The organism is Novosphingobium panipatense (assembly GCF_900182875.1).
GTDB classification, from domain to species: domain Bacteria; phylum Pseudomonadota; class Alphaproteobacteria; order Sphingomonadales; family Sphingomonadaceae; genus Novosphingobium; species Novosphingobium panipatense.
In genome coordinates this window covers 392,846-620,391 of record NZ_FXUI01000001.1, presented here as the reverse complement: position 1 = coordinate 620,391, position 227,546 = coordinate 392,846, and the positions used below count along the sequence as shown (strand labels likewise).

At 64.1% G+C, this 227,546-nt stretch carries 198 protein-coding genes, 3 tRNA genes and 1 pseudogene; 100 read left to right on the top strand and 102 right to left on the bottom strand.

Going from position 1 to position 227,546, the window contains the following annotated elements:
- Nucleotides 1–381: 381 nt before the first annotated feature.
- Both QOL62_RS02890 and QOL62_RS02885 read left to right on the top strand, forming a co-directional pair.
- Entirely contained in the window at nucleotides 382–2,022 is a 1,641-nt protein-coding gene (locus QOL62_RS02890; protein ID WP_283405104.1) for an arylsulfatase, read from the top strand.
- Nucleotides 2,023–2,156: 134 nt separating this feature from the next.
- Nucleotides 2,157–3,023, top strand: coding sequence for an HAD family hydrolase (locus QOL62_RS02885; RefSeq protein ID WP_283405103.1), 867 nt, complete (start codon nucleotides 2,157–2,159; stop codon nucleotides 3,021–3,023).
- Between the two features lie 139 nt (nucleotides 3,024–3,162).
- On the opposite strand, the gene QOL62_RS02880 is transcribed toward QOL62_RS02885, so the two are convergent.
- The 3 genes from QOL62_RS02880 to QOL62_RS02870 form a co-directional block, all read right to left on the bottom strand.
- Nucleotides 3,163–3,642: a DUF4136 domain-containing protein gene (locus QOL62_RS02880; protein WP_283405102.1), complete on the bottom strand. Its 480-nt coding sequence runs from the start codon at nucleotides 3,640–3,642 to the stop codon at nucleotides 3,163–3,165.
- 280 nt (nucleotides 3,643–3,922) lie between these two features.
- Nucleotides 3,923–4,657, bottom strand: coding sequence for a sensor histidine kinase (locus QOL62_RS02875; protein WP_283405101.1), 735 nt, complete (start codon nucleotides 4,655–4,657; stop codon nucleotides 3,923–3,925).
- A gap of 513 nt (nucleotides 4,658–5,170) precedes the next feature.
- The gene (locus tag QOL62_RS02870) at nucleotides 5,171–5,824 is read right to left on the bottom strand and encodes an outer membrane protein (protein WP_283405100.1); all 654 of its coding nucleotides are present in this window, start codon (nucleotides 5,822–5,824) and stop codon (nucleotides 5,171–5,173) included.
- A gap of 394 nt (nucleotides 5,825–6,218) precedes the next feature.
- Between QOL62_RS02870 and QOL62_RS02865 the strand changes: the two genes are divergently transcribed.
- Both QOL62_RS02865 and QOL62_RS02860 read left to right on the top strand, forming a co-directional pair.
- Complete coding sequence (locus QOL62_RS02865) at nucleotides 6,219–7,211, top strand: SphA family protein (protein WP_283405099.1); 993 nt, start codon at nucleotides 6,219–6,221, stop codon at nucleotides 7,209–7,211.
- 61 nt (nucleotides 7,212–7,272) lie between these two features.
- Nucleotides 7,273–8,448, top strand: a complete 1,176-nt coding sequence (locus tag QOL62_RS02860; RefSeq protein ID WP_283405098.1) for a BamA/TamA family outer membrane protein — start codon at nucleotides 7,273–7,275, stop codon at nucleotides 8,446–8,448.
- 160 nt (nucleotides 8,449–8,608) lie between these two features.
- Here QOL62_RS02860 and QOL62_RS02855 read toward each other — a convergent pair whose 3' ends face one another.
- Nucleotides 8,609–9,274: a DUF3313 domain-containing protein gene (locus QOL62_RS02855; protein ID WP_283405097.1), complete on the bottom strand. Its 666-nt coding sequence runs from the start codon at nucleotides 9,272–9,274 to the stop codon at nucleotides 8,609–8,611.
- 238 nt (nucleotides 9,275–9,512) lie between these two features.
- Between QOL62_RS02855 and QOL62_RS02850 the strand changes: the two genes are divergently transcribed.
- A complete protein-coding gene (locus tag QOL62_RS02850; protein WP_283405096.1) occupies nucleotides 9,513–10,388 on the top strand; it encodes a bile acid:sodium symporter family protein in 876 nt (291 codons plus the stop codon).
- Here QOL62_RS02850 and QOL62_RS02845 read toward each other — a convergent pair.
- The 4 genes and pseudogenes from QOL62_RS02845 to QOL62_RS02830 all read right to left on the bottom strand — a co-directional run bounded on the left by QOL62_RS02845 (nucleotide 10,379) and on the right by QOL62_RS02830 (nucleotide 12,464).
- Entirely contained in the window at nucleotides 10,379–11,299 is a 921-nt protein-coding gene (locus tag QOL62_RS02845; RefSeq protein ID WP_283405118.1) for a formylglycine-generating enzyme family protein, read from the bottom strand. The two genes, QOL62_RS02850 and QOL62_RS02845, sit on opposite strands and share 10 nt — an antisense overlap.
- A 38-nt stretch (nucleotides 11,300–11,337) precedes the next feature.
- Nucleotides 11,338–11,511 (bottom strand): hypothetical protein, encoded by a 174-nt coding sequence (locus QOL62_RS02840; protein ID WP_283405119.1) that lies wholly within the window; start codon nucleotides 11,509–11,511, stop codon nucleotides 11,338–11,340.
- Between the two features lie 3 nt (nucleotides 11,512–11,514).
- Nucleotides 11,515–11,706 (bottom strand): annotated as a pseudogene (locus QOL62_RS02835) (DUF202 domain-containing protein); the annotation flags it as partial.
- A gap of 284 nt (nucleotides 11,707–11,990) precedes the next feature.
- Nucleotides 11,991–12,464, bottom strand: a complete 474-nt coding sequence (locus QOL62_RS02830) for a DUF4136 domain-containing protein (RefSeq protein ID WP_283405095.1) — start codon at nucleotides 12,462–12,464, stop codon at nucleotides 11,991–11,993.
- 403 nt (nucleotides 12,465–12,867) lie between these two features.
- On the opposite strand from QOL62_RS02830, the gene QOL62_RS02825 reads away from it, so the two are divergent.
- Nucleotides 12,868–13,710 carry a DUF2092 domain-containing protein gene (locus tag QOL62_RS02825; RefSeq protein WP_283405094.1) on the top strand — a complete coding sequence of 281 codons (843 nt, stop codon included), beginning with the start codon at nucleotides 12,868–12,870 and terminating at the stop codon, nucleotides 13,708–13,710.
- A gap of 929 nt (nucleotides 13,711–14,639) precedes the next feature.
- On the opposite strand, the gene QOL62_RS02815 is transcribed toward QOL62_RS02825, so the two are convergent.
- Nucleotides 14,640–15,002 carry a DUF1622 domain-containing protein gene (locus QOL62_RS02815; RefSeq protein ID WP_283405093.1) on the bottom strand — a complete coding sequence of 121 codons (363 nt, stop codon included), beginning with the start codon at nucleotides 15,000–15,002 and terminating at the stop codon, nucleotides 14,640–14,642.
- Between the two features lie 222 nt (nucleotides 15,003–15,224).
- Between QOL62_RS02815 and QOL62_RS19835 the strand changes: the two genes are divergently transcribed.
- The 14 genes from QOL62_RS19835 (at nucleotide 15,225) to fahA (ending at nucleotide 33,300) form a co-directional block, all read left to right on the top strand.
- Nucleotides 15,225–15,701: a response regulator gene (locus QOL62_RS19835; protein WP_346770654.1), complete on the top strand. Its 477-nt coding sequence runs from the start codon at nucleotides 15,225–15,227 to the stop codon at nucleotides 15,699–15,701.
- Nucleotides 15,691–15,948, top strand: a complete 258-nt coding sequence (locus QOL62_RS19830) for a response regulator transcription factor (protein WP_346770653.1) — start codon at nucleotides 15,691–15,693, stop codon at nucleotides 15,946–15,948. Before QOL62_RS19835 ends, QOL62_RS19830 begins: the two co-directional genes overlap by 11 nt.
- Before the next feature lie 350 nt (nucleotides 15,949–16,298).
- Nucleotides 16,299–17,540: a putative DNA modification/repair radical SAM protein gene (locus QOL62_RS02805; protein ID WP_283405092.1), complete on the top strand. Its 1,242-nt coding sequence runs from the start codon at nucleotides 16,299–16,301 to the stop codon at nucleotides 17,538–17,540.
- A complete protein-coding gene (locus tag QOL62_RS02800) occupies nucleotides 17,537–18,943 on the top strand; it encodes a UdgX family uracil-DNA binding protein (RefSeq protein WP_283405091.1) in 1,407 nt (468 codons plus the stop codon). Before QOL62_RS02805 ends, QOL62_RS02800 begins: the two co-directional genes overlap by 4 nt.
- A 106-nt stretch (nucleotides 18,944–19,049) precedes the next feature.
- Nucleotides 19,050–19,973: a non-homologous end joining protein Ku gene (gene ku / locus QOL62_RS02795; RefSeq protein ID WP_103727817.1), complete on the top strand. Its 924-nt coding sequence runs from the start codon at nucleotides 19,050–19,052 to the stop codon at nucleotides 19,971–19,973.
- A 3-nt stretch (nucleotides 19,974–19,976) separates the two neighbouring features.
- Entirely contained in the window at nucleotides 19,977–20,129 is a 153-nt protein-coding gene (locus tag QOL62_RS02790) for a hypothetical protein (protein WP_283405090.1), read from the top strand.
- Nucleotides 20,126–22,651, top strand: coding sequence for a DNA ligase D (ligD, locus tag QOL62_RS02785; protein ID WP_283405089.1), 2,526 nt, complete (start codon nucleotides 20,126–20,128; stop codon nucleotides 22,649–22,651). The genes QOL62_RS02790 and ligD overlap by 4 nt, the downstream gene beginning before the upstream one ends.
- Nucleotides 22,652–22,715: 64 nt before the next feature.
- On the top strand, nucleotides 22,716–22,976 hold the full coding sequence (locus tag QOL62_RS02780) for a hypothetical protein (RefSeq protein WP_103727819.1): 261 nt from the start codon (nucleotides 22,716–22,718) through the stop codon (nucleotides 22,974–22,976).
- A gap of 108 nt (nucleotides 22,977–23,084) precedes the next feature.
- Complete coding sequence (locus tag QOL62_RS02775) at nucleotides 23,085–23,609, top strand: RNA polymerase sigma factor (RefSeq protein ID WP_283405088.1); 525 nt, start codon at nucleotides 23,085–23,087, stop codon at nucleotides 23,607–23,609.
- Between the two features lie 57 nt (nucleotides 23,610–23,666).
- Nucleotides 23,667–24,620: a FecR family protein gene (locus QOL62_RS02770; protein WP_283405087.1), complete on the top strand. Its 954-nt coding sequence runs from the start codon at nucleotides 23,667–23,669 to the stop codon at nucleotides 24,618–24,620.
- Between the two features lie 4 nt (nucleotides 24,621–24,624).
- The gene (locus QOL62_RS02765) at nucleotides 24,625–27,045 is read left to right on the top strand and encodes a TonB-dependent receptor (RefSeq protein WP_283405086.1); all 2,421 of its coding nucleotides are present in this window, start codon (nucleotides 24,625–24,627) and stop codon (nucleotides 27,043–27,045) included.
- 95 nt (nucleotides 27,046–27,140) lie between these two features.
- Nucleotides 27,141–30,335: an autotransporter domain-containing protein gene (locus QOL62_RS02760; RefSeq protein WP_430438266.1), complete on the top strand. Its 3,195-nt coding sequence runs from the start codon at nucleotides 27,141–27,143 to the stop codon at nucleotides 30,333–30,335.
- Between the two features lie 267 nt (nucleotides 30,336–30,602).
- Nucleotides 30,603–31,904, top strand: coding sequence for a sensor histidine kinase (locus QOL62_RS02755; protein ID WP_283405085.1), 1,302 nt, complete (start codon nucleotides 30,603–30,605; stop codon nucleotides 31,902–31,904).
- Nucleotides 31,905–31,998: 94 nt separating this feature from the next.
- A complete protein-coding gene (gene fahA, locus QOL62_RS02750; RefSeq protein ID WP_199183750.1) occupies nucleotides 31,999–33,300 on the top strand; it encodes a fumarylacetoacetase in 1,302 nt (433 codons plus the stop codon).
- Between the two features lie 15 nt (nucleotides 33,301–33,315).
- Here the strand turns inward: fahA and QOL62_RS02745 are convergent, their stop codons facing one another.
- The 8 genes from QOL62_RS02745 to QOL62_RS02710 form a co-directional block, all read right to left on the bottom strand.
- On the bottom strand, nucleotides 33,316–35,364 hold the full coding sequence (locus QOL62_RS02745; protein ID WP_233203736.1) for an MGH1-like glycoside hydrolase domain-containing protein: 2,049 nt from the start codon (nucleotides 35,362–35,364) through the stop codon (nucleotides 33,316–33,318).
- 139 nt (nucleotides 35,365–35,503) lie between these two features.
- The gene (locus QOL62_RS02740) at nucleotides 35,504–38,335 is read right to left on the bottom strand and encodes a TonB-dependent receptor (protein ID WP_283405084.1); all 2,832 of its coding nucleotides are present in this window, start codon (nucleotides 38,333–38,335) and stop codon (nucleotides 35,504–35,506) included.
- A 187-nt stretch (nucleotides 38,336–38,522) separates the two neighbouring features.
- The gene (locus QOL62_RS02735) at nucleotides 38,523–39,971 is read right to left on the bottom strand and encodes a glycoside hydrolase family 43 protein (protein ID WP_283405083.1); all 1,449 of its coding nucleotides are present in this window, start codon (nucleotides 39,969–39,971) and stop codon (nucleotides 38,523–38,525) included.
- Between the two features lie 66 nt (nucleotides 39,972–40,037).
- Nucleotides 40,038–41,045 (bottom strand): arabinan endo-1,5-alpha-L-arabinosidase, encoded by a 1,008-nt coding sequence (locus QOL62_RS02730; RefSeq protein ID WP_283405082.1) that lies wholly within the window; start codon nucleotides 41,043–41,045, stop codon nucleotides 40,038–40,040.
- The gene (locus QOL62_RS02725) at nucleotides 41,042–42,607 is read right to left on the bottom strand and encodes an alpha-N-arabinofuranosidase (RefSeq protein WP_283405081.1); all 1,566 of its coding nucleotides are present in this window, start codon (nucleotides 42,605–42,607) and stop codon (nucleotides 41,042–41,044) included. Before QOL62_RS02725 ends, QOL62_RS02730 begins: the two co-directional genes overlap by 4 nt.
- 23 nt (nucleotides 42,608–42,630) lie before the next feature.
- Nucleotides 42,631–43,557, bottom strand: a complete 927-nt coding sequence (locus QOL62_RS02720) for a Gfo/Idh/MocA family protein (RefSeq protein ID WP_283405080.1) — start codon at nucleotides 43,555–43,557, stop codon at nucleotides 42,631–42,633.
- A 3-nt stretch (nucleotides 43,558–43,560) separates the two neighbouring features.
- Nucleotides 43,561–44,556, bottom strand: a complete 996-nt coding sequence (gene araD1, locus QOL62_RS02715) for an AraD1 family protein (protein ID WP_283405079.1) — start codon at nucleotides 44,554–44,556, stop codon at nucleotides 43,561–43,563.
- Nucleotides 44,557–44,611: 55 nt separating this feature from the next.
- Complete coding sequence (locus QOL62_RS02710; RefSeq protein WP_283405078.1) at nucleotides 44,612–46,141, bottom strand: aldehyde dehydrogenase (NADP(+)); 1,530 nt, start codon at nucleotides 46,139–46,141, stop codon at nucleotides 44,612–44,614.
- Nucleotides 46,142–46,289: 148 nt separating this feature from the next.
- On the opposite strand from QOL62_RS02710, the gene QOL62_RS02705 reads away from it, so the two are divergent.
- Nucleotides 46,290–47,009 carry a FadR/GntR family transcriptional regulator gene (locus QOL62_RS02705; RefSeq protein ID WP_199183751.1) on the top strand — a complete coding sequence of 240 codons (720 nt, stop codon included), beginning with the start codon at nucleotides 46,290–46,292 and terminating at the stop codon, nucleotides 47,007–47,009.
- 105 nt (nucleotides 47,010–47,114) lie between these two features.
- Here QOL62_RS02705 and QOL62_RS02700 read toward each other — a convergent pair whose 3' ends face one another.
- Nucleotides 47,115–48,425, bottom strand: a complete 1,311-nt coding sequence (locus QOL62_RS02700) for a sugar MFS transporter (RefSeq protein WP_283405077.1) — start codon at nucleotides 48,423–48,425, stop codon at nucleotides 47,115–47,117.
- A gap of 175 nt (nucleotides 48,426–48,600) precedes the next feature.
- Here QOL62_RS02700 and QOL62_RS02695 point away from each other — a divergent pair, with 175 nt between their 5' ends.
- The 3 genes from QOL62_RS02695 (at nucleotide 48,601) to QOL62_RS02685 (ending at nucleotide 52,522) form a co-directional block, all read left to right on the top strand.
- Nucleotides 48,601–49,755 (top strand): aldose epimerase family protein, encoded by a 1,155-nt coding sequence (locus tag QOL62_RS02695; RefSeq protein ID WP_283405076.1) that lies wholly within the window; start codon nucleotides 48,601–48,603, stop codon nucleotides 49,753–49,755.
- Between the two features lie 22 nt (nucleotides 49,756–49,777).
- Nucleotides 49,778–51,586: an IlvD/Edd family dehydratase gene (locus QOL62_RS02690; protein WP_103727832.1), complete on the top strand. Its 1,809-nt coding sequence runs from the start codon at nucleotides 49,778–49,780 to the stop codon at nucleotides 51,584–51,586.
- Nucleotides 51,587–51,667: 81 nt separating this feature from the next.
- Nucleotides 51,668–52,522: an SMP-30/gluconolactonase/LRE family protein gene (locus QOL62_RS02685; protein WP_103727833.1), complete on the top strand. Its 855-nt coding sequence runs from the start codon at nucleotides 51,668–51,670 to the stop codon at nucleotides 52,520–52,522.
- 29 nt (nucleotides 52,523–52,551) lie between these two features.
- Here QOL62_RS02685 and QOL62_RS02680 read toward each other — a convergent pair whose 3' ends face one another.
- The 3 genes from QOL62_RS02680 to QOL62_RS02670 are packed head-to-tail and all read right to left on the bottom strand — an operon-like array spanning nucleotide 52,552 to nucleotide 54,522.
- Nucleotides 52,552–53,106, bottom strand: coding sequence for a nuclear transport factor 2 family protein (locus QOL62_RS02680; protein WP_283405075.1), 555 nt, complete (start codon nucleotides 53,104–53,106; stop codon nucleotides 52,552–52,554).
- Nucleotides 53,096–53,992, bottom strand: coding sequence for an SDR family NAD(P)-dependent oxidoreductase (locus tag QOL62_RS02675; protein WP_283405074.1), 897 nt, complete (start codon nucleotides 53,990–53,992; stop codon nucleotides 53,096–53,098). The genes QOL62_RS02680 and QOL62_RS02675 overlap by 11 nt, the downstream gene beginning before the upstream one ends.
- Nucleotides 53,989–54,522, bottom strand: coding sequence for a nuclear transport factor 2 family protein (locus tag QOL62_RS02670; protein ID WP_283405073.1), 534 nt, complete (start codon nucleotides 54,520–54,522; stop codon nucleotides 53,989–53,991). The genes QOL62_RS02675 and QOL62_RS02670 overlap by 4 nt, the downstream gene beginning before the upstream one ends.
- Nucleotides 54,523–54,750: 228 nt before the next feature.
- Between QOL62_RS02670 and QOL62_RS02665 the strand changes: the two genes are divergently transcribed.
- Genes QOL62_RS02665 through QOL62_RS02640 form a run of 6 tightly spaced genes read left to right on the top strand, consistent with a single transcriptional unit; the run spans nucleotide 54,751 to nucleotide 62,566 of the window.
- Nucleotides 54,751–57,012 (top strand): acyl-CoA dehydrogenase, encoded by a 2,262-nt coding sequence (locus QOL62_RS02665; protein WP_283405072.1) that lies wholly within the window; start codon nucleotides 54,751–54,753, stop codon nucleotides 57,010–57,012.
- A gap of 47 nt (nucleotides 57,013–57,059) precedes the next feature.
- Nucleotides 57,060–58,049, top strand: a complete 990-nt coding sequence (gene coxB, locus QOL62_RS02660; protein WP_103727837.1) for a cytochrome c oxidase subunit II — start codon at nucleotides 57,060–57,062, stop codon at nucleotides 58,047–58,049.
- Complete coding sequence (ctaD, locus tag QOL62_RS02655) at nucleotides 58,046–60,568, top strand: cytochrome c oxidase subunit I (RefSeq protein WP_283405071.1); 2,523 nt, start codon at nucleotides 58,046–58,048, stop codon at nucleotides 60,566–60,568. Before coxB ends, ctaD begins: the two co-directional genes overlap by 4 nt.
- On the top strand, nucleotides 60,565–60,945 hold the full coding sequence (locus QOL62_RS02650; RefSeq protein ID WP_283405070.1) for a hypothetical protein: 381 nt from the start codon (nucleotides 60,565–60,567) through the stop codon (nucleotides 60,943–60,945). The genes ctaD and QOL62_RS02650 overlap by 4 nt, the downstream gene beginning before the upstream one ends.
- Nucleotides 60,942–61,532, top strand: coding sequence for a cytochrome c oxidase assembly protein (locus QOL62_RS02645; RefSeq protein ID WP_283405069.1), 591 nt, complete (start codon nucleotides 60,942–60,944; stop codon nucleotides 61,530–61,532). Before QOL62_RS02650 ends, QOL62_RS02645 begins: the two co-directional genes overlap by 4 nt.
- Complete coding sequence (locus tag QOL62_RS02640; RefSeq protein WP_283405068.1) at nucleotides 61,529–62,566, top strand: c-type cytochrome; 1,038 nt, start codon at nucleotides 61,529–61,531, stop codon at nucleotides 62,564–62,566. The genes QOL62_RS02645 and QOL62_RS02640 overlap by 4 nt, the downstream gene beginning before the upstream one ends.
- Nucleotides 62,567–62,602: 36 nt before the next feature.
- Here QOL62_RS02640 and QOL62_RS02635 read toward each other — a convergent pair whose 3' ends face one another.
- Both QOL62_RS02635 and QOL62_RS02630 read right to left on the bottom strand, forming a co-directional pair.
- Nucleotides 62,603–64,195: a phospholipase D family protein gene (locus QOL62_RS02635; RefSeq protein ID WP_283405067.1), complete on the bottom strand. Its 1,593-nt coding sequence runs from the start codon at nucleotides 64,193–64,195 to the stop codon at nucleotides 62,603–62,605.
- Between the two features lie 94 nt (nucleotides 64,196–64,289).
- Nucleotides 64,290–64,523, bottom strand: a complete 234-nt coding sequence (locus QOL62_RS02630; RefSeq protein ID WP_283405066.1) for a DUF6894 family protein — start codon at nucleotides 64,521–64,523, stop codon at nucleotides 64,290–64,292.
- A 749-nt stretch (nucleotides 64,524–65,272) separates the two neighbouring features.
- Between QOL62_RS02630 and QOL62_RS02625 the strand changes: the two genes are divergently transcribed.
- The 4 genes from QOL62_RS02625 (at nucleotide 65,273) to QOL62_RS02610 (ending at nucleotide 70,205) form a co-directional block, all read left to right on the top strand.
- Nucleotides 65,273–65,623 (top strand): hypothetical protein, encoded by a 351-nt coding sequence (locus QOL62_RS02625; RefSeq protein ID WP_283405065.1) that lies wholly within the window; start codon nucleotides 65,273–65,275, stop codon nucleotides 65,621–65,623.
- A 182-nt stretch (nucleotides 65,624–65,805) separates the two neighbouring features.
- On the top strand, nucleotides 65,806–67,431 hold the full coding sequence (locus QOL62_RS02620; RefSeq protein WP_283405064.1) for an RNA-directed DNA polymerase: 1,626 nt from the start codon (nucleotides 65,806–65,808) through the stop codon (nucleotides 67,429–67,431).
- Nucleotides 67,432–68,033: 602 nt separating this feature from the next.
- Nucleotides 68,034–68,579 (top strand): recombinase family protein, encoded by a 546-nt coding sequence (locus QOL62_RS02615; RefSeq protein ID WP_283405063.1) that lies wholly within the window; start codon nucleotides 68,034–68,036, stop codon nucleotides 68,577–68,579.
- Between the two features lie 219 nt (nucleotides 68,580–68,798).
- Nucleotides 68,799–70,205 (top strand): hypothetical protein, encoded by a 1,407-nt coding sequence (locus tag QOL62_RS02610; RefSeq protein ID WP_283405062.1) that lies wholly within the window; start codon nucleotides 68,799–68,801, stop codon nucleotides 70,203–70,205.
- 145 nt (nucleotides 70,206–70,350) lie between these two features.
- Here QOL62_RS02610 and QOL62_RS02605 read toward each other — a convergent pair whose 3' ends face one another.
- The 11 genes from QOL62_RS02605 to aspS all read right to left on the bottom strand — a co-directional run bounded on the left by QOL62_RS02605 (nucleotide 70,351) and on the right by aspS (nucleotide 84,841).
- Entirely contained in the window at nucleotides 70,351–73,518 is a 3,168-nt protein-coding gene (locus tag QOL62_RS02605) for a type I restriction endonuclease subunit R (protein ID WP_283405061.1), read from the bottom strand.
- Nucleotides 73,518–74,519 carry a DUF4268 domain-containing protein gene (locus QOL62_RS02600; RefSeq protein ID WP_283405060.1) on the bottom strand — a complete coding sequence of 334 codons (1,002 nt, stop codon included), beginning with the start codon at nucleotides 74,517–74,519 and terminating at the stop codon, nucleotides 73,518–73,520. The genes QOL62_RS02605 and QOL62_RS02600 overlap by 1 nt, the downstream gene beginning before the upstream one ends.
- Nucleotides 74,516–75,769 (bottom strand): restriction endonuclease subunit S, encoded by a 1,254-nt coding sequence (locus tag QOL62_RS02595; RefSeq protein ID WP_283405059.1) that lies wholly within the window; start codon nucleotides 75,767–75,769, stop codon nucleotides 74,516–74,518. The genes QOL62_RS02600 and QOL62_RS02595 overlap by 4 nt, the downstream gene beginning before the upstream one ends.
- A complete protein-coding gene (locus QOL62_RS02590; protein ID WP_283405058.1) occupies nucleotides 75,766–77,325 on the bottom strand; it encodes a type I restriction-modification system subunit M in 1,560 nt (519 codons plus the stop codon). The genes QOL62_RS02595 and QOL62_RS02590 overlap by 4 nt, the downstream gene beginning before the upstream one ends.
- 75 nt (nucleotides 77,326–77,400) lie before the next feature.
- Nucleotides 77,401–79,227, bottom strand: a complete 1,827-nt coding sequence (locus QOL62_RS02585; protein WP_283405057.1) for a site-specific integrase — start codon at nucleotides 79,225–79,227, stop codon at nucleotides 77,401–77,403.
- Between the two features lie 54 nt (nucleotides 79,228–79,281).
- Nucleotides 79,282–79,358: transfer RNA gene (locus tag QOL62_RS02580), tRNA-Met, on the bottom strand.
- A gap of 107 nt (nucleotides 79,359–79,465) precedes the next feature.
- On the bottom strand, nucleotides 79,466–80,029 hold the full coding sequence (locus QOL62_RS02575) for a 2'-5' RNA ligase family protein (RefSeq protein ID WP_283405056.1): 564 nt from the start codon (nucleotides 80,027–80,029) through the stop codon (nucleotides 79,466–79,468).
- A 91-nt stretch (nucleotides 80,030–80,120) separates the two neighbouring features.
- Nucleotides 80,121–81,095, bottom strand: a complete 975-nt coding sequence (gene mltG, locus QOL62_RS02570) for an endolytic transglycosylase MltG (RefSeq protein ID WP_283405055.1) — start codon at nucleotides 81,093–81,095, stop codon at nucleotides 80,121–80,123.
- A 13-nt stretch (nucleotides 81,096–81,108) separates the two neighbouring features.
- Nucleotides 81,109–82,371 (bottom strand): beta-ketoacyl-ACP synthase II, encoded by a 1,263-nt coding sequence (fabF, locus tag QOL62_RS02565; RefSeq protein WP_103727753.1) that lies wholly within the window; start codon nucleotides 82,369–82,371, stop codon nucleotides 81,109–81,111.
- Nucleotides 82,372–82,540: 169 nt separating this feature from the next.
- Complete coding sequence (locus QOL62_RS02560; RefSeq protein WP_007679564.1) at nucleotides 82,541–82,777, bottom strand: acyl carrier protein; 237 nt, start codon at nucleotides 82,775–82,777, stop codon at nucleotides 82,541–82,543.
- 243 nt (nucleotides 82,778–83,020) lie between these two features.
- Nucleotides 83,021–84,841: an aspartate--tRNA ligase gene (gene aspS, locus QOL62_RS02555; RefSeq protein WP_103727754.1), complete on the bottom strand. Its 1,821-nt coding sequence runs from the start codon at nucleotides 84,839–84,841 to the stop codon at nucleotides 83,021–83,023.
- Nucleotides 84,842–85,057: 216 nt separating this feature from the next.
- Between aspS and QOL62_RS02550 the strand changes: the two genes are divergently transcribed.
- From QOL62_RS02550 to QOL62_RS02540, 3 genes are all read left to right on the top strand, one after another.
- Nucleotides 85,058–85,393, top strand: coding sequence for a hypothetical protein (locus QOL62_RS02550; RefSeq protein ID WP_283405054.1), 336 nt, complete (start codon nucleotides 85,058–85,060; stop codon nucleotides 85,391–85,393).
- A 65-nt stretch (nucleotides 85,394–85,458) separates the two neighbouring features.
- Nucleotides 85,459–86,667, top strand: coding sequence for a ribonuclease D (gene rnd, locus QOL62_RS02545; protein ID WP_283405053.1), 1,209 nt, complete (start codon nucleotides 85,459–85,461; stop codon nucleotides 86,665–86,667).
- Between the two features lie 73 nt (nucleotides 86,668–86,740).
- Nucleotides 86,741–87,637, top strand: a complete 897-nt coding sequence (locus QOL62_RS02540; RefSeq protein ID WP_103727757.1) for a hydrogen peroxide-inducible genes activator — start codon at nucleotides 86,741–86,743, stop codon at nucleotides 87,635–87,637.
- A 22-nt stretch (nucleotides 87,638–87,659) separates the two neighbouring features.
- On the opposite strand, the gene QOL62_RS02535 is transcribed toward QOL62_RS02540, so the two are convergent.
- Nucleotides 87,660–88,820 (bottom strand): MFS transporter, encoded by a 1,161-nt coding sequence (locus QOL62_RS02535; RefSeq protein WP_283405052.1) that lies wholly within the window; start codon nucleotides 88,818–88,820, stop codon nucleotides 87,660–87,662.
- Nucleotides 88,821–88,875: 55 nt separating this feature from the next.
- A complete protein-coding gene (gene pgsA / locus QOL62_RS02530) occupies nucleotides 88,876–89,469 on the bottom strand; it encodes a CDP-diacylglycerol--glycerol-3-phosphate 3-phosphatidyltransferase (protein ID WP_103727759.1) in 594 nt (197 codons plus the stop codon).
- 123 nt (nucleotides 89,470–89,592) lie between these two features.
- Here pgsA and QOL62_RS02525 point away from each other — a divergent pair, with 123 nt between their 5' ends.
- Nucleotides 89,593–90,906, top strand: a complete 1,314-nt coding sequence (locus QOL62_RS02525) for an MFS transporter (protein ID WP_283405051.1) — start codon at nucleotides 89,593–89,595, stop codon at nucleotides 90,904–90,906.
- A gap of 19 nt (nucleotides 90,907–90,925) precedes the next feature.
- Here QOL62_RS02525 and QOL62_RS02520 read toward each other — a convergent pair whose 3' ends face one another.
- The 3 genes from QOL62_RS02520 to QOL62_RS02510 form a co-directional block, all read right to left on the bottom strand.
- Nucleotides 90,926–91,150 (bottom strand): hypothetical protein, encoded by a 225-nt coding sequence (locus tag QOL62_RS02520; RefSeq protein WP_283405050.1) that lies wholly within the window; start codon nucleotides 91,148–91,150, stop codon nucleotides 90,926–90,928.
- 155 nt (nucleotides 91,151–91,305) lie between these two features.
- The gene (locus QOL62_RS02515) at nucleotides 91,306–91,488 is read right to left on the bottom strand and encodes a CsbD family protein (protein WP_103727761.1); all 183 of its coding nucleotides are present in this window, start codon (nucleotides 91,486–91,488) and stop codon (nucleotides 91,306–91,308) included.
- Between the two features lie 112 nt (nucleotides 91,489–91,600).
- Nucleotides 91,601–92,023: an EVE domain-containing protein gene (locus QOL62_RS02510; RefSeq protein ID WP_283405049.1), complete on the bottom strand. Its 423-nt coding sequence runs from the start codon at nucleotides 92,021–92,023 to the stop codon at nucleotides 91,601–91,603.
- Nucleotides 92,024–92,102: 79 nt separating this feature from the next.
- On the opposite strand from QOL62_RS02510, the gene QOL62_RS02505 reads away from it, so the two are divergent.
- The 7 genes from QOL62_RS02505 (at nucleotide 92,103) to QOL62_RS02475 (ending at nucleotide 98,837) form a co-directional block, all read left to right on the top strand.
- On the top strand, nucleotides 92,103–93,038 hold the full coding sequence (locus tag QOL62_RS02505) for an isopenicillin N synthase family dioxygenase (RefSeq protein WP_283405048.1): 936 nt from the start codon (nucleotides 92,103–92,105) through the stop codon (nucleotides 93,036–93,038).
- Nucleotides 93,039–93,200: 162 nt separating this feature from the next.
- Nucleotides 93,201–94,619, top strand: coding sequence for a putative bifunctional diguanylate cyclase/phosphodiesterase (locus QOL62_RS02500; protein ID WP_283405047.1), 1,419 nt, complete (start codon nucleotides 93,201–93,203; stop codon nucleotides 94,617–94,619).
- 32 nt (nucleotides 94,620–94,651) lie between these two features.
- Nucleotides 94,652–95,470, top strand: a complete 819-nt coding sequence (gene dapF, locus QOL62_RS02495) for a diaminopimelate epimerase (protein ID WP_103727765.1) — start codon at nucleotides 94,652–94,654, stop codon at nucleotides 95,468–95,470.
- Nucleotides 95,467–96,645: a MiaB/RimO family radical SAM methylthiotransferase gene (locus QOL62_RS02490; protein ID WP_283405046.1), complete on the top strand. Its 1,179-nt coding sequence runs from the start codon at nucleotides 95,467–95,469 to the stop codon at nucleotides 96,643–96,645. The genes dapF and QOL62_RS02490 overlap by 4 nt, the downstream gene beginning before the upstream one ends.
- Entirely contained in the window at nucleotides 96,642–97,580 is a 939-nt protein-coding gene (gene ftsY / locus QOL62_RS02485; RefSeq protein ID WP_103727767.1) for a signal recognition particle-docking protein FtsY, read from the top strand. Before QOL62_RS02490 ends, ftsY begins: the two co-directional genes overlap by 4 nt.
- On the top strand, nucleotides 97,580–98,221 hold the full coding sequence (locus tag QOL62_RS02480; protein WP_283405045.1) for an inner membrane-spanning protein YciB: 642 nt from the start codon (nucleotides 97,580–97,582) through the stop codon (nucleotides 98,219–98,221). The genes ftsY and QOL62_RS02480 overlap by 1 nt, the downstream gene beginning before the upstream one ends.
- 76 nt (nucleotides 98,222–98,297) lie before the next feature.
- Nucleotides 98,298–98,837: a hypothetical protein gene (locus QOL62_RS02475; RefSeq protein ID WP_283405044.1), complete on the top strand. Its 540-nt coding sequence runs from the start codon at nucleotides 98,298–98,300 to the stop codon at nucleotides 98,835–98,837.
- An 86-nt stretch (nucleotides 98,838–98,923) separates the two neighbouring features.
- On the opposite strand, the gene QOL62_RS02470 is transcribed toward QOL62_RS02475, so the two are convergent.
- The 8 genes from QOL62_RS02470 to QOL62_RS02435 form a co-directional block, all read right to left on the bottom strand.
- On the bottom strand, nucleotides 98,924–99,505 hold the full coding sequence (locus tag QOL62_RS02470) for a F0F1 ATP synthase subunit B family protein (RefSeq protein WP_103727770.1): 582 nt from the start codon (nucleotides 99,503–99,505) through the stop codon (nucleotides 98,924–98,926).
- The gene (locus QOL62_RS02465) at nucleotides 99,498–99,992 is read right to left on the bottom strand and encodes a F0F1 ATP synthase subunit B (RefSeq protein ID WP_283405043.1); all 495 of its coding nucleotides are present in this window, start codon (nucleotides 99,990–99,992) and stop codon (nucleotides 99,498–99,500) included. Before QOL62_RS02465 ends, QOL62_RS02470 begins: the two co-directional genes overlap by 8 nt.
- 124 nt (nucleotides 99,993–100,116) lie before the next feature.
- Nucleotides 100,117–100,341 (bottom strand): F0F1 ATP synthase subunit C, encoded by a 225-nt coding sequence (locus QOL62_RS02460; protein ID WP_008833283.1) that lies wholly within the window; start codon nucleotides 100,339–100,341, stop codon nucleotides 100,117–100,119.
- A 39-nt stretch (nucleotides 100,342–100,380) separates the two neighbouring features.
- Nucleotides 100,381–101,163: a F0F1 ATP synthase subunit A gene (locus tag QOL62_RS02455; RefSeq protein ID WP_103727801.1), complete on the bottom strand. Its 783-nt coding sequence runs from the start codon at nucleotides 101,161–101,163 to the stop codon at nucleotides 100,381–100,383.
- Between the two features lie 49 nt (nucleotides 101,164–101,212).
- Nucleotides 101,213–101,533: an AtpZ/AtpI family protein gene (locus QOL62_RS02450; RefSeq protein ID WP_103727772.1), complete on the bottom strand. Its 321-nt coding sequence runs from the start codon at nucleotides 101,531–101,533 to the stop codon at nucleotides 101,213–101,215.
- 330 nt (nucleotides 101,534–101,863) lie between these two features.
- A complete protein-coding gene (locus QOL62_RS02445) occupies nucleotides 101,864–102,247 on the bottom strand; it encodes a YdbL family probable chaperone protein (RefSeq protein ID WP_283405042.1) in 384 nt (127 codons plus the stop codon).
- Nucleotides 102,247–102,489 carry a YnbE family lipoprotein gene (locus QOL62_RS02440; RefSeq protein ID WP_233203729.1) on the bottom strand — a complete coding sequence of 81 codons (243 nt, stop codon included), beginning with the start codon at nucleotides 102,487–102,489 and terminating at the stop codon, nucleotides 102,247–102,249. The genes QOL62_RS02445 and QOL62_RS02440 overlap by 1 nt, the downstream gene beginning before the upstream one ends.
- 47 nt (nucleotides 102,490–102,536) lie before the next feature.
- Nucleotides 102,537–105,779 (bottom strand): intermembrane phospholipid transport YdbH family protein, encoded by a 3,243-nt coding sequence (locus tag QOL62_RS02435; RefSeq protein ID WP_283405041.1) that lies wholly within the window; start codon nucleotides 105,777–105,779, stop codon nucleotides 102,537–102,539.
- Nucleotides 105,780–105,820: 41 nt separating this feature from the next.
- On the opposite strand from QOL62_RS02435, the gene radC reads away from it, so the two are divergent.
- Both radC and QOL62_RS02425 read left to right on the top strand, forming a co-directional pair.
- Complete coding sequence (radC, locus tag QOL62_RS02430; protein ID WP_283405040.1) at nucleotides 105,821–106,558, top strand: RadC family protein; 738 nt, start codon at nucleotides 105,821–105,823, stop codon at nucleotides 106,556–106,558.
- A 3-nt stretch (nucleotides 106,559–106,561) separates the two neighbouring features.
- Nucleotides 106,562–107,296, top strand: coding sequence for an NRDE family protein (locus QOL62_RS02425; RefSeq protein ID WP_283405039.1), 735 nt, complete (start codon nucleotides 106,562–106,564; stop codon nucleotides 107,294–107,296).
- Nucleotides 107,297–107,303: 7 nt separating this feature from the next.
- On the opposite strand, the gene QOL62_RS02420 is transcribed toward QOL62_RS02425, so the two are convergent.
- Nucleotides 107,304–109,058, bottom strand: coding sequence for a diguanylate cyclase domain-containing protein (locus QOL62_RS02420; RefSeq protein ID WP_283405038.1), 1,755 nt, complete (start codon nucleotides 109,056–109,058; stop codon nucleotides 107,304–107,306).
- A 275-nt stretch (nucleotides 109,059–109,333) separates the two neighbouring features.
- On the opposite strand from QOL62_RS02420, the gene purB reads away from it, so the two are divergent.
- The 5 genes from purB (at nucleotide 109,334) to QOL62_RS02395 (ending at nucleotide 113,587) form a co-directional block, all read left to right on the top strand.
- A complete protein-coding gene (gene purB, locus QOL62_RS02415) occupies nucleotides 109,334–110,644 on the top strand; it encodes an adenylosuccinate lyase (protein WP_283405037.1) in 1,311 nt (436 codons plus the stop codon).
- A 194-nt stretch (nucleotides 110,645–110,838) separates the two neighbouring features.
- A complete protein-coding gene (locus tag QOL62_RS02410; protein WP_233203730.1) occupies nucleotides 110,839–111,192 on the top strand; it encodes a LapA family protein in 354 nt (117 codons plus the stop codon).
- The gene (gene pyrF, locus QOL62_RS02405; RefSeq protein ID WP_103727780.1) at nucleotides 111,189–111,866 is read left to right on the top strand and encodes an orotidine-5'-phosphate decarboxylase; all 678 of its coding nucleotides are present in this window, start codon (nucleotides 111,189–111,191) and stop codon (nucleotides 111,864–111,866) included. Before QOL62_RS02410 ends, pyrF begins: the two co-directional genes overlap by 4 nt.
- A 129-nt stretch (nucleotides 111,867–111,995) precedes the next feature.
- The gene (locus tag QOL62_RS02400) at nucleotides 111,996–112,757 is read left to right on the top strand and encodes an SIMPL domain-containing protein (protein ID WP_283405036.1); all 762 of its coding nucleotides are present in this window, start codon (nucleotides 111,996–111,998) and stop codon (nucleotides 112,755–112,757) included.
- A gap of 185 nt (nucleotides 112,758–112,942) precedes the next feature.
- A complete protein-coding gene (locus tag QOL62_RS02395; RefSeq protein ID WP_283405035.1) occupies nucleotides 112,943–113,587 on the top strand; it encodes a phosphoribosylanthranilate isomerase in 645 nt (214 codons plus the stop codon).
- An 86-nt stretch (nucleotides 113,588–113,673) separates the two neighbouring features.
- On the opposite strand, the gene QOL62_RS02390 is transcribed toward QOL62_RS02395, so the two are convergent.
- Nucleotides 113,674–114,141: an outer membrane protein gene (locus QOL62_RS02390; RefSeq protein ID WP_103727783.1), complete on the bottom strand. Its 468-nt coding sequence runs from the start codon at nucleotides 114,139–114,141 to the stop codon at nucleotides 113,674–113,676.
- 290 nt (nucleotides 114,142–114,431) lie between these two features.
- On the opposite strand from QOL62_RS02390, the gene trpB reads away from it, so the two are divergent.
- From trpB to QOL62_RS02370, 4 genes are read left to right on the top strand one after another with little or no spacing between them, the layout of a single operon-like run.
- The gene (gene trpB, locus QOL62_RS02385) at nucleotides 114,432–115,673 is read left to right on the top strand and encodes a tryptophan synthase subunit beta (RefSeq protein ID WP_283405034.1); all 1,242 of its coding nucleotides are present in this window, start codon (nucleotides 114,432–114,434) and stop codon (nucleotides 115,671–115,673) included.
- Complete coding sequence (locus tag QOL62_RS02380; protein WP_103727785.1) at nucleotides 115,670–115,921, top strand: hypothetical protein; 252 nt, start codon at nucleotides 115,670–115,672, stop codon at nucleotides 115,919–115,921. The genes trpB and QOL62_RS02380 overlap by 4 nt, the downstream gene beginning before the upstream one ends.
- Nucleotides 115,921–116,697, top strand: a complete 777-nt coding sequence (trpA, locus tag QOL62_RS02375; RefSeq protein ID WP_103727786.1) for a tryptophan synthase subunit alpha — start codon at nucleotides 115,921–115,923, stop codon at nucleotides 116,695–116,697. The genes QOL62_RS02380 and trpA overlap by 1 nt, the downstream gene beginning before the upstream one ends.
- Nucleotides 116,698–116,699: 2 nt before the next feature.
- Nucleotides 116,700–118,016, top strand: coding sequence for a bifunctional folylpolyglutamate synthase/dihydrofolate synthase (locus QOL62_RS02370; protein ID WP_283405033.1), 1,317 nt, complete (start codon nucleotides 116,700–116,702; stop codon nucleotides 118,014–118,016).
- On the opposite strand, the gene QOL62_RS02365 is transcribed toward QOL62_RS02370, so the two are convergent.
- Nucleotides 118,013–119,341 (bottom strand): AmpG family muropeptide MFS transporter, encoded by a 1,329-nt coding sequence (locus tag QOL62_RS02365; RefSeq protein ID WP_103727788.1) that lies wholly within the window; start codon nucleotides 119,339–119,341, stop codon nucleotides 118,013–118,015. The two genes, QOL62_RS02370 and QOL62_RS02365, sit on opposite strands and share 4 nt — an antisense overlap.
- 95 nt (nucleotides 119,342–119,436) lie before the next feature.
- On the opposite strand from QOL62_RS02365, the gene QOL62_RS02360 reads away from it, so the two are divergent.
- The gene (locus QOL62_RS02360) at nucleotides 119,437–120,879 is read left to right on the top strand and encodes a pseudouridine synthase (protein WP_283405032.1); all 1,443 of its coding nucleotides are present in this window, start codon (nucleotides 119,437–119,439) and stop codon (nucleotides 120,877–120,879) included.
- A complete protein-coding gene (gene rsmD, locus QOL62_RS02355) occupies nucleotides 120,876–121,433 on the top strand; it encodes a 16S rRNA (guanine(966)-N(2))-methyltransferase RsmD (protein WP_233203731.1) in 558 nt (185 codons plus the stop codon). Before QOL62_RS02360 ends, rsmD begins: the two co-directional genes overlap by 4 nt.
- Nucleotides 121,434–121,460: 27 nt before the next feature.
- Here rsmD and QOL62_RS02350 read toward each other — a convergent pair whose 3' ends face one another.
- Nucleotides 121,461–122,099 (bottom strand): hypothetical protein, encoded by a 639-nt coding sequence (locus tag QOL62_RS02350; protein WP_283405031.1) that lies wholly within the window; start codon nucleotides 122,097–122,099, stop codon nucleotides 121,461–121,463.
- 113 nt (nucleotides 122,100–122,212) lie between these two features.
- On the opposite strand from QOL62_RS02350, the gene QOL62_RS02345 reads away from it, so the two are divergent.
- The 6 genes from QOL62_RS02345 (at nucleotide 122,213) to QOL62_RS02320 (ending at nucleotide 131,830) form a co-directional block, all read left to right on the top strand.
- On the top strand, nucleotides 122,213–124,522 hold the full coding sequence (locus tag QOL62_RS02345) for an ATP-dependent helicase (RefSeq protein WP_430438265.1): 2,310 nt from the start codon (nucleotides 122,213–122,215) through the stop codon (nucleotides 124,520–124,522).
- A gap of 156 nt (nucleotides 124,523–124,678) precedes the next feature.
- Nucleotides 124,679–126,118, top strand: coding sequence for an aromatic ring-hydroxylating oxygenase subunit alpha (locus tag QOL62_RS02340; protein WP_283405030.1), 1,440 nt, complete (start codon nucleotides 124,679–124,681; stop codon nucleotides 126,116–126,118).
- Nucleotides 126,119–126,224: 106 nt separating this feature from the next.
- Complete coding sequence (locus QOL62_RS02335) at nucleotides 126,225–128,285, top strand: AsmA family protein (RefSeq protein WP_283405029.1); 2,061 nt, start codon at nucleotides 126,225–126,227, stop codon at nucleotides 128,283–128,285.
- 284 nt (nucleotides 128,286–128,569) lie between these two features.
- On the top strand, nucleotides 128,570–129,829 hold the full coding sequence (locus QOL62_RS02330; protein ID WP_103727792.1) for a class I SAM-dependent methyltransferase: 1,260 nt from the start codon (nucleotides 128,570–128,572) through the stop codon (nucleotides 129,827–129,829).
- A gap of 79 nt (nucleotides 129,830–129,908) precedes the next feature.
- Entirely contained in the window at nucleotides 129,909–130,853 is a 945-nt protein-coding gene (locus QOL62_RS02325; protein ID WP_283405028.1) for an NAD-dependent epimerase/dehydratase family protein, read from the top strand.
- Nucleotides 130,850–131,830, top strand: coding sequence for a glycosyltransferase family 2 protein (locus QOL62_RS02320; RefSeq protein ID WP_283405027.1), 981 nt, complete (start codon nucleotides 130,850–130,852; stop codon nucleotides 131,828–131,830). The genes QOL62_RS02325 and QOL62_RS02320 overlap by 4 nt, the downstream gene beginning before the upstream one ends.
- Nucleotides 131,831–131,909: 79 nt before the next feature.
- Here the strand turns inward: QOL62_RS02320 and QOL62_RS02315 are convergent, their stop codons facing one another.
- The gene (locus QOL62_RS02315) at nucleotides 131,910–132,920 is read right to left on the bottom strand and encodes a hypothetical protein (RefSeq protein WP_283405026.1); all 1,011 of its coding nucleotides are present in this window, start codon (nucleotides 132,918–132,920) and stop codon (nucleotides 131,910–131,912) included.
- 46 nt (nucleotides 132,921–132,966) lie between these two features.
- On the opposite strand from QOL62_RS02315, the gene QOL62_RS02310 reads away from it, so the two are divergent.
- Together QOL62_RS02310 and QOL62_RS02305 are read left to right on the top strand one after the other, a co-directional pair.
- Nucleotides 132,967–133,716, top strand: a complete 750-nt coding sequence (locus tag QOL62_RS02310) for a 2OG-Fe(II) oxygenase (protein ID WP_283405025.1) — start codon at nucleotides 132,967–132,969, stop codon at nucleotides 133,714–133,716.
- Between the two features lie 40 nt (nucleotides 133,717–133,756).
- Nucleotides 133,757–135,547 (top strand): 2OG-Fe(II) oxygenase family protein, encoded by a 1,791-nt coding sequence (locus tag QOL62_RS02305; RefSeq protein ID WP_283405024.1) that lies wholly within the window; start codon nucleotides 133,757–133,759, stop codon nucleotides 135,545–135,547.
- Nucleotides 135,548–135,648: 101 nt separating this feature from the next.
- On the opposite strand, the gene QOL62_RS02300 is transcribed toward QOL62_RS02305, so the two are convergent.
- Entirely contained in the window at nucleotides 135,649–138,513 is a 2,865-nt protein-coding gene (locus QOL62_RS02300; RefSeq protein ID WP_283405023.1) for a TonB-dependent receptor domain-containing protein, read from the bottom strand.
- Nucleotides 138,514–138,709: 196 nt separating this feature from the next.
- Between QOL62_RS02300 and QOL62_RS02295 the strand changes: the two genes are divergently transcribed.
- Nucleotides 138,710–139,249: a hypothetical protein gene (locus QOL62_RS02295; RefSeq protein WP_283405022.1), complete on the top strand. Its 540-nt coding sequence runs from the start codon at nucleotides 138,710–138,712 to the stop codon at nucleotides 139,247–139,249.
- A 524-nt stretch (nucleotides 139,250–139,773) separates the two neighbouring features.
- Here the strand turns inward: QOL62_RS02295 and QOL62_RS02290 are convergent.
- Nucleotides 139,774–140,598, bottom strand: coding sequence for a TorF family putative porin (locus QOL62_RS02290; protein ID WP_283405021.1), 825 nt, complete (start codon nucleotides 140,596–140,598; stop codon nucleotides 139,774–139,776).
- Between the two features lie 121 nt (nucleotides 140,599–140,719).
- Nucleotides 140,720–141,103: a hypothetical protein gene (locus QOL62_RS02285; RefSeq protein ID WP_283405020.1), complete on the bottom strand. Its 384-nt coding sequence runs from the start codon at nucleotides 141,101–141,103 to the stop codon at nucleotides 140,720–140,722.
- Between the two features lie 508 nt (nucleotides 141,104–141,611).
- On the opposite strand from QOL62_RS02285, the gene QOL62_RS02280 reads away from it, so the two are divergent.
- Nucleotides 141,612–143,153 (top strand): AAA family ATPase, encoded by a 1,542-nt coding sequence (locus QOL62_RS02280; RefSeq protein ID WP_283405019.1) that lies wholly within the window; start codon nucleotides 141,612–141,614, stop codon nucleotides 143,151–143,153.
- A gap of 361 nt (nucleotides 143,154–143,514) precedes the next feature.
- Here the strand turns inward: QOL62_RS02280 and QOL62_RS02275 are convergent, their stop codons facing one another.
- From QOL62_RS02275 to QOL62_RS02260, 4 genes are read right to left on the bottom strand one after another with little or no spacing between them, the layout of a single operon-like run.
- Nucleotides 143,515–144,627, bottom strand: coding sequence for an ABC transporter permease (locus QOL62_RS02275; RefSeq protein ID WP_283405018.1), 1,113 nt, complete (start codon nucleotides 144,625–144,627; stop codon nucleotides 143,515–143,517).
- A complete protein-coding gene (locus QOL62_RS02270; RefSeq protein WP_137405543.1) occupies nucleotides 144,624–145,751 on the bottom strand; it encodes an ABC transporter permease in 1,128 nt (375 codons plus the stop codon). Before QOL62_RS02270 ends, QOL62_RS02275 begins: the two co-directional genes overlap by 4 nt.
- Nucleotides 145,748–146,752 (bottom strand): HlyD family secretion protein, encoded by a 1,005-nt coding sequence (locus QOL62_RS02265; protein ID WP_017502347.1) that lies wholly within the window; start codon nucleotides 146,750–146,752, stop codon nucleotides 145,748–145,750. Before QOL62_RS02265 ends, QOL62_RS02270 begins: the two co-directional genes overlap by 4 nt.
- Complete coding sequence (locus QOL62_RS02260; RefSeq protein WP_063141607.1) at nucleotides 146,749–148,269, bottom strand: TolC family protein; 1,521 nt, start codon at nucleotides 148,267–148,269, stop codon at nucleotides 146,749–146,751. The genes QOL62_RS02265 and QOL62_RS02260 overlap by 4 nt, the downstream gene beginning before the upstream one ends.
- 1,130 nt (nucleotides 148,270–149,399) lie before the next feature.
- On the opposite strand from QOL62_RS02260, the gene QOL62_RS02255 reads away from it, so the two are divergent.
- The 5 genes from QOL62_RS02255 to QOL62_RS02235 all read left to right on the top strand — a co-directional run bounded on the left by QOL62_RS02255 (nucleotide 149,400) and on the right by QOL62_RS02235 (nucleotide 151,994).
- Complete coding sequence (locus QOL62_RS02255) at nucleotides 149,400–149,834, top strand: hypothetical protein (RefSeq protein WP_283405017.1); 435 nt, start codon at nucleotides 149,400–149,402, stop codon at nucleotides 149,832–149,834.
- Nucleotides 149,831–149,998, top strand: coding sequence for a hypothetical protein (locus QOL62_RS02250; RefSeq protein ID WP_283405016.1), 168 nt, complete (start codon nucleotides 149,831–149,833; stop codon nucleotides 149,996–149,998). The genes QOL62_RS02255 and QOL62_RS02250 overlap by 4 nt, the downstream gene beginning before the upstream one ends.
- Before the next feature lie 125 nt (nucleotides 149,999–150,123).
- Nucleotides 150,124–151,269 carry a site-specific integrase gene (locus tag QOL62_RS02245; RefSeq protein ID WP_283405015.1) on the top strand — a complete coding sequence of 382 codons (1,146 nt, stop codon included), beginning with the start codon at nucleotides 150,124–150,126 and terminating at the stop codon, nucleotides 151,267–151,269.
- 102 nt (nucleotides 151,270–151,371) lie between these two features.
- Nucleotides 151,372–151,551, top strand: a complete 180-nt coding sequence (locus QOL62_RS02240; RefSeq protein ID WP_283405014.1) for a hypothetical protein — start codon at nucleotides 151,372–151,374, stop codon at nucleotides 151,549–151,551.
- An 89-nt stretch (nucleotides 151,552–151,640) separates the two neighbouring features.
- The gene (locus tag QOL62_RS02235) at nucleotides 151,641–151,994 is read left to right on the top strand and encodes a helix-turn-helix transcriptional regulator (RefSeq protein WP_283405013.1); all 354 of its coding nucleotides are present in this window, start codon (nucleotides 151,641–151,643) and stop codon (nucleotides 151,992–151,994) included.
- 104 nt (nucleotides 151,995–152,098) lie between these two features.
- On the opposite strand, the gene QOL62_RS02230 is transcribed toward QOL62_RS02235, so the two are convergent.
- Together QOL62_RS02230 and QOL62_RS02225 are read right to left on the bottom strand one after the other, a co-directional pair.
- Complete coding sequence (locus QOL62_RS02230; protein ID WP_283405012.1) at nucleotides 152,099–152,323, bottom strand: hypothetical protein; 225 nt, start codon at nucleotides 152,321–152,323, stop codon at nucleotides 152,099–152,101.
- 2 nt (nucleotides 152,324–152,325) lie between these two features.
- On the bottom strand, nucleotides 152,326–152,964 hold the full coding sequence (locus tag QOL62_RS02225; RefSeq protein WP_283405011.1) for a ParA family protein: 639 nt from the start codon (nucleotides 152,962–152,964) through the stop codon (nucleotides 152,326–152,328).
- Nucleotides 152,965–153,124: 160 nt separating this feature from the next.
- Here QOL62_RS02225 and QOL62_RS02220 point away from each other — a divergent pair, with 160 nt between their 5' ends.
- Nucleotides 153,125–155,119: an ATP-dependent nuclease gene (locus QOL62_RS02220; protein WP_283405010.1), complete on the top strand. Its 1,995-nt coding sequence runs from the start codon at nucleotides 153,125–153,127 to the stop codon at nucleotides 155,117–155,119.
- Between the two features lie 151 nt (nucleotides 155,120–155,270).
- Here the strand turns inward: QOL62_RS02220 and QOL62_RS02215 are convergent.
- From QOL62_RS02215 to QOL62_RS02200, 4 genes are all read right to left on the bottom strand, one after another.
- A tRNA-Lys gene (locus QOL62_RS02215) sits at nucleotides 155,271–155,346 on the bottom strand.
- A 28-nt stretch (nucleotides 155,347–155,374) separates the two neighbouring features.
- Nucleotides 155,375–155,872 (bottom strand): 2-amino-4-hydroxy-6-hydroxymethyldihydropteridine diphosphokinase, encoded by a 498-nt coding sequence (gene folK, locus QOL62_RS02210; protein ID WP_283405009.1) that lies wholly within the window; start codon nucleotides 155,870–155,872, stop codon nucleotides 155,375–155,377.
- 21 nt (nucleotides 155,873–155,893) lie between these two features.
- On the bottom strand, nucleotides 155,894–156,757 hold the full coding sequence (aguB, locus tag QOL62_RS02205; protein ID WP_283405008.1) for an N-carbamoylputrescine amidase: 864 nt from the start codon (nucleotides 156,755–156,757) through the stop codon (nucleotides 155,894–155,896).
- Nucleotides 156,758–156,807: 50 nt separating this feature from the next.
- Nucleotides 156,808–157,674, bottom strand: coding sequence for a class I SAM-dependent methyltransferase (locus QOL62_RS02200; RefSeq protein ID WP_283405007.1), 867 nt, complete (start codon nucleotides 157,672–157,674; stop codon nucleotides 156,808–156,810).
- Nucleotides 157,675–157,793: 119 nt separating this feature from the next.
- Here QOL62_RS02200 and msrA point away from each other — a divergent pair, with 119 nt between their 5' ends.
- Nucleotides 157,794–158,324, top strand: a complete 531-nt coding sequence (gene msrA / locus QOL62_RS02195) for a peptide-methionine (S)-S-oxide reductase MsrA (protein WP_103728549.1) — start codon at nucleotides 157,794–157,796, stop codon at nucleotides 158,322–158,324.
- 94 nt (nucleotides 158,325–158,418) lie between these two features.
- Here the strand turns inward: msrA and QOL62_RS02190 are convergent, their stop codons facing one another.
- Together QOL62_RS02190 and QOL62_RS02185 are read right to left on the bottom strand one after the other, a co-directional pair.
- Nucleotides 158,419–159,768 (bottom strand): DEAD/DEAH box helicase, encoded by a 1,350-nt coding sequence (locus QOL62_RS02190; protein ID WP_283405006.1) that lies wholly within the window; start codon nucleotides 159,766–159,768, stop codon nucleotides 158,419–158,421.
- Between the two features lie 210 nt (nucleotides 159,769–159,978).
- Entirely contained in the window at nucleotides 159,979–160,593 is a 615-nt protein-coding gene (locus QOL62_RS02185) for a hypothetical protein (protein WP_283405005.1), read from the bottom strand.
- Between the two features lie 139 nt (nucleotides 160,594–160,732).
- On the opposite strand from QOL62_RS02185, the gene QOL62_RS02180 reads away from it, so the two are divergent.
- On the top strand, nucleotides 160,733–162,166 hold the full coding sequence (locus QOL62_RS02180; RefSeq protein WP_283405004.1) for an FAD-binding oxidoreductase: 1,434 nt from the start codon (nucleotides 160,733–160,735) through the stop codon (nucleotides 162,164–162,166).
- A gap of 122 nt (nucleotides 162,167–162,288) precedes the next feature.
- Nucleotides 162,289–163,077 carry a SapC family protein gene (locus tag QOL62_RS02175; RefSeq protein WP_283405003.1) on the top strand — a complete coding sequence of 263 codons (789 nt, stop codon included), beginning with the start codon at nucleotides 162,289–162,291 and terminating at the stop codon, nucleotides 163,075–163,077.
- 261 nt (nucleotides 163,078–163,338) lie between these two features.
- Here QOL62_RS02175 and QOL62_RS02170 read toward each other — a convergent pair whose 3' ends face one another.
- On the bottom strand, nucleotides 163,339–164,307 hold the full coding sequence (locus QOL62_RS02170; RefSeq protein WP_283405002.1) for an N-formylglutamate amidohydrolase: 969 nt from the start codon (nucleotides 164,305–164,307) through the stop codon (nucleotides 163,339–163,341).
- Between the two features lie 158 nt (nucleotides 164,308–164,465).
- Here QOL62_RS02170 and cpdR point away from each other — a divergent pair, with 158 nt between their 5' ends.
- Together cpdR and QOL62_RS02160 are read left to right on the top strand one after the other, a co-directional pair.
- Nucleotides 164,466–164,840: a cell cycle two-component system response regulator CpdR gene (gene cpdR / locus QOL62_RS02165; protein WP_103728544.1), complete on the top strand. Its 375-nt coding sequence runs from the start codon at nucleotides 164,466–164,468 to the stop codon at nucleotides 164,838–164,840.
- Nucleotides 164,841–164,939: 99 nt separating this feature from the next.
- Nucleotides 164,940–165,014: transfer RNA gene (locus QOL62_RS02160), tRNA-Val, on the top strand.
- Between the two features lie 70 nt (nucleotides 165,015–165,084).
- Here the strand turns inward: QOL62_RS02160 and QOL62_RS02155 are convergent.
- Complete coding sequence (locus QOL62_RS02155) at nucleotides 165,085–165,846, bottom strand: crotonase/enoyl-CoA hydratase family protein (RefSeq protein WP_283405115.1); 762 nt, start codon at nucleotides 165,844–165,846, stop codon at nucleotides 165,085–165,087.
- Nucleotides 165,847–166,009: 163 nt separating this feature from the next.
- Between QOL62_RS02155 and QOL62_RS02150 the strand changes: the two genes are divergently transcribed.
- Nucleotides 166,010–167,233, top strand: a complete 1,224-nt coding sequence (locus QOL62_RS02150) for an NADP-dependent isocitrate dehydrogenase (RefSeq protein WP_103728542.1) — start codon at nucleotides 166,010–166,012, stop codon at nucleotides 167,231–167,233.
- Between the two features lie 132 nt (nucleotides 167,234–167,365).
- Here the strand turns inward: QOL62_RS02150 and QOL62_RS02145 are convergent, their stop codons facing one another.
- Both QOL62_RS02145 and QOL62_RS02140 read right to left on the bottom strand, forming a co-directional pair.
- Nucleotides 167,366–168,211, bottom strand: a complete 846-nt coding sequence (locus tag QOL62_RS02145; protein ID WP_283405001.1) for a TauD/TfdA dioxygenase family protein — start codon at nucleotides 168,209–168,211, stop codon at nucleotides 167,366–167,368.
- Between the two features lie 143 nt (nucleotides 168,212–168,354).
- Entirely contained in the window at nucleotides 168,355–168,936 is a 582-nt protein-coding gene (locus QOL62_RS02140) for a TetR/AcrR family transcriptional regulator (RefSeq protein WP_103728540.1), read from the bottom strand.
- Nucleotides 168,937–169,034: 98 nt separating this feature from the next.
- On the opposite strand from QOL62_RS02140, the gene QOL62_RS02135 reads away from it, so the two are divergent.
- The 3 genes from QOL62_RS02135 to QOL62_RS02125 all read left to right on the top strand — a co-directional run bounded on the left by QOL62_RS02135 (nucleotide 169,035) and on the right by QOL62_RS02125 (nucleotide 171,294).
- Entirely contained in the window at nucleotides 169,035–170,105 is a 1,071-nt protein-coding gene (locus tag QOL62_RS02135; protein ID WP_283405000.1) for a PA0069 family radical SAM protein, read from the top strand.
- Between the two features lie 58 nt (nucleotides 170,106–170,163).
- The gene (locus QOL62_RS02130; RefSeq protein WP_283404999.1) at nucleotides 170,164–170,958 is read left to right on the top strand and encodes an enoyl-CoA hydratase/isomerase family protein; all 795 of its coding nucleotides are present in this window, start codon (nucleotides 170,164–170,166) and stop codon (nucleotides 170,956–170,958) included.
- Between the two features lie 66 nt (nucleotides 170,959–171,024).
- Entirely contained in the window at nucleotides 171,025–171,294 is a 270-nt protein-coding gene (locus tag QOL62_RS02125; protein ID WP_103728537.1) for a hypothetical protein, read from the top strand.
- 62 nt (nucleotides 171,295–171,356) lie between these two features.
- Here QOL62_RS02125 and dnaE read toward each other — a convergent pair whose 3' ends face one another.
- The 5 genes from dnaE to QOL62_RS02100 all read right to left on the bottom strand — a co-directional run bounded on the left by dnaE (nucleotide 171,357) and on the right by QOL62_RS02100 (nucleotide 177,857).
- Nucleotides 171,357–174,956 (bottom strand): DNA polymerase III subunit alpha, encoded by a 3,600-nt coding sequence (dnaE, locus tag QOL62_RS02120; RefSeq protein ID WP_283404998.1) that lies wholly within the window; start codon nucleotides 174,954–174,956, stop codon nucleotides 171,357–171,359.
- An 83-nt stretch (nucleotides 174,957–175,039) separates the two neighbouring features.
- A complete protein-coding gene (locus tag QOL62_RS02115) occupies nucleotides 175,040–175,546 on the bottom strand; it encodes a glutathione peroxidase (protein ID WP_283404997.1) in 507 nt (168 codons plus the stop codon).
- Between the two features lie 23 nt (nucleotides 175,547–175,569).
- Nucleotides 175,570–175,848, bottom strand: a complete 279-nt coding sequence (locus QOL62_RS02110; RefSeq protein WP_103728534.1) for a hypothetical protein — start codon at nucleotides 175,846–175,848, stop codon at nucleotides 175,570–175,572.
- Between the two features lie 79 nt (nucleotides 175,849–175,927).
- Nucleotides 175,928–176,623, bottom strand: coding sequence for an ABC transporter ATP-binding protein (locus QOL62_RS02105; RefSeq protein WP_283404996.1), 696 nt, complete (start codon nucleotides 176,621–176,623; stop codon nucleotides 175,928–175,930).
- Nucleotides 176,616–177,857 carry a lipoprotein-releasing ABC transporter permease subunit gene (locus tag QOL62_RS02100; RefSeq protein WP_103728532.1) on the bottom strand — a complete coding sequence of 414 codons (1,242 nt, stop codon included), beginning with the start codon at nucleotides 177,855–177,857 and terminating at the stop codon, nucleotides 176,616–176,618. The genes QOL62_RS02105 and QOL62_RS02100 overlap by 8 nt, the downstream gene beginning before the upstream one ends.
- Before the next feature lie 265 nt (nucleotides 177,858–178,122).
- Here QOL62_RS02100 and purF point away from each other — a divergent pair, with 265 nt between their 5' ends.
- From purF to QOL62_RS02085, 3 genes are all read left to right on the top strand, one after another.
- The gene (purF, locus tag QOL62_RS02095; protein WP_103728643.1) at nucleotides 178,123–179,568 is read left to right on the top strand and encodes an amidophosphoribosyltransferase; all 1,446 of its coding nucleotides are present in this window, start codon (nucleotides 178,123–178,125) and stop codon (nucleotides 179,566–179,568) included.
- Nucleotides 179,565–180,281, top strand: coding sequence for an SDR family NAD(P)-dependent oxidoreductase (locus QOL62_RS02090; protein WP_103728531.1), 717 nt, complete (start codon nucleotides 179,565–179,567; stop codon nucleotides 180,279–180,281). Before purF ends, QOL62_RS02090 begins: the two co-directional genes overlap by 4 nt.
- A 75-nt stretch (nucleotides 180,282–180,356) precedes the next feature.
- Nucleotides 180,357–180,698, top strand: coding sequence for a PilZ domain-containing protein (locus QOL62_RS02085; RefSeq protein ID WP_103728530.1), 342 nt, complete (start codon nucleotides 180,357–180,359; stop codon nucleotides 180,696–180,698).
- Here the strand turns inward: QOL62_RS02085 and QOL62_RS02080 are convergent.
- Both QOL62_RS02080 and QOL62_RS02075 read right to left on the bottom strand, forming a co-directional pair.
- Nucleotides 180,695–181,990: an SAM-dependent methyltransferase gene (locus tag QOL62_RS02080; protein WP_283404995.1), complete on the bottom strand. Its 1,296-nt coding sequence runs from the start codon at nucleotides 181,988–181,990 to the stop codon at nucleotides 180,695–180,697. The genes QOL62_RS02085 and QOL62_RS02080 overlap by 4 nt on opposite strands.
- A 52-nt stretch (nucleotides 181,991–182,042) precedes the next feature.
- Nucleotides 182,043–183,410 (bottom strand): cryptochrome/photolyase family protein, encoded by a 1,368-nt coding sequence (locus tag QOL62_RS02075; RefSeq protein WP_283404994.1) that lies wholly within the window; start codon nucleotides 183,408–183,410, stop codon nucleotides 182,043–182,045.
- Between the two features lie 41 nt (nucleotides 183,411–183,451).
- Here QOL62_RS02075 and QOL62_RS02070 point away from each other — a divergent pair, with 41 nt between their 5' ends.
- Nucleotides 183,452–184,183: a phosphatase PAP2 family protein gene (locus tag QOL62_RS02070; protein ID WP_283404993.1), complete on the top strand. Its 732-nt coding sequence runs from the start codon at nucleotides 183,452–183,454 to the stop codon at nucleotides 184,181–184,183.
- On the opposite strand, the gene QOL62_RS02065 is transcribed toward QOL62_RS02070, so the two are convergent.
- Nucleotides 184,134–185,087 carry a metal-dependent hydrolase gene (locus tag QOL62_RS02065; protein WP_283404992.1) on the bottom strand — a complete coding sequence of 318 codons (954 nt, stop codon included), beginning with the start codon at nucleotides 185,085–185,087 and terminating at the stop codon, nucleotides 184,134–184,136. The two genes, QOL62_RS02070 and QOL62_RS02065, sit on opposite strands and share 50 nt — an antisense overlap.
- Nucleotides 185,088–185,269: 182 nt before the next feature.
- Here QOL62_RS02065 and QOL62_RS02060 point away from each other — a divergent pair, with 182 nt between their 5' ends.
- Nucleotides 185,270–185,752 carry an RNA pyrophosphohydrolase gene (locus tag QOL62_RS02060; RefSeq protein WP_103728642.1) on the top strand — a complete coding sequence of 161 codons (483 nt, stop codon included), beginning with the start codon at nucleotides 185,270–185,272 and terminating at the stop codon, nucleotides 185,750–185,752.
- 18 nt (nucleotides 185,753–185,770) lie between these two features.
- On the opposite strand, the gene QOL62_RS02055 is transcribed toward QOL62_RS02060, so the two are convergent.
- The 4 genes from QOL62_RS02055 to QOL62_RS02040 all read right to left on the bottom strand — a co-directional run bounded on the left by QOL62_RS02055 (nucleotide 185,771) and on the right by QOL62_RS02040 (nucleotide 190,678).
- The gene (locus tag QOL62_RS02055; protein WP_283404991.1) at nucleotides 185,771–186,313 is read right to left on the bottom strand and encodes a tetratricopeptide repeat protein; all 543 of its coding nucleotides are present in this window, start codon (nucleotides 186,311–186,313) and stop codon (nucleotides 185,771–185,773) included.
- Between the two features lie 13 nt (nucleotides 186,314–186,326).
- Nucleotides 186,327–187,499, bottom strand: a complete 1,173-nt coding sequence (locus tag QOL62_RS02050) for an RsmB/NOP family class I SAM-dependent RNA methyltransferase (protein WP_283404990.1) — start codon at nucleotides 187,497–187,499, stop codon at nucleotides 186,327–186,329.
- Between the two features lie 20 nt (nucleotides 187,500–187,519).
- The gene (gene guaB, locus QOL62_RS02045; RefSeq protein ID WP_103728523.1) at nucleotides 187,520–188,977 is read right to left on the bottom strand and encodes an IMP dehydrogenase; all 1,458 of its coding nucleotides are present in this window, start codon (nucleotides 188,975–188,977) and stop codon (nucleotides 187,520–187,522) included.
- Between the two features lie 186 nt (nucleotides 188,978–189,163).
- A complete protein-coding gene (locus QOL62_RS02040; RefSeq protein ID WP_283404989.1) occupies nucleotides 189,164–190,678 on the bottom strand; it encodes a M28 family peptidase in 1,515 nt (504 codons plus the stop codon).
- 205 nt (nucleotides 190,679–190,883) lie between these two features.
- Here QOL62_RS02040 and ypfJ point away from each other — a divergent pair, with 205 nt between their 5' ends.
- Together ypfJ and QOL62_RS02030 are read left to right on the top strand one after the other, a co-directional pair.
- Nucleotides 190,884–191,756 carry a KPN_02809 family neutral zinc metallopeptidase gene (gene ypfJ / locus QOL62_RS02035; protein ID WP_103728522.1) on the top strand — a complete coding sequence of 291 codons (873 nt, stop codon included), beginning with the start codon at nucleotides 190,884–190,886 and terminating at the stop codon, nucleotides 191,754–191,756.
- Nucleotides 191,757–191,846: 90 nt separating this feature from the next.
- The gene (locus QOL62_RS02030) at nucleotides 191,847–192,440 is read left to right on the top strand and encodes a hypothetical protein (protein ID WP_283404988.1); all 594 of its coding nucleotides are present in this window, start codon (nucleotides 191,847–191,849) and stop codon (nucleotides 192,438–192,440) included.
- A gap of 59 nt (nucleotides 192,441–192,499) precedes the next feature.
- Here QOL62_RS02030 and QOL62_RS02025 read toward each other — a convergent pair whose 3' ends face one another.
- The 6 genes from QOL62_RS02025 to sdhC form a co-directional block, all read right to left on the bottom strand.
- Entirely contained in the window at nucleotides 192,500–194,233 is a 1,734-nt protein-coding gene (locus QOL62_RS02025) for a M56 family metallopeptidase (RefSeq protein WP_283404987.1), read from the bottom strand.
- The gene (locus QOL62_RS02020) at nucleotides 194,230–194,610 is read right to left on the bottom strand and encodes a BlaI/MecI/CopY family transcriptional regulator (protein WP_255400450.1); all 381 of its coding nucleotides are present in this window, start codon (nucleotides 194,608–194,610) and stop codon (nucleotides 194,230–194,232) included. The genes QOL62_RS02025 and QOL62_RS02020 overlap by 4 nt, the downstream gene beginning before the upstream one ends.
- Before the next feature lie 68 nt (nucleotides 194,611–194,678).
- Nucleotides 194,679–195,266 carry an HdeD family acid-resistance protein gene (locus tag QOL62_RS02015; protein ID WP_283404986.1) on the bottom strand — a complete coding sequence of 196 codons (588 nt, stop codon included), beginning with the start codon at nucleotides 195,264–195,266 and terminating at the stop codon, nucleotides 194,679–194,681.
- A gap of 148 nt (nucleotides 195,267–195,414) precedes the next feature.
- Nucleotides 195,415–197,223: a succinate dehydrogenase flavoprotein subunit gene (sdhA, locus tag QOL62_RS02010; RefSeq protein WP_103728518.1), complete on the bottom strand. Its 1,809-nt coding sequence runs from the start codon at nucleotides 197,221–197,223 to the stop codon at nucleotides 195,415–195,417.
- Entirely contained in the window at nucleotides 197,223–197,606 is a 384-nt protein-coding gene (gene sdhD / locus QOL62_RS02005; protein ID WP_103728517.1) for a succinate dehydrogenase, hydrophobic membrane anchor protein, read from the bottom strand. Before sdhD ends, sdhA begins: the two co-directional genes overlap by 1 nt.
- 11 nt (nucleotides 197,607–197,617) lie before the next feature.
- Nucleotides 197,618–198,013: a succinate dehydrogenase, cytochrome b556 subunit gene (gene sdhC, locus QOL62_RS02000; RefSeq protein ID WP_103728516.1), complete on the bottom strand. Its 396-nt coding sequence runs from the start codon at nucleotides 198,011–198,013 to the stop codon at nucleotides 197,618–197,620.
- Between the two features lie 148 nt (nucleotides 198,014–198,161).
- On the opposite strand from sdhC, the gene bla reads away from it, so the two are divergent.
- The 3 genes from bla (at nucleotide 198,162) to sciP (ending at nucleotide 200,479) form a co-directional block, all read left to right on the top strand.
- Nucleotides 198,162–199,058, top strand: coding sequence for a subclass B3 metallo-beta-lactamase (bla, locus tag QOL62_RS01995; RefSeq protein WP_283404985.1), 897 nt, complete (start codon nucleotides 198,162–198,164; stop codon nucleotides 199,056–199,058).
- Nucleotides 199,055–199,957: a 50S ribosomal protein L11 methyltransferase gene (locus QOL62_RS01990; RefSeq protein ID WP_283404984.1), complete on the top strand. Its 903-nt coding sequence runs from the start codon at nucleotides 199,055–199,057 to the stop codon at nucleotides 199,955–199,957. The genes bla and QOL62_RS01990 overlap by 4 nt, the downstream gene beginning before the upstream one ends.
- Nucleotides 199,958–200,176: 219 nt before the next feature.
- A complete protein-coding gene (gene sciP / locus QOL62_RS01985) occupies nucleotides 200,177–200,479 on the top strand; it encodes a CtrA inhibitor SciP (RefSeq protein WP_283404983.1) in 303 nt (100 codons plus the stop codon).
- Between the two features lie 71 nt (nucleotides 200,480–200,550).
- On the opposite strand, the gene ligA is transcribed toward sciP, so the two are convergent.
- The 5 genes from ligA to QOL62_RS01960 form a co-directional block, all read right to left on the bottom strand.
- The gene (ligA, locus tag QOL62_RS01980) at nucleotides 200,551–202,686 is read right to left on the bottom strand and encodes an NAD-dependent DNA ligase LigA (protein ID WP_283404982.1); all 2,136 of its coding nucleotides are present in this window, start codon (nucleotides 202,684–202,686) and stop codon (nucleotides 200,551–200,553) included.
- A 101-nt stretch (nucleotides 202,687–202,787) separates the two neighbouring features.
- The gene (locus QOL62_RS01975) at nucleotides 202,788–203,438 is read right to left on the bottom strand and encodes a hypothetical protein (protein WP_283404981.1); all 651 of its coding nucleotides are present in this window, start codon (nucleotides 203,436–203,438) and stop codon (nucleotides 202,788–202,790) included.
- Nucleotides 203,439–203,454: 16 nt separating this feature from the next.
- Nucleotides 203,455–205,119, bottom strand: coding sequence for a DNA repair protein RecN (gene recN / locus QOL62_RS01970; RefSeq protein ID WP_103728511.1), 1,665 nt, complete (start codon nucleotides 205,117–205,119; stop codon nucleotides 203,455–203,457).
- A 123-nt stretch (nucleotides 205,120–205,242) separates the two neighbouring features.
- A complete protein-coding gene (locus QOL62_RS01965; protein ID WP_283404980.1) occupies nucleotides 205,243–207,735 on the bottom strand; it encodes a TonB-dependent receptor in 2,493 nt (830 codons plus the stop codon).
- A gap of 407 nt (nucleotides 207,736–208,142) precedes the next feature.
- The gene (locus tag QOL62_RS01960) at nucleotides 208,143–208,937 is read right to left on the bottom strand and encodes an outer membrane protein assembly factor BamD (protein WP_283404979.1); all 795 of its coding nucleotides are present in this window, start codon (nucleotides 208,935–208,937) and stop codon (nucleotides 208,143–208,145) included.
- Between the two features lie 204 nt (nucleotides 208,938–209,141).
- On the opposite strand from QOL62_RS01960, the gene QOL62_RS01955 reads away from it, so the two are divergent.
- On the top strand, nucleotides 209,142–210,914 hold the full coding sequence (locus QOL62_RS01955; protein ID WP_283404978.1) for a cation:proton antiporter domain-containing protein: 1,773 nt from the start codon (nucleotides 209,142–209,144) through the stop codon (nucleotides 210,912–210,914).
- An 8-nt stretch (nucleotides 210,915–210,922) separates the two neighbouring features.
- On the opposite strand, the gene QOL62_RS01950 is transcribed toward QOL62_RS01955, so the two are convergent.
- Entirely contained in the window at nucleotides 210,923–211,399 is a 477-nt protein-coding gene (locus QOL62_RS01950) for an Lrp/AsnC family transcriptional regulator (RefSeq protein ID WP_283404977.1), read from the bottom strand.
- A gap of 95 nt (nucleotides 211,400–211,494) precedes the next feature.
- On the opposite strand from QOL62_RS01950, the gene QOL62_RS01945 reads away from it, so the two are divergent.
- A complete protein-coding gene (locus tag QOL62_RS01945; protein WP_283404976.1) occupies nucleotides 211,495–212,457 on the top strand; it encodes a DMT family transporter in 963 nt (320 codons plus the stop codon).
- A gap of 26 nt (nucleotides 212,458–212,483) precedes the next feature.
- Here QOL62_RS01945 and alaS read toward each other — a convergent pair whose 3' ends face one another.
- The 6 genes from alaS to dapA all read right to left on the bottom strand — a co-directional run bounded on the left by alaS (nucleotide 212,484) and on the right by dapA (nucleotide 221,141).
- A complete protein-coding gene (gene alaS, locus QOL62_RS01940; RefSeq protein ID WP_283404975.1) occupies nucleotides 212,484–215,132 on the bottom strand; it encodes an alanine--tRNA ligase in 2,649 nt (882 codons plus the stop codon).
- Nucleotides 215,133–215,340: 208 nt separating this feature from the next.
- Nucleotides 215,341–216,414, bottom strand: a complete 1,074-nt coding sequence (recA, locus tag QOL62_RS01935; protein ID WP_103728506.1) for a recombinase RecA — start codon at nucleotides 216,412–216,414, stop codon at nucleotides 215,341–215,343.
- A 111-nt stretch (nucleotides 216,415–216,525) separates the two neighbouring features.
- On the bottom strand, nucleotides 216,526–218,946 hold the full coding sequence (locus QOL62_RS01930) for a hybrid sensor histidine kinase/response regulator (RefSeq protein ID WP_283404974.1): 2,421 nt from the start codon (nucleotides 218,944–218,946) through the stop codon (nucleotides 216,526–216,528).
- The gene (locus QOL62_RS01925; protein WP_103728504.1) at nucleotides 218,943–219,530 is read right to left on the bottom strand and encodes a DUF2062 domain-containing protein; all 588 of its coding nucleotides are present in this window, start codon (nucleotides 219,528–219,530) and stop codon (nucleotides 218,943–218,945) included. The genes QOL62_RS01930 and QOL62_RS01925 overlap by 4 nt, the downstream gene beginning before the upstream one ends.
- Nucleotides 219,531–219,537: 7 nt before the next feature.
- Nucleotides 219,538–220,020 carry an SsrA-binding protein SmpB gene (gene smpB / locus QOL62_RS01920; protein WP_103728503.1) on the bottom strand — a complete coding sequence of 161 codons (483 nt, stop codon included), beginning with the start codon at nucleotides 220,018–220,020 and terminating at the stop codon, nucleotides 219,538–219,540.
- Nucleotides 220,021–220,259: 239 nt separating this feature from the next.
- A complete protein-coding gene (gene dapA, locus QOL62_RS01915) occupies nucleotides 220,260–221,141 on the bottom strand; it encodes a 4-hydroxy-tetrahydrodipicolinate synthase (protein ID WP_103728502.1) in 882 nt (293 codons plus the stop codon).
- Nucleotides 221,142–221,242: 101 nt separating this feature from the next.
- On the opposite strand from dapA, the gene QOL62_RS01910 reads away from it, so the two are divergent.
- The 4 genes from QOL62_RS01910 (at nucleotide 221,243) to QOL62_RS01895 (ending at nucleotide 225,072) form a co-directional block, all read left to right on the top strand.
- Nucleotides 221,243–223,222, top strand: a complete 1,980-nt coding sequence (locus QOL62_RS01910) for a lytic transglycosylase domain-containing protein (protein ID WP_103728501.1) — start codon at nucleotides 221,243–221,245, stop codon at nucleotides 223,220–223,222.
- Between the two features lie 64 nt (nucleotides 223,223–223,286).
- Entirely contained in the window at nucleotides 223,287–223,766 is a 480-nt protein-coding gene (locus QOL62_RS01905; RefSeq protein WP_283404973.1) for a GreA/GreB family elongation factor, read from the top strand.
- Nucleotides 223,763–224,539 carry a TSUP family transporter gene (locus tag QOL62_RS01900; protein ID WP_283404972.1) on the top strand — a complete coding sequence of 259 codons (777 nt, stop codon included), beginning with the start codon at nucleotides 223,763–223,765 and terminating at the stop codon, nucleotides 224,537–224,539. The genes QOL62_RS01905 and QOL62_RS01900 overlap by 4 nt, the downstream gene beginning before the upstream one ends.
- 62 nt (nucleotides 224,540–224,601) lie before the next feature.
- Complete coding sequence (locus QOL62_RS01895; protein ID WP_283404971.1) at nucleotides 224,602–225,072, top strand: hypothetical protein; 471 nt, start codon at nucleotides 224,602–224,604, stop codon at nucleotides 225,070–225,072.
- A gap of 58 nt (nucleotides 225,073–225,130) precedes the next feature.
- Here the strand turns inward: QOL62_RS01895 and QOL62_RS01890 are convergent, their stop codons facing one another.
- The gene (locus tag QOL62_RS01890; RefSeq protein ID WP_283404970.1) at nucleotides 225,131–225,802 is read right to left on the bottom strand and encodes an outer membrane protein; all 672 of its coding nucleotides are present in this window, start codon (nucleotides 225,800–225,802) and stop codon (nucleotides 225,131–225,133) included.
- Between the two features lie 295 nt (nucleotides 225,803–226,097).
- Here QOL62_RS01890 and rlmN point away from each other — a divergent pair, with 295 nt between their 5' ends.
- Nucleotides 226,098–227,435 (top strand): 23S rRNA (adenine(2503)-C(2))-methyltransferase RlmN, encoded by a 1,338-nt coding sequence (gene rlmN / locus QOL62_RS01885; RefSeq protein WP_283404969.1) that lies wholly within the window; start codon nucleotides 226,098–226,100, stop codon nucleotides 227,433–227,435.
- Nucleotides 227,436–227,546: the final 111 nt, after the last annotated feature.

Sequence of the window (227,546 nt, the reverse complement as noted above, 5' to 3'; positions counted from 1 at the left end):
GCATCACGCCCGACGCGCTTGTGCAGGCGAGCGTGCCGGAATACTCAACCGCAAGACTCTCGTTATGAGCGAGGGACCGCCGGGGGGCAGGTCACTTCGGTGATCACGCCGCAACCGGCGTAAAACCTTGCCCCGCCGCCGCCCCGCGTGCGGCCTGCTCGCCTTCGCGCTTCAACGCCAGCCCGACACTCAGATCCGGTAAATGAGGATGTCCCCAACAGGCGGATGTCAGGCATGACTATGTAGCTCCAGGTGCTCGCCCCAAAGCCCTCTCGCCAAGTGGGCAAAATCATTTCAGCTTGACGGGGTTTCTCCCGATTAGCCTGCCGGTCCAACTGTGCTGATTTGTCTGCGTGACCTCAACACTGGACGGAGAGTATCATGCCCCTTAAGCAACCCAACATCCTCGTCATGTGGGGTGATGATATTGGAATAACAAACTTAAGTGCGTATTCCCATGGCTTGATGGGCTATGCGACACCCAATATCGACCGGCTCGCCATCGAAGGCCTGCAGTTCTTCCATTACTATGGCGAGCAATCCTGCACCGCCGGGCGATCGGCTTTTCTGACGGGACAACATATCGTTCGCAGCGGCCTGAGCAAGGTCGGTTTTCCCGGCGCACCCATGGGCATGAGCCAGTTGGACCCATCGATCGGAGGGCTGCTGAAGAACCTCGGCTACGCGACGGGCCAGTTCGGGAAAAACCACGTTGGCGATCGCAATGAATCGTTGCCCACCGTCAATGGTTTCGACGAATTCTTCGGCAATCTTTATCACCTCAACGCCGAGGAAGAGCCAGAACTGCCAGACTACCCGAAGGATCCGACATACGTCAAAAAGTTCGGTCCGCGCGGCGTCCTGCGCTGCAAGGCAACCGACGTCGATGACCCAACCGAGGATCCGCGTTTCGGAAAGATCGGCAAGCAGACCATCGAGGATACCGGCGCGTTGACCAAGAAGCGCATGGAAACGATCGACGACGAGACATCAGCGGCCGCAATTGACTTTATGAAGCGCCAGAATGAGGCGGGTAAGCCGTTCTTCTGCTGGTTCAACGCGACACGCATGCATTTACGCACCCACGTGCGCGAAGAGCATAGGGGGCGCTACGAACATGGCGACAGCGAATACATCGATGGGATGATTGAACACGACGAGACCATCGGTTCGCTGCTCAATGCGCTGGATGAGATGGGTATCACAAACGACACTATCGTGGTCTATAGCACCGACAACGGGCCGCACATGAACACTTGGCCCGACGCGGCCATGACGTGGTTCCGTTCCGAGAAGAATACGAACTGGGAGGGCGCCTTCCGCGTGCCCATGCTCGTCCGCTGGCCGGGTGTGATCGAGGCTGGAACCAAGACCAACGAAATGATGAGTCACCACGACTGGATCCCCACTTTCTGCGCGATCGCAGGTGAACCAGACATAGTCGGCAAGCTGAAAGAGGGCTACACGGCGAATGGCCTGGAATACAAAGTTCACCTCGACGGATACGACCAATCCGATTTCTTGCGCAGCGTAAAGGGGTCAACTACTGTCAACAACCAGGTGAAGAGCGCGCGCGACAAGTTCTTCTATGCCGACGATGACGGCTTACTCGTCGCGATGCGGCACGGCGATTACAAGTATGTTTTTTCCGAACAGCGTATGGAAGGTACTCTGGGCCTTTGGGCCGAACCCTTCACCACGCTGCGCTTGCAGAAGATCTACAACCTTTACCAGGACCCCTTCGAACGCGCCGATATCACTTCGAACACGTATTGGGACTGGAACCTGAATCACGTCGGGGCCGCCTATGGCATGATGGCGGAGGTCTTCGAATTCGTGGGGACTTTCAAGAAATTCCCGCCGCGTTCCTTCCCGCCCAGCTTCAATCCCGCCAATATCCTTGAAGCGACGCTGCACGGGATCAAAGCTGTCCGAACGCTCAAGCAGAACATCGATCCCGAGCGGATTCGCGGGGATATAAGGCAAATCGTCGACGAGGCCATGCAGCACAGGGACCAGTGAACCTGACCCATTTCCCGGCCGTCGACCCGGCCGGGAAATGGAGGTCACCGTCTTCGGAGGATCGTATGCCGTCACTACTTCCCAATTGGAACGATGGGGCTGGGAGGACGGCGATCCTCCGGTTCGTTGCTCGCGTGAACGAGGCGGGAAGCCCTGACTTTCTCCCGCCAGAGGAAAGAATCGCGACTTTCGACAACGACGGCACACTTTGGTGCGAACAGCCTTTGCAGGTCCAGTTTTTCTTCGGACGGGACCAATTGAAAAAGCTGGCGGACGCAGATCCAAGCCTGAAACTGCGCCAGCCCTACAAGGCTTTCCTCGAACATGACATTGCGATTATCAAGCAGGAAGGGAAACAGGGCTTTTTCGAAGTGGCTGCAGCCACGCACGCGGGCATGACGAATGATGAATTTCATCTGCAGGCCTGCGCGTGGTTGGCCGGGGCGAAAAACCCGCTGGTAAATCGCCGGTTTATCGATCTGGTTTATCGGCCACAGCTGGAACTGATGGAATTTTTGCAGAAGAATGACTTTCGCATCTTCATCGTTTCGGGCGGAGGGGTCGATCTAATCCGCGCATTCTCAGAAGAGGTCTATGCTGTTCCTCGTTCGCAGGTCGTCGGCTCGAGCGTCAAAACGCGAATGGAAACCCGAGACGGGAAAGTCGACCTGCTCAAACTTCCGGAATTGCAAAGTTTCGATGACCGGGAAGCAAAGGTCCAGAACATCGCGCTTCATATCGGACGGCGTCCCGTTCTCGCGTTCGGGAACTCCGATGGCGATCTTGCCATGCTTCAATATGCCTTGTCCGGGGACGGTCCGCGATTGGGGCTCCTCCTGCATCACGACGATGCGGAGCGAGAGTTCGCCTACGACCGGGAGTTCGCCGTAAGCCCGCTGGCGGAGGCCCTCGACCGCCGAGATGATTTGGGAATTACGCTGATCAGTATGAAGAACGACTGGCGATCGATTTTCCCCGATGAAGGTAGCACTTTCCCCTGACAGACCTGGTAGTCGACGCCACCGGCGAACGCGCGTTGGCTTCGGCCGGACGGCGTGTGAGATAAGGTAAACAGCAGCGCCGCGCCTCGTCACTCGAAGCGCGGAGCCACTTCAGGTTTGCCTGACCTCCCTACCCAGCCTATCTTGAGGGAAACTCGGCCATCAGCTTACCTACCTCTTTTTCGGCTTTGACCGGGTTAAGCTTAGACCCGACATTGTCGATTGCCCTGCCGTGCCAGAGAGGCCGCGCCGTTTTTGCGTCAAACGCATCCACCGAGAGCGAGCCTTCGGTATATTGTCGCACATCCACCTGACGGCCAAAAGCTCCCCACGTGTCGATGTCGGTTTTGTCCTTCGCACCGATAGTGATGATGATGGCCATATCTCCGCCTGAGGCGTTCGTGTATCCTTTGCTCGTCAAACCTCGTTCGATCGCCATTCTGATCCGCTCGAACGCCACGGGGTCCATTCCCGTCGGTGGTCGTGAGTTGACGAAGTAGAAGGTCTTGTAGCTCTGGAAATTGACGCCAGGCGTTGTGTCCGACGAAACCTTCGCCAAAGCAGCGGAAGGCGTCATGATCGCGATTGCCAAAGCAGCTATGAACGCTTTTCGAATCATACTGAGCTCCTGCCTCTTTTTAGAGTATCCGGAGAGCGTATCGGTACAAAATCAGATTGGTATCGATGATAAGACCGAGACAAGAAGAGGGAAACCCCGACGTTCAAAACTGATGTGCAGAGGCAATACGCGACAACGTGTTGAGCGCTCCTGGCGAAGCTCAGGACCCGTTGATCGGCCTGCGATATGATTCAGGCTCCGCGAGGACAGCGTGAGTGCCTGTATAGCTTACGGACGAGCAGATGCCGCAGCGCCTCCGGAAACCCGTCCTGGTCTGCAACTACCGGGCCGGTTCCACACCGCGCACGATCGCGGTAAGTACAGTTCCCTGAGCTTTCTGGCGAACAGAAAATCGACCCGGAAGGCCTTCCAGCCGCCCCCTTATCCCGGCCAGACTAACGCCATTATCCAGTCGTCCTTGTTCGGGAGCGCATGGCAGCACCCCACATCTCTTCTCTCGCACGCGCAAAATGGTCCAGTGGCGACGGGACGTCAAACGCAGGTCTGCGCAATGTGCCCTGCTGCGCTTGAAGATATCCATCAGCGCTGCCTGCGCGACGCGGAAAATCGTGAGTTCCGCCCCCCCGAATGAAGTTCCCGCATAGCCATCACTTACAAAGCTGATGTCTATTCCGGTGCGCGCGGCCATTCCTGTCGCGAGGGCATTAAGAGCAAGCGGAAGGCCAAGCCTTTCCGGTTCCGGAGGATGTAGAAGGTAACTGAAAGAGCGAACCTGCTTTTGAAGTGTGGCCACAACCACCATCGCACTCTCATGCGCAGTCTGCTTGGCCAGGCCTTCGCCTTCGCGCATCGCCTTTAGATCGATTTCAAGCATGAGCAGGAAGTGGGCGATGACCTCTTGCAGATCACGGGCTATCTGCCGCTGCTCATCGTCACGTGCACGAAGCAATTCAAGCCGTAATTTCTCTGGCCAGTGCGTATGGGAAGAAAATAGACTTACCCAGACATCGGACAGCAAGTGCTCTGAAAATGGTGAAAAGTTCTCCAGTGACATGAGAATACATCTCCCCTTGCACTTTGCGGCAAACGGGTGAAAACCTCATCTATATCGATCATAGATGTTGATCCTGTACATCAACACCCCTCAGTGCGATCAAAGCTGGTTCCGCTGGTAAAAAGCATCCACAGCACAGGCAGCGTGGTGGGAAGAAAGCGATGCTACCTGGAAAAACGGTCGTGTCGTTCCCGTGGGAAGGACAAGGCGATCTCGTCTGGGATCCTGAAACTTCGCTTGCCGTGAAGGTCGCGAAACAGGTTGAGATGCCTTGTACTCCACGATTCAGATATGCGACGGCGGCCATGCGGCAAGCGCCGGAGACGCGTGCGATCAATCCGCAAGACACAAGTCAATGAGGATGCAGCGGCCCTTCAAGCCGCATTTCTGTTTACCGGATATGCAAGCTATCACGACCAGCGCCGATCAATTCACAGCCGTTGATCGCTGAGCCAGTAACGCCGGAACAAAAACGAAATCGTATATTCCATAATGAAGTGCTAACACTTCAACTCAGAAGCGATAGCCGATACCGACAATCACCTGACTTCGATCGACATCGACATCGAACCCGTTAACTGCAGCGAGTGCAGGTTCAGGAAGTTCGTAGTCGTTTACATCGCCGTAGTGCGTGTAGCGATATTCACCTCTGGCGTAGAAGTTTCCGGAGAAGCGATACTCCAAGCCGGCTCCGACGCGAAAACCGTCGGAGGTGACCTTGTCCTTGATCCTGGAACTGCCGGGCATGTTCGCGTCGTATTGGTTCTTCACCTTGAAGTTGCTATAACCGATCTTTCCGTACAGGAGCAGCTGGGGCATAACAACGTAGCCGGCGCGGGCGCCGATGAAGATGTCCCTGACCGCTTCGACCTTCAGATGGTCAGCAGGGTTTGCGATCCCGTCCCAACTCGCCGAGCCACTCGAACTGGTCAGCTCGGATTCAATACCGACGACAAAGTTTTCTCTTTGAAAATCATATCCGAAACCGCCGCCGAACACGGCACCGTCCTTGGATGTCGACGGGCCGTTCCCCGCGCTGAAGTTATCCCAGCCTACAATGGCCCTTACGTGCGGCCCTTGAAAATTTGCTTCCTCTTGCGCGAATGCCGGAGTGGCTAAAACACAGAAGGCGATGCCGGTCAGTGCCAAGATCGATTTCTTTCTCACCTTTGGATCTCCTCAGGTCAGGGCGATTCTTGCCCGAAATCTGTTTGGCATTGTGCCCACCTACAGATAATCGGGTAAAACCCTGATGTTCCAGTGAGGGGGTGACTGGCCCGCTCCTTGCTTCGTCTTCGCAAGGATCGCCGCCGAATACTTTGGCGCGTTACGGTCTCTGTTGCAGTTTCAACCAACTTGAGCGGATGTTATGTCGGCCGATTGACCGCATCGTGCCCGAAGGTCGTCCGGTAGTCGTCGACGCGGTAGGCCACTGAGTGGAATTGATCAGCTTGGTGCCGCCCCGGGGAGAGAGAAGACTTGGACCGGGGGTTTTCCCCGATTCACCCCTCCGAACGTCTTGCTCATTCTTTGCTTCGAATTTCGCTTCGGAGTAGTAGTCATGATCGGTCGCGGCCCCAACATCGCTCGGCTTCTCGCGCCGCTTGCGGCCTGCGGGCTCATACCATTCGCTCAGTTCGCCAATGCGTCCGAAGCTGGTACCAGTGTCTACCTCTTGGGAACTGGCGGCCCGGAAGCGGCTGTCCTGCCCCCGGTCGAAGGTGTCTACTTGGACAACACCTATTACTATTATTCGGGAGACATATCGGCAGAACGCAGCCTCGTCGTGGGCGGCAAGGTCGTTCTGGGCCTAGAAGCGGACATCGTAGCGCAATTCACCACCGTGCTTTGGGTCCCATCAACGCAGGTCCTGGGTGGAACTCTGGCTGTGGGAGGTGTGCTGCCCTTGGCAGCGCCTATGGTCAACGCCTCGGCAAACTTAAGTGCCCCCGGAGGGCCGGGCGCATCGGCTTCCCGCCGCGACAGCACCCTCACGCTTGGTGATCCGCTCGCAACGGCGTCCCTGGGGTGGACTTGGGACAAGTTCCATCTCACAGCAAGCGGTCTGCTCAATATCCCGGTCGGCCACTACCGTGAAGATCAATTGGCCAATATCGCGTTCCACCGTTGGGCCGGGGATGTTTCCCTGGCCGGCAGTTGGCACGATACCGAGGCCGGCTGGGACGTAAGCGCGAAGGCCGGGGTAACCTTCAACGGCAACAACGACTACACCGATTACAACACCGGCAACGAATTCCATGCCGAAGCGGCGGTAGAAAAGACGTTCTCGCCGAAATTTTCCGCAGGTGTGCTGGGCTACTACTTCAACCAGATCAGCGCCGACACGGGTGCGGGCGCCTTGCTGGGGCCCAATGAAGGCGAGGTGGCAGCCCTCGGCGTGACAGCGGCCTACAACGTGACAATGGGACGCAGCCCCGCGACCTTCAGGCTGAAGGTCCTCAAGGAATTCAATGCAACGCGGAGACTTGAGGGGACGTCGGCCATGGTCAGCTTATCGCTGCCCCTCAAGATGAAGCTGCCCAGGCAGGAGTGAGGTCTTACCCTCGCCTAAGTCACCTTCCCGCTGGCTGAGCATCCGTCCAAGGAAACTCGTTATGTCCAGGACCCGCGTTTCGTGCGCGATTGCAGCGCTTCCGCTACTTGCCGCAGGTTTTCCCACTGCAGCTTCAGCCCAGAACCAGGTGGCCGAAATGGCGACCAGTTCCATAGCCGCCACGACCGCCGCAGCGAGCAACACTGGCGAGGAAAACGATCCGGAAAAGCCAAGGACGATGAAGCCCGATCTCCTCGTGGTGCCCATCCCGATGACGAATCCCACGCTCGGCGCAGGCCTGATGGGTGCAGCGGTCCTCTTCTACAACCCCAACAACTCGGATCAGCCCTGGGTGACGGGAGCGGGCGCGATGTATACGTCGAACAAGAGCTGGGGCGGCGCGGCGTTTCACAGCATGTCGCTGGACGACGACCGATTTCATGCCCTTTTGTTTGGCGGCTACGCCAACATCAATATCAATTTCTATGGCATCGGCGCAGCCGCGGGGGACCGCGATGTCTCCGTCGAGATGGTAGATAAAGGCATCATGGCCCTTGCACAGGGGCAGTATCGGATCGCCGAAAACTTCTACGTCGGCGCACGCTATCAGATGCTGGACGTGGATTCCCGGATCAAGCGGGAGAAGCCGCTTTTCCCGGATCTCAATCTGCCCGACTTTGAGCTGAAAAGCCGGATCTCCGGTGTTGGTCCCTCGATCACCTACGACAGCCGCGACAATCAGTTCGCACCGCGCAAGGGAGCGAACCTCACGCTCGTAGGCATCTTCAACATCAAGGACCTGGGCAGCGACTTCACATACAACAAGTGGAGCGCCACCGCGAACGGCTACTTTCCCGTGACACGGACCGGGACACTCGCCCTCCATGCCGGTCTTTGCGCCGTATCCAAAGGAGGTCCCTTCTACGACCTCTGCATGTACGGCCAGGGCGGAGACCTGCGCGGGTATGAAATGGGCCGCTATCGCGACCGGGCGTCGTGGGCTTCGCAGATTGAATGGCGCCAGAAGCTTGATGAGAAATTCGGCGCGGTCTTCTTCGCGGGTGTCGGCGGTATCGCTGATGGAATAGATCGCCTGGGTAACAGCACGGTCCTCCCGAGCGCCGGCATGGGGCTGCGCTTCCGGGCGTCCGAGCAGACAGGGATAAACCTGCGCCTGGACTTCGCAATCGGCAAGGATTCCAATGCCATCTACTTCGGTGTGGGCGAAGTCTTCTAGACGCGAGAGGCTGACCGCCTCCCGATCGCTGCGCGTTATGGGGCTTGCCACGAGCCAACTGTCGTAAACTTCGGCGGGACACGGCGCCCCGCCGAAGTTGCATCGGACTCGGTGTTCACCGATGCGCCGTAGCCGCGCTCCCGATGACCTCCTCAGGTACTCAGGGTTTGCGGGATTTCGCTTCTAGCAGCCGATTGTGGAGTGAAATGGCGAAGGCCGAGGCGATCGATTTAACCGTTTCCGTCGTTGATATCGTCGCGCTTATGTCAAGCGCGTCCGCCACCTCACGTCGAACGGCGGCAGCCAGCAGTTCATTGGTGGTAGAATCGAATATTTCTACCGCAATCAACGCCGAACCGGTGAATGTTCCTTTTTTTCCCGCCGCGCTCTTGACCGCATTTGTCAGCAGACCGATCGGCAGGACAGACGACACCGTCGCTAGCCCACCCGTCGTTTTCGACGCACCTATCAGGGTCAGCTTCAAACGGATCGCATTCGCGGCCGGCCGGGTAATCAGCTGGAAGGACTTGCCCATCTGTTCCTGAAGGGCCTCGGTCATGATCACAGCATACTTTTCGCGATCTGCTTCCGACACGTCATGGAATTGTGCATCCGCACCGCGATAGACTGCGGTCGGTTCGATCTGCATCGCCGTAACACCAGCCAGATTCAAGCCTGGCTTGATGTAAGTCCAAGACTCCTTCTTGTCGTGCTTCAGTTCCGGGGCCGAGGACAGCGCTTCCGGCGCATTGTCATTCGTCTGAGCCAGAGCCGGCGTACTTGCGAGCAGGCCAGCCAACCCGATTCCGGTCACGATACGGTTCATACAGCCTCCTATGACGGTTCCAGGCAGCAAGCCCATTCTTGGTAAGGTCTCGCTTCCGATTGCCGTGCGCCATCGGGGTTGTCCCGCATTACGCCTTGGATATCTCCGTGGCTCACGCACGATCCAGCTTCCGCTATGACTTAACTGGATGGAATCTATGCAGTGAATGCGGGGTATTCCCGATCAAATCCAACGTAGGAAAGCCCGATGATCGCGGTGGTAGAACGAGGAGCCATCCATGGAAATCGCCAAAACCATCATCCCCCTCTTGCTGACAGTAAGCCTTGGGCTTCTGGTCATTGCGGCTGGTATTGCCTCTTCGCGAGGCGATTTCGCCTATGTTATCAGTCGCCCCCGACTGCTTGCCAAAGCACTCGTCGCGGTGATGATCGTGCCGACGATCGTCGCTCTGGTAGTCATCTTGATCTTTCCGATGTCACACTCCGCCAAGGCAGGTATTTTCCTGATGGCAATTTCCCCCGTGCCTCCCCTCATGCCGGGCAGAGCGCTGAAGTTCGGGGGATCCGCAGGCTACGTCTACGGACTTCAGGGCGCTGGAGCGGTACTTGCGCTCGTGATGGTTCCCCTGCTGGGCCTGGTGGGTGCGTCCATATACGGGGTAGATGCTCACTTTCCCGTAAGTGTCGTTGCACGTAACATCTTTATTGGCCTCGTCGTGCCGCTTGCGATCGGTTTGATTGTCGGTCGTTGGGTGTTTCCCGGCGTTTCACCGTCCGTTCCGCGCACCATCACTTTGATCGCCAACGTGCTTCTTGTGCTTGCTTTCATCCCATTGCTCGTCGCAGAGACTCCAGCGATAATGGCGCTTATCGGCAACGGGACCGTCGTTGCCATGGCGGCAGTCGTCGTGGCCGGCCTGCTTGGGGGACATATTCTCGGCGGCCCCGAACTGAGGGATCGGTCAACCCTCGCATTCACCGCTGCGATCCGTCATCCCGGCATAGCCCTGGCGCTGGCCGGTGCAAACCATGCGGCAAAACCAGTCACCGCAGCGGTATTGCTTTTCCTGCTGGTGGGACTGCTCGTGCTCGTGCCTTATCAGATGTTTCTGAACAGGCGCCTTAAGCGGCTCTCCGTCGGTACTCAGGGGTGATCGCCCCGCACCACGCAGCGGAATCCGATATGGGAAGTGGACGTATCGACCGGATGCGCGTGGCGCGCCGCCGGTCGATAACGCCGGCAGTAATTCGGCGCACACAAGTGCGACCCGCCTTTCAGGACGCGTCGCGGTATTCCTGCAGGGTCATTGCGATCGATGCTTGCTCTTTCATTCTTGCGAACGCCGGGCCGGGTTCCGCAGCATTTCCCTGCCAGCCCGGTGTCCCCGGCCGTTGCCCACCAGTCGGCGGTCCATTCCCAGACGTTGCCGATCATGTCATGGAGGCCAAAGCCGTTGGCCGGGTAATGACCGACGGGCGAAGTGCGAAGCCAGCCATCTTCCAGCGAGTTCGCGTAGGGAAACAACCCCTGCCAGGTGTTCGCCTGATGAATGCCGTCCGGAACAAGAGTGTCTCCCCAGGCGAATTCCGTTCCTTCCAGACCGCCGCGAGCTGCAAACTCCCATTCCGCTTCTGTGGGTAGCGCCGCATTCGCCCAGTCCGAGTAAGCTTCGACGTCGGCCAGGGCCACATGGACTACCGGATGGTCGCCGAGATGTTCGATGCCGCTCTCGGGCCCTTCGGGATGTCTCCAGTCGGCACCGGGCCGGAAGCACCACCACTGGGCGACTGATCCATTCGGATCGATGGCGCGCCTGGGCGCTTCAAACACCAACGATGCCGGAACGAGGGTTTGCGACAAGGCGCCAGGGTAAGCTGCCGGATCAGGGGCGATTTCGGCGACGGTCGTGTAACCCGTCTCCTCGACAAACTTTGCAAAATCATCATTCGTCACCGGGTAGCGGTCGATCCAGAAACCCTTCACCTCGACAGGGCGTTCCGGCCGCTCCTCGGGATAGTGGTTGTTCGAACCCATGGTGAATGACCCGCCGGGTATCCACACCATCGAGCGTTTTGCAGCCGTCAGGCTCTTCTGTGTCATCTTCAGCGCACCACCGAGAGATCGAAAGCGATGCCGGCGAAAGCCGCTACGCCCAGCAGGGTCAGGAGAGCGGCCACTATAAGCGGCATGGAGATCGGGAACCGGGTTTCGCCATGGACGAGCCCATCTTCCATCATGGCGTGGCGAGTAGCCCGCAGTTCAGATGCGAACTGCAAGTGCCTAAAAATGCCTCCTATGAGGAGGAGCACGCCCAATACGATCAAGACCATTCCGAAGTTTCGTGGGGCGCTGCTTTGATGAATTACATCCGCCTCATGAAGCTTTTCAAAGGCCTGGTAGATAGTGAATCCGAACCCGATCAGGGACAGCGAGGTCCGCATCTCCGACATCAGCGTACGGTCCGCGCTCATCCGCGTCCGGTGAAAGGACATGCCGGTTCGCCGCATCGACATTTCGGTCCTGTGATCAGACAGTTCGGTCCGATGTTGAGACAGATCGGTCCGGAACTCCGAAAGATCGGTGCGGTGTTCGGAAAGCCCTGTGCGGAGATGCGACAGCCGGCTGCGGTAGCGCGACAGTTCGACCGCAGGGTCGTCGGCCTCATGGGGCCCTTGAGAAGGAACTTCGGGCAGCTGAGGCAACGTGGCTCGATCCGGTCGCTGTCCCTTTGCAGCGCCTTCAGGGCGGTCGGTCGTCATTTCACAGGCGCTGGCGAAGGAGGAAAATGAGCCAGGACCGCGCTGACTGCGGCGTCAATCTTTTCCTGCTTGACGATATCCCCGGAAACCTCCTGGGTGGTCATTCCGTGCCACACAGGCCGTTTGCTCGCGGTGTCGTAGATATCTATTACAAGGGATCCGTCGGTGACGTTGCGAACGTCAATCTGGCCGTAGCCGCCCCACCCACCCCATCCACCCCACGGCCGGTAATAGGGTCCGTATGTACCCAGTTGGGTCAGCGTCACGCGATTGCGTGCCCCGAGCGTAAAGCCGACCGCAAAGTTTCCCGGTCTCGCTTGGGTATAGCCTCGCGACGCGAGATATCGATCAATCGACGCCCTGACCCGCTGTCGCAATAAAGGGTTGCTGCCTTGCGGCGCAGCATCATAGGCCCAGCTGTAAGTACGGTAGCGACTGAAATCTGCCTGCGGGTCTGCATCGAAACTCACCTTTGGAGTCGTTGTGCAAGCCGTCAGTAGCGCCAAGCAAGACATTGAAGCGGCGCGTAAGATCATCGGATTGCCTCCTGTTGCAAAACACCGCGACTATCCTCTCGCGCGAAGAGCCCATCTATTGGGATTCTCCCTAGGTGAACGCGATGCCGGTCCTGAGTTGCAGAGGCACTCCTGGCGGCAGTCACGAGCCGAAGGATCCAGCTTAGCTTGACAGTCAGGCTTCAGGCATTTCGCACAATGCCACGGTGGAACGGGCAAATCAGAGACCCTGCTCGCGGCAGCCGCTTGCGATGACGTTTTGAAGCACAGCAACATTCGCGGGGCCTGTGTCAAGATCATGGCAAATCCCCTTTGGCCAAAGGGTTTCTCCTGATTTCGCCTGCGCAGCCGGAGCCTGATGTTCATCGCGGTAAACACCAGGAGGCACACCATGAATGTGCGAACGTCTCGACTGCTCTCAACCGCGGGCGCTGCGGTCATGATGGCACTTTGCGCGCAAACCCCGTCTGCTCTGGCTCAGGAATCTACATCCAGGACTGCGGCTCCGCCGAGCGGAACGACTGTCAAGGGAACGGTCGATCCCTTGGCGCTGGAGGCCCTGAAATCCATGGGCAATTATCTAAACACGCTCCAAAATTTCGAACTCCACGCGACCGCCTCAGCTCAGACCGGGTTGGGAGACATGGATCTGCAGGTCCACATCGGCTATGAAAGCACCTATCGCGTCCAGCGCCCGAACAAGTTTTATGTAGAACTCAAGTCTGATCGAACTATCCGTCAGTATTTCTATGACGGTAAAACTTTCACGATCAACGTCCCGCGTCAAAACTACCATTCTACCGTCGCTGCGCCGTCAACGATCGCACAAATGATCCGGGTAGCTGACGTCGATTACGGAATATCGCTCCCGTTGATCGACCTTTTCACTTGGGCAGAAGATCCTGGTCTTGACGGTATAGAGACAGTGATCCGGGTCGGCTTTGCAAAGATCAATGGACGCGAGACCGACCATTTCGCCTACCGCGGCCCAGACCTCGACTGGCAGTTGTGGATTGCGCGCGGAGAAGTGCCCGTCCCGCTGAAGATCGTCATCACGGACCGTACCGACACTTTGCGGCCGTCCTATCAAGCCGAACTGACCTGGAACACCTCGCCCCAACTCACGGCCCGCGACTTCGCCTTCACGCCAGATGCTCAGTCGACACCGATCAAGATAGCCAAGAACACCGAGGAGAAGTGATATGAAGGGTTTTGGCGCCTGGGGCGTTCTAGGCGGAGCCACTGCGATGATCGTGGCTGGCACGATCGCGGCACCAGCCGAAGCGCAGCACCGGTTCGGAGGCGGTTTACACCTTGGTGGCGCCGGTGGCTTGCGCGCTCACGCACCGGTGAACATCCGCCCCCTGGGCGGCGGCGGTGCCGGAGTACACACGCGAACGATCAACGCCGGACCACCTCGAGCCGGAGGCGGACCTCATCCGGGTCCAGGACCGTCCCCCCACCCCGGCCCCGCACCAGCGCCCCATCCAGGCCCTGGTCCATCTCCGCATCCTGGACCAGGGCCAGCCCCGCATCCCGGTCCGGGGCCAGCCCCTCACCCCGGTCCAGGACCTGGGCCCCGCCCGGGACCCCCACCGCCCCCTCCACCGCCCCCTCCACCGCCCGGCTATGCCTGGGGTTGGGGCTGGGATGATGATCCATTCTGGGATGCCGCCGCAATCGGCGTCGTCGCTGGTACCACCGCTTCCGTTGTTGCGAGCGCGACAAATCCGACAACCGTCTATGTAGACGGCACAGCAGTCGGAACCGTGGTCTACAGCCTCCCGGCGAGCTGCCCCAAAGTCATTCGGGGGTCGGTCACCTACTACAGTTGCAACAATGTATGGTATCTTCCGCAGTATCAGTCTTCAGGCGTGACCTATGTGATAGTTAATCCGCCGCGATAAACTTATCACTCCACCCCGTCTCCGTCGCCGGAGCGTTCCTTTCCAATGGAACGCCCCGGCGACGACAGGTTCGAACCCTGTGGGATACAGGTTCTCGTGCCTGCACTGCGATGCGGCGACATCGCCATCATGAATAGTCTCTCGAGCGACAAACGGGCGACAGTGGAGAGGATCGAATTGGCCGGCGCACTCCTGCGCTTCCTCTCGCCATACAGCCTGCCGCCTAGCTTTCCGGTCCCCCGCTATCGCGGCTTGGTGCACCGATCTCCTCGATATCGCGCTCAAGGAAAAATCCAAGACCGGTGCGGATGGCGGCAATAGCTCCAAGCTTGCCAATGTCATCCCATGTCGGCGCAATTGCCGTTCGGATGATATCGGCGCCAAGCGCAAACTCGAGCGAGAGGAGAATCCAGGAGGCGAAACGCATCCAGATTTCTCGGCGAGACCGCGTGCATGCCTTTCCGCGAGCGAAGCGGACAATCACTCGAACGCAGGTTTCGCCTCCTCCGATGAGTACCGTGAGCACGACGATCCCCTCCAGCGCAAGCGCGGAGAAGGCAGCGAAACTTTCCAGCCAATCTTCCATGCTTCATCTTGGCAGGAACAGTGCCCTTTTCGCATCAGTACAGACACCGATATTCAGATAGGAAGTAAGGTATTTGCAGAGGGAACCCGATATGCCAACTTCTTCACTAAAACGGATAGAATCACCTCCCTCACAAGAATGTGGCCGACGCGCAAACACTACGACCAATGCGCTCGGTAAAGCTGCCTCAATGCACCGTGGAATGGGGAAAATCCTGATTGAATGAAGCAGAACTACCGCGATGATGCGTGTCTACGGACCCCGAAGATCTTATCAAGAAGAGCTGAAATGGATCGCACGCCGCCATTGAAAAGCAAGATACTGATAGCTGACGATCATCACGCGATACGCCAGGGCGTGCGAGGCTTGCTGGAAGCGCACCCGGGCTACGATATTGTGGCAGAGGCCAGTGACGGCCGCGCGGCCTTGCGACTTGCGCTTGAAAACAAGCCGGACATCGCAATACTCGATTACTCGTTGCCGCTGATGAATGGTCTTGAGCTTACGCGGTCAATTAAGCACGAACTGCCTCGGACAGAAATATTGATTTACACGATGCATGATCGCGAAAGCGTCCTAGTCGATGTGCTCCGGGCAGGCGCGCGTGGCTACGTCTTGAAGTCAGACAGCGGAGCTCACCTCGTTGCGGCTGCCTCTGCCCTTGCCAAGCATAAACCTTACTTTTCAGGTGCGATTTGAGACGCTGCTCGAGCATTTCATCGACAGCGACCATAGCGCAGACGGACGGATCGTTCTGACGGCAAGGGAGCGCGAAATCGTCCAACTCATCGCCGAGGGTAAACTCAACAAACAGATTGCACATCTGCTTTCCATCAGCGTGAAGACCGTGGAAACGCACCGCTCCGCAGCCATGCACAAGCTCAAGATCAAGTCCACTGCCGAGCTTGTACTCTATGCAGTGCGAAACAATATCGTGGAGCCCTGAAAGTCCGTTCCAGAAAGCGTCAGGCGTGCTGTCGGCTCGACTGTGAATGGCCGTTCGGTTGGTCGAAGGTGGAAGAAGCACCGCCTCGCGCCGGTTCCGGTTGGGGCAATTGCTGCCTCGCCAATCGCGTTTCGGGATCAGGGTAGGTGGAAAAAAGCCGCGGCGACCGGGGCGGGGCCGCCGCGACCACTGCCGTTGACAGGGGGTTGGCACATGGCTGACCCTTCGGCAGCGGCACGCTTTTGCTCGAATAGCCTTGCGCTTCCAATCCGGATTTCTTCCTGCGGAAATCGCCCTCCCGGAAGGAGCAGCACCTTGCATGCGGCCTCGCTGGAACATATAAAGAACGAATGTCTCATCCCTCCGTTCTGGAACGTTTGAAAATACTGGCTGATGCGGCCAAGTACGATGCGTCATGTGCCTCATCGGGAACGGCAAAGCGCAACAGTCGCGATGGCAAGGGGCTGGGTTCGACGGAGGGGATGGGAATTTGCCACGCCTATGCCCCTGACGGTCGATGCATTTCGCTGTTAAAGCTGCTGCTGACCAATCACTGCATTTTCGATTGCCACTACTGCATTAACCGGAAAAGCTCCAATGTCCGCCGGGCCCGATTCACGCCGCAGGAGGTTGTCGATCTCACTCTTTCCTTCTACCGGCGCAACTATATCGAAGGATTGTTTCTTTCATCCGGTATCGTGAAATCGTCCAACCACACGATGGAACAACTGATAGAAGTTGCTCGAATCCTGAGGGAAGAGCACGAGTTTCGTGGTTACATCCACTTGAAGACAATTCCGGAAGCCGATCCCGAACTGGTGGAACAAGCCGGGCTTTGGGCCGATCGCGTGTCAATCAATGTGGAACTTCCGACAGACACCGGTCTTGCGCGCCTTGCACCTGACAAGAATGGCGCCACCATCGAAGGCGCTATGGGAAAGCTGTCCGGCGCCATCACTGAAGCGCATGATGCGCGGAAGCGTTTTCGAAAGGCGCCCTCCTTTGCGCCGGCCGGCCAATCAACGCAGATGATCGTCGGGGCCGATGGTGCGAGCGACGCGCAGATCGTCGGCAAGGCCAGCACGCTGTATGATCGATTTGCGCTGAAGCGGGTTTATTACTCCGCGTTCAGCCCGATCCCCGAAGCCAGCGCGGTCCTTCCGCTGAAGCGTCCGCCGCTGCTGCGCGAGCACCGCCTCTACCAGTCCGACTGGCTGATGCGCTTCTACGGTTTCGCACCGCAAGAGGTTCAGCAGGCGACTGAAGAGGACGGAATGCTGCCTCTGGACATTGATCCGAAACTGGCGTGGGCGCTGAAATTTCGGGATCGCTTCCCCGTGGACCTGAACCGGGCGCCCCGTGAAGCCATGCTGCGCGTGCCCGGACTGGGGGTGAAGGCGGTTGATGCCATCATCATGGGCCGCCGACATCGGACCATCCGGCTGGATGACGTGGCACGGCTGACGGTGTCCGTTCGCAAATTGCGCCCCTTCATCGTCACGGCGGACTGGCGCCCGACGCTCCTCACCGACCGTGCAGATCTGCGGGCGCGTCTTGCACCGCCGGCGCAGCAGATGGAATTATTCGGATGATCGCGATCACCCTCGCGGTCCCAGACGACTTCGAGGAATGGCGGGACGCGGCGCGAAGGCTCGCCGGACGAGGCGTTCCTCCGGAGGCGGTCATGTGGAGCGACGGCAGCGGAGTGGGCGATCTGTTCGCCTCTGCGCCGTCCTCCAACGACAGGGGAACAGCGCCGGTAGAGGTGCGGGCGAGCCGTAAGTTCATCGACATTGCGCGCAGCGTCATCCTGCATTCCGACGCGGAGCGGCTGAACTTGCTCTACCGCGCGCTCTGGAGGCTCCAGAAGCACCCGCGCCTGCTGGACGACGCCGCCGATCCGGACGTCGCTGCCCTGGAACGGATGGCGAAGCAGGTGCGACGGGACATCCACAAGATGCGGGCCTTCGTGCGCTTTCGGTCGGTGATCGACGAGGTCGGGGATGAACGGTACGTGGCCTGGTTCGAACCGGAGCACCGCATCGAGCGCGCCAATGCCGACTTCTTCGTGAACCGTTTCGCGAGCCAGAGATGGTCGATCCTGACGCCCCGCCTCTCGCTCCATTGGGACGGGGACTCGCTCATGGAAGGGCCGCCCGCATCGCGAGGGGATGCTCCCGCCGAAGACGCTACGGAGGAACTGTGGCTCGGATATTATCGTTCGATCTTCAACCCGGCGCGGCTGAAAGTAGGCATGATGCTGAAGGAGATGCCGCGTCGGTACTGGAAGAACCTGCCTGAAGCGCGCGAGATTTCGGATCTCGTCGCCGGGGCACACAAGCGAGAGGCCGCCATGATCGCGACGGGAACCAGTCTTTTCGAGCAGGAGAACGCACCTTCAAGCCTCGAAGCCATCGCCGAAGGGATCGTACAGTGCCGTCGCTGCCCGATCGGCTGCAACGGCACGCGGGCGGTAATGGGCGAAGGTCCGCCCGATGCGCGCCTGATGATCGTCGGGGAGCAGCCGGGCGATACGGAGGAGCGTGAAAGCCGGCCGTTCGTCGGGCCGGCGGGGCAACTGCTTGACAAGGCCATGCAGGAAGCGGGGGTTGAGCGTCAAAGCGCCTACGTCACCAATGCCGTGAAGCACTTCAAGTTCACGCCTCGTGGCAAGCGGCGACTGCATCAGAATCCCACCGCCGGCGAGATCGACATCTGCCGCTGGTGGCTCGACGGAGAACGGACTCTCATCAAGCCGAAGGTGATCCTGGCCCTGGGAGCGAGCGGAGCACGGGGGCTTCTCGGCCGCACACCTTCCATCGGCAAGGAACGCGGCCGTGCCATCACGCAACCCGATGGCACCCTGGTCTGGCTGACGGCGCACCCCAGCTATCTGCTGCGCCTGGACGGCGAAGCGCGCGAGCGCGAGCATGGCCGCTTCGCCGATGACCTTGCCGGCCTCGCCCGGGTGCTCGCAACAGAACATCGCACCTGATCGGCAAAGCCGCTTCTCAAAGAGCCTGATGAAGGCGGACGCCCTCGCCTCGATCGGGAACCACCCTGCCCTTCCGCCGCTTTCCTGAGCAAGGAAGGAGCCGTTCATGCCTGCACGCGCCTACTGGAAGGGTCAGATCCGGCTTGCCCTCGTCTCGATCCCGATCGAGGTCTACCCTGCCACGCGATCGGGCGCCGCGATTTCCTTCCACCAGATTCACGAACCGAGCGGCAAGCGGATCCGCTATGAGAAGGTGGCGCCCGGCGTGGGCCCGGTCGATCGGGACGAGATCATCAAGGGCTACGAGGTTTCCAAGGGCAACTACGTACTGCTTGACGAGGAAGAGATCGAAGCGGTCAAGATCGAGAGCCGCAAGACGCTCGAACTGGTGCAGTTCGTTGAGTCCGACGAGATCGACGTGCTCTACTACGAAAAGCCCTACTTCGTGGTCCCGGCGGACGATCTGGCGGAGGAAGCCTACACCGTCCTGCGCGAGGCTCTTCGCAAAACCCGCAAGGTGGGCCTCGGCCAGCTGGCGGTGCGCGGACGGGAGCAACTCGTCTCCATCAAGCCGTGTGGCCGCGGATTGATAATGGAAGTGCTCCGTTATGCCGACGAGGTTCACAAGGCGCAGGGCTACTTCCGGGACATCGAGGACACGAAGCCAGATGCCGACCTGCTCGATCTGGCGACTACCCTGATCGACAAGAAGACGGCCCCCTTCAACCCAGCTGAGTTCCACGACCGCTACGTCGATGCCCTCCACCGCCTGATCGACAAGAAGGCCAAAGCGAGAAGCAACAAGCGGATCATCGAAGACGCGGACGAACCGGCGAGCGGCAAGAGCAACGTCATCGACCTCATGGCGGCGTTGAAGAAGTCCCTCGGGGAAAATGGCAAGTCTGCGACAAAGGCTTCGGCCAAGGCACCGGCGAAGTCGTCCGAAAAGGCGGAGACCAGCGGCAAAACCGGGCGCAAGACCGCCGCGAGCACCACCTCCTCCGGCACCCGCGGCCGCAAACGTGCCTGAACAATGAATTTCGTCGCCTTCGCGTCCATCGCCCGGCTCATCTGCGACAGGCCGTTCGGCCCGGCGCAGGCTGGCCCCCGACAAGACACCGGCCAACCCGAACGCTCCTCGGCCTTCGACCATCGGAGCTGCACGAAGGAGTATGACGGGGCGTGAGCAAGAGCAAGGCAGATCCGGCCGCTGACCTGCTGGCCGAGTACAACCGCAAGCGGGACTTTACGAAGACGGCAGAACCTTCCGGCAAACGCCGCAGCAGCAAGAGCGGCAACAGCTTCGTCGTGCAGAAACACGCTGCGACCCGTCTGCATTGGGATTTCCGCATCGAAGTGGACGGCGTGCTGAAATCCTGGGCCGTCACGAAGGGCCCCAGCCCCGATCCTGCGGACAAGCGCCTCGCAGTTCGCACGGAGGATCATCCTCTTTCCTACGGAGAGTTCGAAGGGATCATCCCCAAGGGAGAGTATGGCGGCGGCACCGTGATGCTGTGGGATCGCGGCACCTGGGCGCCGATTGAAGGGAAAAGCGCCAGCGATCTCGACGAGGGCCATCTGCATTTCACGTTGGACGGCGAGCGCATGAAGGGCGAATGGCTCTTGGTGCGGATGAAGGGCCGGCCCGGCGAGAAGCGGGAGAACTGGCTGCTGCGCAAGGTGCAGGACGAGTTCGCCGAGAGGGGCGACACTCTGGTCGAGCAAGGGCTGACCAGTGTCCTCACCGGCCGCACCATGGCTGAGATCGAAACTGACCGGGCCGGCGCCGTGTCCCTCAAGGGCAAGGAGGGCGATGTCTTCACCAAGGCCATGCAACAGAACGCCACGCGCAACGCGGCAAAGACACAACCGAAGCGCAAGAGCTCAGGGTCGCCGCCCAAGTTCCGCCCGGTGCAGCTGGCCACCCTTGTGGACACCGTCCCCACGGGCAACCTGTGGATGCACGAAATCAAGTTCGACGGATACCGCGCGCTGGTGGCCGCAGCGGGAGACAAGGTCGTCGTTCACACCCGCAGCGGTCTTGACTGGACCGACAAGTTCGGTCCGCTCGCGGCTCACCTCGCAGCGCTGCAACTGCCGCCATGCCTGATCGATGGGGAGGTTATCGCCCGCGATAAGGCGGGCAATCCTGACTTTTCCACGCTGCAGAACGTGCTGAAGCGGGGGCACGGCAGCCAGAGTGAAAAGGACGCGCTCGAATTTCATGCCTTTGACTTGCTGGAACTCGACGGTGAAGACCTGGCGCCCCTGCCCAACATCGAGCGCAAGGAACGGCTGGAAGCCCTGCTCTCTCAAGCCAATTCCCCGATTTTCGTGGCCGACCACGTGATCGGCGCAGGCGAGCCCCTGTACGAAGCCATGTGCGCGGCCGGGCAGGAAGGGGTGATCGCCAAGCGAATCGATGCTTCCTATGCGGGGCGACGAACGAAGAACTGGCTCAAGATAAAATGCACCCGACGACAGGAATTCGTGATCGTGGGCTGGACGAAATCGCGTGCGAAGGCCCGACCTTTTTCCTCCCTTCTCCTCGCCCAGTACGAAGGCGATACGCTCGTCTATCGCGGCAAGGTCGGCACGGGATTTGACGCGCAAACTCTTGCCGACATGGCCGCGAAACTTGATAAACTCTCACGCAAGTCGCCGGCGCTCGAGGTCGAGCGCACTGAAGCGCGGGGCGCGAGTTGGGTCACGCCCAAGCTTGTCGCCGAGGTGGCGTTCGCCGAGCTGACGGCAGAAGGCCGCGTTCGGCACGGAAGTTTTCTCGGGCTGCGTGGCGACAAGGCGGCGAAGACCGTCACGGCCGAGACGCCTCAGAAAACCCCGGAAGCGACCATCGACATCAGCATTTCCAATCCGGAACGAGTCATCTTCCCCGAAAGCGGCGAGACGAAAGGCGACCTCGCCAGCTATTACGCCGCCGTCGCCCCGCTCATGCTGCCGTTTGCCGGCAATCGGCCGATAAGCCTGGTCCGCTGTCCGCAGGGCCGGTCCAAGAAGTGCTTCTTCCAGAAGCACGACAGCGGGACTTTCGGGCCTCACGTCCACCGCATCCCCATAAAGGAAAAGGATGGCGGGACCGAGGAATACCTCTTCGTCGAGAATGCCGAAGGGCTGATCGCCTGCGTCCAGATGGGCACGATAGAATTTCACGGCTGGGCCAGCCGCGCCGATGCTGTCGAGCAGCCAGACCGCATGATTTTTGACCTTGACCCGGACGAGGGGCTGGATTTCCGCCAGTGTGCCAGAGCGGCGCTGGACCTCAGGGCTAGGCTTGCCGATCTTGGTCTGGTGACTTTCGCGATGCTTTCCGGCGGCAAGGGCGTTCACGTAGTGGTGCCGCTCAAGCGTGGGCACGATTGGGAAACGCACAAGAACTTCGCGCACCGCTTTGCGGAAGCCATGAGCATAGCGGAGCCGGAACGCTTCGTGGCAACGATGAGCAAAGCCAAGAGAAAGGGGCGAATCTTCATAGATTGGCTTCGAAACCAGCGCGGCGCGACGGCCGTTCTGCCCTACTCCGCCCGCGCCCGGGAAGGCGCGCCGGTGGCCGTTCCAATCGCGTGGGATGAACTTGAGGGTCTGGAAACGGCGAAGCTTTACTCGATCAACGATGCGGACGCGCTGGTGCAAAGGGCCAGCCACCTACGTGGATGGGGCTTCGCCGATCAGTGTTTGCCGCGGTTTTAGCTGGCCTTGCAACCCAAGCGGCTTCGAAGCATTTTCCATATACTATCCTTAAAGGGGAATGCACATGGCCAGCGAATGCACCGCCTTCCGCGATTCCAAAGGCGGACTTCACAGCAGCCCCGAGCGTGCGACGCTTGAAGACCTGGCCGGCGTTCTCGGGCGCGTCGGCGACGAAGGCGGCATGACCTCGGGGGTCGCGCGGATGATCTTCGACAAGCGCTCGGAGATCGAGCGGGTCTTTGCCGAACACGACGCGATGGTGGCGACTCCGGCACCCGTCCTGCTGGGCGACGATACGAACGGACGCATCCGCGCCATCAACTGACGCCATCAACGGAGTCGACGTTCCGCAACGTGACTCTGGCGGGCTAACCCTTTCCCAAAGGACGCCGAACGTCTATCAGGCGGCTCACAAAGGCAGCCGCATTTCTTCGTGACCGCAGAACCCTCACCTCCCGCTGGCCTGGAAGCGGCTTTTCTCGAACATCGGGAGAAGCTTCTGCGTTTTCTGCGGGCGCGCGGTGCCGGCGATGCGGCCGAGGATCTCGTTCAGGAAATCTGGCTCAAGATCTCGACCAGTCGCCGTGGTCCGGTGGCGTCTCCTCTCTCGTATCTCTTCCGCACAGCCGACCTGCTGATGATCGATCGCTTCCGATCGAGCCGGCAGGCGAGTGCCCGCGATCGCGACTGGACACAGCTCCACGCCGGCGATCCTCCCGGCGTGTCTTCGGAGCCCTCGGCCGAACGCAGGCTTGCCGCCGCGCAGGAAGCGGCCAGTCTGCTGGCACTGCTCGATAAACTGGGCCCACGGGCCTCGCTCATCTTCCGCAAGCATCGCGTGGAAGGCACGCCCCAGAAGGCCGTTGCCGCTGAACTGGGCATCAGCATCAGCACGGTGGAAAGCGATCTGCGCGCCGCATATCGCGCGCTGGCCGAGTGGAAGGAGAAATCAAGATGAGCCCGCGTATGAGGCTGCACGCGGTTGACTTCGTCTTCGTGCCGGAAGGAGCGCCCGATGGCGGATGACATGACGACGGAGGGCATCATACGGGAGCAGGCCCTGCAATGGGCCGTGCGCCTTGGCGATCCTGCGTTCGACGACTGGGACGGCTTCACACTCTGGCTGGAGGCCGATCCCCGGCACGCCGTCGCGTACGACCACATCGCCGCCGCTGTGGGCGAAGCGAGCGAAGACCTTGCCACGGCTACCCCGGCGAACGAAAATCCGGAGGAGCACCACGATGTACCTGCGGTTCGATCCGGTCGCAGGCCCGTCTGGCTCGCCGGAGCCCTTGCCGCCAGTCTCGCTGCCGTCGCTGCGATCTGGGTGGTTCAAGGCTCCGGCCGGGATCTTTACACCGTGGAAACCGCGTTTGGACAGACCGAGGTGGTGACGCTCGAACCCGGTACTCATGTCGAACTTGCCGGGGGCACTGCCGTCCAGTTTGACCGCAAGGACGAACGCTACGCCCGACTGCAACGCGGGCAGGCCCTGTTCACCGTCAAACATAATCCGGCCGCTCCGTTCAAAGTCGATGTGGCCGACGAACGGCTGGTGGACCTCGGCACGGTTTTCGACGTGCGTCATGACGATGAAGGCCTGAGCGTGGCTGTGTCCGAGGGCACCGTCCAATATGACCCCGAAGGCGTCGCGGTGCGCATTTCGCGGGGCGAGATCCTGCGCCGTGAGGCCAACGGCGCGGCCTATACCCTCACCCGCATTCCCGAGGAACAGGTCGGCGAATGGCGCGCAGGACGCCTGACGTTTGACGCCGCTTCGCTAAGCGAAGTTGCGGCACAACTGCGGCGCGCCACTGGTCTCGACTACGTGGCAGCCCCCGGCAGCGCCAGCGCGGTGTCTGGATCGATTCTCGTCGGCGCCCTGCGCGATGACCCGGCGACCGTGGGCCCGCTTCTCGGCGTGACCGTCCGCTCTGAAGGCCGCCGCTGGATCATAGGTTCACGCTGATCCGATGCGCCGCGCCGTCCTGATGCTTGCGTGCGCGGCGGCCTTGCCGACCGCAGCCCTGGCTCGGGAAGCCATGGTGCGGACGAGCGCCGGTTCTGCAGGACGGATCGCCATCGACCTTGCCCGGCAGACACGCTCCAGCATCGTCGTTGCGGACCCGGTTATCGCGAACAGGATGGTGTCCGCGATCAAGGGTCGGATGAACGCTGCGGAAGCGGTCCGGGTGCTCGCTCGAAAAGCGGGCGGGCGCGCGGTGCCTGTCGGCGCGGCGGGCTGGCGCATCGAAGCGGCGGCGCCCCCGCGCCACGCCGCGCCGCCCCCGGCAGCCGCTTACAGCAGCAAACAGCTCCCCTTGCCGGAAACGCCGTCCGCCCCCATCGTCGTCGTGGCATCGAAGCGGGATCTTACCATCCGGCAAATTCCCGCCCAGATCACCGTCCTCCAGCAGGCGAGCCTGGAAGCCGGCGGCATCGGCGGCACCGAGAAGATCATCCAGCGCGTCTCTACCGTCACGTCCACGCACCTGGGGAGCGGCAGGAACAAGCTGTTCATCCGCGGCATCGCGGACTCCAGCTTCACCGGTCCCACTCAGGCGACGGTGGGCCAGTACCTCGGCGATCTCCGCCTGAGCTACAACGCACCGGACCCAGACCTGCGGCTTTCCGACATGGCGCAGGTAGAAGTTCTGGAAGGGCCGCAGGGCACGCTCTACGGTGCCGGATCGCTGGGCGGCATCATCCGGCTGGTGCCCAATCCCCCGATCCTTGAGGAAGCAAGCGGGTCCCTCGCCCTGGGCGGCTCACTGACGCAGGAGGGCGCGCCCGGCGGTGACGCCGCTGCCACCGTGAACCTGCCTCTGGGGCAGAGCGCCGCTCTCAGGGCCAATCTCGATGCTGCGACACTGGGCGGCTACATCGACAAGCCCCTGCTCGACCGCCGGGACGTGAATCGCACCCACCTTCTTGGTGGCCGCGCCACCCTTCGTGTGCAGATCGCACCCGACTGGACGACGGACGTCATGGGCCTTGGCCAGTCCATCGACGCGCGCGACAGCCAGTACGCCGGCCGCGACGCGCAACCCCCGCTCACCAGCAACGCCGAAGTGCAGGAAGGTGCGACCTCGGATTACCTGATGGGCCAGTTGGTCCTGTCAGGCCGGATCGGCCCCGCTCGCCTGCGCTCCACCACGGGGTTCGTACGGCAGGAACTGGAAGAGCTCTACGATGCCACGATCGATCCAGAGGCGCCCCGCCGCTTCTCGCAGGAAAACCATACCGAGATGATCGCGCATGAGACACGCGTCTGGCAGCCGGTCACGAACGGCTTCGGTTGGCTGGTTGGCGCAAGCTACACGCACAACCACACGGTCCTGCGGCGAAGCTTCGAGGACAACCTGCTGCGCAAGGCAACGACCGGTGTGCGCAACATCATCGACGAAATGACACTCTATTCCGAAGTCAGCCTGCGGCTGCGCCGGGGACTGACGGCCACCGCCGGGGGCCGCTTCACCTACTCCCGCCTGAGCGGATCGGGACAGGATGTCATGCCTGCGGCTTCACCCGCGATGGCCTCGCTGCGCGCGCAGATGACGGCAGACCGGGACACGTCGACGGTTCTCCCCTCCCTCGCCCTGACGGCCGAGGTATCCGACGCGACTGTCCTTTACGCGCGCTATCAGGAAGGCTTCAGACCCGGCGGCTTTGCTATCGAGAGCGACTTCGTTCGTCGCTTCAAGAGCGATCATACACAGACGTGGGAATTGGGCCTAAGGCACGGAACACCCGGCGAGAGCACGTTCGATGTTTCTGCCAATATGTCCTACACCCGATGGACCGACATCCAGGCCGACTTCATCGACAACGCCGGGCTGCCCAGCACCGCCAACATCGGTGACGGACAGGTGTGGTCCGCGAGCGTTTCGGGCGCGGTCACCATCATGCCTGGTGTGCGCTTCGAAGCGGGTGCGACATGGAACAAGAGCACGGTCGATCAGCCGCCTGTCGATCTGCTCGCCCTCGTGGCCCGCGCCTATGACCAGCGCGCCTATGCCTCGCTTCTTCAGGAAACGCTGGCGCGCTCCATGCAGGTCCCCAACATCGCCGGTTTTTCCGGCCGCGTCGGCCTTGAATGGCAGCGGGAACTAACCACCGACCTGCGCCTCTCCGCCAATGCCTGGGCCAGCTACGTCGGCAAATCTCGGCTCGGCATCGGTCCGGAACTGGGGGAACTTCAAGGCGACTACCTGGACAGCGGAGCAAACCTGCGCGTCGGTACGGACCGGCATGGCGTGACAGTAGCCCTCTCGAACCTCGCCAACTCGCGAGGCAACCGCTTTTCGCTCGGCACACCCTTCGGGTCGGGTCGCGATCAGACCACGCCGCTTCGGCCCCGAACCCTTCGCATCGGGCTGGACGCGCGCTTTTAATTTCGAGCGGCGGGAACTTTTTTCAAGGTCGCGCCCGAAGGTCTCCGTCTCGAGGTTCAACTGCTGACCTCAAAGGGACGATGATGCCTTCCCACATGACTGCCAAGACCCTCCTTGTCACCACGGCGGCATTTGCGATCGCCACGGCGGCGCATGCCGAAGACGTGAAGACCAAGTTGACCGCGCCCATCCGCACGTCGACGATCAAGAATGGCACCGCCGACGCCATTTCCATCACCAAGGAGGGGTCCGTCGTCCTCACTACGGGAACGGCCGTGACGCAGGACAGTAGCCACGCTGTCTCCACTGCAGGCGCAATCACCATCACGAACGCCGATGGTGCCACCGGCATCCTGTCGCATGCCGGCGCCAACGGCGACATCACGAACACCGGTACCATCACCATCGACGAGACCTACACCGCGACGGATACGGACAAGGATGGCGACCTCGATGGTCCGCTCGCGCTTGGCTCCGGCCGCAACGGCATCCGCATCGAGGGTGCCCATTCCGGCAAGCTCGTCCAGAGCGGAACGATCAAAGTCGAGGGCAACGATTCAGCAGGCGTCGTGCTGGGCGGCACTCTGACCGGTGCCTTCACTCATGACGGCACCACCACCGTGATCGGCGATCGGGCGATCGGCGTCTCCGCGCAGGGGATCAACGGATCGGTCCGCCTCGCCGGATCGGTGTCGGCGCAGGGCCTGAACGCCATCGGCGCCCGTTTCGCAGGCGATGTGAACGGCGCCATGGTCGTGCAGGGCACCGTGGCTTCCACGGGATACCGCTACACCGCGCCGCCCTCCGACCCGTCCAAGCTCGACGCCGACGACCTGCTGCAAGGCGGCTCCGCCCTGCTCGTCGAAGGCAACGTCACGGGTGGCATCATCCTGGCCGCTGCCCCCAAGGACGCCGATACCGCGAAGCCGGATGAAGACGGCGATGGACTCGAGGATGCCAAGGAAGGCACGGCCAAAGTCGTATCCTACGGCAGCGCAGCGGCGATGCAGATCGGATCCGCCGATCGCGACATCAGCATCGGGGAAGTGACGGGCACGGCCAGCAAGTTCGGCCTCATCATCGAAGGGTCCGTCGAGGGCAACGGCCTCTACTCGGGTGTTGCCGCCAACGGTCTGGTCATCGGCGGCCGCGGCGGCGCCGTGTCCATCGCCAACGGCATCGGGGTGTCGGGTTCGGTACTCGCGGCCTCAAACGGCGCGAGCGCGACGGCCTATCGGCTCGCGTCAGGCGCAACGACGCCACTGCTCCAGAACACGGGCACCATCGGAGCCACCGCCGGGAATGCGGACACCGCCCTCGCCACGGCCGTTCAGATTGACGTCGGTGCTTCGCTGCCGACGCTCAAAAACAGCGGCACGATCAAGGCGGTCACCGGCGAAAAAGGCGCTTCCGCCGCCATCAGGGACGCCAGCGGCACCCTCGCCCTTGTGGAGAACGCCGGCACCATCTCGGCCACCGGAGCCAAGGAAGGCGACCGAAACATCGCGATTGATCTCTCCCGCGCGACCGGCGACAGCGTGATCCGGCAGACCCAGGTTGGCACCGGCAACACGGCTCCTTCGATCACGGGCGACGTTCGCTTCGCGGGCGGCAACGACACTCTCGACCTTGCCGACGGCACCCTTGCGGGCAACGTGTCGTTCGGCACCGGAAACAACAGGCTGGCCCTTTCGGGGGACGCGGCGCAATCCGGTTCCGTCAGCTTCGGAGGCGGCGTGGATACCGTGGCCCTTGCTGGTACGGGCACCCTCAAGGGGGTTGTCGATTTCGGTGGCGGTGGGGACGTGCTGACCCTTGCCGGCAGCTCCCTCTTCGCAGGCTCGATCAGCAACTCGGCAAGCCTTGCAGTCTCGGTTGCGGGCGGTACGCTCGACCTCGGCAAGCCGGCCGCTATGGCCTCTCTCGACGTGGGTGCCGCAGGCGTTCTCGTCGTCACTCTCGACAGGGCTGCCGGAGCCGGTTCGGCATATAACGTGAGCGGCGATGCCACGTTTGCCGAGGGCGCCAAGCTCGCGATCCGGTTGGCGGACGTGTCCACGGCAGAAGGCAGCTACCAGGTCCTGACGGCCGGATCCCTTTCGGGCCGCGACAAGCTGGCCGCCAGCACCGATCTCGTGCCGTTCATGTTCAAGGCGGAACTCGACAAGGACTCCCCCGCCAACGCGATCATCGTCGACGTCTCCCGCCGTACCGTGGACGAACTCGGCCTCAATCGCTCGGGCGCGGCCGCATATGACGCAGTCTTCCAGCAGCTCGGCCAGGACGACAAGATCGAGGATGTCTTCCTTGGCATCACCAACGGCGATGCCTTCCGCGCCGCCGTCGGGCAGATGCTGCCGGATCACGCCGGTGGCGCGTTCGAGGGCATCAGCCTCGGAACACGGGCGCTGGCCCGTCAGATGCAAGATCCCCAGGGCCCGATCACCTCGTCCGGCCGGTTCAGCACCACGCTCAACATGGCGATCTGGGGCAGCGACCGCAAAACGGGCCAAAGCGCCGCTTACAAACTCAATGGCTACGCATGGTCGGCTACGGGCGAGTACCAGACCGGCGCCGGCCGCTTCGGCGCCACGCTGTCGTACATCGACAACAACCACAAGAACGGCACCGTCTCCGAGGTGAAGTCGACCGGCTTTGAGCTGGCCGGCCATTGGCGCGGCAAGTTCGGGCCGGTCAGCGGGTTCGCCCGCGGCTCCATCGGCAAGGCCGACTTCGACGGTGAGCGCAGCTTCTTCGGCACAACCGGGTCAACCACGGCGAGCCGGACGATGAACGCGGACTGGGACGGCAACTTCGTTACGGCCGCCGGCGGCCTTTCGATCGAGGGCGGATCGCAGTTCTTCTTCTTCCGCCCGGGCGTGACGGTCGATTACGTGCGCCTCAAGGAAGATGGCTACACCGAAACGGGCGGCGAGACATTGAACCTGACAGTCGCCTCGCGCACGAGCGATGAGCTTGCGGTCAACCCCAGCCTGACCGTCGGCGTCGACTTTCTCGGCATGAAGGCGCGTGACGAAAACTGGTTCCGCGTGGAAACCGAAGGCGGCTGGCGCGAAATCGTAAGTGGCGGCATCGGCTCCACCACTGCGCATTTCCGGGACGGTGAGAATTTCACGCTTGAGGGCGACAGCGCAACGAGCGGCTGGTTCGCTCGCCTGCGCGCCATTGGCGGGGCCGCCGGCTTCACCATGGGTGGCGAACTTTCCGCCGAGGACCGCCACGGCCGCGTCGACCTCGCGATGCGCGCCTCGATCACCGTCGGCTGGTAACTTTCGGGCGAGGCGAAAGCCCCCCGCTGCGCCTCGTTCCAGTGCCCGGCTGCCTCGTGCAGCCGGGCACGTCCATTTCAGGCGTCCAGCTTTCGGCCTCATCCCCGCTCGACAGGACGCCCGTCCAACTTCATCACTCTTCCGTACGTATCAAATGATTGCTGCCGCGATCATGCGGTTGACGTGGACGACGCACGGTGTGAGCGAACCCTCACAGACAAAGGGGCGTCGTCGCCAAGCCGCTGCGTCATAGGAGAGGATCAAGAGGTGGCACGACCCTTCGCGCCGCGCTTCGCGGTCTATGTTGCAGTGGTTTTCCTGGTGCTGGGCGTAATGGAACTCGCCGCCAGTCTCCTGTTCTATCAGGCCATAGACCGCCAGACGCTTGACGAAGACCATGCCCGCCGGATCGCCGAACTTCTCGTCGTAAGCGACCGCATCCACGCCGCCGACCCGGAATTGACGGCGCCCACCATGACCACGGGTCATCTCGCCGCCGCCGTGGCTCGCGTTCCCGCCGTCACCTCTCCCACCTCGGGCCAGTCGCTAACTCACATCGAACAGCGAATCGTCGAATGGGAACCCACCCTGGCCGGCCGTAGCCTGCGGCTTGCGATGGACGATGTCGGGAATGGCAGCCGCGATCTTGTCGGCTCCATCCGCCTCACGCACGGGGATTGGCTGAACTTCCGCTCACGCGACATCAACGCGATGTGGCCGGTCGCGCTGCGAGCCTCCGTTCTCACACTTGCGACGACGCTTGGCTTCCTCGCTCTCGGCCTTGCGGTGCTCCACGTCCTGACACGGCCGCTGCGGCGCATGAGCGATGCGGCGGATGCGATCGGTCGGGGTCGTCACGTCACCATCCGCGAGACGGGTCCGCCGGATCTGCGCAAGCTCGCTCACTCCATGAATATCATGCAGGAACGCATAGCGCGGCTGCTGCAGGATCAGGCCCGTTCGTTCGAGGCGATCAGCCACGACCTTCGCACGCCCCTGTCGCGCCAGAAGGTCGCTGGCGAACTGCTTGAAGATCGTGAGCTGGGCGATGTGATCGTGGCCAGCGCAGAGGAGATGGAAGCCCTTCTCGCCTCGCTCCAGCGCTTCCTGCGGGCGCAGCACCTGACAGCCGAGCCGGAGATGCTTGATCTGCGGGAACTCACCGAACAGGTCGTCCACCCCTTCAATCAGAATGCGAAGGTGCTCGGTCCTGCATCGGCCATGGCCAACACCTTTCGCGAGCCGCTGGTTCTGGCGCTTCAGGCGCTGGTGGAAAACGCCGTCCAGTTCGGCGGAGAGGCTCGCGTCACGATCCGCCGTCACGACGGCAAGTGGCGGATCGAGATTGCGGACCCCGGCCCCGGCATCCCTTCTGCGTATTTCGACGCCGTGCTCGACCCCTTCTTCCGCCTGGACGAAGCCCGCGCGCGGGACACCAAGGGCTTCGGCCTCGGCATACCCACCGCTCACCGCCTGATGGCGCGTTTCGACGGGCAGCTGTCCTTCGGCACTTCGCCGGAGGGCGGCCTCATCGCCTGCCTGGACGTTCCGGAACCCGTCACTGCCTGACCATCGGACTTCGCTTGCTCCGCCACCGCGAATATCGCAAAGCGGGCGTCAGGCTGCCCGCCGGAGTGGCCATGCTGGAGAAGGAACGCGACACGTGAACTGGTGGACCATCGACGAAACCCATGACGCGACCCGCATGAGTTGGGTGGAAAGCGCAAGGGATCATACCGAATTCCCGGTCCAGAACCTTCCCTTCGGCCTTTTCTCTCCGGCAGGAGCCACTCCGCGGGTCGGCGTCGCCATCGGCGACAGGATACTCGATCTTCGTGCTCTCGCCCAAGCAGGGCTTGTGCCGCAGTCCCTGGCCGCCGCCTGCGGCGAAGATACCGTTGCAGGTATCCTCGCTCTGCCGGCGCCGGACCGCCGCACCCTGCGCCGCGTGCTTTCGGACCTTCTCTGCGCGCACGATCGTCGCCCGGAGGTGGAGCCAATGCTGCACGCTGCCGACGCCTGCGCCCTGCATCTGCCGGCGCGGATCGGCGACTACACCGACTTCTATGTCGGCATACATCATGCGAACAACATCGGCCGCCAGTTCAGGCCGGATAATCCGCTGCTTCCCAATTACAAGCACGTGCCCATCGGCTACCACGGGCGCTCCTCCTCCATTCGGCCCTCCGACGTCCCCGTCCTACGTCCGCGTGGGCAGCGAAAGCCTCCCGAAGCCGACACGCCCGTCTTCGCGCCGAGCGCGCGGCTCGACTACGAACTGGAGATGGGCGTCTGGATCGGCCCGGGCAACGAACTGGGAGCGCCTGTGCCCATTGCCCAGGCGGCAGACCATATCGCCGGCTTCTGCCTCCTCAACGACTGGTCCGCACGTGACCTTCAGGCATGGGAATACCAGCCCCTCGGCCCCTTCCTCGCGAAGAACTTCCATTCCACCATCTCACCCTGGATCGTGACGCCGGAAGCGCTCGCTCCTTTCCGCGTCGCCCAGCCGCCTCGTCCCGAAGGTGATCCGCAGCCCCTCCCCTACCTGTTCGATGCCGATGATCAGGCGCACGGCGCCCTTGCGGTGACGCTCGAGGTTCACCTCAGCACGCAGGCAATGCGCGAGGCAGGCCTGCCGCCCCATCGGCTAAGCCATGGCCCCGCGACGAACATGTACTGGACCGTCAACCAGATGGTCGCTCACCATGCCTCGAACGGCTGCAACCTCACCACAGGCGACCTTCTCGGCACCGGCACCATTTCGGCACCTGAGCGTTCGGGCTTCGGCAGCCTCATGGAACTTTCTCAAGGGGGCAAGACGCCGCTGGACCTCCCCACCGGAGAGACGCGCGCGTTCCTGGAGGACGGTGACGAGGTCATCATCACCGCCTCTGCCTCGGCGGAAGGGCGTGTAACGATTGGCTTCGGCGAATGCCGGGCGCGGATCAGCCCCGCTCGCTGAGCGGGGCCGAGGCCTTCAGCGTGCGAAGGCCTTGACCTCCGCCAGACGAATGGCTCTTCCCTTCGTCGAGACCATCGTCACGCGGATCCTCTGCGTCTTCAGCGCAGGCCAGCTCACCCGCGTCACCCCGTTGGCCGAAGGACGGCCTGTCGGTGACGCCACGGGCTGCCATCGGCCATCGCGCCATGCCTGGACTGCGAACTGTCGGGGTGCGGCGAAGCGCTTGCCGTCTTCAAAGAAGGCAAGCTCGGCGCTCCCGAGGGTGACTTCGCGCCCGAAGTCGAGCGCATACCACTGCGTCTTCGCGGAGCTGTCGGAATCCCAGCCATTGGGCAGCTCCGGATAGAACCAGGTACGCCCATCCACTGCATCGTGCAGCTTCTCGGTATCGGTTCCCGACGACGCACTGGGCCGGGGAAAGTTCCCGCGGACGAGTTGCACCGCGAGGTTGGCTTCGCGCGTGATCGGCGCGTTTGCCTTGCGCGCGACGGGAATCTGAAGCCGCCCCAAGTCGGCACGGCGGGCCACTTCCGCGCCGTCCACCTCCACAGACAGGCCCTTACCGCGCCCGTAACGGCTGCCGTCTGCGTCCCACGTCACCGTCACCTGCCGGCCGTGATAGGGGACGCGCTCCACCCGGAACCAGTCCACCCCGCCGTCGGAGGGCAGCAGTGGATTGAGTTCCAGGACGTCATCTTCACGCGGTCGTATGCCGACAAGGCCGGTGAGGATCAGGTCGATATAACCAGAGTGGAAATAATGATGGCTGCGATCCAACCCCACGATGGGCGCACCGGTTTCCGGGTGATAGTCTTCTTCCAGATCGATCTTGTCGCCCTGGTAATGAAGCTGCGTGTACTGGCGCAGCATGCGCATCCAGTCCGCGCGCGTGACGGGCCCGTGCTGGTCGTAATGATCGAGCAGGTTGGCCATCGCGGTCAGTACCTGCGTCGTCTGGTAGGGCCAGATAGGTCCGTTCCACTGGCACTCCGGAGCCGGGCCGAGGTAGCGGTACTGGCGCATGTAGTATTCGTAGTTCTGTTCGACCGTCCGCATTCCGGCCTTCCCGGCAAGCGACTGCGGATCCAGGAGGTGCGCCCAGGCTTTCGCGAACCCGGGGTCGTCCGGCACAAGTTCGAACATCCAGGGCAGATAGCCCACGAGCTCGCGGTTGCGAATCGGATCCCAGTATTTCACGTGCTCGTTGGTGATCTGGTGCCGATCCGTGAAATGCTCGAGACGCGGATTCCACAGGTCCGCCAGCACGCGCTCGCGCAGGGCTTCGGCTCGCTGGGCGTACTCGTCTGCCATCGCCATGTCGCCGGCCATCGCCGCCATTTTCGACAGCGCGCGCGCATTCGCGAACATGTAGCTGTTGACCGAAGGACGAAACGCATCCCCTCCCCGGAAGCCGTCCTTGCCGCCAGACGCATCGATGGAGGAAACCGTATATTCGGTTGCATCCAGAAGCGGCTCTACGAAGTAGAGGCCTTTGGTGAAATCGAACTTCTCGTCCCAGAGGCGATAGATGTGCCGCATCACCTTCAGGTGCCGCAGCAGCGCTTCGCGATCGCCATCCACGAGGTACCGGCCCCAGACGGAATCGGCCATGTGGTCCGTGAAATGACGGTCGTTTCCGCCTTCGTACATGAAATTGATGTAATCGTCCGTGAAGCGGCGATCGTTCAGCCAGCGACCTTCGGCGATATGGAAGCCGCTTGCGTCATTAAGGCTCGCGTACGGCTCCCGCTGCCAGCCCACGTCGTCCGCGAACTCCGTCGTGATGTAGCCATGCGCGCCGAGATCCCGCTGATGGGCACGAAAAAGCCCCCAGCGATAGTAGTAGACGGCATCGATCCTGGAATCAGAGGACTCGAAGAACGGTATGCGGTCTTCAAACCACTCTGCGTCATTTCCGAAGTGCGCCTTGGCAATCGCCACCCGGTCGAGATCGCGGGAAGCGGCCGCTGTCGACACTTCGCCCTGCGGCGGGCTGTAGGGTCCGGCGGCTGCCAGCATCAGCGCCGCGAGGGGGAGCGCGGCCAGCGCATGGATCTTCCGCAATGTCGTCCCCTTCAGGCTATTCCGTAGAAGAAGGCGGCCGTTTGCTCCGAATGTTGGGAGGAGCACGGAAGACAAACGGCCGCCCTGTGCCAGCTGCGACGGAATGGCGATACCGTCACAGCTGGTCGGACAGTTCAGGTCAGTCGAACTTGAAGCGCACGCCGAGGGCGAACGTCCGGTCGAGGAGGAGCGTGCTCGAGTTCATCAGGTCGGCACCGCCGGCATCACCGTACTTGTAGTAGTTCTGCTGCTTCGACTTGGTGAGGTTCACCGCGTCGAAGGTGACGGCGATGTCTTCGTTGACGTTCAGCGTCAGCTGAAGGTCGAGGCTGTCCTCAGGCTGGCGCCACATGCCGATCGGGTTGGCGAAGGCACGGGCCTCGTTGTTGTTAAGGAAGCCCTTGCGCCAGACGTACGAGAGGCGGGCTCCGATCGGACCGCGCTCGTAGGCAAGCGTGGCGTTGTACGAGAACTTCGACACCGCGAAGAACGCCGAGCGGGTCAGCACGGTGTTACCTGCCGCGTCCGTCTCCGGGATCGTCTGCTCGGAGTCCAGGATCGTCGCGCTGCCCTGGAAGCCCAGGCCGTCGAGGATGCTCGGCAGGTACGTCGGGAAATAGGTCAGACCGATTTCCACGCCCTTGAGAACGCCGTCGGACGCGTTGGTCGGACGAGTGACCTGGAAGTAGTCGGTCGCCGTGCCGCCCATGATCGGGTTGTCCGGGATGTACTCAAGCGTGGTGAGCGGAACCACCAGACCTTCGATCTCGCGGCGGAAGGCCGTCACGTAGATCGCGCTGTTGCGCTCGAAATACCACTCCAACGCCAGGTCGTAGTTCTTCGACTCAGTCGCGCGCAGGTTCGCATTGCCTGCAGCACCGGTGCCGAAGCCCACGCCCGAGAGGTCGCCGGTCAGGCTCACGTTCGGGTTGAGGTCAGCGAAGGCGGGACGACGCAGCGTCTGGCCGTAGTTGAAGCGCACGCGCAGGTTCGGCGTGATTTCGTAGCGGGCGGTGAAGCTGGGAAGCAGCTTGACCTGGCCGGTCGAGACGCTGGTGCGCGCCATGTCGTTGTAGCGGTCGAAGTAGTTATAGTCGGTATCGATCGCCACGAGGCGGGCGCCGCCTTCGACCAGCAGGGGACGACCGAAGACCTCGACCTCGCCATCAGCCAGCAGGTAGGCCGACATGGTAACTTCGTTGATGTCGAAGACCCTGTCGAAGGACATCTGGTCCGACAGCAGCAGGGCCGGATTCACCGTCTGGTACAGCGAGCGGATGGCGTCCGCGTTCTTGTAGAGCGCCGGGCCGTTCGCCAGCACCCAGCTGGTCGGCACGTCCGCGCGGCCGTCGAAGAAGCCGCTGTTGGTGAAGGCATACTGGCTGCCGAGCGAGGCCAGGGTGCCGCCGAGCGCGCCAGCGCTCTGCTCACGCACGAAGGTGCTGGCCTTGCGGTTGTCATAGCGGAAGCCCGCCTTTACGCGGCGCAGGAAGCCCTCGTCCCAGTCGTAGTGACCGTCGAGCATGAACGTCCAGGCGCTACCCTTGGCCTTGTTGCCGTTGTCGAACAGGTCGCCCACGGTCCAGGCGTTGGGGTCGGTCAGCACTTCGGGCGTACCGAAGCTGTAGGACGGGATGCCGCCGCCGGCGTTGAAGTCGACGTCGAGGTCCAGCGGTCCACGGTTGGTGCGCATCGCGAAGAACGAGGTCTCGTTCTTGCTGTCCTGGTAAGTCAGGTCGGCGGTGATCTTGCCGCGCTCGCCCACATCCCAATCCGCGTTCAGCGCGTAAACGTAACTGTCCGTCCGGTTGGTCGCGTAATCGCCGCTGTTGAAGCCGGCAACGTCGCCCATGCGACGCGACTTGATGATGTTGGTGCCGTCGTAGAGCTCGAAGGTGTCACCCGGGTTGTCGCCCAGGCTGCCCCACCAGTCGGCATAGCTGAACATCAGCGAGTTGAAAGTGCTGCCGCGGAAGCCGGTGTAGTAGAACTCGGCGGTGTAAGTGGAGCTCTCATTCGGCGCCCACTGCAGCGCCGCGTTGACCGAAGGACGCTCGCGCTTGCCGTAGAGGTCGGAGCTGATGACCGCGTCGCGCGAGAGGTAGTACGGCACCTGGACGCCGTCGATGTTCAGCGTCGAGCCCGGCGTGGTCGGCAGGCCGGCGTTGAGTCCGGGCGTCCAGTACGGGTTGTTCGGGTCCGTGTTCGGGAAGATGCGCTGGAGCGGCGTGAGCCAGGTCCCCTCCGGCGGGTTCTCGGTGGCGAAGGGCACGAGAGCGCCCGCCTGCACGTTCTGGTTGCGGTACTTGTAACGGGTGTAGCTGGCGTTCACCAGCAGGCCGATCTCACCGATGCCGGTTTCCCAGCGATCGCTGACGAGCAGCGCGGCGTTGGGGTTCACCTCGTCCGCGAGCTCGCTGTAGATCCCGCGCGCGAGACCCGAAACGGTAAGGCCGTCGAAATCGAAGGGGCGGCGGGTCTGGACGTCGATCTGGCCGGCGAGGCCGAACTCGAGCTGGTCGGCCGAGCGCGTCTTGTAGACGTCGATCTTCTTGACGAGGTTCGCCGAGACGTCTTGCAGGGCAAAGGAGGTGCCTGCCGCCGTGAAGATGTTGCGACCATTCCAGGTGGTGACCGGATCGGGCAGGCCGCGGATCGTGATGACGGCGGCTTCACCGCCCGCACGGTCGGTCACCTGGATGCCGGTGACACGCTGCAGCGCTTCAACGACGTTATTGTCAGGCAACTTGCCCACGTCCTCGGCGACGATCGAGTCGACGATCTGGACGTTTTCCCTGCGGCTGTTGATGGCGCCGACGATCGAGGCACGCACACCCGTCACGATGATGTCTTCGGCGCTGGCTTCGGCATCGGCAGTCGCCTGCGGCGCTGCGTCCTGAGCCTGAGCAACCGAGGCAAAGCTCAGTGCGAATACAGATGCGGTGCAGAAAACGAATGGCTTGAATGCCATGGATCATCCCTCCCATGGGGGCTGGCCCATTACCATGCCCCGACACTACCCGTGCTGATTATTAGTCAGACAATTGAGGTGCAAGAGGAAATAGATGCCGCCGTGAAAAAAGATGCTGCAGTGTGACCTAGATGACGCGTAAGGTGCGGAAAACCGCGGTTTTCCGCACCTTAGGTGACCTTCTAAGTTAGTCCAGAAGCCAGGCTGCGGCCGGGTCCGAGGCAGCGGCAAGCGTGACCTTGTCTGACGAATGCGCCAGAGCACGACCGCTAAACGCCTGGCACATAAAGCGAACCGTTCCACCCGAGCTTCCCTCCTCGCGCCGGAACCGGTCGGAACCGCCGCTCGTCGCTACGGCCGATTGCGCCATGAGGCTGACCGTTCCGTCCGCTTTAGCGACCAGGCAGTGATCCGGCTTTAGGATCGGCGAAAGCCGAACGCTGCCGTCTCCCGTGGGGACGGAACGGAACTGCGTCTGCGCCAGCGGTGCACTGCCCACCAGCAGGCGCTCGCCCGCGTGGGCCAGGAACGCGGCGCGGCGCACCGCTGGAGAAAAGCGTTCCGGCAGCGGACCGTTTCCGACCGGTACGCCGAAATCCGGGCTCCCATCGGCGCCAAAATAGAGACGCTGGATGCGCGTGTGCCGATCCGGGTTGAACAGCGGATCGCCCTGGATCGCTTCGTAGTCACGGCCGTGATAGACAAGTATGTCCCTGCCCTGCTCGTCGACGGTGAAGCTGTTGTGCCCCGGACCGTAGACCGAGGTTTCCCGGCAGGTCTCGAACACTGGCTCCTGCGACTTCGTCCAGGCGCGCGCATCGAGGAGGTCCGCGCCTTCATCGACCGTCAGAAGGCCCATGCAGTAGCGGGCATCGGTGGCGCTGGCCGAATAGGTCATGAAGATGCGCCCGTTCTTGACGATAAACGCCGAACCCTCGTTCACCTTGAAGCCGCGGACCTCCCAGTCGAGCGTCGGAACCGTCAGCCGCGTCGGGGCGGAGCCCAGGGTCAGCGCATCCTTCATGCGCGCGATGTAGACGTTCGAATTGGTGTCGATGCCGGGCTCGCGCTGGGCCCAGGAGAAGTAGCGCACGCCGCGATGAGTGAAGATCGTGGAATCGAGGTTGAAGCTGTCCCAGGGCGCCTTGAACTCTCCGAGGACGGACCAGTTGCCGGTCATCGGATCCTGGCTGTCGCAGACAACCGCGAACGTGCGGATACGGAACACGTCCTCGCCCCCGCCGCTGGGCCCGGCCGCGAAGTAGACGATCCAGCGGCCGTCCACATAATGCAGTTCCGGCGCCCAGAGGAAACCGGACATCGGGCCGCTCGCCTCATGCCGCCACAGCACGCGCTCTTCCGCATTGGCCAGTCCGGCGAGCGTCCGCGAGCGACGAAGGGCAAGTCGATCGTACTCGGGTACCGAGCCGATCAGATAGTACCAGCCGTCGTCGTGGCGGAAGATCTGAGTGTCGGCCCGCTGCCGCACGAGCGGGTTCGAGGCGAGCCCGAGGCTCGACGTCGCCGCGCCCGGGCCGGGAGGGCTCGTGAAACCGGCCCGCGCATTGGGCGAACAGGCGATCGGAAGCATGGCGGCGCCAGCGGCGAAGGCGCGGCGCGAAAGCGGAAAGTTCATGGCGGTCCTCTTCCGGTTTATGGAAAAAAGGCGCCCCGGCTCAGCACCGGGGCGCCAGGGTGGGTGTCAGTATTCGGCGCCGGGCCAGCCATCCGCATCCCAGCGCAAAGGCGCGATGCGCAGGGTCGGCCGGCCGTCGGCCTGCTTGTCGTATGCGTGGTAGGCCAGGTAGGTGGTGCCATCCTTGTCGGTAAAGGCGCCTGCATGCCCCGGACCACGGAAACGCTGCTGTTCCTGCAGATCCGAGCGCAGCAGGATCGAGCCTCCGCCCATCATCATGTCGCTGCCATCCTTGCCACGGTACGGCCCCGTGATCTTCTTGGCGCGGCCCACGACCGTGTAGTAGGTGCTGTTCACGCCCTTGCAGCAGTAGTCATAGGACGCGATCAGGTAATACCAGCCACCGTGCGGTACGATGAACGGCGCTTCCACCGGCGCAGGTCCGCCCGCAGGCGCCAGGCGACGGGCGATGGAGTAAGGCTCCGCACCTTGTGCGACCTTACCGGTCTTCGGGTCCAGCGGAAACAGCTTGAGGCCACTCCAGAAGCTGCCCAGCGACAGCCAGTGTCGCCCCTCGGCGTCGACCACGAAATTAGGATCGATCGCGTTGAAGTCGTCTTCCTTGGTCGACATCACCACGAGGCCACGGTCCTTCCACTTCGCCTTCGCGCCAAGCACGGGGCTCGTCGCAAGTCCGATGGCGGAGCGGTTGGATCCGAAGGTGGAAACGGAGTAGTACAGGCGGTACTCGCCGTTCACATAGGAGATGTCGGGCGCCCATAAGCCGTCAGTGCCCGGGATGGCCTGCTTCGCCCATGCCGGGATCTGGGAGAACACCGCACCGGCATCCTTCCAGCTCTTCAGGTCCGTGGACGTCTTGATACCGATGTACTTTCCCACGGTGCTGAACACGTAATACGTGTCATCGGCGCGAATGATAACCGGGTCGTGGACCGTCAGATCACCGGAAAGCTGGGCATTCAGCGTCCCGGCGCCCTTTTCGCCTACCTGCTGGGCCTGTGCAGCGCCGGCGAAAGCCAGCGCTGCGAGACCTGTGAGAAGCAGCCCCCTCATTGCAGTTCGAGCACGACGACCGACTTGGCCGGCAACGTGACGGACAGCTGCCCGCCCTGCACCGTCGCACCCGAGAACACCGCAGGCTTGACCACCTCGGGAGCGTCGAAGGTGTTGTGCGAGTTGATCGCCGGTGCCGTCAGGATGCGGCCGGTCACGCCCGACGCACTGACGCCGTCCAGATTGATCGTCACGCTGTTCGCTGTGTTCGGGTCCAGGTTAGACAACGCAACATGTACCTTGCCATCCTTGCCACGGACAGCCGAGCCACTCACCGCCGGCATCGTGAACTGGTCCTTCGAGTACCAGGGCGACTTGATGGTGATTGGCAGCACGGTCGCGTCCTGCCAGGGCTTGTACATCTCGAAGACGTGATAGGTGGGCGTCAGCACCATCTTATTGCCTTCGGTGAAGATCATCGCCTGCAGCACGTTCACCATCTGCGCGATGGCGGTCATGCGGACGCGATCGGCATGCTTGGCGAAGATGTCGAGATGCACCGACGCAATCAGGGCGTCACGCAGGGTGTTCTGCTGGCGCAGGAATCCCGGGTGCGTGCCTGGATCCTGAGCGTACCACGAACCCCACTCGTCCACGGCAAGGAAGACGCGCTTCTCGGGATCGTACTTGTCCATGATGGCCGAATGTTTGGTGATCAGCTCGTCCATCTTGCGGGCGCCGTTCAGCGCATCGGCCCAGCCGTTCTCGTCGAAGTCCACGGCGGGTGCACGCGGGGGCCAGCCACCGGCTGGGTGCACGTAGTAGTGGAGTGAGACGCCGTCGAGCTGCGGCGCCGCGACGCGCATCATCGTCTCCGTCCAATTGTAGTCATCGACGTTGGCGCCAGCGGCGATCTTCAGAATCTTGGTGCCCGCCGGAGCCTTGATGAAGGTCGCGTAACGGCGCGTCTCGTCCGCAGCGAACTCCGGACGCATGTTGCCGCCGCAGCCCCACAATTCGTTGCCGACACCGAAGTACTTGACCTTCCACGGTTCCTTATGGCCATTCCTGGCGCGCTCATCCGCGAGCGAACCGGCCGGAGAGGTCATGTACTCGACCCACTCGGCCATCTCTCGCGGAGTTCCGTTGCCGACGTTACCGGCGACGTAGGCTTCCGCGCCCACCTGGCGGATGAGCTCGAAGAACTCGTGCGTACCCACAGTGTTCGGCTCGGTCACGCCGCCCCAGTGCGTGTTGATCTTGACCGGCCGCTTCGACTGCGCGCCGATGCCTTCGCGCCAGTTGTACTCGTCCGCAAAGCAGCCGCCGGGCCAGCGAATAACGGGAACCGACAGGTCCCGAAGCGCGCTTACGACGTCGTTGCGGAAGCCGTTCGTGTTCGGGATCTTGCTGTTCTTGCCGACCCAGAGGCCGCCATAGATCCCGGTGCCGAGGTGCTCGGCGAACTGAGTGAAGATTTCCTTCTGGTAGACCGGACCCGGCTTGGAAGCCTCGATCGTGGCTGTGGTCGGCTGACCGTTGGTGTCGGCCTGGACCGGCACCGAGAGAGCCGTCGCCGCCATCAGCATGGCGAGCGACGTGCGGCGGATAGTTTTCATCATTTCATACCCCTCCCTAGGGATGATCAATCGTGGAATTCGTCGACAACCTTGCGGTGTCCGCGCAGGAACGCGTCGGCCACGAGCCGAAGCGGGGAAACGTCCACATCGCTGCGGCCACCCCGGATGAGATTGGCAAACCGCGCGTAGAGGCCCGGATACTCCATGTCCTCGTTATGCTCGGTTCCGCTCGGCAGCGTCAGCACCGCGCCCCCGTTTGACAGCTTCAGCGTGCCCGCGTCGGTTTCGACCACGATGTCCCACGATTGCGGGCCCGTTTGGCGCCAGTCGAGGTCCATGTGAATGGGCGCACCGGCCGTGTTGCAGAACTGAATATCCGCAGCGATCGGCGCCGCCCGGTTCGCGGGGATCTCCAGCGTTGCCGTCTTCAGGAACATCGGACGCGGCAGGATGTGCGTGACGATCGAAAGGGCGTTGATGCCCGGATCGAAGACGCCGAGACCACCGGGCTGCCAGATCCAGGCCTGACCCGGGTGCCATACGCGCACGTCTTCGCGCCAGACGATGGAGACCTTCTCGATTCGCCGTTCGGCCAGCCACGCCCGGGCCGGGGCAACCCCTGCGGCAAAGCGCGAGTGCCAGGCCGCGAACAGCGTCACCCCGACATTCTCGGCCCGGCTCGACAGCGCGGCGACTTCGGCCAGCGTGGCGCCCGGGGGCTTTTCAAGGAACACATGCATGCCCTTGCGAAGAGCCTGCACCGCCAGATCGTAGCGCACCTGCGGCGGCGTGCAGAGAGCCACCGCGTCGATAGCCGGGCCGTTCTCGATCAGCTCTTCCAGGCTCTTCGCGTGGGGAATACCCTCGACGCCCGGATCATGCGGGCTGACCGTGGCAGCCAGGCTGAACGCCTTGTTGCCGGCTATGGCCGGCAGGTGCTGGTCGCGGGCGATCTTGCCCACGCCCACCACGGCAATACGGATCGGATCCATCGCTCAGAGCGCCTTGACCGAGACCGCACGTTCCTGCGCGCGCACCAGCCTGTTGGCGACGGGCAGCGTGAACGGCGCGGCCGAGATCTGGAACACGTCGCCTTCCTCGGTCTGCACGCCATCCGCGAAGGACAGCGTCGCTGTGCCGAAGAAGTGCACGTGCACGTCACCGGGGCGGCGGAACAGGTCGTACTTGAAGTGATGATGCTCGAGGTTGTCGAAGCTGTGGGACATGTTGCCTTCGCCGGAGAGGAAAGGCTTTTCCCAGATCGTTTCGCCGCCACGCAGGATCTTGCAGGTACCTTCGATGTGCGAGGGCGGCGTGCCAAGCAGCAGTTCCGCCCCGAGAGCCGCCTGCCGCAGCTTGGAATGAGCGAGCCACAGATAGTTGTGGCGCTCGGTCACGTGGTCCGAGAACTCGTTCGCAAGAGCAAGGCCGAGGCGGTAAGGGGTGCCGTCTTCACCGATGAGGTAGATACCGGCCAGTTCCGGCTCTTCCCCGCCGTCCTTGGCGAAGCTGGGCATCGCAAGGTCGTCGGTCGGTCCGACGAGCTGCGAACCGTCGCCCTTGTAGAACCACTCCGGCTGCTGGCCGATTTCACCCGCCGCCGGCTTGCCGCCCTCGAGGCCTTCGAGGAACATGCGCATGGAATCGGTCACATGCTCACCCGCTTCCGCGGCCTTGTGCATCTTGTCGCGCCCTTCGGCGGAACCGAGGTGCGTGAGGCCGGTGCCGGCAAGCAGGAGGTGTGCGCCATCCTCGTGGTCGATCGGGGCAAGCAGACGCCCGGCCGCGAATTCGGCAGCGATGTCCACCGCCTCGCCCTGCCCCGCCGCCTTCGCGGCTTCGGCAAGGGTGTGGCCCGAAGCAATCGCGCCCAGCGCGAGTTCGCGAACGCTGGCAACGCCGGGAAGGAAATGAGCGGCCTCGCCTTCGGCAAGGATGACCGAACGCACGCCATCGGCGCTCAGATGCTGGAGCAGTCGAAGATAAGACATGTAACTCTCCCAACGCGGCGCGCCTTCTTCAGGACGCGCCGCGAGGTTGGCTGGATCAGTTGAGGGTAAGCTTGCCGTCGATCAGGCGCGGAGCGCCGTCGCCGAAGGCATCGTCACGCAGTTCTGCGGGCAGCAGGCCCTGCGCAAGATTCTGGTAGCTCACGGGACGCAGGAAGCGGTCGATCGCCAGGCTGCCGACCGACGTGGTACGCGGGTCGGAGGTCGAGGGGAACGGGCCACCATGCACCATGGCATGCGATACTTCGACACCGGTCGGCCAGCCGTTGGCGAGGATACGACCGACCTTGCGCTCAAGCACCGGAAGCAGGCGCGAAGCCGTGCCTTCGTCGGCGTCGTCCATGTGCAGCGTTGCGGTGAGCTGCCCTTCGAGACCTTCGAGAACCGCAAGCAGTTCGCCCTCGTCCTTGCAGCGCACGATCACCGAGGACGCGCCGAAGACTTCATCGCCCATGGCCTTGTCGGCAAGGAACTTCTCGGCCGTCGTCTGGAACAGGACGGCGCCGCCGCAGGTGGTGGAGCCCAGTTCGCCTTCGGCCAGCTTCTCGACGCCCGGAAGCGCCGACAGGGTCTGCACGCCCTTGGCATAGGCCGAAGCGATGCCGGTGGTCAGCATCGTCTGGCGCTTGGCACCCGAGACGCCGGCCGAGGCTGCGGAGACGAACGCGTCCAGGCCGTCGCCTTCGACGGCGAGGATCAGGCCCGGGTTGGTGCAGAACTGCCCGGCACCCATCGTGAGCGAGCCCACGAATGCCGCACCAAGCGCCTCGCCGCGCGCCTTCAGCGCTTCGGGAAGGAGCACGACAGGGTTGATGCTCGACATTTCGGCATAGACCGGGATCGGCACTTCACGTGCCTGAGCAAGCTTGACGAGAGCCAGACCGCCCGCACGCGAACCGGTGAAGCCAACCGCCATGATCCGCGGATCCTGGACGAGCGCGGCGCCGAGTTCATTGGACGGACCGACGAGGTGCTGAAACACGCCTTCGGGCAGGCCCGCATCCCTGACGGCCTTGGTGATGGCGGCGGCGATGAGGCTGCCGGTGATCGGATGAGCCGGATGGCCCTTCACCACCACCGGGCAACCGGCGGCCAGCGCCGATGCCGTATCACCCCCCGCAGTCGAGAACGCGAGCGGGAAGTTCGAAGCACCGAACACCGCGACGGGGCCGACTGCGATCATGCGCAGACGCAGGTCAGGACGCGGCAGGGGCGCGCGATCGGGCATGGCGGGATCAATGCGGATCTGCTGCCACTGGCCCTTGCGAACGACATCGGCGAACAGACGAAGCTGGCCCACGGTGCGACCCCGCTCACCTTCACCGCGTGCGCGCGGCAGGCCGCTTTCGGCGGTGTAGGCTTCGATCAGCGGCTCACCAATGGCAAGGATTTCCTCAGCGATTCGCTCAAGGAACGCCGCGCGCGTCTCGCGGTCGGTCGCGCGGTACGTGTCGAAGGCAGCAGCCGCTGCTTCGCAGGCAGCCGCCACGTCTGCCGGAGTGCTGATGGCGATGGGATCGCCGTGAGCTTCGCCGGTGGCAGCGTTGATGGATCGGAATTCGGTCATTTGCAGGCTCCCTATTTACTCCGACATATTCTGTGTAGGACAGAAAGGCAATGTTTGTCGTTCCTTCGAATGGCAACCACTGTTAGTTTCCCTGCAGGAGGAGTTGCCGACAGTGCCAGATGTTGAATTTTCAAACAGCGAAGCGAACATGAAACCAGGTGAAGAGGCTCGGGGACCGGGGCGACGCCTGCACGGAGCGATCGCGCACAAGCTGGGGACGGCCATCTTGTCAGGCAAATATGCTCCTGGCGACATCCTTTCCGGCGAAGTGGCCTTTTCGGAGGAGCTACAGGTGTCGCGCAGCGCCTACCGGGAGGCGATACAGGTCCTCTCCGCGAAGGGCCTTGTGGCGAGCAGACCCAAGGCGGGCACCCGCGTCCTGCCTCGCGACCGGTGGAACCTGCTCGACCCGGAAGTACTCGGCTGGGCCTTTGCCGCCGAGCCTGACATCGAATTTGTCCGCAGCCTTTTCGAACTGCGCGCCATTGTCGAACCGGCAGCCGCCCGCCTCGCCGCCCAGCGCCGCGACAAGGCGGATCTCAAGGCGATGAAGGACGCACTCACCGCGATGCGCCGCCACACCCTGACGACAGAGGCCGGGCGCGCCGCCGACCGGGATTTCCACAAGGCCATCCTTCAAGCGACCCGCAACGACGCCCTGCTCGTTCTCAGTGCATCGATCGGCGCGGCCGTGAACTGGACGACGCAGTTCAAGCAGCGCGCCCGCGCCCTGCCCCGCAACCCGATCCCCGACCACGTCCGCGTTTACGACGCCATCGCCGCGGGTGACAGTGCCGCAGCCGCGGAGGCTATGAACGCGCTCGTGGATCTCGCGCTCGAGGACACGAGGAGTTCGATGGAGGACTGACGCCAAGGCGCTCAACTCACCAGGCACCACTTCCGCAGGCAACGAAAAAGGCCCCGGCGAAAATCTCGCCGGGGCCTTTTCCCGTGCACTGCCGAGGCAGGCCGCTTATTCGGCGGCTTGCAGTTCAGGCAGGGCGTTTGTCGGCTTGCTGCCCCACAGGGCGTAGAACAGGACGTAGAGTTCGCAGGCCGCCGTGAGGAGGAACGACGTCTGCAGCCCGTAGCTGTCGGCAAGCCAGCCCTGCACCACGACCAGCGCACCGCCGGCGATCGCCATGACGAGCAGACCCGAACCTTCTTCCGTCAGCGGACCCAGGCCCTTGATGCCAAGGGTGAAGATGGTGGGGAACATGATCGAGTGGAACAGGCCCACCAGGATCAGCGCCCACATCGCGACGGGACCGGTCGTGAAGACAGTGACCAGCATGACGACGAACGCGCCGATCGAGAAGCAGGCCAGGACCTTGGCTGCGTCGAAGCGCTGCATGATCGCTGACCCGGCAAAGCGGCCAACCATCATTCCGCCCCACAGGAACGTCAGGTACTTGCCGGCCTGCTCATGCGTGAGGTTGGCGATCTCGGGCTGGCTGACGAAGTTCACGAAGAGGTTGGCAACGCCGATCTCAGCGATCAGGTAAATGAAGATCGCAGGAACGCCCCACACGAGGTTGCGGTGATTCCACAAGGAATGCTTCTTGCGCTCCTCCTTCGCGAGGCGCGAGTTTGCCGAACCCATCGCCGGAAGCGGGAACTTTGCGATGACCACGGCCAGCACCACCAGCGCTGCTGCCACGAGCCCATAAGGCAGGATGACCGACTGCGCGTCAGCGAGGCGCTCGGCTTCGGTCAGCACGGTTCCTGCCGTCGACGTGCCACCTTTCGAGCGGCCGAGGATGAGATAGGCGCCAAACAGCGGGGCCAGCATCGTACCGGCCGAGTTCAGGGCCTGCACGAGGTTGAGGCGAGACGACGCCGTCTCCGGCTTGCCGACCACCGCGACATAGGGGTTGGCCGCCACCTGCAGCAGCGTGATACCGCTTGCGATGACGAAAAGCATCAGCAGCGTCACGCCATAGGACGGAATGCTTGCCGCGAGCATCATGCCCAGCGCGCCGGCAGCCATGACCAGAAGGCCGGTGACCAGCGACTTCTGATACCCGATGCGCTCGATCAGCTTGGCGGAAGGAATGGAAGCAACGAAGTACGCGATGAACCACACCGACTCGATCAGCGTGGTTTGCGTGTAGGTCAGCTCGAACACGCTGCGCAGATGCGGCAGTAGCGTGTTGTTGATGACGGTTATGAAGCCCCACATGAAGAACAGGCTGGCGAGCAGCGCAAGCGCCGGCCCATAGCGGACGCCTGCCGCAGGAGTGTGGACGACGGGGGCGTCTCCGGACGAGACCACTGGCGGCATGTTATTCCTCTCGTAAACCGAGCCGATCTGACGGCGTGCCAGCCACACTTCAGCAAACCGGCTTGCGCTCTTTCTATTTGTCGGACTATATGCCGAGCAGCACGCCGTCAATGGCTACGGCGCGAACACTATTCAGAAAACGTGAATCACGCAGAAGCAAGCGGGAGCTAAGGGAATGAGGAATACGGTCAAGGGCATCGTATTGACAGCGGCGTCGTCGCTGACGCTTGCAGTGGCAGCGAACCCGGCACTCGCAGTCGAGGCGACCCAGGCTCCTGCAGGCGCGCTCTCGGACGGAAAGGCGGTGACGGCGGTCACTCTCAAGGCGGAAAACGGCGTCTCCGCCACGATCCTGACGTTCGGCGCCACCCTGTGGAAGCTCGACGTGCCGGACCGCAACGGCAAGGTGGCCGACGTGCTGCTTGCCTACGACAAGATCAGCGATTTCGAGACGCGTCCCAACTATTGGGGTGCAACCATCGGCCGGTACGGCAATCGCATCGCCGAAGGTCGGTTCACGCTGGACGGCAAGACCTACCAGCTCCCGGGCAATGACAACGGGCAGTCGCTGCACGGCGGCGGCAAGGGCTTCGATGTCCAGAACTGGAAGCTGGAATCGGTGAAGTCCGGTAAGGTCGCAACTGCGGTCTTCTCGCTGGTCAGCCCCGATGGCGACTCGGGTTATCCGGGCACCCTCAGGACCAAGGTCACTTATTCGCTGGACGAGGCGGGCAACCTCAAGATCGTCTTCGATGCAACGACCGACAAGCCGACCGTGCTTAACATGACCAACCACGCCATCTTCAACATGGCGGGTGAGGGTTCGGAGCGCGATGCGATGACCAACGTGCTGACGATCCCGGCAAGCGCGTACACGCCGGTTACCGAAAAGCTGATCCCGACCGGCGAACTGCGCCGCGTCGAGGGCACTCCCTTCGATTTCCGTAAGGGCAAGCCGGTGGCGATGGGTCTTCGTGACGGCACGGACCAGCAAATCGTCTATGGGCGGGGCTTCGACCACAACTTCGCGCTCGACAAGGGCGTGACGAAGACGCCTGAACTGGCCGCCCGCCTGGAAGATCCCGCCTCGGGACGCGTTCTCGAAGTGCTGACGACCGAGCCTGGCATCCAGTTCTATTCGGGCAACTTCCTCGATGGCACGTACATCGGCAAGCAGGGCCACCTCTACCGTATGGGCGACGGCATCGCGCTCGAGCCGCAGCGGTTCCCTGACTCGCCCAATCACCCGAACTTCCCTTCCACGCGCGTCGATCCCGGCAAGCCGTACCGGCACGTCATGATCTACCGCGTCACCACCAACCCGCGTTGAACCAGAGCGAAACGAACACTCCATGACCGACACGAAACCTGAAGCCTCTGGTCGCAAGCTGCGTTCCCGCGCGTGGTTTGACAATCCCGACAACATCGACATGACCTCGCTCTACCTGGAGCGTTACCTGAACTTCGGCCTCAGCCTTGAGGAACTGCGTTCGGGCAAGCCGATCATCGGCATCGCCCAGTCGGGCAGCGATCTGTCGCCCTGCAACCGCCATCACCTGGTGCTGGCCGAGCGTATCCGTGAAGGCATTCGCGAAGCGGGCGGCATCGCGCTGGAATTCCCGGTTCACCCGATCCAGGAAACCGGCAAGCGCCCGACCGCCGGTCTGGACCGCAACCTGTCGTACCTCGGTCTCGTCGAGGCGATGTACGGCTACCCGCTCGATGGCGTCGTGCTGACGACCGGCTGCGACAAGACCACGCCGGCAATGCTGATGGCAGCCGCGACGGTGAACATCCCCGCGATCGCCCTGTCCGTGGGCCCGATGCTGAACGGCTGGCACAAGGGCGAACGTACCGGTTCGGGCACCATCGTGTGGAAGGGTCGCCAGATGATGGCGGCGGGCGAACTGGATGCGGACGGCTTCATCAAGCTCGTCGCCTCGTCGGCACCCTCGACCGGCTACTGCAACACGATGGGCACGGCGACGACGATGAACTCGCTTGCCGAAGCGCTTGGCATGATGCTGCCCGGCTCGGCGGCGATCCCGGCACCCTACCGCGACCGTCAGGAATGCGCCTATCACACCGGCAAGCGCATCGTCGACATGGTGCACGAAGACCTGAAGCCTTCGGACGTCCTGACGCTCGAGGCGTTCCACAACGCCATCGTGGTGAACGCCGCCATCGGCGGGTCGACCAACGCGCCGATCCACCTGGCCGCAATCGCGCGCCATATCGGCGTGGACCTCCCGCTCAAGGATTGGGAAACCTACGGCCACAAGATCCCGCTGCTGGTGAACCTGCAACCGGCCGGCGAGTACCTGGGCGAGGATTACTACCGGGCCGGGGGCGTACCGGCCGTTGTGGCGCAGCTGATCGGCCAGGGCCTGATCAAGGAAGGCGCCATGACCGTCAACGGCAAGACGATCGGCGACAACTGCCGCGATGCCACGATCGAGGACGACAAGGTCATCAAGACCTTCGACACGCCTCTGGTCGAGGAGGCCGGCTTCCTGGTGCTCTCGGGCAACCTGTTCGACGCCGCGATCATGAAGACCAGCGTGATCTCGGATGAGTTCCGCACGCGCTATCTGTCGAACCCGGAAGATCCGGACGCATTCGAAGGCCCCGCCGTCGTGTTCGACGGGCCGGAGGACTACCATCACCGCATCGATGATCCGGCGCTCGGCATCACGCCCGAAACGCTGCTCTTCATGCGCGGCGCCGGCCCGATCGGTTATCCGGGTGCGGCGGAAGTGGTGAACATGCGTCCGCCAGCTTACCTCATCACCGAGGGCGTCAGCGCCCTGCCCTGTATCGGCGATGGTCGCCAGTCCGGTACTTCGGGCAGCCCGTCCATCCTCAATGCCTCGCCAGAGGCGGCGGCGATGGGTGGCTTGGCACTGCTCGAAACGGGCGACCGGGTACGCATGGACCTCAAGAAGGGCCGCGTGGACGTGCTCATCTCGGATGAGGAACTGGCCGCGCGCCGTGCCGCTCTGGAGGCCGCTGGCGGCTACAAGTACCCCGCCTCGCAGACGCCGTGGCAGGAAATCCAGCGTGCGCTCGTCGGCCAGATGGACACCGGGGCCATTCTGGAAGGCTCGGAAAAGTACCAGCGGATCGCGCAGACCATGGGTCTGCCCCGCGACAACCACTAAGCCTGCGAGTACCCCTCCTCTGCGGCCCGGAGCCGGCCGACGGGGGGGCTTTCACAAGACGACACGGGACGGGACGAGACAATGACCCTTTGGCGCAAGATCGAGCGCGACGTGCGCGACACGCTGGGCGAAGGCGCAATGTGGAGCGTGCGCGACGGCGCCTTCTACTGGGTCGACATTCTCGCTCCCGCTCTCAATCGGCTGATCCTGGCAGACGGATCGATCCAGCGCTGGGACATGCCCGCACCGCTCGGCTGGGTAGCGGCCCGGGCGTCCGGCGGGCTCATCGGTGGCTTCCGCGATGGCGTCGCGGCCATCGCCCTCGACCCGTTCCATGTGGACGAGCGCACCGATCCCGAGCCGCATCTCCCGGGCAACCGCATGAACGACGGCAAGGCCGATCGGCACGGCGCTATCTGGTGCGGCACCATGGACATGGCCGAGGAAGAGGCGAACGGGTCACTGTACCGGCTGTCTCCCACCGGCGAATGGCAGGTGATCGACAGCGGCTACATGGTGCCTAACGGGCCCGCTTTCTCCCCTTGCGGTGGCTGGCTCTATCACGCCGACACCGGCCGGCGTGTGATCTACCGCTTTACGCTCGACGAGAACGGCGCGCAGGAGAGACGGGAGTTCATCCGCTTCGCCGAGGAGGATGGCTACCCGGATGGCATGACCACCGACGCCGAAGGCTTCCTCTGGGTCGCCCACTGGGATGGCGGCCGGATTACCCGCTTCGCTCCCGACGGCACGCGCGACCGGTCGATCGAACTGCCCGCCCGCCGCATCACCAACATTGCTTTCGCGGGTGAGAACCTGGACCGCATGTTCGTGACATCCGCCGCGACGGGCCTGCCGCCATCGGACTACGATGGCGCGCTGTTCGAAGTCGAGGCCGGCGTGACTGGCAACCCGGCCGGAACGTATCACGGCTGAGGCGCGCGCGTCAGTCAAACGTTCCGGCGTCAGTTTGCAGCCGGAACGGCGGCCTCCCGGCGGTTCACCAGCGGCCTCTGGTACGACGGGTCGTCTAGGCTGCGTGAGGAGACGCCGTTCAGGGCGATGTCGGCAACGTCGGCGAAAGGCACCGGCATCGGAGGGGGCAGGCAGCTCCATTCGATCACGTTCGTCCGCAGCGCGATTTTCCACATGTCCCCGCGGCGTTCCAGCCGATCGATATAGCGACCTCCCGCCATCCAGAGGCTCTCGTCGCGGTTGCGGCCGATGAACTGGTAGTACGTTTCCGCATGCGCGGTGTCGCCCTCGACATCGATGTTCGACTGCAACAGCGCGTGGTGCGTCAGTATCTGGCCCGCCTCGTGCATCGGGACAGCCCAGTCCCAGCACGCGGCAGGGCTGCCCACGAAGGGGCCGGCGGCCATGACTCCGTCCTCCCAAAAGGCCGAGAGATAGGTTGCGCGATCAAACCGATCCATCCCGCGCGAGAAAGCTTCAAGGCACTCGCGGATCTCCTGCTTGTCTAGCATCGCCTCGAGGCGAGCGGCGCGATCACTTGCCACGGTAGTCCACCTCGCAGATCGGCTTCCAGATGGGCGAGCCTCGCCGTTCGCGGGCCGAGGCGATGATGCTGCCGTCAAGGTCGGTGATGCCGTATTCCTGAGCAAGCTCCGCCGTGATGAATTGCCCGCCCGACCGCTTCATCACGGCAGGATCGGCGGCAAGCGCCGCGATGACGCGCCCGGGATGCTCCACGCTGCTGCCCTGCATGGAGGTGATCGTGGTGGTCATCTTGTCACCCATACGGGCGAGATTGTCGCGAGCCTTCTCAGTAAGAGTCAGCCCTTGCCAGAGCGTGAGCGAGGCCACCCCGTGCGGCTCCAGTTCGATGGCCATGTCACGGGCCATGCGGTCCGCGGCCGACTTCGAAGTACCAAACACCACCCCATAGGTATACGTCACCGCCGCATAGCCCGAGATCGCGACCATGAGGCCCGACTTCTGCGGGACCATGATTTGCGCGGCATGCCAGGCCGCAATGTAGTTCGACCTGACCCCCACGTCCCACATCTCGAGGTTGGACAGCGGCTTTTCCCAGAAACCCTTCGGCTCCAGCAGGTCTTCCGAAATGGTGAAGGCGTTGTTGACGAGAACGTCGAGGCGACCCTGTTCCGAGGCGATGCGCCCGAACAAGGCGGCAACGGCTTCGTCATCATTGTGGTCGCACGCCACCGCGATACCCCGCCCTCCGGCCTCGCGACCCCGTTCGTCGCACTCCGCAGCGGTGCCGCCGACCGTGCCGGGAAGATAGTAGTCGCCTTCCTTCACCGTGCGCCCGGTGATGTACACCGTGGCCCCCTGCTCAGCCAGGGCCAGGGCGATGCCCTTCCCGATACCTCGGCTGGCGCCGGTGACGAGTGCCACCTTCCCTACAAGCGGTGCACTCATTTCAACTCTCCCGAAAACCAGCCTTCGCTGAAGTCGTTCTTTGCTCGTCCCGAGAAATGGTCGGCGGTGAAAGGGTAGCCCATCACGCCCTTCGACCAGTCCGCGGCCGCTCCCCAGTCCTGCTCCCAGTCGTAGAGCATGATCCTGCCAACGATGCGCCATTCGCCGTTCCGCTTCTCGAAGGTGTCGAGATAGCGGCCGCCGATGCAGGTATCCCTGTCCCCCGCGCCCATGTCGACGCGGTGGTAGGAGAAGACATGCGTTTCGGCGCGCGCGCGATCGCGGCTTGCCAGTTCGATGTAAGTCTGCCCCAGCAGATGCTGTGTGTTCTTGATCGCGTCCGCGCCGGGAACGACCCATGCGAGATAGGCGTCGAAGTCTCCGCCGTGAACGCCGTAGTCGAACCGTGCGTCCGGCCACCAGCAGGCGCGTATGAGAGCGGCGCTGCGCCTGTCCTCCCCCCGCGCGAGCCGCGCGACGCAGTTTCGTATCGCCTCGCGATCGATCATCGCCTGCAGATCGTGATCCACCGGTGCTCTCCTCCATGGCCTGCCGTCGGGAGAGGTTAAGCCAGTTGAAGGGCGGAGGCGTCCACACCCTTGCGACGTCCCAAGGCCACTCATCGCCCGCGCGTGGTGTGGCCTGCGCGCTTCCGCGCCGGTCGCCGCCAAGGCTCATCTCCGCCCGATACGCCCGGTTGGACGGAGCCTCTCCGGCACTGGGGCGTTGCCGTTTCGGAAACTAGGAGCCTGAACACGATGTCGCTCGCCGCCACCGCCCGTAGCCAGATACTCACCCGCCCGGTCCTGTCGATGGTACGTTCGGCCTTGCCAGCCCTGTCGGCCACTGAGAACGAGGCGATCGATGCGGGCGATACATGGTGGGAGGCCGCGTTGTTCACCGGCGACCCCGATTGGGACGCCCTGCTGGCGGTTCCTCCCGCCAGGCTGACTGCGGAAGAGCAGGCCTTCCTTTCGGGCCCGGTGGAAACGCTTTGCGCCATGATCGACGATTGGCGCATGACCTGGGAAACCCGCGACCTGTCGCCCGAAGTCTGGGATTACCTCAAGCGGGAGAGGTTCTTCGGGATCATCATTCCCCGGAAGTACGGCGGCCTTGGCTTCTCCAACTTCGCGCACAGCGAGATTGTCCGAAAGATCGCCACGCGGTCTGTCTCGGCAGCGGTGACCGCCATGGTGCCCAATTCTCTTGGCCCCGGCGAACTGATCCTGCGCTTCGGGACGCCGGCACAGCAAGAACACTGGCTGCCGCGGCTGGCGGACGGGCGGGAGATTCCCGCCTTCGGCCTCACCAGCCCGGAAGCCGGTTCCGACGCCGCGGCGATGGTGGACGAAGGGGTGATCTGCAAGGGACAGTGGCAGGGTCAGGAGGTGCTCGGCATCCGCCTGAACTGGCGCAAGCGCTACATCACCCTTGGCCCCGTCGCGACCATTCTCGGCCTTGCCTTCAAGCTGCGCGATCCGGAACGGCTTCTGGGCGAGCGGGAGGACATCGGCATCACGGTTGCCCTCGTGCCGGCCGACCTGCCGGGCGTGACGATCGGCCGCCGCCACGTGCCGTCGATGCACGCATTCCAGAACGGGCCGAACGAAGGCCATGACGTCTTCATACCTCTCGACAACGTGATCGGTGGCCCGGACCGCGTGGGACAGGGCTGGAAGATGCTGATGAGCGCGCTTGCCGCAGGCCGGGGCATATCCCTGCCCTCGCTTTCCGCAGCCGCAGGTGCCTTCGCCGCGCACACGACGGGCGCCTACGCGCGCGTTCGTTCTCAGTTCAACCTGCCGATCGGACGCTTCGAAGGCATTCAGGAACGGCTCGCGCGGATTGCCGGCAACGCCTACCTTCTCGACGGTGCGCGGCGACTGACCTGTGCCGGGTTGGACCAGGGCCATCACCCCGCCGTCATTTCCTCCATTCTCAAGCTGCACGCCACCGAACGGATGCGGATCGTCGTCAACGATGCGATGGACGTGCATGGCGGCAAGGGCGTCATCGAAGGTCCGCGCAACTATCTGGCCAACCATTACCGGGCCATCCCGGTCGGCATCACCGTCGAAGGTGCGAACATCCTTACCCGCAGCCTGATGGTCTTCGGGCAAGGTGCGATCCGATCCCATCCCTACCTGCTGCGAGAGATCCGCGCCGTCGGTGAGGACGACACCAAGGTTGCCCTCGCGGAATTCGACCACGTGCTCTGGAAGCATGTGGGCCACGCGCTGAAGACAGCGATCCGGGCCTTCGCCCGCAGCTGGACCGGCGGCCTGTTCGCGCCCGCACCGAACGCCGGAAAGGCGCGCCGCCACTACCGCCAGATGAGCCGTTATGCGGCCGCTTTCGCCTTCTGCTCGGACATTGCCTTCCTCACGCTAGGCGGCGAGCTCAAGCGGCGCGAGCTTCTTTCGGCGCGGCTGGGCGATATCCTGTCCGAGCTCTACATGCTGTCGGGCGCCTTGAAGCGCTGGGAGGACGAAGGCCGGCAGGACGCCGACCTGCCGCTGCTCGACTGGTGCATGGAATCCGGCTTTGCCACGATCGAACAGCGCTTCGCCGAACTCGTCGCCAACTTCCCCGCACGTCCTGTCGGGTGGATGCTGCGCCTGTTCATCATGCCATACGGTCGGCGACGCACAGCCCCTTCCGACCGCACGATCCGCAAATGCGCGGATATCCTCCTGGAGCCGTGCCCTTCGCGCGATCGCCTTATCGAAAACGTCTACATTGGGGGCGAGGATGAGGCTGTGACGCGGCTGACGGACGCCTTTCGCAAGACCATCGATACGCAGCCCATCCACGACAGGATGAAGCGAGCCCGCGTCCGGGACCCTCAGGTCGCCCGCGAACGGGGGCTGATAACAGACGAGGAACTGAAGCGCTTGCGCGGAGCGGACGAGGCCGTGGCCGAAGTTATCGCCGTGGATGACTTTGCTCCGGAGGAACTGGTGCATCGCACCAGCACGACCTCATCGGCGCCAGGATCGGACAGCAACGGTTTGTAACGGAACTTCAGCCAGAACTCTTCCGCGTCTGATGCGTTTGCTCGGGCATGGCAGGGGCAAGCCGGTGGCGGCACATCTCGATTCTGGCGACAGCGGCACTCGCCGGTTGCAACGCGCGGCAGTCAACTCTGGCACCGTTCGGGGTCGAGGCGCGTTCGACGATGCACCTCACGTCGGTACTGGTCATCGGTGCGACAGTCATCGCCCTGCTGGTGCTTGCCGTCTACGTGATCGCCGTCCGCACGCCGGAGGGCAAGCTCGACCACGTCGGAGGCATGCGCCTCGTCCTGTGGCTCGGAGCGATCTTCCCGACAGTCGTGCTGACAGCTCTGCTCCTGTGGGCGCTTCCGGCCATGCGGCCGCTGCCTCACCAATCGGGCGACCTGCGCATCCAAGTGCAGGGCGAACAATTCTGGTGGCGACTGCGCTATGAGGATGGAAACGGACCCGGAGTAATCTCCGCCAACGAAGTGCGGGTGCCGGTAGGCAGAACGGTGGTCTTCGACGTCACCGCGACGGACGTGGTCCACAGCTTCTGGATACCAGGCCTTGGCGGCAAGATGGACATGATCCCGGGCCGCATCAACCGCCTCGTCGTCAAGGCGGACAAGCCCGGTATCTTCCGCGGCGTCTGCGCCGAATTCTGCGGCCTCAGCCACGCCCTCATGGCGTTCGACGTCATCGCGATGGAGCCGTCTGCCTTCGATGCGTGGCTTGCGTCGGCACGCGGCGTTCCGGCTCGAGCAGACGGTCGCGGCGCCGAGTTGTTCAGTGCGAACGGCTGCGGAGCATGTCACACCGTCAAGGGAACACCCCACACCGCGATGATCGGGCCCGATCTCACCCGTCTGGGCGAAAGGCGCAGCCTCGCCGCCGGCACCCTGCCGCCAACACTCGAAAGCACCGCCGCGTTCATTCGCAACGCCAGCCGCTTCAAACCGGGAGCACGAATGCCCGCCTACTCCGCCATGCCGATCGAGGACGCCACGGAAATCGCTCGCTGGCTCAGATCCGCGGACGGGGAGGCCGGCCGATGAGCCTTCACGATCAGGACGACCCAGCCCTGCGCGCCGCGCAGGAGAAACGCCTCCGCGCCGTATGGGAGCCGCCCAAGGGCCTGTTCCTGAGATGGACGGACACGAACAACAACCAGATCGGTGTCTGGTACGTCCTCACGGCCTTCGGCTTCATGCTGTTCGCAGGCGTACTGGCGCTCATCATGCGCACGCAGCTCGCGGTGCCGGAAAACGACCTCGTGACGCCGGGCACATTCAACCAGCTGTTCACGCTGCACGGCTCGGTGATGATGTTCCTTTTCGCGGTGCCGATGTTCGAGGCCGTGTCGATCATCCTGCTGCCGCAGCTGCTCGGCGCGCGCGACCTGCCCTTCCCGCGCCTCTCCGCCTTCGGGTACTGGTCGTTCCTGCTGGGCGGGCTCTTCGTTTCGGGATCGATCTTCTTCGACGCTGCGCCGGATGGTGGCTGGTTCATGTATCCGCCGCTGACCACCCGCACCGATCTTTCCGGCCTCGGAGCGGACATCTGGATGCTGGGCCTTTCCTTCATCGAAGTGTCGTCGGTTGCGGCCGCGGTGGAACTGATCGTCGGCGTGCTGAAGTGCCGCCCGCCCGGCATGCGCCTGAACCTCATGCCCCTCTACGCCTGGTACATCCTTGTCGTCGCGGTGATGATCCTGTTCGCCTTCCCGCCCCTGATCGCGGGCGACATCCTTTTCGAAATGGAGCGGCTGCTGGACTGGCCGTTCTTCGACGCATCGCGCGGAGGCGACCCGCTGCTGTGGCAGCACCTGTTCTGGATTTTCGGGCACCCGGAAGTCTATATCGTCTTCCTTCCGTCCATAGCGCTTTTCGCCATGCTCGTACCCACCTTCGCGCGGCGCCACCTGCTGGGCTATCCCTGGATCGTGCTGGCGGCGGTAGGAACGGCTTTCCTGTCCTTCGGCCTGTGGGTGCACCACATGTTCACCACGGGCCTGCCGAAGATCAGCCTCGCCTTCTTCTCCGCCGCATCCGAAGCCGTAGCCATTCCGACGGCCGTCCAGATCTTCGTCTTCATCATCACGCTCTGGGCAGGCCGGGTCGTATGGTCCACCCCACTGCTGTATGCGACGGGCAGCCTGGCGATCTTCGTGATAGGCGGTCTTACCGGCGTCATGGTCGCCGTCGCGCCGTTCGACTGGCAGGCCCACGACACCTACTTCGTCGTCGCGCATCTGCACTACGTGCTGATCGGCGGAACGCTCATGCCTCTGTTCGCGGGCCTGTATTACTACTGGCCGCTGGTGACGGGCAAGAAGCTGTCGGACAGGCTCGGCCGCACGGCCTTCTGGCTCCTTTTCGTCGGCGCCAACCTGTGCTTCTTCCCGATGCATCTGTCGGGCCTTGAGGGAATGCCGCGACGGGTGTTCACGTACCCGGAAGAGCTGGGCCTGGGCGGACTGAACCTTGCTTCCACCATCGGCTCCTTCATCATAGCCTCCGGCGTCGCCGTGATCGTGCTGGACCTCTGCCGGTCTCCCTGGCGCCCCAAGGCAGCGCGCAACCCATGGCAGGCGGGAACGCTGGAATGGCTGGCCAAGCCGGAGGACGAGAACTGGGGCGTACGTTCCATTCCCCTCATCGAGAGCCGCTATCCAATCTGGGATCAGGAGGATTTCGTCCGAAAGGTGGACGAAGGGCGCTTCTTCCTTCCGGATGCGGAGGAAGGACGGCGCGAGACCATCGTCACCTCCGTGCTGGACGCCCGCCCCGTCGCCGTGATCCGCCTCGGCAGTCCCAGCTGGCTGCCGATGCTTACGGCCCTCGCGCTCGGCGGCGTCTTTATCCTGACGACCTATCACTTCTACTGGCTGGCGCTGGTCTCCAGTTTCGCGACGCTGGGACTCGTGCTGACATGGCTGTGGGTCGGCACCGCCGAAACGCCGGAAAAGCCCTGCAAGCCGATTGGACACGGCCTTGAACTGCCCCTCTACATCTCCGGCAGCGCGGCACCGGGTTGGTGGGCGATGTTCATCACAATGATGGCGGACGCGACAGCGTTCTCGGGGCTTGTCTTCGGCTACTACTTCTTCTGGACGCGCCACGAGGATTTCCCGCCCGAGGGAATGGACTTCGCACCCGGTCTGTTCTGGCCGATGGCCGCGCTCGCGCTCGGCATGGCGACCTGGGTAGCGACAGTGGCGGCACGCGAAGTCCATGCCCGGGGCGGCGTGAACATCGCCCGCGCCCTTGTGGCAGGGGCGATAGTCCTGGCGCTGGCAGGGATTTTCGCGGGGCTGGCCGGCCCCTGGCTGTCAGGGATGGACCCTGCGGCTCACAGCTACCCCGCCATCGTCTGGGTCCTCGCCCTCTGGACTTCGATCCACTCCGGCATCGCCGCCATCATGCTGGCCTATGTGCTGGCCCGCAGCCTCGCCGGCCGGATGACGCCGCGCCACGATGCGGAGATCCGCAACGTCACCGTATACGCCCACTTCTTCGCATTGACCGCCGTCGTCACCTACCTGACCATCGGCCTGTTCCCGGAGGTGGCATGAGCCGCGATCCCCTCAAGTGGCACGAGCGGCTTCGCGTCAGCTTGTGGACGCTTATCGTTCCGCCGGCGGTGTGGGCCGGCCACTTCCTGTTCTCCTATCTCTGGGCGTCGATATCGTGTGCGAAGGTGGGCTCCTTCGCCCGTTTCCCAACCCTGTTCGTGGCAGGCACCGTTGTGGCGCTTGCCATCATCCTCGTATCCGGCTGGATCGCCTGGAAGCAGCAGCGGATGACCGGCGATCCGCCCCCGCACGAGAGCGGCACGCAGATCGACCGCCTGCGCTTCATCGCCAAGTCGACATTGCTTCTGGCAGGCTTGAGCTTCGTTGCGGTGCTGTTCAGCGCCCTGCCCGTCGCCTTCCTGAGTGACTGCCGGTGAAGCGCGCGGCACTGCTTGCAGGATTGGTTCTGCTGCCGATCGGTTGGGGCCTCTCCGGCATCGGCATGACAGGGCACATGGCGGGCCACATGATCGCCGTCGCGGTCAGCGCGCCGCTTCTTGCCTACGGACTTTCGGGCAGCTCCATGGATCCTGCCCATCGCTGGCCCCTCCTGGCCAGCCCGATGACGGCGATGCTGCTTGAACTCGTGATCGTGTGGACCTGGCATCTCCCCGCCTTGCGTGCGGCGGCACATGGATCGATCCTCGTGACCGGGTTTGAACACGCCTGCTTCCTTGCGGCCGGGCTCTTCCTGTGGACTGCCGCAATCCACGCTCCGAATCGGGCGAGCGGCATCGGCGCGTTGTTGCTGACGTCCATGCACATGACGCTTCTGGGCGTACTGATTGGGCTGGCACCAAGGCCCTTGTACGGGGGGATGCACCATGCGCCCGGACTGGATTACCTCTCCGACCAGCAACTCGGCGGTGTCGTCATGCTGATCGTCGGCGGCGTCAGCTATCTGGCAGGCGGACTGGTGCTTCTTGGCGCCCTCCTGAAAGAAGATCGGAGCGAAGCCGCATGATGGTGAAGATCACCTGGCGGCGCGTCGTATTCGCGCTTTGCGCCGTCGCAGCCCTTGGTATGGCCGTCGCATGGCTCGGACTCGTGCCGATCGCCGCATCCTCCGGTCACTGGAGGATCACTACCTGGTTCCTGCACTGGACCATGCAGAACTCCGCACGCACCTACAGCGCGATTAACACGCCCGAGAAGGTGCGCGATGACGACGGGCTCATCAGTGCGGCAGGACACTTCCGTCAAGCCTGCCAGGTATGCCACGGGGCGCCGGGCGTGCCTCCCTCGCCGGTGATGCACGCAGCCACACCTCACGCCCCGGATCTGGCAGGGACAGCGGCTGAGTACACCGACCGCGAACTGTTCTGGATCGTCCGGCACGGCATCAAATACACAGGCATGCCCGCATGGCCGGAGACCGGACGCGACGACGAGGTGCGCCGGATGGTGAGCTTCGTCCGGCAGCTGCCTACGATGAGCCCGCAGCAGTACCGCGCCCTGACACAGGCGACGGAACCCGGTCCTTTCGCCCGTTGCACCGGGTGTCACGGCGCCGATGGCCTCGGCCGCGGACAGCAGGACGTGCCGGTGATCGCGGGGCAGAAGCGCGACTACCTTCTTCATGCCCTGCGCCTGCACGCGGCGCGCAAGAGCTTCAGCGCGATCATGCAGACCGCCGTTTCCGGCATGTCGGACCCGCAGTTGCAAGCCGCAGCCGATCATTTCGCCGCGATGCCGGGGCTTAAGGATGCCCCGCCGGTCGCTCCGCACCCGATCGTGCAGAACGGCCTGCCCGGCGACCAACTTCCCGCCTGTCGCAACTGCCACACACCGGGCCGGCCGGGACCGCTCCTCGAGGGGCAGCGCGCGGGCTACCTTGCCGAGCGGCTGCGCGCCTGGCGGGGAGATGAGACCGTCGTCGACGTGCGCAAACCTCAGGATCCCATGGCCGTGATTGCCCGTCGGATTCCCGAAGACGAGATCGACGCCATAGCGACATCGCTGGCGCAGGGCGGATCCGCGCTGGTCAAGGCGCCCTGACCGGGAGTCCCCCAGCTTAGCGGGGCTATCGGCGGATCAAAGCAGCCAGCCGATCGGCAGGCGGGACGCAAGGCCGATCATCAGGCGATCGAACAAACTCATGCCCGGCTCCCGGGCCAGCGGCGCCTCCGAGCCAGGCGGACCCGCCAGCCAGCGCAGTTCCTCACCCTCGAGCACGACCTCGTAGGCTGCTGCGGGAATGATCGTCTCGAACGCCTCTGCGACCTGTCGCGCCAGACGAGGGCTGAAGATCACGAAGCCCAGTTCCGTATTCAGACGGAGCGAGCGCGGGTCGAAGTTGAAGGAGCCGACGAACAGCCGCTCCCTATCGGCGGTGATCGTCTTGGCGTGAATGGTCGAGGCGCCCGAGCGCAGGGCGGCGAAGGACCCGCTCCCCGTTGCCCGCAGCCGGCTGCCGATGCCGAGCTTCGCGCCTTCCCGCCGCTGCTTCTTCGAAGGCACATCACGCACCTGTGCTGCGGTTTCGTAAAGTCGCACCCCCGCCTTCAGCAGCCGCTTGCGCCAGGGCACATAGCCCGCGTGGACGAGAGCGACGTCCGTGGCGGAATAGCCGTTAGTCAGGACGGCCACGCGCACGCCGGAACGCGCATAATTTCCCAGTTGGCGGCAACCCTCCTCGCCCGGCACAAAGTAGCCGGACACCACCGTCATTTCCCGCTTCGGCTTGCCGATAGCACCGTCCAACTTGCCGGCGAGGAGGTTCTCGTATTCCATGTCGCGCACGATCTTGGCGGGATCGTCGCTGATCATGCGTACCTGCGCCCATTCGAAACTCATGCGGCCTTCCATGAGCTGGCGCAGCAGCGGCAGGTTCTGGAGGCGCCGGACATAGCGCTGGGCCGACGCGTCCCTTTGCACCACCGACGCGCGCGAGCGCAGTTTCGCTCTCTTCCGGCGACCGAGGAGCGGTAGTATCTGCCGGGCCGGATAAGCTGAATCGCACGTCCAGTAGCGTTCGAAATCGGCCTCAACCTCACGTGCGACGGGCCCGATCGCCAGGACATCAAGGTCAGAGAAGAGCGCACCGTCGCCTGCCCCGAAGTATTCGTCGCCAATGTTCCGGCCGCCGACGATGGTAAGCGCCCCGTCGACGGTGAAGCTCTTGTTGTGCATGCGACGATTGAGACGGCCGAAATCGAGCAGGAAGCCAATCGACTTCGGGTAGCGGATCCGGAACGGGTTGAAGAGACGCACCTCAATGTTCGCATGTGCGTTCAAGGCCGCCAGCACACCGTCCAGACCGGCGATACCGTTGTCATCCAGCAGGAGCCGGACCCGCACCCCTCGCTCGGCCGCCTCATGGACGGCTTCCAGCAAGAGGGTGCCCGTGCGGTCGCCGTGCCAAATGTAGTACTGCAGGTCGATCGTGCACTCCGCGGCCTGCACCAGCAGCAGCCGGGCTGCAAACGCGTCGACCGCATCGGCAAGAAGGTGGACACCCGAAAGACCGGGATGAAGCGCCGCACGGTCCGCCACGACCCGCGACAGAGTCGTGTCACCACAAGCCGGTGGAGGCGTGGCTGGCCCCTCCTTCCGACGCGGCAGCCGATTTGCCCGCATGAGAGCATAAGCGGCGCCAATTACGCCCCCGCATCCGAGCAGCGTCATCCGCCATCGCCGCAGTCCTGGCATCCTCACTCCCGTAGACGTGTCACAGCGCCTGGACGGCTGCGAGCGAACGAATGAAGGAAGTGGTGATCGGTCACCCTGCCCCCTCAACCACGGTCAATTGGATCGTGAAGAGCGTGCGCCTCGATCCCTCGGTCACCTGGACGCGAAGATCATCGCATTCCGGGTCATGTCGGGCGAGTCCGGTTACCTCCCCCGCGAAGTAGCGCAGAGCGACGGCGCGCGCCTGAGAGGCATCCTCAAGTTCCAGGGCGCGGGTGTCGGCTCTGCCGTCGGCGCTCAAGCGCTTGAACTGGTAAACGGGCATCCTGACTCCATGCCACAGCCTTGCGATACTGCGCTACTATCAGGGCGGTAAGCCTTTCTCCACCACCAGCGGCTTCGCAGGTGGAAAAAGAAAATGTTTCTACGCCCCTTCCTCAGCAAGAGGCTGAGCAGCGCACGGCGAAAGCCCCGGAGCCCCACATCCGGCGCCCCCCCTGATGTCGGCGGCGACAGCGCCACGCCAGACCGCAGGAAAACCCGAAGAGAATGCCACATCACCCAGCGCCCAGGCACCAGTAAGCGGCCATCCCTATTCTGCGAATCATTTGAAAGGTGGTAGCGGAGGAGGGATTAGCCCATTCTACCTCAAAAACCGCAGAATACCGCCGTTTCTTACGATCCGACGGAGGCCACTATGACCACGTTTTTGTACCACCGCAAGGGGTAGCCGCGCCCCCTCTGGACGCCCTCACCGCCTTGTGGCATCTAACCTCAACCATCAACAGCTCCGGGTCGATCCTGTCGGGGAGATCACGCGCACTCATCGAGAGGAGCGCGAGCTGTGGCCGCCTTCATCAAAGACATACGATACCGTTCCCGTCAGCCGTGTCTGGGCCGCTGTTGGCGCCTGTGGATTGGGAGCTTCTGGCTGTCCGTGCTGCCCGTGACGATTGCTATAGGTGAGAACTGATGGCGACGGAGCCGTTCCTGCTTTGGCTGCCTCAGCGGTCGACCCGGTTTTTGTCCTCGTCATGGGGACGTCTGTGGCCTTGGCCAGAAGGCGAAGCGGGCATGATTGAACAGGCAGGCGGCCCTCTGCCCATCCGCTTTTTTACCATCATCGTGAAGGTATCAGCGGTGGACAGCCGGTTCCCTGGGGGCCGCGAAACCTTCGTCGGCACCTATCATCCCGCATCCTTCAACGGCGCCTTGTACTGCCTCCGGTCGATGGGGCCCGAGAGTGTCGACTGGCACCTGACGCGGCTGGAGGCGGCAGGCGTCAACCTTGGCGCCGACGCTGCGTTGGCGGACATGATGCACGGGCCGGATGTCGAGTGCCCAGGGATAATATTTGTCTGCGAGGGAGAATGGCCCAACGCTCGGTGGACTGTGGACGTCGATCCCGCCACATCGGTAATGTAGCCCACCCCAGGCCTCGACGGGCAGTTTGGTGGTGGGGATCGTCATAGCGTCATCGCTGTTTGCGAGACAGGACAGGGCACGACGGCTGAGGGCGTCGAACAAGCGTCCGGTTAACGATCAAAAGGCACTTGGGTGCCCACATCGCGGCTAGCGTCAGCGAAGTGAAACCGTACAGTGCACGTATGAAACTCTCCGCGACAACAAAGCGCATGATAGAAACACGGTTGAAGAAACTACTGCGTCGAGGGTACTTCCCTGCGGAGTTACCCCCGCCCTTCACCACTGACTCCTTCGCGGACAATGCGGCGGCGTTCGCAGCGAAGTGGGAAGGCGCCGCAATCAGAAAGTTTTGGACGGCACCCGAGGTTTATAGCATTCCTCGCTACGGGGATATTCGTCGTAAGCTCTCTCTAGTGAATCCCGTAAATCAGCTTCACGTCGCGCACCTGATCAGCACGAATTGGAGCGATATTAAAACCAAACTTGCTCGATCGACGGTGACTGAGTTCAAGCCAGAGTTCGCTGCTAATAGCACAGGCCGAGCTATTACGGGTGTAGATTTCGACGGAGTTGCCCGGCAACGTGCACGCTTGCTCGCGACCTATGGCCGGTATGTCAAAACAGACATCGCGAGGTTTTACCCTTCCATTTACACCCACTCTATCGCTTGGGCGATTGTCGGAAAGGCCCATGCGAAAGCGAACCACAGCACGAAGGCATTCAAGGACTCTTACGCTAACCACTTGGACAAAGCTGTGGGCGCGGGACAAGAAGGGCAGACCATCGGCATCCCGATAGGCCCGGACACCTCACGCATTATCTCAGAGTTGATCGTTGTAGAGGTCGAGGAAAATGTAAAGATCAACATTCCTAGTTTTGAGTCAAGATCGCTGCGTTACGTCGATGATATCCTTATTGGCTTGGAGGAGAATGAAACGGCTTCAGCGGTCCTTTCGGGCCTCTCACTTGCCCTCTACGATTACCAACTTGAGCTTAATGCCGAAAAGACAAGTACACTTGGGCTAGGATGCAACCACTCTCCCGAGTGGATTCACTATGTGAGAACATTTGAGCTAAGCCCCAAGGCAAGCCGCCAGCGAGACGATCTCGACTCGTTTTTTGAACAAGCAGTTTATCTTGCCGACCAGAACAAGCGTGATAACGCGCTCTTGTTTGCCGTTAAGCGAGCCGCAAGTTTTGCCGTGGATGCGACCAATACGGATCACCTCGTCAGGTGGATGCTGTATTGCGCTCGACGTTCAGCTACATGTTTGAGCTTCGTGGCTGAGCACTTGGCCGCCATCAACGCAACGAGCAAGCTGCCCCTCGCTGAAATACATACCTACATTCTTCAACAGATACCGATCAAAGCGGCGGCGGGCCACACTGACGAGTTAGCATGGTTGCTGTTTTGGGCACGCGAGATCAAGCTCATCGTACCCGCAAGCGTCATGGCAAATGTGATGAATCTGAGAAGCTCAACAGTTGGCCTTCTTACGCTGGACCTTTGGCACAGCAGCTTGATTAACGGCCCTCTAGATTTTTCGTTCTGGCAAGGCTTCGCCACCGAAAGCGGGCTCAAATCTGAGATGTGGCTAATAGCCTATGAGGCTACACGCAAAGGCTGGTGGCCAAAAACGCAGAATGACGACTTTATAACGAAACACTCATTCTTTGCTGATCTTTGGGCATCGAAGGTAGAGTTCTACGATTCAGGCAAGAAGGCCAGGGAACGGGTGACGCCGTCTGCACTGACGAAGAGCTTTGCCGAGGGCAGCGGCTTCGGCTTCCCGGAATACCCGATGTAGGACAAAGTGTAGGTCTGCGGAGGAGCTTGGCTGCCCCAACGCGCCTCTCCGGAAACTGGACACCGTGACCGAGCATACCAGAAGAACCTGAAGGCGCTTTTCGCCATCTACGTTAGTGCAGACTGCTTAGGAGAGCAATCTGACCCTTCGTGCACTTGGGCGCATAGCTCGGGAAAACGTTCAAGAACTGGGCGGTGTTGTCGAGGTCCGAGTAGCAGCAACGGGGCGGGAGCGAAGCCGCCAGTTTTGATCTGCGAGCGGTCGAAATCACTCGGTACCATAGACGGGGCCAGAGGGGACCCACGATCGACATAGGGGCCGATCGGCATTCCCCGCCCGCCCGGTCCCATCCGGCGATCGCTCGCCGCACGCCTAACCTGCTGCGTGGGCGGCTAGGAACTGGACGACACGGGCGCAGGCCATCGCGGACATTGCCCAGTGATGGAGGGTGGCCGGGGACATTTGGCCGTCCTGCCCACGGCGTTCGATAGAGTATACGTCAGCAAGACAGAGGCGTGAGACACCGATGGCGTCTTATTGGGGTTGCTTTTCGATATCGAGACAGGCAGGAAGATATGGTCTAAACCCTAACGAGACAGATCATGACAACCATACTCGGTTACGCCCGCGCTTCTTCCGAAGACCAGGACTGCACCATCCAGATCAAAGCCCTCAAGGCGGCAGGCTGCTCGTCCGTTCGATCCGAGAAGAAGTCCGGCACTACCGTTCAGGGGCGCAAGGAGCTTCAGACCGTCCTTGACTACCTCCGAGAGGGCGACACGTTCATGGTCACCCGCATCGACCGCCTGGCCCGTTCCGTGCAGGACCTGGAGGCGATCGTGGGCGTCATTCGCGCCAAGGGCGCCCATCTGCGGGCGACCGAGCAGCCGGTCGACACTTCGTCGGCGGCGGGCGTTGCCTTCCTCCAGATGCTCGGCGTCTTCGCCCAGTTCGAAACTGCGCTGCGCAAGGAGCGGCAGATGGAGGGCATCGCCAAGGCCAAGGCGGCTGGCGTCTACAAGGGGCGGAAGCCTTCGGTGCCGATAGACGAAGTGCGCCGCTTGAAGGCCGAGGGGGTGTCGCCTACCGAGATCGCCAAACGGCTCGGCATCGGTCGAGCGTCGGTCTATCGGGTGCTGGAGGCCTGAGAGTGGGTACGGATAATCGGGTATCGGAAAGCAATCGAAACCCGCAGTTGAACAGGCGTTCAGTGCTCTTAAGAAGTTCAGCGGGAGTGTCGCTGCCAGAACTTCGGGGTGGTCGGGTGATGAACTCACTGAGGGGCTTACGTTGTATTCTCAGCGGCAATGCCTCTTTCCAAGTTAATCGGTCAGGGTCTGCTCCTGCGGCCCTTTCGGAGCCCTCAGATGGCGTCTGAGCAGCACAGCGCCGAACCAGCGTTCGCATACGTCGAGGCCTACCCCATCGCCTTACTCGGCGGCCCTGTGTCGCCCGCAGCGGTCGCCTTGGTCGAGCGGCTCGTCGAGAACATCTTCGCCAGCGAGAAGCGCCCGACCAGCGTTCAGAAGGGCCGCCAGGCCATCGGCGCCCTCATGGCCGACCTGCTCGACCTCCACCGGGGCCATTCGGACGATCGGCACCCATGGCCGGGAGCGCACGGGATGTCGCCCAAGGACTTCCCTTCGAAGACGCTGGGATTTGGGCATGGTATTTTCCTGAACGTGATCACGAAGCTGGAAGCGGCGGGCCTGCTTACGATCACGGTCGGCCAGCCTCGGTTCCGCAAGGCCTTCGGCCAGGTCCACAACTTCAACGGACAGGTGACGACCTTCCAGCTCACGCCCGCTCTGGTCAGCCTTGCTGCGTCGTTCGGCGTCGAGTTGAACGCCTGGAAGGAGCACTGGGCGGGGGCGTTCGGCAGCCCCGTGGCGGCCCCGGCAGATGAAGACCGGCTCGTGTTGCGGAACAGAAAGGTCCGGGTCCTCGGGAAGAAGCTCGCTGCTGAGGACACCCCGTTCGACAAGCAAGCGCCAGGCCCAGCAGCAATCCTGGCAGGCATCGACAGGCTCAACAGGAACCTTTTGCGACATGACATCGGCGGGATCACCTTCCCGGGCCTTCGCCGCATCTTCAGCGACGGCGACCAGCCCGATTTCGCTTGGAACAGGGGCGGACGATATTATTCGCTTCCCGGGGGCCATCGCTACGAGGCCATGAGCGCCGAACGGCGGCTGGAGCGTATCACCTTCGACGGCGAGCGGGTCGGCGAAGCGGATATCCGGGCGTCACACCTGACGCTGCTCCACGCCCTGCTCGATCGCCCGCTCGACCTCTCCAGTGACCCGTACGCCGTCGACGGCGTGGATCGGACCTTGGTGAAATGGTGGTGTACGCAGGCGATCGGGTCATCCAACCCTGAGCCGCGTCAGTGGGCGACGGACAAGAAGGCGACCTACGCCGCGCAGAACGGCGGGCGGCAGTTGCAAGCCGACTTCCCGATCGCGAGGGTCGGCGAAGCGGTCGTAGGGCGGCACCCCCTGCTGGCAGAACTTGCGACCTGCGGGATATCGACCCTTGATCTCCAGTTCCACGAGAGCGAAATCCTAAGGCTGGCGATGGACCGGCTCATGGCGCAAGAGGTTCCTGTGCTGCCGATCCATGACGGGCTCATCGTCGCTGTGAAGCACCTCCCGCAGGCGCAAGAGGCGGCGATCAAGGCATTCAGGGACTATGTAGGTGGGGTTATTGGTCACCCTCCCCTGGTCATCCCGGAAGTTTTGCCTAAGCTGCCTTCAGACCTTCCGGGGCCTTGATGTCTGAGGGGGGTATCACCAACATGATTATCCGCTACGTCTACCTTCAGGGAGCAGAGGGCACACCCGAGAGTATATGAGTACGAAAAGTCCTTTCGCATATCATCCCTGACGTGCGCCCGTCATGGGCCGCCTCCTCATCCCGTTAGTGCGCCGCTTGGCTCCCCGTCGCATATCGCTGCAACACGAACTCCCACACCTGATCAACTTTCGTGTTCCAGAGCGGCTCGGGGTACAGGTCCTCGGGCAACTCGTTCAGGCGCTGGCGAATGGCCGTCCACACGGCGCCGCGTGTCTGCTGGTTACCGATCCAGTTCACCGCGTCGACCAGTTCGTGCAGCTTGCCCAGGACCTGACGGGCGACCACCTTAACCTCGATCTCCTGCGCGTTGGTCAGCTTGGGCTCCGGCGTGGTGAGCAAGTCGAAGATAGCGAGTTCCTCGTCCGTTAGTCCCTCTCTGGCGGCCCGTTGCTCTTCCTTGGTGAGGCCAGTAACGAACTCCTTTAGAGCTCGGAAGAAGCGGTCGGCGTCGATGGAGCCCGCGTTGTAAGCCGCCACCAGTAGTTCCAGCCGCTGGATCAGGTGGACGCGTGTCGGGTTCTCCTCGGCCATTCTGCGAGCCCGGTCTTCCGCCTCCTCCCGTAGCCTCTCGGCGGCAACCTTGGGGCTGACATCGAACAACCGGGCCAACGCCTCGAAGTCGATGTCGGACAGGTCCACCCGGCCCTTGGCAGTGTCGCCCTCAACGAGCGGCGTCAGGATCGCCACGCCTTCCAGCTTCTCCTCGATGATCTGGGCGATTTTGCCCGAGATGGCAGAGATGTCCACCGGTCCGAGCTTGGCTCTGACAGCATCGGCGAGCGTATGGATTACCGCCACGGGCTTGAGGAACGGCGCTGCCCTCTCATCGGGTAATAAGGCCTTGTAAGCCTTCGTCACGCCCCCGGCGAGGCGTAGGAACTCGCGGCGCCGATCGTCCGGCCCCACCAGTGCCTCGACGGCAGCGCTGATCACGCGAAGGCGCTCGAAGGCTTTCACCTCCATGATCGCTTCCAAATCGACGGCACAGGGTCGGATGAACGCTCTCGCCGCCTCCAAGGTTTCCAGGAGTACTCGGACCAACGCCTCCTTGTCCTCGATCGGCGCCTTAGCGCCCCCTGAAGCGCCACCGCCGCCTGCGTAGACCGCCAGTGCCTTCTGTAGATTGGAGAAGACGCCCACATAGTCGACGATCACACCCGATGTCTTGCCCTCGGCCCGGCGATTGGCGCGAGCGATGGTCTGCATCAACGTGTGGTTCTTCATCGGCTTGTCGAGGTAGACGGTGCCGATCGAGGGCACGTCGAAGCCTGTGATCCACATGGCGCAGACGAACACCAGCCGCAGCGGATCGTTCTTGTCCTTGAACTTGGCCTCCAGGTCCTCCCGCTGCATCCGCTCTCGATGGGGCAAGATATCGAGGCCCTTCTTCCTCAGGTCGTCCACCTCGTTCTGGCCTTGGCTGACCACCACCGCCATGTCGAGTTCCCTTAGCCAGGCCAGCCGATCCGCAATCGCAGCGCCTTCCGCTTCGTGCGCGGTCTTGAGACGCTTCTCGTCCTCGGCGATCAGCCGGGCGACGGACGCCTTCACGCGGTCGTGCATGGCAACGGCAGTAGCCTTGTCGATCGCCACGAACATGGCCTTGCCCCGGTAACCGCGCTGGGCGAAGTGGAGCGCTACGTCGTCGGCCACCTTGTCGAGCCGGTCGGGCGCCGTGATGAGCGTGTACTGCCGGGCGAACTGGCGCTGGAGCTTCTTCTCCTGCTCCTCATCGAGCAAGGCCTCGTCCAGAAGGCTGTCCAGCTCGTCGCGCAGGGTATCGGCGTCCATCTGCAGCTCGGGCTTGCGAGCCTCGTAGAACAGCGGGACAGTGGCGCCGTCACGTACCGACTGGGCGAAGTCGTAGACGGAAACGTAGTCCCCGAAGACCTCGCGGGTCTTGCTGTCGGCGCCCTTGATCAATGGGGTCCCTGTGAAGCCGATGAAGGCCGCATTGGGCAAGGCCGCCCGCATGTTGGCTGCGAGTTGGTCGTATTGGCTCCTGTGGGCCTCGTCGGTGATGACGATGATGTCTGAGCGGTCGGAGAGGACCGGCATAGGCTCTTTCTCGGCGGTGGAGAACTTCTGGATCAGCGTGAAGACGTAACGCTCGTTGCCCGCTAGCAGGGTCTTCAGGTGCTCGCGGCTACCCGCCTGGGCCTGGTCGATGTTCTTGGTGAGCGCCCCTGCCGAGGCGAACTGTCCAGCGATCTGGTCGTCCAGCTCGGTACGGTCAGTGATGATGACGAAAGTGTAGTTGCCCCCCAGCCGCCGCAGGACCTTCTCGGCGAACATCACCATCGACAGGCTCTTGCCCGAACCCTGGGTGTGCCAGAAGACGCCCAGCTTGCCCTGGTTCTCCTTGATATGGTCCACGGCCTGGATGGCTCGGTTGACACCCAGCACCTGGTGGTACTTGCCGATGATCTTGCGCAGGCCGCCAGGGACCTCGTCGAAGAGGAGGAAGTTCTCGATCAGGTCCAGGAAGCGAGCAGGGTCGCAAGTCGCCCGCAGCATCGTCTCCAGGCTGGGGCCCTCGGGACCGTCCTCGTCCAGCTTTTTCCAGGGGGCGTAGAACTCGAAAGGCGCATGGCTCGCCCCCATAACCGCCTCCAGGCCGTTGGAGAGCAGGACGAAGCCGTTGGCGTCGAACAGGCGCGGCACGGTGTCCCGGTAGTCCCGCAGGTTCTTCTCGTAGGCGTCGGCGATCGGACAGGTCGGCGCCTTCCATTCGGCCAGGAGCAGCGGCAGGCCATTAACGAAGCCGATCGTGTCCGGGCGGCGCTTGTGGAGCACTCCTTCTACCCAGACCTGGCTGGCGACCAGGAAGTCGTTCGCCTGCGGGTCCTTCCAGTCGATGACACGGACGGTCAGGTCCTCGAACTTGCCGTCGTCCTTGCGCACTTGGACGCGCACGCCGTCGACTAGGAAGCCGTGAACCTCGCGGTTTGCGTTGGGCGCCAGGGTGCCCGTGCGGTCCTTCGTCAGGGCTTCCTCGGCCAGCTTCAGTGCCTCGGGCGGCATGCCTGGGTTGAGCTTGCTCAGGGCCGCCTGGAGACGCGCCGGGAGCCAGGTCTGCCGGAAGCTGGTGCGGCCTGTCGGGTTCGCTGGTCCAGGCTGCTCATGCATCAGGTTGGCATGCGCCCAGCCCAGCTCCTGCAGAAGGGCGAGCGCGGGCTGCTCGACAATCCCGTCCTCGGAGGCGATGGTCCTGGTCAGCGAGGGTGCCATCAGGTCTCGTCCGTCAACTCATGGCTATCGGTCTCGGGCATGCTGTTGCCATCGCTCAAGGCCAATGCACGCGGCTGGAAGATTGGGCGCATCTTCTCCAGCTGCTGTATTAACCACTCGTGCTGGCGGGGCCAGTCGGCCTCGTTGGTTGGGTCCACGCCTTCGAGGTAGATCGCTATGCGGCTCTGCTTCTTGCCATCCAAGCGCTCCCACGAGAGCGGGGCGCCGAACTCAGCCTCGATGGCATCCTTCTGGGCGAATAGTTCATCATACCAGACCTTGCCCGCAGGCCCACGAAAGCAGAACTCAGCCCAGATATACTTCTTCTGGGACTGCACGCAGGCTCCGAGCCAGGTGTCTGCACGCCCAATGGCGAACGTCGTCCACGACTGCGGATGGGCCTTCTGGGGCCTTACCTTGCTCTTCTTCTCCAGCAGCCGGGTCCTCAAGCCTTGCCAGTAGTTCATCTGCTGCTGCTTTAGGTCCGAGACGCCCCCTTCAGCCGACTGTTTGACCTCGCGGGTCCACTCGTTGGGCTCGGCCAGGACGTTGAGCATTGGCGCAGGGTCGGAGGCGCCGATCTGCCACAGCTCAATCTGGAGGCCGAAAAACTGGTAGTCCTCACTGGTGATGTCGTTCAGCCAGTCGAGCGCAGCACGGTGCTCTTCGGCGAAGTCTTGGGCGACCCAGACTATCGTGGCGGCCTTGAGGCCTGCCGCATAGGTAAGGAGCTGGCCCAGGTGGCGGTGATCTGTTTTCTCCAGCTGATTCTCGATCAGGACCCAGTGCTCGTCGGGCGTGTCGGTGCGCTTGGCCAGGATGTCCGCACGGAAGGGGCCGATGAACTGCTCGGTCGCCTCCACCTCCAGGTCCATGCCGAGCGCGTCCTGGAGCAGCTCCAGGCCGTCAGGAGAGGCCAGCCAGGGCGTAAAATGTGCCGCCTCGTTCGGCCAGGCCTTGCGGACATCGACCTGGATCACCTTGCCGAGCTTCACGGTCATGCGGCCAGCTCCAGGTCCCGTTCGGCAGCCCCGACCGAGAGCTGCCCGGAGATAAGCCGGGGGAGCAGGAGGTCGCGGGAGGCTGCGAGTGCCTGTATCTGCCGACGGATGTTGACGCATAGGTCATACGAAGACCGGAACAGGTCGTTGGCCTGATTCAGAACTTGTCCTGCGCCGGGGTACGGTATTTTGGTGTGGTCGAGTGCTGATCGACGGATATGCTTCATCGTCGCCCCCACTCCCTGATTGTCAAATAATGGGATGGCCCAGCGCAATGCGGACTTAAGCAACCCTCTTTCCACACCCGCTTCTGGGCGAACGAGAAATAGGTGCTGATTGAGAAGCCCAGGTCCACCTGTCCATTCTGATATGGCAAAGGTCCCTGACCACGAGAACAATAGATCGCCGTCGCTCACCCGGTACTTCTGCGGAACATCAGCGCCACTGTTGCAGGGCGTCTTCTGCGTAACCCCATTCTTCAGCTCTGGGATTTTAATGATCGGCAACCCATCATCCTCGAAATGGGTGGGCTTGAACGCGAAGCCATTCATGAATTCCCCCAACGAAGAAAACGGCGTCCATTTCCACCCCTGCGGTAGCAGGCCGTCCGGGGTGTCGACGAGGGGCACGCTCTCGTGGCCGGGGAAGCGGAAGCGGACGAACCACTCCTCGAACAGCGACCGCGCCATCTCCTCCAGCACCGCCACCCGGCGCCGGTTGACCTCGATCAGGTCGTCGTAGGCCCCCAGGATCGACGCGATGCGGCGTTGGGTTTCGAGAGGTGGGAGCATGAAGCGGAAACGCTTGATATCACGACCGCTAATGTGGGGAACATTGACCCCCGTGATGATGCCCTGCACGTGGCCTGTGAACGCCTGCGAGCCGATGAGGTAGCGCAAGAAGGCCGTGTCCAAGGTGGGCGAGCCCCGCATACGACTAACCCGCTGGACCAGAAGACAGGGAAGGTCCGACTTGCGAACATAGGCGTACTTCAGTCCGGCCTCAATCCAAGGTCGGTCCATGGCGAGTATCACGTCACCCTCTGCCAGATGGTAGCGCTCAAAGTCCCCATATTCTGAGGCGGTCCAATGTTTCGCTCCACCCCAGCGAAGAGTACCTTGCGCGACATTGTCTCCGCGCAAAAGACGAACGCCCTCATCTGGACTGTCCGAGAATTTGGCGCTCTTAAATGCGAACCCGGCAAGAAGATCGACATGGTCGCCGAGTTCGACCTCCGGCCACTCGTTCATGCCTCCAGCACCTCGGCGACGTTCTGCGCGATCACGGCCTGGAGCCGCGCAGCCTCGGCGTTCAGCCCCTCCAGCTCTTCCTGCAGGGCCTCCAGCCGCTCCTTGAAGTCGACGTCGTCCACCTGCTCACCGGGCGCCACCCCCACGTATCGGCCAGGGTTGAGGCTCCAGTCCTGGGCGGCAATCTCGGCGCGGGTGGCCACCTTGCACAGGCCGGGCACGTCCTTGTAGCCATCATCGCCGAAGGTCTCGGTCATGCGCTCCCCGCTACCCGCTTCCAGCTCCTCTTCCTCACCGCGCCACAGGCGCACGATGTTGCCCAGGAACTCGATCTGGTCGGGCGTGTAGTCGCGGTGGGCGCGGGTGACCTGGCGGAAGATGTGCCTGGCGTCGATGAACAGCACCTCGTCGGCCCGCTCGCGCTTCGCCTTGGCCTTGTCGAGGAACCACAGGGTCACCGGCAGGGTCACCGTGAAGAACATGTTGGGCGAGGTGGAGACGATGACGTCCACTGCTCCGCTCTCGACCAGCTTGCGGCGCATCTCCCGCTCCGACCCGCCCGCGTCCGAGGCCGAGTTGGCCATGACGAAGCCCGCACGGCCTGTCTCGTTCAGCGCGGCGTTGAACAGGCCAATCCACAGGTAGTTGGCGTTGTTGATGCTGGGGATGCCGAGCGAGAACTTCGCGTCCACCTGGCCCGCTTCGGTGACCAGGCGGCTCCGATCGACCTCGGACTGATTGAACGGCGGGTTGGCCATGACGAAGTCGAACTGGCCGACCATGCCATGGGGGTCCTCGTAGTAGCTGTTGGCGATGCGGATGTCGCCCGAAAGGCCGTGGACCGCCAGGTTCAGACGGGCCAGCTTCTGGTTGTCCTGCATCTTCTCGGCCCCGTAGATGCCGATTTCCCGCGAGGGGTTCTTGTGGTGGCGCTTCACGAACTCGGCGCATTGCACGAACATGCCGCCCGAGCCACAGGCCGGGTCGAATATCTTGCCGTGGTAAGGTTCCAGCACCTCGACGATCAGCTTCACGATCGAGGCCGGAGTGAAGTACTCGCCGCCCTTCTGCATGAAGGAGGAGGCGAAGGCGCCCATGAAATACTCGAAGATGAGGCCGTAGGCGTCCCCGTCGATCCTGAGCGGCTGGAGCAGGCGCAGGAGTTCCCTCAGGACCTCGTTGGGCAGCGATCCGTAGCCCTGGGGCATCACACCCGCCAAATCCGGGTTGTGCTCTGTGATGGCCTTCATGGCCTCATTCAGGGCCTGAGAAAGGTCGTCAGCCTCCGGCAGCGCCAGCAGGTACGAGAAGCGGGCGTGCGCGGGCAGGAAGACGGCGCCATGACCATGGTAATCGCCTGGAGTAGGCTTGAGGCGCCCCGTAAAGGTTTTCGATAAGTCCGCATGGACCCGGTCGAACTTCGCCTCCATTTGCCGCAGCGCGATGAGGGCCAGCACCGGCTGGGCGTACTGATCCGGTCGGAGGTCTGTGTTCGCCCACAGTTGGTTGGCCGTCTGGAACAGGCGGCGCGTGAGGTCTTGAAGGTCTACTTGCACATCTTCCCCCGAAGCTGCGCAAGGCAGCACATCGTCAATGCGTTACAACACCATCTGAACTTACATCGCAAGGCATCATGCGGGCGGTCGCCAGCGGGGGACCAGCGCCACGATGTCGACCTTGAACTGCAACCGGTCGATTTGATTACCGAGGCCGGAAAACTCACCGTAATCGTCATCGCTGGAACGTGGCCCTGACGATGTTCGACCCTGAATATAGACCCGCGCATCCTTAGCGATGCCGCAATTTCGTGCAGCGGTCGTCCACGTGTGTCGAAACTCGCGGACTGGCTGTCTGCCGGAGTTCCTCTGCAGCACGCCCTGATCATAGATGTACGGGCCGAACCACCCACCAAAACTGTCGTAAAGTCCGCCGCGTTTACCTTTCAAGCGCAGCAGAGGAAATAGGGCCGACTGGCCGTCATTCTGCAGATGAGTGTGGTAATCGAGAAGACCAAGATCGACGAGCGCCTGAGGTATGGGAAACTCTCGCCTCCCCACCTCATACCGCTCCGTCTTGAGTGTTTGCGGCCCCTTCACCGGGTGAAATCCTTCGTCTGTGAACCGGATCAGCCACCTCCCGTCATCCTTGCGCTGAAAGATATCAGCCACAAGCAGCTGTGCGATCTCTTCCGGTCTGGCCCCGGTGAACAGAGCAATCAGCGGAAGCCAGAAAATGGCCTCTCCTTTACCTCGTACGGGCCGGTACCCGTCTTGAAACGGCGGCATGCGGAAGTAGGCCTGCAGCTCGCCCGGAGAAAAGCCCTTGGCGGTTTTTTCTTGCCGTTGGGTCTCGACGACTTCCCGATTGACGAATGGGTTGGGAAGATCGGGATCAATGGCACCCTCCTTCACCCCTTTCTTCCAGACCGTCGAGAGGGCGCTCAGGCGCACTTCCATTGTGCGGGCGGACATTCGCCGCACCTCCGGCTGGTCACGATAACGATCGGCCAACTCCCGCAGGTCGAGTGTCTGCTGCGCGTAGGGCAACCTTGCTGGGCGCTGCGCCATCAGATCGAGAAGCTGGGATACCGCTGCTCGCGTCAGCTGGCTGGGGCCTGGTTGGCCAAGGGCTTCACGAACGAAGCGCAGCCCAGTCCGCACATGTTCCTTCACGCCCTCTTTCATGCCGAGGCGAGGGTTGTCGATCAGCCCCCACGCAATGTCCTCAAAGCTCTTTTCTTCTTCCGATGGGGCCAATCGCGTGGGCGCCACCTCAGTCTTGGTGGCCACTGCCTTAGGCGGCTCAGTGGGAGCCTCGGGGGTCGGCGCTGCCAACCTGTCGTTGCGCTTATCGATCGCTAGCCAGAGCTTGCAGGCGGCCTCGCCAAATGCGCGACAGAGCATTGCGAACTCCGGCTTCGACGTATCAAAAACATAGCCCATGGCCTGGGTGTAAGCGAGGGCCCAGTCACGCCAGTAGTCCAGCAGACCGTCGACGTCGTGGTCATCCAGAAGTTCCCGGCTCTCTTCGTAATCGGCCTCACGATCCCTGCGCGTCTCGAAGGGCACATCGGGCAACGGCTGTCTCCACCGGGAGGCCTCATCCAAGACCAATTGCTGATGGAGGTAGTTGTTTGCGAGGAACTCGATCAGCGGCGGGTCGAGCCTGTCGTACACGCCATTGGCCAACTGCGTAGCCCTGGCGATCATCTGGTCATACTTCGCAGCGGCGGCATCATGGCGGGCCTTCGCGCCCGGCTCGTTCATCGACCGCACGCCGAGCGACACCTTCAATTCCGACAACGGAACCGCGTCGGCGCGTACAAAAGGGCGTAGCGCTACGGGGAATGCTCGGCGGTAGCGCAGCACCCCGGTCTTGGGATCGGCTTGGAGATATTTCACGTTGACTTCCACGGATATGGCCGCCTCTTTGTACCACTGGACGTACTGCCAGAGCATTAAGAAGAGCGGTTTTCCGCGAGTTTCTGAGAAATCTGCCACAAACGTGGAGAATGGTAGCGGAGGAGGGACTCGAACCCCCGACACGCGGATTATGATTCCGCTGCTCTAACCAGCTGAGCTACTCCGCCATACCATGCCTGCCGTTCGGGAGGCTTGATCTGGTGCGCCGCGGCTGCGGTGCAGGCCGCGTCCTCTAGGGGGGAGGTTTGCATCCGTCAACACCCAAAAAGCACATTCAGCCACGAAAGGAAAAAAGATGGATCAAGCGCCACAGTCCGTCTTCCCAGGCGTAGAGGCCGAAACCTCGGAAGCGGAAGGACAGCGGCTGCAACTGAGGACCGAGCTCCGCCTGCAGCGCCCGCGCAGCCTGGGTGGTGACTTTGTTCTGGATCGTCACGTGCAGGCGCAACGGCTGTGCATCCTGCTGCGTCAGCAGTCCATGCATGCGGTCCGCCACAACCGCATGCAGGGCGACCATCTCCGGGCTTTCCACCGCCAGCGCCGTCCCTGCGCCCAGCTTCATAAGGCCTTCTATGCGGGCCGGCGGCGGCGCGGACCGTGCGAGGTCTCCCAGAACTGCGGCAAGCTCATCCTCGACGGAGTGCGGGAGGGCGTGGAAAAGCGTTACATGGGCGCGAAGGCGGTTCCGCTCGGGGGGGTAGTGCGCCCGGCGCAGCGCATCGCACCAGGCGAGTACGTCGGGCGGCAGTTCGGCGGTGACCAGCAGCGGCGCGCGCGGCTTTCGCGGCCCGGTTGCCGCCAAGTTCGCCGTCGGCCAGTCAGCTGCCGAATCTGTCATCGCACATCTCCGCAGCACCAGCATGGCGCGGAGTTGGGGAAAACACTGTCGCGGAGACTTGTTCCCGTATGGGAGGCAGGCCCCTCCGCCTTCAGAGCTCACCCCGCTCGCGACGGATGGCGAACCACTTGGCCACGTTGCGATTATGCTCTTCGAGCGTGTTTGCGAAGACATGGCCGCCCGTCCCATCCGCCACCATGTACAGGGCTTCCGTTTTCGCCGGGTTTAGCACCGCGGCGATGGAGGCACGGCTCGGGTTGGTTATCGGCCCCTTTGGCAGGCCCACCATGGTGTAGGTGTTATAGTCATTCACCGCCCGTATCTCGGACTGCAGGATACGGCGGCCAAGGCGCTTGCCCTTGGTGATCGGATAGATGATCGTCGGGTCCGCCTGCAACAGCATGCCCGTACGCAAGCGGTTTGAGTAAAGCCCCGCCACCATGCGCCGCTCGGAAGGCTTGCCTGTCTCCTTTTCCACGATCGAGGCGAGCGTGATCGCCTCTTCCGGCGTCTTGACTACCAGGTTCGATGCGCGCGCGGGCCAGAGTTCCTTGATCGTCCGGCTCATCGCGGTTTGCATCCGGCGCAGCACGGCCTCGCGCGGCTCGCCCTTTTCGAAGGCGTAGCTGTCGGGAAGGACGGAGCCTTCCTTGGGAACGACAAGGTCGCCGCTCAAGGCCTGTTGCGCCATGAGACGCTCGTAGACCATGATCGAGGGCATCCCCTCCGGCACGGTCACGAAGCGCCGGATGACATCGTCGCTGGAGAGGATTGCCAGCACGCGCGAGGGGCTGGCGTGGGGGGGAATGGCGAACTCACCGGCCTTGATGCCGCTGCCGCCCCCGAAAAAGCGCGCACGCAGCGTGAAACCGGTAGCGGACCGAATGACGCCCTGCTCCTCCAACCTTTCGGCCACGGCCGCAAGACTGGCGCCGTTGGGAACTATGAAGTGGCGTTCCTTCTCCAGCGGGCCAGAACCATACCAGCCGCCGAAGAAGGCCCAGAGGCTCCCGACGAAGACAATGGCGGCAACCGCCGCCAGGACGCAACCGCGCCGGGAGATCATGGATCTGCGCCTCTTAGTCTATCTTGCGCATCACCAGGCTGGCGTTGGTCCCGCCAAACCCGAAGCTGTTGTTGAGCACAGCACGCACTTCCCGCTTCTTGGCGGTATGCGGCACGAGATCGACCCCAACGCAGCTTTCGCTCGGATTGTCGAGGTTGAGCGTGGGCGGAACGATCTGGTCGCGCAGCGCCAGAATGCAGAAGATCGATTCGACCGCACCGGCGCCGCCGAGCAGGTGCCCGATGGCCGACTTGGTCGAGCTCATCGAGACGTTGTCGATGGCATCGCCGAACAGGCGGCGCACTGCGCCCAGCTCCAACTCGTCGCCGAGCGGAGTCGATGTGCCGTGCGCGTTGATGTAATCGATGTCCTTCGGCTCAAGACCCGCCTTGCGCAGCGCCATGGCCATAGAACGGTACGCGCCCGAGCCTTCCGGGTGAGGCGCGGTAACGTGGTAAGCGTCACCGGACAGACCATAGCCGATGACTTCGGCGTAGATCTTGGCGCCGCGCGCCTTGGCGTGTTCGTATTCCTCGAGCACGACGACGCCTGCGCCCTCGCCCATGAGGAAGCCATCGCGGTCCTTGTCGTAAGGGCGGCTGGCCTTTTCCGGTTCATCATTGAACGACGTCGAGAGCGCGCGCGCCTGGGCGAAGCCAGCGATGCCGATGGGACAGATGGTGCTTTCCGCGCCGCCGGCCAGCATGATGTCCGCGTCGCCGTCCTTGATCATGCGGGCGGCGTCACCAATCGAGTGCGCGCCGGTCGAGCAGGCGGTGACGACGGCGTGGTTCGGACCCATCAGGCCGTACTTGATCGAGACCTGCCCCGAGATGAGGTTGATGAGGCGTCCATGCACGAAGTGCGGCGAAACGCGCCCCGGGCCCTTCTCGGCCAGCACCAGCGATTCGCTTTCGATGCCCGGAAGGCCGCCTATGCCCGAACCGATCGAGCAGCCCGCCATGAGGCGAGTCGCTTCATCCATGTCCGTGAGGCCGGCATCTTCGATCGCCTGGCCTGCAGCATCGATGCCGAAGACGATGAACGGGTCTACCTGGCGCTGGACCTTGTGGTCGACGCGCTTGTTGGCATCGAAGCCATATTCGTGATCGGCCGGCTTCACCTCGGCGGCGATGCGGCACTTCTGGTCCGATGCGTCGAACCGGGTGATCGGTCCCGCGCCCGACTTGCCGGCGAGGATGTTGGCCCAGGTGGTCTCCACATCGCCACCAAGAGGGGTGACGAGACCAAGTCCGGTTACGACGACACGACGCATATGATCTCCGAAACTCTAACTACAGCCCGGTAACGGCGTCGCGCTGAACACGCTTGGCCGAAACGGCAACAGGCCCGCCCCCTTAGAGGTCGAGCCTGTCGATTTCAATCCGGTGTTGCACCCCTGCCCCATTCACTCGGAACGGAGCAAGGGCATGCGACCCCCGAGATCAGCCCTTGTTCTCTTCGATGTACTTGATGGCATCGGAGACAGTGCTGATCTTTTCAGCGGCATCGTCGGGAATCTCGACGCCGAATTCTTCTTCGAAGGCCATGACCAGCTCGACGATGTCGAGCGAGTCTGCGCCCAGGTCGTCGATGAAGCTCGCGTCCTCGGTCACCTTCTCAGCTTCGACGCCAAGATGTTCGACGACGATCTTCTTAACCCGATCGGCGGTATCGCTCATTTGTATAGACCCCTTCAAAACTATGCGGGTTTGAATCTCGACAGCCGCCCTAAAGACTGGTGGCGACGCTGGCAAGGGCCTTGACTGAAACGCAGCCCCCTCCTCGCATCGCGTTATCCCCGATTTGGAGATTGCCTTCGGCGCGTCCCGCCCCGAGCCATCGGCGACGGCTCGGCTGCGCACCATCGTGCCTTGAACGGGCACCGCCGCCGGATCAACCCCCGGACGGCGGAACCCCGTGGATCATTCGGGCGCGACGACCTTCCCCTGCGCAGGAGCCGCCGGCTTCACCGGCTCCACTACACGCAGGTGCAGTTCGCGCAGTTGCTTGGCTTCGGCCGAGCTCGGCGCGTTCATCAGCAGGTCCTCAGCGCGCTGATTCATGGGGAACAGCGTGATTTCACGCAGGTTCTGCGCCCCACAAAGCAGCATGACGATGCGGTCGACGCCGGCCGCCATGCCGCCGTGCGGCGGAGCGCCGTACTGGAAGGCGCGGTAGAGGCCGCCGAAGCGCTCCTCGACGTCCGCCTTGGACAGTCCCACCTTCTCGAACGCCGCGACCATCAGCTCGGGCGACTGATTACGGATCGAACCCGAGGCAATCTCATAGCCGTTGCAGACGAGGTCGTACTGATAGGCCTTGATGGTGAGCGGATCCTGGTTTTCCAGCGCATCCATCCCGCCCTGGGGCATCGAGAACGGGTTATGGGCGAAGTCGACCTTCTTGTTGTCCTCGTCCCATTCAAAGAAGGGGAAATCGACGATCCAGCACAGCTCAAAGCGGTCCCTGTCGATAAGGTCGAGCTGTTCCGCCACGCGGGTGCGCGCGAGACCGGCGAGCTTCGCCGCCTGCTCTTCCTTGCCCGCAGCGAAGAACACGCCGTCATTGGGGCCAAGGCCCAGCGCCTCGACCAGCGCGGCCGTCTTTTCCTCGCCATGGTTCTTGGCGATGGGACCGCCCGGCACGCCCTCCTTGATATTGATGTAGCCAAGGCCCGAATAGCCTTCGCCGCGCGCCCACACGTTCATGTCATCGAAGAACTTGCGGCTGCCCGCACCGGCGCCGGGTGCGGGGATCGCGCGAATCGTGCCGCCGTTGGCGACGATGCCAGCAAAGATGCCGAAGCCCGATTCAACGAAGTGCGCCGTCACGTCCTTGATGATGAGCGGATTGCGCAGGTCAGGCTTGTCCGAGCCGTAATCCAGCATCGCCTGCGCGTGCGGAATGCGGCGGAACTCACCGGCGGGCGTCACCGGCTTGTCGCCGGCGAACTCGGCAAACGTCGCGCGCAGCACCGGCTCCATCGTCTCCCAGACTTCTTCCTGAGTCACGAAGCTCATTTCGAGATCGAGCTGGTAGAATTCGCCCGGCAGGCGGTCTGCGCGCGGGTCTTCGTCGCGGAAGCAGGGCGCGATCTGGAAGTAGCGGTCGAACCCAGCGACCATAAGCAGTTGCTTGTACTGCTGCGGGGCCTGCGGCAGGGCGTAGAACTTGCCCGCGTGGATGCGGCTGGGCACCAGGAAGTCGCGCGCGCCTTCCGGGCTGGAAGCCGTCAGGATCGGCGTCGAATATTCGGTGAAGCCGGTGTCCTCCATGCGGCGGCGCATGTCGCGGATGATCTGCGTGCGCTTGACGATGTTGGCGTGCAGCGTCTCGCGGCGCAGGTCGAGGAAGCGGTACTTGAGGCGGATGTCCTCGGGATACTCCTGCTCGCCCGCGACCGGCATCGGCAGTTCCTCTGCCTTTGACAGCACCGTGGCCGAACGGGCGTAAACCTCGATCGCGCCGGTCGCCAGGTTGGCGTTGACCGTCCCTTCGGACCGCGCCTTCACGCTGCCCTCGATCGTGACGACGCTTTCGGCACGAAGCGAATCGAGCACGGCCAGCGCGGGACTGTCGACGTCGGCTACCACCTGGGTCATGCCGTAGTGATCGCGCAGGTCCACGAACAGAACGCCGCCGTGGTCGCGCTTGCGATGGACCCAGCCCGAGAGGCGGACGGTCTGGCCGACCTCGGCCGCGCTCAGGGCGCCGCAGGTATGGGAGCGGTAGGGATGGGTCATGATGGGCTCTTTTTATCGTATGGGATAATGCCGGCCCCACTAGTCGACTGCCGCCGTGATTTCCAGATGCGGATTCGCGCAAATCCGAAGCCCGCAGCCGGCACGGCCGGTCCGTCCCGCGGCTGAAGCCGGCCCGATCGGCTGTAAGCTAAGGTTAACCGCCAAGCTGGTATTGAGCGCGTTACGGGTGAACAGGCAAAAAGTAGGACAAGGTTGATGCGCGCGGAACGCAAGCGGGAAGAGGAGTTCCATCAGAACGACGAAAGCTTCGCCTTTCCGGCGTGGGCCGACGCGCCGATCGCTGTCCGGGGCAGCTCACACCCGCCGTTGATGTCGCTCGTACCGCGCGCGGATCTGGCGCAGCAGCCGCCCGCCGGCGAGTCCGAGGCCGCCGACAGCGCTGGCGATGCGCAGATGTCGTACTCCCCGCAATCGCAGGATCACACCTCCGGTTCGCAGTTGCGCCGCCGGCTGGTTACGCCGGAAAGCCTCGCCGATTTTGCGCAGAACGACAAACCCGGCTTCTTCCGGAGAATGTTCGGTCGGAAATAAACTGCGACGAAAGCGCAACAGCAGGCGTTGATCCCCCGCGCCGTTAGGCGTAACGCCTCGCTTCAATGAAAATTCATCCGCTGATAACAAAGACCGACGATCTCGCAGCGCTGTGCGAACGTCTTGCGAAGTCTGATTTCGTGAGCGTGGACACCGAGTTCATGCGCGAGAACACGTACTGGCCTGAACTTTGCCTCGTGCAGATCGCCAACACCGAAGAAGCGGCGGCGGTCGATCCATTGGCTGACGGTCTCGACATGACGCCGCTGCTGGACCTGCTCACGAAGAACGAGGATGTCCTCAAGGTCTTCCACGCCGGCGGGCAGGACGTGGAGATCATCTATAACGCCACCGGCCGCACTCCTCACCCGATCTTCGACACGCAGATCGCGATGATGGCCATCAGCCAGTCCGAGCAGATCGGGTATTCCAACCTCGTCGAATCCTGGCAGGGCGTCACGATCGACAAGGGGGCGCGGTTCACCGATTGGTCGCGCCGACCGCTGACGGACCGCCAGATCGAATACGCCATCGGGGACGTCACATATCTCTCAAAGATCTTCCCCAAGATTCTGAAGCGGTTGGTGAAGACCGGACGCGGCGAATGGCTTGACCAGGAGATGGAAAAGCTGGCGGATCCGGAAAACTACCGTAACGACCCCGCGGAAGCCTGGAAGCGCATCAAGGCACCGGGTCGCAATCCGCAGGTGCTCGGGCGGCTTCGCGCGATCGCGGAATGGCGCGAACTCGAAGCGCAGAACAAGAACATCCCGCGTGGGCGCATCGCCCGCGACGAGACGCTGGCCGATATCGCCAGCCACCCGCCGAAGCAGCAGGCGGATCTGGCGAAGGTGCGCGGGTTGTCCCAGGGCTGGAAAGACAACGAGATCGGCCGCAGGTTGATGAGCGCCATCGCCAAGGCCGAACCGCTTGCCGAGGATGAGCTGCCGCCTCGTGCACCGCGCGGCGCGCCGCTGGGCAAGGAAGGCGCCCTCGTCGCCGACCTGCTGAAGCTCCTTCTCAAGATCCGCGCGCGTGAAATCGACGCCGCAGCCCGCCTGCTCGCCCGCAGCGACGAGTTGGAGATGCTGGCCGCGGGCGTTCGCAAGAACCTCTCGGTTCTCGAAGGCTGGCGTTATGACGTGTTCGGCCATGACGCGCTTGATCTGGTCGAGGGCAAGCTTGCGTTCGCGGTGGAGAACGGCAAGCTGAAGATGACGCGGGTCGAAGTGGCTGCAGCCCCCGAAGCGGCAGGACAGGAAGCGACGGGATAGGACGTTTGGCTTCCTGCCGCAGCGCACAATCAAATGGCTGGCGACGGCGTGACACTCGTGCAATAGCGGTGTCATGACCGTCTACCAGCCGACGCTCAAGCAGCTGCAGTATCTCGTCTCCCTTCACGAGCATGGCCATTTCGGTCGCGCCGCGGAGGCCTGTTTTGTTTCCCAATCGACGCTCTCGGCAGGCCTGCGCGATCTTGAGACGCTGCTAGGCGTAACGCTGGTCGAGCGGACGAAGCGCGCGGTACGTTTTACGCCGCTGGGAAACGCAGTAGTCGAGAAGGCGCACCGGATCCTGCGGGAGACGGAAGAGCTTTCCGATCTCGTCCAGTCCAGCGGCAAACCGCTTTCGGGCGAAATGCGCATGAGCGTGATTCCCACGATTGCGCCTTTCCTTCTTCCGCGCATGCTTCCTCGTCTGCGGCGCGAGCGACCGAACCTGAAGCTGTTCCTGCGCGAGGAGCCGAGCCAGCAGGCGATCGAATCGCTGCACCACGGCCGCGCGGATTGCGTGCTGCTGGCCCTTCCCTACGCCACTGGCGAAGTGGAAAAAGAAACGATCGAGCTGGACGCCTTCTTCGTGGCCTTTCCACGGGACGATCCGCGTGATCCGCCTCCGGAGATCAGCCCGGACATCATCGATGAGAACCGGCTTCTCCTGCTCGAGGACGGTCATTGCCTGAAGGACCACGCACTTGCGGCGTGCAATCGGCCTGAACTCCGGGCCAGCGCGACGATGATCGGCACCAGCCTGCACACTCTTGTGCAGATGGTGGACAATGGCCTTGGCCTCACCATGCTGCCGGAAATGGCGCTGGATGCCGGCATTCTCAACGGCACCAATGTCGTGGCGCGCCCGCTTGTATCACCCAATGCCAACCGCGAGATCGCTCTGGTCTGGCGCAAGAATTCACCCCGTGCGGAGGAATTCCGCATGCTCGCCGACGAATTGCGCGCCGGCTGACGCTCGCACAGGGAGCGGTGGCTCAGCCGCGCCTGCGCATCTGGAGCATGACGCCAAGCGCTGAAAGGCCGATGCCGAGACCGGACACACCGCTCCAGCCCCAGACATGCCAGATCGCCGTTGCCGCCCCGGAACAGGCGCTGCCGGCCAGAAACATGAGGCTCATGTACACGGTGTTGATCCGCGATCGCGCTTCCGGACGCAGAGCGTAGATGATGCTCTGATTGGAGATCTGACTGAGCTGCACGGCGATGTCGAGAACGAGGACGCCGATAACCAGACCCAGTATGGACGTCCAGAACGCGAAGATCAGCCAGGCGCCAAGTGTCAGGACGGTCGCGCTGGCGATTATCCGGTGCGGGCCGGTGCGGTCGGCCATGCGCCCGGCGAGCGGAGCGACCAGAACCCCGGCGGCGCCGACGATTCCGAACAGGCCAGCCGCCTGCGGACCATAGCCGAAATGCTCCTGAAGGTGCAGCGCAAGGATCGTCCAGAACACGCTGAACACCCCGAACTGGCAGCACTGAGTGAACGATGCGAGCCGAAGAGCAGGAAATTCCCGCCACAGGTCGCGAAGGGAGACCAGAAGCGCCCCATACGTCATCTCCGTGGGAGCAGGCCGGCTGCGGGGCAGTTGCAGGGCCATGAGCCCCGCTGTGATCACGGCCAGCGGAACGGCCAGCCAGAACATTTCCCTCCAGCCGAACGCACCTCCCACGAGGCCGGACAGAGCGCGGCTGAGTAGTATCCCGCAGAGAAGCCCGGCCATCACGGTGCCGACTACGGCGCCGCGCTTCTCGTCGGGCGCGATGTTGGCGGCGAAGGGCACGATCTGTTGAGCGACGCAGGCGAGCAGACCCACCAGCAGCGAGCCTGCGAGCAGCAGCCCGGCCGTGGGCGCAAGGGCCACCAGCGCCAGCGCCACGCTGAGGGCGAGGCACTGCAGCACGATCAGCCGCTTGCGTTCGAGCAGGTCCCCCAGGGGAACGAGCGCGACGAGACCGACCGCGTAGCCAAGCTGTGTCACCGTGGGAACATAGGTCACGGTGCTCCCGCCGAGTTCGCGCTGCATGAGCCCGATCACCGGCTGGTTGTAGTAGATGTTGGCCACGGCCAGACCCGCTGCCGCAGCAAGCGAGAACACGACGGAGCGGCGCGGGTTCAGGTGGGATTGTGCATGCATGATTCGAGTGGAGGGCGTTACCCCTCCCGGCCGCGTCCCGCTACCCCGCGACCGATCAATCCATGTGCCTGAGGCCGACGCGCAGGTAATCCCAGCCCGTCACCAGCGTCAGCACGGCCGCGGCCCACAGCGTCGTCAGGCCGACCGAATGCGGCACGTTCACTACCAGCGAGCCGAGGTCCAGATTCCACCAGGGCATGGCCGTACCAAGGATGAGGGCTCCAAGCGACACGAGCTGGAAGGTGGTCTTCCACTTCGCCAGGCGGCTGACCGGCATCGACACCTGCAACCCGCCGAGGAACTCCCTCAGCCCGGAAACAGCGATTTCGCGCACGAGAATGACGAGCCCGGCGATGACGTGCATGTCCCCTACGTAGGGACCGCGCAGAATGCCCTGTGCCGTGAGAACCAGGATCACGGCCGCGACCATGATCTTGTCCGCAATGGGATCAAGGAAGACGCCCAGCCGCGAGACTGCGCCGCTCGACCGCGCGAGGTAACCGTCGAAGTAGTCGGTGATCCCCATCAGGCAGTAGAGCCCGAACGCCAGACCGTAACCGAGTTCCCACGTGGGCCACCACAGAAGGAAAGCCAGCAACGGCACCGCGAGGATGCGGGAGAGCGTCAGAATGTTCGGCAGTGTCAGCATGATGCTACTGCCATAGCGCGCAAACGCTGCAGGAATAAAGTCTCGAACGGGGCTTGTGCGTCAGGCGCAGGCCATTAAGTGTCCCGCCCACCAGTGAGCAAGGCCGGCGGCATACCTGATATCATGACCACGACGACCCAACTCATCCGGACGAGGCGCTTTCTTCCGCTGTTTGTCACCCAGTTGCTGGGCGCGTTCAACGACAACCTGTTCAAGAACGCCATGGTGCTCTTCGTGGTTTACGAGGTGTACCAGTCGGAAGCGCAGGAGGCGCGGTTCAGCGCCCTTGCCTCCGCCGTATTCATCATCCCGTTCTTCCTGCTTTCGGCGCTCGCGGGGCAACTCGCGGACATGCGGGACAAGGCGCTGCTGATCCGGATCATCAAGGCTTGCGAGATCGCCATCATGCTGGTGGGCGGCGCTGGTCTGGCGCTCGCCTGGCAAGGCGTGGCGCTGGATGGCATCGCCATTCCGCTCATGCTGCTGGCGCTCTTTGCGATGGGTGTCCACTCGACCTTCTTCGGCCCTATCAAGTACGCGATCCTGCCTCAACACCTCAAGGAAGGCGAAGTCCTTTCGGGGACCGGGCTGGTGGAAGCCGGCACGTATATCGCCGTTCTGGCGGGTACGATCGTCGCCGGCTGGATCAGTGTCGACGCGGCGGCCATCGGCGTGATCGCGATCGCCTGCATCGGCTGGCTCGCCGGCCGCCAGGTTCCTGCCGCTCCTCCGCTCGGGCAGGTCGAACCGCTGGACTACCACGTGATCCGGGCTTCGGTGCGCCTCGTGCGGACCACCATGCAGGACCGGCGCGTGTTCCTTGCCATCTGCGCCATCAGCTTCTTCTGGGCCATCGGCACGGTCCTGTTCGTCCAGTTCCCGCCGCTGGCGAAGAACATGCTCATGGCGAGCAAGGAAGTGGCGAGCCTCTTCCTCGTCATCTTCTCCGTTGGTGTGGCGCTCGGATCGATGGCCATCAATGCCTTGCTGAAGGGGACAGTGTCGGCCCGCTGGTCGCCAATCTCCGTCATCGGCATGGGCGTCTCGCTCATGGCATTCCAGCAGGTCTGCCGCCTGTGGCCCCCTCACAGCGGCGACGGCGCCCTGATGGATGTGGGCACCTTCGTGGTGCAGCCGCTTGCGGTGCCGCTTATGCTGACATTGCTGGGCATCGCCGTGTGCGGCGGCATCTTCGTGGTCCCGCTTTACGCGTTCCTGACCACCTTCGTCGAGAAATCCCAGACCGCACGCACCATCGCCGCGAACAACATCGTCAACTCGGGGGCCATGGTCCTGGGATCGCTGCTGACCGGCCTGATGACCTTCCTGGGAATTGGCGTAGCGCAGCAGCTTCTGATCGTGTCGCTGTGCTGCGTCGCTTCAGCCTGGCTGGCTCACCTGCTGTTCAAGGCGGAGGTCGCGGCCGAAGCCGTCTGATACCCTGCACTGCGCTCCATCATGCGATGAACACGCCGATCGCTACGAAGCAGGAGCAGTAGGTTGACAGAAAACTGCGCCAGTCGCTACCGGAGGCGCGCCATGCGGTCGCCGCCGCCATGTTGGCTGCTGCCCGCCCGTCGCTCTCCGCCCAGGCAGGCACGCGAAACACATGAGGCGGCAGCGAGCGGCGAAACCAGTGGCTGGCCGATTCGTGCGTAAGGACAAGAGCGCGGCGTTTCATGAGCCGCATTGTGCACGTTAACTAAAAGTTTACCACCTGCCCCTCAGCCATGTCTCGGCGCCTTCCCGAAACGGGACAACTCGGCTAAGCGGCTTCTGCATGCAAAAAGGGCCGCCCTGCGGCGACCCTCTTCTTCGGTGTGGAAAGAAGGATCGTCAGACGCGATCGCCCAGCGCACCCTTCACTTTTCCGACGCCCTGCTGGAGTTCGCCCTTGCGCTCCTGCGCCTTGCCCTCAGCCTTCTGGGCCGGATCGTTGCGGGCTTCGCCTGCTGCCTGCTTGGCGTTGCCAGCCACTTCGTTGCCGAGGCCCTTCATGGTGTCCTTGAGTTCACCCATGATGTATCTCCTTGTCTGTCCGGCGACATGTTCGCCATACAAAGGGACAACACCCGGAATGCGGCCACGTTGCGTCCGGCCCGTCAGAACGTGCTTCTCCAGAGACCGCGCGTTATCGGCGGTTCGCCGTGTCGCCGGCGAGCTGCAGGATGTAGTTCCATTCCTCCGCCGTGACGAAAGCTACTGACAGGCGCGACAGCTTCACTACCTCCATTTCAGCCAGGCGCGGATCGGCCTTGATGCGGCTGAGCGGGACCGCACGGGGTAACTTCCGAACCGGCTTCACCTTCACCGCGGCCCACTTGCCTTCGGGATCGGTAGGATCGGCAATTCCCGCCACACTGATCCGGACGACGCCGACAATCTCCTTGCCGATGTTGGAATGATAGAAGAACGCCTCATCGCCGACCTGCATGGCCCGCAGGTTGTTGGCGGCACGATGGTTGCGCACACCGTCCCAGGTTCCCTCCCCCTCCCGGACGAGATCGGCCCAGCCATAGGCGTCCGGTTCGGATTTCAGCAGCCAATACGCCATTTACGCGCCTTTCCGTTTAGACTGTTGAGATCGGTGGCAGTAAGGGGCGGCATACCGAATCGCATTGGATTGCACTACCATGGACCTCGCAGAAATCCCCGTCCTCAGCCTTGTGGCTGATCGCGCCGACCTTCCTGAGCGCGTCGGGCAAAGCTTCCGCACCTTCGGCTTCGCGATGATCCGCGACCACGGCATCGATCAGGCGCTGATCGACCAGGCCTGGGCCAAGACCGAAGAGTTCTTCGCCCTGCCCGTCGAAGCCAAACTCAAGTACTTCGACCGCGAAATCCACGGCGCTCGTGGCTACACGCCCTTCCGGACCGAGGTGGCCAAGGGCGCGACGGAGAAGGACCTCAAGGAATTCTGGCACGTAGGCCGCGATCTCCCCGAAGGTTCGCCGCTCGCCTCCTCGATGCCGCCAAACGTATGGCCTGATGAAGTCGAAGGGTTCCGCGACACCTTTACCGAGCTTTACGCGCAGTTCGACGAAGCGGGTGCCAAGATCCTGTCGGCCATCGCCGTCCATCTGGGGCTTGACGCGAACTGGTTCGATCCTGCGATCGAGGACGGCAACTCCGTCATGCGGCTGCTGCACTATCCGCCCGTCGGAGATGGCGCAGGCGGTGCGATCCGTGCCGGCGCGCACGAAGACATCAACCTCATCACGCTCCTCCTCGGCGCGCAGGAAGCGGGCCTCGAACTCCTTGCAAAGGACGGCCGCTGGCTATCGGTGGCACCACCGGAAGGCGCGATCGTCGTGAACATCGGCGACATGCTGCAGCGCTTGACCAATCATGTTCTGCCGTCGACCACGCACCGTGTGCGGAACCCCTCGGGGGAACGCGCGTCGCACAGCCGGTACTCGATGCCGTTCTTCCTGCACCTGCGCAGCGATTTCGATTTCGTCACGCTGCCCGAGTGCATCTCCGATGAAAATCCGGACCGCTATCCCGTCTCCATCACGGCCGACGATTACCTTCAGGAGCGTCTGCGGGAGATTGGCCTCAAAGGCTGAGATAGCCTATTAAAAGACTGTAATGCAAAAGTCCCGGCCCCTCTCAGGTGCCGGGACTTTTTCGTTAAGAGTTACTTCAGACCAGTTGCGTAACTTCCTTGGCTTGGAACGAAGTCCGGGGGGGCTTAATTCGTGCAGGCAACTCTTCTTAATTGGAGTGGATTGCATCGGCGCCGGTCATGGCGCGGTCGCAAGCCAGACTCCGCCACGCTCGTCATCGCGGGCGCGGCCGCAATCCTTTTCCTTGCTCTGACCAGTCAGATCGCGCCGGCCCTCGTGCGCCTCGCGGCAGGCCAGACCAAGGCGTTCGACACACTCGTCGTCAACGCCTTTCTGCTCAATCTGCTGTTTCTTGTCCTTGGCTGGCGGCGTTTCCGTGGTCTTCGTCAGGAGATATCGGAGCGCACCGCCTCCGAGCGGGAGGCGCGCCTGCTGGCGGAAACCGATCCGCTCACCGGTTTCCACAACCGCCGCAGCTTCAATCTGAACGCGGACGCCATGATCCGGGACATCATCCAGACAGGCGATGCGGTTGGTGTGCTGATGATCGACCTGGACAATTTCAAGCAGGTAAACGACTACAACGGCCACTCTGCGGGAGACCGCCTACTGCGGGAGTGCGCCCGGCGCATCCTGGCCGATCTGCCGGCCGAGGCCATAGCAGGGCGCATCGGCGGGGACGAGTTCGCCATCGCCCTGCCCTTCGACCCGGACCATCCCGAAGCCGTCGATGAACTTGCCTCCACGATCGCGCGCGCCGTCGCCGAGAGTTCCTGCATCAATTCGGTGACGGTGGAGGTCACCGCATCCATCGGCCTCGCCAAGGCGACCTCGGCTACAACCAGCGCCCAGGCTCTGCTGGAGATGGCTGATGTCGCGATGTATCACGCCAAGCGGCAGGGCCGGAACCAGTTCACCTGGTTCGAGCCCAGCATGGCCCATGAGATGCGCTTTCGTGCGGACCTTGAAGCTGGGATCCGCCAGGGTATCCCCCGGGGAGAGTTCGTGCCTTTCTACGACCAGCAGATCGACATCCGGACGGGCGAACTGGTCGGCTTCGCGGTGCTGTTCCGCTGGGATTCGCCGCAATTCGGCATCACCGCGGCCGACGTCTTCCTTCCTGTCGCCGAGGACATCGGCCTTATCGCCGAACTGTGCCGCAGCGTGATCGGCCAGGCCCTTGAAGATGCGAAAGGCTGGGATAGCGGACTGACTCTCTCGATCCGCCTCTTGCCGACACAGCTGCGCGATCCCGGGTTTGCCGGCAAGCTGCTTCACATGCTTGAGCAGGCGCAGTTCCCGGCACATCGGCTGGAGGTTGAAGTTCCCGACGCCCTTCTCCACAGCACGCCAGGCCTCGTGCATGCGCTTGCCATCGGCTTGAGGCAAAAGGGCGTCCGCATCAGCCTCGACGATTTCGGCACGAGCTACAGCGCGATCGACCAACTGGACAAGATTCCCTTCGACCGGATCAAGATCGACCGCAGCCTCGTGTCAAAGCTGCTGGAACAGAAGGACAGCGCGGCGATCGTCCAGGCTGTGGCCGCTCTTGGTGGCCGGCGACGTGCCCGGGGAAATTGACCTGGAGCGTCCCACCACCTAAATCGCGCGCCATGCGCATCGACTTCACCAAAATGCACGGCCTCGGCAACGATTTCGTTGTTCTGGACGCGCGTGAGCGACCCTTGCCTCCTGTCGATGCCCCGCTGGCCGCAGCTCTTGCGGACCGACATACCGGCATCGGCTGCGATCAGCTCATTCTCCTCGAGCCCTCCCGCGCCGGCGACTTCAGGATGCGCATTTTCAACGCTGACGGAAGCGAGGTCGAGGCCTGCGGCAACGCCACGCGGGCGATAGGCCTGCTGCATGGCAGGCCGGCTGCTATCGAGACGCGCGGTGGTATTGTCCGGTCCACGCCAGCCGAGAGTGGCATCAGCGTCGAAATGGGCAAACCCCGCTTCGACTGGGAGGCGATTCCCCTCGGCTATGCCATGGATACGCATGCCATGCCCGTGGCCTGGGAAGAACTCGTCAACCCGATCGCCGTCAACGTCGGCAACCCGCACGTGATCTTCTTCGTCCCGGATCCCTATGCCATCGACATGGCCCGTATCGGGCCGATGATCGAAACGGATGCCCTTTTTCCCGCCCGCATCAACGTGAACGTGGCGGGCGTGACCGCGCGCGATGCGATAACGTTGCGCGTGTGGGAACGTGGCGCTGGCCTTACCCGCGCCTGCGGGACCGGAGCCTGCGCGACGGCTGTCGGAGCCATCAAACGGGGCCTTGTCGATCGGCGCGTCACGGTCACGCTTCCGGGGGGGCCACTGGTGATCGAATGGCGTGACGACGATGAAATCGTGATGACCGGGCCGGCGACCGAAGCGTTCCGGGGCTCCTTCGAAGCAGCGGACTACGGGATCGCTGTTTGACTCTCGAAGTTCACTCGCTGGGTTGCCGGCTGAACCTTGCCGAGAGCGAGGATCTGCGCGCGCTGCTGGCTGGCGCGGATGATCTTGTCGTCATCAACTCCTGTGCCGTCACCAGCGAAGCGGTGCGGCAGACACGGCAGGCGATTCGTCGTGCCCGCAAGGCCCGGCCCGACGCCCGTCTCCTGGTCACCGGATGCGCAGCGGAAGTCGAACGGGACGCTCTGGCCGCAATGCCGGAAGTCGATGGCCTCATCGCCAACACCGCCAAACTCGACCCCCGCGCCTGGAACGTGCCGGCAGCCGATCGTCCAGACACGCGGCGCGGGTATACGCGCGGGTTCGTGCAGGTGCAGAACGGCTGCGACCATGCCTGCACCTTCTGCGTCATTCCTCAAGGTCGGGGTCCCAGTCGCTCCCATCCGGTCGCGCGTGTTCTCGACGATGTTGAGGTTCACCTCGAAGCGGGAGTCCAGGAGGTCGTTCTGACCGGGGTGGACCTTACCTCTTGGGGTGCGGACTTGCCCGGCGCACCACGTCTCGGTGCGCTTTGCGAAGCCATACTCCGACGCTTCAGCACCTTGAAGCGGCTGCGCCTCTCGTCGATCGACGGCGCGGAGATCGACGGCATCCTCTTCGATCTCGTCGCTGGCGAAGCGCGCATGATGCCGCACGTCCATCTCTCCTTACAGCACGGCGCCGACCTGATCCTGAAGCGCATGAAGCGGCGCCACACCCGGGCCGACGCCCTGGATCTGGTCCAGCGGCTGCGGGAGCGACGGCCGGATATCGCCATCGGCGCGGACATCATCGCAGGCTTCCCAACCGAAGACGAAGAGGCGCACCGGGCCAACCTCTCCATCATCGAGGAACTCGGCGTGGTACACGGGCACGTCTTTCCCTATTCGCAGCGGCCGGGAACGCCCGCTGCGCGCATGCCGCAGGTTCCCCATGGAATCATCCGCGCCCGAGCCGCAGAATTGCGCGCAAAGGTGGCGCAGGTACGGGCATCGTGGCTTGCCGCGCATCTCGGCAAGCCGCTATGGGTGCTGACTGAACGCGGTGGAACCGGCCACGCGGCCGATTTCGCGCCTGTACGGCTCCCTCCCGGCACGCCACCCGGCGCGCTCGTGGAGATTGTCCCGGTCCGAATAGTCGAAGGAATGCTGGAAGCATGAGTACCCAAGACCAGAGCAGCAGCGACTGGTCCGACCGCCTGTTCGGAGGCTTTCGCAAGACCTCCGAACGGCTCGCCGGCAATCTTGCGGGGATAGGTGGCGGCACGCGTCTCAGCGCCGCGCAGCTCGACGAGTTGGAAGACGCGCTGATCATGTCGGACCTGGGTCCACGTGCCGCAGCCCGCATTCGCGACCGGCTCGCTGACGAGCGGTTCGAACGCGATGCCGACGAACGCGCCATCATGGAAGTCGTTGCGCGGGAAATCGCCGAGATCCTGCGCCCGGTGGCCAAGCCGCTCGACATCATCGCCTTTCCCCGCCCACAGGTCATCCTGGTCATCGGCGTGAACGGTTCTGGCAAGACGACGACGATTGCGAAGCTGGCGCACCTGTTCCAGGAACAGGACTATTCGGTCATGCTGGCGGCCGGCGACACGTTCCGCGCTGCCGCCATCGGGCAGCTTGGCGTCTGGGCCGATCGGCTCGCCATTCCGATCGTCAAGGGGCCTGAAGGCGGTGATCCGGCTTCGGTAGTCTTCGATGCGGTCAAGGCCGCGACGGATCAGGGCATCGATGCACTTATCGTCGACACCGCCGGGCGGCTCCAGAACAAGCGCGAACTGATGGACGAACTGGCGAAGATCCGCCGCGTGCTGGGACGCCTCAATCCTGCCGCGCCGCACGACGTCGTGCTCGTCCTCGACGCGACGAACGGACAGAATGCCCTGTCGCAGATCGAGATATTCAAGGAAGTGGCGGGTGTGTCGGGCCTCATCATGACCAAGCTGGACGGCACCGCCCGCGGCGGCGTGCTGGTGGCCGCGGCTGAACAGTACGGCCTTCCCATTCATGCCATCGGTGTGGGCGAGAAGATCGACGATTTGCGTCCCTTCAACCCGGATCTGCTTGCCCGGGTCATCGCAGGGATCGCTTGATGGCCACGCCTGCCAAGAAGAAGAGCTCCTGGCTCAATCTCCTCGTCGATTTCGGGCCCCTGCTCGTCTTTTTTCTCGCCTATCGGTACTGGTCGCCTTCCGGTGAAGCCGACCCGATCGGCACCGTCGCTGCGGTAATCAAGGGCACCGTCGCCTTCATGATCGCCACCGTAGCGGCGCTCGCGATTTCGAAATGGCGCCTCGGGCACATCTCACCGATGCTCTGGCTTACCACGGTGTTGGTCCTGGGCTTCGGCCTGCTGACCGTCGTATTCCGCAATGCGATCTTCATCCAGCTCAAGCCGACGGCCGTGTACCTGATGTTCTCCGTCGTCCTGTTCATCGGCCTGTGGAGGGGCAAGGCGCTGCTGAAGTACCTACTGCAAGCCGCGTTCGAGGGGCTGAACGAGGAAGGCTGGCTGAAGCTTTCTCGCAACTGGGCCTGGTTCTTCCTGTTCCTCGGTGTGCTCAACACGACGCTCGTCTACACGGTTAGCTTCGATACCTGGCTGCAGGCGAAACTCTGGGGCTTCACGGTGCTCTCGTTCCTCTTCACCTTCTCGCAGCTTCCCATGGTCCTCAGGCACGGCATGGGCGAAAGCGCGGCGAACGAAGTGGTCGAGAACCCGCCGCACGACTGACCGGGGCGCGCGAAGGGCGGTCTCCGGGCACTCATCCGGCGATGCCGCTGTTGATCTCCTTTCGCAAAGAGTTCTTATGATCAGGTCCATCAGTGCCGCAACCACACTCCTGCTGGCCCCGCTAAATGCCATGGCAGAGGACGCCGCTCCGCCGCTGCCGAGTCAACTCGCTGCCCTGGCAGGTTGCTGGCAGGGTGAGGGAACCGTGATGGGTAAGCCGGTGTCCATCGAGCTTACGGCGCGACCGGTCGCTATGAATGCCATCCTGTCGGTGGACGCGGAAAGCCGGGCAACCACCGACGCCACCGACCGGCATTCCGCACATCTGGTATTTGGGAGCGTTCCCGCGTCCACGGGTGCGTCGGAACGGATCGTCGGCTATTGGGCCGACAGCTTCGGCGGCGCTTTCACCTCCACGGGAGAGGGTCAGACTCGTGCGACCGGCTTTGAGATCACTTACCCCTACAGCGACGCTGACTTCGTCAATCGCTGGCATGTGTCAGGACGGCAGATGACGTGGAACATAGTGGCACGGCAGAAAGACGGCGCGGAAACGCCCTTCGCGCACTACCTTTTCGAACAGCACCCATGCCCATCATCGGCCGCTGAGAGGTAGTCCCTCACCTCAACCCATCGTTCCATGAAAAAAGCCCCCGTCCAGCGGACGGAGGCTTCAATCAAGCGCCTTAAAGGCAAATCGGGTCAGATCCCGGCAATTGCCTGGTCGACCAGAGTGCGGTCGGCGGCTTCCGAGTGATTGGCGGCGATCAGGCGCCTGGCGGCAGCCGTAGCGGCCGTCGCAGCCTGGTTACGAAGATCCGTCACAGCCGCGAGTTCGGCCGCTGCGATCTTGTCCTGAGCCATCTTTTCACGGCGCGCGATCGTCTCGGCCGTGTCCTTTTCCGCCTTGGCGATCAGCGCCTGCGCCTCGTGACGGGCATGCTCAAGCATGGCCGCCGCGTCCTTCTCGGCGTTGGCAATCTTGTCCGCGTATTCCTTGCGCAGCGCTTCCGCTTCGGCGCGCAAGGACTTGGCTTCGGCAAGCTGCGCCTTGATCTCCGCGATCTTGGCATCGAGGCCGCCTGCGACCAGCTTGGGCACGCCCTTCCACGCTAGGATCGCGAGAAGCACGATCATGGACGCGCTGACGACAGCGACCGGCGGCGCGAAGCCGAGGAACATCGGTTCCGCGTGATGCTCGACCGCCGCGTGAGTATCGGCGCCGGTTACTTCAGCAGCCTCGGTGTCGAGATGCTGCTCAATGGCGACATTGGTTTCAGCCATGGACCAGGTTCTCCTTCACCGCACCGCGTACTGCAGTATCGTCGAGCGAGAGGCCGGCCACCCGGCTGACAATCTCGCGGGTTGCGTCGGCGGCGACGTCCTCGATCTCGGCAGCGGCCGAACGACGAGCCTCTGCGATGCGGGCCTCGGCGGACGCGATTTCCGCATCGATACGGGCCTGGACGCCAGCCAGCTTTTCAGCGGTCACGGCAGCGGCCTTGCTGCGCGCGTCTGCGATAAGGCCCTGCGCTTCGGCGCGGTTGGCGTTTTCGCGCGTGCGCCAGGAAGCCTCCTCGGCATCGGCCTGAGCGCGAGCGGCTTCGGCGGCCTTGAGGTCGGCGGCGATCTGGTTGTCACGGCTGGCGACGGTTTCCATCACCTTCGGAACCATGCCCCGCCCGACGACGAAGAAGGTGATCCCGAAGAAGACCAGCAGCCAGAAGATCTGGCTGGAGTAGAACTCGCCTAGCTGAGCAATCTGAGGCATGGGTGCAGCCCTGTCTCGAGGAAGCCGGAAAAACGTGTGCCGGCTTGATTCATAAAAACCGGACTGCTCCGGCCGCCTCACCAAAGGGTTCAGGCAGCCGGAGCGATCCGGTCAACGCGTGCGATCAGGCGAAGATCAGCAGCGCGGCAATGACGAACGAGAGCAGGCCCAGAAGCTCGGCACCGGCGAAGCCGATGAACAGGCGGCCCTGCTGGGCGTCAGCGGCGCCCGGGTTGCGCAGTGCGCCTTCGAGGAACTTGGCGAAAACGTTGCCCACGCCGATCGAAGCGAGGCCAGCGCCGATCGCGGCGAAACCAGCACCGAGCAGCTTTGCAGCTTCTGCGTCCATTTCAAAAACTCCCTTTGGTAAACCTGAGTGGCGGTAAAATCAGTGAAGGTTCTCGGCGTCGTTTAGATAGACGCAGGTGAGAAGAGCGAAAACGTAAGCCTGAATACCGGCGACGAGCAGTTCCAGCGCACAGATGCCGACCATCAGCAGGAAGCTGGGAAGACCGGCAATCAGGAACAGCGCGGGACCGGCATTGCCGCCCGAGATCACGAAGCTCGAAAGCACTTCAAGAAGAACGTGGCCGGCCATCATCGCGACGAAGAGACGCAGACCGAGGCTGAACGGGCGCACCAGGAACGAGATCAGTTCGACCACGAAGATGATCGGGATCATCGGAACCGGCGTACCGTGCGGCACGAACAGAGAGAAGAAGTGCAGCTTGTGCTTCGCGAAGCCGACGATCAGGACGATCGAGAACGAGAGAACCGCCAGAACACCCGTAGCCGAGAAGTGGCTGGTGAAGGTGAACGGGTGAACGCCCACGACGCCCAGAGGCATCAGGCCGAGGAAGTTCGCGAAGAGAATGAACATGAAGAGCGAGAAGATGTACGGAACATACTTCTTGCCGTTCTTGCCGACGTTCGCGGCAAGCATACCGTCGATGAAACCGGTGAAGGTTTCCACCGCCATCTGCCAACGGCCGGGAACAACCTGACGCTTCATACCGCCAGCGACAAACACGATCAGTGCGATGGTGGCGACAGCCATCCACAGCGCACTGTTGGTGAAAGCGATGTTGTAACCGGCAATGTTCCAGTCCGCGCCCGCCAGCTTCTCGAGCTGGAACTGGTGCATCGGATCGACCTTCGCTTCGGCTGCCACGCGATTACCCCTGTCGCCAATTGAACCAAGCCGCCCCACCCGATCCATGTCACTCGGGGCGGTGGTTCGAAATCCGTATTATGTTCCTGAAGGCGATACCTATTCCAACGAACAGCATCACCATCAGACCCCAGGGCGACGTCCCGGCGAAATGGTCGATCAACCACCCGAGGAACAGACCGCCCGCAAGACCTCCCAGCAGCTCCGAAAGAACGCGGTTCCCCATGCGATAGCTCGCATCGGTTTCCGCGCCGGCCTTCGGTCGGTTGCGTTCCTCTTCCCGCTCGCGAAGGGCCTTCAGCCGTTCGTCAAGCGAATCGATGCGCGCATCCTCGCCAACAGGATCTTGGGCAGGTTGCTCGTCGGTCATGTCACGTCCTCTCTCGATGACAGGAACGGTACACAAAACGACGGCTGCCCGCCAAGAGCGCCGCCCCCTTAGGGTGGGGCTTATCCCGAGTCAACCGGCGCGGCAGCCGCAGCGGTTGCGTTCTTGACGGATGAACAGGCGCGTGACGGCACGTCGGCCCTGAGAGATCCGCCAAAGCACCGATACCGCAACGGCGATACGCCGCTTTGGTGGCAGGAGAAAGGCCGGAGAGCGTATCCGCCTCCGGCCTCAACATGATTCGCAATGTGCCTGTTTCCGCCGGCCGGAGGACGGCAAAAACGCGTGCCCTTCTCGCAGCGTGAGCAGCGGTCAGGGGCAGCGGGGATCCAGCTCCGGCGCACCGCTGCCGCGCGTCTTCCACGACCCGTCGAGCCCCTGGTACTTCTCACCGGGCTTGGTGTCGCGGATCAGCTTGCAGCCTGTCGTGAAGGCGTATTCCTCGATCGTGCTCTTGCCGGTCGCGGCCGTCGTGTAGACAGAGCGGCGCTTGTTGTTGATGTCGCGCACCATCGCACTGATTGCCGCGCCCTGGCTGCCGACGACCCCGAGGTAGCCGTCCCGCTGCTCGCCCACCTGGCCAGCTGCGCGCGCAGCAGCGTATTCGGGTGAGCGCTGGGCATGAGCCACCGATATCCCGGTGATCATGAGGATGGCGGCGGCGAAGGCGGCACCGAAATAGCGAACTTTCGTCATCAGAAAATGCCCTCGTTCTGCTCGACCGTCTTGGCCGCGTCGGCGGCGAGACGATAGACCACTTCCTGCCGGATGTTGATGTTCAATTCGATCACGATAGGCTTATCGGGAGCCGCAACCTGGATGCACCCTCCCATGCCTGCCGCGACCACGATCATCGTTGCGGCCGTAAGTGCGGCGCGGGCGGCGCGCCTGCCGGACCGTGTGCTTGCGTGCTGCTGATTGTAATACCCGTCGTTCATCGCCGGGCATTTTGCAGCCGAAAGCCTTGGGGTCAATTCGGGGGACGTCATGGCGTTTTCTCGCTGACTGGAGGCTGAATAGCGGCAGATGGCGGCGGCGGTGGATTGACGGTGGCATCCGGCGCTGTCGCCGAACGGGTTCCGTCCTGGGTCAGCAGCCCCAGCTCGCGAGGATCCCGCACGTAATTCGGATCGTAGAGCGAGCGCATGGACCCGAACAGGCTGAAGAAGGGCGCTCTTATGTTGACGATGAACCGGATCGGCAGCTTCGCGACCTGCTTCGTCAGGAAGTTCTTTTTCGCCCCTGCTCCCTGGCTCAGGCCGTCGAAGCTGATGCGCGTGAGGATCTCGCCGGACAGCGAGCCGCCAAGGCCGATCTCCATGTCTTTGTAATTGACGGACTTCAGGGCGTCGAACGCGAAATTGCCCATCGCGGACAAGTCCTTGTACGTCAGCGCCCCGATGTAGGAGAGGTGCCCGCCCGGAGCGCGCGATCGTAGATAGCCGTCTTCGATGCGCCCGCCGTTCTGGTCGAAGATCAGCGGCAATTCGCCGTCGAACACGCCGCTGGCGTTGATGTTCGTGAGTTCGAGATGCTGGACGAAGTCCCCTGCGTCCAAACCCGATACACGGAGCGTATAGCGGCGGGTCTCCGCCACCCCAATCTGCATCTTCGCCGGATCCAGCGTGAGCGTCCCGCTCATGAACGGCCACTGGCCGCCGTTGACGATGAGGTTGTACCCCGGCCGCAACTCAAACGACAGCGTGCCGTCCTTCACCTCGACACCAGGATTCATCGACGCGATGCGGATGGTCTGGCGGGGCGCGGTCACCATGCCGAGGAGATCGGTGAACACCACTTCGCCCGAAAGGCCGCGCACGGGGCCGAGCGCCGCGGCGAAGTCGACGCCATCCGTGGCGAAACGGCCACGGCTGGTAACGCGCGCGGCGTTCCAGTCTATCCGGCCCGAGCCACGCACGATCCCCTGGAGGTCCGAAACAACGCCGAGCGCGAGACGCGAGAGGGCATCGGGCTGGAGGTCCTTGTCGAAAACCGCCCCGTTCACGGCGAGGTCGGCATGACCGCTGGCGTTCGACAGGTCATGAACAATGTCCGCGCGCACCACACCGCGGTCGCTCTGCGGTTCGCGCAGCAGGGCCTTGGCCGTGATGCGGTTCCCCGCCAGCCGCAGCGTGGCGCCCCGTGCGACCATCGGCTGGAATCGCGCCATTGGCTGGCGATCGACGAGGGTGAACGACGCATCGTCGATAGCGACGATCCCGCCTGCGTAGCTCCAGTTACCTGCCGCCTGCCGCATGTCCAGAGGAACGGCGGCAAGGCGGATGTCCGCTTCCTCGAACGTACCCGAGACGTCCTTCCCAAGAGCGGCGTCGATGCGGCTTATCGCGAAACGCGATGCCGTGCTTTCCGGCCCAAGCGCCACGTCGACAGCGCGTGCGGTGACAACACCCGCCCTGCCGCCGCCGGCCGCCAGTCCGATCGGTCCGCTGGCGATCCGTATCGGCGTTTCTCCCAGGCGCCCCGAAAGGTTGAGGGAGCTTGCCCCCGCAGCCAGCCGGAGATTGTCCGGTTGCCCCTGCACGATGGCACCTCCGCGCGCGGGGCAAAGCGTCAACGTCCGCCTGTCGAGCGCAAGGTCAGCGACTTGCAGCGCGTCGAAGGCAACCCTGGTGCAACCACGCCAGAGCGCGAACCGGCCAGTGCTGTCGCGGCGACCGTCCAGCGGCAGCAGGAGGTTGCGCGCCTTGCCGCCTGGCAGATCGCCGCTCATGAGGATTTGCCCCGCAAAGGACAGCGCTCCGTCCCGGTCCTGTTTCACGGCAAGACGGGGTATGCCGATCATGGCGGAACCGGCGCGGTAATCCGGCATGGAGCCGCGCAGGGCGAAGCGTCCGTGACCGTCCGTCTCTACGCGCCCCCACACCTGGGGCAGTCCCTTGCCGCCGGTGCTGAAGTTGCCGGTCAGGCGCGGCGGCGCGCCCTCGCCGCCTTCGGGCAGAAGCGCCTGGACGCGGGAAAGTGCGACGAGCGATGCACCGCTACGGCCACGCAGCGCGCCGCGTGTGACGACGAGGCTGAGACCGTCCGCGCTCCTGCGGGCGATGAGGTTTGCGTCAAGCGTGCTGCCGGGCATCTCTTGGGCAAGGCCGCTGCGCACCTGCGCCGCCAGCGGCGCGAGCAGCGTACCCTCGCCCGTGCGCTGCGCCGACACAAGCGCCCGATCGACGCTGGCGCCGATCCTCAGGTCGCGGCCGGTAAGATCGCCTTCGACATCGAAGCGAGAAAAGCCATTCGCGGACCGGGCACGACCTTCGAAAGCCACGGCGGCGAGGCGCGCCTGCGGCGTATCAAGGCCCTTGCCTTCGATCCGATAGGTGGCACGCAGGGATTCTTCCCGGTAGCTGAACCGACCTGTACCTGACAGGGCGGTAAGCGATTGAGCACCATAGCGCGACGCGCCAGCCGATACGCCCAGCTTGCCCTCCGCACCGTCGAGAGCCTCGTCCAGGGTAATGTCGACTTGCGCGGCTACGCGTGAAGCCCGAGCATCCTCCTGCTGGCAGCCGAGGCTTTCCAGCCGTACCGGGCCGGTGAAACGCGGTCTTGCGGCGGTCACGGCCAGCTTCCCATAAAGCGTGGCGCGTCCCGTGCGGCAACCACTCACATGCGAGGCCGGTGATATGGCCGCAATCTCGCCGGAGAAGCCACCGCGCAGCGCACCCTCGCCCGCGAGCTTCACGCCCAGGCGGCCGAGATCGCTCTCAATCAGCGCCCGCCCGTCGACGAGTTTGATGTCGAGGTCCGGAATCTCGAACGGGCCGTCCTTGCCCGTGAACAGCGCCTTGTCGAGCGCGCCAAAGCTGACCCGTCCAGCCCTGTAGCTTCCGTAGAGTCGCGGCTCGATGACCGTGATGCGGCCAATGCCGGGCAGTCCCCAGGCGAGCCTGGTGGACACCCGCAATTCCTTCACCGTCAGATCGGGCCGCTGCGGATCTCCTACCACAAGATTGCGGATCACTTGTTCCGAAGGGCTGATTCGCACGATCTCGTAGCGGGCGGGCAGTCCAAGCGCCTCAAGTTCGCCACCGATCAGGTTGTTTGCGATGTCCTCCCGCGCAAGCCACGTCGCTCCGAGCGCGGCGACCAGCAAGCCTCCGACCACAAGCGCCGGTGTGCGCCAGCGCCGTTTGCGCGACGGAGCTTGCGGACTTTCCATCCAATTACTGGCGGGGAACTGGTCGTGATCCTGCGACATCCGATCGTTCACTTGCGCCCGGTGCGCGAGAAAGGCAATTGTTTGTACGCAGCATGACCGGACAACCACCCCTCTTTGACGACAGCCTCGCGCCTGCGACGGCAGAGGCCGACGATGCCGGGAACGATCCGAGCGGCCATCGGGAAAGGCTGCGCAAGCGATTGCTCAATGGTGGGGCGGAAGCGCTGGCTGACCATGAGGTCATTGAACTCCTTCTGATGCAGGCCGTCCGGCGGCGAGACATGAAACCCCTGGCACGAACTTTGATCCAGCGGTTCGGTTCACTCGCCGGTGTGCTTCAGGCTGACCCGCGGACACTGGCCGGTCACCCCGGGATGGGCGAGGCCACGACTGCCGCCCTTCGCGTGGTGACGGTGGCCGCCACTCGAATGGCACGACAGAAAGTGCGCGAAGCGCCCGTGCTAAGTTCCTGGAATGCCTTGATCGACTACCTGACGATCGACATGGCCCATCTTACCGTCGAGCGTGTCCGGGTTCTTTATCTGAACACCCGCAACATGCTCATCCTCGACGATCTGGTCGGCGAAGGCTCCATAGACGAAGCTGCCATTCACCCGCGGGAGGTGATCCGGCGCGCCCTCGACCTCGGCGCCACGGCCGTGATCCTGGTGCACAACCATCCATCCGGCTCGCCGCAGCCCAGCCGCGCGGACATCGACATCACCAACCGCATAGCCGAAGCGGGCCGCCTGCTTGGCGTCGCCGTGCACGATCATGTCATCATCGGACGCGAAGGGCATGTCTCGCTGCGCGCGAAGGGACTGATCTGAACCATGTGCGTGGCCGCCGTCGCCTGGGATGCCCATCCCGACTGGCTTCTCGTCTGCGCGGGGAACCGTGACGAATACCACGCCCGCCCTGCAGCGCCGCTGTCGCGCTGGCCCAACGGCATCATCGCAGGCACGGACCTCACCGGAGGCGGCACATGGCTGGGCGTAACCGGGACCGGGCGCATGACGCTGGTCACCAACTACCGCACGCCTGAAGGTGCGCAGCCGGGACGGCCCTCACGGGGCAGGCTTGTGACCGACCTGCTCTCCAACGGTCTGGCACATCAGGATCGCACCGGCGCGATGGCCGAGATGAACGCGTTCAACCTCATCCTCGTGGAAAAGGGACAGGCGCTGTTTGTGACCAACCATCCCGTGGTCGAGACGCGCCCCCTGATGCGCGGGATACATGGCCTGTCGAACGGCGGCTTCGATATCCCATGGCCCAAGACCTTGCTGGTGAACAGTGCGGTGGCCAGCTGGCTGGCCGCAGGCGACAGGGACACCGCCCCGCTCTTCGCGGCGCTGCGCGATAAGACCGTGCCGTCGCTCGCCACCCTCGAGCAGCCCGAAACCCGTTTCGCTCCCGTCTTCATCCGCGACAGTCTCTATGGCACTCGCTGCAGCACGGTCGTCGCCGTGAATCGCCAAGGGCATGGCACGATCGAGGAGTGCCGGTTCGACAGCGAAGGCCATCCTTGCGGACAGACGCGAATCGCCTTCACATGGCCGGTCTAGGCCTGCATCAGGCCGCGATGAGCTGGTTGCGGCCGCTGCGCTTTGCCTCGTAAAGCGCCTGGTCTGCTCGGTTGAGGAGTTCGACGCCGCTCTGCCCCGGCATCCTGTGAACAAGCCCGCAACTGATGCGAGCCTCCGCCAGCCCGCCGGTCGGCAGTTCGACCGGAGCCGCCGAAACGCTCTCCACGAGCCTCCGACAAACCTCGAGGGCGGCGGCCGCATCGAGCGAAAGGAGCAGCACCACGAATTCGTCGCCCCCCAGCCGGGCGACGAGATCGCCCGGGCGCAGCGCGTGCGAGAAGCGGCGCGCGAGCTCCACCAGCACCGCGTCCCCGGCAAGGTGGCCAAGTTCGTCGTTCAGCACCTTGAAGCGATCCACGTCGATAAAGGCCACGCTGAGGGGACCATCGGTCGCCAGCGCGGTTTCGAAGCGGTGCAGGAAACCTGCCCGGTTCGGCAGCCCGGTGAGATAGTCCGTCTCCGCACGCCGCGCGAGTTCCCCTTCGCGAGCCTTGCGAGCGGATACGTCCATAAGGGTGGCCACGGAGCCGGAGATCGCGCCATCCTGGTCGTGCTCGACCCGGAAGATCGCCTCGACCCACCGGCCGCCCGGCCGTTCGATCTCAGTCGTCACCGCCTTGCGCCCGTCGGCATCCTCACGGCAGACCTGCAGGTGCGCGGCGAAGAGCGGCTCGCCGAGGGACGGCGCCAGCTCGCCCATATGGCTTCCCAGAAGCCGCTCCACGCTTTCTCCCAGCAGCGCCGCCGCGTCGCCCACGGCGCGGGTGCATACCCCTTCCCTGTCGAAGCGCAGAAGCACGATGGCAGAGCGACCGGCCAGCAGCATAAGGGCGTGCTCGCTTTCACGAAAGCGCTCGATGAGATCCCGCCGCGCGGCAAGGGCGGCAGACACCGGCATCATCAGGGCCAGCACGATCGCCAGGAAAAACTGCAGGAAGGCGAGTTGCCCTCCCATGTCGCGTCCGGAGAGACTGACAGGCCCACGCCCCGCCAGCGTCGCCAGAACGCCGATGGTGGCGAGCAGGACCATGGCGACGCTGACGCCGCGCCAGCCGGTACGGAACGCCACCAGCATCAGGGGCACCAGCGTCAGGAACAGCAGCGGATGGCTGTTCTGGGAGAAAACCGCAAGGCACACCACCAGCATGGTGCCATGAAGCAATGCTCCGTCGCGCCGTTCACTTCCGGTGGCCGTCCGCAGGCTCTCCAGATAGTCACCGCTGAAGAGGCGGTAGAAGAATGGCGTGAAGATCAGCAGGCCCAGCGAATCGACGGTGAACTTCGTCAGCAGGGATGCACCGATGGGCGATCCCAGCGTCGCCATAGCGACGATAGCCTTGAGGAAGCCGCCACACGCCGGAGCGACGAAGCCGGCCGCGACGACAAACCGCACCACGGATTGGTCGCGGTGCAACAGCCTGCCCTGCGGATCCATGGCCCCACGCAGGAGGCTGGCCGCCACAAACGCCTCGATCATGTTGCTGATGCCAAAGGCGGTCGAACTCAGGACGACGCCTCGAATCAGGATGCCCCCGGCCGTGATGCCGATGAACCCGGCCAAGAGGAAACGCGGCCACTGACGGCGCGGGGCAATGAGGATTTGTGCCAGAACAACTGCGTTGACCGGCCAGACGGAGGCCAGATTCTCGTCAAAACTGAGGTACTTGATCATCGTTGCTGAGAGCACGAAGCAAAGCAGCGCCGTCAGCACGGGGCGTGCGATGATCCGAACTGCATGCATCTCTACGTCGCTCTCCAAAGCCGGGGCAGTCGAGCCCCGCCCGCTTTGCTTGTGCAAGCGATTGAACGCTCAACAGTTAAAAAGTCTACACGTTGCAACGGCAAAGCGCATCGGCAGTGACCCGGGGCCGGCATCGCCACAGCGTGCCGGTCCGGTTTTCCACGCTCGTCCCTACCCTGCGCAGCTCCGTCCTGCGCCCTTGCCTTTCCGGCCCGCGCCGCCTAGCGGCCCCGTGAATTGGCCGAAATTACCTGCGTCAGCCCAAGGAGTCGAACATGGTCCCCCGCTACGCCCGCCCCGCGATGACCGCGATCTGGGAACCCGAAGCGCGTTATCGCATCTGGTTCGAGATCGAAGCGCACGCCGCCGTGAAGATGGGGGAAATGGGCACGGTGCCCGCATCCGCCGGACAGGCCCTGTGGGACTGGTGGGCGACCAACCCGAAGATCGACGTCGCCGCGATCGACGCGATCGAGGCCGTCACCAAGCACGATGTCATCGCCTTCCTGGACTGGGTCGCGCAGCAGGTCGGCCCCGAAGCACGTTTCATGCACCAGGGGATGACCAGCTCCGACGTGCTGGACACCACGCTCAACGTCCAGCTCGCGAAGGCGGCCGACATCCTGCTGGAGGATCTCGACGCCCTCTTGGCGGCGATCAAGCGCCGCGCGGAAGAGCACAAGTACACGCCGACCATCGGCCGCAGCCACGGCATTCACGCCGAGCCGGTCACCTTCGGCCTGAAGCTCGCCGAAGCCTACGCCGAGTTCAGCCGCTGCAGAAAGCGCCTGATTGCCGCGCGCGAAGAGATCGCCACTTGTGCGATTTCCGGCGCTGTGGGCACTTTCGCCAACGTGGACCCGGCGGTCGAGCAATACGTCGCCGACAAACTGGGGCTCGCTGTCGAGCCCGTCTCCACCCAGGTCATCCCGCGTGACCGCCACGCGATGTTCTTCGCCGTGCTGGGTGTGATCGCCAGCTCGATCGAACGGCTCGCCGTTGAAGTGCGCCATCTGCAGCGCACCGAAGTCCTCGAAGCCGAAGAATACTTCTCGCCCGGCCAGAAGGGTTCGTCGGCGATGCCGCACAAGCGCAACCCCGTCCTCACTGAGAACCTCACCGGGCTTGCCCGTGTGGTGCGTTCGGCGGTGGTGCCGGCGATGGAGAATGTGGCGCTCTGGCATGAGCGCGACATCTCGCACTCGTCGGTGGAGCGGTTCATCGGCCCCGACGCGACGATCACTCTCGATTTTGCCCTCGGCCGCCTCACCGGCGTCATCGACAAGCTGCTCATCTACCCCGAGCGCATGCAGAAGAACCTGGATCGCATGGGCGGCCTCGTCCACTCGCAGCGCGTCCTGCTCGCGCTGACGCAGGCGGGCCTTACGCGCGATGAAAGCTACCGCCTCGTTCAGCGCAATGCGATGAAGGTGTGGGAATCAGACGGTCAGCTTTCGCTGCTCGAACTGCTCAAGGCGGACCCTGAAGTCGCCGCCGCGCTTCCGGCCGAAGTGATTGAGGAGAAGTTCAACCTCGACTACCACTTCAAGCACGTCGACACGATCTTCGCGCGCGTCTTCGGCTGATATCACTGGCTCCTGTGACGGGACGGCGGGCATCGAACCGACGCTCCGTCGCAGGAACGGCGGGGAACCACTCCTTGAACGAAAGGAGCGGCGTGCCTGGCGCACGCCCTCCTCTCCCCGTCGCGGGCGAGGGCTTCCCTTGCGGAATATTCAAGCCTAGCATCCCGTGAGACGGGCGGGAAACAGGAGGAACAATGCAGGTGATACGCACAATCGCGTGGATCGTGCTCACGGCCTTGTTGGTCGCTTTCATCGCGATGAACTGGACCAAAGTGCCGGTGAACTTCTGGCCGATGCAGGACGGAAACTACATCCACTTCGAATGGCCCGTGGGGGTACTTGCCCTGCTTTTCTTCGGGCTGGGCATGCTGCCGGTGTGGCTTTACCTGCGCGCCGTGCGCTGGAAGCTGAACCGCCGCATCGCCAGCCTTGAAAATTCCCTGCGGGCGACTTCGGCACCTTCCCTGACCAGCAGCCAGGCCGTATCCGCAGCGCCGCTCGAAGCGGCACCCATCGCAGAATCATCGTCGGAACCCGAGAAACCATGAACCACAATCCCGTCTATCTCGCCCTCGACCTTCCCCGCCTGGACGCCGCCGAGGCTCTGGCGCGAAAGGTTGCGGGCCATATCGGCGGGATCAAGCTGGGATTGGAGTTCTTCTGCGCCCACGGGCACCATGGCGTGCATGAACTCCATAAGGTCGGGCTGCCGATCTTCCTCGACCTCAAGCTCCATGACATACCGAACACGGTAGCCGGTGCGATGCAGGCAATCCACGTGCTTCGCCCGTCGATTGTCACTGTCCATGCCGCCGGCGGGCGGGCGATGATGGAAGATGCCAAGGCCGCTGCCGGGGAAAACTGCAAGGTCGTCGCAGTGACCGTTCTCACCAGCCTCGACGGCGAGGATCTCAGCGCCATCGGCGTCGATGCCAATCCCTACGATCAGGCCCTGCGCCTTGCCGACCTCGCGCACTCGGCAGGGCTGGACGGCATCGTCTGCTCCGGCCACGAAGTCGAGGCGGTCCACAAGCAGTGGAAGAACGGGTATTTCGTCGTCCCCGGCCTTCGCCCCTCGGACGGCAAGTCGGGCGACCAGAAGCGCACTGTCACGCCGCGTCAGGCCCGGGATGCCGGGGCAAGCGTTCTGGTGATCGGACGGCCGATCAGCCGCGCGGAAGATCCGCTCGCCGCCGCCCGCGCCATCGAAGCGACACTCTGAGAGAATAGCCGACGGATGCCTTCCGGAGCGTTCGTCGCACCGGCGCCACGTCACGCCGTTCACACGGCGGCAACCCGCGCGCGTCCAGACCGTTGCTCCCCTGGTCCAACTTCGGGAGAGCACTTTCTTATGACACGCCTGAGCCTGCTTGCCGCCACTGCCCTCGGAATGCTCGCGGCGGCACCCGCCCCCGCGCTCGCGCAGCAAGGCCCCCTGCCCTCTATCACGGCAGGCCACACCCTGCTCACCATCAATGCCAAGGGGTCTTCCACCCGCGAACCGGACCTTGCGAGCTACAACGCCGGCGTAACGACGCAGGGCTCCACCGCCAGCGCGGCGCTGACGGCCAATTCGGAGCAGATGACGAAGGTGATGGCCGCTTTGAAGCGCGCAGGCATCGCGGACAAGGACGTGCAGACGAGCAACCTCAACGTCAGCCCGATCTACGCCCAGCCCAAGCGCCTGCCCGACGGTTCGTACGAGGACAACGGCCAGCAGCGGATCGTTGGATATCAGGCGAACAATTCGGTCACGGTTCGCCAGCGCAAGCTCGGCGATATGGGCAAGGTGATCGATGCGCTTGTCACGGCGGGCGCCAACCAGGTGAACGGGCCCGACTTCATGCTGTCCGAGCCAGAGGCTGCCATGGACGAGGCACGCATGGAAGCCATGAAGATCGCCCGCAGCCGCGCGGAGCTTTACGCCCGGGCGGCGGGCCTGCGCGTGGCTCGGATCGTCTCGGTCAGCGAAAACGGCGGCTATGCGCCCCAACCTGTCATGTACGTTCGCAAGGAAGCACGGGATTCGATGGCCTCTGCGCCCGCACCGGTCGCGGCGGGAGAGCTGGAAATGACGGTCAACGTCAACGTGCAGTTCGAACTGGCGCCCTGAGCACTCCTCCGCAGGAGCCAAAGTGAGCAACCGGCGGGCACGCGCCGGCCGGTTGCCCGACCCCTGCGAAATCCCTGCGCGGCCGATCACGTCTCGCCATTGCCGGAGCCGTCAGGGGCATTAGATAGCGCCTTGTCGATTCTCCCCGGGCCCGCACCTGCGCGGGTCGAAGCTTGAGCGAGACCATGCCAACAGCGGCCATCAAGATCTGCGGCATCAGCACCGGCGATTCGCTGGATGCGGCTATTCGCGCCCGCGCCGATCATGCCGGCTTCGTCTTCTTTCCCAAGAGCCCACGCGCCGTCACCCCGGCCGAGGCGATGGCGCTTTCCGCTCGGGCCGAGGGCCGCATCGGCCGTGTGGGTCTCTTCGTGGACGCGGACGATACCCTGATCGGGGAGGCCGTCGGTGCCGCCCGTCTGGATGCGCTGCAGCTTCACGGGAGCGAGACACCAGAGCGCGCCGCACAGTTGCGGTCGCGCTTTGGAATACCTGTCTGGAAGGCTCTTTCCGTCGCCAGCGCGCAGGACGTGGCGAAGGCGGCAGGCTATGCGGGCGCGGTTGATCTTGTGCTGTTCGATGCGAAGACGCCGGGCGGCGCCCTGCCCGGTGGAATGGGCCTGAGCTTCGACTGGGATCTGGTCGCGCACTGGAAGGGGCCGGTCGCCTGGGGCCTCGCAGGCGGCCTTGCGCCGAACAACGTCGCCGAAGCCGTGCGTCTCACAGGCACGCCGCTGGTGGATACGTCCTCGGGCGTGGAAAGCGCCCCGGGCATCAAGGATGCAGGGCGGATCGCGGCCTTCTGTTCGGCCGTGCGCTCGGCGGCGTGAAGAAGCGGACCGCATGAAGAAAGGGCGGCCCTTTCGGACCGCCCTTCCTGGCTTACACTGCTTTCGCAGCGATCAGATCTGAAGGATCAGAACTTGACGCCCACGCCCACGAGGCCACGGTCGGCGTCGGGAGTGTTGTCGCCGATAAGCAGGTGCTGGTACTCAGCCTTCAGGTAGTAGCGGGTGCCGATGTCCTGCTGAACGCCGCCGCCAACGCCAACGGCGCTGTTGCAGTACTTGCAGTTCTTCGACTGCCAGTCTGCCAGGGCATAGACCTTAGTGCCCGGAGCAGCGACGACACCGATGCGGCCGCCCACGCCCCACGAAACGCGGGTGTCGTCCGTCAGGATCTTGTCAGCCGAACCCTGGATGCCGATGAAGGCGGTCTCGCCGAGGTCGTAGTCGTAGCCCGCTGCGACGCCGAGCGTTGCTTCGCTGTTGCTGCCGTCCCAGATCACGCCGCCGCGTGCTTCGACGCGCGCTTCATTAGCCAGGGCGGGGGTGGCAGCAGCCACGGCAACAACCGCAGCGAGCGAAACAAGTGCAATACGCATATTATGTACTCCAATAATCTCCCGGCCCTCACCGGGAGGCGGCCCGCTGAGCCTTGTTTCCTTGCGGCCAGATGAACGGAAATTTCTTCAAACCCTCATAAGTGGCAGAAAAGTCCGGTTCCCGGGTACAATGTTGCTTTTACAGCAGATTGCTTGCGTTTTTCGCACTTGAAGGAGGTACCGGGTGTGCCCACGCGAGCATGTGCAGACGCCGCGCATGCCCCGGTGCTTTGCTCCCTCGCCTTCATGCCGTCTGGACAAGATTACGGCCCTCTGCCATCGCCCGGCGCATGACTGCTCAACCGCCCGTGAATTCGCTGCGTTCCTACCCTGACGCGACCGGTCACTTCGGTCAGTTCGGCGGGCGCTACGTCGCTGAGACGCTGATGCCTCTCATCCTGGACCTGGAAAAGGAATACCGCGCCGCAAAGCAGGATCCGGCGTTCCAGGCGCAGTTCGACGATCTGCTCAAGACCTTCGTGGGACGGCCGAGCCCGCTGTACCCGGCCCCGCGCATCACCGAGCATTTCCGCGGCCTCGCCCCCGAGGGCAAAGGGCCGAAGATCTACTTCAAGCGGGAAGACCTGAATCACACGGGTGCCCACAAGATCAACAACTGCGTGGGCCAGATCCTGCTGGCCATCCGCATGGGCAAGACACGCATTATCGCCGAAACCGGAGCAGGCCAGCATGGCGTGGCGACCGCAACCGTTGCCGCGCGCTTCGGCCTGCCCTGCACGATCTTCATGGGCGCCAAGGACGTCGAGCGCCAAGCGCCTAACGTGTTCCGCATGAAGCTGCTCGGTGCCGAAGTCCGTCCCGTCACCAGCGGTGCCGAAACCCTGAAGGACGCGATGAACGAGGCCCTGCGTCACTGGGTCGCCAACGTGCACGACACCTTCTACATCATCGGCACGGCGGCCGGACCGCACCCCTATCCGGAACTCGTCCGCGACTTCCAGAGCGTCATCGGCAATGAAACGCGCGAGCAGATGCTGGAGGCCGAGGGTCGCCTGCCCGACATGCTCGTGGCGGCGGTCGGCGGCGGATCGAACGCGATCGGCATGTTCCACCCCTTCCTCGACGATCCGGACGTGGCAATGGTCGGTATCGAAGCGGGTGGGCACGGGATCGAGAGCGGCCAACATGCCGCTTCGCTGACGGGCGGTCGACCGGGCATCCTCCATGGCAACAAGACCTACCTGCTGCAGGACGAGGACGGGCAGATCACCGAGGCCCATTCCATCAGCGCAGGCCTGGACTATCCCGGCCTTGGCCCCGAGCATTCCTGGCTGCACGAAACCGGACGCGTGCGCTACGTTCCGATCACGGATAACCAGGCGCTTGAGGCTTTCCAGCTCTGCTGCGCGCTCGAAGGCATCATCCCCGCGCTTGAGAGCGCGCACGCCCTCGCCGCCCTGCCGCAGCTCACGGCGGAACTCGACAAGGACAGGATCCTCGTCGTCAACGTGTCAGGACGCGGCGACAAGGACATCTTCACCGTCGCCGAGGCGCTGGGAGTGAAGCTTTGAGGAAGGGTGGGTGGCAGCGGTCGCTGATCGACGCCACCGTGCTCTGGATGGCCGTGTTCCCGGCGATCAAGGTTCTTGCGGATCTCGTCAGAGCACGATCTGTCGACCTTTCAGGCGCGGGCTATTTCTGGGCCTTCGCCTTCCGGGGCAGTTGGACCGACATCGGCATCAGCCTCGCCTATCTTGCCATCTACGTCGGCCTGACCGCTGCCGTTCTTCGTTATTCCGGAAAGACGCTGTTCTCCTGATGACCCGCTTCGAAACCGCTTTCGCCAAAGGCCCCGCGCTCGTCTGCTTCATCACCGGAGGCGATGGCGACACCGCAGCCAACCTCGATGCCCTCGTCGCCGGTGGCGCGGACGTGATCGAACTGGGCATGCCCTTCACGGATCCGATGGCGGACGGCCCCGCCATTCAGGAAGCGAACCTGCGCAGCCTCGCCAAGGGCACGACCACGGCGGACATCTTCCGCCTCGCAAGCGACTTCCGCAGCCGCCATCCCAACGTGCCGCTGGTCCTCATGGGCTATGCCAACCCCATGACTGTACGCGGGCCGGAGTGGTTCGCACGGGAATGCGCAAAAGCGGGCGTGGACGGCGTCATCTGCGTCGACATCCCCAGCGAGGAAGATGCCTCCCTCGGCCCGGCGCTGCGCGCGCAAGGCGTTTCGCTGATCCGCCTCGCCACACCGACGACGGACGCCAATCGCCTGCCCAAAGTTCTCGAGGGGTCCTCCGGCTTCCTCTACTACGTCTCGGTCGCCGGCATCACGGGCATGCAGCAGGCGGCACAAGGCGCCATCGAAGAGGCCGTGGCGCGTCTCAAGGCGTCGGCGGACATTCCGATTGCCGTGGGCTTCGGCGTGCGCACGCCCGATCAGGCTGCGGCCATCGCCCGTGTGGCGGATGGCGTCGTCGTCGGCTCCGCCTTTGTGGACATCATCAAGCAGCACGGCGACGCAGCGCCCGCTGCTCTGCAGGACTACACCGCCGCCCTGGCGCAGGCTGTTCACGCGGCCCGCTGACGATGCGTGACTTCGCCGTGTCCGACGCGCCCGCAGTCCAGGCGCAGCTGGACAGGCTCGCCGCGCTTTCGCTGCCGCAGGGGCGGATCGGGCTTGACGCCATCCGCCTCCTGCTGGCGCGGCTGGGCGATCCGCACCTTGCCATCCCACCGGCGTTCCACGTGGCCGGTACCAATGGCAAAGGATCGACCTGCGCCTTCCTGCGCTCCATCCTCGAAGCGCAGGGCTACACGGTCCACGCGATCACGAGCCCGCATCTCGTCCGTTACAACGAGCGCATCCGCATTGCAGGCGAACTCATCGGAGATGACGAACTGGCGAGCCTCCTTGGCGAAGTGCTTGATGCCGCCGGGGGGCTTGAGGTCAGCTTCTTCGAGACCACGATCGCCGCCAGCTTTCTTGCCTTCGCACGCCACCGGGCAGACGCCTGCGTGATTGAAGTGGGCCTAGGGGGCCGGTTCGACGCCACCAACGTCCTTCCGGCGCCGCTGGTCTGCGGCATGGCGACGCTCGGCATCGATCATGAGCGGTTCCTCCTCGCTCCCGAGGAAGACACGCCTGCCGAACCGCTGACGCGCATCGCCTTTGAAAAAGCGGGCATCCGCCGTTCTCACGTACCGCTGGTGACGCAGGCCTACACGCCGGAGGTCGCCGCCTTCCTGCAATCGCTCGCCGCGTCCGAGGACGTGCCGCTCTTCGCGCGGGGCGAGACGTGGAAGGCGCAGGCAACAAGCGATGCGCTCTGGTTCGAAGACCGCGACGGATCGCTCACGCTGCCCCTGCCGCAGATGCCGGGCGCACACCAGGCCGACAACGCTACCTTGGCCGTGGCGATGCTGCGGCGGCAGGACACTCTGCGGATCGACGCGGCGGCTTTCGCGGAGGGCATTCGCAATGCGCGCTGGCCGGCGCGAATGCAGCTTCTGAGTGACGGCCCCCTCACCGCGCTCGTCCCCGGCACCGCCGTCTGGCTCGACGGTGGGCACAACCGCGATGCCGGTCTGGCGCTGGAGGCGTTCCTGCGCGAGCGGGAGATCGCGCCTCATCTGATCCTCGGCATGATCGCGGGCAAGGACCCGGCCGCCCTGCTCGATCCACTGCACCGACTGGTGGAAAGCGTGACGATCGTACCGGTGCCCGGGCATGAATGCCACGCATCCGACGCGTTTGCGGACTGGCCGCTCGAAACATCGAGCGCGCCGGACGTGGAAACCGCGCTTCGCCGGCTTGAGACGCGCAACCCGCGATCGGTCCTGATCGCGGGCTCGCTTTATCTTGCCGGTGCCGTCCTGCGCGCCAATGGCGAGCTTCCGGTTTAAGCCGGCGGCTCGTCCGGCCCGACTTCTCCGGCAGTCCCCAACGCCTCGTCGACAAGACCGCTGCGGCTGAGCCACCAGAACAGCACGATGCCGGGAAGCGCGGCCACGGTAGTCAGCAGGTAGAAGTTGACGTACCCCATGGCATCGATCAGGGCGCCGGCCGTGGTCCCGGTGACGAGCCGCCCCACCACGCTCGCCCCGGCGGAGATCAGGGCGTACTGCGCGGCCGTGTAGCGCAGGTCGCACAAGGCGGAGAAGTAGGCGATGACCACCACCCCGCCGTAGCCCGAAGCGATGTTCTCGAACCCGATGGCGCCAGCCATGCCCCAGTTGCTGTGTCCCGCCGCCGCAAGCGCCGCGAAGCTCAGGTTTGAGACGCCCATCAGAACCAGCGAAAGGAGCACCGATCGCTTCAGGCCGAGGCGGGCATAAGCGACGCCACCAATGAACACACCGATCATGTAGGCCCAGAAGCCAAGGCCGATATCATAGATGGCAATCTCGTCGTTCGTGAATCCAAGGTCATCAAACAGGAGACGGAACGTGAGATTGGCAAGCGTGTCGCCGATCTTGTGTACAAGGATGAACAGCAGCACCAGGAACGCACCATGGCGCTGGAAGAATTCGCGGAACGGCCCCGCGATGGAGGACCATACCTCGGCCATCCCCTTCTTCTCGACCACGACCTTGCGCCGCTCCGGCTCACCCAGGATGAGCGCGGTCAGCACGGCAGGCAGCGCGAAGAGCGCGCAAGCAGCGTACCCGACACTCCAGCCAAAGCGGGCGGACAGGACAAGCGCCAGGGCGCCGGCTCCGGCAGAGCCGATCCGCCAGCCGTACTGGCTCATGCCCGATCCGGTGCCTAGCTGATACGGCTTCAGCGTCTCGATCCGATAGGCGTCGATCACGATGTCGAAGCTGGCGCCGGCCACGCCGACCAGCACCGCCGCCAGTACCGTAGCGCCCATATCCGACGACGGATCGACCAGCGCGAGGTTCAGCACGGCCGCCATCACGGCGAGGCCGCAGACCAGCATCCACGACACGCGCTGCCCCAGCCGGTGCAGGACCGGCAGGTGGACGCCGTCTATGATCCATGCCCAGAAGACTTTCAGATTGTAGACCAGGAACGCCAGGGTGAACGCCGTCACGGTCTTCTTGTCGATCCCGTCCTGCGCGAGCCGGGTCGTGAGCGTGGCGCCGATCATCGCATAAGGGAAGCCCGAGGACATCCCCAGCATGAAGGCTGCCAGCGATTCCCGCTCGAAATAGGGCTTGATGGAATTCCAGACGCTTCGACGCTCTGCACTGTTACTGGCGTCCACGCCGGTCTCCTTAAAGTCGGTTCGGGCCAACTTAGCGGGCACGGACGCGAAGGGAAGGCTGGATGAAGCGGCGATCAACAGGTATGGGCGATCGAATGTCCAAACCTCCCAGCAGATCTGGCGGCTCCGGCCGCGATGGCTTTTCCCGTGGCGGCCCGCGCGGCGGCAAAGGCGCTTCCGGCGGCGGCGCACCGCGTGGCGGCCGTGGCGAACGCGGCGCTTTCGGCAGCGCATCCCGCGACGGCGGACCACGCCGCGAGGATTCGGAACGGTCCAGGGCCGGCAGGGGCGAAGGCGGCGGACGCGGTTCGCGTGGTCCCGCCCGGCGCGAGGCCCCCCGTATCGGCAGCCGGGACGATTTTCGCGACGAGCTGCCCCGGCGTGGTCCGCGCGACGGCGGCACCCGTGACAGCTCTCGGGCCTCCGGGGCGCGCCATAAGGATGAGCGCGATGCTCGCCGGGCACCGGGCCGCAGCCCGGCCGCTCACTCCGAAGCGCCTCGCGGCGGTCCGCGCCGGGATGCACGGAGCAGCGGCTCCGACAGCTATCGCAGCGAAGGACGGAGCCGCGCGCCGGTTTCGGATCACCGTGGAGAGAGGACGGAGTTCCGCGCCGAACGTCGCCCGGGCACCTGGCAGGAATCCGGCCGCGACAGTTCGCGCGGCGGCCGGCAGCGCGATGGATACCGGGATGGCTCGCCGGGCGGCGCGCCCGCCGGCCCTCGTCCGCGCAGCCGCCCCGGACCTGCCCCTCGCGCCGCTGGCCCCACGCCCAAGGACCCCTCGCTTCCGGCCCGCGAAGGCGAACGCATTGCCAAGCTGCTCGCACGTGCAGGCATAGCCAGCCGCCGCGAAGTGGAGCGCATGATTGCGGAAGGCCGCGTGAAGCTGGGTGAAACGGTGATCGACACACCGGCTACCGTCCTCACCAGCCTTCAGGGCATCACGGTGGACGGCACCCCCGTCCGCGACCCGGAAAGCACGCGCCTCTTCCTGTTCCACAAGCCCGGCGGCCTTATCACCGCCGAGCGCGATCCTGCCGGGCGCCCGACGATCTACACCGCGTTGCGCAATGCCCTGCCGCCGGGCGCTGGCCGCGTAATGCCGATCGGCCGCCTCGACCTCAACACCGAAGGGTTGCTGCTGCTCACCAACGACGGCGAGTTCAAGCGCCAGCTCGAGTTGCCGGCGACCGGCGTGCCCCGCACGTACCGCGCCCGCACCTTCGGCGACATCACGCAGGCGCAGCTTGAGGATCTCATGGAAGGCATCGAGGTGGACGGCGTGATCTACGGCCGCATCGACGCCAATATGGAGCGCCGGACCGGCCGCAACCAGTGGATCGAGATGACGCTGACCGAAGGCAAGAACCGTGAGGTGCGCCGCGTTCTCGAAGCGCTCGGCCTTCAGGTCAGCCGGCTGATCCGCGTTGCCTACGGTCCCTTCCGTCTTGGCGATCTGCCCAAAGGCGCCGCGGGCGAAATCAGCCAGCGCGATCTGGAGAACTTCCGCCGTACCCTGCCGGAGAGCAAGGCGTGAGCGGCAACCTGCGCATCATCGCGGGTGAGTGGCGCGGACGCAAGCTGGCCGCGCCGGAGGGTGACACCACCCGCCCGACGGCCGATCGCACGCGTGAGACGCTCTTCTCGATGCTGGTGAGCCGCCTTGGCGACTTCGACGGGCTCAAGGTGGCGGATCTCTTCGCCGGATCCGGAGCACTCGGCCTCGAGGCGCTTTCGCGCGGTGCCGCGCATTGCCTCTTCGTGGATCAGGACGCCGGGGCGATTCGTGCAATCCGCCGCAACATCTCCAACCTGCAGGCACAGGCGCGCAGTGATGTGCGCGCGTCGTCCGTGCTTTCGCTCGGGCCGGCGAAGGAGCCTCTGGACCTCGTGCTTCTGGACCCGCCCTACGACACCGGGGCGGGAAGCGTCGCCATAGACAAGCTCGCCCGGCTGGGCTGGATCGGCGAGAGCACCTGGGTCAGCCTGGAAACCGCGAAGGGAGAAAGCGTCTCCCTGCGCGGCTTCGAGGCGGATGCCACACGCGATGTCGGCAAGGCGCGGCTGCACCTGCTTCGCCGCGTCGCCTGACCCGGCTGGCCCGGCTGGCTCGACCGCTTACTTGCCGCCGGGATTACGGCAGTTGTCCGTGACGGTTTTCGTGCAGCGTGGATATTCCTTGTCCATGGCGGTCGCGGGCGGCGGGGTCAGCGCACCTTTGTAGGGGCCGCCCTGGTACGATGGGTCCGCCGGCATCGCAGGAGGCGCCGCCTGGCCGGCGGCCCGGGGATCGGGCACACCTGTCGTCGGCATGCCCTGTCCCGGCGGGTTCGCTTGTCCCGGCGGGGTTGTGGGCGTTTCGCCGCGCAGCTGCTGGACAACCGAATTCCAGGCGGTTTGCCGCTGCTCGGGTGTCATTTGGTAGATCTGCCCGCGCTGGTCTGGCGTCAGCGCCCAGTAGCCTTTCTGCTGTTCGGCATTGAGCGTCCAGTAGTAGACCTTGTAATCGTTAGGCCAGCTTTCGTAATCCCTGCGTTGATCGGGCGTCCACGCGTCGTAGAGGCCCCGCTGCTCCGTTGTCAGCGTCGGCGCAGGAGCGCCGGTAGTGGCGGACGTGATCGGCGGCGACGGCTTGGCCGGCGGACTCGCCGGCATGTCCATCGGCCGAGGCTGGGTTGCCCCGCTCTGCGCCTGAAGCATGGCCGGAGCCGCCAGAAGGCTGAGAGCACCACAACTTGCGAGCAAAACCTTGCGCATTCTCACTCTCCGTTATCGTTACGCTGCCTCAATGACGAAAGGCACCGACAATCGTTCCGGAGGCGCGACGAACCGGGCTTGCGCCGAGCCACTCCGTTCCCTAGTTGTTCACGGTGAACAATCCTTACTTCCCTCCTGCTAGCGATTCCGACGCGGATCAGAACGATCCGCTCATCAGCGGCTTGAACGCGCCGCAGCGCGACGCTGTTCTCACCACCGAAGGGCCTGTGCTGATGCTGGCCGGCGCGGGCACCGGGAAAACGGCCGCCCTCACCGCACGGCTTGCTCATCTTGTCCGCAGCCGCCTCGCCTGGCCCAGTGAAATCCTCTGCGTCACCTTCACGAACAAGGCCGCGCGCGAAATGCGCGAGCGTGTGGGACACCTGATCGGCCCGGCCGTCGAAGGCATGCCCTGGCTCGGCACCTTCCACTCCATCGCCGCCAAGATGCTGCGCCGCCATGCTGAGCTGGTAGGCCTGCAGTCGAACTACACGATCATCGACACGGACGATCAACTGCGCCTGCTCAAGCAGTTGATCCAGGCCGAAGGCTTGGACGAGAAGCGCTGGCCCGCCCGGCAGCTCGCCGGCTGCATCGATCGCTGGAAGAATCGCGGTCTCAACCCCGGCGATCTCGATGCCGGGGAGAGCGAAGCCTATGCAAACGGTAAAGGGCAGAAGTTCTATCAGCTTTACCAGGAGCGGCTGCGGGCGGTGAACGCCTGTGACTTCGGCGATCTCCTGCTGCACATGCTGAACATCCTGCGCACCAATCGCGATGTGCTGGAACAGTATCAACAGCGCTTCAAGTACGTCATGGTGGACGAATACCAGGACACCAACCAGGTGCAGTACCTATGGCTGCGTCTGATCGCGCAGGGCCGCCAGAACATCTGCGTCGTTGGGGACGACGACCAGTCCATCTATTCCTGGCGCGGCGCCGAAGTGGCGAACATCCTGCGTTTCGAAAAGGATTTCCCCGGCGCCAAGGTCATCCGGCTTGAACAGAATTACCGTTCTACGCCGCAGATCCTGGCCGCCGCCTCCGGGCTCATCAACGAGAACAGCGAGCGCCTAGGCAAGACTCTCTGGACCGAGCGTCACGCCGGAGACAAGGTCCGCGTGATCGGTGTCTGGGATGGGCCGGAGGAGGCGCGCCGCGTCGGCGACGAGATCGAACGCCTTGAGCGCGAGGGCGCTCCGCTCGATCAGATCGCAATCCTCGTGCGCGCGCAATATCAGACCCGCGAGTTCGAAGACCGCTTCATCTCGATCGGTATGAAGTACCGGATCGTTGGCGGCTTCCGCTTCTATGAGCGGGCCGAGATCCGCGATGCCCTCGCGTACTTGCGAGTCATCGCCCAATCGGCCGACGACTTGGCGTTCGAACGGATCTACAACGCGCCCAAGCGCGGCCTCGGCGCCAAGGCGCTGGAGGCCTTGCACACGCTGGCCCGCCGACGCGGCATCCCGCTCGCTCACGCCGCCATCGAAATCGCGGACACGGACGAGCTTCCGGCCCGCGCCCGCAACACCTTCCTTTCCCTGATGCGCGACTTCGCCCGCTGGCGAGACCTGTCGGCGACGGTCGGCCCGGCAGACCTCCTGCGCACGGTCATGGACGAAAGCGGCTACACCGATGCCCTGCAGGCGGAAAAAACCGCCGAGGCCAACGGCCGCCTTGAAAACCTGGTCGAGCTTGCGCGGGCGATGGAGGAATACGACAGCCTTGGCGACTTCCTCGAGCACGTCAGCCTCGTCATGGACAACGAGAACGCGGCGGATGAGGAAAAGGTCACGATCATGACCATGCACGCCGCGAAGGGACTGGAATTCGACAACGTCTTTCTACCCGGCTGGGAAGAGGGCGTGTTCCCCTCGCAACGCGCGCTCGATGAGGGAGGCCTTGCCAGCCTCGAGGAGGAGCGCCGGCTCGCCTACGTGGCGATCACGCGCGCACGGCGCAAGTGCACCATTCTCCATGCCGCCAACCGCCGCATATACGGCCAGTGGACAAGTTCGATCCCCTCGCGCTTCATCGCCGAACTGCCGGACGATCATGTCGAAAGCGAGACGACGCTTACCGGCGGCGCCTCGTTGTGGCGCGCGCAGTGGTCGGAGCACACCGATCCCTTCGCGGACGTGGCGCGCCTGCAGCCATCGCGCACGGTCACCCGGGGGCCGGGCTGGCAACGCGCCGCCAGCCGCGAGTACGACGCGACGCCGCGCCGGGTCGCGGAATCCACCCGCAGCGCCGCCAGCTTCGCCGCCAAGCCGCGCACCGACGTCGCCGTGGGCGATCGCGTTTTCCACGAGAAGTTCGGCTATGGCGCGGTGCTCGCCCAGGAAGGCAACAAGCTTGAAATCGCGTTCGAACAGGCCGGGACCAAGCGCGTGCTCGACAGCTTCGTAAAGCCGGCATGACCGGCGGCGGGCCTGATCCGGTGCCCGCCGCTTCCTCCTCGGTCAAGCCCAGTTACCGCGCGTGCGATCCCGCGCGGAACTGGCACGGATTGCCTCTGCAGCGTAGCCCTGTACACTGGTTCAACATAACCAGAGTCAGAGCGAGAGGTATTGGAAGTGCTCAAATCAGCCGATGGCGGTCTGCGGCCGGTGCCGTTCCCGATCGACGATCCTGAGAGGATCCCGGTAAAGCGGTACTACGACGCGGAGTTCTATCAGGCGGAAGTAGATCATCTGTGGCCACACGTCTGGCAGATGGCCTGCCGGGAAGAGCAGATTCCCGAAATAGGCGACTGGATAGAGTACGAGAACGTAGGGAAGTCCGTCATCATCGTTCGCACGAAGACGGGCGTGAAGGCCTTCAACAACGCCTGCCGCCACCGGGGCGTCCCCTTTGCGGGCGGTTCGCCGCTTGGCTCCTCGCATGCCACGGCCCACGGCAATTGCGCGAAGAGCGGCTTTGTCTGCCCGTTTCACGGCTGGCGCTGGAACATGGATGGCGAGAACACGCTCGTCTACGGCAAGCACCTGTTCTCCGATCGCCAGATCGATGAGGATGATATCAACCTCATTCCCTGCCGCGCCGAAGTCTATGGCGGCTGCGTCTGGATCAACCACGACAACGATGCGCCCTCCGTTCGCGAAAGCCTTGGCCCCGTTGCCGACCGCCTCGAAGCGCACAACCTGCACAAGCTGCGCGCGGAATGGTGCTATGGCACCGTGCTGCCGGCCAACTGGAAGATCGCGATGGAAGCCTTCATGGAAGGCTACCATGTGATGCAGACGCACCCCCAGCTCCAGCTTGCCGTGCCAACCATGTACGACAGCATGTACGCGATGGCCGACAATCCGGAACGCCATCCGCAGATGGCGGATTCCAGCCTCACCATCGAGGAAAACATCGCGGCGCAGATCCGCAACATGGAACTGCTCAGCGAAGGCATGGCGGGAATGCTCCACAGCAAGGAAGTGGAAATCGCGCGATCGCTCCAGCACGCCACGCAGGGGCTACCCGAGGACAAGGGCCAGGCCATGATGATGTGGCTGGGCATGGTCATGCACCAGGTCAGCGCCCAGTTGAAGGAGCGTGGGGAGCCGATCCCCGATCTTATCGCCGTGGCGCAGTCGGATCCGGTGAACGCCGTGGAGTTCCTCTTCCCGCACTACTTCCTGCTGCCCTACTTCAGTTCCATGTCGGCATACCGCATCCGACCGCTCGGGCCCGAAAGCTGCTTCTTCGAGATCTGGTCGCTTACGTTCTTCCCTGAGGGAGAGGAACCGGAGCCGGTCATGGAACCGATCGTGCTGCCGTTCGACAGCCCGGATTTTCCGCCGATCCCGCGTCAGGACTACTCGAACATCCCGCTGCAGCAGAAGGGCGTCCACGCCTCGGGCTTCGAATTCATGCGCCTCTCCAGCCGCGTCGAAGGGATGATCAGCAACTACCAACGCATCATCGATGGCTACATCGCCGGTTTGCCGGGAGAAAAGCTGGCCGCAGCCACGAACAAGCTGGGCGGCAATTTCGACGGCCCGATCGAAGATCTCGGCTTCTGACACAAATCTCGGGAAACGCGGGCTGATGCCGGCCCGCCTTTCTTCCTGTTGCACAAAGCCATAGGCGCAGGAAACCAAACCCCGGTCTCGCGCGCTTCATGGCATCATGGACGCGGTATCGACTTCAGATCCGAAGAATGCTCCTGACGGCTCCGCCTCTCGGCGCAGGACGCTGCGGCTGGTGCGAAACGTCCTGCTTGCGGTCGTAGGCGTCATCTTTGCTGCCTGGCTCATCCTCTTCATCACCAAGGGCCGCTTCCTCAAGCACCCCTTCGAGAGCGTCGCGAGCTCCCTTGCGGATCGGGAGGTGGCCGTCGGCGGTGACTTCCAGCTCTACTTCGCGCCGATCAGGATCAAGTTCCGCGCCGAAGAACTCAGCGTATCCAATCCGAAATGGGCCGAGCAACCCAGCCTCTTCACGGCCAGAAGCGTGGATGCCCGCATAGCGCCCCTTTCCATGCTGTTCGGCCGGCGCCGCTTCTACACCCTCGATATTGTCGAAGGACGTGCAAACCTCGAGTGGGATGCAAGGAGCGAGCGAAACACCTGGACCTTTGGCGATGGGAAGGGCGAACCGCTTGAACTGCCGCGTGTGGACCGGGCGACGATCACTGACATGCGGATTCGCTACGTCGATCCGAAGATGCCCCTGCTGGCCAACCTCGTGCTCGACCCGGTTGTTTCGAAGGATGCGCGGATCGGCAAGGCCGTGTCGGTTCGCGGTGACGGAAGGTTCCGGGACACGCCTTTCCGCGTCACCGCTCGGCTGCTTTCGCCCGATGAGACGATCAACCGTGGCGGCAACGCCATCGAACTGCGCGCGTGGGCCGCCAACAATGTTCTCGACGTAAAGGGCGAACTCCCCTCCCTTGCCGAATTCGAGGACGTGCCGCTGAAGGTACGCGCAGAAGGGCGCGACCTGTCCGAACTGCTCGCCATCATCGATGTCGCGATTCCACGCACGCGCCGTTACGCCCTGACGGCGCAGATGGTGAAGGACGACGAGACCTATCGTTTCACCGGCATGAAGGGTCGATTCGGGCAATCCGATCTGGCAGGCGGGTTCACGATCGCCAATGCCGAGCGCCTGCGCATCGATGCTAAGCTTGTGACGCGCCGGCTGGACATCATCGATGCCGCGCCGTTCATCGGTTACAACCCTGACATCGTCGCCTCGAAGGGCGCCGTCGCCGCCGCTGCGGCATCGGGCTCAGGGCCACGGCACGTCATACCGGACACTGAGTTGCCGGTGGCGATGATGAACCGCTTCGATGCCGGTCTCGATTGGAAGATCGGCGTGATCCGCTCCAGGAACGTGCCGGTCCAGGACATATCGCTAAAGCTGGCGCTGGACCGCGGGCTGTTGAAACTTTCGCCGCTCACCTTTTCGATGGCGCGGGGCGATGTCGCCTCCGACTTCATCTTCGATACGCGCAAGCGGCCGGCCGCGATCAGCTACGACATCCGGCTCGCGCCCACGCCGATGGGGCGCCTGCTGGCCGGGTATGGCGTCGCCGAGGCCGGCACGAGCGGCACGATTCATGGACGTATAAAGCTGGCCGGGCGTGGCGACACCATCCACGATTCGCTGGCCACTTCCTCCGGGCGGATCGCTTTCATGATGCCCAAGGGCACATTGTGGACTCGCAACGTGCAGCTGGCGGAACTCGATATAGGAACGTTCGCCTACAAGATGTTCCAGGGCAAGCTGAAGAAGCCGGTAGAAATAAATTGCGGTCTCGTTGCATTCACCGTCAACGGCGGACAGGCAGCAGCGGACCCGATCCTCATCGACACAAGCAAGAACGTTATCACCGGGCGCGGCGGCTTCAGCTTCGACACCGAAGCGCTGAGCCTCGCCTTTCGCGCCGACGGTAAGAAGTTCAGCCTCTTTTCCGGACAGTCCCCGGTCGGCATCGAGGGACGCTTTGCCGAGCCATCGCTTCAGGTCATCAGCCCCGAGCTGCTCGGCCGCGCCGGCGCCGGCCTAGGGCTGGCGGTGGCTGCCACTCCGGTCGCCGGCCTTCTTGCCTTCGTGGACATCGGCGATGCGAAATCCGCCGCCTGCGGGCCTGTCCTTTCCGGCGCCCGCGCAGCCGCCCAGCGCACGAGCAAGGGCAAGCCCCGCGACGATGTCGGCAAGGGCAAGCCGAAGAAGGACGACTGAGCACCTGATTTGGCCTGCCAGACCGTGCGGGCGACGCCCGCTCCCCCTGCCGTGCGACGCTAGCTCTTTCGTCAGGGGCCTGTCTAAACCTGCCTAACCCTGATGCCCACTTCGTTCGTGAAGCGCCCTGCCCTTACTTTCGGCAGCGAGCGCAGACATTCGCCTGCACTGTCACGGACTGGAGTTCTCGATGCCCGTCGTCCCGCATACCGGTTACCGGACATACGATGGGGTGGAAGCTTTCGCCGTGACGCCATCCTACTCCACCAGCTCCGAGGCGCACCATGCTTGAACAACTCCATCGCGCAGAAGTCGACGGCAGCACCCTGCATACCTGCCGGGCCTGCAAGGCACCGGAACCGTACCTGTTCCTGCCGCTGGGTGACCACGCGCCGGGTCAGATGCTAATCCGCGCGGAAGATCTGGATAAGCCGCAGCCTGCCTTTCCGCTGAACACGCAAGTCTGCCTGGAATGCGGGCTCATTGAAATCGCGGACCAGGTCCCGGATGATTTCTTCCGTCACTACCTCTACGTCCCTTCGGGAGCGGCGCGGATGCACAGCCACTTCGCAGGGCTCGCCAAGGTGCTGGCGGAACGCGCCGACGGCGGCCTGATCGTCGACATCGGAAGCAACGACGGGCTGCTGCTCGCCGGGTGCAACGCATTGGGATGCCGCACGCTGGGCTTCGACCCTGCGGAGAACATCGCCGCTCTTGCTGCCGAACGCGGTGTCGAAACCTTCATCGACTACTTCTACCCGAAGTCGGCGGCGACCGTGCTGGAAAGCCACGGACCGGCGAAGGTCATAGTAACGACCAACACCTTCAATCACATCGGCGACCTGCATCGCTTCATGGAAGCGATCTGCGTGCTCCTGGCGCCTGACGGCACGTTCGTCATCGAAGTGCCGCGCGCCAAGGAGTACATCGATCACACCGAATTCGACAACATCTACCATGAGCATGTGTCGGAGTTCAGCCTCCTTTCCATCGCCAAGCTGGCCGAGTTCTTTGACCTGGAAGTGACGGAGGCCACGTCGCTGCCCGATATTCACGGCGGCTCCATGCGTGTCTTCATCAACCGCAAGGACCTGGGCCTTGGCGCCAGCGATGGCGTGGAAGCGATGCTGGCGGAAGAACTCTCCGGCGGAATGCTCGTTCGAGAGACCTACGACGAACTCGCCAGCCGTATCGGCACGATGGGTGGCGAGGTCATCGCGATGCTGGACGAAATGAAGGCCAAGGGCCTGAAGATCGCGGGATACGGTGCTTCCGCAAGAGGCAACACGCTCATTACGCACTTCGGCATCGACCGGCGCTATCTGGATTTCCTCGTCGATCGCAATCCGCTCAAGCACGGCCTGTATTCGCCCAACACCCGAATCCCGATCCGCCCGGTCGAGGCGATCGAGGAGGAGCGACCGGACGTGCTCTTCGTGCTGGCGTGGAACTTCTTCGACGAGATCTATGAACAGCAGTCCGCCTTCCGCGCAGCGGGCGGCAAGTTCCTGGTGCCGCTGCCCGTTCCCAGGATCGTCTCCTGAGAACAGGTAGAACGAAGGCGTTCGACTGCACGAGACACGCTTGGCAAAGGGGGGCGCGGTGCGCGGGTCCGTTTCACTGGTGACAGGAGCAGCCGGCTTCATCGGCTCCCACCTGACCGCGCGACTTGTTGCCAGGGGGGACGATGTACACGTCGTCCTGCGCCCCGGCAGCAACCGCGCCCGCCTCCTGTCAGTGATGGAACGCGTCACCGTCCACGAACTCGACCTTGCGGATCGCTCCGCCGTCCGGGCGGCGATCAGGGCAGCCTGCCCGAACCGCGTGTTTCATCTCGGCGCCGAGACCCGCTTGTCCGATCAGCCTGCCTTCGACACGGCGCGCAAAGCCCTGCCACTCTATGTGGAACCCGCGTTCAACCTCGTCGAAGAGCTGGCGGCTCTACCTGATCCGCCCTTCATCGTCATCCGGGCAGGAACGATCGCCGAGTATGGTCAGGCCGAAACGCCATACCGCGAGACGGGACAGCCGCTGCCGCTGACGCCTTACGGCGCCGGGATGCTGGCGGCGACACACGGACTGTCCATGCTCGCGCCGATCCTGCCCTTCCCCGTGATCACCGCAAGGCTTGCGCTGTGTTACGGCCCCGGCCAGTCGCGCAGCTTTTTCGTGCCTGCGCTGGTGGATGCCCTCCTTTCGCGACGCTCCATCACGGTGGCCCGGCCGGAGGACCGCCGCGATCTTATGCATGTCACCGACGCGGTCGAGGGGCTGCTGCGGCTTGCCGACTTCGCTCCGGCGGATTGCGAGCTGGTGAACCTCGCCACCGGCATGGCACCCACGATGCGGGAGGTCGCCGAACGCGTTGTCGCGCAAATCGGCTGCCCAGCCTCGCTGGTCAGCTTCCGAACGCTGCCGCCGGGCGACGTCCCGACCCGGCTGCTCTCTTCCCCTGACCGTGCCAATCGTCGCTTCGGCTGGCGTGCGCGCATCGGCCTGGAGGACGGGCTTCGTGCCACCATCGAGGCCGAACAGGCAGCTCGTGAACTTCTGGGACATCTGCCGTGACCGCCGAACACAAGACTCTGGTGTCGATCCTCGTGCCCGCCTTCAACGAAGAACAGAACGTCGTGCGCTGCTACGAGGCGATAGTGCGGGTCTTCGAGCGGCTGCCCAAATACGCCTACGAAGTCATCGTCACGGATAATCACTCCACCGACCGCACGTTCGAACTGCTGGAGGATCTGGCGCGGCGTGATCCGGCGCTGAAGGTAATCCGGTTTTCCCGGAACTTCGGCTATCAGCGCTCGCTCCTTTGCGCGTACAAAGCTGCAAGCGGCGCCTGTTCGATCCAGATCGACTGCGACCTTCAGGATCCGCCGGAGATGATTCCCGAGATGCTCCGGCAGTGGCAGCTGGGACATAAGGTGGTCTACGGCATCCGTCGCAGTCTCCAAGACAGCTTCCTCGTCGCAATGGCACGCCGCGCGTTCTACAGCCTCATAACCGCGATCAGCGATGATGAGCTTCCCCTCAACGCGGGCGAGTTCCGGCTGGTGGACCGGCGGATCCTGGTAGAGCTGCAGAAGGTGGACGACGTCTCCCCTTACCTGCGCGGCCTGATCAGCTCGATGGGATTCTCCCAGATCGGGCTGGAGTATGACAGGGCCGATCGCACCGCGGGCGAGAGCAAGTTTCCGCTCAAGTCGATGATCTCGCTGGCCGTCGACGGCGTGCTGAACCACTCGCTGCTTCCCTTGCGGCTCGCCTCCATCGCGGGCGCTCTGGTGGGCGTGCTGACGCTGCTGCTGACGTTCGGCTATCTGGTTGGTCGCTTGCTGCTGGGGCAGCAATGGCCCGCCGGCTTCGCGACGACGACGGTGCTCCTGCTCATCTCCATCTCATTCAATGCGATCTTCATGGGCATACTTGGAGAGTACGTGGGTCGCCTTTTTCAGCAGTCCAAGGACGCCACCGGCCCCATAGTGGAAGCCAAGCTCAACTTTCCCGAAGTCGTCAGCCTGGCCGCTCGCGACAAGCGCTGACCTTGCTTGGGGCGCAATGACCCCACGCCAGGGATCGCAACGCTGCGGTTCATCAACCAATCCGCGCACAAGCCATCCGTCACGCCAGCTGCGGGGCAGCGACCTTTGTCGCCCACCGCTCGGCACCAAGGATCTCGGCTCCGTATCGGCGAAACAGATCTTCATTGACGGCGACTTCCCGGGCGCCATCGAAGGCTGCATCCGCCTTGGCATGCGTTTGAAGGGACGCAGAAAGGCTGGCGTCGCCGGCAAAGCCCTCCAGACCCAGCGCCGCAGCTGCCCGAGCGGCTGTCGCCTGCGGATCACCGATCAACGCCGAAAAGTTGATGTGCAGCGCTTCGTCGAAGCGGGGCGCGATTTCGGCAAAGGACGATTGCTGCGCCAGGAGCGACAAGGCTGAGAGGCGGAGCGCTTTCTCCAGGGAACTGCCGGTGACCGTCGCTTGCCGGATCAGGGAGTCCAGAGGCGACTGGCTGCGCGCGGCATGTACAGCGTAGCGGCTAAGATAGGCGATGCGATCGTTCCCGCCCCGCAACGCCGCGATCAGCAGTGTGCGCAAATCACTCGTCAGCCACACCGCGCGCTCAACGCCGGCATCGACCATCTCCGGAAACATGGGATTGATCCAGTTGGTAGGCTTGATCGCGATCGCGGCTCCACCGGGGGATCGGCCAAGCTGGGCGAGTGCGAACCGCAGAGCGGGCACTGTCTGCTTTCGGCGCTCTACGGGCAATGCGGCATGCCACGCCGCAATATCGGCAAGGATCTGTGGCTCACGCAAGCAAACGACCCTTCCGGGCTGCGTCAGCATCCGTGCCAGCAGCGTCGATCCGCAAAAAGCCGTGTGCAGAATCAACGGCGGCCTCTGGTGGCACCCAGTGTCCGACCAGCAGCCAAGCGCGTCCTCAAGTTCGACAACATACTCCTCGCCCGTCACCGACAGGGCGGTCCTTCCATCAAGGAAGGCGCTACTTTCCAGAGTCCGGGCATCGACGCGAAGGTAGAGAAGCCGACCGCTGCGAAAATCCAGCCGGTGAGGGAAGTTGCGCCAATCAGCGAGAAACGTCGAGAGATTGGCTGGCGAGTGCATGACGATTCCGTTGTTTGCGCTATGGTGAGCGCGCGCAGCTATGCGCATGTCGCCAGCAGCCAGCAAGGACTCTCGCGTGGACCATTTCAGGATCGGACCCGATCTCAACATCGACTCGCTTCGGGCCGAATTCGCAAGTCAGGGCCGCGTTCGCATCCGCGGCTTCCTCGCCGAGGAAGCGGTACGGCAGCTTGCCGATCATCTCGCCGCGCGATCCGACTGGCGGCAGATGATAAACAGTGGTCCCAAGTTGTTCGAGCTGGATCGCGAGATCCGCAGTTCCATGACCCCCGCCCGCCTCAGCGCCCTCGACCAGGCGGTCCACGATGGCGCTCGTGCGGGCTTTCAGCATCGCTACGAAGCCGTGCGTGTGCCGGACGAAATGGCCGCCCGGGAGGCGGCGGAAGACATGCTGAGCCGCTTCGTGCGCTTCATGGCGAGCAAGACAACCCTTGAACTCGTCCAGCAGGTCACGGGCATTTCCGATATCGATTTCGCGGACGGTCAGGCGACGGGCTACGCTTCCGGCGACTTCCTGACCGAGCACGACGACGCCGTCGCGGGCAAGAACCGCCGGGCCGCCTATGTGTTCGGTCTCACGCCCAAATGGCGGCCAAGCTGGGGCGGTCTTCTCCTTTTCCACCAAGGTGACAGGGTTTCGGGCTGGTCCCCAGGGTTCAACACGCTCGACCTGTTTGCAGTGCCGCAACCGCACAGCGTGACCATGGTGACACCCGCAGCCGCGGGCCGCCGCCATGCAGTCACAGGCTGGCTGCGCGCGATGAGCGGCAACTGACAGGCTTGCGCGTCCCCTATCCCTTCTTCAACATCACTTCATGCAAACGCCCTCACCCGCAGACCCACAGGTGCTGCTGCGCCAAGCGTACGACGCATTTGCCGCCGACAAGCTCGATCTCGCACGGCGACAGCTTCGTCCGCTGTGCCAGGCCTTTCCCGATGCTGCCCCGGTGCTGCATCTGCTGGCCTTGGTCGAGAAGAAGGCAGGACGAGCGGGCGACGCGACCCGCGCCTTCGAAGCAGCCTTGCGTGTGGCTCCGCGCGATCACGAGATACTGACCAACTTCGGCAATCTGCTTGCCGCGACAGGCGCGCATGAGGCTGCCGCCAAACGCTACCAGGAAGCGCTGCTTGCCCGGCCGGGCCATTTCGAAGCTCTGATCGGCCTCGCACTGGCGTTGCAGGACGCGGAACGGCTGGAGGAAGCCATGCAATTTGCCGAAGCGGCAACCGCGGCTCGCCCTCGGAGCGCACGCGCATGGTCTGTGCTGGGATTGATCCAGAAGGCTGCCGGAGACCGGGAGGCAGCCTGGCACAGCCTGTCTCATGCGCTCAGGATCGAGCCCGCACATTTACGCGCCCTTCATGGCTGCGCACAAATCGAACTGGAACGCGGGAATGAGGCAGCCGCGTTGGCCGCCTTTATGTTCGCGCGGCGGGCCGGGCCCGACGATCAAGAGCTACGTCTTGGCGAAGCCATCGCCCGGTACGAAACGGGTGAGCCACATGCCGCAATCCAGTCTCTTGAAGAGGCGCTGAAGATGCGGCCCGATTGGGTGAAAGGCCATCGCGCCCTGGCGGAAATGCGCTGGCAACAAGGCGATCATGCCAATTACGTGCGCAGCCTGGAAACCGCACTTCGCGCTCGTCCGCGCGATCCGGCGCTATGGACCGCTCGCCTTGCGACGCTGGCTAATGCCGGCGAAGTCGGGAGAGCGCTCGACCTCATCCCGCAGGCGCGGAAGGCCTTGGGGCGCTCCCAAACCCTGGATCTGCTGGAAGCCAGCCTGGCGAGCCAGACTGGCGAAGACGCCCGCGCGGACATGGCTTTCGATCGGCTCGCGAAGGTAAGTACCCGAAGCGCGTTGATCGCCCTCACCCGGCACCGGATCCGCCAGAAGCGGCCGGATGCCGCTCAGAAACTGGCTACGCAGATCACCCGGGACATGCCGCAGGACCAGATGGGTTGGGCGCTGCTTGGAACCGCCTGGCGAATGAACGGAGATCCGCGCGCGCAGTGGCTCTACGACGTGGCTGGCGCGATCGGCGCCATCGACATTGATCGGTCCGTCACCGACGCGGCCGCGGACAGGCTGCGCGAGCGGCACCGGAGCATCAGCCCGCCGCTCGATCAATCGCTTCGCGGCGGCACGCAGACCAGCGGTGATCTGTTCGCGCTCGCCTTTCCGGAAATAGTGGCTTTGAAGGAGGCGGTACTGAACGCGCTTCAGGACCATCTCTCGATGCTGCCGAAGGGTGATCCGCTTCATCCCCTGCTACGAAGGATGGCGGCACCGCGCCTTGCCGGTTCCTGGTCTGTCCGGCTGCAAGGGTCGGGCTTCCACATCAATCATGTGCATCCGCAAGGCTGGCTAAGTTCGGCCTGCTACATCGCCCTGCCGCCATCCGATCCGGAAAGACCGCGAGCCGGATGGCTGAAGTTGGGGGAGCCGCCTGAAGATCTGCGGACGGACTTGCCCCCGCTTGGCTGGATCGAGCCCGCGCCCGGGCGACTGGCCCTGTTTCCTGCCTATCTCTGGCACGGAACAGCCCCCTTCGAGGTTGGCGAGCGCCTGACAGTGGCCTTCGACGTGGTGCCTGCGAACTGAAAGCGGAGGGTGTGCAGCCACCGCAAGGCTTGCTTTCAATCCGACAAAAAAAGGGCAGCGAGGATGCCCTCGCTGCCCCACTTCTTATCAGAGAAGGACGATTAGAACTTCAGCGTCGCGTTGGTGAACCAACGGCGGCCGTACACGTCGTAGGTCGACGGGAAGGTGTTGGCCTGCTGGTTGTTGGCGTCACCGATCAGCGGCGGCTTGCTGTTGGCGATGTTGTCCACGCCGATCGTCAGGTTGAAGTTGTCGCTTGCTTCATACCCGATGGAGAGATCGTAGTACTTGCGATCACCAAGCGCCGGCTTGAACAGCGCCGAATAGCCCGACTGACCGTCATCCGTCGCACGGCCAATGTAGCGCGCAAGAGCGGACAACGTAACCGGACCGGTTGCCCAGGTCACGCGGGCCGAACCGCGCCACTTGGAGAACGGATCGCCGCAGAACGCGCCGAACCGGCCTTCGCAATTCACCAGCAGGCTGGGGATGGCTGCGAGGTTGTTGTTCGCATACTTGATCAGACGCGTACCCGACACGCGCACCGACAGACGCGATTCATTGTCGAAGAAGCCGAAATCGAGGCGGCTGCTGTAGCGCAGTTCGAAGTCGACGCCTTCGGTCTTGATCGAGCCCGCGTTGAGTGCGGTGTTCAGGAGATCCTGAACCTCGTACGTCTGGGGATTACGCGGGATCAGCGAACAGAACGACGTGTCGAACGGCGTGAAGCCGTTGTCGGGCGTACCGAAGCACGCATCACGCACCGAGGTTGCGCCCGGTCCGCTGACCAGGATCGCGTCCTTCAGCTTGATGTTGTAGTAGTCCACCGTCAGCGACAGGCCCGGTGCGAAGCTGGGCTGCAGCACGGCGCCGAAGGTATAGGTGTCCGACGTTTCTTCCTTCAGATCGGGATTGCCGCCGTAGACCGCACGGATCTGGCTGCTACCACCCTGAAGGTCGGTGCCGAGCAGAGCGGCCGGAACGCCATTGGCGATACAGCTTGCCCGCAGGTTGGCGTTGGTGACTGCTGCAGCGGTCGAGCAGTAGTCCTGGAACGCCGGGAAGCCGACCGATTGCCCGCCGAACAAGGCAGCCACGGTGGGTGCCCGGATGGCGCGCTGGAACTGGCCGCGGAAGGTAAGGTCCTCGATCGGAGCCCACTGGCCGCCGGCGGACCAACTCAGAGCGTCGCCAACCGAGTTGTTGTAGTGCGAGTGGCGGATTGCGCCGTTGAACTCAAGCCGGTGCATGAAGGGCTGGTCGGCCACGACAGGGACCGAAAGCTCACCGAAGAAGTCGCGAACCTTGTAGCCGCCGACCGTCTGCTGACCGGCGTTGAAGCCGACCACGTCACCCGAAGCGAGATAGAAGTCAGGCGAGAACCGACCCTTCTCCGAACGCCACTCTGCACCAAGCACGACGCCGACCGGCGCTGCGCCGAGACCGAAGTCGAACAGATCGTTGTTCACAACGGTGAACTGAGCGACCTGCGATTCGATGACGGTGGTGTTCTGCGTCGGGATCGCGATGAAGTTCGCGGCCTCTGGGGAGAGGTTGCCGGCACCGAAGATGTTGGCCGGTACGCAGCCTTCAATGTCGCTTACGCAGACAAGATTGCCGTCCGCGTCGAACTGCGTTTTTACAGCTGCCTGGAAGCGACTGATCGCGATGTTGCCAGACTGCTGTTCGTTGTTCTGGGTCCGAGCGTAGCTGTAGTAGCCCTCGTAGGTCCAGTTTCCAGCGATTTCGCCGCGTGAACCGAACAGAATGCGGTACGCGTTGCGGTCGTTGCGGGACGAACGGCTGCCGACTTCGAGGGGGCGCTTGGACGCATTCGCCGTAACGTAGCCGTCGCCGTCGATGTCGTACGGCGTCAGGAGCGCGCGGGTGGAGTCCGCCAGGAACGGTGAAGCCAGCTGGATTTCGATCGGGAAGCCCGAAGCCGGCGATGTCGCCAGTTCGGTGTTCACGCGGTTGTTGATGAAGGTCAACTCGGTGAAGAGATCGAAGTGTGGCGACACTTCGTAGTGCGCGGAAGCGTGAGCCATCCAGCGCTCCTGCGGAACCTGCAGATAGTTGGCGGGAGCGAAGTTGTAGGCGTCGGCAGTCGTGATGGGACGGATCGAACCATCCGGATTGAACTGGCCCGAGACTGCGGGAAGATCCAGCGTACCATCACCGTTGAGGTCGACGCCGCCGACCGACAGGCGACCATCGGGCGTGGTGCCCGAACCACCGTAGTAGAAGCCGCCTTCATCGTCGTCCGAGATGGTCTGCCTCGAGAACGAACGAGCGCCCTGGAAGATCGACTTGCGCTTCGTGTAGTCGGCGAAGACGGTTACGTTGCCACGGCCATCGGCGAAGTTGCCGCCAATTGCGACGTTGGTGTTGAAGGTACCGCCGTCACCGGCTTCGGTGATGCGGTACTCGGAGCTGGCGACGACACCTTCAAAGTCCGTCTTGAGGCGGAAGTTGACGACGCCGGCGATGGCGTCTGCGCCGTAGACTGCCGAACGACCACCGGTAACCACATCGACGCTTTCGATCAGCGCGGACGGGATCGTGTTCAGGTCGACGACCTGCGACGTGTCGTACGGGATGTATCGGCGGCCATTGACGAGGACCAGCGTACGCGCGGCGCCCAGACCGCGAAGGTCGACCTGTGCCGAACCGTCACCCGGGTTATTGGAGGCAGCCGAGAACGAAGGGATGACCTGCGGCAGATCGTACAGGACCTCCTCGACGTTCACCGCACCGGACTGGGCGAACTCCTCGGCAGTGATCACCTGGACGGGGCTTGCCGACAGCAGGTCGGTGCGCGTGATGCGCGAGCCCGTCACCACAATCGATTCACCGCCCTCCGGAGTACCGGCAGCTGCGTCCGTATCCTGCGCCATAGCAGGGCTGGCCGAAAAGAGACACAGCGCCAGCGGCGCCGCACCCGCGCTCAGAAGTGCGCGGCTCACTACGATCTTCTTGGTTTTCAAAGTAAAACCCCCTTATTGCCCGAAAGCGCCAATTGGCAGCATTTCCACCTGAGCTAGCCTGACTGCGTCTAAAGCGAGGTTCATTCAGGTATGAGACAGGTGATGCATGAAGGAGCTTGCAACTGTAAAGTTGGCATCTTCTAGTGCCTGAAGTTGGCTCCGCCTTGTAGCTAAAATGCAACAGAACAGGCTAACGCTTTGTAGGGCTTTCAAAAAAGGGGACACGGTCATGAAAATTGGGATGCAAATGAGCAAGAGCTCGATGGCTGCGGTGACAAGCAGGTCGGCCAGATTTCCCGCCGCCGTTCTTGCCGCCGCCGCATTTTCTGTCGTTACTCTTCCCGTTCCAGCTTCCGCCGCCGGACCGGCACCGCGACCCGAAGTATTCAGGAAGTTGATCGACTGCCGCAAACTGGTCGATCCCCAGGCTCGACTGGCCTGTTTCGATACCAATGCGGCAGCGGTGGACGCGGCCGAGGCCAACAAGGAGATCGTGCTTTTCGATCGTCAGGCGGTCAGCAAGGCACGCAAGACATTGTTCGGTCTCACGCTCCCAACCTTCGACATGTTCGGCGACAAGAGCGAGGGCGCGAAGGAGGAGGAAGAAGGCTTTTCCAGCATCGAAAGCGTCGTGAAAGGGGTGCAGCGTAACGGCGATGGCAAGTATGTCCTCACTCTTGAGGACGGCGCCAAGTGGGTGCAGGTCGAGCGCTAGCAGCTCATTTCGGATCCAGCCCCCGGGTCGAAGATCAGGATAAGGCGGGCTGCGCTGGGGTCCTTCCTTGCCAACATCGATGGCCAGACGGCCATTCGTATGCGTCGCGAGAACTGACTCCTACCCGTCGCCAAGTAGCACCGCGCAACGGCATCAAGCCAGGGCCGTCTCCGCGCCCCAGACCAGAGCCCCCCGCTCTCGGCGGCGCTCGGGAGAGGATCCTCGGCGCCGGCCGCTGTCGTTTCAGGCTTAGTGCTCGACCGTACCATCGAGCACGCAGGCTTCTCCAACGCGCCGATACCGCGTCTTGCTGCAGACACGAAGGCCGCACCTGTCCGGCACGACCAGCGGTACATTGCCGACGCCCTGCGCCGTGGCTGGGCAACGCGCCGGATTTCACTCTTTCGGCGCTCTGTCCTTCCAGGTGCGGCCAAGGAATTGCGGAGCGCGCAACACTCTCTACCGCCGTGAGAGGGGAGGCGCAGGCAGGTCATCATGCTTGCGGAACCCTCCCCATCCGCGCGTCAGAAGGATGCGCTGAGCGAGGCGACGACAGTACTGTCAGCGATCGATCCGGTCCCATCCTGCCCCGTGCTGAAGTTCGGCTGCAGGCGCGCCGCTTCAGCCCGGGTGATATCGGTATCCACGTAGGAGACGTTGAAGGTCAGGTTCCTCCACGTCGCATCGAGCCCGAGCGACCAATCCCAGCACTTTCCCGTCGGAGCAACGCTCGTCCCGTTTGGGCCAAGGCCGGGATTGCCGCGGGAATAGCCGATGTGCGTACGCGCAGTCAGCGGCGTGCCGGCGATGGCGACAGCGCCGTCGCCCCACAGGTACAGATTGTCCTTCTTCTGCCCCCGGCTGCTCGTGGCGTTCGACACATTGGCCAAGGCGTACTGCCGGGGCGCGTAGGCCACGCCTGCCGTGAGGGTCGCCGGTCCGCTTGTGCCGGAGACCTTCACGTAAGGCTCGACAAAGTCGGTGTCGTCCGCGCCGCCGGGATACATGTACCAGACCAGACCCACGTCCAGCGTGGCGTTGTCGCTCAACCGGGCCTTGTACCCGCCGATCAGATCCAGTTCCATGTTGGCGCCGCCGAACGTTCCCCAGCCGGACAGGTTGGAAGCCCAGGCTCCGACGTAAAGGCCATCCTCATGGCTGACGGTGAAACCGCCCTGTACCGCCATCTCCTTGTCCGACTGCGAGACACCCCGGAACCGATAGTCCGAGGCGATCGTGGCCGACCCGGAGACCGTGACCGCGGCCGAAGCTTTCTCGCGGGCCTGAGCGTAAGCCGCAAGGGGAGAAAGCCCCGCAATCAACGCGGCAATAGTGGCAGTGATCTTCATGATATCCTCTTGAGTAGCCCCGGTCACAGGTTGGTTCGGAGCGAGGACGGCCAGATAGATCACAAGAGCGTAGAATATCGAGAGCAGGACGAGCACGGGAACATAGAGTTTTCATAGTTTTTCACGATGTTCGCGCGAGACGATGCAGGCGACATGCCGGAACGCAGGCGTTCGTCTGTGCTCGGCGGAGCGCCTCGGCCAAGCTCGTTTCACGTCCCATCAGCGGCTCGAATACCGGCGGTTCGGTCCGCGCGGTCACCCTGCGGCCGGGCACCGGCACCACCTTCCACAATCCCGCTCCCGCGAAAAGAAGCGCGTTGCTCACGATCAGAAGCAGGACCAGCACCGTGCTAAGGCCCAGCTCTGCCAGGCTTGCCTGAGCCGGCGGATGGGAGTGGACGCGGGAATAGAGCGTACCGGCCACCCCCCAGGCCGCGCATAGCCCGGCAAGACCGGCAGCTCGCAAGCCAACGCGCGCGGCGAGTGTCTCGTGCCATCGAACCATGGTGATACCTCCACAAGGAGGCACACCAGTTACGCAGATGCGCGTAGCATTTCGAGAGCGAGCCGCCGCCGCCAGAGTTGTGTTTTCATAGGTTTTTCGAAATACCGCCACGACCGCAGCGGCAGCCGCGCGCGTGCGCAGCGCTGCGCACGTCTTCCGACATCTCTTGTGGGGAGAGTGGTGAGCCCTGCTGGGTTCGAACCAGCGACCTACTGATTAAAAGCCCTCTTTACAGCGCTTTGCAATAACCCGCAGCCACCCCTAAGCGACCGCTTCTGCGAACTTTTGCATCGCACTCGCGCCCAGGATGCGCCCCTGCCCGCCTCGTTCCCGCACAATCGCCCGCGACGACCCCGGGGGCAGAAAAGGGGCAGCCCGTGGGAAGCTCAGGGGCGCAGAGGTCCATGATCCGCCAACCAGCCGAAATCTCGCCACTGTTGCATTTGAGCCACGTGCGTTTGGGTCTTCGGGACGTAGATCGGTCGTGTCACCAAATGCGAGGGCCAGAATGATCATCGACACCGAAGCAGCCAACGAATTCATCGACCACGTTGTCGAAGCCTCCGAAGACATGAAGGTCGGCCTCGACCGGTTCCGGCTGATCGTCGACCTAGCCGGACAACGCAGTAGGGTGGAGGGCAATGACGCGATCATCCGGACCGGGATCACCACTGCCCTCGAAAAGGAGCAATACTTTTCGCTCGCCAAGGTCGCCGTCCAAGCGAACGTCGAGCACGCTTTCATCGACCTGTTGGGCGCAGGCACGGCGGCAACGACTAACTTCTATCTCGATGTGGGCCGTTTGCTCGCGCACGGCACGCAGTCCGAGTTGGACGACCTCGTGAACGAGGTCTGCGTCGAGGGTTGGGAAGAAGTCGATCTTGTTCACCGCTACGAGCAGGTGCCGCACGCCGTCTCTCGCAATTTCGCGGAGCGACTGGATGAGTTCGCACAGCTCAACCCCGGGTGGCTGCAGGAAGCAGAAGATGAGCACGCCAGACAGTTCGAAGAGGACGGCGACGAGCCGATGCAGGACGATCACATTCTGCTGCCGGTCGGGCAGGTCCTCGGCTGCGACCTGCTCGCGCAGGACGACCTGGAGCACTGCCACGAAGAATCCCGCGCTGCTGGTGTCGAAGTTCAGGATGAAAGCTCCATGACCGACGCCCGCCCCCACGAACCCATAACCGACATGGGGGAGCCTTCGTTCGACGACACGTTCCGGATGATCCCCATGTCGGCATTCCTCGAACGCCCCCTCCCCGCTCGACCTCTGGTTTTCGGGCCCATGCTCGAAAGGGGGCTGGTGACCGTGCTCGGCGCAGCGCCCGGGATCGGCAAAAGCACGTTGACCGCCGCGATCAGCACCTCCGTCGCCTTGGGGCGGGACTTCGCCGGTTTCGAGGTGCCCGAACCGGTTCGCGTCTGGCACATGAACACCGAGGACTCCTCCGAGGAGACCCAGCGCCGCTTCACCGCCTTCGCGCAGCACAACCGCATTGGCCGTTCTGAACTGCATAATCTTGCCGCCCCTGAACACGGGCGCAGGCTTCGGCTGATAAACAAGCTGTCCGGCACACCGCAGCCCTCGGACCAGGGGATCGCCCTTCGCAAGGCCATCGTCCGGAACCGGCTGGGCCTGCTGGTCCTTGACCCGCTCGTGTTCCTCCACGACCTCGATGAGAACTCCAACGCCGAAATGGCCGCCTTCTTCGAATTCCTCCAGGAAACCGCGCGGGATACGAGCTGCGCGATCCTCCTCGTCCACCACGCGCGCAAGGACAAGGGTGGACAGTCCATGGACGTACTGAGAGGGGCCAGCGCCATCGCTGCCTCCGCGCGCAGCGTCTACACTCTGTGCGAAGAGGACGGCCGCAACGAGGCGACCCTCACTTGCGTGAAGTCCAACAATCACTCCCGAGCAAGCCAATCGGTCAGCTTCGAACGACAGTCCGTGACGCTCGACAACGGTGATCAGGTGGGCGTGCTCGTCCCCTGCAACACAGCGGTCGCGACAGCGGGCACGCCCGTTCGCCGCCGCAGTCAGTGATGACATGGGTGCCTGTAAATGACCCAGCCTCCTCTGAGGGGGCTGGGTCGATTGCCGCCTAGGGAAGGATTTCCATGGAAGCTCGGCCGTTAAGTTCGACCAGCTCAAGCCGTTCCCACCAGTCACTTTGAACGACCGCTCGGGCCGAAAGCGGCCCTAGGCAACCACAGCCTTCCGCATCGTGGTTGATCGCCTTCGGTATAAAGAGTGAAGTCCGCCACACTCGGACCTCCGATGTCCCTCGGCTGCAGGAGGTTTGGTCACTCACCCCGCGGCTGTCGCTGACCGGCCGCTACGAGCATCTCGCCGCTGGGCCGGCGTCGGCCAAGGCAGGCTATGCGAGTTCGGACTTCGTCGCCGGCTAGCTCAGCTTCAGCTTCTGACGCAGCCCGGTGATCCGCCACCAGCCTAGCCCCCCATAGAGGAGCGCAAGGCCGAGGAGCGTGAGCACCCCCGGCGCCACGTCGGCGAGGCTGGCGTGCATCTGGTTAAGCGGCACGAATACTTGCACGCCGCTGGTCGAGGGGATCAGCTGCGCCACCGCGCGGACGAAGCCCGGCATCTGGTCGAGCGGCCAGGCAGTGCCCGAGAGGAAGAAGAAGGGCGCGGAGGTGGGCGCGAGGATCATCATCGCCCGCTCAGACCGGTCGAAATAGCTGCCCAGCCACAGCCCCAGCCCGGCGACCGAGGCCGCCAACAACGGCGCGGCGAGCAGCATGCCCGCGACATTCTCGTCGTGCGAGATGCCCTGCACCCAGAAGATGAAGCCGAACAGGAACAGGCAGGTCAGCAGCCCAACCGATGTGAACGCTGCCCACGTGCCGAGATATTCGCCATGCCCCATCCGCCAGCGCCCATCGCGCCGCCGCCCGCCGACGAAGGTAGCGACGCCGAACAGCAGGGTCTGCTGGATGATGACGATGGTCACGGCGGGGAAGACATAGCCCTTGTAGCCCGCGGTCGGGTTGAACATCGGCTCGCGGACGATGGTGACCGGCGGCCCGGTGCGCACGGCCTGGCCCAGCACGTCCAGCTTCTCGACGGCGAGATCGCGCAGCACCTCGGTCACCGCCTCGCCGATCGTGCTGGCGCGCAGGAGGTACGAGGCATTGACCCATACCGCGATCCCGGCCCCCGGCGCGCCGGTACGCAGCTGGCGTTGCAGTCCGCGGGCGATCAGCACCACGCCGTCCACCTTGCCCGCGCGGAGCTGCGCCTGAGCCTCGGCTACGCTCGGTGCATGTTCGGCCACGATCACGGCGCGCGTGGCTTCGAGGTTGCGGACCAGCTCGCGGCTGAGCGCGCTGCCGTCCTCGTCGACCAGCACCACCGGCAGTTGCTGAGCGACTTCCTGGCTGTAGGGCGCCGGATAGTAGAAGGCATAGAGCACCACCGCGAGCAGCATCGTGCTGAGCAGGGTGCGGGAGGTCAGCACCGTCGCCCAGGTGGCGCGGAAGGCGGCGGCGAAACTCATCGCGCCTGCCGCCGGATCAGCAGCCAGGCGAGCGCGCCCGGCACCAGCACATAGGCGAGCAGTGCCAGAATCGGCGGGAAGATGGTGGCGACATCCTGTCCGCCCAGCTGCCCGGTCTGGAGCGCGAGGTAATGGGTGAGGGGCAGCACCTCACTCCAGAAGCGCGCGAAGCCGCTGCCGCCGTTGAGCGGCAGGGTGGCGCCCGCATAGGCTAACGCCGAACCCGCATAGACCGCGCAGACCGACAGCGCCGTGGCGGTTTCGCGCGTGGCCGCGACGAGCAGCGCGGAAATCGCGGCGGTGCCGAGATAGAAGAGCGTCTGCCCCGCGACGATCGCCGCTACGCTGCCCTCCACCCGCCAGCCGCGCCCCAGCGTCACGAACAGCAGCCAGGCGATGCCCCACAGGCTTGCGGCTCCGACATACGGCAGCAGCTTGCCGAACAGTGCGGGCACGATCGTGCCGCTGCGCGCCGCCCAGCCGCCGAGCGACCGCCCCTCCAGTTCCCGGCCCAGCGCCATCGCGGAGGTGACCGCCGCGACCAGATGCAGCACCGCCGGATAGATCAGCGTGCTGAGGAACCACTCGAAGCTCGACGCGGCGTTGTTGAGCGGCACCGCCTCGACGGCGAAGCGCCGCGTCGGATCCGGGGGCAGGGCGTGGCCGGAAAGCTGGTCCACCACCAGCGACGCGGCGGCGGCCTGCACCGCGCTCTCCGCACCGCTCGCCGCCTGCGAGCCGGAAGATAGGAAGCTGGCATTGTAGAGGATGCGGATTACCGGCGTGCGGTGGCGGGCAAGCCCCGCGCCGAGATCCTTGGGCAGGTGGACGAAGCCATTGGCATGGCCGCGCCGCACTTCCTCCACTGCCTCCGCCTCGGTGGCGCGCATCGCGACGATATGGACCAGCGGCGCCGCGTCGATCGCGCGCAGGATATCGCGGCTCGCCGAGCTGCGATCGTCGTCAATCACCACGATCGGCAGCCGCCGCATCGATCCCTGCCAGAACATCGCACCGATCAGAAACAGCAGAAGCGCGGGGATCAGCGTCAGCCCGGCCAGGTCCCAGCGGTCCCGCGCCAGATGGCGCAGCTCCGCCCCCAAGGCGTGGCCGAAGGCGCTCATTGCGGCCAGTCGAACAGCACGCTCATGCCGGGGCGCAGGCCGGGGATCGCCGTGACCGGGCGCAGCTTCACCTCGAAGGCGCGGACGTCATAGCCCGAAGCCTGCCGCGTTGCGCGCCACGTCGCGAAGTCGCCGCGCGGGGCGATATGATAGACCGCGAAATCGCCGTCGCGGCCGAGCGCGGGGATGTGGCCGTGCAGCCGCTTGCCCATCGCGATCCACTTGAAGCGATCCTCGCGCACGGTGAGCGCTACCCAGCTATGGTCGATGTCGAGCACCTGATAGGCGGGGATCACCGGGCTGACGACTTCGCCGGGCTGCACAAGCTTGCGCGAAACCTCGCCGTTGATCGGCGAGACCAGCTGGGTCTCGCTGCCGAGCGCGGTGGCGGTCTGCAGCGCCGCCTCGGCGATGCGGACCTGGGCGTTGGCCGCCTGCTTGTTCTGCGGGCGTGCGCCGGCGAGCGCTTTGAGATACTGTTGCCGCGCGGCCTCGGCCTGCTTGGCGCTGGCGTCGCGCGCTGCCGCCGCCTCGTCGCGCCGCTGCGCCGCGACCACGCCCTGCGCATAAAGGTTCGCGGTGCGCCGGCTGGTCACCGCGGCGAGGTCGGCTGCCGCCTGCGCCGCCTGCCAAGTGGAGCGCAACGAGGCGATGTCCTCCTGCCGCACGCCCTCATTGGTTTCCGAGGCGATCGCGCGGGCGGCGTCCACCGCGCCCTGCGCTTGCGCCTTGCCGCCGGCGATCTCCGGGCTCGACAGCGTCGCGAGCAGCGTGCCGGCGCGGACGCGCTGGCCTTCCTCGGCCACCAGAGTCTCGACGCGGGCGAGCGCCTTGGTGGCGACATTGACCTCGTCGGCATCGACCATGCCCTGCAGCTGCTCGGGTGCGGGCCGGTTGGCGAGCCACAGCCCGCCGACGATCAGCACCAGCACCGCGATGCCGAGCACGATCGCGAGGATGGGCGGCTTGCGGCGCGGCGGAGCCGCGGTCTCGTCGGTCATTGCTGGTCCTCCACGTGCCGGTCGGCACGCGCCATGAAGTCGCTATAGTCGTCGACGCGGTGGCTGGCGGCGAGCAGCGCCATCAACCCCAGGTCATATTCATAGGCGGCGGCGAGCCGCTGGGTGCGGACTGTCGACAGCGCCGCCTCGGCATCGATCAGCGCCGATGAGGCGACCTCGCCTTCGCGGAAGGAAAGCTGCTGCACGCGCAGATTTTCCTGCGCGGCGGCGAGGTTGGCATCGAGCAGCAGGAAGGAGCGGCGCGCCGCTTCGGCGATGTTCCAGGCGCGAACGATCTCACCGGCGACGTCGCGGCGCGCTTGCGCGGCGGCATCGGCGGCGGCGGCCTGGTTCTCGCGGGCGGCCGAGAGCGCCTTCTGGCGATCGAAGTTGGAGAGCAGGGTCATGCGCAGCGAGACGCCGGCGATCCAGTCGGGCTCGGTCGGCAGCGCGTTGTTGCGATTGGCGTTGTAGCTGCCGAAGGCGAAGGCCTGGGGGCGATAACGCGATTTGGCGAGATCCACCCCGGCCTGCGCTGCGCTCTTGGCGGCATCCGCACCCTGCGCGCGCGGCGACTGGTCGATGCCGTCGAGGAAGCGCTGGAGCGGCGGCAGCGGCTCCGAATGGACGAACAGCGGAGTGGAGGCGGTGACGCCCAGCGGCTGATCGAGCAGCCGCGCCAGCGTATCGGTGGCGATCGCCTCCTCGCTGCGGGCATGCTCGAAGGCGCGCTGGGCGGTGTTGCGCGCGACCTCCACCTCCAGCACCCGGGCATGGGCGAGCACGCCTTCCGCTTCCAGCTTGCGCGCGTCCGAGAGGTGCCGGTCGAAGGCTTCGAGCTGTTCGCGGGTTGATACGGTCAGCTGACTCGCGACCTTCTGGCCGAAATAGGCGCGCACCAGATTGACGCGGGAGAGATCCTGCCCGCCCGCCTGCTTGGCCCGGGCGATGCCTACCGCTGCGTCCGCGCCCTTCTGGACGGCGGGAATCGCGCCGCCGGTATAGAGCGGCATCGCCGCGGTGATCGCCGGACGGAACACGGTGTCGCGCGTCTGGAACTCCAGCGTGTTGGGAATCGCGCCAAACAGCCGGGGCAGGGCCGCGCCGATCCGCTGGGTCACCTGCGCCACAATCTGCGCGCTCGCGCCGGAGAATTGCCCGCCAAGCTGGTCTAGAAAGCCGTTGGTGGCGCTCAGCGCATCGGCCTTGGGCTCGGACAGGTCGACCGAGAGCGTCTTCTGATATTCGATCACGCTCGCCGAGGCGGTGACCACCGGGCGGCGCAGCGTTCGGGTGGCGGCGGCGATTTCCTCGCTGGCGCGGACGGCATGGTCGTCGCCGCTGAGCCCCGGTGAGGCTTTGTCGAGCCTGGCGAGCGCTGCCTGAAAACTGAGCGGGGGCGGCGGCGCCTCCTGCGCTACTGCGGTGCCGGTAGAGGCGAGCAGTAGGGCGAGCGCGGCAGGCCCGCTGCAGCAACGGTGCGCGACGTGTAGATCCTGCCGCTTCGTGCTGCGCACCCTGCTCCGCCCCTGTTTTGCCTGCCACGCCGCCGAGGGTCGCTCCCGCGACGGCGTGATCTTCGATTACGCATATTTGCAATGAAACACGCGCGCAATTGAATTCCTCGGATGCCCCGCCCCCGTGCGGTCGCGAAACAGCAACGGCGCCATTTCGTACAGGTTTGGCCCCTAGGTCAGGAACTCATGGCCGATGCCGGTCGAGACATAAAAGCGCTGGAAAATGCCCGCCGCCTTGATCGCCTCGGCATTGGCGCGGGGAGTCATCATCTATGATCCTTGGTATAACGGCCAAGCTTCTGACATAACCAGAGGCCGGTCGGGCGAACGTTGAATGTCGGCTTCTGACGAGAGGCGCCGTTCGACATGCCGCAGGCGAACGGCAGCAAAGTCCCAATGCCCGCCCTTCGCCTCATGCCAATGCCCTCACCCCCTTTAAGGGGAGTGGGGCATTGCGTTGCGCCGCCACCGGACAGGCCATCTACGTTCGCTTTCGGCAAATGGCATGAGAAACGGCCGATGAGGGCACTTTCGATTCCCCCCTTCCCCTGCCCCACCACGACATCCAGGCGTTCCTCCTTGCTCCAATCTGATGCCGTTTCAGGGCCTCGACGGTTCGGCTAGCCCACCTTCCCATCCACATCCCGACAGGGTGGCCCTTCCAGCGTGAAGTCTTTCCCATTCCAGGGTGCACGGGCCAGGTCCCACCCCCCTTAAAGGGGATGGGGACCGGGCCCGCTCCCCGCCCTGCGAAATCCGAAGCCGCTACGCCCAATCGCCATCCGCAAATGCCGCAACAATGCCCGAGAAGGGCGCTTTCGAATGCCCCCTTCTCCTGCCCTACCATGACATGCAGGCGCCCCCCCTCGTACTGGTCTGATGCCATTTTAGGGTATCGGCGGTTCAGCCCGCCCACCTGCTCGTTCACCCGGCCAACCAGGGGCGCCGGAAGTGAAGTCCATTCACACTGCACGGTGCACGGGCCAGGCCCCACCCCCCCTAAAGGGGGTGGGGACCGGGCCCGCTTCCCGCCGTGGAGACGGGGGACCGCTTCGCCCGTTACCCGTCCCCGCGAAAGCCCGCTGTCTCGGACAAATATCATTTCTCCGCCTTCACTTGCGGAGAACCTCATGAAATCTTTCGATACCCTGACCACCATGGCCGACCACCTGCCGGCCGAAGCCTGCGCACAGATGCGCGCCATCCTCGAAGAATTCCCCGACCACTGGGACCATCCCAACATCGAACAGGTCAGCTTCACCCAACTCATCGACAGTCCGGTCTTCCTCGTGGAGACCCTCGACGATCTTGCACAGGTGCGCTCGCTCGACGAAAACGAGGACCAGCGCCTCTCCCTGCTCCAGGCCGCTTCCGGCTGGTTCGACATCGCGGAATGGCGGTGTGGGGGAGCCTACGCGGTGTTCTGCGCGATCGACAGCACCAACGGCGGCGCAAAATTCTATGTCCCGCGCACCATCGCAGACCAGGTCCCCAATGTGGCCGGGAGCATCCGCCTGAAGACGGAACTGGACGACAGCAACTTTCCGTTCGGAGGCGCGGCATGAATCCGTTCGCCATGGGCCTGCTGGGCGACTTGTTTTCGGTCAGCGCGGATTCCGGTCCGGCTAGGTCCACGAGCGCGATTGTTTCAGCCAAGCTGCCCGTACCGGGTAGACCAGCACGGGACGTCAATCTGGTGAAGGTAGTCGTCAACGTGAACTGGAAGTAAGCGCTTTCGTACACATTCGCGGGCGCTCGACCTGTTCTCGCCCTTTTGCGGCCAAAGGCCCGCAACAGTTCATTGTCGCCCGCGGCCATCGCCGGCCACACCCAATCCCACATCGGAGAATGCCCATGCCCGCAATCACGCGCGGGCTTGCCACGAACCCGCCGGCCGTGCCGGAGGGCAAGGCCAAGCTGCGCCTGTTCGACGACAAGCTCACCGGCTTCATCATGGAGGTCCGGACATCGGGGACCGTCACCTTCTATCTGCGCTACAGCGACGCCCGCAACCGCCAGCGCGAGATCCGCCTCGGCAAGCTGGGCGACATCACCGTGGAGCAGGCCCGCCGCCGGGCCCAGGAACTGCGCGCCGAGGCCTCGCTCGGCGGCGATCCTGCCGGGGACCGTGACCGTTTGCGCGCCGTCCCCACCTTCGCCGACTTCGTCGAGACCCGCTATCTGCCCTTCGCCAAGGAGCGACTGCGCTCTTACGCCGACCACGTCGGCTTCTTCCGACTGCGCCTCAAGGCGCTGTGGGGCAGCCGGCCGCTCGACGAGATCCGCCCGCAGGACGTGGCCGACCTCCAGGACCGCCTGCACCGTGCTGGCCTGACCAACGCCACCGTCAACCGCTACGCCGCCTTCGTGCGGCGGGTGTTCAACCTCGCGTTGCGCTGGGAGGCCTACGAGGGCCGCAACCCGGCCCAGCACGCCGAGATGCGCCGCGAGCACAGCCGCGAGCGCTTCCTGACCGAGACCGAACTGCGCGCGCTGTTCATGGCGCTGCGGGACGAGCCCAACAAGTCGGCTGCCCATGCCCTTGCCCTTCTGGCCGCCACCGGGGCCCGGCGGGGGGAGGCGCTGGGTGCCAAGTGGGAGCACATCGACTACGAGCGGCGCCTGTGGACGGTGCCAATCTCCAAGAGCGGTCGGCGGCGGCACATCCCGCTGTCTGATGCAGCGCTTGCCATCCTCGAGCGGCAGCGGCCATGGGCGCCCGGCGCCTTCATCTTTCCGGGCTCCGATCCGGACAAGCCGCTCGCCGATCCCAGCAAGGCGTGGCGCCGGGCGAAAACCCTCGCCGGGCTCGACAAGGACCTGCGCATCCACGACCTGCGCCACACCTTCGCCTCGACGCTGGTGGGCAAGGGGCGAAGCCTGCACGAAGTCGGCACCCTCCTTGGGCACAGCCAGATCAGCATGACCATGCGCTACGCCCACCTCGCGCCCGCAAGGCTCATCGAGGCTGCCAACGAGGCCCTGCCCGCGGGCTTCTAGCCCCAGCACTTTGGCGGGCACCCCACATCATCTGCAACACCCTGCGGCCCTGCGGACACGTCCCGGGGCCGTTCTTTTTTCCAAACTGCAAGGACCAAGACGATGAAGCACACCAACTGGAACAGAAGCGGTGACCGCGTTGCCAACCTCAACCTGCAGCCGCGCCGGGTGAAGCGGGCCGAGGGTAATGAGCTTCCGGTTGCTTCCCGCACCGCGCGCCATTCCATCCGGCGCAAGGGCACGATCATCCGCGGTCGGCCAATCCTTACCACCGAGGAATGACGCAACAGCCTCGCCCAGCCGATCCTTCTGGCCCCGCGGATGCTTCCCGGGGCCTTTTTCTTTTCCAGCACACCCCAAGGACAACTACGATGCTTAAGCCCCACAAGCTGCGCAGTCCGCTTCGCCGCGCGGATGCCATCCCCCCGGCGGAAACGCACGACGCGATCGCCACCGTTGCTACCCTGTCCGCTGCCGCCGATCTCGATCCGGTGGACCTCGCGCTTGCCCCGATGATCGCGGATGCGCAGACGAGCGTGCCCGCTCTGCTCACCCCTGCCCAGACGGCCGAACTGCTGGGCGTCGGCGTCAAGACGCTGGAGCGCTGGCGCTCAACCGGCGACGGGCCGCGCTTCGTGAAGCTGTCTCCCGGCACGGTGCGCTATAGGGCGGTGGACCTGAACCAGTTCGTCGCCCAGCGCATCAAAGCCAACACGCTGCCGTAACGCCCCTCGCGTGCCCGTGGTGGAGGCAAAAGAATGTCCCGATCACCGCCAAGGGTGATCGGGACATTCCTCTGCTTCCTTCCAGCAAGGATATGCAGCGTGGATCAGGCGCCGGCAAGCAGCCTGTCGATCGCGATCACGGCGAGATCATCGCCGCTAAGGCCATGGGTTGCCGCCAGCGTCCGGAAGGCGATGTAGCGCTCGTGATCGAGCGTGACGCTGATCCTCCTCCTGCGCCCGGCGAAGGCGCGTCGGGGCGGTGAGAGCGGTTCCGCGATGGGGCGTGCCTGCCCCCGCCGTTGCAGGTCGGCGTCGGGCATGTCGTTCATCCTCATTCTCCCAGCCGCTCCCGGATTTGTGCCCAGACGTTCCGAAGTTCCTGTGCCCCGGCCGACTTCGGCTTGGTCTCCACCAGTGTCAGGCCGCTCTTCAGCGGCAGGTCAACCCGGTGATGCACCGGTGCCAGCCTGTCCCGCCGCTCCCGGTCGAGACGCTGCACGAGGTCACCCATCGACCGGCTGCGGAACAGACCCGCGTTCGGCAGGGCGACCACGCCATGCGTCCGGAACAACATCGGCTGCAGGTTGCGCAGCACGGCCATGTAGTCGAGTTCGCCGGGCCGCACCGGGACCACCACGAGGTCGGCGACGTCCACAGCCTTGGCGATGTACTCGCTGTGCCCGGGCGGCGTGTCGATGAAGACGTATCGCACGCCCTTGCGATTGAGGGCGTAGAGCCTCAGTACCAGCGTCCGCAGCATCGGCGTCACCAGCATCGGCCCCTCGCGCTGCCGGGCATTGTACCACGCCGTCAGGCTGCCCTGCGGATCGAGGTCCAGCATCGCGACCTTGCCCTTTCCTCCTCGGCCCTCCTCCGCCTCGCAGTCCTGCTGCGCCAGCACCGCCAGCGAGGCGGTCAACAACGTCTTGCCCACGCCGCCCTTGTTCGCGGCAAGGCTGATGATCTTCATGTCTGGAACTCCGCGCTCGGTTGCGCATCCACGCAAAGCGCGCGCGAATGCTCAATCGAGTGTTCGCGGACTGGCGGCCCGAACGGCTTCCAGACCGGCAACCGACGGGAGAGCGGATCGCAACATCTGCCATTCATCCCCAGCACAATCGCGCAGTCAGATGGACTCGCGCAAAGCAGGCATCCAGATATCCGAGATGACCGATGACCTCGATAGCAGCACGGAGGAGGTGCTGACGGCAACTCCTGGAGACACCATCGCGATGGCCGCGATAGACGAAACCTCCATGCTGCTGAACATCGAAGACTATCCTACCAGCGGACAGCCCCCTACCGAAGGTTCACTGGCAGACGACAATGGGCCGCCCGTGGGAGGCAGCGCGTCGTCATCCACCTCTGTAGCGGTCGGAATCGCAGACACACGATCCGTCCGAGCACGCAGATGGAGCACGTTGGAGTCGATAACCGTTCGCGGTTTCAAAGCCACCACGGTTGCTACTATCCCCCTCGATCGCGTCACGATTCTCGTTGGACCAAATGGCTGCGGGAAGTCATCGGTGCTCCAAGCGATCCACTGGGCCGCACGCGCAGCCAGCTACGTGTTGCCAAAAAACACCAAAGAGATGATCTCCTTCGAGCGTCTCGACTATGTTCCATCAAGCGAACCGCTGACGACGCTCCACAAGGGCCAACTCAAGTCAGACGCCGGATCGACACCAGTGGAAGTCGTCTTCGCTCACCGGCCGGTCGGCGAAGAAGCTGTCCAAGCTACAATCCGTATCCGAGCGGCACGAAACCGCGGAGGTATCACCGCATACATGGACGGTGGCGGCGCGGTCACACCGTACAAGCAGCGCTTCCAATTCATTACCACCTACATTCCAGGCCTTGCCGGTTTATCCGAAAAGGAGTCTATCCTTGCACAGCCCACGCTGCGCCGACAGGCCGCCAGCGGCGACGCAGGCGGTGTGCTACGCAACATCCTGCTTAACCTGCGCAGCCGCAGGGTAGGTGAATCGGACGAGGCCCAAGGGCGCGAGAGACTGGCCAAGCTTAACGAACTGGTCCAGCAGGTGCATCCGGGGGTCCAGATCGACGTCGCGTTCGACGAGCGCGAGGACTACCACATCTCAGCCACCATTCGAACGGACGGCCTCACCGGCCAAAGCCGTCCGCTAGAGACCGCCGCGACTGGCGTGCTTCAGGTTGTTCAAATCTTCGCCTATCTGATCCTGTTCGAGCCAAAGGTGATGCTGATCGATGAGCCAGACGCGCACCTCCACCCGGACAAACAGGAGCGGCTGATCGAGGCACTTGAGCGGGCTGCGCCCGAATATGATGCTCAGATCATTCTAACGACCCATAGTCCCCACATGGTCCGCGCAGCCAGCCCAGCCGCTAAGCTGGTCTGGATGAGGGACGGAACCGTTGAGACAAAGGATGATGAGGCCATCCGGCGGCTGCTCGGCTGGGGAGGTCTCGACAAAGCAGCCCTTTTCTTTGTCGAAGATGAGGACGACAAGCCGCTTCGAGCCGTGTTGCGGCAATGGCCAGATTTGGCTCGGCAGGTCGCCGTTTGCCGGTGCTTCGGAATAGAAAATCTTCCCCGCGACAAGTTTCTGGAGGGCTTGCTCGTCGACGGAGAGCTCAAAATCAAAGCATTGCTGCATCGCGATGGTGACTTCATGAACGGCGACGAGGCCGAAAAGTGGCGTCAAGGATTCAAGACGCCGGGCGTGTTCCCGTGGGTCACGACCGGATCAGACATCGAGGCCTACTTCTGCCAAACCGACTACCTGTGTGCGCTCTACGGCGTGCTACCTGAGGAAGCGGAAGAGTGGCGGCAGCAGGCGGCTCACAAGGTAACCAAGGCACGTGAAACGTTCCTTGCAAAACGGCAAAACGTGGTGCGCGTGGTATGGCCGAATGGCGGATCACCGGACGCGGAGGCTATGTGGGCGGAGGCAGGCGGCATTTCGCCAGCCACCGTCAAGGGCAAGCGTCTGCACGCCGCGTTGAAGACAGTCGTGAAGGCAGCGGGGAAAAATGATTCGCTGCTGAACTCGTTTGCAATCCCGATTGATTTTACGGTGGCCCCTGAACTTAAAGCCCTGATCGAGGAGGCCGTCGTGAGCGAAGTATCCTTGGAAGGATAAACCACGTGCAGGTTTCTGGGGCTTTGGGAAATGACGACCCCATCCTCGTATTCGAAGCAGCAGTCGACCCGTTTCTCCTGCACAAAAGGGGAATGTGGTGGGAAGACCAAAAGCAAAGCGCCCCGCAATTCTGCGAAGCGCTTAAAAACCATGGTGAGCCCTGCTGGGTTCGAACCAGCGACCTACTGATTAAAAGTCAGTTGCTCTACCGACTGAGCTAAGGGCCCTTGACTGCGCGAGGCGTCTTGGTGGAGGTCACCTAGAAGCGTGACGCGCCTTGGTCAAGCGGCCTTGCAATTGTCCCACAGTCAGGTTCGTAAGAGGATCGCGCCACTGCCGCGCAATCTTCGTCGCGGGGTCGAGCACGAAGCGCCGCTCGCGAAAGGCTGGGTGGGGTATGACGAGATCGTCCTGTGCCCAGGCGCCGCCGTTCCACAGCACGATGTCGAGATCGAGCACCCGCGCGCCCCAGGCGCGGCCGGTGCGGCGTCGGCCGAAGCGGTGCTCGATCTTCTGCAGCTTGTGCAGCATCTCATCGGGCATACGCTTCGTGCGCACGATGGCGACCGCGTTGGCGTAGCGGCGACGTGAGGGACCAAGCGGCGCGCTTTCGATGACGGGAGAGCACGCGATCACCGCGTACCGGCCATGGTCAAGAGCCTTCATGGCCGCAGCCAGTACGCCCCGGGGCGGGCCATAGCGGACGTGGCGCACGTTGGAGCCGAGCGCCACCAGATACCGGTTTTTCCCCATGCCCACCCCCTCGGGTTGCGTTCAGATGTCCTGAGCGATGCGTGTGTAAAGCTGCGGGCGGCGGTCGCGGAAGAAGCCCATGCCCGCGCGGTGCCGGGCCGCGCGCGCAAGGTCGAGCTGCGCCACCAGCACGCCCGTCTCCTCCTTGCCGAATTCGGCAACGAAGTCGCCCCATTCGTCCGTGATGAAGGAATGGCCGTAGAACGTCTGGTCACTGCCGCATTCCGGCTCCGCCCCGATACGGTTCGCGGCGATCACGGGCATGCAGTTGGAAACCGAATGGCCGACCATGGCGCGGCGCCACATCCGGCTGGTGTCGAGCGTGGCATCGTAAGGCTCGGAACCGATGGCGGTCGGGTAGAACAGCAGTTCCGCACCCATCAGGGACATCACGCGCGCCGCTTCGGGATACCACTGGTCCCAACACACGCCGATGCCGATGCGGGTGCCGAAGACATCCCACACCTTGAAGCCGTCGTTGCCGGGGCGGAAGTAATACTTCTCCTCGTACCCGGGACCGTCCGGGATGTGGCTCTTGCGGTAGGTGCCCATGATCTCGCCCTCGGCGTCGATCATCGCGAGCGTGTTGTAATAATGGTGCCCGTCGCGCTCGAAGAAGCTGGTGGGGATCGCAATCTTCAGTTTCGCCGCGAGCGCCTTCATGGCGATGACCGAAGGGTGCTCGGCGGTCGGGCGCGCGTGCGCGAAAAGCGCCTCGTCCTCGATCTTGCAGAAGTAGGGACCGGAGAACAGTTCGGGCGGCAGGACGATCTGCGCGCCTTTGGCGGCAGCCTCCTCGACCAGCGTGGAGACGGCGGCGATGTTTTCGGCCTCGTCGGCGGAACCGAGGGCGAGCTGAAGGGCGGCGACGGTGATCTGGGTCATGCCGCCCAGTTATGGATTGCCCGGCCTGAAGTCCAGACCGGGCGCCCTGTTCACGCCTTCTTGCGAAACAGCAGGGTCATGCGGTCACTCTCCCCGATGGCCTGGTACTTCGCCTTGTCCTGCTCCTTCAGGGCGAGGGTCGGTGGCAAGGTCCACACGCCCTCGGGCCAGTTCGCCGTATCCTTGGGATTGGCGTTCGCCTCCGACTCGCCGACGAGTTCGAAACCCTGTCCTTCCATGAAGCGGATGACGTCCGCTTCGCGCAGGTAGCCCTTCGAGCCATCGGCATAGTCGTCCGGAGCGGTCGGCTTTGCGCGGTGCTGCTCAATGCCGATGACGCCGCCAGGCTTGAGCAGATCGCGCATCCGGGCAACCTCGCTTTCGGCGATGTTCCAGCGCATCAGGTTGTGCAGCATGCGCGGCACGATGATGACGTCGAAGGTGCCCTTCTCCGCCTCCGGCACCGCGTCGAGCGTGTAGGCCGCGAAACGCTCTGCCGGAAAGCCTGTGAACTTCGCTACGTCCGCCGCGTAGTTGGCGGCCGCCTTGCGGATGCCGGCCTGCCGGCTCGCGTCGAAGGCGGTGCTGGTCGTATCGAAGTAGAGGCCGACAAGGCGCCCTTTCTCACGAAGGTAGAGGCCAAGGAAACGCGAGTACCATTCGCCGCCGGGCGCATACTCGCCAACCTTCATGTCCGGCTGAACGCCGAAGAAGGACAGCGTCTCGACCGGGCGGCGATACTGGTCGCGCGCGCGATCGCCGTTGCGCAGCGGATTTGCCGCAACGCGTTCGAGCGCGGGCTTGCACCCCTTGCAAGCGGGCAGTGCGGAGGGCTTCTCCGCCGCAGCCGCCGGGACGCCAAGCGACGCAGCGACGAGGCCGAGGAAGGAGGACAGTGCCAGGAGGCCAGGACGCATCGCATTCTCTCCACACAGAATTGAACCGGCCGGAGAATAGGCCAGCCGCAAGCGATGACAAGGGCCGGACGCGCTCCTATCTAGCCGCTAACAGTTTGTTTCAAGGACATGTGACGACGATGGAAACGGCAATCCTGGCTGGCGGGTGCTTCTGGTGCACAGAAGCGGTGTTTCGCGACGTGGTGGGTGTAGATTCGGTGGAAAGCGGCTACATCGGCGGAACCGTCGAGAACCCCACGTACAAGGACGTGTGTTCCGGCTCGACCGGCCATGCCGAAGCGATCCGCATCGCGTTCGACACGGACGTGATTTCCTACGCCGAAGTGCTGGACGTCTTCCTCGGCACGCATGACCCGACGCAGCTCAACCGCCAGGGCAACGACGTCGGCACGCAGTACCGTTCAGCGATCTTCCCGCTTGACGACGCGCAGCGCGCGGAAGCCGAAGCCGCCATCGCGCGGTGGGACAGCGAGCACCCGGGCGAAAAGGCCGTGACCACCATCGAAGGCCCCGCCACCTGGTATCCGGCCGAGGGCTATCACCAGGAGTACTGGGAAGGCGAAGGCCAGCGCAATCCGTACTGCCTTGCGGTGATCCCGCCCAAGCTGATGAAGCTGCGCAAGAGCTTCCAGAACAAGGTCAAGGCCTGAACGAAGACAAGCCCGCCATCCTGTAAGGAGGGCGGGCTTTCAACTGGCGTCAGCGCTGCCGGTGAGCGGCGGCCTGGTGGCCCCTGCTCTGCGATCAGTGCAGCGCCGAGACGCTGAGGAATTCGGGAATCGGGCCGTTCCAGCTGCCATTGTCCTGCGCCACGACCGGCTCGGCCTCGCGGCGGCGGCCCCGGCTTTCGCTGCGATGCTCCCGACGCGGCTCTTCGGTGCGGGCTTCGCGGCGGGGTGCACGCTCCACCGGTTCCTCGCGACGCGTTTCCCGGCGGGGCTTTTCCTCGCGGCGCTGGCGCGGCTCGGTCGCCTCGGCGAGGTCGAGCTCATAGACCGGGATTGCGCTGCCGGTCAGCTTCTCGACATTGGCTATCGCCTCGGCATCTTCCGGCGAGACGAAGGTAAAGGCCCGTCCCGTGGCGCCGCCGCGCCCGGTGCGGCCGATGCGGTGGACGTAGTCGTCCGGGTGCCAGGGCGTGTCGAAGTTGAAGACGTGGCTCACGCCCTTCACGTCAAGACCGCGAGCAGCGACGTCGGAGGCGCAGAGAATGCTGATTTCGCCCGCCTTGAACCGCTCCAGCTCAGCGTTGCGCGCGGACTGGTCCATGTCGCCATGGATTTCCCCGGCGGAGAAGCCGTGACGCTGAAGGCTCTTGGCCAGTTCGCGCACTGTGGTCTTGCGGTTGGCGAAAACGATCGCGGTTGTCACGTTGTCCGTGCGCAGGATGTGGCGCAGGGCCTCACGCTTCTTACGGGCGGGTACGGCAACCTTGTGCTGCACGATGTTCGTGTTGGTAGAAGCGGGACGCGCCACCTCGACGTACTTGGGGTTCGTCAGGAAACGATCGGCCAGCTTCTTGATGACCGGCGGCATCGTTGCCGAAAACAGCAAGGTCTGCCGGTTAGTCGGCAGCTTCGAGCAGATCGTCTCGATGTCCGGGATGAAGCCCATGTCGAGCATGCGATCGGCTTCGTCGATGACGAGGAGTTCGCAGCCCGTCAGCATGATCTTGCCGCGCTCGAACAGGTCCATCAGGCGCCCGGGGGTCGCGATGAGGACGTCCACACCGCTCGACAGCGCCTTGAGCTGGTCGCCCATCTGCACGCCGCCGATCAGCAGCGCCATCTTCAGGTCGTGGTTCTTGCCGTACTTCTCGAAGTTTTCGGCCACCTGGGCAGCGAGTTCGCGCGTCGGCTCAAGAATGAGCGAGCGCGGCATCAGGGCGCGGCGGCGGCCATGGGCAAGAATGTCAATCATCGGCAGCACGAAGCTGGCGGTCTTGCCGGTGCCGGTCTGAGCGATGCCGATGAGATCCTTCATCATCAGGACCGGCGGGATCGTCTGCGCTTGGATCGGAGTCGGTTCCGTGTAGCCGGCGGCTTCCACCGCTTGCAGCAATTCGTCAGACAGGCCGAGGTCGGCAAAGCTCATAGGCAGTTGTATTTTCCGGAAAAAAGGTACGTTAAGCTGCGACAGAGAAGCATGGGCGGAACACAAAGCCGCCCGCGACGTTTGCCGCGCGACAGCCGGCCCTTCGCGGAAAACTGCGGGAAAGTCAAGGAAATCCGCGCGAGTGGAATGAAGCGCGGTCCTGCTCCCTCAGTCCCTATCCGGCGGCGCGGCCTGCCTTGAAACGCTCGCTCAGTCGTCCTGCTCGACCAGTTCCCGTATTCGTGTGAGCGTACAGCTCATCCCGCTGCGCGACAGCAGCGTGTCGCGGTCTACACAGACACGGCCGTCCGTGCTGCGCTCCATCAGGAAGCCCGAATAGAAGTCACGCGAACGGCAGGAGCGGTCAAGCTGCGCGCTTACGACGCGGCGGTCCCGCATCAAAAGAAGAAGGCGATTGTCTCGACCGGGCCGCACCCCCGCAATGTCGGCAGCGGAGAGGCATTTGCCGATCTTGCGCTCCACCACATGCGGCGCGCCGTGTCCCGGCGGCCCGAAGAACATATCCGGCATCGGCATCGCGGCGCGTGGACTGATACGGATGGTCATGCGCTGTTCGACACGCACCTGCCGGGCATCCTGCGGAAAGGCCTGCCCCAGCAGCGTGCCTCCGACCGGACCCTCGTTCATCTGCACCCCAGGCCAGTATCCGGTCACCTCCATGGGCGGCTCCACCTCCGGCCAGACAGCACTCACCGGCTGAACAGAAGACGCACCGCCCTCGTCCGGCGAGACGGCGGCGTCGGCCGATCCTGCCGCTGGTAACAGCAGCATGAAAGGATACAGCAGGGCGGAGGCCAAACTCATTCTGTGATTCTTGTCCAGGAACAATGCGATGCCCACAAGATCCCTTTAGGGCAAGAGCTTGAACCGGCCCTTAACTTCGCCTCTGCAAAGCTTCAGCGCAAGTGTCGAAACCTTGGCCGCTGTGTGCCATATCAACCCGATGACTGACTCGGCATCGCCCTCCACGCCATTCCTTGACGAAGCCGCCCGCCTTCTCGGCCCTCGTGGCCTGACAACGGACCCGGACCTCCTCGCCCCATGGCTGACGGACTGGCGCGGCCGGTTCACCGGGAGGGCCTGCGCCCTCGCATCGCCCGCCGACGTCGACGAACTGGCCTCCCTCGTTCGGCTTTGCGCGCGGCATGGTGTGCCGATCGTCCCACAGGGTGGCAACTCGGGCATGTCGGGCGGCGCCACGCCGGACGAGAGCGGGGCCGCGCTGCTCCTCTCGCTGCGCCGGATGAACGCGATCCGCCGCATCGATGCCGAGGCCGGACAGGCAACATGCGAAGCCGGGGTCATTCTCCAGACCCTCCACGAAGCGGCCGAGGCGCAAGGGCTGCGGTTTCCCCTCACCCTTGGTGGCAAGGGCTCGGCCACCGTTGGCGGCCTGATCTCCACCAACGCGGGCGGATCGCAGGTGCTGCGCCACGGCTCCATGCGCGCGCTGGTGCTCGGGCTCGAAGCGGTGCTGGCGGACGGCCGGATCTTCTCGCAACTCACGCCGCTCAAGAAGGACAACCGCGGCTTCGACCTCAAGCAGCTGCTCATCGGCTCGGAGGGGACGCTTGGCATCGTGACCGCCGCGACGCTGAGGCTATTACCCGCCGTCGCCGAGCGCATCGTGATCTGGGCCGGCGTGCCGTCTCTCGCCGCCGCCCGCACGCTCCTGCTGCATTGCGACGCGGTGGAGGGCGAGGCGCTGGAGGGGTTCGAGGTCATGCCGCAGGCGAGCATCGACGCCGTTGTCGAGCATCTGCCGGCGGCCCGCCCTCCTCTGCAGGGCCGCCACGCGTGGCACGTGCTGATCGAAGTCGTCGCCGACCGCGCACAGGCCGACACCCTGCGAGCCCGGTGCGAGATCATGATGGCAGACGCCTTCGAGAAATCTCTGGTCGAAGACGCCGCTCTGTCCGCCAGCGAAGGGCAGGCGGAGGCCTTCTGGCTCATCCGCGAGACCGTCCCGGCCGCAGAACGAGCGCGTGGACCGGCCGTCCAGCACGACATCTCGGTTCCCGTGGAAGCCATGCCGTCCTTCGTTGAGACGACAGCCCCTATGCTGGAGGCTGAGTTCCCAGGTGTCGAGGCCATCGCATTCGGACATCTTGGCGACGGGAATGTCCACTACCACGTCATCGCCCCGCAGGAGACGGACGGGCGGTCCTGGAACGCCACCACCGGCAAGGCGATCAGCCGGCGCGTCCACGATCTCGTGACGGAATGGGGCGGGTCGATCTCTGCCGAACACGGCATCGGCCAGCTCAAGCGCGACGAGCTTGCCCGATTGGGCGATCCGGTGGCGCTGTCCATGCTGCGCGCGGTCAAGCAGGCGATGGACCCCGAAGGCCTGCTCAACCCCGGCAAGCTGATCTGAGACCGCATCGCACAGGACCGGTGAAATCGGGCGGATAGCCTGGGCGGCCCTGCTTGCGTGGCGGCAGGCGAGCCACTAAAGCGTGCGCCTTTCGTAGACGACACCCTCGCGGAGAGTATCCCATGGCCAGCGCGCCTCAGAATCCTGCACTGCCCCTGTTCTACCGGGACCTCATCCCGCTCAACTCGCAGCAGCACGCCACCTGGAAGACCCGTTCCACGGATAAGGCAACCTGGCTCGCCGGCATCAACTCTGTGCCGCTCACGGTCGAGGAATTCCCGCAGGCACAGCGCAATTTCCCGATCATCTTCACCGCCGGCGAGAATCCAATTCCGCTGGTGCTGATGGGCATGAACGAGGGCGTGAACGTCTTCGTCGACGAAGACGGCTCGGTGAACACTCCGGTGTACATCCCGGCCTATGTGCGCCGCTACCCCTTCATGCTGGCCAAGCTGCGCCAGGATTCGGACGAGCTTTCGCTCTGCGTCGATCCCACCAGCGACCTTGTCGGCGAAATCGAGGATGGCGAAGCCCTTTTCAACGCTGAGGCCCAGCCGACCGAAGCCACCACCAACATGCTCAAGTTTTGCGAGAACTTCGAGATCGCCGGCACCAAGACGGCGCAGTTCATGGCCGAACTCCAGAAGCACAAGCTGCTGATGGACGGCGAACTGAACATCGACGTCGGCCAGCCGCAGCCCTTCAACTACCGGGGCTTCCAGATGGTCGACGAGAGCAAGCTGCGCGAAGTGCGCGGTGACGTTCTGCGCCAGTGGAACCAGAACGGCATGCTGGCCCTGATCTACGCACACCTGTTCTCGCTGGAACTGGTTCGCGACATCTTCGGCCGCCAGGCCTCCCAGGGCAAGGTGCCCAACCTGGCCGCCGCCACGGGCGAAGTAAACGCCTGATTCACCATTCAAGTGGGTGGGGTTATGACACTTATGTCACAGTCCCACCCAATTCATGCGACGGCGCAGAGTGTCCGCTGGACTTTCAATCGGTAGCCTGCTCCAAAGAATCGCTTGAATCTCGGCTTGGGTGGACCTATGTGTGGTTTGCCCGGCCGGTGCTACCCTCATGGCCCGTTCGGGTTGGTGCACCTCGTGCACCTCCTCCCTGAACCTTGGCCACCTCGCGCATGCGCGAGGTGGTTTTTTAATGCCTGACGTTCACTCGGCGGCCAGAGGCCAGCCCTGCCCGCTGGTTTCGCGCCCCAGCTCTGCCGCACCAAGCTCCGCTACAATCCCCGCCAGCCGCCGCACTAGCCCTGCCAGATCACGGTTCATGCCGGGCATTCCCTCGCCCGGCTCGACAAGCGCCGAATCCAGGTAGCGGCTCCGGTCGATCTCGATTTGCAAAGCATGAATTCCAGCATGCGGCGCGGCGTGCCGCTCCAGAACATAGCCCCCGGCGTAAGGCCGATTGTGGACCGCAGGCCGGCCGACCTGCCCGAGATACTCGAACGCGGCCGCCACTATGGCGTCATGGCAGCTGGCGCCGAACCGGTCTCCGATCACCACTTGTGCACGCGGGATACCGGCGCGGACGGGCAGCGGCGGCATCGAATGGAGGTCGATCAGCAGCGCAGCGCCCCAACGGTCACGCAGCCGCGCCAGCACGCCTGAAAGCGTCGCGTGATAGGGTTCATGGACCTGCTCGATCCGCTGGACGAGATCCTCCCTGCTGAACCGCCGCCGCCATAGATCCCCGACGATCGGCAATCGCCGGGGGACCAGTCCCAGGCCGCCCCGCGCACGGCGACTTGGTGCGGCGATGCCCCCCGGAGGCCGGGCATCGCGCAGGAACATGTCCCAGTCGATGTCGTCCGGAGCGCGGTTGAGGTCGACCATCGCGCGCGGCGCATGAGCGACAAGCAGGCTCGCCCCGGTGACCTGCGCCACGTCCCGCGCGACGGCGTCGACGTGCCGGTCTTCCAGCCTGAGGACCGCAGAGAGGCCGTGCCGCAGATCGGCCAGCAGCCCTCGCGAATAGCCCCGGCCACCATGCGGCGCCGCGATCAGCACAGGTATTCGGGAAGGCTCTCGCTCCAGAAGGAAGAATGCGGCGCCCTCGGGAGAACCGGGAATGCTTCCCCCTGCCTTCTCCTGCGAATCTGTCTCGTCCGATGGCTCGACCATCGCAGTACGCTGGTCGTTTAACGCCGCCGTGTCAAAGCGTCCCGATCTAGGTCACCTCGGAATCGGCGGAAGAATTATAAGTCACGGCGCTGTAGATCTTCGTTCCAGACACTGGCGCCGGCTGGCGCAGGACAGACATTCCAGATTGGACCGCAACGATGATCCGCATCCTCCTTGCCGAAGACGACGAAGCCATGCGCGTATACCTCCAGGGCGCCCTGCAGAACGCGGGCTACAGCGTCGTCGCGGTCGACTGCGGGACGGCAGCGATCCCCCATCTCATGAACGATGACATAGACCTCCTGCTGACCGACATCGTCATGCCGGAGATGGACGGCATCGAACTGGCCCAGCAGTGCGCGAAGATCTCGCCGATGACCAGGATCATGTTCATCACGGGATTTGCCGCCGTGTCCCTGCGCGCCGGACGCGAGGCACCACAGGCCAAGGTGCTTTCAAAACCCTTCCACCTGCGGGACCTGGTCATGGAAGTCCGCCGTGCGTTCAACGTGCCGGAGCATGCCTCCGTCTGATTTCAAAATTTTCTTCATCACCCTCTTGCCAGCCCGAAAAACCCCCGCTAGAGGGCCAGTCCTCCGGCGGGGACACTCACCGGAACGCTCGAATGGAATGGGCGTATAGCTCAGTGGTAGAGCACTATGTTGACATCGTAGGGGTCGCAAGTTCAATCCTTGCTACGCCCACCATTCCAGAAAACCCCGCGGGTCCTCGGACCTGGCGGGGTTTTTCTTTTGCCTCTGTATCGCCGCTCCGAACCTACCGACCCTGCCAGCGCGGGGCCCGCTTTTCCGCAAAGGCACGCGCGCCTTCCCTGGCATCTTCGGATGAAAAGATCGTCTCGATGTAAGGCCCTTGCCGCGCGGTGATCTCGTCTGCGGGCCAGTGCCACGAATCCCGGATGATCGCCTTGGACGCTGCGACGGCAAGCGGACCGTTGCCGGTGATCGCACGGGCCAGCTCGCGCGCGGCCTCGATGGCGGAGCTCTGCGTGATGCGGTTGATCAGGCCGAGTTCCAGCGCCCGCGCCGCGCTGATCGGATCGCCCGTCAGCGCCAGTTCCATAGCGAGCGCCCGCGGCAGGAGGCGCGGCAGCTGAACCACGCCGCCACCCGCCGCGACCAGCCCGCGCTTCACTTCCGGGATGCCGAAGCGCGCGCCCGCGCTGGCGACGATGAGATCGCAGGCCAGCGCGAGTTCGAAGCCCCCGGCGAGCGCCGGACCATCCACGGCGGCAATCACCGGCTTGCGCGGCGTCCAGGTGCAGATGCCGCCAAAGCCACCCCGTTCGTCCACCGGCAGTTCGCCCCGCAGGAATCCCTTGAGATCCATGCCTGCACAGAAGAAGCCACCCGCCCCCGTCAGGATCGCACAGTGCAGGTCATCGCGGGCTTCCAGGCGATCCATCGCCGCTCCGATCGCCCGCGCGGCGTCGCGCGTCATTGCGTTGCGCTGCTCGGGCCGGTTGATCGTGACTTCGAGAACGCCTTCAGCTTCCGTAACCAGCACCTCTTCGCCCATCCGCTCGCCCCTCTCTACGCCTGTTTCCATTCCGCACACGCTGGAGGCACAAACCCGGCCTGTAAAGCCGCACGGGCGCGATCTTTGGCCCGCCATGCCTTGCCATGCGTGCCCCGCCTGCCTAGAGACTGGCGCAATTCTCACCCCAGGTGGAGTCTTTTGAATGGCGAAGATCAAGGTAGCGAACCCCATCGTCGAGATGGACGGCGATGAAATGACGCGGATCATCTGGCAGTGGATCCGTGAACGTCTGATTCTCCCCTACCTGGACATCGACCTCAAGTACTACGACCTCTCGGTCGAGAACCGCGACGCCACGAACGACCAGATCACCATTGATGCCGCGAACGCCACCAACCAGTACGGCGTCGCAGTCAAGTGCGCGACGATCACTCCCGACGAAGCCCGCGTCGAGGAATTCGGTCTCAAGAAGATGTGGAAGTCGCCCAACGGCACGATCCGCAACATCCTGGGCGGTGTCGTCTTCCGCGAGCCGATCGTGATCTCGAACGTGCCGCGCCTTGTTCCGGGCTGGACCGATCCCATCGTCGTCGGCCGCCATGCCTTCGGCGACCAGTACCGCGCGACCGACACCAAGATCCCCGGCGCCGGCAAGCTGCGCCTGGTCTGGGACGGCGAGAACGGCGAGAAGATCGACCTCGACGTGTTCGATTTCCCGGCTCCGGGCGTCGCCATGGCGATGTACAACCTCGACGAGTCGATCCGCGACTTCGCACGCGCTTCGTTCAACTACGGCCTCTCGCTGGGCTGGCCGGTGTACCTCTCCACCAAGAACACCATCCTCAAGGCGTATGACGGCCGCTTCAAGGACCTCTTCCAGGAAGTCTTCGACAACGAAGGCTTCGCGCAGAAGTTCAAGGATGCGGGCATCATCTACGAACACCGCCTGATCGACGACATGGTCGCATCGGCGCTGAAGTGGTCGGGCAAGTTCGTCTGGGCCTGCAAGAACTACGACGGTGACGTGCAGTCCGACACCGTCGCGCAGGGCTTCGGCTCGCTCGGCCTGATGACCTCCGTCCTCATGGCACCCGACGGCAAGACCGTCGAAGCCGAAGCCGCGCACGGCACCGTGACCCGCCACTACCGCCAGCACCAGCAGGGCAAGGCGACCTCGACCAACCCGATCGCGTCGATCTTCGCCTGGACCCGTGGTCTCATCTATCGCGGCAAGTTCGACAACACGCCGGACGTGGTGAAGTTCGCCGAGACCGTCGAGCGCATCTGCGTCGAGACCGTCGAAAGCGGCAAGATGACCAAGGACCTCGCACTCCTGATCGGTCCGGATCAGAGCTGGATGACCACGGAGCAGTTCTTCGAGGAAATCGTGAAGAACCTCGAAACCGAGATGGCCAACTGGGCCTGACCCTGTCGCTCGGCGGTGAACGCCGCCGAGCCAACGAAAAGGCCCGCCTTCATCGTGTGAAGGCGGGCCTTTTCTTTTGCCGGTGTTCGGGCGCCTCCCCGCAGGACACGCCTGCGGGGTACGTCGCGAACCTCAGCCGAAGGTCCAGGGCTCTTCGCCCTCCAACTTGGTGCGGTGCATCATGCGGCCGCAGGTGGGATCGTAGGCTTCGGCGCGATGCATGGTGCCGGTGTTGTCCCAGATCACCATGTCGCCCACTTCCCATTCGTGGCTGTAGGTGAATTCCGGACCGGTCGCCCATTCGCGCAGACCGTGAATGATGCGCGCGCTTTCGAGATGGTCCACGCCCTGCACATGATGGCAGGTGCAGCCCAGCACGAGCGACTTGCGGCCCGACTTGTGCTTCCACACCAACGGCAGGACCTTCTCACCGATGCCCTGCATCCCCTTGAGCTTGGCGAGGCTCGGCTCCGGTTCGTAGTAGAACAGCGAAGCCCACGGCCCGTGCACGACGCGCAGGTCTTCGTAGTAAGCCTTGTCCTCGTCCGAGAGGGCTTCGTAGGCGGCGTAAGTGTTGGAAAAGCCGGTGTTGCCCGTTCCCTTGGGGCTCGGCACCTTGCACGTCAGAAGCGAGGCGAGGATCGGCACTTCGTTTCGGGTGCCGTCGATATGCCAGTAGAGCGAGCCCTTCAAGTACTCCGCCGCCATCGGGTTTTCCTTCACGTCCAGCGTGATCTTGCTGGGTCCACCGTCCGGCCCTTCCGGGGCGTACTGGCCGAGCGTCTTGGTGAAGGCGATCTGCTCCTCGTCGTTGAAGTTGATTTTGGGAAACACGAGGATGCCGCGCGCTTCCAGTTCCTCGCGCAGCTGCGGAGCGAGTTCGCCGGAAAGCAGTTCGTCCTTCGAATTGAGAATGCGGCTGCCGATGTTCGGCTTGATATGTTCAGCCTTCAGCTGAACCGAGGTGGTGACCGTCATGACCCTGACTCCCAGAAATGCCGTATGAGAACACTGTTACCATGTTCGCGCGACGGTGGGTAGAATCAAGCCGGCTTCCAGCCGATCGCACCCGGGCAGTCGAACTCAACGCCCGTACGGTATGTCCACGCGCTGCCGCGCGATCAGGGGGCCAGCTTGTCCAGCCAACCCTCGACGATGCGGATCGCCTCGGCATGGCCGGTGGTCACGCCCAACCCGTGCTCCATAACGATGGCACGGCCGATCCCTGCCAGGACCACGCTGAGCCCGGCCGCGTCGAAGCCTTCCAGCCTGCTCAGCCGGTCGCCCAGCAGACGCTTCAGTATCTCCACCTGACGGGCGCGCATTTCCTCGCTGTGCTGGGCCATGTACTCGCGCACGGCGGGGCGGTGGTTCGCCAGTGCCATGAACTCCAGCGCCATGGCGACCCGGCTGGTATCGATGAAGAAGTCCCACAACGCCCGCAGCGGGTCTTCCGATGCCAGCGCTTCCTCGATCATGCGGTCGCTCTGCGCCGCCCCTTGGCGCGAGACTTCGACAAGGAGGTCGTCCGTGGTCGGAAAATAGTAATGCACCAACGAGGGCTTCAGCCCCGCACGCGCGGCGACGCGCCGCGTGCTGACGGAGGCGTAGCCTTCGTCGCGGATCAACTGGTTGGTCGCTTCGATGATGACGGCCCGAGTCGCGGACGTCTCGGCTCCAACCCTGCGCGTAGCGCCTGCCATTGTATTCCCCTTTCCGTCCCGCCTACGGGGGGATGGGCGCAAGATCAACCGAACAGACCGGATTGACTTTCGTTCCCGTTTTGTTCAGAGTGCATTCCATGAACGCAGTCAAGGGAAGAGGAGCGACAAGCAGCGCGGCAAGCAGCCGGTTCAACCTGCCCGCGCGCGAAACCGACGGCGACTGGCTCGACATGGCCGAAACCGTCGACGGACCTTCGCGGCACCCGGCCACCACGGTGACGGAGGAGCATCCGCGCTCCATCCTTTCCTTCAACGCGTCGCCCGACGTCCCGTTCGACCGTTCGGTGAACGCGTACCGGGGCTGCGAGCACGGCTGCATCTATTGCTTCGCCCGCCCCACCCACGCTTATCACGACCTGTCTCCCGGATTGGATTTCGAGACGAAGCTCTATGCCAAGCCCACGGCGGCCCGGCTGCTGCGCGAGACGCTGGCGAAGCCCGGCTACAAGCCCGCGCCGATTGCGATGGGCACGAACACCGACCCCTACCAGCCCATCGAACGCCGCTACCGGATCACGCGCGAGGTGCTGGAGCTGTGCCTCGAAGTCGGCCATCCGGTCACGATCACGACCAAGTCGGACCGCGTCCTGCACGACATCGGCCTCCTGTCGCAGCTCGCTGCGCGCAATCTCGTCCACGTTGGCATTTCCGTCACCAGCCTTGACCCGGTCCTGTCGCAGAAGCTGGAGCCGCGGGCTGCCTCTCCGGCCAAGCGCATGGCCGCACTGGAACGGCTGGCGGGGGAAGGCGTCCCGGTTCACGTCTCCGTGGCGCCCGTCATCCCCTCCATCACCGACAGCTTCATGGAGGCCATTCTGGAGGAGGCGGCCGCGCGCGAAGTGCGCTGCGCAACCTGGATCATCGTGCGCCTTCCTCACGAAGTTGCGCCCCTGTTCCGCGAATGGCTTGATGTTCACTTCCCGGATCGCGCCGCCAAGGTGATGGCGACGATCCGCTCCATCCGCGGCGGGCGCGACAACGATCCCAACTTCGGCACGCGCATGAAGCCGGAAGGGGTCTGGGCCGATCTGCTCCGGCGGCGCTTCCGGGTGGCCACGGCAAGGCTCGGCATGACGGGACCGTCGGTCGCGCTGGACTGCTCGCAGTTCCGCCGCCCCTCCCGCGACGGCCAGCTCTCGCTTCTGTAAGCAAGTGCGATTGCCGCGCGGAGACACGCAAAGTCCGCGCGCGCTTCTATCGTAAGGCATGACTGGATCCTTGCTCGTCGACCGCCGTGATGCGGTGGAAATCGTCTCCCTCAATCGCCCCGGAGCCCTCAACACCTTCGACGAAGAGATGACCGCCGCCGTCGCCCATTACTTCGCCGGCCTGTCGGATCGGGCCGAGGTCCGCGTCGTCATCCTGCGCGCGGAAGGGCGGGCGTTCTGCGGCGGGCTGGACCTCGGCGGCTGGGCCAACGACGGTTCGCGCGGGGAACTGCAGCACTACTGGCGACTGCAACGCTCGCTCGGCAGCATCCTCGAACGGATGCGCGCCTGTCCGCAGCCGATCATCGGGCTTGGCCACGGCGCGGCCTGCGGAGCCGGCTTCTCGCTGCTTCTGGCCGCCGATGTGCGCCTCGGCACCCCGGATCTGCGGATGAACGCCGCTTACATAAAGGTGGGCCTGGGCGGATGTGATCTGGGATGCAGCTACTTCCTGCCGCGGCTGATCGGTGCCTCCGTCGCCTCCGAGTACATCCTGACCGGCCGCTTCATGACCGCGGAGAAGGCGCTGGCCTGCGGGCTGCTCAGTCGCATCCTCCCGGCCGAGGACCTGCTGGAGGCGGGACTCTCGCTCGCGGCGGAGATGACGGCCAACGCACCCATGGGCCTGCGCCTCACCAAGGACGCGCTGAACCGCAATCTCGATGCCCGCTCCCTGTCGGACGCCATGGCTCTCGAAGACCGGCAGCAGGTCATGATGCTGATGTCGGAGGATTTCGAGGAAGGCGTGGCCGCTTTCCGGGAAAAGCGCGCACCGCGCTACCGCGACCGCTGACCCCGGCAACCACGATCACGATGGCGCGTTCCGTCACCAGTCACCAACTGGGACAGGAGCCGACTTATGGCTGAAGAAACCGTCACCACCGAACGCCCGGCAGACGCTGCTCCGGGCAACACCACCATCATTCGCGAAACCCGATCGACCGGAAGCGGCACCGGCATCATCATGGCGCTGGTCCTGCTCGTGGCGATCGTCGGCGGCATCTACCTGTTCAGCCAGAACAGCGAGACGGCCAAGGACAACGCGATCGCAGAGGCTGCAGGCGACATCGGGAATGCCGCGAGCAAGGTGGGCGACGCCGCTCAGGACGCCGTTAACACCGAAAAGTAACCCGCGCGAGGCAGCCCTGCGCCGGGGGCTGTCCTCACACGGGCATGTGATCGGCGCCCGAATCAGGCCGCCATGGCGACGCGCTCCGGCCCACGCTTGGCCGTGAGCGAGACGTGGGAGATGCCCTCCACGCTTTGAAGGTGCTCCGCAAAGTCGCCGTCAAGCGCGAAATCGCGGCCAAGCCGGACCTTCTGCGTGCGCCCGTCGCCAAGATGGAGGGTGGCGATCACCTCACCCGCGCCACGTGCGCCCGGTCGCATCAACAGCGCGAGTTCGCGAACCGCCTCCACCCGATCGATATCCAGCTTCAGCACCATGCGGGCGTCCGCCTTGACTTCGCTGAGCGGTCGCCCTCCCCGCACGGTGACGCGCGGCGGCTCGTCCTGGCTGGGTGAATCCAGCTCCACGTTGAGCAGGATGCAGGCGCCCTCCCTCGCCCATTTCACGAAATTCTCAACCAGGCTTTCCTCAAAACACGAAGCCGAGAAGTTGCCGGAGGAATCGGAGAACTCCGCCATCACGAAGTCCTTGCCCTTGCGTGTCTTGCGCCTCTGTACGCTCTCCACCATCGCCGCCATTACCGCGCCCGTGCGGCCACCGCCGCCCCCCGCCATGAGACTGGAATAGGTCCGCGCGCCGTTGGCCGACGCGACGGCACGGTACTGCTCGACCGGGTGCGCGGCGAAGTAGAAGCCGAAGGTCTCGCGCTCCTTCGCCATCTGCTCGGCGCGGTCCCACTTGTCGGCTTCGACGAGGCGCAGCCCCTGCTCCACATGATCGTCGCCGCCAAACAGGCCGTGCTGGCTGGAGTTGCGTTCGCGTGAGGAGCGGTCCGCCTCGGCCAGCAGGGTGTCGGCGTTCGCAAGGACCTTGGCGCGGTTGGGTTCGAGCGCGTCGAATGCGCCCGCAGCGGCAAGGCTTTCGAGCTGGCGCCGGTTCATGGAGCCTGCCGGAGCGCGGCGGAACACGTCGTCGAGGCTTTCGAACGGGCCGTTCGCCTCTCGCTCTGCGACGATGGCTTCCATCGCCTTTTCGCCGACGTTGCGGATACCCGCCAGCGCGTAGCGGACGGCGTGGCTCTCCGCCGTTTCCTCGACGATGAACTCGGCTTCCGACCGGTTGATGTCCGGCGGGGCGAGTTCGATGCCGTTGCGGCGCGCGTCGTCGACGAAGATCGCGAGCTTTTCCGACTGGTGCATGTCGAAGCACATGGCCGCCGCATAGAATTCGTGCGGGTAATGCGCCTTGAACCAGGCCGTGTGATACGCCAGCAGCGCGTAGGCGGCGGCGTGCGACTTGTTGAAGCCGTACCCTGCGAACTTGTCGATCAAGTCGAACAGTTCGTTGGCCTTGGCCGCGTCGATGCCCGAGACTTCCCGGCAGCCATCGACGAAGCGCTGGCGCTGCTTGTCCATCTCGGCCTGGACCTTCTTGCCCATCGCGCGGCGCAGAAGGTCGGCGTCGCCCAGCGAGTAGCCCGCCAGGATCTGCGCGGCCTGCATGACCTGCTCCTGGTAGACGAAGATCCCGTATGTCTCGCCCAGGATGCCCGCCAGCTTGGCGTGCGGATACTCGATGGGAGCAAGCCCGTTCTTGCGCTGGCCGAACAGCGGGATGTTGTCCATCGGCCCGGGGCGGTAAAGCGAGACGAGCGCGATGATGTCGCCGAAGTTGGTCGGCTTCACCGCCGCCAGCGTACGGCGCATGCCTTCCGATTCCAGCTGGAACACGCCGACCGTGTCACCGCGCTTGAGCAGTTCGTAGACCGCAGGATCGTCCCATCCCAGGGTCGAGAGATTGATGGTGATGCCGCGCCTTTCGAGCAGATCGCACGCCTTGCGCAGCACGGACAGCGTCTTGAGGCCGAGGAAATCGAACTTAACGAGCCCGGTGTCCTCGACATACTTCATGTCGAACTGCGTCACCGGCATATCCGAGCGCGGATCGCGGTATAGCGGAACGAGCTGCGCCAGCGGGCGATCCCCGATCACCACGCCCGCCGCATGGGTAGAGGAGTTGCGCGGCAGGCCCTCCAACTGCACGGCAAGGTCCACCAGACGGCGCACTTCGCGGTCGTTGTCATACTCGCGCTTGAACTCGGCCACCGGCGGGTCCTTGGTCACGCCGTGCGCCTTGCGGCCCTGGATCGTCTCGGTCAGCGTCCAGGGGTCAGTGGGATGGTTGGGCACCATCTTGCACAGGCTGTCGACGCGGCCGTAGCCCATCTGCAGGATGCGCCCGCAGTCGCGCAGCACGGCGCGGGCCTTCATCTTGCCGAAGGTGATGATCTGCGCGACGTGATCGTGGCCGTACTTCTTCTGGACGTAGCGGATCACCTCGCCACGGCGGGTTTCGCAGAAGTCGATGTCGAAGTCCGGCATCGAGACGCGTTCCGGGTTCAGGAAGCGTTCGAACAGCAGGCCGAGTTTCAGCGGATCGAGGTCCGTGATGGTCAGCGCCCAAGCCACCAGCGAGCCCGCGCCCGAACCACGGCCCGGCCCAACCGGAATACCGTTGTCCTTGGCCCACTTGATGAAGTCAGCAACGATGAGGAAGTAGCCGGGGAAGCCCATGCCGACGATGATCTTCGTCTCGAAATCGAGCCGGTCAGCGTATTCGAGGAAGTCCTCGGTTACGCCCTTCTCGCGAAGCTCTTCGTAGGCGCCGCGCCGCTCGTCGCCCTGCAGCGCCATGGCCGCGTCCAGCTCCTCCTCGGTGACACCGGGCCAGTACGGGGCGAGGCGCGCGGCAAGCCCCCGGCGCGAGTCGTCGGCGAGCATCCGCGCTTCGCCCTCTCGGTCACCGGCAAGGCTTGGCAGTAGCGGCTTGCGCTTGGGCGGCGCATAAGCGCAGCGCTGCGCCACGACGAGCGTGTTGGCGAGCGCTTCGGGCAGGTCGGAGAACAGCTCCGCCATTACGTCGGCAGGCTTCACCCACCTCTCGGACGAGGAACGGGGGCGATCCGCCGCATCGACCTGCGTGGAATTGGCGATGCACAGGAGAGCGTCGTGCGCGGAGTGGAAGCCCTGGTCCGGGAACTGCGCCGGGTTCGTCGCCACCAGCGGGATGTCCCGCTGATAGGCAAGCGCAATGAGGTCTTCCTCGCTCTCGTCCTCTTCGGGTTCGCCGGTCCGGGTGATCTCGATGTAGAGACGGTTGCCGAACAGGGACTGCAAGGTATCGCAGTAGCTTTCGGCGCCCTCATGCCGCCCCGTCGCGTAAAGCCGGGCCAGCGCGCCTTCATTGCCGCCCGTCAGGCAGATCAGCCCGTCCGTGTAACCCCGCAGCGATTCCAGTTCGACATGGGGATCCAGCTCCAGCGGCCGGTCAAGGTGTGCGCGGCTGACGTGGTGGCACAGGTTAAGCCAGCCCGTCTCGTTCTGTGCGAAGAGCGCGAGCCAGTCGATCGCCCGGTCCTGCCCCTGGGCGACGGCACCCGGACGACCGATGGCAAGGAACGTGCCGATGACCGGCTGCACGCCCATACCCTTCGCCGCGCCCGCAAAGGTGGGGGCCGCGTAAAGCCCGTTCCGGTCGCAAAGGCCTGCGGCGGGAAACTTGCGCTCCTTTGCCAGCTTGGCGACCGCCTTCGGATCGATCGCGCCATCCAGCATGGTGAAGCTGGAAAAGATGCGAAGGGGTACGAAGGGAGCATGCGACATGGCCGGAATCTAGGCATCGGGCTGCCGTGCAATCAAGGGCTGCGGCGGCAAAAGTCAGGGGAAACTCCGGTTTTCCGCCCGGCTCAGGCGGACGGAGCGGCCAGAAGCGCCGCGATGTCCTTCTCCAGTGCGGCCGGCTTGTCGGTTGGCGCATAGCGCCGCACCACCCGCCCCTGCCGGTCCACAAGGAACTTGGTGAAGTTCCACTTGATCGACTTCGATCCCAGAACGCCCGGTGCCTCGGCCTTCAGCCACTGGAACACCGGCGCGGCATCGGCGCCGTTGACGTCGACCTTGCCCATCAGGGGGAAGGACAGGCCAAAGTTCACCTGACAGAAGGACGCAATCTCGTCAGCATTGCCCGGCTCCTGGCCGCCGAACTGGTTGCATGGAAAGGCGATGATTTCGAACCCGCGGTCGCGATACTTGCGCCAGAGCGCCTCAAGCCCCTCGTACTGCGGGGTGAAGCCGCACTTGCTGGCGGTGTTGACCACCAGCACCACCTTGCCCAGCCGGTCGGCCAAGCTCTGCTCCTCGCCGTTCGACAGAGTCGCGGTGAAGTCGGCGATGTTGCGGGGATCCTTGGTCATGCGGGGCCTTGTCGGAGGTGGGATCAGGCGCCGGGGAAATCGGCGCGGCGATAGAGATTGCGGATTTCACCGATGCGGAAGGTGTGATCGCCATCCTTCTCGATGGCATAGTCGTCCTGCTTTTCCTCAGGCAGCCCCATGACGAAGGCGATCAGTTCGGCCACGGTGCCGCGCCGGATCGTCTTGAAGTTGTGGAACAGCCCGCCGCCGTCCTCGCACCTGTGAAGTTCGGCGGTGTCGTTCCAGCCGAAGCCCCGCGAAGGCGTTGTGCTGGTCTCGATGGTGGACGGAGTGTCGCTCATCGGCGCTGTCCTTTCTTCAATCTGCTATCCTGTGATGCAGATTGAAAACGCGAGTTCCACGCCGGTTCCGTCCCCTCCCTCAGGTGAGAACGCCGTCGTGGAGCCGCACGACCCGGTCCATCGCCGCGGCCAGCCGTTCGTTGTGCGTGGCGACAAGGGCGGCGCTGCCCTCCCCGCGAACAAGCTGAAGGAACTGCGCAAAGACGCGGTCCGCCGTCGCCTCGTCGAGGTTGCCGGTGGGTTCGTCGGCCAGAACCATGCGCGGGCGGTTGGCCAGCGCCCGCGCCACCGCGACGCGCTGCTGCTCACCGCCGGAAAGCTTGCTCGGCCGGTGATCCAGCCGCTGGCCGAGGCCGAGCGCCTCCAGCAGTTCGCGCGCCCGCTCCTCGCAGGCAGCGCGCGGCTTGCCGGTGATGAGCTGGGGCAGCACCACGTTCTCGATCGCGTTGAAATCGGGCAGCAGGTGGTGAAACTGGTACACGAAACCGATGTGGTCGCGTCGGACCGCCGCCCGCTGGTCCTTGCCCAGTTTGCTGGCATCAATCCCGGCGATCTCGATCCTGCCGCCGAAGCCGCCTTCCAGAAGGCCGATGGCCTGAAGCATGGTCGACTTGCCCGAACCGGACGGGCCGAGCAGCGCGACGATCTCACCCGGACGGACAGTCAGGTTTACCCCGCGCAGCACGTCGATCCGCACGCCGCCTTGCTCGAAGCTGCGGGTCACGTCCGTCAGGCGGACCACGGCGTCTGTGGGGGAAACGTCGATCTTATTCATAGCGCAGCACCTGCACGGGGTCGGTGCTCGCCGCCTTGTAGGCGGGGTAGAGCGTGGCAAGGAAGCTGAACACCAGCGCCATGACGGAAATCGAGACGATCTCCACCGGATCGGAGCGGGCGGGCAGTTCCGTCAGGAAGCGGATCGAGGGATCCCACAGGTTCTGCCCCGTGACGATCTCGACTGCGCGAACGATGGGCTGGCGGAAGTAGAGGAACACGAAGCCGAGGATGAGCCCCGCCACGGTTCCCATCGCGCCGATGCAGAACCCTGTGGTCACGAAGACCTTCAGCAGCGAGCCGCGCGTGGCGCCCATGGTGCGCAGGATCGCGATGTCGCGCGTCTTGGCGCGAACCAGCATGATGAGCGAGGACAGGATGTTGAACACGGCCACAAGGACGATGATCGAAAGGACCACGAACATCGCCACGCGCTCGACCGCCAGCGCTTCGAAGAGGGAGGCGTTGATCGTCCTCCAGTCCGTGACGACGGCCTTGCCGGCCAGCTGGCGCGAAAGCGGTGCCAGGATTTCGCCCACCTTGTCCGGATTGGTGGTGGTCACCTCGATCATGCCGACAGCATCGCCGCTGAGGAGCAGGGTCTGCGCGTCGCTCAGGGGCATGACGACGAAGGCGTTGTCGTAATCATAGACGCCGATCTCGAACACAGCCGCCACACGGTAGGCGATCTGGCGCGGTACCGTGCCGAAGGGCGTCGAGCGGCCCTGCGGGTTGATGATCGTGATGACGTCGCCGACTTGCGCGCCCAGGTTCTGCGCCAGCTGCTTGCCGATGGCCACGTTCTCGGAGCCCGGCTTCAATTCGGCCAGATTGCCCGCCTTCACCTTGTCCGCGAGGCGGGCGATGTCCTCGTTCGTGTTGCCGCGCACCAGCACGGCCTCGACCCGGCCGTTGAAGCTGCCCAGCAGCGGCTGATCGATCAGGGGCGAGGCGCGGGTTACGCCGGGCGTCTTGCGCACGTCCTCCAGCACGTCCTGCCAGTTGTCGATCCGGCCGCCGTAGGCCTGGATAATGGCATGGCCGTTGAGGTTGACGATCTTGTCGAACAGCTCCGCGCGGAAGCCGTTCATCACGCTCATGACGATCACCAGCGCGGCCACGCCGAGCATGACGGCGACCAGGCTGATGCCGGCCACAAGGGCAATGAAACGCTCGCCCTTGCCGGGCAGCATGTAGCGCTTGGCGATGGTCAGTTCAAAGGGGGAAAGGATCAAGCGGAGGTCCGTCTCAAGATCAGGCGCGGGATTGAAGAGGCATTAGGATGCGCGGGTGTCGCTGGCAAGCGACGGGCGCGCATATGGTTCCCGGCGGTGTTTTCCAGCCCGCGCCCGCTCTTTTGAGAAACGCCTCCCTCAAGCGCCGGAAAAATTTTTCACTCTGGGAACAAGTCTCGAGTTCTTGTCTACCCCCTTGCTTTTCGCTGCAATCGCATCCAAATGCGCCTCGCGTTTTGACGCGCCAGTCGGGCTGGACATTACCATGAACATGACACACCCCTTTCGTGATGCCGATGGGGACAAGCTGCGCGAAGAATGCGGCATTTTCGGCGTTATCGGTGCCAAGGAAGCCGCGGCAATTGCCGCCGCCGGGCTCCACTCCCTCCAGCATCGCGGGCAAGAGGCCGTAGGGATCACGAGCTTCTCCGGAGCTGAATTCCACTCTCACCGCGGCATCGGTCACGTGGCTCAGGTGTTCAGCCAGAAGGAAGTGGACACGCTGCCCGGCTCTATGGCCTCCGGCCATGTCCGCTACGCCACGACCGGCGGTTCGGGCCTGCGCAACGTTCAGCCCCTCTTCGCGGATCTTGCCGCCGGTGGTTTCTCGATCGCCCACAACGGCAACATCTCGAACGCGATGACGCTCAAGCGCGATCTCGTATCAAAGGGTTCGATCTTCCAGTCGACCTCCGATACCGAGGTGATCATTCACCTGGTCGCCACCAGCCGCTATCCCACCCTGCTTGATCGCTTTGTCGATGCGCTGCGCATGGTGGAAGGCGCCTACTCGCTGATCTGCATGACCGCAGAAGGCATGATCGCCTGCCGCGACCCGCTCGGTATCCGCCCGCTGGTCATGGGCCGCATCGGCGATGCCACGGTCTTCGCATCCGAAACGGTCGCCTTCGACGTGATCGGCGCCGAATTCATCCGCTCGATCGAACCCGGCGAACTCGTCCAGGTCGATCACAAGGGCACGATTTCCAGCCACCGCCCCTTCGGCAATCCGGCGCCGCGCCCCTGCATCTTCGAGCACGTGTACTTCTCGCGCCCGGACTCAGTGATGGACGGCCGCTCGGTGTACCAGGTGCGCAAGCAGATCGGCATGGAACTGGCCAAGGAAGCCTTTGCCGACGCCGACGTGGTGATCCCGGTGCCCGATAGCGGCGTTCCTGCCGCGATCGGCTACGCGCAGCAATCCGGCATCCCGTTCGAACTGGGCATCATCCGCTCGCACTACGTCGGCCGCACTTTCATCCAGCCGGGTGACGCAGCCCGCCATGCCGATGTGAAGCGCAAGCACAACGCCAACCGCGCCATCGTGGAAGGCAAGCGCATCATTCTCATCGACGATTCGATCGTGCGCGGCACGACATCCAAGAAGATCGTCGAAATGATGCGCGATGCCGGCGCTGCCGAAGTGCACATGCGCATCGCCAGCCCGCCGACCGAGCATTCGTGCTTCTACGGGGTCGACACGCCGGAGCGTTCCAAGCTGCTCGCCGCGACGATGGACACCGAGGCGATGGCTGACTTCATCAAGGCGGATAGCCTCGCCTTCGTTTCCATCGACGGTCTTTATCGCGCCGTCGGCGAGGCGGAGCGTGCCACGAAGTGTCCGCAATTCTGCGATGCCTGCTTCACGGGCGACTATCCGACGCGGCTCACCGACTTCGCTGACCGCGAGGCGGAGCTCAACGCAGCGTGAGCGGCAGGTTCGAAGGGCAGGTTGCGCTGGTCACCGGCGCGAGTCGCGGCATCGGCGAGGCCACGGCAATCGCGCTCGCGGCCGAGGGTGCGCACGTCGTCCTGACCGGGCGCGACACCAAGGCCCTGGAACGAGTCGAGGAGCGCATCTTCCAGGCCGGCGGCGCATCCACGATCGCGCCTGTGGACCTTGTGGAACCGGACGGCATCGCCCGGCTCGCCACCGCGATCCAGCAACGCTGGGGCAAGCTGGACATACTGGTCATCAATGCGGCGATTCTGCCGGAACTGACCAGCGTGGCCGATATCGACCAGCGGGCGTTCAACAAGGCTCTGACGACCAATGTTCTGGCGACTCAGGCCCTGCTCGCTAATTTCGATGCCCTGCTGAAGAAGAGCAAAAACGCCCGGGTCATCGGCATGACGACGACGGTGGCGCAGGCGCCAAGGGCCTACTGGGGCGCTTACGGCGCCACCAAGGCGGCGTTCGAAGTGCTGCTGGACTGCTATGCGCAAGAGACGGCGAAGGTGTCCGCAATTCGCGTGGCGATCGTCAACCCCGGCGCGACCCGTACGGCGATGCGCGCGCGCGCCTATCCGGGCGAGGCTCCCGCTTCCGTCAAGCCGCCCGAAGTGGTAGCAGATCGCGTGGTCGCACTGCTTGCGGAGGACTTCCCCACCGCCCATCGGGAAACCGTTAACCAGCAACGATAAGGCGCTGGTAAGGTCAATCTGGGACACCGGTTGTCCAACGGGCGTTTGAAATGCCGGACCGGCTTGAGGCAGCACATGGTTTACACCCAGCAGGATCGTTACGCCGCCGCTGCGCAGGAAGACCGTAGCGCGCGGCGCAGTCGCATCTCCATCCCCGCGACCCTGCGCCCCTCCGGTTCCAAAAGCTTCCAGACGGCGGTGCGCGACCTGTCGCTCGCGGGCTTTTCCGCCACCGCGATGAGCGCCATCCCTCCACGCACGATGTGCTGGCTCACTTTTCCCGAAAGCGAACCGCGCCAGGCCAAGGTGGTGTGGTGGGAGAACGGACTTGTCGGCTGTGCCTTCGAGCAGCTTCTCGAACAGCCGGAGCTGGAGGCGATGCTGGCTCGGTGGAACGGCGACGGACGTCTCCGCTAGGCCTGCCGCTTGACCAGGGTCACCTGGGCAACGTCCACCCCGCCGCCAAGGAATCCTCCTTCGCAGTACATCAGGTAGTAGCGCCACAGCCGCACGAAGCGTTCATCGAACCCCGGCGGCAGCGCTCCCTCCTCCACGGCGGCATCGAAATTGGCTCTCCAGAAGCGCAGCGTCCGGGCATAGTCCTGTCCGAAGCCGACCCGATTCTCCCACGTCAAACCCCGCTCCGCAGCGAGGGCGCGAAACTCGCTCTCCTTGATGAGCATGCCTCCCGGGAACACGAAGGTCTGGATGAAATCGGCACTTCGGGCGTACCCTTCGAAGAAGGAATCCGGCATGGATATGAGCTGCAGGGCTGCCCGCCCGCCGGGCTTGAGATTGCGCGCTACGCAGTCCAGAAACGCAGGCCAGTAGGATCGGCCGACCGCCTCCACCATCTCCACCGAAACGATAGCGTCGTATTGTCCGGCGGTGTCGCGGTAGTCCTGCTTGCGGAAGCTGACACGCGCCCCGTCGGCGCCCCACCGCGTCCTGGCATAGGCGAGCTGCTCCTCTGACAGGCTGATCGCATCGACCTGCGCATCGAACGAGCCGGCGAGGAAGGCTGCGAGAGTCCCCCATCCGCACCCGACCTCAAGCACACGGCTGCCTGGCTCCAGGTCCAGCCGCTCGCAGATAGCCCCGATCTTGGCCGCCTGCGCCGCATCCAGCGTACTGACGAACTGGCTATACGCGTTCGGTTCCGCTGTAAGCTCCGAAAACAGCGCGCTGGAGTAAATCATGGTTTCGCCCAGCCACGTCTCGTAGAAGTCGTTTCCGAGATCGTAGTGAGCGTGGATGTTCTTCAACGACCCACGCCGCGTATTGCGGTTCAGCGCGTGGAGAAGCCGCGTCAGGAGGCGCCAGGGTCCTTGCGCACGCGCGGTGTCGCCAAGCGCCACCGCATTGTCCATGAAGAGGGCGAAGAGCGGCACGGGATCCGGACTGTCCCACTCGCCCGCTTCCCAGGCCTGGTACCACCCGACCGAGCCTGACGTCGCAAGCCGCAGCAGCGCGCGCCAGCTCCTCAACTCCACGACAGCATCGAAGCCCGGTTGCCGCCCCCCGAGAAGTCGCGTCCGGCCCGTGGGCAAGGTAGCCGATATCGACCCCCGCTCGAGCCCGCGATCGATCCGATCCAGAACCTTGTGAACGCCGCCCGACCACAGCCTCGCCAGCCACTGCGGACCGACGCCCACAGCTCGCCCCCCCTCGATCAGTTCGCCACCTCTGCCCGGCGTTTGTGCGTTCATACAAGGAACATGACAACGATCCCGCGGATCGGCAAGCGCTGCTGCGCTATCCTTAAGCTGTCTTCGCGTCCCGCCAGGCGGCCAGGGCGCGTTCCCGCGCCTCCCGGTGGTCGATCAGCTTGTCCGGGTACCCAGCCGGCCGGTGTGCGGGCGACGGATCATGTATCTCCCCATCGGGCAGGTCCGCCAGTTCGGGGACCCATGTGCGGATGTAATCGCTCGCATTGAACTTCTCGGACTGGGCAAGAGGCGCCATGATGCGGACGAACATGTTGGAATCGATTCCAGAACCCGCCGTCCACTGCCAGTTCACGGTGTTGTTGCCGTAGTCCGCATCGACAAGGGTGTCCCAGAACCAGCGCTCGCCTTCCCTCCAGTCAATCAGGAGGTGCTTGATGAGAAAGCTTGCCGCTATCATCCGGACGCGGTTGTGCATCCACCCGGTATGCCACAACTGCCGCATGCCCGCGTCCACGATCGGGTAGCCCGTCCGGCCCTGCTGCCACGCCTTCAGCTCTTCCTTGCTCGTGCGCCAGGGAAAGTGAGCAAACGGGTCGCGGGCGGGCCGGGTTCCGTAGTCAGGGTACTGCAGGATGACGTTCTGGGCGTAGTCACGCCAACCCACTTCACCAAGGAAGATATCGGTGGAGCCGCCCGCCTCCGCCACCGCATGCCAGACCTGCGCCGGCGAGATCTCACCAAAGTGCAAGTGAGGCGACAGCATCGACGTCCCTTCCTCGCCCGGCAAATTCCGCCGGGCTTCGTAAGTGGCCACAGCCTCCCGGAAGGCGGACAGGCGTTCATGCGCGCCCGCTTCACCGGGCTCCCATGTATCGCGCAGGCCACCGGCCCAATCGGGGCGCAGCGGCAGGAGCTTCAGGTCCGCGATCGCTTCGGACTTAGGCCAAGTTTTCGGAGCCGGGAGATTTGTCGGCCTCGGCAGGGGCGGCGGCGGGGGCATCCGCTCCCGCAGGGCGCGCCAGAAAGGCGTGTAGATCTTGTAGGGATTGCCCGTCGCGGTCGTCACGGATCCTGGCGGCGCCAGGTAGTTGCCGTGGTGCAGACAGAGCCTTCGCTTCCGGGCGACGGCTGCTTCCGCGTTCCGCCACCAGGGTTCGTAATGATGCAGGGCGTGGATTTCCTCCGCACCGGACTCGGTCGCAAGGGCGCCGAGCACCTCATCGCTTCGGCCACACCGGACGATCAGCCTCGATCCCAGGCTGCGCAGATCCATATCCAGTTTTTCGAGTGATTGATGCAGCCACCAGCGTGACGCCCCACCCATCGCGCGATGACGCGCGGTCTCATCGTCGCAGATGTAGACGGGAATGATGGGGCCCTTCCGGGCAGCCTCGGTAAGGGCCGGCTGATCGGCAAGACGCAGATCGCGTCTGAACCATACGATGGCGGGTGAGTTCATGGGCACGCAACGCCTGCCTGGAATCTGCGTTCCCCGAGACGATGACCGCTTCTTCTCGAATTTGCCCTCCGCGTCAGGGCACCGCCCTTGTTTGCGCTGCCGCCTGCTGGCTGGGCTTCTTCGGTGTGGTTCTCGCCGTGCACAGCGGACATGCCGAAGCGCTCGACAGCACGGGGCTGCTGTTCTGGAGAGGCGACACCTTGCGTCCGCTCGGATCCGCCCGGCTGCTCGAAGCCGTGCGTGACGTGACCGCGCTCGGCGGTGTCCTCCTGCGGAACCTGTTCGCGGTGGGGTGCGCCATCGCGCTTCTCTTCATGGGACTTCGCCGCGAAGCTGCCCTGCTGACCCTGACTGTGGCGGCGGGGTGGCTGGTCAACAGCCTCGTCAAGGGGCTGGTCGGGCGCGACAGGCCGGACATCGTGCCGCATTTGATGGAAGCGGGCGGACACAGCTTTCCCAGCGGCCACAGCTTCAACTCCGCAGTCGTGTACATTTCGGCCGCCCTCGCCTTCGCCGCCATGGCCGAACGAAGCACAGTCAAGGCAACGCTGGTGGCCGCCGCCATGGCCCTCAGCCTTGCGATCGCCTGGAGTCGTGTCTGGCTCGGGGTCCATTGGCCAACCGACGTGATCGCCGGCTGGCTGGGCGGGGCCGGCTGGGCGTTCCTTGGAAGCGCCCTCCTGCGCCGCACCGCTTCTGCGACCGTCGCCGCAGTCGAGGAGATCAACGAAAGCGGCACTCCGGATCCGCTGGAACCTCGGCAGAAGCCGTAAATCCGGAGCGGCCGGGCAGATCGCTGAACCGGGCATCGCCGAATGTCACGACGGCCATGCAGCCACGGCGCTCCACCCGAGCGAAGGGCAACTGCGACCATGCCAGGAACTTGATCACCTCCGGGGAGGCTCTGGTGGCCGCAATTACGGCGGGATCTCTCATATTGTCCGGATAGGATACCGCCGAACGCGGCATTCTCAGGCCCCTGCCCAAAGGATCGTAGAAACCGTGGAATATTCGCCCGTCGTTCCACCACGCAAGATTTCGCCTCCAGAACAACAGAGCCTCGGGCGCGGCGAAGATGCGCTCCGTCTGATTGCCGTGCCGCTCCCGTACGGACTGGCGGGCCTGACCCGAAACAAGGATGTTCGTTGCGATGAAGGCGGCGGCAATGGCCAGGCTTTGAAGGGCCGGACTGCTCCGTCCCGTCGAGCGGGAGCGCGCGATCCCGGCAGCCAGCATCAACAGCATCCAGGGCGATACGATGAACAGGCCATCCGTGTGGAACCAGTCTGAACTGAAAGGTGAAAGAAGTTGGACTGCGTAAGTATTCTGAAGATCCAGCAAAGGATGCGTCAGCGCACCCAGGTAGCAGATCGCCACCAGCCAGCCGGCGTGCATGGGCACGCCTGACGCATGCTGCCGGCCCGGCTGGCTCTGCCATTGGTCCAGCAGCCACAGAAGGAGGGCCAGGACAGGAGGCATGATCAGCACGCCTCCCACCAGCCCATGCGTGAAGCCTCGATGCATCGCGAGCGGCGCCCACGAGGCCCAGCCGAAGAATACGTCGATGTCCGGCATGTTCGCCGCCAGGATGCAGCCTGCAAGCCCCTTGCGGGTGCGATGCTTCAGGCCGGCTTCCGCCATGGCCCAACCGACGAGGCTATGAGTTAAATTATCCATTCCGACCCGAAAGTTGCACGTCATTTCTCAACTGCAGTCGAAGCGTTGCGATCTTTATCACAAACACGCCTCGGGTTGCGATAGCGGCTAGTCAAGCCGGCATCGTTCGGCCATGCTCTCCCCAACTCCCGAGCGGCCGTTCGGTACCGCCCGGCCCCTCTTTACTTGGAAAATCCATGCCGATGAATGATCCGTCGTCCTTGCCGTACCGTCCCTGCGTAGGTGTGATGCTGGTGAACGCCGATGGAAAGGTGTTTGTCGGAAAACGCATCGACAACATCGAAGGGGACTGGTGGCAGATGCCCCAGGGCGGTGTGGACGAAGGCGAGGACCTCAGGCAGGCCGCCTACCGCGAGCTTTGGGAGGAGACCGGCGTGACGGAGCAACACGTCAAGCTCCTGTCCCAGACGCGCGAAGAACTCCTCTACGATCTGCCGCCCGAACTCGTAGGAAAGCTATGGAAGGGAAAGTATCGCGGCCAGCGCCAGCACTGGTTCCTGGCGCGGTTCGACGGCAGCGACAGCGACATTCGGCTCGATGCTCACCAGCCTCCCGAATTCTGCGACTGGAAATGGGTTGAGGCCGAATTGCTGCCGGACATCATCATCCCCTTCAAGAAGCGCGTGTACCGTGCTGTTCTTGAGGAGTTCCGCGCACTGATCTAGGCCCGCCCCGGCCGGGGCTCAGTTCTCCGACATCGGCTTGGTCGCGGCCGCTTCAGCCGTGACCATCCGCGTCCCCGTCGGCCCCTTCGCGATGGCGGTAGCGAGCGCCTGGGTTTCGGCGCAGGTCGCACCGCAGAGGGTCTGGAGACGAGCAAGGTTGCGGGCCGCCTTCTCCGTCGCGCCCTTCTCCGCAAGCGCCACTCCCTCACCCGCCAGCGCCGCCACATTGCGCGGGTCCCGGTTCAGCGCCACGCGGTAGTAATGCAGCGCCTTGCCCTGCAGTCCCTGGCGACGGGTTGCATCGGCCAGCGGCAGAAGCACCGCCACGCTGCCCGGTTCGACCGTGAGGGCGGCTTCGAACGCGTCGATCGCGGCGTCGAGATCCCCCGCTTCGGATGCGGCCCGCCCTTCGCCGAGAAGGGCTACAGCCCGGGAATCCAGCTCTTCGGGAGGCTGCGAAAGGAGAACACTTGAGGACGTGGCAGCGAGAAGGGAAAGAGCGACAGCAACAGGCGTATAACGCATCACCAGGTCCTTGGCCGAGGTATTCGTCCTCATCATGGCCGAAGCGCTATCACAGACGGGAGAAGCGCGCGACGAAAAAGCCGTCAGTGCCATCGCGCCATGGCGAGAGGCGGACGCCGTCTCCGCGTGCAACGCCGACAGGCAGCCCTGGGCGGTCCACTTCCCAGCCGGGATGCCTCATCAGGAAGCCTGCAGCCTGGTCCGCCCCTTCTGCATCCAGCAGCGAGCAGGTCACAAACACCAGTCTCCCACGCGGTTTCACCAGTCCCGCCGCCACGTCGAGGAGGCGGGACTGGATCGCCACGTATCGTTCAAGCTGCTTTTCGGTCAGCCGCCAGCGTGCTTCCGGGTTGCGGCGCCAAGTGCCCGTTCCGGAACAGGGCGCATCGACCAGCACGGCGTCCGCGGCGCCGAGAAATGGCTGCAGCGCCTCCAACTCGCGGTTGGCGTCCAGCAGGATCGTCTCGATGTTGCGCGCCCCCGCCCGCTCGGCACGCGGCGCGAGGCGGGACAGCCGCGCGCGATCGGCATCGCAGGCGATCAGTCGGCCCTGGTTCTCCATGGCGGCGGCAAGCGCGAGGGTCTTGCCTCCGGCACCGGCGCACAAGTCGACGACCGTCTCGCCGGGACGCGCGCCGACGACCTCGCACGTCAGCTGGGAGCCTGTGTCCTGCACTTCGATCACACCTTCGAGATAGGCGCGGGAAGGCTCGATTCGGGTTTCTGGCGGATAGCGCCAGCCATTGGCGGCCACTGTCTTCTCGCCGCCTTCGGGCAAAGGCTGCGCGCCCGCCTTCAAGGTGTTCAGGCGAATATCCAGAGGCGCACGGTCCAGCAGCGCTGCAGCCTCCTCGTCCTCGAGGCCGCTATCGGCGAGCCGCCGCACCAGCCATGCCGGTGCCACGCCGGATGGGGCGCCCGGTTCGTCGTCCCGGATCGGTGCCGGTCCATGCCGCGAGCCGTCGAACAAGGCCGCCACCTGCTCGTCCAGAGCAGCCAGGCGCACCATTGCCGCCCGGCCGGTCACAGGGATCTCGCCGCAGGCGCGAATGGCGCGATAGGCGAGTTCGCGCACCGCGCGCCGGTCGCCACTCCCCGCCCAGCGACGCGCCCGGAACCACTCCGCCATGAGGCGGTCGGCAGGTGCCCCGTTCGAGCGTGCAGCTTCGATGACGAGGTCGAGAACCTCGATGGCAGCCTGGACGCGGGCGGCGGGGGTCATCGCCCGTGTGCCTCAGCCGCTCAGCGCGTGGGGTAGTTGGGCGCTTCGCGCGTGATCGTCACGTCGTGAACGTGACTTTCCCGAAGACCCGCGTTCGTGATGCGAATGAACTTTGAGTTCTTGCGCAAGGCGTCAATCGTCGGCGATCCGGTGTAGCCCATCGCCGCCTTGATGCCGCCCACAAGCTGGTGGATCACGTCCTTCGCCGGGCCCTTGTAGGCGACCTGCCCTTCGATACCTTCGGGGACCAGCTTCATCTGGTCCTTGATGTCGCCCTGGAAGTAGCGATCCGCCGACCCGCGACCCATAGCGCCTACCGAGCCCATGCCCCGGTACGACTTGTAGGCACGCCCCTGATAAAGGAACGTCTCGCCCGGCGCTTCCTCGGTGCCGGCCAGCATCGAGCCGACCATGATGGTCGAGGCGCCGGCGGCGAGAGCCTTGGCAGCGTCACCCGAAGTGCGCAGGCCACCGTCGGCGATCACCGGTACACCGGCCTTGTCGGCCTCCTCGGCCGCTTCCATGACGGCGGTCAGCTGCGGCACGCCGACACCTGCGACGATGCGCGTGGTGCAGATAGAACCCGGTCCGATGCCCACCTTCACGCAGTCCGCGCCGGCATCGATAAGGGCCTTGGCCGCTTCGGCGGTGGCGATATTGCCGGCGATCACCTGGGCGGAGTTGGAGAGCTTCTTCACCCGCTCCACCGCCAGCGCCACATCCTTGTTGTGACCATGCGCGGTGTCGATGACTACGACGTCACATTCGGCGGCAAGAAGCGCCTCGGTGCGGGCGAAACCCTTGTCACCAACCGTGGTGGCCGCCGCAACGCGCAGGCGCCCTGCTTCATCCTTCGTGGCTTCCGGGAAGAGAACGGCCTTCTCGATGTCTTTCACGGTGATGAGGCCGACGCACTTGAAGGCTTCGTCGACGACCAGGAGCTTCTCGATACGGCGGGCATGCAGCAGGCGCCGCGCCTCGTCCTGACCGACGCCGACCTTCACGGTCGCGAGGTTCTCGTGAGTCATCAGTTCACGCACGGGCTGCGCGGGGTTGTCGGCAAAGCGCACGTCGCGGTTGGTAAGGATACCCACCAGCTTGCCCGAGGCCTCCACCACGGGGATTCCGCTGATCTTGTGCGCCATCATCATGGCCTGCGCTTCGCCCAGCGTGGCTTCCGGGCTGATGGTGATGGGGTTGACCACCATGCCGCTCTCGAAGCGCTTCACCTGGCGCACCGCTGCGACCTGTTCCTCGATCGAGAGGTTGCGGTGCAGAACGCCGATGCCGCCCATCTGCGCCATGACGATCGCCATGTCGGCTTCCGTGACCGTATCCATGGCCGAGGAGATGACCGGAATATTGAGGCCGATGCTGCGGGTGAGCATCGAACGGGTATCCGCCTGAGTGGGCACGATATCGGACTTGGCCGGACGCAGAAGTACGTCGTCGAAAGTAAGTCCGAGCTGGATATCCATGTGCGCCACCAAAATGCTTCAAGGGAGAATCGTGGCGGCCCATGTAAACAAAGGGGCCGGTTACCGCTAGGGGTAGTTGGCACGGAATTTCAAGGTTCCGCAACTTCCGATCCGGAAAAAGGCCTGCCGGCTACACGCCAGAGACGGGGCGCGGAAGTTGCCGAGCTTCGGCTGCGCCCTCGCGGCTCAGCGTTGCGCTGGTGTTTCGGGAAAGCGGCGGGTGTCGGCAAACCACCGTCCGAGGGCCGTGAGCATCTTCACGTCCTCGGTAGCCCCGCCGAGTTCGAGAGGATGGGACAGGTCATCGCTCGGTCGATGGTAATCGCCATCGAAGAATGCCCGCATGCGCTCGATCTCACCGTAAGCGGTCGTCACCATGACCGTCGGTACGTCGTGCTGCAACAAGGCCCATCCATCCTGCCGTTTGACGTATTCGTTCGCCGCGTTGCTGTCGCTCAGGCTGAAACCTTCGGCCTTGGCCACGCGCGCGATATCCTTGTCGAGCGTAGTCATTCCCCTGCCGACGATGGCGAACGGCGTCTTTTTCGGGGCGATTGCCACCGAATCGATGTTGAAGGCGGCGACGATCCTTTCCAGCGGTATCGGAGGATTGTCGGCGAATGCGTGAGCGCCCAGCAGCCCGAGTTCCTCGGCCGTCGTCGCAAGGAAGTACACGTCCCGGTCCAGCTGGCCGCCCCGGGAAAGCCGCCGCGCCACTTCCGTAAGCGCCGCCACACCACTGGCGTTGTCTATGGCGCCATTGCAGATCGCGTCCTTCGCATCGCCGGCGCCACACTTCCCGAAATGATCCCAGTGCGCGACGAAGAGCACAGCGCCGGCCTGCTTGTTGCGGCCCGGCAGCTTGCCGATCAGGTTGTGCGTGCGAATTGTCGTCTCATCCGTCCGCGCCTCGAGGGTCGCGGTCAGATCGAGGACCATCGGCGCGAAATCATCCCGGTCAGCGGCCTGCTCAAGCGCGTCGAGCGAGTGCGCGGTGCCTTTCAGCAGCGTCTCCATCGTCGCTCGCCCGACAAACGCCTCCAGATCGCCTCCAAGCGATTCGTCCGAAAGAGCATAGCCGGACTGGCGGCGACGGCTCGCCACCTGATCGAGCGTTCGTTCGCCGTCGAGCACCGTGAGCACGGCAGACGCTCCCATCGCGAGGAGATCGTTCTGCCGCACGCTGTCGGGCGTATCGCCTTCGAGCAGCACGGCAATGCGCCCGGCAAGCTCGGTTCGGGTGAAATCACGGTTTCGGGCGCGCCCCACGAACAGCAGAGGCGCGCTGCGCACCAGGGCCCGCCGGCCGGAGGTAAAAACGAGGACATCGGCAGGCGCCAGCGTGGTGCGGTAGCCTTTGCGGAAGAACTGCGCCGTGCCTTTCCCGGGTTGATGCGCAACGATCATGACAGGTGCGAACCACTCATTCCCGGGATCATTCGTCCCGGACACGAGGCCGATGTCGAACCATTGTCGTGCCAGGTATCGCAGCGTCTTGGCCTCGCCGTCGGTGCCCGGCTCACGGCCCCCGTACTCGTCACTCGCCAGGATCTGGATGTGGGATCGAAGGCGGTCCTCGATCTCTCGATCGCCTCTGCTGGCGCTAGTCGCGGGAACGGGCACGGCGACGGCAAGGGCAAGCGCGGCGCAAACGCCCGCTCTCCACACCTTGTCCCCTGCTGCCCTGATCGCCCGGTTCATCGCTTTGGCCCTATACGACACGAATCCCGCCGCGGTTGCAAAAATCGCCTCCTCCAAGGGCCGACCGCAGCATTTTTCCCGTTTGCACTCAACCTGAAGCATGGTGGCCACACCGCCTGTCTTCAAGGAACAGGTTCATGGCTGAAGAATTGATCCTGGGACGGGAACATGCCGGGCTCCCGCACCAGAAGAGGATAGCACCAGCATGCGGCTAGACGATTTCGATCCCGACAGCATCCGCGTCACCGAAGGCGGCCGCAGCGGGGGATTCCCGCTGGTCGGCGGCGGAAAGCTCGGATGCGGGACGCTCATCATCGTGCTCATCGGCGCCCTCGTCTTCGGCGTGGACCCGGGACAGATGCTCGGCACGATCGAAAGCGTCCAGCAGCAGCAAGGCCCGGCGACGACGCCGCAGGAGACCGCCAACCGCTCCGCAAGCGAGATCTGCCGATCGAATGCCTATTCCCTTGAAGCCTGCAATGCGCTGAGTTCGTTGAACCGCACCTGGCAACCGCTGTTCCAGAAGGCGAACATCCCCTTCGAGCAGCCCACCCTGACCTTCTACACCGGCGGGACGCGCAGCGGCTGCGGGGCTGCGCAGAGCGCGATGGGGCCGTTCTACTGCCCCGCCGACCAGGGTATCTACATCGACGTCAGCTTCTACGACCAGCTTGAACAGCAGCTGGGCGCCAAGGGAGACTTCGCCCGCTACTACGTCATCGCGCATGAATACGGACATCATGTGCAGCATATCACCGGCGTGAACCAGCAGGTGCGGCAGGCACAACGTCAGAACCCCGCTCAGGAAAATGCGCTGCAGGTCAGCATGGAGTTGCAGGCGGACTGCTATGCCGGCGTCTGGGCGGGGCGAAACCGCGATCTCATCGAACCCGGGGACATGGAAGAAGGCCTGACCGCCGCAAGCGCCATCGGGGACGATGCGCTGATGCGAGGCGCGGGTCAGGCCGTCAATCCGGAGAGCTTCACACACGGATCCAGCGCCGAGCGCATGCGCTGGCTGAAGCGGGGCCTGGACACCGGGAACGAGGATGCTTGTGACACGTTTTCAAGACAGTAACACAGGATATTGAAGCCGTAGTCTTCGGCTTCCGAAGGAGAACAGGGAATGAGCCGCAGATGGCTAAGCGCTGCCGTGGTGGCCGGAATGATGATCACGCCGGCCATGGCCAGTCAGGACGACAAGCCGATCACTTCGCGCGACCCGGACGCCATGGATGTGGCCAAGACGCCGATCACGGACCTCAACGTAGGCCGCGACGATGAGATACCGCCGCTGCTGATCAAGGCCTCAACCGAGCCTTATTCGCTGGAGGGGCTTGGCAAATGCAGGCAGATCGCCGGGGCGATTCAGGAACTCGACGAGATTCTCGGCCCCGACATCGATCTTCCCGCCAGCGAGCGGGACCGCATCAGCGCCGGCCGCGTCGGCAAGTGGGTAGTCGCGTCGTTCATCCCATTCCGGGGGCTGATACGCGAAGTCTCGGGTGCCAATGCCCAGGACCGCAAGGTGAATGCGGCAATTCAGGCCGGCCTGACGCGCCGGGGCTTCCTTAAAGGCGTTGGGAAGACGATGGGGTGCAGATACCCGGCATCCCCCGCACCCGCCAGCGTTGTTCAGGCGCGGCTGACTGAGATGAAGGCAGCGGAGACGAAATCCAAGTCGCGCAAGAAAACCACGTCCGGAGATGAGATCGCGTACAAGTCGGAACCCGAGGCGAAGCAACCCGCGCCGAAAAACTGATTCCCCCGGCGGCCCGTCATTTTGCTAACGCGGGAGAGCTCATCCCGGGCTCCCCGACGTCAGCGCCTGGCTTCCGCCAGTTCCCTATCCAGATCGGCCACGATTTCCGCCCGTATGGTTGAGGCGAGCGCCCTGTCTGCAGCGATGGAGGCACGGGCAAGGCGCAGGCCCTGAAGGACAGCCACCCGGGCGGCCTTCGGCTCACCTGTGCAGATGATCATCTCATTCCTGTTAGGTGATGGGGTGTGAGTATGCCGGGCGCCGTCGGCGGGGCAATCCTCATCCACGACCATCGTCCTGTGGAGGGTCCGGCCGCCATCCTGCTGGACGATGCTGAGGGAGCGCTTCCTGCCGTCAGCCGAAACGGTTTCCTCGACGCGCGGCGCTCGCGCCCGAGCTTGCAGAGCGTAACCTTGCGCCTTTAAGGCATAGTCGAGCGAATGGGACGCGCGCCTCAGTGCGGCCGTGGCCTGCCGCTGGGCTTGTTCCTGCTGCTCCCCGGCCATGCGCGCCGCTTTCAGCGATGCCTCGGCCTCCATGTGGATGCCTCGCACGGCCGGAACAGGCGGCACAGGAGGAACCGGAGGAACAGGGGGCAGCGGAGGAACAGGGGCCACGGGAACGCCGTTCGCACGGTAGTGCCGCGGAGGCTCCGCCACGACGGATGCTACGAATTGCGGCGCAGCAACGGCCTCTCCCGTAGGGATCGCTCCGGCCTCGCGAGCAGGCATCGTCGCGTCGGGAGCGGGCACGGCCGGGTCAGCGTCCGAACTGAAGCGAGCGCCCATGGCCAGTCCCGGATCCTCCGCTTCCGCCTCGCTGACAGTCGCGGTTGCCGGCACCCCGATGACGGCGGCCGCGAAGAGGCTGCGGCCGAGGATGCGCCGCGTCATCGGGACTTCCTTGGCGGCGAGCGCCTTCAGGCGCTGGATGATCGGCTTCCCCGATGACAGCGGCCCCGCCATAGGCGCAGCCAGGCTCAACCGGGCGTCGCCTGTCATGGAAGCAATCAGGCGGCCGTAACGCGCCTTCTCCGCCCGGCTGCGACCAAGCATCACGCGTGAATCGCAGAACGCCTCCTGGTCCGCGCGAACGGCTCGCCAGGCCGACCAGCCAAGGGGGTTGAACCAGTGCAGCGCGAACAGCGGCTGCATGAGTATGAGGGCAAGCAGGTCATTGCCCTTGTGGTGCTCCAACTCGTGCGCGATGACGAAATCCGATATTTCGCAGTCGGCGCCGGCGAGGAAGCCTTGCGGAAGCACGATCACCTTGTCGAAGATGCCGAACGCGAGCGGCGCACGCACCGCCGGCGTCTCGACGATGCGGACAGCGTCGGCCCGGGCGACCAGCTTCGCGCCTTCCAGCAGATCGCGGCGCATTCCGCGATAGGTCAAAGCCCGCCAGATGATGAAGGCTGCAGCACCGCTCAGCCAGACACCGGCGACGATGGCGCCGAAGTCCACCTGAGACCAGAACGAGGGCTCTGCAACGGGTGTGGCAATGCCCTCAGCCAGTGCGGTGCCCGTCATAGGCAGCGTTCCTGCCGCAGGCAAAACCTCCCCCGCCGGCCCGCCGCCCCTCCCCACCCCGATGGTATCGAGCGCAAGCTCAAAATGGGCAACGAATTCCGGGCGCACCACCAGGGGCGGGATGACAAGCCGTATCATCGGCAAGGCCCAGAGGGCGTAGGCCGCGCCCGGCCCGAACCACCGCGCGACCGGCCGCCGGACAGCCAGTACCAGACCCATGAGCACACCCGTCGCGACGAGCGTATCGGTAAGCCAATCGATCATGACTTCAGCTCCCTCAGAAGGGCTTCGATTTCAGCTATGTCGTCGTCCGTAAGAGCCTCGCTCTCGGCGAGGTGTGCAAACAGAGGCGCTGCTCGTCCGCCGAACAGGCGATCGACGAGACGGCGGCTTTCCGCGCCTACGTAATCCGCGCGCCGGATGCGCGGCGTGTACAGGAACCGTTTGCCATCAGCCTCGGTGTCGAGCGCCCGCTTCGCCACCAGACGCGAGAGCAGCGTCTTGACGGTTGGCAGGCTCCAGTCCCGGGTCTCGCAGACTCGCTTGCAGACATCCTGGGCCGTAAGGGGACTTTCATCCCAAAGCGCCTCCATCACCGCGTGTTCGGCTTCGGAAATCCGCTCGGGCAACTCTGCGTCCACGCACCGCTCCAGTGTTTACAGATGTAATCGACTACATCTGTAAATGTGAACGGCAGATGAATGGTTGGTCAGGCTTTGCGGAGGGCAAGCGCCAGTTGGATGAGGAATACCCCGCGCACGATGAAGCTGATCGCCACCAGGGTCGCTAGAAAAGCAAGGCCGACCCAGGCGCCGGAGAGCAGGAGAATGAACCCCAGCACAACGTCCAGACCACCAAGCAGAAGCCGCCAACCGCGATCCTCCCGCACGCGAAGGGCGAAGGCAATCTGGAACACGCCCGACAGGATCAGCCAGAAGCCGATCGCAACGACGAGTGAAAGTGCCCCCGCCACCGGGTTCGCAATCGCAAATACCCCCGCGAGAAGAGCGAGGATGCCCAGCAGCAGCTCTGTCCATCGGGCGCGTTTTGACAGGGCGGTCCAGCCAGCGGCCAACGCCGCCACGCCGCAAACCACCAGCGCGATACCCAGAAGCAGCCCTGTCGCGACGCCCGACACCAGCGGGTTCACAAGGACGATCAGCGCCACCAGCAGGAGCAGCAGACCGTAGGCCATCACCCAGCCCCACGAACTGCCGGGCGTCCTCTCGATCTGGCGGACGACGGGATCATGCCCCACGTCTGGAGTGAGCAGCGGATCTGGTTCGGTGCGTTCCATGACCGGTCCTTTCTGGACAACCCAATGCCCGAGCCATCTGGAAGTTGCCCGCTCCCGGTCCGTTCAGCCAAAAAAACGAAAAAGGGCGGCGTAGCCTTGCCGCTACGCCGCCCTCCTCTCGTTCACCGCATTGCGGCGAAATGCCGTATCAGTACACGCGTGCCTTGGGCTTGATGTACTCGACATCGTCCGTGAGCGTGTATTCGTGGACCGGACGGTAGTCGATGCGGACCTCGCCGCCCTTGCCGCCCCAGCCGTTGAACCAAGTTGCGGTGTGCTTCATCCACTCCGCATCGTCGCGGTTCGGGAAGTCCTCATGCGCGTGTGCGCCGCGGCTTTCCTTGCGGTTCTGTGCGCTATGAAGCGTCACGGTCGCCTGCGAGATCAGGTTGTCCAGCTCCATCGTCTCGACGAGGTCGGAGTTCCAGATCAGGCCACGGTCGCTGACGCTGATATCGTTCATCCGCTGATAAGTCTGCGCAAGCTTTTCCTTGCCTTCGACCATCAGCTCGTCGGTGCGGAACACCGCCGCGTGCAGCGACATGGTGCGCTGCATCTCGGTGCGGATTTCCGCCGTGGAGGAACCGCCCTTGGCGTGACGGAAGTGGTCGAGGCGCGTGAGGGCCAGGTCTGCCGAGTCCTTCGGCAGTTCCGGCTGCTTGGCTTCGGGCGTCAGCAGTTCCTTGAGGCGGTGGCCGGTAGCACGGCCGAACACCACGAGATCGATCAGCGAGTTCGAGCCCAGACGGTTCGCTCCGTGGACCGAGACGCAGGCCGCCTCGCCCACTGCGAAGAGACCCGGAACGACCGTTTCGGGGTTGCCGTCAGGACCGATGGTCATGACTTCGCCGTGGTAGTTCGTGGGAATGCCGCCCATGTTGTAGTGAACCGTGGGGACCACCGGCAGCGGCTGGCGCGTGAGATCCACGCCTGCGAAGATCTTGCCGCTCTCGGTGATGCCGGGCAGGCGCTCCGCCAGAACCTTGGGATCGATGTGATCGAGGTGCAGGTAGATATGGTCCTTGTGCGGACCGACGCCGCGGCCTTCGCGGATTTCCATCGCCATCGAGCGCGAGACAACGTCGCGGCTGGCAAGGTCCTTGGCCGACGGTGCATAGCGCTCCATGAAGCGCTCACCTTCGGAGTTGGTCAGGTAGCCGCCTTCGCCGCGCGCGCCCTCGGTGATGAGGACGCCGGCGCCGTAGATGCCGGTCGGATGGAACTGCACGAACTCCATGTCCTGCAGCGGCAGGCCGGCACGCAGCACCATGCCGCCGCCGTCGCCGGTGCAGGTATGGGCCGAGGTCGCGGTGAAGTAGCAGCGGCCATAGCCGCCGGTGGCCAGCACCACAGCCTGCGCGCGGAAGCGGTGAATCGTGCCGTCGTCCATGCACAGCGCGATCACGCCGACGCACTTCCCGTTCTCCATGATCAGGTCGATCGCGAAGTATTCGATGAAGAAGTCCGCCGCATACTTCAGCGACTGCTGGTACAGCGCATGAAGCATGGCGTGGCCGGTACGGTCGGCAGCCGCGCAAGTACGCTGTACCGGCGGGCCTTCGCCCATGTTCTGCATGTGGCCGCCGAAGGGGCGCTGGTAGATCGTACCGTCCGCGTTGCGGCTGAAGGGCACGCCTGCGTGCTCCAGTTCGTAGACCGCAGCCGGAGCCTCGCGCACCATGTACTCGATCGCATCCTGGTCACCCAGCCAGTCCGACCCCTTGACGGTGTCGTACATGTGCCAGGTCCAGTGGTCGGGCGTGTTGTTCTTGAGGCTGGCGGCAATGCCGCCCTGCGCCGCCACGGTGTGCGAGCGGGTCGGGAACACTTTGGTGATGCACGCCGTCCTCAGGCCGGCTTCGGCCGAACCCATGGTGGCGCGCAGGCCCGAACCGCCGGCGCCGACGACGACGGTGTCGTAAGTGTGGTCGATGATCTTGTATGCGGGCGCGGACATTATGCGTGAGCTCCCAGCGCGAGGCGAATGACGCAGAAGACGCCGAAGGCGCCGCCGCCGATGGCGGCCAGGTTAAGCGCGATCAGCAGGAACAGCTTGTTCGCGTCGTGGACGTAGTCTTCGATGAGGATCTGGAGACCGAGCCGGGCGTGCCAGAAGACCGAGACCACCAGCAGGATGATCATCACCGCCGGGACGGGCCGCGAGATCCACTCGACCACCGTGCCGTACGACATGTCAGGCAACAGCAGGATCGACACCACGAGGAAGAGGACAGTCAGCAGGTTGCTGAGGGCCGTGAAGCGGTGCACCAGCCAGTGATGCACGCCGCCCTTGGCCGAGCCGAGGCCGCGTACGCGACCGATGGAGGTTCCGTTACCCATGTTTCCTTACCTCAGCGAAGCAGCAGGATCGCCCAGAAGGCGATGGTCAGCAGCACGCCCGCGATCGGGCAGATGGTGGCCCAGGTCTTGTTGACCTTGAGCTCGTAACCTGCGCCGGTGTCCAGCACGAGGTGGCGAAGACCGCTGCACATGTGCGAGAAGAAAGCCCACGATATGCCCACGAGCACCAGGTAGCCGATCGGCGTCGTCATGGCCCAGGCGAACGTCGCGTAGGAAGCAGGGCCTCCCGCGAGCGCTCCGAGCCACCACAACAGCACACCGAGGCCTACAAGGGCCATGCCATCGCCGGTGATGCGATGCAGGATCGACACGAACATGTGCGGGCCCCACTTCCAGATCTGGAGGTGCGGCGAGAGCGGACGGTTCTTGGTCCCGGCATTTGCCATGGCGCTTACGAATCCCCTTGCCTGCGGCAGTGTCATGAACTGCCCTCATGGAAGCCCCCTTAGACAAATCGAGCCACGGTGCAAGGGTATCGCACCCATGCCCTTGCCGGACTGGTCACTGCTAAACCCGCGCTCTAAAGGAGCGCTCATGAATCGCAGTCTATTTATCGCCGGCCTGGGGATCGCTTCGGCTCTGGCTTCCCATGCCGCATACGGAGCGACGCCGGACACAGGTTCGCTCCCTGCCCTTGCGCAGGCCTGCGCCGGAAACGACGCGTGGGACGCCCCGGCTCCGCCTGCCCGCATATTCGGCAACACCTTCTACGTAGGCACGTGCGGCATCTCCGCCATCCTGGTGACCGGGAAAGAGGGCCACGTGCTCGTCGACGCCGGCGTGCCCGCGGCTGCGCCCCTGGTGCTCTCCAGCATCCGTCGCGCCGGCATCGACCCCAGGGACATCCGCTGGATCGTGACCAGCCACGAACATTTCGATCACGTCGGAGCGCTCGCGGCGCTTCAGAAGGCCACAGGTGCAAGGATAGCCGCACTGGCAACGCAGAAGGCGGCCCTGGAAAGCGGCCGCCCCCACAGGGATGATCCCCAGTTTGCCGTCCTTGACCCTATCGCGCCCGCAGTCGTCGCCCGTACGCTGAAGGACGCAGACACGGTGGCCGTCGGCTCCATCACCCTGACCGCCCATGCGACACCCGTCCACGCGCCCGGCTCGACAAGCTGGACCTGGCGATCCTGCGCAGGCGCAGGCAACTGCCGCACGATCACGTACGCCGACAGCTCCTCCACGATCTCCGCCGATGGATACCGGTTCAGCAATCACCCCGCCCGCGTGGCGCAGATCCGGCGCGGGCTGCCGGTCATGGCCGGCCTTCCCTGCGACATCCTCCTGACGCCCCATCCCGGCCAAAGCGCAATGATGGAGCGCTTCGCAGGCCGCAAACCCCTGTCGGATGCCAGCGCCTGCCGCGCTTACGCCAAGGCTGCGCAAGTGCGATTTGAAGACCGCCTTTCCGATGAGGGCCGCAAGTGAGCTGGAAAGTTACCGCATTCGCCCCCCGTCCCACTATCGAGGGCGCGCTTGTCGCTCATGAAGACGCTTGGGACTGGGATCCGGAGATCGTCCTGTCCGGACGCGAGGTTGCGGAGGACCAACCGGACGACTGGCAGCTCGAAGCCTGGCTCGATCGAGAGCCCACCAGCACGGATAAGCAGGCCATCCTGGCGCTGTTCGCGGAAGAGAGGCCTGATCTCCTCATCGAGGAACTGCCGGACACGGACTGGCTCGTCGCCAGCCAGGAAGGGCTGGAGCCCATCCGCGCCGGGCGTTTCCATGTCCACACGCCTGACCATCCCGCGTCTGAAGATCCCGCCGTCGTCGACTTCGTGATCCCGGCCAGTCAGGCGTTCGGCACCGGGCATCATGCCACCACCGCCGGCTGCCTTGCCATGCTCACGCACATGAAGGCGCAGGGGCTCGTGATTCGCAACTGCGCCGATATCGGAACCGGAACCGGCCTGCTCGCCTTCGCGGCGCTTGCCTTGTGGCCCCGCGCCCTCGCGACGGCCAGCGATATCGACGCTGTCTGCGTGGGTGTGGTGGAGGATAACGCGGCCGCCAACGGCGTGGCGATAGGCGCGCGTCCGGGCGAACTGGTGATGACGGTCGCGAACGGAATGGCCCATCCCGTCCTCGAAGCACGAGGGCCTTACGACCTCATCCTCGCCAATATCCTCGCGGGGCCGCTCGTTTCGCTTGCTCCCGACTTCGGCAAGGCCCTTGTGCCCGGCGGGCACCTGCTGCTGGCAGGCTTGCTGGAGACGCAGGAGGCGGCCGTGCGTGCAGCCTGCCGTAAGGCGGGGCTGCGCCTCGCCGCGCGGATGGTCAACGGGGACTGGTCCATCTTGTGGCTGCGCAAGCGACCCGCTTGATTTCATCCGCATCGGAGCACCCGAGCCGAGGGCTCCCGGAGAGGCGGTCCTGAACCGAAAGGATGATCTCGATCGATCTGGCGGCCACCCTGCCAAAGACGGGACGGCACGGGTTTGAACGTAAACGGACATTAACCAAATTCGGTGTTTCGCGTTTAAATGATTGCGGCGATGTTGGCAGACAGGGGGTTGGCCGCCACCACTCGAAAGGCACCAGCCATGGAAGATATCAAGACCGAGCGCCCGTCCGTGGTGATCGGGCCGCTCGGGGAGCCGCTAAGGGACGAGAACCTGCCGCCGCCCAACACCTCGCGCTGGGTGGTGCGGCGCAAGGCAGAGGTCGTCGCAGCGGTGAACGGCGGCCTGCTTTCGATCGCCGAGGCGTGCGAGCGCTATGGCCTGACGCTGGAAGAGTTCGCCTCCTGGCAGCGCTCTGTCGAGAGGGAGGGTATGGCGGGCCTGCGCGCCACGCGGGTGCAGCATTACCGCCAGGTTCATGAGCGGCGCGGTCGTTTCAGCTAAGGCTTCACGCCACGGGCGCCCCCTGCCCGTGGCGCCGTGCTGGCGGCTTCGCCGTGTCGGCTATGCCGCCTCTAGTCGGCCGTCCTGACGATCTCGGCCCAGGCGGCCTCGTCGATCACCTCGATGCCCAATTCGGCCGCCTTCTTCAGTTTCGATCCCGCACCTGGTCCGGCGACGACCAGATCCGTCTTCGGTGACACGGAACCGGCTGTCTTGGCGCCCAGCCGCTCCGCCTGAGCCTTGGCCTCATCGCGGCTCATTGTCTCCAGCTTGCCCGTAAAGACCACGAGTTTCCCGGAGACCGGGCTTTCCAGCGTCTCGACGATGTAAGGGGGCGGAGAAACTTCGCTCAGCAGGTCATCCCAGACCTGCCGGTTGTGCTCCTCGTGGAAGAAGTCGCCCAGCGCCTCCACCACCACGGGCCCGACGCCGTCAATCGATACGAGTTCGGCATAGGCGTCACTGGCATCGCGCGCGGCCGCTTCGCCGTCCTTCACATGCGCCTGTTCCGCCAGGGCGCGCAGCTGCGGCAAAGTGACGGCGCGCTTCATGAGGTCGCGGGCGGTGACGGCCCCCACGTGGCGAATGCCAAGTCCGAAAAGAAGCCGGGCCGCATCAGGCTGCCGCTTGCTTTCCACAGCTGCCAACAGGTTGTCCACAGACTTGTCCTTCCAGCCTTCGAGGGCAAGGATATCCTGCCTCCGCCGACGCAGACGGAAAATGTCCGCCGGGCTCTCGAGCCAGCCCCTGGCAAAAAACTCCTCGATGGTCTTCTCGCCCAGCCCTTCGATGTCGAGGGCGGCGCGGCTAACGAAGTGTTTCAGGCGCTCCGTGCGTTGCGCCGGGCACACGAGGCCCCCGGTGCAACGGACGTCCACCTCCCCCTCGGCCGCAACGGCCTCGGACCCGCACTGCGGGCAATGATCCGGGAAGGTATAGGGATCACGCGCCACCTCGCGGGTGAGGTTATCCACAACCTGTGGAATAACGTCGCCGGCGCGCTGCAGAACGACGCGGTCTCCCGGCCGCACACCGAGCCGCGCGATCTCGTCTCGGTTGTGCAGGGTGACGTTCGTCACGGTCACGCCGCCGACAAGCACGGGCTTGAGGCGACCGACCGGAGTCAACTTGCCCGTGCGGCCGACCTGGATGTCGATGGCTTCGAGCACGGTTTCCGCACGTTCGGCAGGGAACTTGTGCGCCAATCCCCAGCGCGGCGCTTTCGCCACGAATCCGAGCCGCTGCTGCAGATCGAGCCTGTCGACCTTGTACACCACGCCGTCGATCTCGAACGGCAGGGCGGCCCGCGCGTCGCGGATGGCACGATAGGCCTCGAGCATCTCTTCAAGTGAATTGCACAGGCGGAACTGCGGCGAGACCGGCAGCCCCCACCGCTCGATTCGACGGATCACCTCATGCTGCGTTTCGCCCGGCACCGCGCTCACCGCGCCCCAGCCGTGGGCCCAGAACCGCAAGGGTCGCTTCGCCGTGACGGCGGCATCTTTCTGCCGCAGCGACCCTGCGGCAGCGTTGCGGGGATTGGCGAATTGGCGGACCTTCGTGTCGTCGAACGCCTCCCCCCGCGCATCCGCCAGGGCGCGCGCGTCGTCCATCAGCTGGGCGTTGAGTGCGAGGAACGCAGCCTTCTCCATGTAGACCTCGCCGCGCACCTCGAAGACGTCTGGAACATCGTCGCCCCGCAGTTCCTGCACGATGTCGGCGATGTGCGCGACGTTGGGCGTGACATCCTCACCCACCTGCCCGTCCCCGCGCGTCGCAGCGCGAACAAGCCTGCCGTGCTCGTAGCGCAGGGAGCAGGACAGCCCATCGATCTTGTCCTCCGCCGTGACGGCAAGCGGGGCATCGGCCGGGAGGGAGAGGAACCGACGAACGCGGGCAAGAAACTCTGCCACTTCCTCATCGCTGAAGGCGTTGTCGAGGCTCATCATCCGCACGGCGTGCGTCACTTTGCCAAGCGGCGATGCACTGACTTCGTGTCCCACCTTGTTGGTGGGCGAATCCGCACGAACGAGGTGGGGGTAAGCCGCCTCAAGCGCGGCGTTGCGGCGGACCAGAGCGTCGTACTCCGCGTCCGCGATCTCCGGCGCATCCTCGACATGGTAGAGCCTGTTCGCCCGGTTGATCTGCCGCGCGAGGCGCATCAGTTCGTTGGCGGCTTCAGCTTCGGAAGGGAGGGTGTCAGTCATTGTCGAGGAGTCCGGGTGTGGTGGCGCATGGCCTTTGTCGCGCTCTAGCCTGCAGACGGCAAGAACGGGAAGCATCGTCTGCTACGGGCGGGGCGCCCCGCTTAGATGATGACGCGTGGCGGCGGCATCTGCTTGTCGAAGGCTTCGCCGGCATAAGGCCCTTCGCGCCCGACCCAATGAAGAAATACGTGAGCAGACCAGTCGTTCGGATTGGGAGTCGTGCGACCGTGGTGATGATGGACGCCCTGGTACAGCACGGCGTCGCCCGCGTTCATGGCGACCGAGCCCGTCGCCTCCTCCGCACCGAAACCGGCGTCCGCGCGTTCGTAAGGCCTCTCGACCCGCTGCGATGCAACTTCGAGGGCCCAGGGCCGGTCATGCGAGTAGGCCAGCGTCAGCGAGAGCGAATGCTCGCAGGCATAGCGATCCCCGTGCACGCGGCAGATGTCTCCGCCCCGATAGAGCCGGAAATAGGCGTAAGTGGGCAGGATCGGCTCGCCCACCAGCCGTTCTATGGCGGGCGTCATACCCCAGTGAAACGTGGCCAGTGGCGCATAGTGAAACCCGTAGATCTCACTGGCGGCCTGCCTCAGCAGCGGTCCTTCCCGGCGAAGCTGTTCCAGGCTGACACCTTGCTGGCGAAGGTCCGCCTGCATCCGGGCCATGAAGCCGTTGGCCACCTCCCTGGGCAGGAAAGCGGGAAGCGGCGCATAGCCATCGCGCCGGTAAGCGGCTGTTACGTCATCCGTCACAAGCTATTCCTTCGTTTCAGGCCCGGACGAGGAGTCGGTCGGCCTGTGCACGCGCTTCGTCGGTCACTTCGGCCCCGGAGAGCATGCGGGCGATTTCTTCCTTCCGCTCGGCGGCGCTCAACGGCGTGACGGAGGTGCGCGTGACCGTTCCCTGGCTCGATTTCGCGATCATGTAATGGCGATCTCCCCGTGCCGCGACCTGCGGAGAGTGAGTCACGGCCAGAAGCTGCCCGTTCGCCGCCAGGCGGGCCAGCCGCTCGCCAATGGCGTCGGCCACGGCACCGCCGACGCCCCGGTCGATTTCGTCGAAGATTACAGTCGCGGCGCCGCCCTCTTCCGCGAGCGCCACCTTCAACGCGAGAATGAAGCGCGAAAGCTCTCCGCCACTGGCGATCTTGCCCAGAGGCGCGAAGTCCGAGCCCGGGTTGGTGCTGATGAGAAACTCTACCGCATCCATTCCCGAGGCACTCCAACGCTCCTCCGGCAGCCGCACGACCGAGGTCCGGAAACGGGCCGCGTCGAGCTTCAATGGCGCCAGTTCGGCGGCTACTGCGGCGTCGAGCCGACGCGCCGCTGCGCGGCGCACGTCATGCAGCGCGCCCGCCTTTTCCCTATAGGCCAGACCCGCCTTCTGCGCGGCCTTCTCCAGCTCGACGATATGCTCGTTCCCGCCCTCGATATCGTCGAGAGCTGCCCGCATCTCGGCCATCTTCACCGGAAGATCGTCCACCTGGCAGCCGTGCTTGCGGGCGGCGGCGCGCAGGTCGAACAGGCGCGTCTCGATTCGGTCCAGTTCCGCCGGATCGAAGGCGAGCGCTTCTGCCGCGCGTTCCAGCTTGTCCTCAGCCTCTCCGGCTTCGATCACCGCACGGTCCAGCGCCGCGAGCGCTTCTCCCAGAAGCTCATGCTCACCTGCGATGCGGTCCAGCCGACGCGCCGCACCGCGCAAGTTCGCGAGCGCCGAATCGGACCCGCTCCAGAGGTGCTGCAGCGCGGCCAGGTCATCCGCCAGCTTCTCCCCCTTCTGCATGTCCGCCCGTGCATTCGCGAGCAACTCCTCCTCCCCCGCTTCGGGGGCAAGCTGGGTGAGTTCGGCCAGATGCGCCAGCAGCAGGTCCTGATCCTCGGCGGCCCGCAACACACGATCCCGGGCGAGATCGAGCACGTCCTGCGCCGCGCGCCACGCCTTCCACGCCGCCTCGACCTCGACCACTTCACCACCGGCGAACCGATCCAGCAAGGCGCGGTGCCCGCGGGCGTTGACGAGCCCGCGATCATCGTGCTGCCCATGGATCTCCACCAGCGCGGGAGCGATTTCGCGAAGCAAGGCGACACTTACGCTCTGATCGTTGAGGAAGGCCTTCGACCCGCCATCGGCACGAAGCTGCCGTTTGAGGATGAGCGGTTCACCGGGTTCAAGCTCCAGCCCCGCCTCGTCGATCACGGTCAGGACCGATGCAGGCAGCGCGGAAACGTCGAAGCTGGCCGTCACGCTCGCGCGGTCCTCTCCCCCGCGGACGAGGCCGCTGTCGGCGCGGTTTCCCAGCACGAGTCCCAGGGCATCGAGGAGAATCGATTTACCCGCACCCGTTTCGCCGGTCAGCACGCCGAGCCCTCGGGCGAAATCAAGATCGAGAGCCTCGATCAGGACGATGTTACGGATGGAAAGCCGACTGAGCATGTTCGCCAAGCGTTCTAGCGGATGGCGAAAGCCTCGTCACCCCGCTTCGCGACCTTGTGTGTGCAGTCGTGGAAAGTGACGGGACGGGCGGAGTCGAAGCCCCACCCGTGCCTTCGGCCATCCTCAGAAGTTCGACTTGATCGTGAAGCCCCAGGTCCGGGGATCGCCCGGAAGACCGGCGATGAGGCCGGTGTTGCCCGGTCCGACGAAGAGCTGCTCGAAGTAGTCCTCGTCGAAGGCGTTGCGCAACCAGGCGTAGACATCGAAGCCGCCCTCGGTCCGGAAACCCGCCCGGAAGTTGTGCAGGCTGTAGCCGTCGATCCAGGTATAGGCCGAGGGGCTGGGATTGGACGAGAAGTTCGTGCGGACACTGCCATCATAGCCGAAGTAGACCTCGCCCTCGCGACCCAGGAGCGACACCGGCCTGTTCGCCTCCGCGCCGAACGAGAACGACCACTCCGAGATGCCGGGGAGACGCTCTCCGGAGATGTCGCAGTTCGCGGGGCTGAGGCCGGGCGTGCCCGGAGCCGCCGGAACCTGGCCCACTTGCGCGGTCGTACCGCCGGAAAGCTCAGGCGGGCACGGCGCATCGACGAACTTGCGGTACGTGGCGTCCGTGTAGGCACCGTTGGCATAGGCGTTGAACCGCTCGCTGGGACGGATCGAGAAATCCACCTCAACGCCTTGCGATCGCACCGCACCGGCATTGGCGAGATAGCCGCGAAGGACGCCGAACTGGCCGTTGTTCACGTTCGCCTGGTAGTTCTTGATGTCCGTCCGGAAGATCGAGAGATTGAAGGTCGCCTTCCGATCCCAGAACTGCGTCTTGAGCCCTGCCTCGTAGTGGTAGACCGATTCGGGCTTTACGGTCGCCACATCGTAGAGAGGCGTCACGTTGTCCTGTGCAAGCGGCACGCCGTTCTGATTGATGCCGCCCGACTTGAAGGACTTTGCGTAGGTGGCATAGACCAGCACGTCCGGCGCAACCTTGTAGCTGGCGGTAAAGTCGTAGCTGAAGTTCCAGTCGCTGAAGCTTGGCGAGATTTCCTGCGGCGTGAAGATCGCCAGCTGCGCCGCCTGCAACGCGGTGGGGGTGCGGGTCGCCAGCACTTCGTTGCCGGCGGCGTCGAACACCCGCCGCTGATAGAAACCTTCCTTCTTGTCGTAGTTCAGGCGGACGCCCGGCTGAAGGGTGAGTTCCGGCGTCACGTGCCAGCTCAGCTGCCCGTAGAGCGCGGCGCTGGTGTTCTTGAGGTACTGGGTGTTGTAGGCAACCAGCCCGTTCAGCGTCGCCGGATCGTTCGACAGCGGGTTCGACGGGGCTATGCTCCAGCGGCTCGACGCGGCGCCATGTTCCTCGGTGCCTTGCGTGTCGATGCGCTGGTAGAACCCGAAGGCGCCCACGACGAAGTCGATCGTGTCGCTGCTGTAGCTGTACCGCAGCTCCTGTGTGTACTGGTCCTGCTGCGAGGGGTTCTGCGACTTGCTGACGATCGGCAGGCCCGTGAAGTCACGGTCGTTCGACGGGTCCCAGTCCCAGAACCGCCATGCCGTGATGGACGTCAGCGTACCGGGCCCCACCTCCCACTTCACACGCAAAGAGGCGCCGCCGATCTTGTTCTCGGCCTGCAGCGGCGTGTCGAGATCGGTCCTGCGATCGAAGGGGTCGCGGCTAACGGGCGCGTAACCCTGCGCCGCCGCTAGAGCCTCGAACTGGCGGTTGAGCGCGCGCTGGGTTGCCCCCGTCCGGACGTAGACCGATCCGCAGCAGTTGGCGTCCTGCGCGCTGAAATCGCCGGCAAGCGTAATGTCCAGCGTCTCGGTCGGCGTCCACAGCAGCTGTCCGCGAAGTCCCAGATTGTCCTGGCTCTGGATCCACTGGCTTGTGGTGACATTGTAGATGGTGCCACGCCGGTCCGTGGTGGAGATCGCGAGGCGCGCCGCCACGGTTTCACTCAAGGGGCCGGAGATCGCCGCCTTGGCCTGCTTGAAGTTGTAGTTGCCGAGCGAAACTTCCGCCTTTCCTTCGAAATCGAAGGTAGGCTGGTTCGTCGTGATGTTGATGGCGCCTGCCGTGGTGTTCTTGCCGTAAAGTGTACCTTGCGGACCGCGCAGCACCTCGACCTGCGCGACGTCAAGGAAGTCGAAAGTCGCGGAAGCCACGCGCGAGTTGTAGACATCGTCCACATAGATGCCGACGCCCTGCTCGATGCCATCGTTGGTCAACCCGAAAGGCACGCCCAGTCCGCGGATGTTGACCGCCGTGTTGCGCGGATTCGAGGAGTAGAACTGGAGCGTGGGCGTCAGCTGCTGCAGGCGGCCGACGTTGAACGAGCCCGTGGCGTCGATGTGTTCGCCGCCAACGACTGAGATGGCGACGGGAACGTCCTGGCTCGATTCCTGCCGGCGTCGGGCAGTGACGAAGATTTCGCCGCTTCGGTCGCTGGCCCCGGTCCCTACGGAGCTGGGGCTTTCCTGCGGTGCTTCGGCAGCGACGGTAGCAGCGGCCGCCGTGGCAGTTGGTTCCATGATGTCGGCGCGGGCCGGCACGATACCGGTAGCCGCGGACGCAAGAGTGGTCGTGGCAAGCAGAATGCTGCGGACAAACGAAGTCATGTTCAAATCCTTTGTCAGGGAATTGAATGCATCCGGCTGTCCGGTTTGCACCTGCTGTTCGGCCGCCCCCTCCGGGCCGGCAGGTATGGCGCGCTGTCCGGATCGGCGGCTTCGTGGTCGAATGCCGGGCCGGACTGATGTGAGAGTGGGAAATCAGGAAGCGCGCCTATGCGCCCCCCTGGTGCCGTCTCCCTCGTTCTGCGCTGTTGAGTCTTACATCTCAAGCAATGGGGTAGACAATAGATTTCAGCTATCGCGCCCTAAAGCGCAACTGCATTCCAGTTCGTGACAGGAAGCAGGCACGCGCTTTCGCACCGCGGCTTCAGGCAAACCCGGCGTGATGCGGTAAACCCGCGAGGATCAAGCGCTCTTGAGGATGATTCGCGCGGCTGAACCGCGCGTCCCGATCACGCCGCGACGTTTTCCGGCGCGTGCTTGGCCATCAGCTTGTAGGCACGGGCGTACCACGAGCTGCGGGGATAGTTCTCTTCCAGAACTGCAGCGGCCTTCTGCGCCTCTTCCGGGATGCCCAGAGAGAGATAGCCCTCAACCAGACGGTACAGCGCCTCGGGCGTATGGCTGGTGGTCTGGAAATTATCGACCACATTGCGGAAGCGCAGCGTCGCGGCGAGCCACTTGCCGCTGCGTTCGTAGGAACGACCGATGGTCATCTCCTTACCCGCGAGGTGATCGTTCACGAGGTCGATCTTGAGCTGTGCGTCGCGCGCATACGTCGTGCCGGGGTAGCGACGCATCACGTCGGTGAGCGCCTGCTTGGCCTGCTCCGTCGCCTTTTGATCGCGGGTCACGTCGCTGATCTGTTCATAGTAGCAGATCGCGATGAGATAATATGCGTAGGGCGCATCCTTGTTGCCGGGATGGATCGACAAGAAACGCTGCGCGGACTGAATAGCCTTGTTGTAGTCGCGTGCGGCGTAATAGCTGAACGCGCTCATCAGCTGGGCGCGGCGCGCCCACGGCGAATAGGGATGCTGACGCTCGACTTCGTCGAACAGCGCTGCCGCCTGTCGCGTGCGACCCGTGTTGAGGCGCTCCTGCGCAGCCGCGTAAAGCGTATCCACGTCACGTGCCACGTAAGCGGTGTCGCGGCTTTTGGCGCGTCCGCCGCATCCGGCAGTGAGAACGATCGCCCCTGCGGCGGCGACGAGAAAGGCGGTCTTGAGCGACGAGCGTGCGGTCATGGGACGGGTCTATAGCCAGCGCTTTGCTGAACGCCAAGTGAAGTTGCGCAGACCGGGAACAGCGAGCAGGGAAATGTCCCGAGTCTGTTCGTCCCTTCGACCCCGCCCCGCCCTCGGCGGGAAGGCGGCAGTCGAGGCGGGCAGATCAAAAAACCGGGAAACTTGCCGTTTCCTAGAAGGCGACGCTGCCCTAGTCTGCCAAGAATGTCCGGCAGCCACGACCTCTATTCTCCCGTCATGTCCGACGCCCTGGTGATCCTGGGCGCAGCGGGCATCGTCATCCCGGTTTTCAATCGTTTCCGCATCACGCCGGTCATCGGCTTCATCCTGGTGGGGCTTCTGGTGGGGCCGTTCGGCCTCGGTCGCCTGGTATTCGACCACCCCTGGCTTCACTACATCACCATCACCGATCCCGAAGGTCTGGAGATCTTCGCCGAGTTCGGCATCATCCTGCTTCTGTTTTCCATCGGCCTGGAACTGTCCTTCGCGCGCCTGTGGGACATGCGCCGGATGGTGTTCGGCCTCGGGTCGCTTGAACTCGTGGTCATTTCTGCGTCCCTGACCTTTATCCTTGCGGCGATCGGGCAGAGCTTTTCCGGTGCCCTGGCTCTGGGCCTTGCCCTTGCCCTCTCCTCGACCGCGCTGGTCCTCAAGATCACGGAGGCGACGACACCGGTCGGCAAGGCTGCGCTGGCCATGCTCCTGCTGGAGGACATCGCCCTCGTTCCGATCATCTTCCTTCTGGGCGCCCTCGGGCCGAGTGCGGGGGGCGGCGTGAACGCTCTGCTCGACACCCTGCTGTGGGGCACGATTGTCATCGTCGGCCTTCTGTTCTTCGGCCGCTATCTCCTGCCGCCGCTGTTCGCGCAGGCGGCCCGGACCAAGAGCCCTGAGCTTTTCCTAGCCGCAAGTCTGCTGGTCGTGATCGTCGCGTCTCTGGCAACGGCCGCAGCCGGACTTTCGCCGATCGTCGGCGCCCTTGTCGCGGGCCTGCTGATCGCTGAGACCGAGTATCACTCAGAGGTCGAACAGATTACCGAGCCCTTCAAGGGCCTTGCTCTCGGCGTGTTCCTCATCACCATCGGCATGAGCATCGACCTTGCCGTCGTGTGGGAGAATCTCGCCTCGATCGTCACCGCCACCGTGGCCGTGATCCTGCTCAAGGCTTTCGTCACCGGCGTCATGCTGCGCGTCATGGGGGCCCGTCGCGGCACCGCGATGGAGGCCGGCATTCTCATGTCGAGCCCATCGGAGACCACGCTGATCGTGCTCACGGCGGCCGCGACTGCGCAGCTGATCCAGCCGGGGACCGCGCAGTTCTGGCAGATCGTGACAGCGTTGGGCCTGATGGTGACCCCTCTGCTCGCCATGCTCGGCAAGGTCATGGCAAAGCGGGTCGACCGCGCCGAAACGCCTCACCGGCCGCCCGAAGACCAGACAAAGCCGCCCACGCTGATCGTGGGGTTTGGCCGCGTGGGTCATCTGGTGGCCGATATGCTGACGCGTCACGGCCGCCCCTATCTCGCGATCGACAGCGACGCCGATCTTGTCGCGCAGGGAAGACGGCTCGGTTACTCGGTGGCGTTCGGGAACGCTGGACGTGGAGACGCGCTCCTGCGCCTGGGAGCAGCCGATTCGGCAGCGGTCATCCTTACGATGGACGAGCCGGTTACCGCCCAGCGCATCGTGCGCAAATTGCGCATGCAGTTTCCGGACCTGCCGATCCTCGCCCGCGCCCGCGACGCCGACCACGCCGCGCAGCTCTACCGCGCAGGGGCGAGCTATGCGGTGCCGGAGACACTGGAAAGCTCACTCCAGCTGTCCGAAGCCGCGCTGGTTGAAACCGGCGTGGCCATGGGACCGGTCATCGCCTCCATTCACGAGAAGAGGGACGAGTTCCGCCAGATGATTATGGAGGAGGGCGGCCTGGCCGAGAAGCCGTCGCTGAAGACCGGGCAACTGCGCCAGTCCGCCTAAGTCGCCCTTCACGGAACGAGCAGCTCGGCCCCGCTCTTCACGCGATCGAGCGCCACCAGCGTACGGAAGCTCGCGACCCATTCGTGGTCCGAGAACAGGCGGCGCGTCAGGGCTTCGTACGCCCGCATGCCCGCCGTGACGATGATCAGTACGAAGCTGGTGCCGCCGGTCGTATAGTAGCATTGCTGTACCTCCGGCGTCCCTCGGAACAGCGTCTTGGCGCGATCGATGCTGGCCGTGCGCTCATCGCGAAGGAAGACTTCCACAACCGCCGTCACGCCCAGCGACAGCGCCTCCGGATCCACGATCGCCACGTTGGCAGCAATGACACCGGATTTTTCCATCGCCGCGATACGGCGCTGCACCGCAGCGGCCGAAAGATTGACAGCTTCTGCGATCGTGCGCTGCGGGGTCTTGTTGTCGCGCTGCAGGATACGCAGAATGGCACGGTCGAAGGCATCGATATCGTCAGGTTTGCGCGGCATAACCGAGTGATTGTTGCAATCAGGGGGTAAATCAAGAGCGCAAAACCCGATCACATCCGTGTAATCGCTCGGTGTCCTTCCGGTGGAAAGCAGACATGGCCACTTCTGTCGAACATATTGGCGCCTCATCCTCCGCCGGTGCGACCGCTCGCGGCGTGCTGGCGGGAGCCGGCGCGGGGGCCTTGTGGGGGCTGGTCTTCCTTGCTCCCGAACTCGCGGCGGGGTTCGGGCCGCTGCAGCTCTCCATCGGGCGCTACCTGTGCTATGGTGCGGCGTCCGTTGCACTGATCGCGCCCCGGCTGCGCGCCGTCCTTGCAGCGCTGAAGCGGCGGGAATGGCTCAGTCTCGCCTGGCTCGCGCTCACCGGGAACATCGTCTACTACATCTTCCTTGCCGCCGCGGTGCAATCCGGAGGTGCCGCGCTCACCTCGCTGGTGATGGGCTTCCTTCCCGTGCTCGTCACCGTGATCGGCAGCCGAGACCACGGCGCTGTTCCACTCACCCGTTTGCTGCCTTCGCTTCTGCTCTGCGTGGCGGGCGGCGTCTGTATCGGGTGGCAGGCTCTCGCAGCGCCCTCGTCCGCCGCCACGGCGGATCGCCTTCTCGGCCTTGGTTACGCCGTCTGCGCGCTTGCATCGTGGACCACGTTCGCCGTCGCCAACGTGCGCTGCCTCTTTCGAACGCGGCTCTCCGTGCATGAGTGGAACCTGCTTACCGGTCTCCTCACCGGCGGCCTTGCCATGCTGCTCGTGCCTATATCGGTCTTCATGGATGACTGGAGCCGGCCGGCGGCCGAATGGCTGGTGCTGGCCGGCACCTCGACCGGCGTTGCCCTGCTGGCCTCCATCCTTGGCAACGCCTTGTGGAACCGAGCCAGCCGGCTGCTTCCCCTCACGCTGGTCGGGCAGATGATCCTGTTCGAAACGCTGTTCGCGCTGCTTTATGCCTTCGCTTGGGAAGGTCGCCTTCCGACGGCGCTTGAGGTTGGCGCCTTCGGGCTGATCACGGCCGGGGTCGTCAGCTGCCTTTCAGCGCACCGACGCCCCTCGCCCGTCTGACGCGGGCTGCCTTTGCGGCGCCGGCGTCAGCCGGCCAGCAACGCCTTCACCGATGCCAGAGCGTCAGCCGCCTTGCTGCCGTCCGGCCCGCCGCCCTGGGCCATGTCGGCGCGGCCGCCACCGCCCTTGCCGCCGAGCGTCTCGACCCCCTTGCGCACGAGATCGACAGCGCTGACCCGAGCGGTGAGATCGTCCGTGACGGCGGCGGCAACGCTCGCCTTGCCGTCGTTCACGGCGATGGCAACGGCCACGCCCGAGCCGAGCCGCTGCTTCGCCTGATCCAGCAGCCCACGCAGCTCCTTGGGATCCAGCCCCTGCAGGACCTGCCCTGAGAACTTGATACCGTTGACCTCTTCGTCAGCCGCCTCGGCCTGAGCCGAACCGCCACCGAGGGCCAGCGCCTTCTTGGCATCCGCCAATTCGCGTTCCAGCTTTCGGCGCTCGTCCAGCAAGGCGGCGACTCGTGCTTCCACCTCTTCAGGCGTCGTCCGCAGCAGGCCCGCTGCATTCTTCAATGCGTTTTCGCGGCCAATGAGCCACTGCCGGGCCCCTTCGCCCGTCATCGCCTCGATACGCCGTACCCCTGAGGAGACCGCGCTCTCTGAAACGATGCGAAACAGGCCGATGTCACCCGTGGCGCGCACATGGGTGCCGCCGCAAAGCTCTACCGAGTATGTACGCTCACTCGAGCTGCGCCCCATGGAGAGCACACGAACCTCATCCCCATACTTCTCGCCGAAAAGAGCCATGGCACCCGCCGCGATTGCGTCGTCCGGGGTCATGAGCCGCGTAAGCACCTGCTCGTTCGCGCGGATTTCGGCGTTCACTTCCGCCTCGATCGCGGCGATGTCGTCTTCCGTCAGCGCCTTGGGATGTGAAAAGTCGAAGCGCAGGCGATCGGCGGCAACGAGCGAACCCTTCTGTGTCACATGGCCGCCAAGGCGGTTCCGCAGCGCCGCATGGAGCAGGTGCGTGGCCGAGTGGTTCGCGCGAACCGCATCGCGGCGCTCCACGTCCACGGCCAGATGAACCGCATCACCGACCTGGATGGTGCCCGATTCCACGATGCCGCTCATCGCATGAAGGCGCCCGAGCGGCTTTGAAGTATCCACGACCGCGATCCTGAGACCGTTGGCACCCAGGATCTCGCCCCGGTCGCCTTCCTGTCCACCGGATTCCCCATAGAATGGCGTCTGGTTTGTCAGTACGACGACCTGTTCGCCCGCTTCGGCTGCCGCCACTTCCCTGCCGTCTTTCACAAGGGCCACCACCTGGCCTTCGCCGGTCGTGGACGTGTAGCCGGTGAACTCGCTCGCGCCTTCGCGCTCCGCGATGTCGAACCAGACTTCGCTGTCCGCGGCTTGGCCAGAGCCCTTCCACGCCGCGCGCGCGGCGGCCTTCTGCTGCGCCATGGCGGCGTCGAACCCGGCCTTGTCAACGCCGATCCCGCGCGAACGCAGCGCATCCTCGGTCAGGTCATAGGGGAAACCGTAAGTGTCATAGAGCTTGAAGGCCGTTTCACCCGGCAGCTCACCACCCTCGTTCATGTCGGCCGTCGCCTCGTCGAGCAGGCGCAGGCCGTTGGAAAGAGTGCGGCGGAATTGCACCTCCTCGCGCTCCAGCGTCTCCTCGATCAGCGGCTGCGCACGACCGAGTTCGGGATATGCCTGGCCCATTTCGGCCACCAGTGCCGGCACCAGGCGATGCATCAGCGGATCCTTCGCGCCCAGCAGATGGGCGTGGCGCATGGCGCGGCGCATGATGCGACGAAGCACATAGCCGCGGCCTTCGTTCGAAGGCAGCACGCCGTCCGCCAGCAGGAAACTGGTGGAACGCAGGTGGTCGGCGATGACACGGTGGCTGGCCCGGTTCTCGCCTTGCGCAGCGACGCCGGTCAGGCTTTCGGACGCTGAAATCAGAGCCTTGAAAGTATCAATGTCGTAGTTGTCGTGCACGCCCTGCATCACGGCCGAAATGCGCTCGAGCCCCATGCCGGTGTCGATGGAGGGCTTGGGAAGATTGCCGACAATCTCCCCGGCCGCCTGCTCGAACTGCATGAACACGAGGTTCCAGATCTCGATGAAGCGGTCGCCGTCTTCCTCGGGCGAGCCGGGAGGGCCGCCCCAGATGTGATCTCCGTGATCGAAGAAGATCTCGGAGCACGGGCCACAAGGGCCTTCGTCCCCCATGGCCCAGAAGTTGTCCTTGGTGGCGATCCGGATGATCTTGCTCTCCGGCAACCCCGCGATCTTCTTCCACAGATCGAACGCTTCATCGTCGGTGTGATAGACGGTGACGAGCAGCTTTTCGGCAGGAAGACCCCACTCCTCCGTGAGCAGAGTCCAGGCGTGTGTGATCGCCTGTTCCTTGAAATAGTCGCCGAATGAGAAGTTGCCCAGCATTTCGAAGAACGTGTGATGCCGCGCCGTGTACCCGACGTTGTCCAAGTCGTTGTGCTTGCCGCCGGCACGTACGCACTTCTGCGAGGAGGTGGCGCGGGGAACCGCGCGGGTTTCCAGCCCTGTGAACACGTTCTTGAAGGGGACCATACCGGCGTTCACGAACATCAGCGTCGGATCGTTGTAAGGAACGAGCGGCGCGGACTGGACGGCCTCGTGACCATTGCTGGCGAAATAGTCGAGGAAGGACCGGCGGATTTCGTTGGTCGTGTGCATGTTCGGGCCGATAAGCCACCCGCGCGAGGTGGGCAAGCGCAAGTCTACGGTCAGACTGTTCGAAAATCGCGATGACACGTCCGGCCCGTGCTGCGTGGCACCTCCGTATGGTTCCACGCAGCACCCCAGCGGACTGCCCGGACGGCATATACAACAACGCCCCGGCATTTCTGCCGAGGCGTTGTCGTTTTCATATTTCCGCCCTTGATCAGGCGTCGTCTTCTTCCGAAGGCCCGACCATCATTTCTTCGGCCAGCCCGTCCGTCTTTGCCCGGATGGCCTTTTCGAGACGCTCGCACACGTCCGGATTGGACTTCAGGTAGGTCTTGGCATTTTCGCGACCTTGGCCAATGCGGATCGAGTCATAGCTGAACCAGGCGCCAGACTTCTCCACGATCCCGGCCTTGACGCCCAGGTCGAGGATTTCGCCGATCTTGGAGACACCTTCGCCATACATGATGTCGAATTCGACCTGCTTGAAAGGCGGAGCGACCTTGTTCTTGACGATCTTCACGCGTGTCGCGTTACCGACGACTTCATCCCGATCCTTGATCGCGCCAGTGCGACGGATGTCGAGACGGACGGAGGCATAGAACTTGAGCGCATTGCCACCCGTGGTCGTTTCCGGGTTGCCGTACATGACACCGATCTTCATGCGCAGCTGGTTGATGAAGATCACCATGCAGCGCGACCGGCTGATCGAACCTGTCAGCTTGCGAAGCGACTGGCTCATCAGCCGGGCCTGAAGGCCCACGTGGCTGTCGCCCATCTCGCCTTCGATTTCGGCCCGCGGCACGAGAGCGGCAACGGAGTCCACCACCAGCACGTCGATCGCGTTGGAGCGTACAAGAGTGTCGGTAATTTCCAGCGCCTGTTCACCGGTATCCGGCTGCGACACGATCAGTTCGTCGATGTTGACGCCGAGCTTCTTGGCGTAAACAGGATCCAGCGCGTGCTCCGCGTCAATGAACGCGGCGGTGCCGCCCGTCTTCTGCGCTTCGGCGATGCAGTGGAGCGCCAGCGTGGTCTTGCCCGAGCTTTCCGGCCCATAGATCTCGATTACGCGGCCACGCGGCAGGCCGCCAACGCCCAGCGCGATATCAAGGCCGAGCGAGCCAGTCGAGATTGCTTCGACCTGCATGGTTTCCTTCGAGCCCAGCTTCATCGCAGAGCCCTTGCCGAACGCCCGGTCAATCTGCGCGAGCGCTGCTTCGAGCGCTTTTTGACGGTCCATCGAGTCCTTGTCCTTGCCTTCCTGGATCAGCTTGAGCTGAGCAGCCATGTCACTTCCCTCTCTGCTACCGGCATGACCGGAAAGGTCAACGTCACGAGCTGCTACGTACTCGCTTCGTTCCGCGAGAACAAGAGGGGAACTTCGCGAAATTTCCGTTTTTTAATCGCCAGCCGTCTGCGCCAGAACTTCCCCGACTTTTTCGGAGAGCTGCTGCACCGAGAACGGTTTCGGCATGAACCAAGCGTTCGCGATCCCAATCTGCTTGCGAAGCTGCTCCTCCGCGTAGCCGGACATGAAAAGGACCGGAAGATCCGGCGCAAAGCGGCGTATCTCGCGCGCCATGGCGGGACCGTCCAGGCTGGGCATAACCACGTCCGAGACGACAAGATCAAACTGGCCGCCCTCCTCGACGAGTTCCAGCCCCTCCTCGCCATCGCGCGCGCAGGTGACCTGATAGCCCTGCCGGGTCAGTGCCCGCTCCGCTACGATACGAACGGGATCTTCATCTTCCACCAACAGGATCGAACCGCCGCCGGCCCATTTCCTTGTCGGCGGCTGCGGGGCGCTGGACGCCACCTCCGCGTCGCTGCCAGGGCCGCCGTGATGCACCGGCAGGTAGACGGTAAAGCGGGTTCCCCTGCCCTGTTCGCTTTCCGCGAAGATGAAGCCGCCGGACTGCTTTACGATGCCGTAGACAGTCGAAAGCCCCAGGCCCGTCCCCTTTCCCTGCTCCTTGGTGGTGAAGAACGGCTCGAATATCTTGCCCACGATCTCCGGCGGGATACCGCCGCCCGTATCCTCTACGATCAGCGCGGTATATTCCCCCGCCGGGACGATTTCCGAACGCATGGCCCGCACATCGGTAGTGGTGACCCTGCGGGTTGCGAGCGTAAGCCGTCCGGAACCGTCGCCGCGGCTCTGCATGGCATCGCGCGCGTTCACGCACAGGTTCACGATCACCTGCTCGAGCTGGGTCGGGTCCGCCCGGACCGGCCCGAGATCGCGATCATGCGTCACCGAAAGCTGGATCTTTTCACCGATGAGGCGGCGGAGCATCTGCGAGACCTCCGCCACCACGTCGGGCAACTGCAGGACTTCGGGCCGTAATGTCTGCTGGCGCGAAAACGCGAGCAACTGGCGGGTAAGCGATGCGGCGCGGTTCGAATTCGCGCGGATCTGCTGGATATCGTCGTAATCCGAATCGCCGGGCGTATGCCGCATCAACATGAGATCGCACGTCCCGAGGATCGCGGTCAGCACATTGTTGAAGTCATGGGCAACGCCGCCTGCAAGCTGGCCCACCGCTTGCATCTTCGTTGCCTGGGCGACCTGCCGCTTCAGCCGCATCTCCTCCGACGTGTCGGTGAGGCCAAGAAGCACCGCCGCCTCCCCCAGGCCCCGAACGCCCGCGAGGCTGAGCGAGACGGGATCATCCGGCTGCGTCGCAAGGCGGATGGCGAGATCTCCGGCTGCGGCAGGGCCCTGTGCAAAGCGCCGGATCGCCTCCGACAGCGCCCGCTTGTCTTCCTTGACCACGAGATCGGTCGGATAGGTGGGCGGTGCCTGACCCTCCTGACCGGCGGCCCGCATGAATGCGGGATTGGCGAACAGCAGCCGGCCGTCCCGATCCGCCATGGCAAGGCCGAGCGGCAGTTGGCTCAGCAGCGCTTCAAGATGAGGGGCCGAACCCGTGCCGCCGCCGCCGGAGCCGATGCCGTGCGCCGCTTCGACAACAAGCATGAGCGAGGGGGTCGTGTTCGCGTCCGCTTCTTCGGCATTGTCCGGATCCACTACGGGTACGTGGTAGAGGACCAGCGCGCTGCCGCGACCGCCGTCGCGCGCCCAGCCGATCCTTTCGCCCTCCTCCTGGCTCAGCAGGTCGACAAAATCAGCTCCGGTCATGTCCGCCGCCGGATCGCCTGAAGCGCGCATGGCGAAGCCGGCGCTGGCGGTCCTGATCGTGCCGTCAGGATCGACAAGGGCAGCCGCTATACCTGCCTTCGAAAGCGCGCGGCCCAGCTTGCCGTCCAGATGGCTGACGAGTTCCTCCACAGGGTTGCTGACATCGTCCGGCGTCAGCCGCCAGATCAGGAAATCGTCACCCCGACCGATCCGCCGGACATCGGCTCGCCAATGCACGCCATCCTCATTCACGATCTCGGCAGTCCCGTGGCCGTCGCGCCATGCCCGGCGCGTGGTATCCGCCAGCCGTTCGAGCGAGGCGGGAACGACCGGCAGGCTCGGCGGCACGCTCCCGGAGCCAAACCAGCTCTCGAAGGCCGAGTTGGCGCACGTCAGGCGCCCGGCGCGATCGGTCACCACGATCGCCATGTCCGGGCGCTCTATTCCCGCGACGGTGACCGACCAGTCCGGCTGTGCGAACTCGATCTCCGGCTTCGGCGCCCTGCGGCGCGACAGAACCCAGGCGATGACGCCGAACACGGCGACGGAAGCGAGGAACATCCCCATGAGAACGGCATCGCCCGAGGCGATCCACACAAGCAGAGCACTGAGCACCAGCGCTCCAGCCACCACGACGACGTCCGCCCGGACGCCGCCATTCTCGCCGTCTGCCTTCATGCAGAGGTTTCCGTCTGGGCATCTCCCACGACGCGAGGCGGACGGTCACGCCGCGCCCGGTGCTTGTGGCCTATCCACCAGCGCCAGAACCAGAGTGCAAGGAAGTAGCTGACGAAAGCAGCGATGATCGACTGGATGAACAGACCGATGACGACAGCGGGAGCCGTGTCGGACAGCAGCCAGCCCCACCATTGCTCGAGCCCTGCGCCTTCCCTGACCATCGTGGTCACGGTCGCTATGTCGGCATGGTAGCCAAAGCTGTTTCCGATCGCCACGCCAAGGGGCAGGATGATCAGCAGGGTCGTGAAGGGATTGCTGATGAAGGTCACGGCCGCGGCAAGCGGGATGTTACCCCGGAACGGAACGCACAGAAGCGCCGCACCGATGATCTGCACACCGGGAATCAGGGCGAAGATGCCGATGAACATGCCCACGGCCATGCCGCGCGGCACCGATCTCCGGGTAAAGCGGAACAGTTCCTGCCGCTTGGCGAACGGCGCCGTGAGCCGGTTGCCCTCCATCTGCGCGTGCGTAGGCATCTGCCGGTGCAGCCACGCCGAGAGACGGTGGATGAAGGCGATCATTCGCCGCTTACCCGTGATCGCGCATGATGCGCGCCTGATCGCGCTTCCAGTCGCGGTCCTTGATCGTCTGGCGCTTGTCGGCAGCGTTTTTGCCCTTCGCCAGCGCGAGTTCCACCTTGGCCCGACCGCGACTGTTGAAGTAAATCGACAGGGGCACCAGCGTCATGCCCTTGCGCTCCACCGCGCCCTGCAGCCGGGAAATCTCCCGCTCGTGCAGCAGAAGCTTGCGGGGGCGCTTGGGGGTATGGTTGAACCGGTTGCCGTGGCTGAACTCCGGCACGTTGGCGTTGACCAGCCAGCACTCGCCGCCGCGAATTTCCGCGAACGATTCGACGATCGAGCCTTCCCCCGAGCGGAGAGACTTCACCTCGGTGCCGGTAAGCGCGATACCCGCCTCGAACTTGTCCTCAATGTGGTAGTCAAACCGGGCCTTGCGGTTCTCGGCGACTGTCTTGACCTTGTCGAATACGGAGTTCTGAGGGCGTGCCATATCAGCCGCATGTAGGGGCAGGCGCGACAAAAGAAAACGCCCCTTCGACAAGCCATAGCAACCAAAACCGTCGAGACGTCACCAAGCCGCGCCGCGCCGCGTCATGAGGGCTGAACGCAGCCGCGTGCATGCCCCCTCGGACCGGGCGCGCTCGTGGAAGTCCACGCGCTCACCGCCGTTGTCGCCCTTCTGCAGCGAGCCCGCAAGCGCGAGGACGCCCCGGCCGTCCGACCGGCGCCTTAGAGCAGGCCGGCGTGAACCAGCGCTTCGTCGACGGCGGAACGCGCCTTTTCGCTGCAGGGCACCAGCGGCAGGCGAAGTTCGTTTTCGATCCAGTCATGGACTTGCGCCAGCGCGTACTTGCACGGGCCCGGCGAGCTGTCCTCGAACATAGCGTAGTGGAGCGGGTAGAGGCGATCGTTCAGCTCCCGTGCCTTCTCCAGATCGTTGGCGGCGCAGGCTGCCTGGAACTGGGCGCACAGTGCGGGCGCGACGTTCGCGGTCACCGAAATGCAGCCGACTCCGCCCGCCGCGTTGAACGGCAGCGCCAGTTCATCGTCCCCGCAGAGCTGCACGAAATCCTTGCCGATTCCCATGCGGTGATCGGTCACGCGCGACAGGTCGCCGCTGGCGTCCTTGATGCCGATGAACCGCCCCGGATAGCGGCGCGCCAGTTCGCAGACGGTTTCCGGCAGGAGGTCCGTCACCGTCCGGCCCGGGACGTTGTACAGCACGATCGGCAGGTCATTGTTCTCGGCCAGATAGCTGAAGTGCGCGATCAGCCCCTCCTGGCTCGGGCGGTTGTAGTAGGGCGCGACCAGCAACGCCGCCGCCGCACCGCACTTCTTCGAAAAGTTCATGTGCAGCAGCGCGTTCATCGTGTCGTTGCTGCCGCAGCCCGCGATGATCGGGACGCGGCCGGCCGCCTGCTCGATGCACACTTCGATCACGCGGTGGTGCTCGGCGTTGGAGAGCGTCGAGTTCTCGCCCGTCGTGCCGCAGGGGACGAGCGCCGCAGAGCCCGATTCGATCTGCCATTCGACAAGGCGCCGGAAAGCCTGCTCATCGAACGCTCCGTCGCGAAACGGTGTGACAAGCGCGGGAATCGAGCCGGAGAACATGGACTTTACCTCTTAACGATGGTCAATGATCGTCCGGCAAGGGAACAAACCCCGCCTGCCGAGCGTCACGTTCAGCGCCTGATAAGGAGCCTCTTCCGAAAATGTCCAGCATGTTGCGCACCCCCCACCTGCTGCTGAGCATTTCTTTCGTCCTCTTCGCCTCGCCTGCCCTTGCGCAGTCCAGTATGCCGGACGGGCGGGAATGGGACGCCGCACGCGCTGCGGCCATGCAGTCGCACGACATGACCGTGCACCAGTCGATCGACCGCTGGAAGCAGCTTTCGAGCAACGATCGCCTTGGCTTCTCCGCCTACACGGGGTTTCTTCTCAGTTATCCCGGCTACCCCCAGCAGGACAGGCTCAGGGGCTATGCGGAAAAGGCGCTGCTGACGGAAAATCCCGCGCCACAGACCATCGTGGGCTTCTTCGACCGCTTCGCGCCGCTCGGCAGCCAGGCCGCCGGGCGCTACGCCGTGGCGCTCTCAAGCCTGCGGCGCGCGGACGCGGCGACCAACGCCGTCGCCGCCTGGCGCAAGGGCAGCCTCATCGCCTCGGACGAGGCGGCGCTACTGGGTCTCTATCGGAACCAGTTCACCCCGGCCGACCATGATGCCCGGATGGACGTGCTCCTTTGGCAGGGGGAGACCGCACAGGCCGAACGCCAGATTTCCTTCGTGTCTTCGGCTCGTCGGCCCGAGTTCATGGAACGGCTCACCTTGCTGCAGGGTTCGCCTCCGGGTACGCTGGGCCTGAGCCTGCCTCCTGCGATCGCGTCTGATCCCGGTTATGTGTACAACCGCGCGGTGCAGGCCCGGCGCTCGGGCAATGCGCCGGGCGCGATCACGCTCCTCGCAAATCGCCCGGCCCTCGCCCGCCCCGTACCCGAACCGCAGCTCTGGGTGCGGGAACTGCTCACCGCCGCCAGAGGCGCGGACGCGGCGAGCGCGGTGAAGATCGCCGCCTCTATCGACGACGCCTTCGCGCCCGGCACCGATGTCAGTCGCCAGCCTTACAGGGTGCGTGACGATTACACGTCCCTGGTTTGGCTCGGCGGCACCAAAGCCCTCTGGAGCCTGCGCAATCCACGGCAGGCGGCGCCCCTGTTCTACCGATACGGCGCGGCCGCCCAGACGCCGGGAACGCGCTCAAAGGGCTTCTACTGGGCAGGCCGGGCGCTGGCGATGGCGGGCGACACCGCCGGAGCGAACCGCTACTTCGAGATGGCCGCGCAGTATCCGCAGTACTTCTACGGGCAGCTTTCGCTTGAGCGGCTGGGGCGACCGATTCCGAACCTCGACACCCGCCCCACCGCCACTCCCACCACGGCGCAGCGCACGGCGTTCGCCTCGCTGCCGATCACACGGGCGGTGCGCGACGTCGCTCGTGACGCCGACTGGCGCACCGGCATCCAGTTCTACCGGGAGATCGCGGATCAGGCGCAGACGGCGGAAGACCATGTCCTCGTCGCCGACCTCGCCCGTCAGATCGGCCGCCGCGACCTGGCCGTCATCATGGGGCAGAGCGCCCATGCGGGAGGGTTCGACCAGTTCGGCAAAATTTCATTCCCGCTGGTGCCGACGCCGCCGGGCACGGACTGGACGATGGTCCATGCCATAGCGCGTCAGGAGAGCCAGTTCGCGCAGAACGCGCTCAGCCACGCCGGAGCGCGAGGGCTCATGCAGCTTATGCCCGGCACCGCCCGCGAGCAGGCGGGCAAGATGGGGCTGGCGTATGATGAGGGCTCGCTAATCAGCGATCCCAACTACAACATCCTGCTCGGCGACGGGTATTTCCGGCGCGTGAAGGATTACTTCGGCGGTGCCGTGCCGCTGGCCGTCGCCGCCTACAATGCCGGCCCGGGCAACGTGAACAAGTGGCTTCGCGCCAACGGGGATCCGCGTACCGGCGCTGTGGACTGGATCGACTGGATGGAACAGATCCCCATCTACGAGACCAAGAACTACGTCCAGCGCGTGCTGGAGAATGCGGTGGTCTACGAAACCATCTATCCCGAAAAGGCGGACTACAGAGGGGCAAACAAGCTGACGCGGCTGATGCCGGGGAAGCGCACCCCCGGCTGAGGTCTGCGCATAAGCGGCGAGGAGACGCTTGGCCCCTCGCCGCCGATTGCCTAGAGAGAGCGGCATGAAACCAGCCGGTCCTCCGATCACCCCTGCAGGCATGGTCAGCCTGCGCGCCCGTTACGATCATCTGCTCGGCAAGGAGCGGCCGGAGATCGTGGAGATCGTCTCCTGGGCCGCCGGCAACGGGGACCGATCCGAAAACGGCGACTATCTCTACGGTCGCAAGCGCATGCGCGAGATCGATCGCGAACTGGCTTTCCTCGCCCGGCGGATGAAAGCCTTGCGCGTCGTGGAACCGGCTGAACAGACCGATCGCAGCAAGGTGTTCTTCGGCGCAACGGTCGAGCTGGCCGATGAAGAGGACGAACGCCTCGTCATCACCCTCGTCGGCGACGACGAACAGGATGCTTCCACCGGACGCATCGGCTGGAGCGCGCCCCTCGCCCGGGCTCTTCGCGGTGCCGCCGTGGGCGACCTGCGGACGGTTCGCCTGCCCTCCGGTGAGAGGGAATGGGAGATCATGGCGGTCAGCTACCCGTGATCGAACTTTCCCTCGATGCCGTCGCCTTCCTTGTGGGCGTAGCCTTCCTTGCCGGTAGCATAGATGCCATGGCCGGCGGCGGTGGCCTGCTGACGATCCCTGCCCTGATGGCTGCGGGGATCCCGCCTGTCTCCGCCCTTGCAACCAACAAGCTGCAAAGCACGATCGGCACCTCCTCGGCGTTCCTCACCTTCCACCGCGCGGGCCACGTGGACCTGAAGGGCTATGCCATCCCGGCGGCAGGTGCTTTCATCGGCTCCGTGGCGGGCGCGACCGCCGTGCAGTTCCTGAACCCGGCTGTCCTGTCCGCATTCGTGCCGGTCCTGCTGGTGGCGATGGGGCTGTATTTTCTCCTTTCCCCGCAGATGAGCGACGTGGACCGCCACGCCCGGCTCGGGCGCATCGGCCTGACGCTGGTGACGACCGGGATAGGCTTCTATGATGGCTTCTTCGGCCCCGGCACCGGCTCGTTCTTCACCACGACGCTCGTGGCACTGGGAGGGCTGGGGCTGGTACGCGCCATTGCCAACACGAAGTTCCTGAACCTGTCCACCAACATCGCCGGCCTGCTCGCCCTGATCGCCGGCGGCAAGGTCCTCTGGCTGCTGGGCGGCGCCATGGCTGTGGCCAACGTGGCGGGCAACATGACCGGCGCGCGGCTGGCGATCCGGTACGGCGGCAAAGGCGTTCGTCCGCTGCTGGTCATCATGTCGCTGGCGCTGACGATCAAGCTCCTGTCCGATCCGAACAACCCCGTCTGGTCCCTGTTCTAGACGCGCCTCGCAGCCTATACCCGCGCGCGATGCTACGTTCCGCCGTGTACTTGGCCCTGTCGATGGCCCTTCTCGCCCTCGGCGCGCCCCCGGCGCACGCCCGCGAAAGTCTTGGCCTTTACGGAGACTGGGGCGCGTTCCGGGACCCCCTTGTCCCACGCTGCTACGCCATCGCCCTGGCGCAGCCGAACCTGAAGAAGCGTGATTACCAGCCTTATGCCGCCATCGGCACCTGGCCCCGGCGCGGTGCCCGCAGCCAAGTCCACTTTCGCCTGTCGCGCCAGATGGCGGAAAACGCCAGGATCTACCTGCGTATCGGCCGCCAGCGCCTTCAGCTTACGGGTGGTGGCGGCGATGCCTGGGCACTTAACGCAGCCGACAACGCGACTATCGTGGCGGCCATGCGGGCATCATCCATCATGTCCGTCTCCACCCGGGATACGCGCGGGCGCCCATTCACGGATCGATGGTCGCTGCCCGGTGCCGCTTCGGCGATGGATGCCGCCCTTATAGGCTGCGCCAAGCTGCGCTGAATGCAAGAAGGGCGGAGCCGAAGCCCCGCCCTCCCCTCGCCATGAGGCTGAAGTCGCGTCAGAAGCGCACGCCCACGCCAGCCATGACCTGGTGGCGGTCCAGGTCGAGATCGAAACGCTGGCCGTCCGGGGAGTCGCCGGTGTAGTCGAGTTCGCCCTTCTCGTAGTTCGAGTAACGGTACTCGAGCTTTGCGAAGACGTTGTTGCTGATCGCCTGCTCCACGCCGGCGCCGATGCGCCAGCCATCCGCGTCGAGATCGCGATTGGTGTCCGTCGTACCGATGGCGTTACGCACGTCGAACTTGGCGTTGGTGTAACCGCCCTTGGCATAGACCATCGTCTGCGGGCTCACGACGTAACCGACGCGGGCACCAACGTAGATGTCGCGGTTGGTCTTCACGTTGCCGACACCGAAACCTTCGAAGTCACCATCGTCGAAGCTGGTCTTTGCGGTCGACCAGGTCACTTCCGCCTCGGGGCCGATGACGAAGTTGTTCATGCGGAAGTCGTAACCGGCACCGACGCCATAGGCGAACCCGTCGATCGACTGGTCGTTGTCCTCGTTGACGTCGTCATCGATGCTGCTTCCGGCTTTGCTGACGTCGTAACCTGCGAGGGCTTCGACGTGGAAGCCCGTGAAGGGCTCTGCCGGGCCGACGTTCTGCGCCATGGCCGGAGCGGCCACGGCCATTGCGGTGCCAGCAGCCAGGCAAACAAGGATCTTCTTCATGCAAGGTACTCCAATGAATCCGTCCCGTGAGGCAGTTGCATTTCTGCCCGTCGGGTAACCAGCCAGCGGATCGTTCCGCCTGGACTGGTCAAAAGCTTTTGAATGGCTTGGAGTTTCCTGAACCTCACACAACAAGATGACTGAGGCTTTTTAGCAACACTGCGAGACGGGATGAGATTTTGGCGCGGTGCGCGGGAGGAACCGGGCCGCGATAGATGTGTTCGCGCGCGCCGCATGTGCGGGCTCGTCACAGATCTTTCGTTTCGGCTCCGGATGCACTATATGCGCGCCGATCATGTCAGAAACGAACCTCTCCCCTGCCGGGGCGGACGCGGCTTCGACCGCTGCCGGCCTCATGCCGATCCCGGGCCATGTCGACCCGATGACCGTGCCGCGCCCGACGCTGGTCGAAGGCGTGACGCCGCGCGAAGATGGACGGACAGACCTCGTCGGCTTGCCACGGAAACGCATTGCCGAGTTGTTCGAGGCTGCGGGACTGGACGCGAAGGCGGCAAAGCTGCGCGCCAAGCAGGTCTTTCACTGGCTCTATCACCGCGGCGTGACCGAGTTCGACGCGATGACCGACATCGCCAAGACCATGCGTCCCTGGCTGGCGGAGCGTTTCGTCATCGGCCGCCCGACGATCGTGGAAGCGCAGCACTCCAGCGACGGCACGCGAAAGTGGCTGCTGCGCACCGCAGACGGCCATGATTTCGAGATGGTGTTCATCCCCGACGCCGACCGGGGAACCCTGTGCGTTTCGTCGCAGGTGGGCTGCACACTCAACTGCCGCTTCTGCCACACCGGCACCATGCGCCTGGTGCGGAACCTGACCGTGGGCGAGATCGTCGGGCAGGTCATGCTGGCGCGCGACGCACTGGGAGAATGGCCGAAGAACGCCGAGGACATCCGCCTCGCGACGATGGCCGGTCTCGACGACGACGAGGACGAAGGGTCCTACTCGGCCGATGGCCGCCTGCTCACCAACATCGTGATGATGGGCATGGGCGAGCCGCTCTACAACTTCGACAACGTGCGTGACGCGCTCGGGATCGTCATGGACGGCGATGGCCTCGCTTTGTCCAAGCGCCGCATCACGCTTTCCACCTCGGGAGTGATCCCGCAGATGGAGCGCTGCGGCCAGGAAATCGGCGTCAACCTTGCGGTTTCGCTCCACGCGGTGACCAAGGATGTGCGCGACGAGATCGTCCCGATCAACAAGAAGTACGGCATCGAAGATCTGCTGCAGGCCTGTGCCGACTACCCCGGCGCGTCGAACGCCCGGCGTATCACCTTCGAATACGTGATGCTGAAGGACAAGAACGACAGCGACGAGGATGCGCGCGAACTCGTTCGCCTGCTGCGCAAGTACAAGCTGCCCGCCAAGGTCAACCTGATCCCGTTCAACCCTTGGCCGGGCGCCCCTTACGAATGCTCGACGCCGGACCGCATCCGCGCTTTCTCGAACATCGTCTTCGAGGGGGGCATCTCCGCCCCCGTCCGGACACCGCGCGGTCGGGACATCGACGCGGCCTGCGGCCAGCTCAAGACGGCGGCGGAAAAGAAGAGCCGTGCCGAGCTGGACCGGCTTTACGCCGAAAAGGACGCGGCGCTGGCGGCCGAAGCGCAGTAAACGGATCCCGTCGCCCTGCACTCATGCGGGGCGGCGGGCTTGTGCCGCAAGGGCCGTTCCCGACAATAACCCCCGGTCTTGTCGACGCTGGCGGGCCGGCATTGCCCGCCG

What these genes read in the sequence shown, in the direction of transcription:
- QOL62_RS02890 (WP_283405104.1), top strand. Translation starts at nt 382, where the DNA reads ATGCCCCTTAAGCAACCCAACATCCTCGTCATGTGGGGTGATGATATT.
- QOL62_RS02880 (WP_283405102.1), bottom strand. Translation starts at nt 3,642, where the DNA reads ATGATTCGAAAAGCGTTCATAGCTGCTTTGGCAATCGCGATCATGACG.
- QOL62_RS02875 (WP_283405101.1), bottom strand. Translation starts at nt 4,657, where the DNA reads ATGTCACTGGAGAACTTTTCACCATTTTCAGAGCACTTGCTGTCCGAT.
- QOL62_RS02865 (WP_283405099.1), top strand. Translation starts at nt 6,219, where the DNA reads ATGATCGGTCGCGGCCCCAACATCGCTCGGCTTCTCGCGCCGCTTGCG.
- QOL62_RS02860 (WP_283405098.1), top strand. Translation starts at nt 7,273, where the DNA reads ATGTCCAGGACCCGCGTTTCGTGCGCGATTGCAGCGCTTCCGCTACTT.
- QOL62_RS02855 (WP_283405097.1), bottom strand. Translation starts at nt 9,274, where the DNA reads ATGAACCGTATCGTGACCGGAATCGGGTTGGCTGGCCTGCTCGCAAGT.
- QOL62_RS02850 (WP_283405096.1), top strand. Translation starts at nt 9,513, where the DNA reads ATGGAAATCGCCAAAACCATCATCCCCCTCTTGCTGACAGTAAGCCTT.
- QOL62_RS02845 (WP_283405118.1), bottom strand. Translation starts at nt 11,299, where the DNA reads ATGGTGTGGATACCCGGCGGGTCATTCACCATGGGTTCGAACAACCAC.
- QOL62_RS02825 (WP_283405094.1), top strand. Translation starts at nt 12,868, where the DNA reads ATGTTCATCGCGGTAAACACCAGGAGGCACACCATGAATGTGCGAACG.
- QOL62_RS02815 (WP_283405093.1), bottom strand. Translation starts at nt 15,002, where the DNA reads ATGGAAGATTGGCTGGAAAGTTTCGCTGCCTTCTCCGCGCTTGCGCTG.
- QOL62_RS19835 (WP_346770654.1), top strand. Translation starts at nt 15,225, where the DNA reads ATGAAGCAGAACTACCGCGATGATGCGTGTCTACGGACCCCGAAGATC.
- QOL62_RS02805 (WP_283405092.1), top strand. Translation starts at nt 16,299, where the DNA reads ATGTCTCATCCCTCCGTTCTGGAACGTTTGAAAATACTGGCTGATGCG.
- QOL62_RS02800 (WP_283405091.1), top strand. Translation starts at nt 17,537, where the DNA reads ATGATCGCGATCACCCTCGCGGTCCCAGACGACTTCGAGGAATGGCGG.
- ku (WP_103727817.1), top strand. Translation starts at nt 19,050, where the DNA reads ATGCCTGCACGCGCCTACTGGAAGGGTCAGATCCGGCTTGCCCTCGTC.
- QOL62_RS02790 (WP_283405090.1), top strand. Translation starts at nt 19,977, where the DNA reads ATGAATTTCGTCGCCTTCGCGTCCATCGCCCGGCTCATCTGCGACAGG.
- QOL62_RS02780 (WP_103727819.1), top strand. Translation starts at nt 22,716, where the DNA reads ATGGCCAGCGAATGCACCGCCTTCCGCGATTCCAAAGGCGGACTTCAC.
- QOL62_RS02770 (WP_283405087.1), top strand. Translation starts at nt 23,667, where the DNA reads ATGGCGGATGACATGACGACGGAGGGCATCATACGGGAGCAGGCCCTG.
- QOL62_RS02765 (WP_283405086.1), top strand. Translation starts at nt 24,625, where the DNA reads ATGCGCCGCGCCGTCCTGATGCTTGCGTGCGCGGCGGCCTTGCCGACC.
- QOL62_RS02760 (WP_430438266.1), top strand. Translation starts at nt 27,141, where the DNA reads ATGACTGCCAAGACCCTCCTTGTCACCACGGCGGCATTTGCGATCGCC.
- QOL62_RS02740 (WP_283405084.1), bottom strand. Translation starts at nt 38,335, where the DNA reads ATGGCATTCAAGCCATTCGTTTTCTGCACCGCATCTGTATTCGCACTG.
- QOL62_RS02735 (WP_283405083.1), bottom strand. Translation starts at nt 39,971, where the DNA reads ATGAACTTTCCGCTTTCGCGCCGCGCCTTCGCCGCTGGCGCCGCCATG.
- QOL62_RS02730 (WP_283405082.1), bottom strand. Translation starts at nt 41,045, where the DNA reads ATGAGGGGGCTGCTTCTCACAGGTCTCGCAGCGCTGGCTTTCGCCGGC.
- QOL62_RS02725 (WP_283405081.1), bottom strand. Translation starts at nt 42,607, where the DNA reads ATGATGAAAACTATCCGCCGCACGTCGCTCGCCATGCTGATGGCGGCG.
- QOL62_RS02720 (WP_283405080.1), bottom strand. Translation starts at nt 43,557, where the DNA reads ATGGATCCGATCCGTATTGCCGTGGTGGGCGTGGGCAAGATCGCCCGC.
- araD1 (WP_283405079.1), bottom strand. Translation starts at nt 44,556, where the DNA reads ATGTCTTATCTTCGACTGCTCCAGCATCTGAGCGCCGATGGCGTGCGT.
- QOL62_RS02710 (WP_283405078.1), bottom strand. Translation starts at nt 46,141, where the DNA reads ATGACCGAATTCCGATCCATCAACGCTGCCACCGGCGAAGCTCACGGC.
- QOL62_RS02705 (WP_199183751.1), top strand. Translation starts at nt 46,290, where the DNA reads ATGAAACCAGGTGAAGAGGCTCGGGGACCGGGGCGACGCCTGCACGGA.
- QOL62_RS02700 (WP_283405077.1), bottom strand. Translation starts at nt 48,425, where the DNA reads ATGCCGCCAGTGGTCTCGTCCGGAGACGCCCCCGTCGTCCACACTCCT.
- QOL62_RS02695 (WP_283405076.1), top strand. Translation starts at nt 48,601, where the DNA reads ATGAGGAATACGGTCAAGGGCATCGTATTGACAGCGGCGTCGTCGCTG.
- QOL62_RS02690 (WP_103727832.1), top strand. Translation starts at nt 49,778, where the DNA reads ATGACCGACACGAAACCTGAAGCCTCTGGTCGCAAGCTGCGTTCCCGC.
- QOL62_RS02685 (WP_103727833.1), top strand. Translation starts at nt 51,668, where the DNA reads ATGACCCTTTGGCGCAAGATCGAGCGCGACGTGCGCGACACGCTGGGC.
- QOL62_RS02675 (WP_283405074.1), bottom strand. Translation starts at nt 53,992, where the DNA reads ATGAGTGCACCGCTTGTAGGGAAGGTGGCACTCGTCACCGGCGCCAGC.
- QOL62_RS02665 (WP_283405072.1), top strand. Translation starts at nt 54,751, where the DNA reads ATGTCGCTCGCCGCCACCGCCCGTAGCCAGATACTCACCCGCCCGGTC.
- coxB (WP_103727837.1), top strand. Translation starts at nt 57,060, where the DNA reads ATGGCAGGGGCAAGCCGGTGGCGGCACATCTCGATTCTGGCGACAGCG.
- ctaD (WP_283405071.1), top strand. Translation starts at nt 58,046, where the DNA reads ATGAGCCTTCACGATCAGGACGACCCAGCCCTGCGCGCCGCGCAGGAG.
- QOL62_RS02650 (WP_283405070.1), top strand. Translation starts at nt 60,565, where the DNA reads ATGAGCCGCGATCCCCTCAAGTGGCACGAGCGGCTTCGCGTCAGCTTG.
- QOL62_RS02640 (WP_283405068.1), top strand. Translation starts at nt 61,529, where the DNA reads ATGATGGTGAAGATCACCTGGCGGCGCGTCGTATTCGCGCTTTGCGCC.
- QOL62_RS02635 (WP_283405067.1), bottom strand. Translation starts at nt 64,195, where the DNA reads ATGACGCTGCTCGGATGCGGGGGCGTAATTGGCGCCGCTTATGCTCTC.
- QOL62_RS02630 (WP_283405066.1), bottom strand. Translation starts at nt 64,523, where the DNA reads ATGCCCGTTTACCAGTTCAAGCGCTTGAGCGCCGACGGCAGAGCCGAC.
- QOL62_RS02625 (WP_283405065.1), top strand. Translation starts at nt 65,273, where the DNA reads ATGATTGAACAGGCAGGCGGCCCTCTGCCCATCCGCTTTTTTACCATC.
- QOL62_RS02620 (WP_283405064.1), top strand. Translation starts at nt 65,806, where the DNA reads ATGAAACTCTCCGCGACAACAAAGCGCATGATAGAAACACGGTTGAAG.
- QOL62_RS02615 (WP_283405063.1), top strand. Translation starts at nt 68,034, where the DNA reads ATGACAACCATACTCGGTTACGCCCGCGCTTCTTCCGAAGACCAGGAC.
- QOL62_RS02610 (WP_283405062.1), top strand. Translation starts at nt 68,799, where the DNA reads ATGGCGTCTGAGCAGCACAGCGCCGAACCAGCGTTCGCATACGTCGAG.
- QOL62_RS02605 (WP_283405061.1), bottom strand. Translation starts at nt 73,518, where the DNA reads ATGGCACCCTCGCTGACCAGGACCATCGCCTCCGAGGACGGGATTGTC.
- QOL62_RS02600 (WP_283405060.1), bottom strand. Translation starts at nt 74,519, where the DNA reads ATGACCGTGAAGCTCGGCAAGGTGATCCAGGTCGATGTCCGCAAGGCC.
- QOL62_RS02595 (WP_283405059.1), bottom strand. Translation starts at nt 75,769, where the DNA reads ATGAACGAGTGGCCGGAGGTCGAACTCGGCGACCATGTCGATCTTCTT.
- QOL62_RS02585 (WP_283405057.1), bottom strand. Translation starts at nt 79,227, where the DNA reads ATGCTCTGGCAGTACGTCCAGTGGTACAAAGAGGCGGCCATATCCGTG.
- QOL62_RS02575 (WP_283405056.1), bottom strand. Translation starts at nt 80,029, where the DNA reads ATGACAGATTCGGCAGCTGACTGGCCGACGGCGAACTTGGCGGCAACC.
- mltG (WP_283405055.1), bottom strand. Translation starts at nt 81,095, where the DNA reads ATGATCTCCCGGCGCGGTTGCGTCCTGGCGGCGGTTGCCGCCATTGTC.
- fabF (WP_103727753.1), bottom strand. Translation starts at nt 82,371, where the DNA reads ATGCGTCGTGTCGTCGTAACCGGACTTGGTCTCGTCACCCCTCTTGGT.
- QOL62_RS02560 (WP_007679564.1), bottom strand. Translation starts at nt 82,777, where the DNA reads ATGAGCGATACCGCCGATCGGGTTAAGAAGATCGTCGTCGAACATCTT.
- aspS (WP_103727754.1), bottom strand. Translation starts at nt 84,841, where the DNA reads ATGACCCATCCCTACCGCTCCCATACCTGCGGCGCCCTGAGCGCGGCC.
- QOL62_RS02550 (WP_283405054.1), top strand. Translation starts at nt 85,058, where the DNA reads ATGCGCGCGGAACGCAAGCGGGAAGAGGAGTTCCATCAGAACGACGAA.
- rnd (WP_283405053.1), top strand. Translation starts at nt 85,459, where the DNA reads ATGAAAATTCATCCGCTGATAACAAAGACCGACGATCTCGCAGCGCTG.
- QOL62_RS02540 (WP_103727757.1), top strand. Translation starts at nt 86,741, where the DNA reads ATGACCGTCTACCAGCCGACGCTCAAGCAGCTGCAGTATCTCGTCTCC.
- QOL62_RS02535 (WP_283405052.1), bottom strand. Translation starts at nt 88,820, where the DNA reads ATGCATGCACAATCCCACCTGAACCCGCGCCGCTCCGTCGTGTTCTCG.
- pgsA (WP_103727759.1), bottom strand. Translation starts at nt 89,469, where the DNA reads ATGCTGACACTGCCGAACATTCTGACGCTCTCCCGCATCCTCGCGGTG.
- QOL62_RS02525 (WP_283405051.1), top strand. Translation starts at nt 89,593, where the DNA reads ATGACCACGACGACCCAACTCATCCGGACGAGGCGCTTTCTTCCGCTG.
- QOL62_RS02520 (WP_283405050.1), bottom strand. Translation starts at nt 91,150, where the DNA reads ATGAAACGCCGCGCTCTTGTCCTTACGCACGAATCGGCCAGCCACTGG.
- QOL62_RS02515 (WP_103727761.1), bottom strand. Translation starts at nt 91,488, where the DNA reads ATGGGTGAACTCAAGGACACCATGAAGGGCCTCGGCAACGAAGTGGCT.
- QOL62_RS02510 (WP_283405049.1), bottom strand. Translation starts at nt 92,023, where the DNA reads ATGGCGTATTGGCTGCTGAAATCCGAACCGGACGCCTATGGCTGGGCC.
- QOL62_RS02505 (WP_283405048.1), top strand. Translation starts at nt 92,103, where the DNA reads ATGGACCTCGCAGAAATCCCCGTCCTCAGCCTTGTGGCTGATCGCGCC.
- dapF (WP_103727765.1), top strand. Translation starts at nt 94,652, where the DNA reads ATGCGCATCGACTTCACCAAAATGCACGGCCTCGGCAACGATTTCGTT.
- ftsY (WP_103727767.1), top strand. Translation starts at nt 96,642, where the DNA reads ATGAGTACCCAAGACCAGAGCAGCAGCGACTGGTCCGACCGCCTGTTC.
- QOL62_RS02480 (WP_283405045.1), top strand. Translation starts at nt 97,580, where the DNA reads ATGGCCACGCCTGCCAAGAAGAAGAGCTCCTGGCTCAATCTCCTCGTC.
- QOL62_RS02475 (WP_283405044.1), top strand. Translation starts at nt 98,298, where the DNA reads ATGATCAGGTCCATCAGTGCCGCAACCACACTCCTGCTGGCCCCGCTA.
- QOL62_RS02470 (WP_103727770.1), bottom strand. Translation starts at nt 99,505, where the DNA reads ATGGCTGAAACCAATGTCGCCATTGAGCAGCATCTCGACACCGAGGCT.
- QOL62_RS02465 (WP_283405043.1), bottom strand. Translation starts at nt 99,992, where the DNA reads ATGCCTCAGATTGCTCAGCTAGGCGAGTTCTACTCCAGCCAGATCTTC.
- QOL62_RS02460 (WP_008833283.1), bottom strand. Translation starts at nt 100,341, where the DNA reads ATGGACGCAGAAGCTGCAAAGCTGCTCGGTGCTGGTTTCGCCGCGATC.
- QOL62_RS02450 (WP_103727772.1), bottom strand. Translation starts at nt 101,533, where the DNA reads ATGACCGACGAGCAACCTGCCCAAGATCCTGTTGGCGAGGATGCGCGC.
- QOL62_RS02445 (WP_283405042.1), bottom strand. Translation starts at nt 102,247, where the DNA reads ATGACGAAAGTTCGCTATTTCGGTGCCGCCTTCGCCGCCGCCATCCTC.
- QOL62_RS02440 (WP_233203729.1), bottom strand. Translation starts at nt 102,489, where the DNA reads ATGAACGACGGGTATTACAATCAGCAGCACGCAAGCACACGGTCCGGC.
- radC (WP_283405040.1), top strand. Translation starts at nt 105,821, where the DNA reads ATGACCGGACAACCACCCCTCTTTGACGACAGCCTCGCGCCTGCGACG.
- QOL62_RS02425 (WP_283405039.1), top strand. Translation starts at nt 106,562, where the DNA reads ATGTGCGTGGCCGCCGTCGCCTGGGATGCCCATCCCGACTGGCTTCTC.
- QOL62_RS02420 (WP_283405038.1), bottom strand. Translation starts at nt 109,058, where the DNA reads ATGCATGCAGTTCGGATCATCGCACGCCCCGTGCTGACGGCGCTGCTT.
- purB (WP_283405037.1), top strand. Translation starts at nt 109,334, where the DNA reads ATGGTCCCCCGCTACGCCCGCCCCGCGATGACCGCGATCTGGGAACCC.
- QOL62_RS02410 (WP_233203730.1), top strand. Translation starts at nt 110,839, where the DNA reads ATGCAGGTGATACGCACAATCGCGTGGATCGTGCTCACGGCCTTGTTG.
- pyrF (WP_103727780.1), top strand. Translation starts at nt 111,189, where the DNA reads ATGAACCACAATCCCGTCTATCTCGCCCTCGACCTTCCCCGCCTGGAC.
- QOL62_RS02400 (WP_283405036.1), top strand. Translation starts at nt 111,996, where the DNA reads ATGACACGCCTGAGCCTGCTTGCCGCCACTGCCCTCGGAATGCTCGCG.
- QOL62_RS02395 (WP_283405035.1), top strand. Translation starts at nt 112,943, where the DNA reads ATGCCAACAGCGGCCATCAAGATCTGCGGCATCAGCACCGGCGATTCG.
- QOL62_RS02390 (WP_103727783.1), bottom strand. Translation starts at nt 114,141, where the DNA reads ATGCGTATTGCACTTGTTTCGCTCGCTGCGGTTGTTGCCGTGGCTGCT.
- trpB (WP_283405034.1), top strand. Translation starts at nt 114,432, where the DNA reads ATGACTGCTCAACCGCCCGTGAATTCGCTGCGTTCCTACCCTGACGCG.
- trpA (WP_103727786.1), top strand. Translation starts at nt 115,921, where the DNA reads ATGACCCGCTTCGAAACCGCTTTCGCCAAAGGCCCCGCGCTCGTCTGC.
- QOL62_RS02370 (WP_283405033.1), top strand. Translation starts at nt 116,700, where the DNA reads ATGCGTGACTTCGCCGTGTCCGACGCGCCCGCAGTCCAGGCGCAGCTG.
- QOL62_RS02360 (WP_283405032.1), top strand. Translation starts at nt 119,437, where the DNA reads ATGTCCAAACCTCCCAGCAGATCTGGCGGCTCCGGCCGCGATGGCTTT.
- QOL62_RS02350 (WP_283405031.1), bottom strand. Translation starts at nt 122,099, where the DNA reads ATGCGCAAGGTTTTGCTCGCAAGTTGTGGTGCTCTCAGCCTTCTGGCG.
- QOL62_RS02335 (WP_283405029.1), top strand. Translation starts at nt 126,225, where the DNA reads ATGGACGCGGTATCGACTTCAGATCCGAAGAATGCTCCTGACGGCTCC.
- QOL62_RS02330 (WP_103727792.1), top strand. Translation starts at nt 128,570, where the DNA reads ATGCTTGAACAACTCCATCGCGCAGAAGTCGACGGCAGCACCCTGCAT.
- QOL62_RS02315 (WP_283405026.1), bottom strand. Translation starts at nt 132,920, where the DNA reads ATGCACTCGCCAGCCAATCTCTCGACGTTTCTCGCTGATTGGCGCAAC.
- QOL62_RS02310 (WP_283405025.1), top strand. Translation starts at nt 132,967, where the DNA reads ATGTCGCCAGCAGCCAGCAAGGACTCTCGCGTGGACCATTTCAGGATC.
- QOL62_RS02305 (WP_283405024.1), top strand. Translation starts at nt 133,757, where the DNA reads ATGCAAACGCCCTCACCCGCAGACCCACAGGTGCTGCTGCGCCAAGCG.
- QOL62_RS02295 (WP_283405022.1), top strand. Translation starts at nt 138,710, where the DNA reads ATGCAACAGAACAGGCTAACGCTTTGTAGGGCTTTCAAAAAAGGGGAC.
- QOL62_RS02290 (WP_283405021.1), bottom strand. Translation starts at nt 140,598, where the DNA reads ATGAAGATCACTGCCACTATTGCCGCGTTGATTGCGGGGCTTTCTCCC.
- QOL62_RS02285 (WP_283405020.1), bottom strand. Translation starts at nt 141,103, where the DNA reads ATGGTTCGATGGCACGAGACACTCGCCGCGCGCGTTGGCTTGCGAGCT.
- QOL62_RS02280 (WP_283405019.1), top strand. Translation starts at nt 141,612, where the DNA reads ATGATCATCGACACCGAAGCAGCCAACGAATTCATCGACCACGTTGTC.
- QOL62_RS02275 (WP_283405018.1), bottom strand. Translation starts at nt 144,627, where the DNA reads ATGAGTTTCGCCGCCGCCTTCCGCGCCACCTGGGCGACGGTGCTGACC.
- QOL62_RS02270 (WP_137405543.1), bottom strand. Translation starts at nt 145,751, where the DNA reads ATGAGCGCCTTCGGCCACGCCTTGGGGGCGGAGCTGCGCCATCTGGCG.
- QOL62_RS02265 (WP_017502347.1), bottom strand. Translation starts at nt 146,752, where the DNA reads ATGACCGACGAGACCGCGGCTCCGCCGCGCCGCAAGCCGCCCATCCTC.
- QOL62_RS02255 (WP_283405017.1), top strand. Translation starts at nt 149,400, where the DNA reads ATGAAATCTTTCGATACCCTGACCACCATGGCCGACCACCTGCCGGCC.
- QOL62_RS02250 (WP_283405016.1), top strand. Translation starts at nt 149,831, where the DNA reads ATGAATCCGTTCGCCATGGGCCTGCTGGGCGACTTGTTTTCGGTCAGC.
- QOL62_RS02245 (WP_283405015.1), top strand. Translation starts at nt 150,124, where the DNA reads ATGCCCGCAATCACGCGCGGGCTTGCCACGAACCCGCCGGCCGTGCCG.
- QOL62_RS02240 (WP_283405014.1), top strand. Translation starts at nt 151,372, where the DNA reads ATGAAGCACACCAACTGGAACAGAAGCGGTGACCGCGTTGCCAACCTC.
- QOL62_RS02235 (WP_283405013.1), top strand. Translation starts at nt 151,641, where the DNA reads ATGCTTAAGCCCCACAAGCTGCGCAGTCCGCTTCGCCGCGCGGATGCC.
- QOL62_RS02230 (WP_283405012.1), bottom strand. Translation starts at nt 152,323, where the DNA reads ATGAACGACATGCCCGACGCCGACCTGCAACGGCGGGGGCAGGCACGC.
- QOL62_RS02225 (WP_283405011.1), bottom strand. Translation starts at nt 152,964, where the DNA reads ATGAAGATCATCAGCCTTGCCGCGAACAAGGGCGGCGTGGGCAAGACG.
- QOL62_RS02220 (WP_283405010.1), top strand. Translation starts at nt 153,125, where the DNA reads ATGGACTCGCGCAAAGCAGGCATCCAGATATCCGAGATGACCGATGAC.
- folK (WP_283405009.1), bottom strand. Translation starts at nt 155,872, where the DNA reads ATGGGGAAAAACCGGTATCTGGTGGCGCTCGGCTCCAACGTGCGCCAC.
- aguB (WP_283405008.1), bottom strand. Translation starts at nt 156,757, where the DNA reads ATGACCCAGATCACCGTCGCCGCCCTTCAGCTCGCCCTCGGTTCCGCC.
- QOL62_RS02200 (WP_283405007.1), bottom strand. Translation starts at nt 157,674, where the DNA reads ATGCGTCCTGGCCTCCTGGCACTGTCCTCCTTCCTCGGCCTCGTCGCT.
- msrA (WP_103728549.1), top strand. Translation starts at nt 157,794, where the DNA reads ATGGAAACGGCAATCCTGGCTGGCGGGTGCTTCTGGTGCACAGAAGCG.
- QOL62_RS02190 (WP_283405006.1), bottom strand. Translation starts at nt 159,768, where the DNA reads ATGAGCTTTGCCGACCTCGGCCTGTCTGACGAATTGCTGCAAGCGGTG.
- QOL62_RS02185 (WP_283405005.1), bottom strand. Translation starts at nt 160,593, where the DNA reads ATGAGTTTGGCCTCCGCCCTGCTGTATCCTTTCATGCTGCTGTTACCA.
- QOL62_RS02180 (WP_283405004.1), top strand. Translation starts at nt 160,733, where the DNA reads ATGACTGACTCGGCATCGCCCTCCACGCCATTCCTTGACGAAGCCGCC.
- QOL62_RS02175 (WP_283405003.1), top strand. Translation starts at nt 162,289, where the DNA reads ATGGCCAGCGCGCCTCAGAATCCTGCACTGCCCCTGTTCTACCGGGAC.
- QOL62_RS02170 (WP_283405002.1), bottom strand. Translation starts at nt 164,307, where the DNA reads ATGGTCGAGCCATCGGACGAGACAGATTCGCAGGAGAAGGCAGGGGGA.
- cpdR (WP_103728544.1), top strand. Translation starts at nt 164,466, where the DNA reads ATGATCCGCATCCTCCTTGCCGAAGACGACGAAGCCATGCGCGTATAC.
- QOL62_RS02155 (WP_283405115.1), bottom strand. Translation starts at nt 165,846, where the DNA reads ATGGGCGAAGAGGTGCTGGTTACGGAAGCTGAAGGCGTTCTCGAAGTC.
- QOL62_RS02150 (WP_103728542.1), top strand. Translation starts at nt 166,010, where the DNA reads ATGGCGAAGATCAAGGTAGCGAACCCCATCGTCGAGATGGACGGCGAT.
- QOL62_RS02145 (WP_283405001.1), bottom strand. Translation starts at nt 168,211, where the DNA reads ATGACGGTCACCACCTCGGTTCAGCTGAAGGCTGAACATATCAAGCCG.
- QOL62_RS02140 (WP_103728540.1), bottom strand. Translation starts at nt 168,936, where the DNA reads ATGGCAGGCGCTACGCGCAGGGTTGGAGCCGAGACGTCCGCGACTCGG.
- QOL62_RS02135 (WP_283405000.1), top strand. Translation starts at nt 169,035, where the DNA reads ATGAACGCAGTCAAGGGAAGAGGAGCGACAAGCAGCGCGGCAAGCAGC.
- QOL62_RS02130 (WP_283404999.1), top strand. Translation starts at nt 170,164, where the DNA reads ATGACTGGATCCTTGCTCGTCGACCGCCGTGATGCGGTGGAAATCGTC.
- QOL62_RS02125 (WP_103728537.1), top strand. Translation starts at nt 171,025, where the DNA reads ATGGCTGAAGAAACCGTCACCACCGAACGCCCGGCAGACGCTGCTCCG.
- dnaE (WP_283404998.1), bottom strand. Translation starts at nt 174,956, where the DNA reads ATGTCGCATGCTCCCTTCGTACCCCTTCGCATCTTTTCCAGCTTCACC.
- QOL62_RS02115 (WP_283404997.1), bottom strand. Translation starts at nt 175,546, where the DNA reads ATGACCAAGGATCCCCGCAACATCGCCGACTTCACCGCGACTCTGTCG.
- QOL62_RS02110 (WP_103728534.1), bottom strand. Translation starts at nt 175,848, where the DNA reads ATGAGCGACACTCCGTCCACCATCGAGACCAGCACAACGCCTTCGCGG.
- QOL62_RS02105 (WP_283404996.1), bottom strand. Translation starts at nt 176,623, where the DNA reads ATGAATAAGATCGACGTTTCCCCCACAGACGCCGTGGTCCGCCTGACG.
- purF (WP_103728643.1), top strand. Translation starts at nt 178,123, where the DNA reads ATGAACATGACACACCCCTTTCGTGATGCCGATGGGGACAAGCTGCGC.
- QOL62_RS02085 (WP_103728530.1), top strand. Translation starts at nt 180,357, where the DNA reads ATGGTTTACACCCAGCAGGATCGTTACGCCGCCGCTGCGCAGGAAGAC.
- QOL62_RS02080 (WP_283404995.1), bottom strand. Translation starts at nt 181,990, where the DNA reads ATGAACGCACAAACGCCGGGCAGAGGTGGCGAACTGATCGAGGGGGGG.
- QOL62_RS02075 (WP_283404994.1), bottom strand. Translation starts at nt 183,410, where the DNA reads ATGAACTCACCCGCCATCGTATGGTTCAGACGCGATCTGCGTCTTGCC.
- QOL62_RS02070 (WP_283404993.1), top strand. Translation starts at nt 183,452, where the DNA reads ATGACCGCTTCTTCTCGAATTTGCCCTCCGCGTCAGGGCACCGCCCTT.
- QOL62_RS02065 (WP_283404992.1), bottom strand. Translation starts at nt 185,087, where the DNA reads ATGGATAATTTAACTCATAGCCTCGTCGGTTGGGCCATGGCGGAAGCC.
- QOL62_RS02060 (WP_103728642.1), top strand. Translation starts at nt 185,270, where the DNA reads ATGAATGATCCGTCGTCCTTGCCGTACCGTCCCTGCGTAGGTGTGATG.
- QOL62_RS02055 (WP_283404991.1), bottom strand. Translation starts at nt 186,313, where the DNA reads ATGATGAGGACGAATACCTCGGCCAAGGACCTGGTGATGCGTTATACG.
- QOL62_RS02050 (WP_283404990.1), bottom strand. Translation starts at nt 187,499, where the DNA reads ATGACCCCCGCCGCCCGCGTCCAGGCTGCCATCGAGGTTCTCGACCTC.
- guaB (WP_103728523.1), bottom strand. Translation starts at nt 188,977, where the DNA reads ATGGATATCCAGCTCGGACTTACTTTCGACGACGTACTTCTGCGTCCG.
- QOL62_RS02040 (WP_283404989.1), bottom strand. Translation starts at nt 190,678, where the DNA reads ATGAACCGGGCGATCAGGGCAGCAGGGGACAAGGTGTGGAGAGCGGGC.
- ypfJ (WP_103728522.1), top strand. Translation starts at nt 190,884, where the DNA reads ATGCGGCTAGACGATTTCGATCCCGACAGCATCCGCGTCACCGAAGGC.
- QOL62_RS02030 (WP_283404988.1), top strand. Translation starts at nt 191,847, where the DNA reads ATGATCACGCCGGCCATGGCCAGTCAGGACGACAAGCCGATCACTTCG.
- QOL62_RS02025 (WP_283404987.1), bottom strand. Translation starts at nt 194,233, where the DNA reads ATGATCGATTGGCTTACCGATACGCTCGTCGCGACGGGTGTGCTCATG.
- QOL62_RS02015 (WP_283404986.1), bottom strand. Translation starts at nt 195,266, where the DNA reads ATGGAACGCACCGAACCAGATCCGCTGCTCACTCCAGACGTGGGGCAT.
- sdhA (WP_103728518.1), bottom strand. Translation starts at nt 197,223, where the DNA reads ATGTCCGCGCCCGCATACAAGATCATCGACCACACTTACGACACCGTC.
- sdhD (WP_103728517.1), bottom strand. Translation starts at nt 197,606, where the DNA reads ATGGGTAACGGAACCTCCATCGGTCGCGTACGCGGCCTCGGCTCGGCC.
- sdhC (WP_103728516.1), bottom strand. Translation starts at nt 198,013, where the DNA reads ATGGCAAATGCCGGGACCAAGAACCGTCCGCTCTCGCCGCACCTCCAG.
- bla (WP_283404985.1), top strand. Translation starts at nt 198,162, where the DNA reads ATGAATCGCAGTCTATTTATCGCCGGCCTGGGGATCGCTTCGGCTCTG.
- sciP (WP_283404983.1), top strand. Translation starts at nt 200,177, where the DNA reads ATGGAAGATATCAAGACCGAGCGCCCGTCCGTGGTGATCGGGCCGCTC.
- ligA (WP_283404982.1), bottom strand. Translation starts at nt 202,686, where the DNA reads ATGACTGACACCCTCCCTTCCGAAGCTGAAGCCGCCAACGAACTGATG.
- recN (WP_103728511.1), bottom strand. Translation starts at nt 205,119, where the DNA reads ATGCTCAGTCGGCTTTCCATCCGTAACATCGTCCTGATCGAGGCTCTC.
- QOL62_RS01965 (WP_283404980.1), bottom strand. Translation starts at nt 207,735, where the DNA reads ATGACTTCGTTTGTCCGCAGCATTCTGCTTGCCACGACCACTCTTGCG.
- QOL62_RS01960 (WP_283404979.1), bottom strand. Translation starts at nt 208,937, where the DNA reads ATGACCGCACGCTCGTCGCTCAAGACCGCCTTTCTCGTCGCCGCCGCA.
- QOL62_RS01955 (WP_283404978.1), top strand. Translation starts at nt 209,142, where the DNA reads ATGTCCGGCAGCCACGACCTCTATTCTCCCGTCATGTCCGACGCCCTG.
- QOL62_RS01950 (WP_283404977.1), bottom strand. Translation starts at nt 211,399, where the DNA reads ATGCCGCGCAAACCTGACGATATCGATGCCTTCGACCGTGCCATTCTG.
- QOL62_RS01945 (WP_283404976.1), top strand. Translation starts at nt 211,495, where the DNA reads ATGGCCACTTCTGTCGAACATATTGGCGCCTCATCCTCCGCCGGTGCG.
- alaS (WP_283404975.1), bottom strand. Translation starts at nt 215,132, where the DNA reads ATGCACACGACCAACGAAATCCGCCGGTCCTTCCTCGACTATTTCGCC.
- recA (WP_103728506.1), bottom strand. Translation starts at nt 216,414, where the DNA reads ATGGCTGCTCAGCTCAAGCTGATCCAGGAAGGCAAGGACAAGGACTCG.
- QOL62_RS01930 (WP_283404974.1), bottom strand. Translation starts at nt 218,946, where the DNA reads ATGAAGGCAGACGGCGAGAATGGCGGCGTCCGGGCGGACGTCGTCGTG.
- QOL62_RS01925 (WP_103728504.1), bottom strand. Translation starts at nt 219,530, where the DNA reads ATGATCGCCTTCATCCACCGTCTCTCGGCGTGGCTGCACCGGCAGATG.
- smpB (WP_103728503.1), bottom strand. Translation starts at nt 220,020, where the DNA reads ATGGCACGCCCTCAGAACTCCGTATTCGACAAGGTCAAGACAGTCGCC.
- dapA (WP_103728502.1), bottom strand. Translation starts at nt 221,141, where the DNA reads ATGTTCTCCGGCTCGATTCCCGCGCTTGTCACACCGTTTCGCGACGGA.
- QOL62_RS01910 (WP_103728501.1), top strand. Translation starts at nt 221,243, where the DNA reads ATGTCCAGCATGTTGCGCACCCCCCACCTGCTGCTGAGCATTTCTTTC.
- QOL62_RS01905 (WP_283404973.1), top strand. Translation starts at nt 223,287, where the DNA reads ATGAAACCAGCCGGTCCTCCGATCACCCCTGCAGGCATGGTCAGCCTG.
- QOL62_RS01895 (WP_283404971.1), top strand. Translation starts at nt 224,602, where the DNA reads ATGGCCCTTCTCGCCCTCGGCGCGCCCCCGGCGCACGCCCGCGAAAGT.
- QOL62_RS01890 (WP_283404970.1), bottom strand. Translation starts at nt 225,802, where the DNA reads ATGAAGAAGATCCTTGTTTGCCTGGCTGCTGGCACCGCAATGGCCGTG.
- rlmN (WP_283404969.1), top strand. Translation starts at nt 226,098, where the DNA reads ATGTCAGAAACGAACCTCTCCCCTGCCGGGGCGGACGCGGCTTCGACC.